This is a genomic window from Promicromonospora sp. NPDC019610, from assembly GCF_044389365.1.
Classification (GTDB): domain Bacteria; phylum Actinomycetota; class Actinomycetes; order Actinomycetales; family Cellulomonadaceae; genus Promicromonospora.
The window spans coordinates 908,246-1,136,802 of record NZ_JBIRXX010000002.1 but is presented as its reverse complement, the minus strand read 5'-3'; the positions used below and the strand labels follow the sequence as shown (position 1 = coordinate 1,136,802).

Genomic DNA, 228,557 nt, shown 5'->3' with positions numbered 1-228,557 from the left:
GTGCGCTGGCCATGACGATGGACCGCACCGCGATCACGACCACGCTGCAACGTCCCGGTACCGAGGCGGGTCCGACCGGGCTCAACGCCACGGTCTACGCCGACTGGATCAACCCGGAGCTCGCCGACCCGTGGCCGGTCGACGCCGAGGGCGCGAAGGCCGAGCTGGCCGACGGCGGCTGGACCGTCGAGGACGGCGCCCTCGTCAAGGACGGCGAGAGCTACCGGCCGACCATCCTGTTCAACAACGACTGGGCCTGGGGCAGCTACGCCGACATCCTCATCAACGGCTGGCGCGACACGCTCGGCGTCGAGGTCAAGCCCGCCGGGCAGCCCACCGCCGGCTACTACGACGCGATGAACCTCGGCGACTTCGACATCACCGCGGCATCCACGGGCGGCGCCGGCGTCTACGGCGTCTACGGCTTCCTGGACAGTGACTTCGTGGTGCCGGTCGGGGAGAAGGCGACGCTCAACCAGGGCCGATTCTCCCACCCCGAGGCCGACGAGATCATCGCGGCGATGGAGAGCACCGACGACGAGGCCGAGCTCAAGGAGCTGGGCCTGCGGATGCAGGAGCTCGTCGTGGACGAGGTGCCGTTCAGCCCCCTGTACGACAACTTCTACTTCGTCGAGATCAACGCGACCCGCTGGTCGGGCTGGCCCACGCCGGACAACTTCGACCACATCCCGTTCGTCGGGATGGGGCCGGACCTCATCCTCACGCTGCTCGACCTCGAGCCGACGGAGGGCTGACACCATGACGACGACGGAGGTGCCGGCCCCGGCGCCGGCCCGCCAGGCGCCGGGCGGCCCGCCCACGGCCGTGCGAGCGGTGCGCCGCTGGGGGTTCCTGTTGCGCCGGCTGGGGTTCTACGTCGCGGCGGCCGCCGCCGCGATCGTGCTCAACTTCCTGCTGCCGCGCCTGATGCCGGGGGACCCGTCCTCCGCGATCGTGGAGGAGCTGCAGCGGGTCAGCGGGCAGCAGGTGCCGCCGGAGACCCTGGAGAGCATCCGGGCGATCTTCGGCGACCCCGACCAGAACCTCGGCGAGCAGTTCCTCGGCTACCTCGGGCAGCTCGCCCGGTTCGACCTCGGCGTCTCCGTCGTCAACTTCCCCGTGCCCGTCAGCGAGCTCGTGCTGGAGGCGCTGCCCTGGACGCTGCTGCTGGTCGGCACCACCACCGTGCTCGCGTTCGTGCTCGGCACCGGCCTCGGCGTGCTCGCCGGGTGGAAGGCCGGCAGCCGGCTCGACTCGATCCTCACGCCGCTGACGGCGTTCCTGTCGTCCGTGCCGTACTTCTGGGTCGCGCTGCTGGCCCTGTGGGTCTTCGGGTTCGTGCTCGGCTGGTTCCCGCTGTCCGGCGGGTACGACGCGAACCTCGCCGAGGGGTTCAACCTGCCGTTCCTCGCCTCGGTCCTGCACTACGGGGCGCTGCCCGCCGCCACCATCGTGTTCTCCGCGTTCGGCGGCTGGCTGCTCGGCATGCGGAACATGACGGTCACGACCGTCCGGGAGGACTACGTGCTGCTCGCCCAGGCCAAGGGCCTCTCCCGCGGCCGCGTCATCCTGCGGTACGCCGCGCGCAACGCCATGCTGCCGAGCTTCACCGGCTTCGCGATGGCGCTGGGCGGCGTGATCGGCGGGGCGCTGCTGACCGAGACCGTGTTCAGCTACCCCGGCATCGGCTACCTGCTGTTCGAGTCCCTCAACAAGCGCGACTACCCGATGATGCAGGGGGTCTTCCTCATCGTGACGCTCGCGACCCTGCTCGCCAACCTCCTGGCCGACTCCCTCTACGTGGTGCTCGACCCGCGCATCCGGGAACAGGGGTGAGGGCCATGAGAACCGGACTCCTCGGTGCAGGTCTCGTCAGAGGCTGGAAGGTCCGCGTCGGCCTGTCCGTCATCGGCTTCTTCGTGCTCCTGGCACTGCTCGGACCCTGGCTGACGGCGAGCGTGCCCGGCCTCGACCCGCGCGCCAACGACCTGACCGCGATCGGCCTGCCGCCCAGCGCCGAGCACTGGCTCGGTACCACCCAGTTCGGCCAGGACGTGCTGGCCCAGACCATCGAGGGCGCCCGCGGCTCCCTGTTCGTCGGGTTCCTGTCGGCCGTCATCGGGACGGCGCTCGCGATCCTCGTCGGGCTGCCCGCCGGGTACTTCGGCGGGCGTACCGACTCCTGGCTCAACTTCCTGTCCAACCTGTTCATCGTCATGCCCGTGCTGCCGCTCATCCTCATCGTCGCCGGCTACATGCAGGGCACGGGGCTGTGGGTGATCGCGCTGATCATCGGGTTCTTCGGCTGGTCGGGCGGCGCCCGCACCATCCGCGCGCAGGCCATGAGCGTGAGCAACCGCGACTTCGTGCTCGCGATGCGGACGCTGGGGGAGCCGCACCACCGGCTCCTGTTCCACGAGGTGCTGCCGCACCTGACCGGCTGGATCGCCGCCATGTTCCTGTCGGGCGTGATCGGCGGCGTCATGGCCGAGGCGGGCCTCGCCTTCCTCGGCATCTCCGACTCCGGCGCGATCAGCTGGGGCACCATGATCCAGGCCGCCCAGCAGCAGAGCGCGGTGCTGCGCGGCATGTGGTGGTGGTTCGTGCCGCCGGGCCTGTGCATCGCCCTCGTCGCGACGGCGGCGACGCTCGTCAACTTCGGCGTCGACGAGCTGGCCAACCCGAAGCTGCGCACGGTGCGGCGCTCCGTGGTGCGCCGCACCCAGGACCGTGCCGCCGAGACTGCCGCTGAGACTGCCGCCGAGACCTCCGTGGGGAGCGATGCCTGATGGTCACCCAGTTCGTGCCTGAGACCCGGCAGTCCGACGTCGGCGGCGCCGTCGCGCGGGGAGCCGCCGCCGACGTCCTGCGCGTCACCGGCCTGACCGTCGAGTACGTGACCGACGGCGACCCCGTGCGCGCCTGCGCCGACGTCACCTTCACGCTGCGCCGCGGCGAGATCCTCGGCGTCGCGGGCGAGTCCGGCTCCGGCAAGTCCACGCTGATCACGGCCCTGACCCGCCTGCAGCGGCCGCCCGCCGTCACCACCGGGGGCAGCATCGTGTTCCACCCGCGCGACGGCGGACCCGCGATCGACCTCGTCACCGCGAGTCCCAGGGCCCTGCGGGCGCTGCGCTGGACCTCCCTGTCGATCGTGCTCCAGAGCGCCATGGACGCCCTGAACCCCGTGATGCGGCTCGGCGCGCAGTTCGCCGACGCGCTCCGCACCCACGACCGGACGCTGAGCAAGGACGCCGCCTGGGCGCGGGCCGCCGAGCTGCTCGCCACGGTCGGCATCTCGGGGGACCGGGCACGCAGCTACCCGCACGAGCTGTCGGGCGGCATGCGGCAGCGGGCCAGCATCGCGCTGGCACTCGCGTGCGGCCCGGAGCTGGTGGTCATGGACGAGCCGACGACGGCGGTCGACGTCGTCATGCAGCGGCAGATCCTGGCCCAGGTGCTGCGGCTGCGCCGGACGCTGGGGTTCGCCGTCGTCTTCGTGACGCACGACCTGTCCCTGCTGCTGGAGCTCGCAGACCGCATCGCCATCATGTACGCCGGTCGCATCGTGGAGCTCGGCACCGCGGCGGAGCTGTACGACGACCCGCGCCACCCGTACACCCGCGGGCTGCGCGACTCGTTCCCGCCGCTGCACGCGCCCCTGCAACGGCTCACCGGGATCCCGGGCACGCCGCCCGACCTGCGCCGTCCGCCGTCGGGCTGCCCGTTCCACCCGCGGTGCGCGGCCCGGTTCGAGGGGTGCGACACGCACCTGCCGGAGCTCGTGACGGTCGGGCGGACGGCGGAGGGCGGGCACGCCGTCGCCTGCCGGCTGCACGACCCGACCGCGCGGCCGGACCACGCACCTGACTCGGCGTCCGGCCCCGCGTCCGGCACCACCGAAGGAGGGTCCCGATGACCGCGACCACCGTTCCCGCGCCGTCCCCCACCGGGGGCGGGGCGCCGGACGTCCCGGTCCTGGAGGCCGTGGACGTGACCAAGCACTTCGAGGTGCGCTCGGCCGTGGGCGCCCGCTCGGTGGTGCGCGCCGTGGAGGGCGCCTCGCTGGCCCTGCACCGCGGTCGCGTGGTCGCGCTCGTGGGGGAGTCCGGCAGCGGCAAGACGACGCTGGCCCGGCTGCTGGCCGGCTTCTACGCCCCGACGAGCGGCGAGATCGCGCTGGAGGGTGTGCCCGTGCGGCAGCGGCGCGGCCGCGTGGAGCGGGCGTACCACAAGGACGTGCAGATCGTCTTCCAGGACCCGTTCGGCTCCCTGAACCCGCTGCACCGGGTCCGGCACAACCTGGAGCGGCCGCTGCGGCTGCACCACGGGGTGCGCGGCAAGGCAGAGCTGGACCGGCGGGTGCGGGAGCTGCTGGAGCGCGTGGCCCTGACGCCCGCCGAGCAGTACGTGGACAAGTTCCCGCACGAGCTCTCGGGCGGGCAGCGGCAGCGCGTCGTCATCGCCCGGGCCCTGGCCGTGGAGCCCAAGGTGCTGCTCGGTGACGAACCCATCTCGATGCTCGACGTGTCCATCCGCCTGGAGATGCTCAACCTGCTCGACCGGCTGCGCACCGAGGACGGGCTCGCGCTGCTCTACATCACGCACGACATCGCCAGCGCCCGCTACCTGTGCGACGACATCGTCGTGATGTACGCCGGCGAGATGGTAGAGGGCGGGCCCAAGGAGCAGGTCATCGCCGACCCGCAGCACCCCTACACCCGGCTGCTGGTGGAGTCCTCGCCCGACCCGGGCCGCGGCGCGCGCGACCGGGAGGCCCTGTTCGACGCCGACGCCGACGGCCTGGGCGAGCCGCCCAGCCTCATCGATCCGCCGGCCGGCTGCCGGTTCCACCCGCGCTGCCCGTTCGCGATGGACGTGTGCCGCACGCAGGCCCCGCCCCGCACCGACCTCGGCGCGGGCCGCTGGGCCCGCTGCTGGCTGCACGCCGCCGACCGCACCACCACCCAGGAGAACGAGTGACCACCACCCCGCGCCGCGCCCGGGCGCCCCGCCAGTCCGACGTCGCGCGGCTGGCCGGCGTCTCGCAGTCGGCCGTGTCGCGCGTGATCGGCGGCGACACGGACGCCGCGCGCATCCCGGAGGCGACCGTCCGGCGCATCCAGGACGCGATCAAGGAGCTGGGCTACGTGCCCAACCCGACGGCGCGCAAGCTGCGCACCGGCCGCAACCGCCTGCTCGGCGTGCACACCTTCGAGGCGGTGTTCCCGCGGGCGCGCGAGGACTTCTACTTCGAGTTCCTGCTCGGCATCGAGGAGCGGGCCGAGGAGATCGACCACGACCTGGTGCTGTTCACCTCAACGGGAGGCAGCGACGGACGGCGCCGCGTGTACCGCGACGGCGTCAATCGCCTGAACGTGGCCGACGGCGCGGTGCTGCTCGGCGTCGCCGCCGACCGGGCCGAGCTGGCCCGGCTGGAGGCCGACGGCTACCCGTTCGTGCACATCGGCCGCCGCGAGGTGCCCGGCACCCGCATCACGTGCGTCGTGCCCGACTACGAGTCGGCCGCCGCCGCGATCGTCGACCGCCTGGCCGACCTCGGGCACGAGCGGGTCGCCTACCTGCGCGCCGGCATCGACGAGGAGTCCTACGCGGACCGCCGGCGGGGCTACGAGTCCGCCGTTGCGCGGCGCGGCCTGCGCGACGTCTCCCCGGCGAGGCCCGGCCTGCAGGACGGCGCGCTCGACGCCGCCTGGCTCGACGCGGTCGCCGCCGGCGAGGTCACCGCCGTGGTCGCCGACGCCGAGTGGCTGGCGCACCCGCTCGCCGACGCGCTGGCCGCGCGCGGGCTGACCGTGCCGCGCGACGTGTCCGTCGCCGTCCTGGAGGGTGTGGCCCCCGACGCCCCCGTGCGCTGGGACTGCCTGCAGATCCCGCGCCGCGAGGTGGGCCGCCTCGCCATCGACACGCTCGTCGGCATGCTCGACGAGCCCGGCGAGCCGGTCGCGGACGTGCTCGTGGAGTGCGTCGTCGTCGACGGGGAGACCGTGGCCGCGCCGCCGGCCGGACCAGCAGCACCGACGAAGGGGAACCCTGGATGAGCGCGGGCAGGAGCACGGGAACGAGCGCGGGCATGAGCGAGCGCAAGACCGACGTGCTGATCGTCGGCGGCGGCATGGGCGGCGTGGCCGCCGCGCTGACCGCGGCCCGGCTGGGCCGGCGCGTGGTGCTGACCGAGGCGACCGACTGGCTCGGCGGCCAGCTCACCGCCCAGGCCGTGCCGCCCGACGAGCACACCTGGATCGAGGACCGCTACGCCCCGCCCGGGTACGCCGAGCTGCGCCGTCGGGTGCGCGACTACTACCGGCGCAACTACCCCCTGACGCCGCGTGCCGCCGCCGACCCGCTGCTCGACCCCGGCCTCGGCATCGTCAGCCACCTCTGCCACGAGCCGCGCGTCGCCGCCGCCGTCCTGGAGGAGATGATCGCCCCCTGGCGCGCCGGCGGGCAGATCGAGCTGCTGCTGTGCCACGAGCCCGTCGCCGCCCACACCTCCGGCGACGAGGTGGACGCCGTCACCCTGCGCGACACCCGCGACGGCCACGAGACCACCGTGCACGCCGACTACGTCGTGGACGCCACCGAGCTCGGCGACCTCCTGGAGCTCGCCGGCGTCGAGCACGTCATCGGCGCCGAGGGCCGCGACGAGACCGGCGAGCCGCACGCCCCCGCCGTCGCCGACCCCCTGGACCAGCAGGCGATCTCCTGGTGCTTCGCCCTGGAGCACCGCCCCGGCGAGGACCACACCGTCGACCGGCCCGCCGGCTACGCCCACTGGCGCACCGCCGTCGCCCCGTTCTGGCCCGGCCCGCAGCTCTCCTTCGACGACGTCGTGCCCATCACCCTGCAGCCGCGCACCTCGCGCCTGTTCGAGGCCGACCACGCCCGCAACGCCCACTTCCCGCTGTGGACGTTCCGCCGCGTCCTGGCCCGCGAGAACTTCGCCGACGGCGCCGTCCGCGACGTCACGATCGTCAACTGGCCCCAGATCGACTACTGGGCGGCGCCCCTGCTCGGCCCCGGCGTCGACGACGCCGCCCGCGCGGCGGCGCTCGCGGGTGCGCGCGAGCTGTCGTTCTCGTTCCTGCACTGGCTCCAGACCGAGGCCCCGCGGCCCGACGGCGGCACCGGCTACCCCGGCCTGCGTCTGCGTCCCGACGTGACCGGCACGCCCGACGGCCTGGCCAAGACCCCGTACATCCGCGAGGCCCGCCGCATCCGGGCGGAGCTGACCGTGACCGAGCAGCACGTGGGCGTGCAGGCGCGGCCCGACGGCGCGGGCAGCGAGGTCTTTCCTGACGCCGTGGGCCTGGGCCGCTACCGGATCGACCTCCACCCCAGCACCGCCGGCCGCACCTACGTGGACATCGAGGCGTACCCGTTCCAGGTGCCGCTCGGCGCGCTGGTGCCGGTCCGGGTGGAGAACCTGCTGCCCGCGGGCAAGAACATCGGCACCACGCACATCACCAACGGCTGCTACCGGCTGCACCCCGTGGAGTGGGGCATCGGCGAGGCGGTCGGGGCGCTCGTCGCGTTCTGCCTCGACCGGGGCCTGCCGCCCCGCAAGGTGCGCAGCGACCCGGCGCGGCTCGCCGACTACCAGCGCCTGCTCACCGACACGCTCGGCATCGAGCTCGCGTGGCCGGACCACATCCGCACGCACCGCGAGTGAGGGGGAGGTGATCAGGAGCAACTGACCGAACTCATCGACTTCGGTCCGATGCACTGAGATCGGTCGGTTGACCGACCGATCTCAAGGCATCCGACCGATCTCATTTATGCCAGTCCTTGTGTCACTCCTTGTGTCACTCCTTGTGTCACGTCCTGCACCAGCTCGACCGCTCGTTCAACGAAGAACGGAGAACCATCGTGCTGCGAAACATCCTGTTCGGGGGCCGCGCGCCCCGGCCCACCCCAGCTGTTCCCACCACCGCGCCCGACGACGTGCTGACCTCAGCCTCCGTCGACCTGCCGACCGCGGTGCCCGCCGTCTCCCGACCCGCCGCCCGGCCGCCGCGCCGGGCGCGGGCGCGGGCGCGGCACACGGTCGCCGCGTCGGCGCTCGCGCTGGTCGTGGCCGGCCTGAGCCTCGCGGTCCCGGCGTCTGGAGCGAGCGGAGCGGCGTCCGTCGCCGTCGAGCGAGCCAGGGTCGCCCCCGCCGCCCTCTCACCAGACGTCGCCCCGGCCGCGGAAGCAGCCCCCGCCGCCGTCTCCCGGCTGGGCACCTCCGGCAACAAGATCGTCAACGCCGCCGGCACCCCCGTCCAGCTCCGGGGCGTGTCCGTGCTCGCGCCGCGGCACAACGCCGAGTGCCCCGAGTGCCACCCGAAGCCGATCTCCGACGTGATCGACATGACCGTGTCCGACGGCTGGCAGTCCGACGTGGTGCGCCTGCCCGTCACGGTCTGGGGCTCGCTCAGCGTCGAGGACAACGTGGCCCGGTACGTGGACCCGTACGTGCAGCAGGCCGTGGACCTGGGCATCTACATCATCGTGGACCTGCACTACGTGTCCGACTACGGCAGCACGGGCGTGCCGCAGTCCACGGTCGCGGAGTTCTGGGACTACGTGGCGCCGCTGTACGCCGACGTGCCGAACGTGATCTACGAGGTGTTCAACGAGCCCGTCGCCCCGGCGAGCTGGCCCACCTGGAAGGCGTACATCCAGCCCGTCGTCGACGACATCCGGGCGGTCGCGCCCGAGACGCTGCTGCTCATGGGCGGCCCGCAGTGGAGCACGTACGTCAACCAGGCGGCGGCCGACCCGATCGCCGGCAACGACATCGCGTACGTCTACCACCTGTACCCCAACCAGGGGGACGCCACAGCCACGAACCTGGACGCGAAGTTCGGTAACGCGGCCCAGCAGATCCCGGTGATCCTCACGGAGTTCGGCTGGAACCCGCCCGGCGAGTTCTCCGACCCCACCGTCACGCAGGGTACGACGTCGGGCTGGGGCATCCCGCTGCGCCAGTACCTCGACGCCCGGCCGCACATCAGCTGGACGGCATGGATCTTCGACAACTACTGGAAGCCGCAGATGTTCGACCACGACTGGAACCTGCTCGGCGGCGAGCACCAGGGCGCGATGATCAAGGCCTGGCTCGCCGACCAGCCGTATGCGTCGCCGTGTGCGGACCACGCGGCGGTCGGGGCCACGGCGGTCGCGTCCTCGTCCAACAGCTCCAGCACCGGCGCGGCCAAGGCGGTGGACGGCGACTGCACCAACGCGGGCCGCTGGCTGTCGGCGGCCGGCGACACCACGCCCACCCTGACGATCACGCTCGACGCGCCCACGGTGATCGACCAGGTCGACGTGTACAGCGGGTTCGTCGGCGGCGGCTCGGTCAACGTGCTGCGCGACTTCACGGTCGAGGTGCACACGTCCGCCGGGTGGCAGCAGGCGGGCGCCTTCGACGACAACACCCTCGGCCTGGTCAGCGTGCCCGGCCCGGCGGCGGCCGTCGACCAGGTACGGCTCGTGATCACGGACCCGTCGAACTACACCCCGGACGTGGCCCGGGTCTTCGAGGTGGCGGTGCGCGCGGGCTGACCCGAGCGCCGGGGCGGACGGCGGTGCCGCCCGCCCCGGTGGTCCTCGGCGACGAGCCGCCGGTCCAGGGCGCTGCGGGTCCAGGACACCTGGCGGACGTCGATGAACGCGCGGATGCACCCGGGGCAGCCGTCCAGGTGGCGCTCCAGCCGGTGCCGGCGGTGGGGGAGCAGCCGACCCGAGAGGTAGTCGTGGATCGAGGCCCGGGTCGAGCGGCACTCGGGGCGCGGTGCACGGTCGCGGGGCCGTTCCGGCTCGTCCGACGACCCGGCCTCGTCCGACAGCCCGGCCAACGCGGTGCGGAGCCTGGCGACGTCGGCCCGGCGCACACCCGTGTTCGTCACGCGCACTGCCCCCTCTGCGTAGAGTGTCCGGCCGGACCGGCCGGGCAAATAGTGCCACTGCACACCAGGAGTTGCGCAAACGAACGGGTGATACGCGCTGTGCGCCGACGGCGGTCCGGGAGCCGTGTCAGCGCCGTGTCAGCGTCGTGTCCGCGGGTGGCGACAGCATCCTCGGCATGGAGAACCTGTCCGGCCCCACGGCCTTCGTCGAAGACACGCGCACCCATCGCGTCGCCGAGCTCCTGCTCGCCGAGCGCCACTCCCTGCCCCTGTCCGTCGCGCTGCACCTCGTGCCCGGCGTCCTGATCGTCGCCGTCTACCTGCTCGTCGCCCAGCCGCTGGTCCGGGCCGTCGACTACCCCTCGTTCCTGGGCTGGGCGATCGCCCTGGTCCTCGTGCTCTACCCGCTCCAGCTCGGCCTGCTCTGGCTCGGCCGCTACCGCACCGGCCGGTACTCCCTGCGGGGCGTCCTCGGCTACCTGGACAAGCCCGTCCCGCGCGGCCGGCTCGTCGCCATGGTCGCCGGCCTCATCGCCTGGTTCGTCGTGGTGTCGTCCGTGCTCACCGTCCTGGACACCGCCGTCTTCGAGGCCTTCTTCACGTGGCTCCCGTTCGACGACGTCGGCGCCAGCGCCACCACGTACCTCGAGGGCAACGACCGCACGGTCATGATCGTCACGCTCGCCGCCTCCATCCCCTTCACGGGCTTCACGCTGCCGCTCATCGAGGAGTACTACTTCCGCGGGTTCCTGATGCCGCGCCTGGCCCACCTCGGCGCCTGGGCGCCGGTGCTCAGCACCGTCCTCTTCTCGCTGTACCACCTGTGGTCGCCCTGGGTGTTCTTCTCCCGCGTGATCTTCTTCTTCCCCGGACCCTGGTTCGTCTGGAAGAAGCAGGACCTGCGGCTGTCCATCGGCATGCACGCCGGCACCACGCTGCTCCTGGCCACGGGCGGCACGGTCGCGCTGCTGCTGGGGGTCATGTGAGGGGCGGCCGGCGCGTCGCGACCGCCCTGGTGGGCCATGGCTGGGCGGGCGCCACGTTCACGAGGCGAGCGTGATCGCGGCGAGCTGCTCCCAGCCCGGCTCCAGCCCCGTCCCCAGCCCCGTCTCCCGCCCCACCCGGGCCGCCTCGGCGAACTCCGCGTCGCCGAGGCGGCTCCGCGCCGCCGCCTCGACCCGCTCGATGTCCACGGCGGCGCGGTAGTCGCGCCGCTCGTGCACCCCGGCGCTCGCCCCGAGCAGCCGGGCGGCCTGCTCGGGCTCCCCGAGCCGCAGCGCGAGGTCCGCGACGCCGACCAGCGCGACCGCGACCATCGGCGCGTGCCCGGTGTCCAGGGCGGCCCGGCACGCCGCCGCGTGGTGGGCGCGCGCCTCGTCGAGGTCGGGGGAGAGGTAGCCCTGCTGGTCGTGCAGGACGGCGCGCACGTGCGCCCCGTCCGCGTCGTCGCCCCACAGGACCCGGGCGGTCGCCAGGTGCTCGCGCGCCGCGTCGGCGTCCCCGCGCCAACGGGCGAGCTCCGCCCGGGCCAGCGCCAGCGTGCCCAGCGTGCCCGGCCACGTGACCCGGCGGGCGTGCCGCTCGGCCTCGGCCAGGGCGACGGCGCTCCCCTCCTCGTCGCCCAGCAGCCACCGGAGCTGGGCCAGGCGCGTCCGGATCTGGATCACGTCGTCCACCGCGCCCATCTCCGTGACCACCACGGTCGCCTCGTCGTAGAGCGCGCACGCCGCGGCGAGCTCACCGCGCGACGCGACCTGGTCGGCGAGCTCGGACAGCGCGAACGAGATGCCGAACCGCTCGCCGAGCGCCCGGAACTCCGCCAGCGCCCGGGCGAGGTCCGCCTCCGCCTCCTGCTCGTCCCGGCCGAGGATGAGCTTGTGCTTGCCGAGGTGCAGGCGGGCCAGCGCGTGGACCCAGGGGTCCGCGTCGTCCAGCACGGACTCCCAGGCGGCCACGCCCTCGTGCGGGGCCGCCAGCAGGCGCTCCAGGGGGACGACCAGCGGCAGGGCGGCGTGCGGGCGCTCGCTCGTCCGGCTGAACCGGTAGGCCTGGTGGATCCAGTCGGCGGCCGTGTGCTCGTCGCCCATCCCGGTGCTGAGGAACATCGAGAGCAGGGCGTACACCCAGGCCTGGACGTCGTCGGCCGGCTGGTCGGCCGGCTCGGCAGGCAGCTCGGTGGCCGCGAGGATCAGCTCCATGCCCTCGGACTTGTGCCCGCTGAGCCACCAGTACCAGCCGGAGCCCGCGGCCAGCCGCATGGCCGCCGCGGCCTCGCCGGCGGCGAGCGCGCCGCGCATCGCGGCGGTGAGGTTGTCGTGCTCGTCGGCCAGCGTGGCGAGCCAGGTGAGCTGCTCGGCGCGGCGCAGGTGCGGCTCGGCGGTCTCGGCGAGCTCGGTGCACCAGGCCAGGTGGGCCCGGCGGGCCGGCTCGCTCTCCCCGGCCTCGGCGAGGCGTCCGGCGGCGTACTCCCTGATGGTCCCGAGCATGCGGTAGCGCGGGGCGTGGGCAGCGTCGTCCGCGACGAGCAGCGACTTCTCGGTCAGGGCGGTGAGCAGGTCGAGCACGTCGTCCGGCAGGACACCGGTCGCCGGATCCGCACAGACGCGTTCGGCGGCCTCCAGGCTCGCCCCGCCGCGGAACACCGACAGCCGGCGCAGGACGGTCCGCTCGGCGTCGCTCAGCAGCTCCCAGCTCCAGTCGACCATGGCGCGCAGCGTGCGGTGGCGGGGCAGCGCGGTGCGGCTGCCGCCCGTCAGCAGGCGGAACCGGTCGTCGAGCCGGGCGGCGAGCTGGTCGATCGACATGGTGCGCAGCCGGGCGGCGGCCAGCTCGATGGCCAGGGGCATCCCGTCCAGCGCCCGGCAGACGCGCGCCAGGGTGGCCAGCGTCCCGGCGTCGAGGGCCGAGCCGGCGGGGGCGAGGTCGGCGCGGACGGCGCCCGCGCGGTCGAGCAGCAGGCGGACGGCGGGGGCCGAGCCGATCTCGTCGTCACTCGCGGCGGCGCCCGGCAGGCCCAGCGGCAGCACCTGCCACAGCGCCTCGCCCGGGATGCCGATCGCCTCCCGGCTCGTGGCCAGGACCCGTAGCCGCCGACACTCGCCGAGCACGCGCTCGGCGAACCGTGCCACGGAGTCGATGACGTGCTCGCAGTTGTCCAGGACGAGCAGGGCCTCGCGGTCGCGGACGGCGGCGACGACGCGGTCGGTCGCGTCCAGGGCGGACCCCTCGCCGAGCAGGGCGTCGCGGAGGTCGAGCGCGGTGAGGACCGCCTGCGCGACGTCGTCGTCGGGCCCGAGCGGGGCCAGCTCGACCAGCCACGCCCCGTCCGGGAGGTCGCCGGCCAGGAGGCCCGCCGTCTCGGTGGCGAGCCGCGTCTTGCCCGCGCCGCCCGGCCCGACCAGCGTCGTCAGCCGGTGGTCGGCGACGAGGCCGCGCACCACGGCGAGGTCGGCGTCGCGGCCCACGAAGCTGGTCAGGGCGGCGCGCACGTTGGTGCGGCGGGTCGCCTCGCGCGGGGCCAGCTCGCCGCGCAGCAAGGCCACGTGCACGGCGGACAGCTCGGGCGAGGGGTCCACGCCGAGCGCGTCGGCGAGGGCCTCGCGCGTGCGCTGGTAGACCTCCAGCGCCTCCGCGTCGCGGCCGGCCGCGGCCAGCGCGCGCAGCAGCGCGGCGACGAGGCGCTCGCGCAGGGGGTGCTCGGCCACGAGGTCGGTCAGCTCCGCGACGACGTCGGCGCCGTGCCCGAGGTCGAGCTCCGCCTCGAACCGGTCCTCCAGGGCCGTCAGGCGGAGCCGGTCGAGCCGGGTCACGGCGGCGGCAAGACTCCCGCCGACGCCGCCGCCGGTTCCACCGCCACCGCCACCGCCACCGCCACCGCCGCCGGCCACGCCGTCCGGCCCGCCGACGTCCTGCAGGGCCGGGCCGCGCCACAGTGCGAGGGCGTCGCGCAGCAGCCCGACGCGGCCGGCGACGTCGGCGTCGTGCGCCCGGGCGACCAGGCGCTCGAACCGCACGGCGTCGACGTCGTCGGCGGCCACCAGCAGCCGGTAGCCGCTCACCTGGCCCTCCAGCGCACCGTCCGGCAGCACCTTGCGCAGCCGGGAGACCAGGCGCTGGAGCGCGTTCGTCGTGTCGGACGGCGGGGCCTCGCCCCAGATCCAGTCCACCAGCGTCGCCCGGGGCACCACGCGGCCGGGGGCGAGCGCGAGGGCGGCGAGCAGGGCGCGCAGCCGTGTCCCGGGGACGTCGGTGGCGGCGCCGTCGTCCAGGGTGACCTCGAACGGACCGATCAGCCTGATCTGCACCGGCAGATCTTGGCACAGGGATCGGTCTCCCCGGCGTGGGCGTGCGAGCATGACGCCATGACCGCACGCCTCGGCATCATCTGGAACCCCGCCAAGACGACCAGGCAGACCCTCGAGACCGCGCTGGACAAGGCCGTGGCCGCCGAGCGCCTGGACGACCCGGGGTGGCGCGAGACGGTGCTGTGGTCCGAGACCACCGAGGACGATCCCGGGCAGGGCGCGGCCGGGCGGGCGATCGAGGCGGGCGCCGAGGTGGTCGTGGCCGCGGGCGGGGACGGGACCGTGCGGGCCGTCGCGGAGCACCTCGCGCAGTCGGGCGCCGACGTCGAGCTGGGGATCGTGCCGCTCGGCACCGGCAACCTGCTCGCCCGCAACCTCGGGGTGCCGCTCACCGGTGCGGCGGCGGCCTTCCGCCGGGTGCTGGGCGGCCGGCCGCGCACGATCGACGTGGGCTGGCTGGAGATCGACCTCGACGGCGGCACGCGGCGCCACGCCTTCGCCGTCATGGCCGGGTTCGGGCTCGACGCGCACATGATCACCGAGACCGACGACGACCTCAAGGACAAGGTGGGTTGGCTCGCCTACGTCGAGTCGCTGGGACGGGCGCTGACCGCGAGCGGCACCCTCGACGTCACGATCACCGCCGACGGCCAGGTGCTGGAGCGCGACAGCGCGCACACGCTGCTGGTGGGCAACTGCGGCATGCTCCAGGGCGGGATCACGCTCCTGCCCGACGCTGACCCCGGCGACGGCGAGCTGGACCTGCTGGTGCTGAGCGCCGACGGCGCCGCCGGGTGGGTCGACACGCTGCGGAACATGGTCTGGGACAACGGCATCAAGCGCGCCCTGGCGGGCGGGGCGTCGGCCGAGAGCAGCGAGAGCGCCACCCACCGCCGGCTGGAGAGCCTGCAGATCGAGCTCGGCGAGCCCCGCGTGTTCGAGATCGACGGCGAGGACCTGGGGGAGTCGACCCGCGCCGCGGTCAGCGTCCAGCCGGGCGCCGTCCGGGTGCGCTGACGGGGCCGGACCCCAGGAGGCCCGCGGGCGGCGGCAACAAGTTTCCTGGTCGCACGCGATGAGTCCCACGGCGTCGGACGGTCTCTCCTGCAGCACGGTCCCACGACGCGCGAGGAGACGGCAGCATGGACATCACCGAAGACCCGGCGGCGACGGGGCTCGACCTGCGACGTCCGGGCGACGCCGGGTTCGACGAGGCCCGCACGGTATGGAACGCGATGGTCGACCACCGGCCGGCTCTCGTGGTCCGGTGCCGCACGACGGACGACGTCGTCGTGGCGCTCGCGCTGGCCCGGCGCGAGGGGCTGGAGGTGGGCGTGCGGTGCGGCGGGCACAGCGTCGTCGGGCACGGGGTGCCGGACGGCGGGCTGATGATCGACCTCACGCCGATGGGCGAGGTCCGCGTCGACCCGGAGCGGCGGCGCGCCTGGGTGCAGGGCGGCGCCCTGCTCGGCGCGCTCGACGCGGCGACCCAGCCCCACGGCCTGGCGACGACGGCGGGCAACGTCTCGCACACCGGCGTCGGCGGGCTCACCCTGGGCGGCGGCATGGGCTGGCTGGCGCGCAAGTACGGCCTGGCCTGCGACAACGTCGTGTCCTACGAGGTGGTGACGGCGGCCGGCGAGGTGGTCCGCGCGTCGGCCGACGCGCGGCCGGACCTGTTCTGGGCACTGCGCGGCGGGGGCGGCAACTTCGGCGTGGTGACCGAGTTCGAGTTCCGCCTGCACCCGGCGGGCACGCGGGCGGTCAGCGTGGAGCTCGACTTCCCGATCGGCGCGGCGGCGGGCGCCGGGGCGGCGACGTCGTCCGCGGCGGGGGCGGCCTTCCGATGGCGCGACCTCAGTGCCTCCGCCCCGCGGCAGGCCACCTACACGGCGGCGGTGCACGACGGCGTCGCGACGCTCGGCTTCGTCTGGGTGGGCGACCCCGAGAAGGGCCGGGCGCACGCGCGGGAGCTCGACGCGCTGGGCACGCCGTCGGCCCGCCGGGTCGAGGAGCTGTCCTACCTGGACCTGCAGACGCGGGAGGACAGCGTCCGGGGGCACGCCGTGCGCCGCTACTGGAAGGGCCACTACTTCCGCGAGCTGCCCGACGCCGCGCTGGAGGCGCTGCTCGCCCACGACCCCGAGGTGCGGGCCGGCCTCCAGGCCTACGGCGGCGCGATCGCGGAGGTGCCGGACGGCGCGGCCGCGTTCAGCCAGCGCGACGCGCGGTTCGAGTACGTCGTGGCCACCGGCTGGACCGACCCCGCCGAGGACGAGCGGCGGATCGCCGCCGCCCGCACGAGCGCGGCGCTGCTGGAGCCGTACGCCAGCGGCGTCTACGTCAACGTCCTGGCCGACGACGGCGCGGCCGGCGTCCGCCGCGCCTACCCGCCGGCGAAGCTCGCGCGGCTCGCGGAGGTCAAGCGCGCCTACGACCCGGAGAACGTGTTCCACCTGAACCAGAACATCCCGCCGGCCACGGCCTGAGCTCTGCCGGCCTGAAGTCTGCCGGCCTGAGCTCTGCCGGCCTGACAGCGCTGGGCCAAGGTTCACCCGCGATCGCCTTGTGCGGGCGGCCGGGTGTTCTCTAGGTTGCTTCCGTCAGAGCGGACCTGAGCCTCGGTCCGTACCTACGGGCCCCCTACGGGCGGGAATCGAGGGCATCATGTGGTTCGACGTCGAAGGCGTGGCGCACACCGTTGCCCTGCCCGACCCGGGGTGGGCGTTCGAGCCCGGGCTGCTGTCGGCCCTGACCTCGGCGAGGCCCGAGGAGCGGGCGCGGCTGCGGAAGGTGCTCGACGGGCTGCTGGCCGACGCGTACGAGGACCTCGACCCGGACCGGGTCCCCACGGACCACCTGGTCGAGGACGCGATCCCGCGGGGGATGGTCGGCGCGGACCGGGCCGGTGAGCGCCTGTCGGTCGTGCGGCGGACGGCGGCCGCCCTCCGGGCGGTGCCCTATGAGTTCCGGCTCGACGGTCTGGTCGCCCTCGAGGACCTGCTCGACGAGCTCGACGAGCGCATGGAGAACGAGGGCGGACCAGGCGTGTTCGCGGAGCCGGCCTAGGCGCAGTTCACCTAAGTCAGAGCGCCCCGCCCGCGGCGCGGGGTGCGGCCGCCGACTCGCCGGCGTCGCCGATGGTCTCGCGGGCCACGTAGTTCTCCAGGTCGAACAGGTTGTCGCCGGCGCGCCTCGCGACGGTCACCAGGGTGGTCGCGGCGGCGACCTCCTCGACCTGCTCCTCCAGGAACCAGAGCAGGAACTGCTCGCCGAGCGCGTCGCCCTCCGCGCGGGCCGCGCGGAAGATCGCCTCGATCTGGCGGGTCACCTGCTGCTCCTGGTCGAGCGCGAGCTGCAGGGGCTCCAGCACGTCCGCGAAGTCGTTGCGCACCTCGGGGGTGCCCGGGATGCGCACCGGCAGGGACCGGTCGAGGTGGTACTGCACGATCATCATGCCGTGGTTGCGCTCCTCCAGCGCCTGCCGGTAGAAGTGCGCGGCGAGCTGCGGCAGGTCGTGGCTGTCGAACCACACCGCGATCGCCACGTACTGCAGGTGCGCGGCGAACTCGTGGCCCACCTGCTCGCCCAGCAGGCGCAGGTACTCGGAGTTCGGATCGGTCGTCGTCATGGGGCCAACGGTAGGTCAGCGGTCGGGCCGGCGCACAGGCCAGCACCACCCGCCCCGAGCGGGGCAACGGCCGGGATGCGACAGACGGGTGGGACTGCGTCAACCCCGGGCGAGCAGGCTGCGGGCCGTGTCGAGCAGCGTCGTGGCGGCCGGGCGGAACGACATCCCGAGGATCCGCCGGGCCTTGTCGTTGCTGATCTCCAGCGGCGGTACGTCCGCGTCCCCGGCGGCGTCCTGCTCGACGGCGGTGATGTCCACGCCCAGCTCCCGCCGCAGCAGGTCGATCACCCAGCCCCAGGTCACGACGTCGCCGCTCGTCAGGAGGATGCGCTCGCCGACGGCGGCCGACGTCATCGCGCGCACGTGCGCCTGGGCGACGTCGCGCACGTCGACCACGCCGAACCGCAGCCGCGGGAGCACCGGCACGGCGCCGGTCAGCAGACCCTGGACGGCCCCGACGGACGTGGACAACCGCCCGTCGAGCACCGGGCCGAAGATCCCCGTCGGGTTGAGCACGGTCAGGCCAGGCCCTCCGCCCTGCTCGGCCATGAAGTTCCACGCGGCGCGCTCGGCCAGCGCCTTGGACCGGATGTAGGGGTCGTTCGGCCCCTCGGGGTCGGTCCAGTCCGCCTCGTCGTACCGGCGCCCGGCCTTCGGGCTGTAGCCGACGGCGGCGAACGACGACGTCAGCACGACGCGCGCCACGCCCGCGTCCCGGGCATGCCGCAGCACCCGCAGGGTGCCGTCCACCGCGGGCGCGATGATCTCGTCGGCCCGGTCCTCGGGCACGGACAGGAAGGGCGAGGCGACGTGGTGGACCACCGAGACCCCGGCCATCGCGGCGGCCCAGCCCGCGTCGTCGTCCAGGGAGGTCACGACCGTCTCCAGGCGGCCCGCGGGGTCGGCGCCGGCGGCGCGGACCAGGTCGGTGACGGCGCCGGCCCGGGCCGCGTCGCGGACGGTCGCCCGGACGCGATGCCCGCGGTCCAGCAGTGCGGCGACCAGGCGGCCACCGACGTAGCCGTTGCCACCGGTCACCAGGACGGGCAGGGAGTTGTTCTCGGGCAGGGCGGATCCAGGCATGGTGCAGCTCCTCGGTCGGGGTGGGGTTCAGGTCAGGGGGTTCAGAACTTCGTCATCGCGGCGACCGTGCGGTCGGCCGCCCGCCGTTCGGCGTCGGTGTCGCCGTCCACACGGGCCTGCCACAGGTCGGACTTGGCCCGCAGGTACTCCAGGCGGACCGCGAGCCGGGCCAGCTCGGCCTCGACGCGGTCGGCGTGCGCGGCGAAGAGCGCGGCCTCCTCGGCGGCAGCCGCGGCGTCGCCCGGGGCGAGCAGCGCCAGGTAGCGCCGCATCTCCTCGATCGGCACCCCGGCGCCGCGCAGGCAGGACAGTGCTTCCAGCGTCTCGACCACCCGCGGCCCGAACCGGCGGTGCCCGCTGTCCGGGTCGCGGTCCACGGGCCCGACGAGCCCGATCTGCTCGTAGTACCGCAGCGTCGACGCGCTCAGCCCGGTGTGCCGGGCGGCCTCCTGGATGGTGAGCGCCCGCGTCCGTACCGGCTTCGTGCTCGTCGTCCCTGCGCCCTTGCGTTCCCTGCCGCCACGTTCCCTGCCGCCACGTTCCCTGCCGCCACGTTCCCTGCCGCCACGTTCCATGTCCCCAGGTTCTGATACTTCGAGCGCTTGAGGTCAACCGTGGCGCCGGTCACGTCTCGTTCCTGTCACGCTCGGGCCCCGGGCCGGGTTCGCCCTTGCCTATCGGGGGCGTGCAGGGCAGAGTCTGGTGTGACGCACCTCACGACGGGGTGAGGCGCGTCGCCAAGGAGGTGTCCCATGACGACCACCGAGTTCGCGACGCTGCGCCGTTCGATCGAGCAGCTGCGTCGGAGCGTCGCCGACGTGCGCGGCGCCTTCGGTGACGCACCCGAGGTGCGCCGGCTGGTGAACGACCTGGAGCGGCTGGAGATCGACGCGGGCGAGCTCGCCGCGGCGCATCCCGCGCGGGGCGTCCCGGACCTGGTGCCCGAGCACGTCGTCGTGCCCGACACCCCGCTGGACGCGTCGATGTTCAGCGATGCCGACGACGAGGGGCTCGGCGGCTACCACGGCGACCGGTCGTGACGACGACGGCGCGGGGTGTCGGCGCGCGCGGCGTCGACACCCCGGGGCGTGCCGCGGTCGGGGCCCGCACGCTGCGCACGGACCGGTGGTGGCTCGCCCCGGCGGCGACGGCGGCCGGCCTGCTCGTCTTCGTCGTCTACGCCACCGCCCGGGCGTTCGAGCAGGCGTACTTCTTCGCGGACGAGCGCTACCTGACGCCGTTCTACTCGCCCTGCGTGTCGCTCGGGTGCGCGTCGGCACCGGGCTCCTCGCACTTCGGCATGTTCCTGCCGGACCACCCGCTGATCCCGTACGCGGCCCTGAGCCTGCCGTTCCTGCTGCTGTTCCGGCTGACCTGCTACTACTACCGCAAGGCGTACTACCGGTCGTTCTGGTTCGCGCCGGCGGCCTGCGCGGTGCCCGAGCCGCACGCGCGGCAGACGGGCGAGACCCGCTTCCCGCTGGTCCTGCAGAACGTGCACCGCTACTTCTTCTACGTCGCCGTCCTGGTCTCGCTGGTCAACACCTACGACGCGCTCGTCGCGTTCCGGCATCCCGACGACGGGTTCGTCGTGGGCGTCGGCAACCTGGTGCTGCTGGCGAACGTCGCCCTGCTGTGGTGCTACACGGCGTCGTGCCACTCGTGCCGGCACGTCATGGGCGGCCGCCTCACGCACTTCTCGAAGCACCCGGTCCGGTACTGGTTCTGGACCAGGATCTCCGCGCTCAACACGCGGCACATGCTCTTCGCGTGGATCACGCTCGCCTCGCTGATCCTCACGGACCTGTACGTGACGCTCGTCGCGCGCGGGACGATCACGGACCTTCGCCTCATCGGATAACCGCATCATCGGACAACCGCCTCATCGGATAACCGCACGGCCCGTCGGAGAGGAAGCCCGGCCTTGACCGAGATCGAACGGCACGACTACGACGTCCTCGTGATCGGCGCGGGCGGCGCGGGGCTGCGCGCCGCCATCGAGGCCCGCGAGCGCGGGCTGCGCACCGCGATCGTCTGCAAGTCGCTCTTCGGCAAGGCGCACACCGTGATGGCCGAGGGCGGCTGCGCGGCGGCCATGGGCAACGTCAACGAGCACGACTCCTGGCAGGTGCACTTCCGCGACACGATGCGCGGCGGCAAGTTCCTCAACAGCTGGCGGATGGCGGAGCTGCACGCGAAGGAGGCGCCGGACCGGGTCTGGGAGCTGGAGACCTACGGCGCGTTGTTCGACCGGACGCCCGACGGCCGGATCAGCCAGCGCCACTTCGGCGGGCACACCTACCCCCGGCTCGCGCACGTCGGCGACCGGACCGGGCTGGAGCTGCTGCGCACCCTGCAGCAGCGCATCGTCGCGCTGCAGCAGGAGGACCACGCCGCCACCGGCGACTACGAGGCGCGGCTGCGGGTGTTCGCCGAGTGCACGATCACCGAGCTGCTCACCGACCCCGAGGCGGGCACCGAGCACCACGGCGCCGTCGCCGGGGCGTTCGGGTACTGGCGGGAGTCGGGCCGGCACGTCCTGTTCTCGGCGCCCGCCGTGGTGCTGGCCACGGGCGGGATCGGCAAGTCCTTCCAGGTCACGTCCAACTCGTGGGAGTACACGGGCGACGGCCACGCCCTGGCGCTGCGCGCCGGGGCCAGCCTCGTCGACATGGAGTTCGTCCAGTTCCACCCCACCGGGATGGTCTGGCCCCCCAGCGTCAAGGGCATCCTCGTGACCGAGGGCGTGCGCGGCGACGGCGGCGTGCTGCGCAACTCCGACGGCGAGCGGTTCATGTTCGGGTACGTGCCGGACGTGTTCAAGGGTCAGTACGCCCAGTCCGAGGACGAGGCCGACCGCTGGTACGACGACCAGGAGAACAACCGCCGCACGCCCGACCTGCTGCCGCGCGACGAGGTGGCCCGCGCCATCAACACCGAGGTCAAGGAGGGCCGCGGCTCGCCCCACGGCGGCGTCTACCTCGACATCGCCAGCCGCATGCCCGCCGACGAGATCCGGCGGCGCCTGCCCTCGATGTACCACCAGTTCAAGGAGCTGGCCGACGTCGACATCACGGCCGAGCAGATGGAGGTGGGCCCCACCTGCCACTACGTGATGGGCGGCATCGCCGTGGACCCCGACACCGGGCAGTCCCGTGTGCCGGGGCTGTTCGCGGCGGGGGAGTGCGCCGGCGGGATGCACGGCTCCAACCGGCTCGGCGGCAACTCGCTGTCCGACCTCCTCGTGTTCGGCCGGCGCGCGGGGCTCGGCGCGGCCGACTACGTCGTCGGCCTGGAGCGCCGTCCCGCCGTCCGGGAGGCGGACGTCGCCGCGGCGGCCGCCATGACGCTCGCCCCGTTCGACGCGCACCCGGCCGCTGCCGGCGGCGAGAACCCGTACACGCTGCACGCCGAGCTGCAGCGCGTGATGAACGACCTGGTCGGCATCATCCGCACGGAGGCCGAGGTGGTCGCGGCGCTCGACCGGCTCGCCGAGCTGCGGGCCCGGGTGCACGACGTCGTCGTCGAGGGCCACCGGCAGTACAACCCGGGCTGGCACCTGGCGCTGGACCTGCGCAACATGCTCATGGTCAGCGAGGCCGTCGCGTCCTCCGCCCTGCTGCGCACCGAGAGCCGCGGCGGCCACACCCGCGAGGACCACCCCGGGCTCGACGCCGAGTGGCGGCACCGGGTGCTGGTCACCCACTGCGTGCGGGACGGGTCGGGGCTCGGGTCCGGCGCGGCGGTGGTGCCGCGCACCGCCGTCGAACCCGCCGAGCGGGAACCCATGCGCCCGGACCTGCTCGCGCTGTTCGACCTGTCCGAGCTGGAGAAGTACTACACACCGGCCGAGCTGGCCGGGCACCCCGACGCCGGGGGCCCCGACGCCGGCCGGTCCGAGGCGCTGCACCGCGAGGGAGGAACGGCATGAGCTACAAGGGTCGCTTCCGGGTCTGGCGCGGGGACGCCTCCGGCGGGGCGCTCGCGGACTTCGAGGTGGAGGTCAACGAGGGCGAGGTGGTGCTCGACGTGCTGCACCGCATCCAGGCCACGCAGGCGCCCGACCTGGCGGTGCGGTGGAACTGCAAGGCGGGCAAGTGCGGGTCATGCTCGGCCGAGATCGACGGGCGCCCGCGGCTGCTGTGCATGACGCGGATGTCGGTGTTCGCGCCCACCGACGTGGTCACCGTGACGCCGATGCGGACCTTCCCGGTGTTGCGCGACCTCGTGACGGACGTGTCGTTCAACTATGCCAAGGCGCGCGATGTCCCGTCGTTCACGCCGCCGGACGGCCTGGCGCCGGGCGAGTACCGGATGGCGCAGGTCGACGTCGAGCGCTCGCAGGAGTTCCGCAAGTGCATCGAGTGCTTCCTGTGCCAGGACACGTGCCACGTGGTGCGCGACCACGACGAGAACAAGGAGGCGTTCGCCGGCCCGCGGTTCCTGATGCGGGTCGCCGAGCTGGAGATGCACCCGCTGGACGTCGCCGACCGCGTGCCCGCGGCGCAGGACGAGCACGGCCTGGGGCGCTGCAACATCACCAAGTGCTGCACCGAGGTGTGCCCCGAGGGGATCAAGATCACCGACAACGCCCTCATCCCGATGAAGGAGCGGGTGGCGGACCAGCGCTACGACCCCCTGGTGTGGCTGGGCCGGACGATCTCGCGCCGTCGGGACTGAGCCCGGCGCGGTCGAGCTCGGCGGTGGCCCGGGCCAGTTCCGCGCGGATCCCGGCGACGCCGCCGAGCCCGAGCTCGACGGACTGGTCCAGGCACTCCTGCCAGGCGTCGCGCGCCTCGGCCCACCGGCCGGCCTCCCCGAGCAGGACGGCGAGCCGGCGCTCGGCCGCCACCAGGTCCTGCCGCACGTCGAACTCCCGGAACCGGACCGCCGCCTCCTGGTAGCAGACGATCGCCCGCTCCGGGTCGCCCAGGCCGGTGTGCACGAGGCCGAGCGTGTCCCAGACGACGGCGCGGGTGGTCGGGTTGTCCCGGTCGTTCAGCATCCCGAGGGCCCGCTCGGCGAGCGGCAGCGCCCGGTCGAGGTCGCCGGCGTGCGCCAGGGACCACGCGAGGATGTTCAGCGCGTGGGCCTCGTGGAAGGGGTCGCCGGAGCGGCGGCCGTGCACGAGCGCCTGCTCCGCCTGGGCCACCGCCTCGTCGTAACGTCCCCAGCGCACCAGGTCGCCGGCGTACCCGTGGTGCGCGAGCTGGAGCCCCCGCACGTCGCCCAGCTCGGCGGCCAGGTCGACGGTGCGGCGCCGCAGCTCCTCGCACTCCCTCTGTCGGCCGGCGGCGGCCGCCAGCGCCGCGAGGTACCGGGTGCACCACAGCTCCGCCCGCCGGTCCCGGACCTCGACCGCGACGTCGCGCGCGGAGAGCAGCACCGTGCGCAGCGCGTCGCGCTGCTCCGCGTGCTGGGACAGCGTGCTGTAGAGGGCCCAGACCAGGGACAGCACCTCGCCGGGGAACCCGTGCTCGCGGGCCGCCGTCACCACGGAGAACAGGACGGTGCGCTCGGCCCGGAACCAGGCGGCCGGTTCCTCGTCCGGCACCCGGACCGGGCCGGGGTCCTGGACGAACTCCTGGCGGACGCGCCCCGGCCACCGGCGACGGTCCATCTCGAGCGCGACGCCCAGGTACCAAGCCGTCACGCGCCCCACGGCGGCGTCCCGCCACTCCTGCGTCTCGTCCTCGCGCGCCCGCTCGCGGGCGTACTCCGCCACGAGGTCGTGCATCGCGTACCGGCCGGGGGCGTGCTCCGTCACGAGGTTCACGGCGACCAGCTCGGCGAGCGCGTCCTCGGCGCCCGGGCCGCCGAGGAGGGGCGGCAGCGCGGCCGCCGCGACGTCCGGCCCGGGATGGACCCCGAGCAGGCGGAACAGGCGTGCCGCCGGCGGCGACAGCGCCCGGTACGACGTCGCGAAGACGCTGCGGACGTCGGCCATCGCGTCGTCGTCGCCCAGCGTGTCGAGCCGGGCGCCGCCGTCCGCAAGCTCGTCGGCGACCGCCGACAGCGGGAACGCCGGCCGGGCCAGCACCCGGGCCGCGGCGATCACGACGGCGAGCGGCAGGCCGGCGCACCGCTCCACGATCCGGCGCGCGGCCTCCGGCTCGGCGGCGCACCGCTCCGCGCCGACCCGCAGGGCGAGCAGGTCGAACCCCTCGGCGGGCGTCAGGGTGCCCAGCGCCACCCGCGCGGCGCCCAGGCCGGTCAGGGTGGCGCGGCTCGTGACCACGGCGACGCCCGGCCCGGACCCGGGCAGCAGCGGCGCCACCTGGTCGGCGTCGCGGGCGTTGTCCAGCACCACGAGCAGCCGCCGTCCGGCCACGACGCCCCGGTACAGCGCGAGCAGGGCGTCCTCCGACGCCGGGACGCGCCCCTTGGCCACGCCCAGGGCCTCCAGGAACGCCCGTACCACCGTGCCCGGCGGCACCGGCGCCGACGTCGGGTCGAACCCTCGCAGGTTGGCGTAGAGCTGCCCGTCGGGGAACCGGTCGGCGACGCGGTGCGCCCAGTGCAGCGCGGTCGCGGTCTTGCCGACTCCGCCCGCGCCGTCCAGGACCGCGACCCGGGGCGCGCCGTCGTCGGCCAGGAACGCGTCGAGCTCGGCGAGCGCGCCCGCGCGCCCGCTGAAGGTGAGGGGACCGAGCGGGAGCTGGCGCGGGACCCGGCCGGGGTCCGCGCCCGGACTGGCGGCGGCGCCCGGACCGGCGGCGGCCGCAGCGCCGGTGACCGCTGCGCCGGTGAGCCCTGCGTCGGTGAGCCCTGCGTCGGTGACCCCTGCGTCGGTGACCCCTGCGCCGGTGAGCCCTGGGCCGGTGGTCCGGCGCCCGGTTCCGGGGCCGGCGAACGCCGGGCCGGTGGCCGCCGCGGCGGCGATCTCCCGCCGCAGCCGCCGGACCGCCTCCCCGGGGCCGATGCCCAGCTCGTCGGCGAGCGTGCGCTCCAGCCGGGCGGAGGCGTCGAGGGCCTCGGCGGGCCGTCCGCTCCGGGCGAGCGCCGTCATCAGGTGCCCCCAGAAGCGCTCCTGCAGCGGGTAGCGGTCCGTCAGGTCGCGCAGCTCCGCGACCAGGGCGTCGTCCGGCGTCCCGAGGTCGATCTCGATGCGGCGGGCGAGCGCCGCGAGGCGCTGCTCCTCCAGCCGCGGCGCCTCGACCGTATGCAGGATCTCGGACCGGACCCCGTCGAACGGCGCGCCGCGCCACAGGCCCAGGGCGTCGGCCAGGCGCCGGCGCTCCGCGGCCGGCGTCTCGGCGAGCCGGGCCCGGACGAGCCCCGCGAACGACGCGACGTCCACCCGCCCGGCGGGCAGGGCCAGCCGGTACCCGCCCGGTGCGGTCTCGACGGCGGCGTCGCCCAGGACTGACCGCAGCCGGCGGACCAGCACCTGCAGCGACCCCTGCGGGGAGACGGGCAGGTCCTCACCCCAGACGACGTCGACGAGGCGCTCCACGGACACCGGCGCGCCCGCGCCGACCGCCAGCCCGGTCAGGAGGGCACGCAGCCGGCCCGGCAGGCGCACCGCCGCGCCGTCGACCACGACGGCGAACGGGCCCAGCACGGAGACCGTGACCGCGGGCTCGTGCCCGTCGTCCTGCCGTGTCCCGTCCCGCCGTGTCCCGTCTCGCCGTGTCCCGTCTCGCCGCATCCCGTCCCGCACCGTCGCGCCCCCCGTCCCGGCCATCCTGCCGGGTCGGGGTCCCGACCGAAAGGTGAAAGCAGTTTGAAACCGCCGGCGCGTGCAATGGGCGGTGACGCCGAGATCCGGCGTCCTGCAGGAGGGTGCCCATGCTACGGATCCACTTCACCGCCGAGGACCTGCTGCGGGTCCGGCTCGCCCCCGGGCCCGACCCGCTGTGGGAGGCCGTGCTCAGCGCGCACCAGGTGAACCAGCCGGGCGGACCCCTGGTCTTCGCCGAGTGGCGCTCGCGCGTGCTGTCCGGGATGTCGTGGGAGGCGCGCTCCTACCTGCGGCTCACGCCACCGCGCGGGTACACCCCCGACTTCCTCACGCCCGCCGGCGGGACCACCGAGTTCGGCGCGGGCCTGGAGACGGTGCTGAGCACGCCGTCCGCCCGGTTCCGGGACGAGCTGGAGCTCCTGGGCGGGCAGCGTGACGTGCCGCGCTGGGCGCTCGACCTGGCGCGCTCGGCGCCCGCCCGACGGCGGCTGGGGCAGGCCACCCAGGCCTACCACGACCAGGCGCTCGCCCCGCACTGGTCCGCGGTCCGCACCGCCGTGGAGGCCGACGTCGCCGCGCACGTGCGCACCCTGACGGGCGGCGGTACGGCGGCGCTCCTCAGCTCGGTGCACCCGGCCGTCACCTGGCGGGACCCGGTGCTGTGCGTCGAGACCGCGGCCGACCGGGACGTCTACCTAGAGGGTCGGGGCATCACCCTGCAGCCGGCGTTCTTCTGCTGGCGCGCGCCCATCTCGCTGGCCGACCCGGCGCTCGCGCCGGTGCTCGTGTACCCGGTGCCGCACCGGCTGTCCTGGCTCCACCCGGCCGGCGGCGGCCGGCACGACCGGGCGCTGGCCGCGCTCCTCGGCCGGACGCGCGCGGCCGCGCTGGCGGCCCTGACCTACGGCGCGAGCACGAGCGAGCTGGCCCGGCACATCGGTGTCTCCGCGCCGTCGGCCTCGGAGCACGCGTCCGTGCTGCGCGACGCCGGGCTGATCGCGTCGCGGCGGGAGCGCAACAGCGTCTGGCACACCCTCACGCCGCTCGGTCAGGCGGTGCTCGACGGCGACCGGGTGCTGCCGGTCGTTCAGCGGCCTCCGGCGGGGTCGGCAGGTGGGTCGGCGGGATCGGCGACGGCGAGGTCGGTGTCGGCGGGGTCGGCGAGGGCGAGGTCGGCGGGGGTGCCGGCGGGGTCGGCGGGGGTGCCGGCAGGGTCGGCGGCGGCACGGGCGGTGTCGGCGTCAGCGGCGGCGCCGGCGTCGGCGGTGCCGCGCGCGGCGGCGAGCTTGGCCAGGATCCCGGCGAGCTCGTCCGTGCGGCCCAGGGCGCGCAGGTCCTCGGCGCACGCCCGGTAGGTGGCGGCCGCGGCGTCCGGCTCGCCGAGGTCGAGCTGGACGTCGCCGACCAGCTCGCGGGTGTAGCAGCGGACCCAGACGTCGCCGGCCTCCGTCAGGGTGGCGTACGCGTGCCGCGCGGCCGCCAGGGCGTCGTCCAGCTTGCCCAGCCGGCGCAGGTAGAGGCCCACTGCCGACTCAGTGCAGCCGTCGCCGAGGAGATCGCCGGTGCGGCGGAAGAGGTCGAGGGACCGCTCCGCGTGGTCCAGGGCCTCGTCCGGGCGGCCCAGCTCGGACAGGACGGCGGCCGTGGTGTTCAGCAGCCAGGCGCGCGTGGTGTCGTCGACCTCGGGGTGGCGGCCGGTGTGGTGCTCGGTCTTGTGCCCGGTCTTGTGCTCGGTCTTGTACTCGGCAGGGTCCTCGGTCAGCGGGAGGGTCGGTTCGAGGGCGCGCCAGGCGTCGTCGGGCCGCCCGAGCCGCATGAGGGCGTGGGCGATCCAGCGGCGGGAGCCCACCTGTTCCGGCACGCGGCCGAGCCGTTCCAGCCCGGCGAGCGCCAGGCGCTCGGCCTCCAGCAGCGTCGGGACCTGCCGCCGTCCCCACAGGTACGGGCGCAGGCAGCGCGCGATGCGCCAGGTGTGCTCGTCGTTGCCGGTGGCGGCTGCCCGCCGGACCATCGCGACGAGAACGGGTGCCTCGCTCTCGAGGAGGGCGAGGCCGGCGTCGTACCCGGAGGGCGGGGGCGTCGCGAGGACGCCGTCCGACGGCGGGCCGAGCGTGTGCCGGTCCTCGGAGGGCGGCGCGAGCGCCTGCTCGGCCTGGTGGGCGACGCCCAGGTAGTGGTCGAGCATGCGGACGGTCGCGGCGGCGGACTGCTCGGGCGGGTCCTGCGCGGCGAGCTCGGTCGCGTAGTCCATGAGCAGCTCGTGCATGGTGAACCGGCCCGGCGCGAGCTCGATCAGGAGGCTCGCGCGCTCCAGCTCGGCGACGGCGGCGCGGGCGCGGTCCCGGGGGAGCGCGCCGAGGCTCGCGACGCTCGGGACGGTGACGTGTGGTCCGGGGTGCAGGCCCAGCAGGCGGAACACCGCGGCGGCGTCGGCACCGAGCGCGCGGTAGGACCACGAGAAGACGGAGCGGGCGGCGTGGTCGCGGCCGGCGGACAGGGCGGAGATGCGGGAGCGGTGCAGCTCGCGGACCAGCCCGGCGAGCGGCGCCCCGGCCCGCGCGGCCGCCCGCTCGGCGACGATCACGTGCGCCAGGGGCAGCCCGCCGCACAGCGTCAGCAGCTCGCGGACGGCCTCCGGCTCCGCGGCGAGGCGGGCGGCGCCCAGCCGGGCGGCCAGCACGTCCTCGGCCTCGGCCGACGGGAGCGTCTCGAGGGCGAGCCGCGCGGCGCCCTCGACGGCGACCAGGCCGCCCAGCCGGTTCCGGCTCGTGACGACCACGACGCAGCGCCGTCCGCCCGGCAGGAGGGGCCGCACCTGCTCGACGTCGCGGGCGTTGTCCAGCACCACGAGGACCCGGCGGTCCGCGAGCACCGAGCGGTACAGGGCGGCCTGGGCGTCGGCGTCGTCCGGGATCCGGGCCGGCGGGACGCCGAGCGCGTCGAGGAACTGGCGGACGGCGACCGCGGGGGCCAGCGGCGTGTTCGTGGGGAAGTAGCCGCGCAGGTTGACGTAGAGGGTCCCGTCGGGGAAGTGGTCGGACGCGCGGTGGGCCCAGTGCAGCACCGTCGCCGTCTTGCCGACCCCGCCCGGTCCGTCGACGACGGCGATCCGGGGCGCGGTGTCGAGGAGGGCGTCCAGGGCGGTGAGGGCGGCGGCGCGGCCGCGGAAGGTGCGCTCCGGGGGCGGAAGCATGGCTGGGGGTGCTGGGGGTGCTGGTTGTGCGCGGGGTGTCGGCGGCCCGGGTGGCTCGGCGGGCTCGGGCGCGAGGAGCCGGCGGTGCGCGGCCTGGGCCTCCTCGCCGGGCGAGGTGCCGAGCTCGGCGCGCAGGATCCGGTACAGGTCCTGGTAGGCGGCCAGGGCGTCGGCGCGCCGGCCGGTGCGGTCGAGCACGGCCATGAGCCGGACCCACAGGCTCTCGCGCAGCGGGTAGGTGGCCACGAGCTCGCGCAGGGTGGCGGCCAGGTCGCCGAGGGCTCGATCGCCGAGGGCTCGATCGCCGAGGGCTCGGTCGCCGAGGGCTCGGTCGCCGAGGGCTCGGTCGCCGAGGTCTGGAACGCCAAGGTCTGGGTCGCCGGGGGCTGTCTTGCCGGGGGCTGGGACATCGGGGGCTGGGTCCTCGGGGGCTGGGTCCTCGGGGGCTGGGTCGTGGCCGGCGAGCGCGAGGTCGGCGCACCGTTCCACGGCGGCCAACGCGGGCTGCACCAGTCGCGGGCGGTCGACCGTGCGGAGCAGGTCGGAGTCGACGGTCTCGAAGGGGGAGCCGCGCCAGTCCGCGAGGGCCTCGCGCAGGAGCCGGTACTCCTCCGCGGGATCGGCCGCCGCGCGGCTCGCGGTCAGTGCCGACTCGAACCGGGACAGGTCCACGGCGTCCGCCGGGACGTCGAGCTGGTAGCCGCCGGGGGTGGTGCGGACTGCGTCGGCCCCGAGCGCCGTCCGCAGCCGGGTGACCAGCACCTGGATGGCCTTGCGGGGGTCGGCGGGGCGGTCCTGGCCCCACACCGCGGCGGCGATGCGCTCGGTCGGCACGGGCCGCCCGACGTCGAGCGCGAGCACCGCGAGCAGCGTGCGCAGGCGGGAGCTGAGGGCGACGGGCGCGCCGTCGACCGTCACGCCGAACGGGCCGAGCAGGCGCACCGACAGCAGGCCCGTGACATGTGGCATGCCAGCTCCCTGGGTCGGCCGTCGTCGTGCCTGCTCAGTATCGTGCCTCGCCGCCCCGTGGCGCAGGAGGTCAGGCCGGCGGCCCGAGAATCAGTCAGTGCGGCAGTCCGCACAGTGGTTGGTGGAGCGGTCGCGGTGCAGCGGTCGAGCAGCGGTCGCCCCGGCGCGCCGAGGAGAGGGGTCGGCGCGCCAGGTCGAGCAGCGGTCGCCGCAGCGGTGCCGATCGCGCGCAGGCCGGTGCCGCCGTCGGTCCCCGGGCAAAGTGCGGTTCTACCCCGCCATTGGGCCCGGAATCACCCTGAATACGGGCCCAATGACGGGGTAGAAGCGCACTTCCAGTCGGCGGCCGTCCGGTCCCGTGGCAGCCGGTGGCGCCCGCCACCGCGCGACGCCGCCGAACGGTCGGCGACCACGCCGCCGAATGTTCGGCGAGCATCCGGCCGAACGGTCGGCGAGCACCCCGCCGAACGTCCGGCGAGCGCCCCTACAACCAGTCGTGCTCCCGCGCGTAGCGCGCCGCCTCGTGCCGGGTCCGGGTCTGGGTCTTCTGCATCGCGTTCGAGAGGTAGTTGCGCACCGTGCCCTCCGCGAGGTGGAGCTGGGCCGCGATCTCGGCGACCGAGTAGCCCTTGCTCGTCACCCGCAGCACGTCGACCTCCCGCTCCGTCAGCGGGCAGTCGTCGATCACGGCCAGCGCGGAGACGTCGGGGTCGATCCAGCGCTTGCCCTCGTGCAGCGCCGCGATGACCTGCGTGATGTGCGCCGGCTCCGCGGACTTGCTGACGAAGCCCTGGACGCCGAGCCGCAGCGCCTTGCGCAGCACCCCCGGCCGCGCGTGGCGGGTGAGCATGAGGATCACCTGGTCCGGTCGCGCGGCACGGATCTGCGCGACGGCGCCGAGCCCGTCCACCCCCGGCATCTCCAGGTCGATCACGAGCACGTCGGGCCGGTGCAGCAGCGTGGCCTCGACGGCGGTGGCGCCGTCCTCGGCCTCGGCCAGCACCTCGATGTCGCCCTCCAGGGGGAGCAGCGCGGCCAGGGCCTTGCGCAGCAGGGCCTCGTCGTCGGCCAGTACCACCGTGGTCATCGGCTGCTCTCCAGTGCTCTCGTCGTCGCGGAGCCTGCCGGCCCCGATGAACCGGCGGGGCCCGCGGGCGCAGCGGCGGCCTCGGGGTTCGCAGGGTCCACGGAGACTGCGCCGTCCCCCGGGAACGCCGCCGCCGTCCGGAACCGTCCGGCGCCCTGCTCCACCGTCAGCTCGCCGCCCTCGTCGGCCACGCGCTGCCGCAGGGCGGACAGCCCGCTGAGCGCGGGCAGCGCACCGTCCCGGGCGCCGTCGTTGACGATGTCGATGCCGGAGCCGGACAGCGTGATCCGCACCAGCGAGGCCTGCGCGTGCCGCAGGATGTTGGTGGTCGTCTCGCGCAGCACCTGGCCGAGGAGCTCGGCGGTCCGCGGGTCGGCCTCGGCCAGCCGGTCGACGCGTACGTCGATGCCCGCGGCCTCGAACAGGTTCTTGGCGTTCTCCAGCTCGGCCGACAGGTTGAGCCGCCGCTGCCCGTGCGCGAGGTTCTTGGTCTGCGCGATCGTGTCGGCGACCAGCGCGTGGATCTCGCGCAGCTCCTCCTGCGCCCGGTCGGCGTCGCCGTGCACCAGCTTCTGGGCCAGCACGGTCTTCAGCTTCACCACGTGCAGGGTGTGGCCCTGGATGTCGTGCAGGTCGCTCGCGAACCGGATCCGCTCCTGGGCCACGGCCAGCTCGGCCTCGCGGTCGCGCGTCTCCTTCATGAGGTCGAGGTACCGCTGGCTGCCGTACAACAGCGGCGTGGCCACGACGAACACGCCCGTCGGCACCAGCACGTAGGTGATCAGGTCGCCGACGACGTCGCCCGGCGACACCAGCACCCGGCTCGCGCCCACGGCCGCGATGAAGCCGAGCAGCCCGAGCCCCGCGGCGATCCGGTGCCGCGGGAGCTGGGGCACCACGAGGGAGCCCACGACGCCGAGGCCGTAGAACGCCGTGCTGCTGTCGGCCACGAGTGCCCCGAACACCCACACCGCCGCCGTGACGGCCAGGCAGGGCAGGGCGACCCGTGCGAGGTCGTCCGCCGTCCAGCGCTCCATGGCGACGACGGCGGCCAGCACGCCCACGACGAGCACGGCCGTGCCCCACCACGACGTGTGGTCGATCAGCACGAGCACCACGCCCGTGAGGATGACCGGCGGGACCTGGAGCAGGAGGTTGAGGCGGCGCAGCCTTCCCTGGGACACCTCGTGGTGCTCGGACAACGCGGTCCGCCGGGGCCTCACCACTCGACCCGCCCGGCACCGGCCGCGCGCGTACCGGCCGGGCGCGTACCGGCCGGGCGCGCACCGGTCAGGCGCGCACCGGTCAGGCGCGCGCGGACATGCGGCACACACACGGGCTCGAGGTCCATCGGGCACTCCGGTTCGGGTGGGGCACGGAGAATTGTCCCCTCAGTATTCGTCCTCGCCCCCGGCCCCACCAGTGACGCTGCGTCACGGCCAGGCCCGATGAATGTCACGCGGGGTCGGTGACATCCTCCCACTGTCGAGAGGGTGAAAGTTCGGTTGTGATCGAGTCATGCACAGACCACGAGCCGCACTCACGACCGTGTCCGCACTAGCCGCCGTCGCCCTGGCGGGCGCCATCGGGGTCCCCGTCGCCCTGGCGACGTCGGAGGACCCGACGGGCGCACCGTCCGCGACGACGTCGAGCGAGCCGTCCGACAGCACGTCCGGCAGCCGGTCCGGCAGCACGTCCGGGAAGGCCGCCGTCGCCACCGCCGACCGCCCCGTGACGCACGCGGAGAACGACCGCGTCCCCGAGGGGGCCGCCTGGACGCAGCACTACTTCCCGTCCTCGGACGGTTCCGACGTCGAGCTGCACGCCGACGTCCTGCTCCCGGAGGGGCTGGGGCAGGGCGAGCGGGTGCCGGTGATCCTGTCGGCCGGCTCGTACTTCGGGCACTCGGGCGAGATCTCCGAGGAGGGCCACGAGCACACCGGCCCGTCCGACCGGTTCGGCGACCTCGTCGAGGGCCTCGACCTGTTCGACCGCGGCTACGCCCTGGTCCTGGTGGACACGCGCGGCTACGGCGGCTCGACCGGCTGCCTCGACTTCGCGGGCCCCGGCGAGCAGGCCGACGTCGCCGCCGCGATCGACTGGGCGGCCGACCAGTCGTGGTCCACCGGCGCGGTGGGCATGTACGGCAAGTCGTACGACGCCGTCACCGGCCTGATCGGCAACAACCTGGACCAGGACGCGCTCAAGGCGGTCGTCGCCCAGGAGCCCATCTGGGACATGTACGACCGCATCCGCTCCCACGGTGTGCCGCGGCAGGAGGGGATCATCGCCCCGAGCACGTACAACACGATCGCCCAGCTCCCGCAGCTGCCGGACGACGACGAGCGCTACGTGGAGAACGCGCGGTACGAGCTGGCGCACCCGGAGTGCGCCGCGGCCAACACGGTGAACAACCTGAAGGCCGACCCGGGCACGAGCTACTGGCAGGACCGCGACCTGGCGAAGCATGCCAAGGGGAGCGACACCCCGCTGTTCGTCACCCAGGGCTTCCTGGAGTGGAACACCCGGCCCGAGGGCATGGCCGAGTACCTCGCGAACCACGACGGCCCCCAGCGCGGCTGGCTCGGCCCGTGGGACCACGTGCGGGGCAACGACCGCACCGAGGACGGCACCCTCAAGATGGGGCGCGACGGCTGGTTCGACGAGATCGGCGCGTTCTACGACGAGCACCTCAAGGGCACGCAGCCGACGACGGAGTACCCGGCGTTCTCGATCCAGGACAACACCGGCGCCTGGCGCGCCGAGGACACGTGGCCGACCGCCGACCGGACCGCGCGGATCGCGCTCGGCGGCGGCTCCTACGTGGACGACGGTGGCCCCGACGAGGAGCAGGACGGCGCCCGGTCGAGCTTCCTGACGTCGTCCGCGCCCGTCGCGACGGACACCCGCGTCGTCGGCACGCCGAGGGTGGCGCTGGACGTGCGGGGCACCGGCAACGTGCTGGTCGAGCTGCACGACGTCGCCCCGGACGGGACGGCCGTGCCGTTCGTCGAGCAGGCCGCCGTCATCGACTCGGGCCGGGTGACCCTCGACCTGGAGTCGACGGACTGGACCCTGGCCGCCGGCCACCGGCTGGCCGTGGAGATCGGCTCGATCCAGTCCGGCTCGTGGGTGGACACGCCGTCGGGCCAGACCATCCGCGTGCGGGACGCCCGCCTGGAGCTCGCCGTGGACGACCCGGCCGGCGACGCGCCCACGGAGGGCGGGCGCGCCGTCTGGCTGGACTCCTACCTCGCGGCCTTCACCGCGGAGCTGGCACCGGGCGAGCCGTCCTTCACCCTGCCCACCTTCTGACGCCGGTCAGTTGTCCCGGCGGCGCGTGTCCGTGCGGCGCGGCCGCCGGGTCAGCAGGGCGTCGTGGCCGCGCGGCCGACCCACCGGGTGGACGACGTCGAGCGCGCGCCGGAGCGCGGCCTGCGTGACGCCGGTCTTCTCGTTGTCGGCGCGCAGCGCCTCCATCACCTGGTCGGCGGCGAGGCGCAGTGTGACGTCGGCCTTCCGTGCGGCCTGGGCGAGCATCTCGTTCGCCTCGGCCTCGTCGACGCCGCGCACCGCGACGATGATGCCCTTGACCTGCTCGATCGCCGCCTGGCTGACGAAGGCGCGGTTCACCGCGCCCTCCGCCTCGCGGTCCAGCGCCTCCTTCTGCACGGGCGTGACGTCCACGACGTAACCGACCAGCTCCGGGGCGTGGCTGTGCTCGCCCTGGCTGCCCTGGCCCGTCACGACGACCGACCGGGTGCGACCGTTGCGGTCCACGATGCGGTGCGCGCACGCGAACGGGCGTCCGACGCGCAGTGCCTGGCTCGCGGCCCGGACCACGCGGTCGCGGTCATCGGGGTGCTTGCGGGAGCGGAGCGCGTCGAGACCCGGCTCGATCTCGTCACGCTTCCAGCCGTGCATCGTGTAGACCTCGTCGGACCACCACCAGGTCCCGGTGGCGAGCTCGACGCGGTAGGTGCCGACCAGAAGATTGGTGCCGAGACCCATGGTGCGCATGAGGTCCGCCGGCGAAAAACCTGCGGAGAGCGCGGAGGGGCCGTTCTCGGCCTGGTTCGCTGACGTCGTCAGCGGCTCTTCGATCAAGGACACAAGGACCTCCCAGATCCGTCCGGATCGGGAGCCGCTTCATGACTCCAAGCAATTCATCCTATCGCGGTTCGGGCGATTCGGACAGTCCGGGCCACAAAGGCGCTGGTGAAGACGGGTTTTTGGCGATCATTTGAAGAGTTTTTACTGACTGATTTCCTGTGCATTCCAGACATCGTCGGCCGACGGGGCGGAGCTGCGCCGGGTTACCGCGTCGGGTTACTTGCGCCGGGCCCGGGTTGCGAGTGGCTTTCACCCTCCTAGGTTGGAGAGAGGTCATGAAGTGGCCGCACGGTGGAGCACGGCACACCGTTGCCCTGCTCCCCGACCCCGCCCGCACTGTCGGGCGAGGACGACGACAGGAGTCCGATCATGAGCCAGACGGCACATCCGTACAGCACGGGGACAGGCCCGCAGCAGGACAGCTGGTCGTCCGGAGCCGGAACCGGAGACGACTCCGGTGCGACCTCAGGCGTCAAGGAACGTGTCGCCGACGCGGCGGCCCAGGTCGGTGACGCCGGCCGGGAGACCGCGCACGAGGCCAAGGAGCGGGCGCACGACGTCGCCCACGAGGCCGCCGAACGCACCCGTGGGCTGATCGGCCGCACGCGGATCGAGCTCGGCGAGCAGGTGGCGACCCAGCAGCAGCACCTGGCGAGCGGCCTGCGGTCGCTCGGCGACGAGCTCGGCCAGATGGCGGGCGGCACCCAGGACCCGGGTTACGCGAGCGACCTCGTCCAGCGCGCGGGCGACGCCACGGGGCGCGTCGCGGACTGGTTCGAGGAGCGAGAGCCGGGCGCCGTCCTGCGCGAGGTCGAGGACTTCGCGCGCCGCCGGCCGGGACTGTTCATCGCGATGGCGGCAGGAGCCGGGCTGCTCGTGGGCCGACTCATCCGGGGCATGCGGGACGCGTCGGACGCCCCGGACGCACAGGACGCACGGGACGACGGGACGGGACGTCCGGCCACGACTGCGTCACCGGTCGCACCGCCGCCGGTCGCACCGCCGGCCGCCGTGCCGTCCGCCGCGCCGCCGGCCCCGGAGGGCTGGGCCCCGCCGACCGCCGGGGGTGAGACCTATGTCGACCGCACCTGACCCGTTCGCCGCGTCCAGCGTGGCGCCGGACCCGACGGACGGCCGTGGCGGGCCGGCCGAGCACCAGAGCGTGGGCCAGCTCGTCGGAGAGGTCAGCCGTGACCTGTCGACGCTGATCCGGCAGGAGGTCGCGCTCGCCAAGGCCGAGGTGGCGCAGTCGGCCAGGCGCGCCGGGAAGGGCGCCGGCATGTTCGGCGGCGCCGGGGTGGCGGGCCACATGGTCCTCCTGTTCCTCTCGCTCGCGCTGTGGTGGGCGCTCGGCTCGCTGATCGGCGGTGGCTGGTCGGCACTGGTCGTCGCGGCCGTCTGGGCCGTGGTCGCCGCCGTGCTCGCCGCCCGCGGGCGCGCCGAGCTGCGGGCCGTGGAGGGCCTGCCGAGGACGACCGAGTCGGTCAAGAAGATCCCTGACGCACTTCGTGGACACGAGGAGACGAGCTCATGAGCACCAACGATCCCGAGGAGATCCGCGCGGACATCGAACGGACGCGCGGCGAGCTGAGCCACGACGTCGACGCGCTCGGCGACAAGGTCAACCCGGCCCACGTGGCCCGCCGTCAGGCCGACCGCGTGCGGTCGGGCGTGTCCCACGTCAAGGACCGCGTGATGGGCTCGGCGCACGACGCTGCGGGCTCCGCCCAGGGCGGTGCGCACGACCTGGCCGACCGCGGCCGGGACGCCGCGGCGTCGGTGGCGGAGTCGGTGGGCTCCGTGCCGCGCACGGTCCGCGCGCGGGCAGAGGGCAACCCGCTGGGCGTGGGCCTGGTGGCCTTCGGGCTGGGCCTCGTGGCGGCGTCGCTCATCCCGTCCAGCCGCGCCGAGCGACGCGCGGCGACCGCCGTGGAGGTGAAGGCCGCGCCGCTCGTCGAGGACGTGCGGTCCTCGGCCCGGGAGGTCGCGGACGACCTGCGCCAGCCGGTGCAGGAGAGCGCGGAGGCGGTGCGGGACGCCGCGAAGGACGCCGCGCGGTCCGTCGGCGAGCACAGCCGGGAAGCCGCCGCCGAGGTCCGCTCGCGGGTGGCCGGGGACGACTGACCCCGCTGCGGGCCCCGCTGCGGGCCCTGCTGCGGGCCCTGCTGCTGCGGCTCGGCCCGCGGGGTGGGCCGCAGCAGCAGGGCCCGCGGAACAGCAGGCAGGACAAGAGCTGGTCGGAAAGAGGGGACTGGCATGACCCACATCGACGACACGTCCGCACGCACGGACGCCCCGGCACCCGACGACCGGCGCAAGCCGGACGCCCCGCCGGACCTCCACCGCCGCACGTGGACCTACGTCGCGCGCAACACGGTGCGTCAGTTCACACGGGACGAGTGCCTGGACCTCGCCGCGGCGCTGACGTACTACGCGGTGCTCGCCGCGGCCCCGGCCCTGCTCGCGCTCGTCTCCGTCCTGGGACTGGTGGGCGACGGGGAGCAGGCCGTGGAGCGGGTGATCGACACGGTCGGCGGCGTGGTGCCGCCGGACGTGCTCGCGGTCGTCGAGCCGCTCGTCCAGAACGCCGCCGGGGGCGGGGGCCGGGCCGGGCTGGCGCTCGTCCTCGGTGTCGTGCTCGCCCTGTGGTCCGCCTCCGGGTACATCGGCGCCTTCGGGCGGGCGATGAACCGGATCTACGAGGTGGACGAGGGGCGGCCCGTGTGGAAGCTGCGCCCGGTGATGCTGCTGGTCACCCTCGTCGCGGTGGCGATCGCAGCGCTGATCGTGGCGGCGCTCGTGCTGAGCGGTCCCGTCGCGCGGGCGGTCGGCGACGCCGTGGGACTGGGCTCGACGTCCGTCACGGTGTGGAACATCGCCAAGTGGCCGGTCGTGCTGGCGCTGGTGATCGTCCTGGTCGCGATCCTGTACCGGGTCACGCCGAACGTCCGCCAGCCCCGCATGCGGTGGATCAGCGTCGGGGCGTTCGTCGCGATCCTCTCGTGGGTGCTCGCGTCGGCCGCGTTCGGCTTCTACGTCGCGACCTTCTCGAGCTACGACGCGACCTACGGCTCGCTGGCCGGGATCATCGTGTTCCTGCTGTGGCTGTGGATCACCAACCTCGCGCTGCTGTTCGGCGCCGAGCTCGACGCCGAGCTGGAGCGCGGGCGCGAGCTCCAGGGCGGCATCGCCGCCGAGGAGAGCCTGCAGCTGCCGCCCAAGGACGCCCGCGCGAGCGAGAAGCGCGAGGCCAGGCGCCGGCAGGAGATCGAGCGCGGCCGTGAGCTGCGTCGGGCGGCGGCGGCCCGCGAGGCGGCGGGCGAGGCGGCGGGCGGTGACGGCGTCGAGCGGAGCAGGAGCGGCGGCGACCGGAGCAGGAGCGGCGACCAGGAGGAGCAAGCATGACGACGACGTCCGACGAAGCACCCGTGACCGTGACCGCCTGCCCGGACGGGCCGCTGCTGGTGCGCGGGCCGGCCACCATTCTGGACGACGACGGCGAGCCCGTCGCCCGCCGGCGCCCCACCGTGGCCCTGTGCCGCTGCGGCGGCACCGCCATCGCACCCTGGTGCGACGGGACGCACAAGGTCAACGGCTACAGGTCGGGCGAGTAGGCCCGGAACGCCCGCGCGCGGGCCCAGGCGTGGAACCGGTCGAACAGCTCGACCTGCCGCCCGGCCTGGTCGAGCAGGGCATCGAGCTGTTCGCCGTCCAGCCCGACGTCCGCGGCGTGCTCCCGCAGCGTCTGCCAGCCACCGATCTTGCCCACCACCGCCGCGCGCATGAGCTCCGACTCCAGCACGGGCGTCATGGGCGACCGGTGCGTCACGCGACCGTTGAGCTTGAACCGGCCCGCCTTCTCACCCACCCACGCCGCCACCTGCCGGTGCCGGCGACGCGGTACGCCGAGGGCGTCCAGCAGGTCGCGGTACAGCTCGCGCTCGCCGCGGAGCTGCTCGGTCGCCTCGGCGAGCTCCGCGTAGAACGGGGTGTCCGCGTAGTCGCGGGTCATCCGCTCCATGCGCTCCAGGCCGACCGTGGCGCCGCTGAAGTGGTCCGAGAGGTAGAGGCCGAACAGATACTGGTCCATCGAGTCGGGCACCCGCAGCGGCGCGCTGCGGCGCAGGGGCACCACGGACCTGCCCGCGGGCCTGGGGCTGGCGGGGCGCAGCGGGGCAGAGCCCGTCCCCTGGCCCACGGACATGCCCGCCAGGAGGTCCTCGGTCGCCTCGACCGCCGTCCGGCGCGGCGCCCACCCCAGCTCGGTCTTCGCCTTCGCGGTGTCGAGCACGGGCGCGGACATCGCCATGTCGAGCCACCCCGGGTCGGCTCGGACCAGGTGGCCGCCGTACGCACCGGCCAGCGCCCCGCGGACGGCGGCCGGCGGCACCTCGACCAGCCGGCCGTGGTCCACGACCCGCGCGAGGTCCGGGCCGCGCAGCACGTCGTCGGCCGCGACGTTGAAGGCGCCGCGGGCCCGCTCCACGACCACGCGCCGGTAGGCGTCGGCGACGTCGTCCGCGTGCACCGCCTGCAGACGCAGCCCGGCGGGCAGGGGCAGCGCCGGCAGCCGGCCGTGCCCGAGCAGCCGCGCCGGCACGAGCGGGCCGAGGAAGTACCGCACGACCGACTGGGCGGCGTCCGCCTGGAAGATCAGCGCGGGCCGCAGCCGGGCCACCGCGACGTCGGGCTGCGCGGCCTCGAAGTCGTCGAGCACCCGTTCCTGGGCGGCCTTGTCGACGCTGTAGTGCGACGTCGGGATGCCGCGCACCGGCCAGTCCTCCGGCCGCGGCGCGTCGTCGTCCACGGGGGAGTACGCGCCCACGGACGAGGCGACCACGAGCTGCGGTACCCCGGCCCGGGCCACGGCCTCGGCCACCCGGCGGGTGCCCTCCACGTTGGTGCGCCGCAGCAGCTCGCGCTCGCGGTTGGGCTGGATGAGCCAGGCCAGGTGGACGACGGCGTCCGCCCCGGCGAACCGGTCGGCGAGCCGCGCGACCACGGCCTCGTCCATGTCCTCCGCCGCGATGTCGACCGCCGCCCACTCGGCGTGCGCGTACGGCGCGGCACCGCGGTCCGGCAGCCGCCGGGCGATGCCCAGCACCGACGTGACCCGCGACTCCCCGTGCAGGGCGCGCAGCAGCGCCGTCCCGACATTTCCCGTGGCTCCGACGACGACGACCCGCATGTGCCAACGGTGACACCCGGGCGGGGTGCTCGCATCCGGCACGAGCCGCCCACGCGCACCACCTCGCCTGGCACTACGCCGGGCAGTACGGTGCACCGGATGAACCGCTTCCAGGGCACGCCATGACGCGCGGACCCCGGCGCGTCGCACGGGCGCTGGCCGGGCTCGGCACCCGGGCCGTCGACTACGCCTGGGCCGCCGACCGGCAGCTGCGCCACCTGGTGGGCGACCTGGTGCGGCGCGCGGCCCTGCCCACCGGACCCGGCGGCGCCGCGCCCGTCGTGCTCCTGCCCGGCATCTACGAGACCTGGGAGTTCCTCGGTCCCGTGGCCACCGCGCTCGCCCGCGCCGGCCACCCCGTGCACGCCGTGCCCGGCCTGCGGCACAACGCCCGGCCCGTCCCCGAGTCCGCCGACGTCGTCGTCGGGCACCTCGAGCGCGCCGACCTGTCCGGCGTCGTGCTCGTCGCGCACAGCAAGGGCGGCCTCATCGGCAAGCACGTCATGCTCTCGCCCGCGAGCGACCGCGTGCTCGGCATGGTCGCGATCGCCACGCCCTTCTCCGGGTCCCGGTGGGCGCGCTACATGCTCTCCCGCGCCCTGCGGTCCTTCGACCCTCGCGACCCGGTGCTGCTGGCGCTCGCGGGCGAGCTGCTGGTCAACGAGCGCATCACCGCCGTGTACCCGCGGTTCGACCCGCACATCCCCGAGACCGGCCGGCTGCCCGGCGCGCGGAACGTCGAGCTGCCGCTGGCGGGGCACTTCAAGCCGCTCGGGCAGCGCCTGCTGGTGGAGACCGTCGTGCGCGAGGTCGACCGGGTGGAGGCGGAGCGCGCCGTCCCGTGAGGGGCGCCGCGTCCCGCGTACGGCCGGGGTGGTCCGCCGGCGGGGCGGTTTTCCACGACGGGCCCCGGGCGTGGTCCACTGGGATGTGCTCACCGTCCGCCACACGTCGCCGCGGCGGCTCGACGTCGGCCTGACGCTCGGACCGCTCGCGCACGGACCGGGCGACCCCACGTTCCACCGGGCCGCCGACGGGTCCGTCTGGCGCACCTCGCTGCTCCGGAGCGGGCCGGTGACGCAGCGGTTCGTCCCGGCCGGCCCGCGGGAGGTGGTGGTGCACCTGTGGGGCGACGGCGCCCGCGAGGCCGCCGAGGCGCTGCCGGTGCTGCTCGGCGAGGACGACGACACGACGGGCTTCGCGCCGCCGCCGCAGGTGCGGGACGCCCACCGCCGGGCCGCCGGCCTGCGGATGCTGCGCACCGGGCGAGTGCTGGAGTCCTTGGTGCCCGCCGTCCTCGAGCAGCGCGTGCAGACCGTGACGGCGCACCGGGCCTGGCGCTGGCTGCTGATGCGGTACGGAAGCCCGGCGCCGGGGCCGGGGCCCGACGGGCTGGGCGGCGGGCAGGGCGGTGGCCTGGGCGGCGGGCAGGGGGGTGGGCGGCACGGCGGGCCGTACGGCGGGCCGCGCGGTGGGTTGCGGGTGGTGCCGGACGCGCAGGCCTGGGCGCGGGTCCCGGTGTGGGACTGGCACCGGGCCGGCGTCGACCCCGGACGCGCGCGGACCGTGGCGCGGTGCGCCCTGGTCGCCCCGCGGCTGGAGGAGGCGGCCACGATGGCGCCGGCGGAGGCCCGGGCGCGGCTGGAGAAGGTGCAGGGCGTGGGGGTGTGGACGTCGGCGGAGGTGGCGCAGCGCGCGTTCGGCGACGCCGACGCCGTCTCGGTCGGCGACTTCCACCTCCCGGCCGCCGTCGGCTGGGCGCTGGCCGGTGAGCGCACCGACGAGGCCGGGATGCTGCGGCTGCTGGCGCCCTACGCGCCGCACCGGCACCGGGTGGTCCGCCTGCTGTCGCTCACCGGGCACCCGCGCGCGCCGCGGCGCGGGCCCAAGACGCCGATCGTCGACTACCGGGCGTTCTAGGGTCGGGCGGCCGAGGGCACTCGGGTCTGGCGGCCCGGGGGCTGATGGGTCTATCGGCCGAGGGGACTCGGGTCTTGCGGCCCGGGGGCCTCAGGCCGCGCAACGGCCCGAGGACACCGGGGTGTCCAGGGCGGTGGCCTGGGCCGCGACGGGCCGCAGCTCGGCGTCCGTCATGGCGAACCCGACCTCGACGTCGGCCTCGGCGCGCGCGAAGATGACGCCCGCGACGCGCCCGTCGGTGGTCAGCAGCGGCCCGCCCGAGTTGCCGGGGCGCACCTCGGCGGCCACCGAGTAGACCTCGCGGGGGCTCGCGCCCTCGTTGTAGACGTCCGGGACGGGGGCGGTGCTGATGCTCAGCACGCCCGCGCCGCGGGACGTGAACGGGCCGCCCCAGGGGTAGCCCTGGACGGCGGCGCGGTCGCCGACCGAGAGGGTCCGCGCGATCTTCAGCGGCTCGGCGTCCAGGTCCTCGACGGCGACGACGGCGAGGTCGTCCACCGGGTCGTAGTACACGACGCGCCCCTCGCGGGCCGGACGGTCGGGCAGCTCGACCACCGGCCGGTCCACGCCCGCCACGACGTGCGCGTTGGTGACCAGGCGGTCGGGGGCCACGACGAACCCCGACCCGGTCGAGCTCTTGCCGCACGCGTACGCGATGCCGGAGATCCGGGCCACCGACCGGGCGGCGGCCTCGAGCTGCGGGTCGTCGAGGTCGACGACGGGCGTGACCGGGTCCTGCCGGGGGACCATCAGGATGTTCAGCCGCGGCAGCCCGTCGTCGAGCACCATCGCACGCATCTGGGCCAGGGGACGGCCCACCGCGGCGGGCGTCAGGTCGTCGATGGTGCGCAGGACCGCCGACGAGGACACGGCGGACGAGACGCCCGGCGTGCCGGTGGCCGAGACCGCATTGCCCACGAACGACAGCGCGAGGGCGACCACGATCACGTTCGCCGCCCCGCCCAGCAGCCGCTCCAGCGGGCGCAGCGCCGTGCGGTCCACGCCGCGGCGCAGGTCGCGGCCCAGGCCGGCGCCGAGGGAGGCCCCGAACACCGGCAGCAGCACCGCGAGGGCGATGGACACCGGCCCGCGCCACTGCGACGACGGCAGGACGTCGTTGACGGCGGGGACCGCCCAGAAGGCCGCCAACCCGCCCAGGATCAGGCCGACGAGGCCACCGAGCGTGGCCAGCAGGCCGCGGCTCAGCCCGGCGCCGAGGGCGATGAGCAGCACCACGAGGAGCACGAGGTCGACGAGCGTCACGGGTAGACGGTAAGCGCTGCGCCCCCGCGCAGGGCGCCGCCACGCACCTCCGTCACCCGATCCTCAGATGTGCGGGCCGAACATTCACAGCGTGCGCCCGCCGTCTGCCGCGTCTGCCGCCCGCTGCCGCCCGCTGCCGCCCGCTGCCGCCCGCTGCCGGGGCGAACGGCAGCAGGATGGGGAAAACCCGTAACTGTGCGACCACTCGTTGTGCGCGCCGGACGGCCGAAGGTACGGTCCCTCAGCACTACCTCCGGCCCGGATCCCGGGCCACGAGCGTGAACGTCACTGCGATGACCGCCGGGCAGTCCCGCCCGGCGGGATGGCTCACGTCGAGGGAGCACCCCGATGCGTCGTGCACTCAGATCCAGCACCCCCAGCAGATCCAGCACCCCCAGCAGATCCAGCACCCCCAGCAGGTCCGGCGGGTCCGGCAGGTCCAGCACTCCCGGCGGGTCCGGCAGGTCCGGCATTCCCGGAGGCTCCGCGCCCCGCACCCTCGTCACGGCGGTCGCCGCCGTGACGCTCGTCCTGTCCGCCTCGCTCGTCGCCTCGGCAGCGCCGCCGCAGGTGCCCGACGCCGGGGCGGCACACGCAGCAACAGCTCAGGCCGCCGCCGCCCTGACCTGGTCCGACGAGTTCAACGGCGCCGCCGGCAGCGCCCCCAACGCCGCGAACTGGAACCACGAGACCGGTGCGGGCGGCTGGGGCAACAACGAGCTGCAGAACTACGTCAACTCCCGCCAGAACTCCGCCCTGGACGGCAACGGAAACCTCGTCATCACGGCCCGGCAGGAGGGCAGCGGCTACACCTCCGCCCGGCTGACGACCAAGGGCAAGGTGCAGCCGCAGTACGGCCGCCTGGAGGCGCGCATCAAGATCCCGCGCGGCCAGGGCATCTGGCCGGCGTTCTGGATGCTCGGCGGCCAGTTCCCCGGTACGCCGTGGCCCAGCTCGGGCGAGATCGACATCATGGAGAACATCGGCCGCGAGCCCCACCTGGTGCACGGCACGCTGCACGGCCCGGGCTACTCGGGCGGCAACCCCATCACGGGGCAGTACCAGCACCCGCAGGGCTGGTCGTTCGCCGACGACTTCCACACCTTCGCGATCGACTGGAGCCCGAACTCGATCACCTGGCTCGTGGACGGCAACGCGTACCAGACGTTCACGCCCGCCAACACCGGCGGCAACCCGTGGGTGTTCAACCAGCCGTTCTTCTTCATCCTGAACGTCGCCGTCGGCGGCAACTGGCCCGGCTATCCCGACGGGACCACGCAGTTCCCGCAGCAGATGGTCGTCGACTACGTGCGGGTCTACGACTCCCAGGGCGGCGGGGGCGGCCGCACCGGCACGATTCGGGCGAGCAACGGCATCTGCCTCGACGTCGCCGGGGCCGCCACGGCCAACGGCACACCGATCCAGCTCGCCAACTGCAACGGCAACGCCGCCCAGCAGTGGACCGTCGGCACGGACGGCACGGTCCGCGCGCTCGGCAAGTGCCTCGACGTCGCCGGGGGCGCGACGGCGGCCGGCACCGCCGTCCAGCTCTGGGACTGCAACGGCACCGGTGCCCAGCAGTGGGCCTCGACCAGCGGCACCCTCGCGCTGCGCAACCCGCAGTCCGGCCGCTGCCTGCAGCCGGTCGGCCGCGTGCAGACCGACGGCACCCGCACCCAGATCGCCGACTGCGACGGAAGCACGGTCCAACGCTGGACGTTGCCCTGACCCGGCCCCGGCTGCCTGACAGCCGCACCGACCCGGCCAACCCGTCGACTGACCGACCCGGTCGACCCGGCCGACTGACCGGCCCGGCCGACCCACAGGCCTGGCCGACCCGGTCGACTCGTCGACTGACCGGCCGGCCGACTGACCGACCCACGAGGTGCGCTTCTACCCCGTCATCTGGCCGGGATTACGTGTGATTCCGGGCCTAACGACGGGGTAGAAGCGCACCTTGGTCGGGTGCGGTGCGGGCTCGGCGTCCGCCACGGCACGGCGTCCGCCACGGCGTCTGCCACGGCGTCCGCCACGGCGTCTGCCACGGCGTCCGCCGAGCTGCCCGACCGGCCCACGCCCAAGGTGCGCTTCTACCCCGTCATTGGGCCCGGAATATGTGTGATTCCGGGCCCAACGACGGGGTAGAAGCGCACGCTGGGCGCGCCCGGCGGCTCGACAGCTCGGCGGGCCCGACCGTAGGCGGGCACGAGGGCCGGACGGGCCGACGGGCCGACGGGCTGGTGGCTTGGCGGAACGGCGCGTCCGGCGGACCGACTTCCCGACAGTGGATCGGCGCCTGACGACCGACCGGGGCGCGACGACGGACTGGCCGTCGGGTAGTCGGACTGCCGGTCAGATAGTCGGACGGCGGTCGGGCAGTCCGGCAGTCGAACTGTCAGGCCCAGAGATGGGTCGCTGCGACGACCACCAGGCCGCCCAGGCCGATCGCCACGACGACGGCGCCCGCCACCGCGAGCAGGCCCGCGCCTGGTGAGTCGTGCCCGGGGCCCCGCGCCGGGATCGGCACCCGTCGGCTGTGCCGACGTCGGGAAGCGATGAGCAGGTACCCGGCCAGCATCAGCCCGACCAGGCCCGGCAGCAGCCAGACCACGCTGTCGAACAACGCGGGCAGCAGCCGGGCCCCGACCAGCGAGACCGCGGCGACCGACAGTGCCGTCCGGCGCCATGCCAGCTCCGTGCGCTCCGGCTGCAGCCCGGGGACGGGCGCCTGCCCCGCGCCCGGGGGAGACCCCGCACCCGGGGGAGACCCCGCACCCGCGGGCGATTCCGCACCCGGGGGAGACCCCGCACCCGGGGGAGACCCCGCACCCGCGGGCGATTCCGCACCTGGCGGCGACCCCGCACCCGCGGACGACCCAGGACCCGGGGGAGACCCAGCGTCCGACGGCGACCCAGCGCCCGTCATCGCAGCAGCACGCCCAGGAGCACCAGCACGCCGACCACCGCGACGACGACCGCGAGCACCACGCCCACGATCGACGACGGCAGCGGCGACCCGCTGCGCAGCGCCCGCTCGACGTGCATCCAGCCGGCCCAGGCGATCAGCGGCAGCGCCGTCCCCGCGACGATGAGCACGAGCGATGCCGCGAGCCGCAGGCCGGGGTGCAGGTCGAGCCCGAGCGTCTCCAGGGCCACGCCGCCGGCCACCAACGCGAGGGCGGTCCGGATCCAGGCGAGGAAGGTCCGCTCGTTGGCGAGGGTGAATCGGGCGTCGGGCTCCGAGCCGACGCCGAACACCGACGCCGGGAACCGCTGCTCGTCCGGCCGGCTCATCGGGCACTCCTTGTGTCGCGAGGTCTGCCCCAGAGCCTGCCACGTCTCGCCCGCACCAGCGGGATCACCACGGCGGGGGCCACGGCCGACGACGCCGGCGGGCCTCGACACCAGTAGGCCTCGACGCCGGCGGGCCTCGACGCCGGTAGGCCTCGGCGCCGGTAGGCCTCGACACCAGTAGGCCTCGACGCCGGCAGACATAAAGGCTGTCGACCACAGCAGTTGCTGCCAGCCGGGGGGCGAATCTGGCAGCAACTGCTGTGGTCAACGCCGTGGGGGTGCGTCGGGCGGCCGCGGTGCGGGGTGGGCGCGCCGCTGGCGAAACCACCCGAAACGGAGGTGGTGGCTGCTACCTCCCCGCCGTCACACTGTCCGGATGACCGACTCGACCGCAGCCGGACCGGTCCCCGCCGGTGGGGCCGGGCTCGGGCCCCGGATCGGCGTGGGGCGCGAGGCGGAGGTGTACGCGTGGGGCGGCGACGCCGTCGTGAAGCTCTACCGTTCCGGGTTCGACGGGCACCACGCCGAGGCGGCGGCCCTGGCCAGCCTGGCCGGGCACGACGTCGCGCCGGGCCTCGTCGACGTCCTGACCTGGGACGGCCGACCGGGCCTCGTGCTGGAACGGGTCGCCGGCGCGGACATGCTGGAGGTGCTCCGGCGCAGGCCGTGGCGGGTGCGGGCGCTCGCCCGGGCTCTCGCTGAGACCCATCTCGCCGTGCACGCGGTGCCCGCGCCCGCGGACCTGCCCGACGTCCGACAGGTACTGGCCGCCCGCATCGAGGGCGCGACCCTGTCCCGGGAGCTGCGCGGGTTCGCGCTGCGCCTGCTCGACGGGCTGCCGTCGGGGGACCGCCTGTGCCACGGCGACTACCACCCCGGCAACGTCATGGTGTCGGGCGACCGGGTCAGCGTCATCGACTGGCCCAACGCGGCCCGCGGCGTGCCCGAGGCGGACCACACCAGGGCGATCCTGCTGCTGCAGTGGGCCGACGCGGCGCCCTCCGCCCCGCGCGGCGTCGCCGGGCTGGCGAACCGCGGGCTCGTCGCCGTCGGCCGGTCGGTGCTCACCCGCGGGTACGCGCTGGCCTACGCCGACGGCTCGCCGGAGCCCCTGCGCGACCTGGAGGCGTGGCTCGTCGTGCACGTCGCGGCGCGGCTGTCCGAGGGGGTCGTCGCCGAGCGCGCCCGGCTCGTCGACTGGCTCGTGCGTGCGTTGCACACCTTCGAGGCCTGAGTCTTCTTCGCTTTGGGCCGGCTCAAAGCGAAGAAACTCGGGCCTCGAAGGGGATTGGCCGACGTCGGGCCCGGCCCTTCCCCACGCCGGGTTCACCAGGCCGGACGCCCCCGGCCCGGCGTAGCGTTGGCCTCGGAGGTGCGGTCATGAGCGACTCACGGACGGGCGCCGCGGGCGGCGGCGCGATCTACGGGCTCGGCGTCATCGGCGCGTGGTTCTACTTCTGGCAGCAGGCCGACGGGTTCTGGGAGTTCGTCTGGGCCATCGTCCAGGGCCTCTTCTGGCCGGCCTTCATGGTGTACGAGGCGTTCTCGGCCCTGGGCGGATAGCGCCGCGGGTCGGGCGGTTCGCGACGGCGACGCCGGCACCGGCCCGTTCACCGGCCGCCCGCTCCGCCGCGGGCACCACGTGCCCCGTGCCGAACCCGCGCGCCAGCGCCCCGCGCAGCCGCTCCGTCCCGCGCAGCCGCCCCCGGCCGTCGGTGCGGCCCGGCGCCGCCGGGACGGGGACGACGGTCAGCCGCGCCCGCTCGGCGTCGTTCACCGGCTGGTGGATCTCGGCGTACCCACCGTTCGGCATCCGCACCACCCGGCCCGTCTCGTGCCCGTGCAGCGCGATCTCGAGGTCCTTGCGCTGGAGCCCGATGCAGACCCGGCGCGTGATCTCGAACGCCAGCGCCGGACCGACGAACAGCAGCACCTGCAGCGTGGTGATCACCGACTCGAAGGTCACGTCGAACTCGGTCGAGACGATGTCGGCGCTCGCGGCGCCCCACAGGATGCCGTAGAACAGCGCGCCCGCCACGCCGATGCCGGTGCGGACCGGGAAGTGGCGGGGCCGGTCCAGCACGTGGTGCTGCTCGCGGTCCTGGGTGACCCACGCCTCGACGTACGGGTAGACGACCAGCAGCCCGAACCAGACCGCGACCACGGCGAGCGGGACCAGCGTGGCGAACGTCCACGTCCAGCCGAACCACTCGGTCTCCCAGCCCATCGGGACCAGGCGCAGCGCCCCGTCGAGGAACCCCATGTACCAGTCGGGCTGGCTCCCGGCGCCGACCTCGCCCACCGACGCCGGACCGTAGCTCCAGACGGGGCTGATCGTGGCGGTCGCGCCGAGCAGCACCAGGACCGACCCGGTGATGCCCATCATGCCGAGGGCACGGAAGGCGGCGTCGGGCCACAGGCGCAGCCCGAGCGACGCGACCGGCTCCGGCCGGAACTGCCTGGCCTGCCCGTCCCGCAGGGTGAGCGCCGCCCGCGCGACGAGGACGACGACGAGCAGCCCTGGCGCGATCGCCACGTGCAGCGGGTACAGGTTCTCGATGATCTGGCCCGGGAACGGCCCGCCGAACATCAGCCCGGCGATCCAGGTGCCGAGGAACGGGATGCTCAGCACCACGCCCTCCACGATCCGCAGGCCGGTGCCCGAGAGCATGTCGTCGGGCAGGGCGTACCCGCTCCAGCCGGCGAGCAGCACCAGCACGAAGGCCGCCACCAGCAGCACCCAGCTCAGCCGCCGCGGCCGGCGGAACCCGCCGGTGAAGAACGTGACGAGCAGCTGCATGATGACCGAGGCGGGCATGACGAGCGCTGCCCAGTGGTGCGTCTGGCGCAGCAGGAGGCCGCCCGTCTGCTCGAACGAGATGCGCATGGTCGACGCGAACGCCTCGGTCACCGTCGCCCCCTGCAACGGACCGTAGGGCCCGGTGTAGGTGACCAGCTCGTTCGACGGCGTGTAGGTGAACGCCAGCAGGATGCCGGTGATCGTCAGGACGACGAGGCACGTGAAGGTCACGACGCCGAACAGGTTCGACCAGTGCAGCTGCACGCGCCGCTCGCCGAGCGCGGCGGCCCGGGCGCGCAGGCCCGCGGCCCGACGGCGGAGGTCAGCCCGCATCGCGCACCACGCTCAGCTCGGGGCGGCCGGCGTGGGCGGCCGGCGTCTCGGGTGCGGCGGCGGCCGGTGCCGTGACCGCCGGCGTGGCCGGCGTCGTCCGCTCGCCCGAACCCGCGAACGGGTCGCCGCCCGCGAGGAACGCCGCGCGGGGCGCCTGCACGGTCGAGAGCGGGATGATGTCGCGGCCGAACAGCACCGCCGAGACCCACACGAGCAGCACGCGCACCTTGCGCTCCCAGGTCGGGACCGCCAGGACGTGGTAGCCGCGGTGCATGATCCAGGCCGGGAAGCCCTTGATGACCAGGCCCTTGTACTGGAAGATCCCGCGCCCGATGCCGAGGGTCGCGACCACGCCGAGGCTGTGGTGCAGGTACGGCCTGGGCTTTCGGTCGCGCAGGACGGCGACCAGGTTCTTCGCCAGCAGCTTGCCCTGCCGGACGGCGTGCTGGGCGTTCGGCACGGTCCGCGCGCCGGGGACGGGCGAGGCCAGGTCGGGCACGGCGGCGTTGTCGCCGGCGGCCCAGGCGTCGGCGACGGGCTCGTCGTCGGTGCCGACGCGGAGGTCGGCGCGGACGCGGACCAGGCCGCGCTCGTCGACCGGCAGGTCGGTGTTCCGCGCGACGACGGGGTTGCTGCCGTTGCCGGCAGCCCAGATCAGCAGGCCGTTGCCGTACGACTCGCCCGTCGAGAGCATGATCCGGCCGTCGGCCGCCGAGACGACCTGCGTGCCGAGGTGGATGCGACCGCCGCGCTCCTGCAGGTGCCGCACGACCCAGCGACCCGGCTCGTCCGTGACCTCGGGCAGGATGCGCTTGTTCGCGTCGACGAGGTGGAAGGCCAGGTCGTCGCGGCCGAGCTCCGGGTAGGAGCGCAGCAGCGCGGTGGCCAGCGAGAGCAGCTCGCCGAAGACCTCGACGCCGGTGAACCCGCCGCCCACGACCGTGACCGTCAGCAGACGGCGCCGCTCGATCCCCGGCGGGAGCAGGGCGGCGCGGTCGAACGCGGTCAGCAGCGCGTCGCGGATCGCGACGGCCTCCTCCACGTGCTTGAGGCCGATCGCCTCCTGCTCGATGCCGGGGACGGGGAACGTCCGGGTCACGGCCCCGGCGGTGACGACGATCGTGTCGTACGCGATCTCCCGCAGGGTGCCGTCGTTGGTGCGGACGGTCGCGGTGCGGTGCGCGTGGTCGATCGAGGTGGTGTGTCCGGCGATGATCGTGGTGCGGTGCAGGTGGCGCCGCAGCGACACCATGACGTGCCGCGCCTCGATGGAGCCGGCCGTGACCTCGGGCAGGAACGGCTGGTAGGTCATGTAGCCGTGCGGGTCGACGAGCGTCACCTCGGCCTCGCCCCGGCGGAGCTTCTTCTCCAGGCCCCACGCTGTGTAGAAGCCCGCGTAGCCGCCGCCGACGATCAGAATCTTCTCCATGACACCCTCCTGGTGGTCTTACCAGTTCGACAACACAGCGGGCCCGGACGTGACGTGGTGCTGGTCACAGGCCCGTAGCCACGGACAGCTCGAACCTGGATCCCGTCCGGCGCCGCGCGCACGCTGATCGGGACCGGTCGGCCGACCGGTGGAGAACCCGTCGTGAGGAAGACCCGTCGTGAGCAAGAACCCAGTGACCAGCAGTCCTGTGAGGCACCGGCCCCGGAGGTACACCGACGTCGTCGTGCCCGACCTCACCGGCCGGCGCGCTCTCGTGACCGGCGCGAGCGACGGCATCGGGCTCGGGATCGCCGAGCGGCTCGCGCGGGCCGGGGCCGAGCTCGTGCTGCCCGTGCGCAACCCGGCCAAGGGCGAGGCCGCCGTCGGGCGCCTCCGTGCGGCGGTGCCGGACGCCGTCGTCGGCACGCGCCGGCTCGACCTCGCGTCGCTGGAGTCCGTGGCCGCGCTGGCCGACGACCTCCTGGCCGAGGGCCGGCCGATCGACCTGCTGGTCGCGAACGCCGGGGTGATGACGCCGCCCAGCCGGCACACGACCGCCGACGGGTTCGAGCTCCAGCTCGGGACCAACCACCTGGGGCACATGGCGCTCGTCGGGCGGTTGCTGCCGCTGCTGCGCGCCGGCGACGGTCGTCCGGCCGGCGCGCGCGTGACCACGATGTCGAGCGCCGCGGCGCGGTTCGGCAAGATCGACTGGGCCGACCTCAACAGCGAGCGCGACTACTCGCCGGTGCGCGCCTACAACTTCTCCAAGCTCGCCCAGCTCATGTTCGCCCTGGAGCTGGACCGGCGCAGCCGGGCGCGCGGCTGGGGCATCGTGAGCAACGCGGCCCATCCCGGCACCACCTACACCGGCCTCTACGCGGCCGGCCCGGGCCTGGGCTCGGGCTCGGGCTCGGGCTCGGGATCCGGCTCCGGCTCGGTCTCGGGCTCCGGCTCGGGCTCCGGCTCAGGCTCCGGCAGTGGCTCGGGCACTGCTTCGGGAACCGGCGAGCCCCCGCGGATGGACACGATCATGCGGCGGCTGCTCGCCCTCGGGGTGTTCGTGCAGCCGGTCGAGATGGGTGTGCTGCCCGCCCTGCAGGCCGTCACGGACGTCACGGCCGGCGGCGGGACGTTCTACGGGCCCGACGGCGTTGGCCACTTCACGGGCAGCTCGGCACCGCAGCGCGTCTACGCCGCCGCGACCGACGAGGCGGCCGCGAGCCGGCTCTGGGACGTCTCGGAGGGCCTGACGGGCGTCCGGTTCCCGGTGGCGGCTTCTTGACCGGCGCGGGTTCCTGAGCAACAGGGTCCGCATGAGCGGATCAGCACGACGAGAGTGAGGCGACGATGGACCGCCAGCAGCTGGCCGACTTCCTGAGGACGCGCCGCGAGGCGCTCCAGCCGGAGGACGTGGGGCTGCCGCGCGGCCCCCGTCGGCGCACCAGCGGGCTGCGGCGCGAGGAGGTCGCGGCGCTGAGCGGCGTCTCCGCGGACTACTACAGCCGCATCGAGCAGCAGCGCGGGCCGGTGCCGTCCGAGCAGGTGCTCGCGGCGATCGCGCACGGGATGCGCCTGGACCTCCAGGAGCGCGACCGGCTCGTCGAGCTCGCGGGGCACGCCGTGCCACGCCGGGTCCGGCGCGGGGACCACGTCAACGTCGGCATGATGCGGATCCTCGACGGTCTGACGGACGCGCCTGCCCAGGTCGAGAACGTGCTGGGCGAGACCCTGCGGCAGACCCGGCTCGCGGTGGCGCTCCTGGGCGACGAGACGTCGTACACCGGGCCGGACCGGGTGCGGGCCTACCGGTGGTTCACCGACCCGCACGCGCGGGACCGGGTCCCCGAGGAGGACCACGAGCGTCACGGGCGCACGCTCACGGCGCGGCTCGCAGCCCTCCAGGCGCAGACGGGTCCGCGGTCCCCGGCGGGCGAGCTCGCCGTCCGGCTGCGCGCCCTCAGCCCGGAGTTCGCGCGGCTGTGGGACGAGCACCCCGTCGTCGGCCCGTACTGCGAGCCCAAGCGGCTGAACCACCCCGCGGTGGGCCTCGTGGAGCTGCACGGCCAGACCCTGCTCGACCCGGACCAGAACCAGGCCCTCACGGTCTTCACCGCGGTGCCCGGCACCGAGAGCTACGACCGGCTCCGGCTGCTCTCGGCCGTGGGCTCCGTCTGAGGCGCTCCCGGGCACCCGCCCGGACATCGCGCGGGCTGCGCACGGACGACGCCGGCCGGGAGGCTGGCGGGCTCCCGGCCGGCGTCGTGCGCACCCGGTGCGTTCGAGCGCGGTGTTCGAGCGTGGTGTTCGAGCGCGGTGCGCCCGCTCAGTCCGAGGTGGCGCGGACCGCGGTGATGATCGTCTCGGCCACCGTGACCGGGTGCGACACGCTGATCGCGTGCGACGCCCCGGGCACCCCGGTCACCGCGCGGGCGCCGGCGCGCTCGGCCATGAACCGGATCAGCTCGGCCGGGATGTTGCGATCGGCCTCGCCGTACACGACCCACGACGGGAGGGTGCGCCAGGCCGGCTCGGCCGCCACCAGGTCGTCGGTCAGCGCGGCCTCGGTCACGGGTCGCTGGGTGGCGGCCATGAGGGCGGTGAGATCTTCGTCGACGTCGGCGGCGAACTGCTCGCCGAACACCTCCGGGCGGATCGCGAGCTCGTTGCCGCCCGTGGAGACCGGGTAGGCCTGCAGGGCCGCGCCGAGGGTGCTGCCGGGGAACTTGGCGGACAGGTTGAACGCGTTCTCCCCGGTGTCCGGTGTGAACGCCGCGACGTACACCAGGCCCACGACCTTCGGGTTGCCGGCGGCGGCCTCCGTGATGACCATGCCGCCGTAGGAGTGCCCGGCCAGGACGACCGGCCCGGGGACGGAGGCGACGACGTCGCGAACGTACTGGGCGTCACCCGCGACGGACCGCAGCGGGTTGGCGACGGCGACCACTGGGATCAGCTGCTGCTGCAGGTGCCCGACGACGGCGTTCCAGCTCGACGACTCGGCGAACGCCCCGTGGACCAGGACGACGGTGGGTGTGGTCATGACTGCTCTCCCTTGCTCTCAGTTCGTGTGGTCTCGATGCCGAGCGCCTTGCGCAGCACGTGGACGGCCTGCTCCAGGGCGGCGGTCGTCGCGGCGGTGCCGCGCAGGGGGTTCAGCATCAGGAAGTCGTGGATCGTGCCGTTGTAGCGGATCGTCGTCGTCGGGACGCCGGCGGCCAGCAAGTTCCGCGCGTACGCCTCGCCCTCGTCCCGCAGCACGTCGTTCTCGTCCACGACCAGGAACGCCTCGGGCAGCCCCGCGAGGTCCTCGGCCGTGGCTCGTAGCGGGGACGCGGTGATCTCGCCGCGTCGCTCCAGGTCGGGCAGGTAGGCGTCCCAGAACCACGCCATCGCCTTGGCCGTCAGGTGCGGGCCGTCGGCGAACTCACGGTAGCTGCCGGTGTCCTGCCCGGCGTCGGTCACCGGGTAGTACATCGACTGGTGCACGAAGGTCACGTCTCCGCGCTGCTTGGCGAGGATCGCCAGGGCGGCGGTCATGTTCCCGCCCACCGAGTCGCCGACGACGGCCAGCCGCGTGGCGTCCAGCCCCTCGGCGGCGCCGTCGCGGGTGATCCACCGGGCGGTGGCGTACGCCTGCTCGATCGCCACGGGGTACTGCGCCTCCGGCGACCGCGTGTACTCCACGAAGACCACGGCGGCGCCGACGCCCACGGCGAGCTCGCGCACGAGCCGGTCGTGGGTGCCCGCGTTGCCGAGGATCCAGCCGCCGCCGTGCACGTAGAGGATGGTCGGCAGCGGCGTGGGCAGCAGGTCGGGCAGCAGCTCCTGCCCCGGTCGGCCCGCGCCGGCCGGGCCGCCGAGCGGCTTGACGATCCGGACCTGCACGTCGCCGACGTCGGCCGGGACGGTGATCCACTTCTCGTCGACGGCCGGCTTCTCGATCGGCGCCGCCTGGACGTCGTCGAGCAGCTTGCGGGCTCCCTCGACACCCAGCTCGTAGAGCAGCGGGGGTTTCGCGGTCGCGTCGGCGAACGCCTGGGCCGCCGGTTCGAGCACGTGCTCGCTCATGTCTGTCTCCTTGCTCGCTCTGTTCTTGCCAGCTTTCTTGCCAGCGCTGTTTCTTGCCAGCGCTGGTCGCCTGCCACGTCCTGCCTGCTACCGAGCCTGTGGATGCATCTCGATGGGTCAGCTCGGCCGGGTGGCGGCGCGAGCAGCGCAGGACAGGGCATCCGGGCCGTGGTTTGTCGGCCCTACACGTACGACCGGTCGGGGGCGCCGGCTGTGACGGACGTTCGTCCCCGAGGTGAGTTCATGACCGCGTCAGGCGCCCCCGAGCAGTGCGGCCCCGAGCAGTGCGGCCCAGAGCCGGGCCTCGACGTCGCGGCCGCCGCCTTTACGGAGGTCCGCCCGTAGCTCTTCGGGATCGTGTACCGGATGCTCGGCTCGGTCGTCGAGGCGGGGGGCGTGCTGCAGGAGACCTGGATCCGCTGGCACACCACGGACCGGTCCGTCGTCCGCGACCCGCACGCGTTCCGGACGGCCACCACCACGCGGCTCGCCATCAACGTGCTGCGGGGCGCGCACACGCGGCGCGAGACGTACGTCGGCCCGTGGTTGCCCGAGCCGGTGGACACGAGCCACGACCCGGCGCTCGGCGCGGATCGGGCGGAGGCCCTGGACGTCGCGGTCCTGGTCCTGCTGGAACGCCTGACGCCGACCGAGCGCGCCGCGTACGTGCTGCGCGAGGCGTTCGACCACGCGTACGCCGACATCGCCGATATCGCCGACATCGCCGACATCGCCGACATCGTCCAGCTCTCGCACGTCGACGGACACTCGGCCCTGGGCCTGGAGCGAGGCGGCGAGCTGTTCTGCGTGCTGACGCTCACCGCCTCGGACCAGGGTGTGCACGAGGTGCTGTGGCAGATGAACCCCGGCAAGCTGGGCCGGTCAGGCGGGGCTGGTCAGACGGGCCGGCCGGGCGGGGCCGGCCGAGCCGGGCCTAGGCCGCCGGGTTGAACGGGATGCCGGCCGGCTTCATGCGCTCCAGCCAGTAGGCGAAGTCGCCGTCGTCGATCTTGATGCTCGCGCCGCCGAAGTCGGCGCTCATCAGGCGGTCGCGCAGCGTGGTGCTGGGCCAGCCGTTCCAGCCGACCACCGGCGGGTAGCGCCAGGTGCCGTAGTGGTTCTCCGGCGGGTCGTCGTTGCCGTTGGCCAGGCGGAACAGGTGCGTGCTCGGCCCGTCCTTGTGGTAGACGATCTTGGGGTGCGACCCCTCGAACCGGACCTGTGAACGGGGGTACGTCGCCGAGCCGCTGTGCTCGGTGATCGAGACGTGCTCCACCTGGTTGGTCGACTGGTCGACCCACACCACGACGTGCTCCCAGTCGTGCCGGTGGCTGCCGACGGCCACCGGGCCGTCCATGGTCTGGTCCTTCTCGAAGTAGCTCGCGTACATGACGGCGCACCAGCCGTTGTTGCACCTGTCGCGCGCGTAGGTCTGCGACGCGTCCAGGTCCCACTGGTCGCGGCAGCTCCCGTTGACGGCGCCGCCGATCGCGAGGCCGGTCGCCGGCGTCCCGTCCGGGCCGATCGCGGACGTCGCGTAGCAGCCGTCGGTGTCGTAGTCGTAGGCGGGGGAGAAGGACTGCTCGTACCCGCCGGCGTTCTGCGGGAGGTTCGGCGGCGGGTCGGCCTGCGCGGCCGTGGCGGGGGCGACGAGCGCGAGCAGGGTGACGACGGCGGCCGCGGCGATGCGACGGGTCTTCGGGAGCGTGAGGCGGGGCCTCGGCCGGGGTGCGGGGGAGGTCGGACGGTCCGTGCGTTCCATGACGGGCCTCTCGTGAGTCCTGCGCTGTAAGTCCTGCGCTTCAGGTGCGTGGGCGGGTGAAAAGCCGAGCAGGCGGATGCTATTGCCGCTGGTGACGCCGGGGCAATGAGGGTGATCGCTTACACGGGCGGACGCCGTTGACCGCGCACCGCCGGGGTCGCTATGTTCTTTATGGGCACAATCGTTCGGATAGCGAACATCGAGCACCTCGTACAGCACCACGTACAGCACCCACGTTCAAGGGAGAACCTCAGTGCGACGTACTTTTTCTGCTGCCTCTACTGCCGCCGCTTCTGCTGCCGCCGCCGCCCCTGTTCTTGCCGCCGCGACGGCGGTCCTGCTCCTGGCCGCGTGCGGGGGCACGACCGAGGCCGGGTCCGGTGGCTCCGGGGACGGCGGGTCCGGCTCCGGGTCGGGCGGCGGACTGACGCCGGTCACGGTCGGCGTCATCCCGATCGTCGACGTCGCACCGATCTACCTCGGCGTGCAGGAGGGCTTCTTCGAGGACGAGGGCCTCGACGTCACGCTCGAGCTCGCGCAGGGCGGCGCCGCCATCGTGCCCGCCGTGGTGGCCGGCGAGTACCAGTTCGGGTTCAGCAACGTGACGTCGCTGCTCGTCGCGTCGTCGCAGGGGCTGCCGCTCAAGGCCGTGGCGCCCGGCAACTCCACGACGGGCGTGACCGGCGAGGACTTCAGCGCCGTCGTCGTCCCGGAGGACTCCGACGTCCAGGACGCCGCCGACCTGTCCGGCCGGACCGTCGCGGTCAACACGTTGAACAACATTGGCGACACCACGATCCGCAAGGTGGTCGCGGATGCGGGCGGCGACCCGGCCGCGGTGGAGTTCGTCGAGATGGCGTTCCCCGACATGCCGGCCGCCGTCGCCGGAGGTCAGGTCGACGCCGCGTGGATCGTCGAGCCGCACCTGACCCGGGCGCTGCAGGACGGTGCGCGGGTCGTCGCGTCCAATTTCGCCGAGACCGACCCCGACCTGCTGGTCGCCGCCTACTTCACGTCCGACCAGCAGATCGCCGCCGATCCCGAGACCGTCGAGGCCTTCACCGCCGCCATGGAGGAGTCCCTGACCTACGCGGAGGAACACCCCGACGAGACACGCGCGGTCCTGGACGCCTACACCGAGATCGACCCGGCCGTGAAGGAGGCGATGGTCATGCCGCGGTTCGCGCCCGGGCTGGAGGCGTCGTCGTTCCAGGTCCTGGCCGACCTCGGCCTGGAGCAGGGCCTCTTCGACGAGGCCGTCGACGTGAGCACGCTGCTGCCGTGAGGCGTGTCGTGAGCCCGGCCGCTCTGTCCGGCGTCCGGCCCGGCGGGCGAACCGGAGCCGTGCCCGCCTGGGCGCTCGGCGCGTGCGGGGTGGCGACTCTGCTCCTGGTCGTCGAGCTCGTGCCGCGCCTCGGGCTCGTGAGCGCCCGGTACCTGCCCCCGACGTCGCAGATCCTGGCGGCGCTGGCGGAACGCCTGGGCCGGGCCGAGTTCTGGACGGCCCTCGGACAGACGCTGACCACGTGGTTCACGGGGCTCGCGATCTCGCTCGTCGCCGGCGTCGTCCTGGGCGTGGTCATCGGGTCGGTGCCGCTGCTGCGGGCCGTGACGGTGTCGACGATCGAGTTCCTGCGGCCGGTGCCCTCGGTCGCGCTCATCCCCGTGGCCATCCTGCTGTACGGCACGGGGACGGCCTCCACCCTGCTGCTCGTGGTCTACGCGAGCTTCTGGCAGGTCCTGGTGCAGGTGCTCGCCGGCGTGCAGGACGTCGACCCGGTCGCCTCGGACACGGCGCGCTCGTACCGGTTCTCGCCACTGACCCGCGTCCGCACCCTGGTGTGGCCGACGGCGCTGCCGTACGCGATGACGGGCCTGCGGCTGGCCGCGAGCGTGGCGCTGATCCTGACCGTGACCGGGGAGCTGCTGATCGGCACCCCCGGGATCGGCAAGCTGCTCGGGGTGGCGCAGTCCTCGGGGGCGGTCGCGCCGATGTACGCCTACGTGGTCGTCGCCGGCCTGCTCGGCGTCGCGGTGAACGTCGTGGCCCGCGCACTGGAACGCAGGACCCTGTTCTGGCACCCCTCGGTCCGCGGGGAGCGTTCGGCATGACGGGCGGGGTACGGTCAGCAGCTGGGGCTGGGGCTGGGGCTGGGGCTGGGGCCGGGGCCGGGGCGCTGCGGGTCCTGCGGTCCGTGCTGCTCGTCGTCGGCCTGCCCGCCGTGCTGCTCGTCGCGTGGTGGCTCCTGACCGCCGGCAGCACGGCGTACTTCAACCCGCCCCTGCGCACGATCGTCGGCACGTTCGGCGAGACGTGGTTCGAGGCCCCGCGCGGCGAGGGCTTCGGCGGGAGCCGCGTCGCGACCGACGTGGTGCCGAGCATGCTGCGGCTGCTCGCCGGGTACGCGGTCGCGCTCGTCGTCGGCGTCGGGCTGGGGGTCGCGATCGGGTCCTCGCGCGCGCTGCGCGCCTACGCCGAGCCGGTGCTGGAGTTCTTCCGCGCGATCCCGCCGCCGGTGCTGGTGCCGGTCCTGATGCTGTTCCTCGGCATCGGTACGCCGATGAAGATCGTCGTGATCGCCACGGGCTGCCTGTGGCCGATCCTGCTCAACACGGTCGAGGGCGTGCGCGGCCTGGACCCGGTGCTGCGCGACACCGCGCGGGCCTACCGGCTCGGCCGCGTGGCGATGGTGCGGCGCCTCGTGCTGCCCGGCGCCGGCCCGCAGATCGTGACCGGCGCCCGGCAGGCGCTGTCGATCGGGATCATCCTGATGGTGATCAGCGAGATGTTCGCGGCCAAGGACGGACTGGGGTTCTCGATCGTGCAGTTCCAGCGCAGCTTCGCCATCCCGGAGATGTGGAGCGGGGTCATCCTGCTCGGCGTCGTCGGCGTGCTGCTGTCCGTCGTCTTCCGGGCCGTGACGAACGCGGTCCTCGGCTGGTACCTCGGGTACCGGCAGTCGCAGAACGGAGGTGCCTGAGATGAGCAGCTCGGCTGACGGAGCCGGCCCGGCCGAGAAGTCGGGGCCCGCCGGCGGGGCGCGCCTCGCCGTGCGCCGCCTGCGCAAGGTCTACGACGGCGGTGCGGCGCCCGTCGAGGCGATCGCCGACCTCACGTTCGAGGTGCGCCCGGGTGAGCTGGTGTGCGTCGTCGGACCCTCGGGCGCCGGCAAGACGACACTGCTGCGCTGCGTCGCGGGCCTCCTGCCGCCGACGTCGGGCGAGGTGGTGCTGGGCCAGAAGGCGATCACCGAGCCGCCGCAGGGGATGGCGGTGGTGCTCCAGGAGTACGGTCGCTCCCTGTTCCCCTGGATGACGGTCGCCCAGAACGTCGAGCTGCCGCTGCGCGAGAAGGGCGTCGCGAAGGGCCGGCGGGCGGAGCTCGTCCGCGAGACCCTCGCGGCCGTCGGCCTGGACGACGTCACCGGCGCCTACCCCTGGCAGCTCTCCGGCGGCATGCAGCAGCGGGTCGCGATCGCGCGCGCCGTCGCCTACGAGCCGCAGGTGCTGCTCATGGACGAACCGTTCGCCGCCGTCGACGCGCAGACCCGGTTCGACCTGGAGGATCTGGTCTGGGAGCTGTGGCGGCGGCTGGGCATCACCGTCGTCTTCGTGACGCACGACATCGACGAGGCGATCTACCTGGGCGAGCGGGTGCTCGTCCTCTCGGCCCGGCCCACGGTGGTCCTCGAGGACGTCGCGATCGGCCTCGGCCCCGACCGGGACCAGCTCGAGACGCGCTCCGCGCCCGAGTTCGCCCGCCTGCGCACGCACGTGTACGAGCTCGTGCAGCAGGCCAAGCAGGGTGTGCGCAGCCTCGCCGAGGCGCGGTTCACGCACGCGGTGGGGGGAGCGGATGCCTGACCTACCGGAGTCTGGGCTGCCTGAGCTGCCTGAGCTGCCTGAGTCTGGTCTGCCCGATCCTGGTCCGGGCGGCGGTGCGGATGAGGGCGAGACCGACCCGGGCCGTTCGCCCGAGTTCGTGCAGTCCCTCGAACGCGGCCTCGCGGTGATCCGGGCGTTCGACGGCGACCGGCGGTCCCTCACGCTGAGCGACGTCGCGCGCGAGACGGGGCTCAGCCGCGCGTCGGCGCGCCGGTTCCTGCACACGCTCGTCGAGCTCGGGTACGTCGCGACCGACGGCCGCGCGTTCACGCTGCGCCCCGCCCTGCTCGAGCTGGGCTACGCATATCTCTCGAGCCTCACCCTGCCGGACATCGCGACCCCGCACCTCGAGAAGCTGTCCGAACGGGTGAGCGAGTCGTCGTCCGTGGCGGTGCTCGACGGCGCGGACATCGTCTACGTCGCCCGCGTCGCCACGCGCCGCATCATGAGCGCGACGATCCGGGTGGGCACGCGGTTCCCGGCCTACGCGACGTCGATGGGCCGGGCCATCCTGGCCCACGCCGAGCCCGCCGCGCTCGACGCCTACCTCGCCCGCGCCGCGCCGTCGGGCAGGCTCGAGGCGCTGACCCCGCGCACGATCACCGACCCCCAGGACCTGCGGGCCGCGCTCGCCGAGGCGCGCGAGCAGGGCTGGGCGCTCGTGGACCAGGAGCTGGAGGACGGCCTGCGGTCCGTCGCGGCGCCGCTGCACGACGGGACGGGCCGGGTGGTGGCGGCCGTGAACGTGTCGGCGCCGGTGCGAAGGGGCGAGGTCGCGGAGATCTTGCGGCATGTGCTGCCCCCGCTGCTCAAGGCGGCCGCCGCGATCGAGGCCGACCTGGCCCGGATGCGGTAGGGCCGCGTTCGTGTGGCGGGGCCGCCGGGCGTGCGAACTGCCGACCCTGCTGAACGTCCGACCTGAACCTCTGAACCCGAACCTCTGAACCCGAACCTCTGAACCTGAACCTCTGAACCTGAACCTCTGAACCTGAACCTCTGAACCTGAACCTCTGAACCTGAACCTCTGAACCCGAACCGTCGAATCCCGGGAGGACACTTTGCCCGCACCAGCACCTGAGCGCACCGTCGTCGGCATCGTGGGCGGCGGACCGGCCGGGCTGCTGCTCTCGCACCTGCTGCACCGGTCCGGCGTCGACCACGTGGTGCTGGAGGCGCGCTCCCGGGACGAGATCGAGCACACGCACCGCGCCGGGATCCTGGAGGCGGGCGCGGTGCAGGTCCTGGTGGACGCCGGCCTGGACCGCGTGCTGCGTGACGGGTCCCGGCACGACGGTATCGTGCTGCGCTTCGACGGCGCCGACCACCGCATCGACCTGACCGGTCTCACCGGGCGCAGCGTGTGGCTGTACCCCCAGACCGACGTCTTCGTCGACCTCGCGACCCGGCGCGCGGCCGACGGCGCGGACGGCGTCGGCCGCGAGGGCGCCCAGGTCCGGTGGGGCGCGACCGTCACGCACGTGCTCGACGGCGACACCGACCGGCCCGGCGTGCTCTGGACCGACCCCGAGGGCGCGACCCACGAGCTGCGCTGCGACGTGCTGGTCGGCGCCGACGGCTCGCACTCGACCCTGCGGCACACCCTGCCCGAGGCGCAGCGCCGTACGTTCGTCCACGAGTACCCCTACGCGTGGTTCGGCGTCATCGTCGAGGCGCCGCGCAGCGCGCCCGAGCTCGTGTACACCGCGTCCGACCACGGGTTCGCCCTGATCAGCCAGCGCACCGACACCCACCAGCGCCTCTACTTCCAGTGCGACCCCGACGAGGACCCCGCCGGCTGGAGCGACGACCAGATCTGGGCCGAGCTGCAGCGCCGCGTCGCAGGGCCTGACGGCTTCCGCCTCGTCGAGGGACCCGTCGAGGAACGGTCGGTGCTGCGCTTCCGCTCGTCCGTCGTCGAACCCGTGCGGCACGGCCGCATGCTCCTGGCCGGCGACGCCGCCCACACCGTCCCGCCCACGGGAGCGAAGGGCCTGAACCTGGCGCTCGCGGACGTCGTCGTCCTGCACGACGTGCTGGAGACCTGGCTCGCGGGTACGGGCGGGGCAGGTCGGGCAGGCGAGGGCGGTCGGGCAGGCGGGGCAGGCGGGCGAGGTGGGGCACGCGGCGGAGGCGGGGCACGCGGGGCGGGACGTCGGGACGACGCCGTGCTCGACGAGTACGGCCGCCGCGTCGCCGAGCGGGTCTGGCGCGCGCAGCACTTCTCCGCGTGGATGAGCGGCATGCTGCACTCCCACCCGGGCGAGACGGGCTTCGCCGCCCGACGGCGTCTGGCCGAGCTGCGCACGCTTACCGCCTCGGAGTCCGGCCGGCGGTTCCTCGCGGAGGGCTACACCGGGTGGGGCCCGGTGCTCGGAGAGGGAGTGCCGTGAGCGCGGCAGAGCGGCGGGTGCGCGACGACGCAGGGCGAGGTGCGCAGCGCGACCCGCAGCACGACGACCGGCGACGACGTCGAGAGGGAGACGAGATGACGGAACGAGTTCCTGCTTCAGGAGCCGGGGCGGCGCCCGCCGCTGCGCCTGGTACGGCGTGTGCTGCGGTGCCTGTTGCGGTGCCTGTTGCGGTGCCTGTTGCGGTGCCTGTTGCGGTGCCTGTTGCAGTGCCTGCCGCGGTGCCTGCCGCGGTGCCCGCTGCAGTGCCTGAGCCCCGCCCGGCGTCTGCTGCGGCATCCGACGCGGCGCCCGACGCGGCGTCCGACACTCAGGCGCAGCTCAGCGCCGAGATCGAGGCCGCGCACCGGGCCTACGAGGAGGGCCTGGCGCAGGGCGCGCCGCGGGAGCACGGCCCGCGGCGGGACTGGCCGCCGTACCGCAGCTCGCTCCTGCGGCACCCGACCAAGGACCTGCACCACGCCGACCCGGAGACGATCGAGCTGTTCGCGCCCGTCTTCGGCGAGCGGGACATCGGCGCGCTGGAGTCCGACCTCACGGTGCAGCACGGCGGCGAGCCGATCGGGGAGCGGATCGTGGTGCGCGGCCGGGTGGTCGACGGCCAGGGCCGGCCCGTCCGGCGTCAGCTCGTGGAGGTGTGGCAGGCCAACGCCGCCGGGCGGTACGTGCACAAGCGCGACCAGCACCCGGCGCCGATCGACCCCAACTTCACCGGCATCGGACGCGCGCTGACCGACGACGACGGCTGGTACCGGTTCCAGACCATCAAGCCCGGCCCGTACCCGTGGAAGAACCACTTCAACGCGTGGCGTCCGGCGCACATCCACTTCTCGTTGTTCGGGTCCGAGCTCACCCAGCGCGTCGTCACGCAGATGTACTTCCCGGGGGATCCGCTGTTCGCCCTCGACCCGATCTACCAGTCGATCCAGGACCCCCGGGCCCGCGAGCTGCTCATCGCGACGTACGACCACGACCTGTCGCAGCACGAGTGGGCGACCGGGTACCGGTGGGACATCGTGCTGTCGGGCTCGCACCGCACCTGGACCGAGCCGGAGGACGGCGATGAGTGAGCGGACAGCGGGGCCGACGCCCGCGAGGGCGCCCGAGCCGGCGTCGGACCTGACGCCCGAACCACGGCTCGCACCGATGTCCGCGGAGGCACCCGGGCCCACGAACGCCCAAGTGCCCGAGCCCGCGCGCGAGCCGATGGCCGACCTGGTGCCTGAACCGATGCCTGAACCGATGCATGAACCGACGGCCGGGCGTGGGTCTGAACTGACGCGCGGGCTCGCGCCTCCCGCCCTGCTCCCGCCGACGCCGGGGCAGACCGTCGGGCCGTTCTTCGGCTACGCCCTGCCCTACGCGCGCGGCAACGAGCTGGTCGAGCCCGGCACGCCCGGCGCCGTGCGCCTGCACGGGACCGTGTACGACGGCGCGGGTGCCCCCGTCCCGGACGCCCTGATCGAGATCTGGCAGGCGGACCCGGCGGGCGCCGTCGTCGGCAGGTCGGGCTCCCTCCTGCGCGACGGCACCTTCACCGGCTGGGGCCGCGCCGAGACGGACCGCGAGGGCGGCTACTGGTTCCGCACCCTGACGCCGGGCGCCACGGAGCCGGGTCGCGCCGCGTTCTTCGCGGTGACGGTCTTCGCGCGCGGCCTGCAGGACCGCCTGCACACCCGCGCGTACCTGCCGGACGCCGTCCCGGACGATGCGGGCTCGGACGATGCGGGCCCGTCCGGGGTCGGTCCGCTGGCTGCTGAGCCGCTCCTCGCCTCGCTCGAACCACGCAGGCGCGCCACGCTGGTCACATCGCGCGAACCCGACGGGTCGCTGCGGTTCGACATCCGTCTCCAGGGCGGCCCGGAGGGCGAGGAGGAGACCGTGTTCCTCACGTACGACACGACTGCGCACAGAAGCGCGACGCGCGGTGGCCCGCGGGGCGGCGCCGATGCCTGACGTCGGCCTGCTGACCCCCGGCGCCGACCTCGCCCCGGGGTCCCCGGCCGCGCTCACCGACGACGTGGCGGTGCTGCGGGCGATGCTCCGCGCCGAGGCCGCCTGGGTGCGGGTCGTCGTCGGGCACCAGGCGCCTCACGACGGCGACACCGCTGGCGGTGCCGGGTCCGCTGGTGGTGCCGGGTCCGCCGGCCGCGCCGAGTCCGAAGGCGGTGCTGACCCTGCCGACGCGGCTGGCTCGGCAGGTCCTTCCGGTGCTGCCTCTTCCCCCCGCGCTGACCGCGGCAGCGACCCCGCCGCTAACCGCGGCAGCGACCCCGCCGCTGACCGCGGCAGCGACCCCGCCGCAGACCGCGGTAGCGACCCCGCCGCCGACCGTGTCGTCGACGACATCGCCGATCCTGAGGCCGACCGTGACATCGACGCCGACACCGACATCGACGCCGTCGTCGAGCGCCTCGCCGGGGCAGACGACGACGCGCTGGCCCTCGCCACGCGGCTGGCCCGCGCCGGCGGGGCCGGGGGGAACCCGGTGATCCCGCTGGTCGCCGCGTTGCGGGAAGCGGCGGGGACGCGTCTCGCGCCCGCCGTGCACGCGGGCCTCACGTCGCAGGACGTGCTCGACACCGCGCTCGTCCTCGTGCTGCGCGACGCCGCGCACACCGCGGTGACCGACCTCGACCGGGCGGCCGAGGCGGCGGCCCGCCTCGCGACCGAGCACCGCGCTCGGCCCGCCCTCGCCCGCACGCTCGCCCAGGCGGCGGTGCCCACGACGCTCGGAGCGCGGTTCGCCGGCTGGTTGCAGGGCATCCTCGCCGCGCGGGCGTTCCTGGACGCCGTCTCGGACGCGCTCCCGCTGGCCTACGGCGGCGCGGCCGGCGAGCTGTCCGGGCTGGCTGCGCTGACCGAGGCGACCGATCCGCCTGAAGCAACGAACCCGACCCGGGCGACCGAGCTCCTTGCGACAACCGACCTGGCGGGACCGAGCTCGCCGGCGGGACCGGGCTCGCTGACAGGGACGACCGGGCGCTCCGGAGTCGCTGGGCCGACGGCGCCGGCCGGCAACCCCGGGACCTCGCGCCCCGAGTTCGCCCTCGTCGAGGCCTGGGGCGCGGAGCTCGGGCTGCCGGTCGGCCCGGCGCCGTGGCACGGCACGCGGACGCCGCTGGTCCGTGTCGCCTCGGCGCTCGCCGAGACCTGCGCGGCGCTCGGCAAGGTCGCGAACGACGTGCTGCAGGCGGTCCGCCCGGGGGTCGGTGAGCTGCGCGAGCCGGCCGCGCCGGGGCGCGGGACGTCGTCGGCCATGGCGCACAAGCGCAACCCCGTGCTGTCGGTGCTCGTGCGGAGCTCCGCGATCGCCGCGCCGCACCTGGCCGCGCAGGTGCTCGGTGCGGCGGGGCTCGCCGTCGACGAGCGGTCCGACGGCGCCTGGCACGCCGAGTGGCCCGCCCTTCAGCTTCTTGCCCGGCACACGATCGCGTCGGCGCACGCGGCGGCGGAGCTCCTGGAGGGCCTGGAGGTCGACACCGACGCTGTGGCGCGGAACCTGCGCGACGGCTTGTCCGACGGCAGGTCCGACGCCGGAACCGCACCCGACGCAGGTCCCGCACCCGACGTCGGACCTGCACCCGACGTCGGGGCGGCGGCCGCCGTCGTCGGCCGGGTACTGGACCAGTACGCCGAGCAGAGGGGGCAGGGCGCATGACCGCACGACCCAGGCTGGGCGCCGTCGAGTTCGTGCTGCGCGACACCACACGCCCGTTGCTGGTGCTGGGTCCTTCCCTGGGCACGTCGGTGACGGCGCTGTGGGGCGACGCGGTCGGTCTGCTGGCCGGAGTCCGCGATTCCGCTGATGATGCTCAAGCCGCCGAGGGCGCTCAGGTCGCCGGGGTCGCCGGCGAGCTCGACGTGATCGGCTGGGACCTACCGGGGCACGGCGCTGCGCCGACGCCGTCCGCCGACGAGCTCGACGGGCTGAGCATCGCGGACCTCGCCGACGCCGTCCTCGGCGTCGTCGAGCGCGCGCAGGCGCAGCGCGGGGACGTCGGGGCGCCGTTCTGGTACGCCGGTGTCTCGGTGGGCGGAGCGGTCGGTCAGCGGTTGCTGCTGGACGCGCCCGACCGGGTGCTCGGCGCGGCCCTGATCTGCACGGCGACCTGCTTCGGCGAGCCGTCGGGGTGGGCTGAACGGGCCGAGCTGGTGCGACGCGCGGGCACCCCCACCCAGGTGGAGGCCGCGGCACGACGCTGGTTCGCGCCCGGATTCCTCGACCGCGAACCGCAGGTGGCTCTCCGCCTGCTCGCCGGCCTGCAGACCGCCGACCGGTTCGGCTACGCCGCGGTGTGCGACGCCGTCGGTGCCCACGACCTGCGGGGACGGCTCGGCGCGGTCGGCGTCCCCGTCGTGGCGATCGCGGGCAGCGCGGACCCGGCGACGCCGCCCGCGAAGCTCGAGGAGATCGCCGACGCCGTCCCCGGCGCACGGCTCCAGGTGCTGGACGGAGCGGCACATCTCGCGCCGGCGGAGCGGCCGCAGGCCGTGGCCGACCTGGTGCGCGACCTCGTCCGGGGAAGGGTGACAGCGTGACCGAGAGCAGCGACGTCCCGAACAGTGGCGAGCAGCCCGGCAGCGGCGAGGAGCCCGGCAGCGGCGAAGAGCCCAACAGCGGCGAGCAGCGCGACAGCGGCGAAGAGCCCAACAGCGGCGAGCAGCACGGCAGCGGCGAAGAGCCCGGCAGCAGCGCACGGCCCAACAGGGGCGAGGCGTCGAGAGGGAGTGATCTGCCGGACGGTGACCTCCCCGGCAGCACTGCCCCGGGCGGCGACGTTCCTGACGCCGCCGAGGTGGTGCGGGGTGACGACGCGTCGAGCAGTGCCGATGCGGCCGAACCTGCCGGAGCGCCGGACAGCACTGGTGTGTCGAGAGGCGGGGTGGTGGCGAGGCGCAGCGATGTGCCGGCTCGTCGGGCTGCGCCCGCGAGCAGTGTCCCGCTGAGCCGAAGACCCGAGCGCGGGGACGACGTGCGGCGGCACGACGGCGCCGCCGTCCGGCGTCAGGTGCTGGGCGACACGCACGTGGACGGCGCGATCGTGGGCACGACGGCGTTCACCGCCGACTTCCAGGACCTCATCACGCGGTACGCGTGGGGCGAGATCTGGAATCGTCCAGGGCTGGACCGGCGCAGCCGCTCGATGATCACGCTGACCGCGCTCGTCGCCGGCGGGCACTGGGACGAGCTGGCGATGCACGTGCGGGCCGCCGTCCGCAACGGGCTGAGCGTCGACGAGATCAAGGAGGTGCTGCTGCAGACGGCGATCTACTGCTCGGTACCGAGCGCGAACCACGCCTTCAAGATTGCCCAGGAGGCGCTGGCCGACGAGGGTCTCGTCTGAGTCTGAGTCTGAGTCTGAGTCTGAGTCTGAGTCTGGGGCTGGGGCTGGGGCTGGGGCTGAGGTGTCGGGGGAGCAGGACCTCAACTTGAACCTAGGCCTGCGCAGGTCCAGAGCTTCAACTACTGCTTGAACCCTGATCGGAGCCCGCAACTCCCGCGACAGAGTCAACAACGGGTCCGCTACGGCGTCCGCATCAGAGACTGCAACGGTGTCGGAGCGGGGCCCGCGCCGAGATCCGCGCGGTTCGCCCGTCTGACGGGTGACTATGCATTCGCGGCCGCATTATCTTGAGGCATGACCAGCGCGCCTCCGCCTCTGCCTGCACCTGGCGGTCCCGATTCCGCGGACACCGACCGCATCAGCTCCGACCGCACCAGCACCGATCCCACCAGCACTGACGTCACCAGCACTGACGTCACCAGCACTGACGTCACCAGCACTGACGTCACCAGCACTGACGTCACCAGCACTGACGTCACCAGCACTGACGTCACCGGCGCTCTCGCCGGATCCGGCGCCGGCGCGGGTGCCACGCTCACCCCGGGCTTTCGCGGGCGGCCGCGACCCGCGGGCGTGACCCTCCCGCCCGGGCAGTACAAGGAGGAGGGTTTCCCGGTGCTCTCCGCCGGTCCGACGCCCAACGTTGACAGCCGGACCTGGAACTTCACCGTCACCGACGAGTCAGGTGCCGCGAAGACCTGGACGTGGGCGCAACTGATGGCGCTGCCCCAGGACACGCCGACGGTCGACATCCACTGCGTGACCCGCTGGTCCAAGTTCGGCACCCGCTGGCGAGGTGTGTCCCTGGACGTCCTGCTCGCGGACGTCGAGTCCACCGCCGACTTCGCGATGGTCGGCTCCTACGGGGGCTACACGACCAACCTTCCCGTCGCCGACCTGCTGGGCGGCAAGGCCTGGATCGCGCACACCTTCGACGGTGCGCCCCTGCACCCCGAGCACGGCGGCCCTGCGCGGCTGCTCGTGCCGCACCTGTACTTCTGGAAGTCGGCCAAGTGGGTGCGCTCGCTCACGCTCATGCCGACGGACCGGCCCGGCTTCTGGGAGAAGCTCGGCTACCACGACCTCGGTGACCCGTGGCGTGAGCAGAGGTACCAGGGTGACTGAGGCGGCGGGCGCCCGGCTCGGCCAGCGTTACGCGGTCCCGTCGGGCTGGCAGGTCGCCACCCTGTTGGAACGGCGCGCCGAGAGCGCCTCCGCGGAGACCCTCGTGCTCGACATCCCGCGCTGGCCCGGTCACCAGGCAGGCCAGCACCTCGACCTGCGCCTCACCGCACCCGACGGCTACACCGCCGAGCGGTCCTACTCGCTGGCGAGCGGCCCCTCGCCGTCTGGCAGCGGGGGCGTGGAGGTCACCGTCCAGCGCGTGCGGGACGGCGAGGTGTCGCCCTACCTGGTCGACGACTTCCCGCCCGGGGCGGCCATCGAGGTGCGCGGGCCCATCGGCGGATGGTTCGTCTGGGATCCGGAGCGGGACGCGGGCACGCCCGTGCTGCTCCTGGCCGGCGGCTCCGGGCTCGTCCCCGTGATGTCGATGGCCCGTGCCCGCCGGCAGTCCGGCGACCGGACGCCGTTTCGTCTGATCTACTCGGTGCGCACGCCGGAGGACCGGCTGTACACCGACGAGCTCGACGCCCTCGTCGCTCGCGGCGACGGGTTCGAGGCGAGCACGATCTACACCCGGGCGGTCTCGCTGACGGCGCTGCGCGGTCCGCGCCGGCTCACCTCCTCCGAGCTGGCCTCGTGGGGCTGGCCGCCCGAGCTGGAGCCGCGGGTGTACGTGTGCGGCCCGACAGGTTTCGTCGAGGGGGTGGCCCGCATGCTCGTGGCGCAGGGGCATGATCCCGCCCGGATCCGGACCGAACGGTTCGGGCCTGCGGGGAGCTGACCGGTCCCGGCGCGGGAGGTTGACTGGTCCCGGTGCGCGGAAGCTGACCGGTCCCGTTGCAGGGAAGCTGACCGGTCCTGGTGCGGGGAAGCTGACCGGTCCCGGTCCCGGTCCCGTCCCTGGTTCTGGTTCTGGTTCTGGTTCCGATCTCGGTCCTGGTCCTGGTCCTGGTCCTGGTCCTGGTCCTGGTCTCGGTGGCGGTGGCGGTGGCGGTGCCCGGATGGCGCGGCGCTGCCCCGCACCGCCCCGGTGCTCGGGACCAGGTGCTCGCGAGTGCTCGGGGCCGGGTGCTCGCGAGTGCTCGGGGCCGGGTGGTGGGGGATCCGCCGGGCTGCGATGACGATGGCCGGGAGGGGTCCCGCCAAGCACAAGGCGCTGTGACCGGAGGGTGAATCCCCGCCCGGCGCGGCCCGGCCGGCCCGGCGACCGCGGCCCGGCGACGGCGGCCCGGCCGGCGCGGCGCGGCGCCGGCGGCCCGGAGGGACTCCCTGGCCGGGCGGGACTGCTTCGGTGGCGGTGTGCCGCGGTGCTGCGCGGTGATCGGCGACTTCCTGGTCATGTGGTGCTCGTGCCGGCGGGGTGTGTGACGTGGCCGTTCGGGTGCGTGAAGTGCCAGCCGTTGTCGTAGTGCATGGCGATGTTCTGCGTGTCGACGAGGTCGTGGTGGTGGTAGCAGAGCAGGGCGGCGTTGGTGGTGGAGGTCTCGCCGCCGTGCGCCCAGTGGCGGAGGGCGTGGTGGACCTCGCAGCGCGTGGGCGGTTGGTCGCACTGACCGTAGACGCAGTGCTGGTCGCGGGCGATGACCGCCCGGCGGAGTTGCCCCGTGATCGTCCGTTTGCTCCGGCCGACGTCCAGGATCTGCGAGTCGGCCCCGAACACGATGCGCGTGACCTCGCTGTCGCAGGCGATGCGGCGCAGGAGCGAGGCCGGCACCGGGGTGCTCGTCTCGGTGAAGACGGCGGGACGCTTGATGTGAGGAACACCGTCCGGGCCGATCGGTCCAGTCCGTCCAGTCGCTCCAGCCGATCCAGTCGGTCCGGTCGGGCCGGTTGGCCCGGTTGGGCCGGATGGGACGCCTGTGCCCGGGCGCTCGCCGTCGACTCGAGCCGCGCTCCTGGCGGCGAGCGCCTGGAGCTCGGTCCACGACACGGTGACGCTCAGGTGCGGGCGGACGGAAGCGCCGCTGCCGGTGCGGCCGGTATCGAGAATGATGCGGCTCAGGTCGGCGAGGGCCTGGGCGCGGCGCTGACCCGGCGTGCGGTCGTCGTCCCCGGCCGGCGCGCCCATGATTGAGCCGATCGCCGTGGTCAGCGTCTGGCCGTGCTCCTCGGTGAGGAACCCGCTCAGGTGGTAGCCGCCGAGCGTCGGGGCGACGTCCAGGTACTCGCGCAGGCGGGCCTTCGTGTAGCCGCGCTCGTCGGCGTCGGGGTCCGCGTGGCGGGCGAAGTAGCGCACGAGGCCGCGGAAGCGGTCGGGCCCGTTCTGGGTCGACCAGTCGAGCAGCTGCTCCTCCCACGTGGGCGCTGCTGAAGTCGTCGGCGTTCCCGCCGTCGGCCCGTCCGTCAGGCCGTCCGTCGGTCCGTCACGTACGGGCTCAGGTCCAGCAGGTGCGTCGCCAGCGGGACCCGGGTCAGGGGCGGAGCCGGCCTGATCGAGGGTGGGCACGTCGACCGCTGGGGCGGCCAGGGCTTCGGTCCGGGTGTCGCTGGTGGTGGCGACGTCGACCAAGACCCGGATCTTGTCGACACCCACCTGGCCCGCCAGGCCTGCCGACAAGGTGGCGGGCAGGTGGTCGCGCAGGGCCCTGGCCGTGCGGACGTCGCGTCGGGCGGTCGCCGTCTGGACGTCCTCTGCGCGGGCCAGCCAGACGGCGAAGGTGCGTGCGCCGGTCTGGGCCCAGAGCCCGGCGGCCTCGATCCGGGGCAGGATCGACCAGCGCACGGCATCCATGCGCGCGCCGGCCACCCGGAGACGGGCGGACGCCGACACCAGATCCGAGGTCGTCACGGGCTCGTGCGGTGTTGTGGTGAGCTCGTCCAGCAGCGCGTCGAGGTCGGTCAGGACGTCCTCCAGGGCGCGCGGGGCGCCCCCACGCTCTTCTCCTGCCATGGTGCCCACCACCTCTCGTGCGCGATCCGAACGCCAGGACCGGGTCGGCCCCGCGGCGTCGTACCGAGCCTATCGAACGAATGTGCTGAGTGTTGGCCAGTCAGAAGATCTGTGGATAACTCTTTGGGCCTGGCGGCCTGGCGGCCTGGCGGCCTGGCGGCCTGGCGGCCTGGCGGCCTGGCGGGCGGGGGCCCGGCGCCCCGACCGCACCGGGTCCCGCGCCACCATCCGTGGCTCGACGTCGTAAGAGCCGGCAGACTGCCCGACTCGTTCGACGACGACGACGCCGCCGACACGAGGTTCCGCGACGACCTGGCGTGGGTCCCCGTCGGCCTGACCGCGAGCTGACCGGCACCCGTCAGGACAGCGGAAGGGGCGGCCGGCCCCTCAGGACCGGCCGCCCCTCACCACTTACGGGATCCGCCATGGACGACCGCGACCTGCCGTCTCCTGTTTCCCGGCGCCTACTTCCCGGCGCCTACTTCCCGGCGCCTGCTTCCCGCCGCCTACTTCCCAGCACGCCCCAGCTTCGACGGCCACCAGACCTTCCGGCCGATGTCGTACGTGAGCGCAGGGACCAGCAGCGAGCGCACGGCGAACGTGTCGAGCAGCACGCCGAACGCCACGATGAACGCGAGCTGCGCGAGGAACAGCACCGGGATCACCGCCAGTGCCGTGAAGGTCGCCGCGAGCACCAGGCCTGCCGACGTGATGATGCCGCCCGTCAGCCGCAGCCCGCGCAGCACGCCCTCGCGGGTGCCGTGCACCAGCGACTCCTCCCGGACCCGGGTCATCAGGAAGATGTTGTAGTCGATCCCGAGCGCCACCAGGAACACGAACCCGAACAGCGGGACCGCCGGGTCGGCGCCCGGGAAGCCCAGCACGTCGTTGAAGACCAGCGCGGAGACGCCCATCGCGGTCCCGAACGACAGCACGGTGGTCAGGATGAGCAGCACGGGGGCGAGCACCGCGCGCAGCAGCAGCATGAGGATGACCAGGATCACCACGAGCACGATCGGCACGATGACCGTGCGGTCGCGGATGGACGCCTCGTTCGTGTCCAGGTCGGTCGCGGACTCGCCGCCGACCAGGGCTGCGGGCAGCTCGTCGGCGTAGGCGGTGCGCAGGTCGCGCACGGTCTGCTCCGCGGCCAGCGAGTCCGCGGCGTCGCCGAGCGTGCCCTGGAGCAGCACCGTGCCGTCGGACACCACGGGTTCCGGGGCCGGCGAACCGGGCGGACCGAACGGCTGGACGCCGTCCTCGGTCACCGGCGCGGTCGAGCTCGCGGTGTCGGCGGTGATCGCGACGTCCTCGATGCCGTCGTCCGCCAGCAGGACGTCGGCCGCACGCCGCAGGTCCTCCTGCGGCGCGATCACGTAGACCGGGCTGCCCGAGCCGGCCGGGAAGTGCTCGGCGAGCACCTCCTGTCCGTCGCGGGCCTCGGAGGAGCCCAGGACGAGCTCCGACTGCGGCACGCCCGAGGCCTGGAGCTGGGTGATCCCCACGCAGCCGAGGGCGAGCACGGCCGCCGTCGTGATCCAGATCGTGCGCGGCCTGGCGCGGATCGCGCGGGAGACCCGTCCCCACAGCCCGACCTCCTCGGCGCCGGACTCCGCCGCGGCGGGGTCGTAGACGGGGCGCCGCGGCCAGAACGCCGCCCGGCCGAACGCCAGCAGCAGGGCCGGCAGCAGCGTGAGCGCGGCGAGCATCGAGAAGGCGATGCCGACGGCAGCGACCGGCCCCAGCGTGCTGTTGGACCGCAGCTCGCTGAACAGCAGGCAGAGCAGCCCGGCGATGACGGTGCCGCCCGAGGCCAGGATCGGTTCGAACGAGCCGCGCAGCGCGCGCAGCGTCGCGGTCCACCTGTCCGGCGTGTGCAGCAGCTCCTCGCGGAACCGCGCCACGTACAGCAGCGCGTAGTCCGTCGCGGCCCCGATCACGAGGATGAACAGGATGCCCTGGGTCTGGCCGCTGAGCAGCAGCACCCCGGAGTTCGCGAGGTGCCACACCGTGAGCAGCGCGATGCACAGCGCGAACATGCTGGTGGCGAGCACCGCCAGGGGCAGCAGCAGCGACCGGTAGACGATGATCAGGATGACGAGCACGGCGGCCAGCGCCACGCCCAGCAGGATGCCGTCGATACCCGCGAACGCCGAGACCAGGTCGCTGGAGAAGCCGGCCGGCCCCGTGATGTACAGGTCGACGCCGGCGGGCAGGTCCTCGCCCAGCGTCTCCCTCAGCTCGGCGGTCGCCTCGCCCACGTCGGCGTCGCCGGACAGCGGCACGAAGGCCTGGGCGGCGACGCCGTCGTCGGACGGGATGGCGGGGGAGACGTCGCCGTCCACCACCTCCAGGTCGGCGACGGCGGTCAGCCGGTCGCCGATGGCGGTGAGGTCGTCGTCGGACAGCTCGTCCGGCGCGACGAAGACGACCAGCGCCGGGATCGCGTCGCCCTCGGTGAAGCCCGAGAGCCGCTCCTGCACCTCGGTCGCCTCCGCGGTCTCGGGCAGGTAGGCGGTGCGATCGTTGGAGGAGACCTCGTCGATCCGGCCGAAGTACGGGCCGCCCACGGAGGCGCCCACGAGCCAGACGAGGATGAGGACGGCGGGCAGGGTCACCCGCAGCCAGCGCGGTACGCGGGACGTCACGGTGCGCGGGGCGCGGGAGCCGGAGCCGGTGCTGCTGTGCTCGGCGCTCATGCGACGACCCGCTCCCAGCTCGCGACGTCGCCGGGCACGGTGACGAAGAGCGGGTGGGCGGCGGGCGTGCCCGTGGAGGCGAGTCGCGGCCGGAGCTCGGGCGAGCGGACGGCGAGCTTGCGCAGCAGGTGCTGCCGCTCGAGGTCGAGCTGCCCCGTGGTCACGGCGATCCGGCGGACGTCGCGCGTTCCCGGGTCCAGCGGCCGGGAGATCCGTTCGGCGTCGAACTGGTAGCCGCGTCGCGTCGCCTCGTCCCGCACCCCGTGGAGGTAGCTGGAGATGGCGGCTGCCGGGTCCGGGTGCGCGGTGAAACGCTCGAGCTGGGGGTGTGTGGTGTATCCCGCGGTCCGGCCGAGGAGTACGGCCTGTGCCAGGAGCGCCTCGCGCCAGCAGGCGACGAGCCCCTGGCGGTCGAGCAGTGCGGGATCGAGCGACCAGAGCCTCATGGGCGTCGTCGGCTCCTTCTGTGAGTGGGGTGCCCGCTCCCCGCACCAGGCGCGCGAGGGGGGTCGCGAGCGGGGGTCCGGGGCACAGGCATGCCAGGGATGCCCGGAAATTTAGCTAGCCAGGCTATATTCAAGTGTATGACGCAGTATGTTCAGGGGTAAAATCCGAGCGTGGAGCCTGAACCCGTGCCGGACGCCGACACCCAGCCGTCGATGCTGGACCCTCGCGTCATGGACCCCGACGAGGAGATCGTGCACCGCGCGGGCATGGACGAGCGGGACGTCGACCAGGTCGTGCGGGTCCTGGAGGCCCTGCGGGGCTGGCACGAGACCGAGCGCCGCATGAGCGAGGCGTCGCGCCGGTACATGAAGCTCGGCGAGACCGACATGCGGGCCCTGCGCTACATCATCGCCATGCAGAACCACGGGCGCATCGTGACGCCGGGCGCGATCGCCGAGCACCTGGGCATCACCACGGCCTCGACGACCAAACTGATCGACCGGCTCGCCGCGGGCGGCCACGTGCACCGGTTCCCCCACCCGTCCGACCGGCGCAGCCTCGCGATCGAGGTGTCCGTCGAGACGCGGCGCGCTGCACGGGAGACCGTGGGGCGCAGCCACGCCCGGCGGTTCGACGCCGCGGCGCGGCTGACGCCCAAGGAGCGGGAGATCGTCGCGCGGTTCCTCGACGACCTGGCGAGCACGGAGCACGAGCCGGACTAGCGCCCGGCCCGGCCCCGCGGTCCCGTCCTCACACCTCCGGCCGCTCAGACCTCCGGCCGCCCAGATCTCCAGCCGCTCAGATCTCCAGCCGCTCAGACCTCCGGCCGCTCAGACCTCCAGCAGCACCCGGACGTCCCACGGGCCGAGCTCGAGCCGCGCGCCCGCGGCCAGCTCCTCGCCGCCGAGCAGGTCGCGGACCGCGCCCGGCAGCACGAAGACGCTTCCGTCCCAGGACCACGAGTGCACGAACCGCACCCGCTGACCGGCCGGGTTCCGCGCGCCGGTCACCGTCTGCGACGGCGCCTGGGGGCGCCACCGCGGCGCTTCCGCCGCAGTCTCCTCCGCCGCAGTCCCCGCCGGCCCCGCCGACCCCGCCGGCCCCGCCGGCCCCGCCCGCCCCGCCGACCCCGGCCCCGCCAGGACCGCCGCACCGCTGTGCCGCGCCACCCAGTCCAGCACCGCCGTGGCCAGCGCCGGGTCGGGCACGGTGCCCACCGTCGTGATCCGGCCGGCGCCGTGCGCGCGGGTGGTGACGGCGGGCCAGCGGCCGAAGTGCGGGTGGTCGTAGCCGACCAGCACGTCGGCGTCCACGACCTGCAGCCCGTCGACCCAGCTCGTCGCGTGCGCGCCGGCGAGGACGTTCCCGGGAGCGCCGGCGGAGGCTCCGTCGGCCCTGTCGAAGCCCTCCGTGGCGTGCACGGGAAGCGGCGCGTCGATCGTGGCGAACTCGTCGTAGAAGACGCCGGCCGCCGCGCTGAGGTGCGCGGGCTTGCGCTCCGGCCGGGCGCGGGCCTCCTCGTCCTCGTAGCCGGTCCGGATGCCCAGCACGAGGTGGCCGCCGGCCGCCGCGTAGCGCTCCAGCCACCGCAGCCAGGCGTCGTCGGCGATCGTGACGCCCGCCGCTACCAGCACGGGATGCTCGCGTGCGGCGTCCTCGGGGGTGGCGTCGGTGAGCTGGGCGTCGTGCACGAGCCGGGCCTGCAGCCCGGCGTCGAACGCCCCGCGGTAGAAGGCGTCGAAGATCCGGTGCCAGCCGCGCGGGTCCGGGCCGGCGCCACCGCCGAGCTGCGGGAACTCGGCCAGCGACCACTTGCTCGGGTTGGACCAGACCAGGGCGACGTCGGCGTCCGGCGTCAGGTTCGCCACGGCGGAACCGGCCGCGCGGAGCTCGGCGCCGAGCTCCGCGACCTGCCGGTAGACCCGGCCCGGTTCCAGGGAGTGTGGCAGCACGCCGCCCCAGTACGTCTCGGTGCCGTAGGGGAGCGTGTGCCAGTGCCAGTACTCGATCATGGTGGCGCCGCGCGAGACCAGCGCCCAGGCCGCCTGCCGCCACTGGCCGTCGTAGGCGGGCTCGTTCTGCCAGGGCCCGCCGATCGCCTGCGCGTTGGTCTCCGTGACGAGGAACGGCGCCTGCTTCGAGGCGTACATGCGGTCGGCGGTGGCGTACAGCGACCACGTCCCCGTGGTCATCCAGGCCTGGTCGTCGTCCACGGTCGGGGGCAGGGCCAGGTGGTCGCGCATCCGGTAGTACGGGTTGCCGGCGGTCACGTCCAGCTCGCGCGTCAGCGCGTCGTCCTGCACACCCGGGCGCTCGTACGAGATGCAGGTGGTGACGAACTGGTCCTCGCGCGCGTACTCGCGCACGACGTCGGCCTGCCAGCCGATGAAGTCCGTGGTGAGCTGCGCCTGGAACCGACGCCAGGCGAGCGCGTACTGCGGCTGCGCGTTGCCCGACGGCGTCCACAGGTCCGCCCACGACGACAGCCGGTGCGACCAGTACGTCAGCCCCCACTCGTCGTTCAGCCGCTCGACCGTGCGGTACCTGGCGCGCAGGTGGTCGACGAACCGCTCGAAGACCTGCCGGTTGTGGAAGATCTCGTTCCCGGGTTCGTTGTCCACCTGGAAGCCGACGACGGCGGGGTGCGTGGCGTACCGCGCGACGACGGCGCGGATGACCCGCTCGGCGTGGAACAGGAACGCCGGGTGCGTGTAGTCGATCTCCTGCCGCGCGCCCCAGCCCATCGCCCGGCCGTCCGCCCGCACGACGTTGATCTCCGGGTAGAGCCGCGCCAGCCACATCGGCACCGCGTACGTGGGGGTGCCGAGCACCACCCTGATGCCGCGCTCGTGCGCGCCGTCGAGCACGGGCTGGAGCCAGTCGAGGTCGAAGCGGCCGTTCTCGGGCTCCCACGTGGACCAGACCGACTCGCCGACCCGGATCACGGAGAACCCGGCCTCGACCATGAGGTCCAGGTCCTTCTCCAGGCGGTTCGAGAGCCGGTCCTCGGGCCGGTGGTACTCGGGGTAGTACGCGGCGCCGAACAGGACGCCGTCGGACAGGTGGTGCAGGGGGCTCATGACGGCCTCTCGGATGTGTCGTCGGGTGCGTTGCCGGGTGCGTCGTCGGGTGCGCGGGCGGGTGTGCTGCCGGGCGGCGGCGCCGTGCTCTCCCGGACGACGAGCCGGGTGGGGACCAGCCGGTTGCGCTCCGCGGCCGGCCGGCCCTCGACGGCGCGCAGCAGGCGGTGCACGGCCAGGCGGGTGACCTCGGCGAAGTCCTGGCGCACGGTCGTCAGGGATGTGGACAGGTACTCGGCCTCCGGTGCGTCGTCGAAGCCCACGATGCTGACGTCGTGCGGCACCCGCAGCCCGGCCCGCTCGACGGCGCGGATCGCGCCGATCGCCATGTGGTCGTTGGCGGCGAAGACCGCGGTGACGGGGGTGCCGGTGACAGGCGTGCCGGCCCGGCGCAGCAGCTCGGTGGTCGCCTCGTACCCGGAGCGCGGGCTCCAATCGCCGTGCAGCACCGGCGGTGCGCCGATCCCGGCGTCGGCCAGGGCACGGCGCCAGCCGGCGATCCGGCGGGCGGTGGCCGACCAGCCCGCGGTGCCGGCGACGTGGTGCACGGTGCGGTGCCCGAGCGCCAGCAGGTGCTCGGTGGCGGCTCGGGCCCCGGCCAGCTCGTCGGCGCCCAGGACCAGCTCGTCGGGGCGGGCGGGATCTGTGGTGCCGGAACCGGTGGCCCCGGCAGGGTCGTCCGCCGTCGTCGGCGAGTCGAACGTGAGGACCGGCAGCCCGCCCGGTAGGCGCAGCTCCGGGTGCCCCAGGTCGATCGGCTCGGAGAGCACGAGGCCCGCGACGTCCTGGGCGACGAGCTCGTCGATCGCGGCCTGCAGGTCGGCGACCCCGTCACCCTGCGTGCGCGCGACGCTCAGGTGGTAGCCGGTACCCCGCAGAGCGGCGTCGACGCCCTGGAGGATCGACGTGGGACCGTACAGCGCGGTGCCCATCGTGACCACGCCGATGCGCTGGTTCCGGCGGGTGACCAGGGCGCGGGCGGCGGCGTTCGGGCGGAAGCCCAGCTCGTCGATCACGGCCTGGACCCGAGCGCGGACGCCGTCCGCGACGTGCGGCTCGTGATTGACCACGCGCGAGACGGTCTTCTGCGAGACGCCGGCGCGACGGGCGACGTCCGTCATCGACACGCGCTGTGTCGCACGCTGCGCGGCATCCATGGACCAGCTCCCTCGCTGTGCTCGGACCGGGTGTGTACCGGGCCTTGGTGTCGTCGGATCGCGCCCTGCCCCGCGCACCGGCTGGTGGCGGGACGCCGGGCCGACTCCGGGCCTGCTCCGGGCCGACCGCCGGCTGACTACGTAGTCAACCGGGGCGAGCGAACCACGTCGTGACCGCGTGGTCAAGGTCTGGCGTCGTTACGTCCGACGTCCGCCCAGCCACGAGCAGCCGACGGCGGTGACCGCGACGGTGCAGAAGATCCCGGCCGGCACGACCGTCCCGGCCAGCACCGTCGCGGTGACGAGCGCGGCGCACGCGGCGGCGAGCTCGGGTCGTCGCCGGCGGAGGCTGGAACGCAGGCCCGGGTCGGCGTTCTCCTTCGGCGTGACCACGAACCTGGCGCCCTGTCCCGCGGCGACGCGGACGACGGCACGGAGCACGACGACGGCCACGGACGCATAGAGCGCGGCGCCCCGCACGAGGAACACGACCGCGGCCAGAACGGGGCCGGCGACGGAGGCCATGGCCGGCCCCCCGTGCGACGGGCCGCCCGGCCCTCCCTCCCCGCCCGGCCCGCCCGCCCCGCCCGGCCTTCCCTCCCCGCCCGGCCCGCGACCCCGCGCCTGGCCCTTCCTCCGACCCCGCGACCGGATCCGGCGGAACGCCTCGGGCAGCAGCGGCACCGCGCCGAGGATCCCGAGCGAGACGCCCAGCGGGACGGGCAGGCCCGACGGCCGGCCGGCGTCACCGGCGGCCGCCGCCAGGGCGAGCGCGAACAGTGAGACCGTCATGGCGGCACCCACGAGCGGCGAGGCGAGGTCGACGAACACGTCCAGGCGCCGCGCGGGGCGCAGCCGGGGGTCGAAGAGCAGCCTGCCGTTGCGCCCGAGGAGCTGCATGGCGCCCTCGGTGAACTTGCCGAGCTGGGTGGTGAACGCCGTGTAGTCGGTGGGGGCGTCCTCGACGGACACCAGGTCGGGCACGTACCGGACGGTCTGCCCGCGAGCGGCGAGCTCCAGGGTCAGTGCGGCGTCCTCCGCGACGACCTCGGGGAAGCCGCCGGCCGCGCGCAGGGCGCCGACGTCGAGCAGAGCACCGCGACCGGCGAACGTGGCGATGCCGAGCGCGGAACGGCCCGCCGAGATCGCGCGCAGGTGGGTGTCGAACATCCCCCGGAAGTCGTGGGCGAACCGGGTGCTGCCGGCCCTTGAGCAGATCTGGCCCTGCACCACAGCCACGCCGTGGTAGGCGCGGAGGTGGCGCAGCGCAGTGCGGACGAAGTCCGGGCCGATCTCCTGGTCGGCGTCCAGGACGACCACGGCGTCCACCCCGTCGGCGTGGTGGCGCAGGTAGTTGTTGAGATTGCCCGCCTTGAAACCGTCCCGGTCCGCCCGCCGCACGATCTCCACGGCGCCCGGCGCGCAGCGTGCGGCGAAGGCGTCGATCGCGGCCCGGGCCTCGCCGGTGCGCGAGTCGTCGAGGATCACCGTCCGCAGCCGCCCGTGGGACTGCAGCATGCTCCGTCGCACCACGTCGGGCCGGAAGTCGTCCGCCGTCGGGTACAGGAGGGCGACCACGGAGTCCAGGTCGGGGTGCGCCGCCCGCACCCGCGAGCCGAGGGAGGGGTGCCGCGGCCGACGCGCCGCGCCCAGCAGCAGGACGGCCCGTCCGCCGACCAGCCAGGCCGCGGCGATCGCACCCGCGGCCGGCGGCGTCGTCACCCACAGTGCCGGCGTCGACGGCAGGGCGCCCGCAGTGAGCGCGAGCCACGCGAGCGCGGCGAGCCCGGCCCAGGCCACCGCGAGCGACAGCGCGGGCAGGAGGGCGGAGAACGCGCCGGCCGGGGCGGCCGGACGACGGGGACGCGGCGGGGGTCCATCGGGGCCTGTGATCACCATGCCTCCATCCCAGCGACGGCGATCTGCCTGGTCACGGGCGTGCGCACGACGTCGGTGGTAGACCTGGCACCACCCCAGGGGTCCACCGTGCTCCCTCCGCGGCCCTACCCGCCGGCGGTACCGTGAGGGCGTGCGCCGACACGACAGCCTCGCCCTCGCCCTGCGCAGGCCCGGTTACCTGGTGTCCGTGTGGCTGCCCCGGGCCTGGCTGTTCACCCTCACGAGCGCGCTGACCACGGGGCCGTTCGGGATCCTGATCTTCAGCGGCGTCCTGCGGTCGCAGTCGCTGTCCGCCCTGGTCGCCCTCTTGATGCTCGCCACGCTGGCGTGCAGCCCGCTGATCGCCCGGCTCGACCGGTTCCGCGTCTCCCTGCTGGGGCAGGACCGGATCGCCGACCCGCACACGCAGGAGCTGCTGCGCCGCCGTCTCGGGGAGGCCGCGACCTGGCGCGAGCTGCTCTACGTGGCGGCCTGCCTCGTCGTCGGCTGGGCCTGTGCCTGCGCGCACGTGCTGCTCGTCGCGGCGGTGTCGGCCGCGGTGACGATCCCGGGACGGGTGCTCGCGGGCGATCCCGTCTGGGACGTGAACCCGGCGGGCGTCGCGCTCGGCCTCGCCGTCGCCGCGCTCACCCTCCCGGCGCTGGGCTACATCGTCGGGCTGCTGGCGCTGGCCCAGGGCGCGCTTGCGCGCACGCTGCTCGCGCCTCGCGGCGAGGAGCTGCGCCGTCAGGTCGCCCGCCTGACGGCGTCGCGCGTGAACCTCGTCCGGTCGTTCGAGGGCGACCTGCGCCGCATCGAGCGCGACCTGCACGACGGCGCCCAGCAGAAGCTGGTGACCCTCGCCGTCATGCTCGGCTCCGCGGAGCTGGACCTCGCCGAGCTCGATGTTGACGGGTTGGCCCGGGCAGGGGTCGACGTCGCGCGGCTGCGCGGACACCTCGACCGTGCGCACGATCTCGCCGAGGCGGCGCTCGACGACCTGCGCTCGACGGTGCGCGCGATCCATCCCCGGGTGCTCGCCGACCACGGGCTGACCCCCGCTGTGCGCGAGCTGACGTCACGCATGCCCGTCCCGGTGAAGCTGGCGAGCACGGTGGAGGGCCGGTTCGACACCGAGGTCGAGCTCTGCGCCTACTTCGTCGTCAGCGAGGCCCTGACGAACGTGGCGCGCCACAGCCGGGCGCGCGCCGCCGCCGTCGAGGTGGCGCAGGACGGCGACGTCTTGACCGTCCGGGTCCACGACGACGGCGTGGGCGGTGCGGACCCGCGTGCCGGGACCGGTCTCGCCGGCCTGCGCGAGCGCGCCGCGGCGACCGACGGGAACCTCACCGTGACCAGCCCGGCCGGTGGGCCGACGACGGTCACCCTCCTCCTGCCCGCCCGTGCGGCCGCCGTCGTGCCGGCCGTGCCGACCGGGAGGGCCTGACGTGCGCGTCGTGCTGGCGGAGGACTCGGTGCTGCTGCGGGACGGGCTGGTCTCGCTGCTCGAACGCGTGGGCCACGAGGTGGTGCACGTGACGGGCGACGCCGGTGAGCTCGTGCGGCTGGTGCTGGCCGACGGCGCGCACGGCGAGCTGCCCGACCTGGTGATCACGGACGTGCGGATGCCGCCCCGGCGGGAGAACGACGGCATCGACGCCACGGTGGAGCTCCGGCGGCACCACCCGGCCCTGCCCGTCGTGCTGCTCTCGCAGTACGTCGCCGACGCCTATGCGCGGGACCTGCTCGCGGGCTCCTCCGGCGGGATCGGCTACCTGCTCAAGGACCGGATCGGCCGCGTGAGCGACGTCATGAGGTCGCTGGAGGTCGTCGCGGCCGGCGGGACGGTGATCGACCCACAGGTCGTCCGGTCGCTGCTCGACCGGCGCGCGTCCCCGCTGGACGTCCTGACGCCCCGCGAGCGGGAGGTGCTCGCGCTCATGGCCGAGGGCCGGTCGAACCCGGAGATCGCCGCGGGGCTCGTGGTGAGCGATGCCGCGGTGGCCAAGCACATCGGCAACGTGTTCGCCAAGCTCGGGCTCACCGCCGACGAGACCGGCCACCGTCGTGTGCGTGCCGTGCTCGCCTACCTGCGCGGCTGAGCTCCGTGTGCCGTCCTCGCCCACTCCGCCGCTCCGTGCCGGGTGCCGGGTGGCCGTCGCGCCGGGACGTGCAGCGCGACGACCACCCGGCACGCGGCGGTGTGGGGTGTGGACGGGCGGCTAGACGAAGACGCCCAGGAGGAGGACGACGAGCAGTGCGACCACCGAGAGCACCGACTCCATGAGCGACCAGGTCTTGAAGGTCTGGCCGACCGTCATGCCGAAGTACTCCTTGACCAGCCAGAAGCCGGCGTCGTTCACGTGGGAGAGGAACACCGAGCCCGCGCCAATGGCGAGCACGAGCAGCGCGGCCTGCGTGGGTTCGAGGCCGGCGGCCAGGGGCGCCATGATGCCCGCGGCGGTGATCGTCGCGACGGTCGCCGAGCCGGTGGCGATGCGGATGAGCGCCGCCACGAGCCAGCCGGCCAGCAGCGGGGTGATCCCGGCGTCGGCGATGCCGGACGCGATGACGTCGCCGACACCCGAGTCCACGAGCGTCTGCTTGAAGCCGCCGCCCGCACCCACGATCAGCAGGATGCCGGCGATCGGCGCGAACGAGGAGCCGACGAGGTCGCCGAGCTGCTGACGCGTGCGGCCGACGGCGGTGCCGAAGGCGAGCAGTGCGAACAGCGACGTGATGAGCAGGGCCACGAGGGGCTCGCCGAGGAACTCCAGCACGGTGCCGTAGCCCGTCTCCGTGGCGCCCGAGATCTCGACCACGGACCGCGCGAGCATCAGGATCACGGGCAGCAGCACGACCAGGACCGAGATGCCGAACGAGGGCTTGCGCAGCGTGGTGGTGCCGGCCTCCGTCGTGGTCGCGGTCGCCGTCGCGTTCCCAGAGGTGCCGGACGACGGCGCGCCGCCGGTGCCGCCCGCGCCGTTGCCGCCCGCGGCGTCGTCGGACATGCCGAGCACCGTGGTGGGCGGGTCCAGCTTGACCCAGCGGGTGAGCGGGATGGCGAGCAGCGGCCCGGCGATGATCACCGTCGGGATCGCGACCAGCAGGCCGAGGCCGAGCGTGAGGCCCAGGTTGGCGCCGAGCGCGTCGATGGCGAGCAGCGGACCGGGGTGCGGCGGCACCAGGCCGTGCAGCGCGGAGAGCCCGGCGAGCGCCGGGATGCCGACCAGCACGGGGTTGGCGCGCATGCGACGCGCCACGATCATCACGACCGGGATCAGCAGCACCACGCCGACCTCGAAGAACAGCGGGATGCCGACGACGAACGCGATGAGCGCCATGGCCCACGGCAGCCGCTTGACCGGCGTCTTGTCGAGGATCGTGTCGACGATCTGGTCGGCGCCGCCCGAGTCGATGAGCAGCTTGCCGATGATCGCGCCGAGCGCGATGAGCACGCCGACGCCCGCGACGGTGGATCCGAGGCCCGCCGTGAAGCTGGTGAACGTGTCCGTCAGGCCCACCCCGGCCACGATCGCGAGCACGCCCGAACCCAGCACGAGCGCGAGGAACGGGTGCATCTTGAGCCAGACGATCAGCGCGACGATGACGACGATGCCGATGAGTGCGGCGAGGACGAGCTGCGGGGTCGAGGCGGTCGGGGCGGTGTCCGCCGCGGCGGCGGAGACCGTGAGGGCCGAGCCGGTGAGAGTAGAGCCGGTGAGAGTAGAGCTGGTGAGCGCAGAGCCGGTGAGCGCAATGGCGTCGAGCATCAGGCGTCCTCTCCCAGCAGGTGCAGGATCTCGTCGACGATCTGGTCCGGGCGCGGCGTGACGTCCACGGAGAACCCGGGCTCGTCGTCGGCCAGCGGCTCCAGCGCGGCGAGCTGGCTGTCGAGCATCTCGGGCTTCATGAAGTGCCCGGCGCGCCCCTGGATGCGGGTGCGCAGCAGGTCGTACGAGCCGGTGAGGTGCACGAACTGCACGCTGCCGTTCGTGCCACTGCCCGCCGTCTCCAGCAGGTCGCGGTAGCTGCGGCGCAGGGCGCTGCACGGCACCACCGCGCTGCGCCCCTCGTTCAGCTCCTTGGCGAACCAGTCGCGGATGCCGCGCAGCCAGGGCCAGCGGTCGTCGTCGTCCAGGGGGTGGCCCGCGGCCATCTTGGCGACGTTCTCGGGCGAGTGGAAGTCGTCGCCCTCGGCGAACGACGCGCCGAGGCGCCCCGCGAGCAGGGCCGCGACGGTGGTCTTGCCCGAGCCGGCCACGCCCATCACGACGATGGCACGGGGCGCGGGATCGGTACCGGCGGGCCCGGCCGGGCCGCCGCTTGTCTGGGTCGAGAACATCGCTGTCTCGGTGACGTCTGTGTCCATGGCACCTATCTTCACCCATTGATGACACCATTCGCGCGTGATTCATGTCACCAATGGTGTGACCAATCGGCCGGGCGAAGCGGTGCCAACTAGGCTGGGCGGATGGCCCCCGTGCTGCACAGCCCCGTCCTCGACGCCCTGGGCCGCCGCATCACCGCTGGTGAGCTGCCGGCCGGCGCCGTGCTGACGCTCGACGGGATCGGCAGCGAGTTCGGGGTGTCCCGCACGGTCGCGCGCGAGGCGATGCGGCTGCTCGAAGGCCTCGGCCTGGTCCGGTCCGGCCCTCGCGTGGGCATCGTCGTGCTGCCGCACGCGGCGTGGAACGTGCTCGACCCCCGGGTCATCGCGTGGCGCCTGGACGGCCCGGGCCGCACGTCGCAGCTCCGTTCGCTCACCGAGCTGCGTCAGGCGGTCGAGCCGCGGGCGGCCGCCGGGGCGGCCCGTGGCGCGACGGCGGCGGTGCGCGACGAGCTCGTCGCCACCGCCAGCCAGATGCGCAAGCTCGGTGAGGCGGGCGAGGGCGACGGCGCGGAGTTCCTCGCGCTCGACATCCGCATGCACGAGCTGCTCATGCGCTCCAGCGGCAACGAGCTGTTCACGGCGCTCGCCGACGTCGTCGCCGTCGTGATCTCCGGGCGCATCCACCTCGGCCTCATGCCCGCCTATCCCGTGCCGGAGGCGCTCGACGCGCACGAGGCGGTGGCCCGGGCGGTCGCCGCGGGCGACGCCGAGGCCGCCGAGGAGGCGATGGCGCGCATCGTGCGCGAGGTGCGCGGCGCGCTCGACGACGGCCCGGCGTCCGCGCACCCCGCTCAGGCCTGACCGCCGAACCAGCTTTCCTGCGCGGCGTCCAGGCCTGCGGGCGCGTCCCAGTCCTTGACGGGCTCGGAGAACTCCCACTGGTACCCGAAGGGGTCGACGCACTCGAACACGCGGTCCCCCCAGGCCTCGTCGGCCGGCTCCGACGTGATGGTGCAGCCGGATGCCCGGCAGTAGTCGTAGCTCGCGGCCAGGTCGTCCACGCCCAGGCCGACGGCGACGCCGAGCCCGCGCGGGCCGCGCTGGGTGAGCCGTTCGCGCTCGCTGTCCGGGAACGGCATGCCGACCAGGGCGTCGACGATGAGCTGCACCTCGCCGCGCGCCAGGATCGTCATCACCGGGCCGCCGTCGGGGCCCGGGATCGAGCCCACCTCCTCGAAGCCGAAGCCCCGGTAGAGCTTCGCCGCCGCGACGACGCCGTCCACCCGCAGGCCCACTCGGAACGCTGCTGCCACCACTGGTGCCTCCCTGGTCGTGTCGCCGTCGGCGCGCCTGTCGCTCCATTTGGGTACGGCGTACGCAAACTATAGTCGATGTCGGCGCGCCGTGCGGGTGACGTGCAGTGCGGGTGACGTGCAGTGCGGGTCACGTGCCGCGCGGGTGATCAGCAGCGCGGGCGTGTAGCGCGGGCAACGAGCGGTGCGGGTGACGAGCGCTGCAGGTGACGAGTCGGAGGAGGCAACGCATGGCAGAGCCGGGCGACGAGCGGGACCGGGCGCGGACCCTGGACCTGCTGTGGGGCACGCGGGTGTCCTCCGGGCTCGGTCGCAAGCCCGGGCTGGGCCTCGACCAGATCGTGGCGGCTGGCGTGGCGGCCGCTGACGAGGGAGGCCTCGACAACCTGTCGATGCGGCGCGTCGCCGACCGGCTGGGGGTGGGGGCGATGTCGCTCTACCGGCACGTGCGAGGAAAGGCGGAGCTGCTCGATCTCATGGTCGACCGGGTGCTCGCCGAGGTGCGGTACGACGTGCGCCACGACGAGGAGGGCGGGTCGGTGGGATCGGGCGGCGCGGGCGGGTCGGACGGCGTGGGCGAGCAGGGCCGCGCGGGCGGGTCGGTCGGCGTGGGCGGGTCGGTCGCCGCGGGCGGCGCCGGCGACGGGAACGTCTGGCGCTCGCGGCTGGAGCGGGTCGCGCACGAGAACCGGGCGCTCTTCGAGCGGCATCCCTGGCTGCTGGGCCGGTTCGAGAGCAGGCCTCCGCTCGGGCCCGGGACGATCGCCAAGTACGACGCCGAGCTGCGCGCCGTCGACGGGATCGGGCTGAGCGACGTCGAGATGGACCTCCTGCTGACCCTGGTGCTGGGCTATGCCCGGGACGCGACGGTCGGCCTGCTCGCGTGGCGGTCGCTCCCCGAGCGGTCCGGCCAGGACGACGCGCAGTGGTGGGCGGTGCACGCGCCCCACATGGAGCGGGTCCTGGGGGACCGCTACGCGCTGGCCGTGCGGGTCGGCACCGCCGCGACCAGCCAATACGGCGGCCTGCACGACGCCGAGCGCGCCTGGGAGTTCGGCCTGTCGCGAGTCCTGGACGGGATCGAGGCCTTCGTCGGGCGCGCCCGGTCCTAGGCAACTCGTCGTCGGCTCGGCGCAGGCAACTCAGGCGCAGGCCATTCTGTCGCAGGCAATTCTGTCGTGGGCGGCTCCGTGGTCGGCAGCTCCGTGGTCGGCAGCTCCGTCACAGGTGGTCGGTCGCAGGCCCGGCCCGGGGAAGCGTTAGATCGCGGCCAGCAGCGGCAGCCGGACGGCGGGCGGCAGCGGCGCGACGTCGGGCCGGGCGCTGATCGACTGGAGCTGCAGCGCCGCGAACCGGCGGGAGGCGGCGACCGCGGCCTTGCGGGACGAGGCCCGGATGCCGGAGTTCGCCATGATCAGCATGATCAGGTCGTCGAGGACGAAGTCGCGGCGCAGGCCGCCGGAGTCCTTTGCACGCTGGATCAGCTCGGCGAGCGACCGCAGGGTGTGCGTGCGCTCGCGGGCGAAGTCGAGGGCCTTCGGGAACGCCGTGACGAACGCCGCGGTGAAGCCGCGGTCCAGGGCGTGCATCACGCACACCTCCTCGATCACCGCACCGAGCCCGTGCCACGGGTCGGGGTCGGCCAGACCCTGCTCGACGATCCGCGAACAGGTCGCCATCTGCTCCCCGAACGCCTCGGTGACCAGCGCCTCCTTGGTCGGGAAGCGCCGGTACAGCGTCGCGGGCCCGACGCCGGCGCGCCGGGCCAGCTCCCGCATCGGCACATCGATGCCGTGCTCCGCGAACGTCGCGCGCGCGACCTGGAGGATGCGCTCGCGGTTGTCCCGCGCGTCGGACCGCAGCTCGCGGGCCGGGTACGGCTCCAGGGCCTCGGGCGGCGCGGTCTCGGGAAGCGCGGATGCGGATCGCGCGGTCTCGGACAGCGCGGATGCGGACGGTGCGGAACTGGACGGCGCGGAACTGGCCGGTTCGGCCCCGGCCGGTGCGGAACTGGCCGGTTCGGCCCCGGCCGGTGCGGAACTGGCCGGTTCGGCCCCGGCCGGTGCGGTCTCGGACGACACGGTCTCCAGCTGCTCGGTCATGACTCTCGCTTCGCCGAAACGGACGGTGTGTTCCACTCGCGCGAATCATCATCGCACCCCGGCCTGCCGGCTCCCGCCTTGAGCTCCCGCGCTGAGCGTCAGCCGTCCGGCTCCGGCCCGTGTTCCGCACTGACTTGCCGCCCCGAGATTCGCCCCGACATTCCGCCCTGAGATTCGCCCTGACTTGCCGCCCTGAGACTCGCACTGACTTGCCGCCCCGAGATTCGCCCCGACTTACCGCCCTGAGCTCCGCCTCGCGGTCCCGCCTCCGGCCCGCGGCCGGTGGGCGGCCGGTGCGCGGTTCCGGCCCCGGAAAACACGTCGCAGGGGAGCCCGCGTTCTTGCCACACTCCTCCGGTGCGGATCAGCAGGGTGCAGCCGGACGGGCTGCACGCGACGCCGGGGTATCACCATGTGACGATCGTCGAGGAGGGCCGGACCGCTCATCTCGCGGGCCAGTGTCCGCTCGACGCGGCCGGCGCGTTGGTCGGGGCTGACGACCCGCTGGCGCAGGCGGACCAGGTCGCCGCCAACGCCCTGGTGGCGCTCGCCGCGGTCGGGGCTGCGCCGCAGGACGTCGTCCGCTCCGTCGTCTACGTCGCGACCGACGATCGTGCCGTGCTCGCCGGGGTCTGGCACCGACTGAACGCCGGCCCGCTCGCCGAGGCGTTCACCACCGCGAGCACCCTCCTGGGCGTCACGGTGCTCGGCTTCGCCGGTCAGCTCGTCGAGGTCGACCTGACGGCGGCCCTCGCCGACTGACTCGGCTGACCCACCCCGGCTGACCCACCCCGACTGACCCACCCCGACTGACCCACCCCGACTGACTCACCCCGACTGACCCACCCCGACTGACCCACCTCGGACGGGCACCCGCGAATGACCATGCATCTGCTGCCAGGACCGGCATCGGCCTGGCAGCAGGTGCATGGTCAAAGGGGGCGGGCGCATCCGGCTGGGTGGGGCAGCGGCCGCCCGGCTCGGCCGGCCCATCGGCCCGGCTGGCCTGGCCCATCGGCCCGGCCCCCCGCTCGCCGCCGCCCGCTCGACGCCGCCGGGCCTGCAGCCGCCCGCCCCACGCCGCCCGCCCGCTCGCCGCCCGCCAGGCCCCGGCACCACTCAGTTCTGCAGCAGCACCTTGATCGCGCGCCGCTCGTCCATGGCGCGGTAGGCCTCCGCGACCTCGGACAGCGGCAGGGTCAGGTCGAAGACCTTGCCCGGGTCGATCTCGCGCTTCCACACCAGGTCCAGCAGGTGCGGCAGGTACGCACGGACCGGCGCGATGCCGCCGTGGATGCCCTTGTTGCCCCAGAACAGGGTGTCCGTGGGCAGGTCGCCGTGCGGCACGCCGACCAGCCCGATCATGCCGCCCGGCCGGACCAGCTCCACCGACTGCGCACGGGCCTCGGCGGTACCGACGCACTCCAGCACCGCGTCCGCGCCGATGCCCTCGGTCAGCTCCAGGACCTTGGCGAGGCCCTCCTCGCCGCGCTCGGCGATGATGTGCGTCGCGCCGAACTCCTCGGCCACCTTCTGCCGCGACGCGTGCCGGCTCATCGCGATGATCGTGGTGGCGCCGAGCTGGGCCGCGGCCAGCACACCGCTCAGCCCGACGGCGCCGTCGCCCACCACGACGACGCTGGAGCCCGGCCCGACCCCGGCCGAGACGGCCGCGTGCCAGCCGGTGCACATCACGTCCGAGAGGCTCAGCAGGCTCGGGATCAGGTCGGCGTCCGGCTCGCCCGGGGTGGCGAGCAGGGTGCCGTCCGCGTTCGGGATCCGGATCTTCTCGGCCTGGCAGCCGTCGTAGCCGCCCCCGTGCAGGCAGTTGGCCTGCATGCCCTTGCGGCACACCGCGCAGGTGTTGTCGCTGTGCAGGAACCCGCCGACCACGAAGTCGCCCGGCTTGACGGTGGTGACGTCGGCGCCGACCTGCTCGACGACGCCGACGTACTCGTGGCCGATCGGCGTGGGCCGCTTGACCTCGGAGATCCCGCGGTAGCGCCAGAGGTCCGAGCCGCACACGCAGGCGGCGACGGTCCGGATCACGGCGTCGGTGGGTTCGACGACGGCGGGGTCCGTCCGCTCCTCGAAGCGGACGTCCCCGGGCCCATGAATGATTGCTCCTCGCATGCCCCCATTCAACACGCGTCGTGCGGATGAGGGAGTGTCTGTCGTGACCCCTCGGCCCGGCCGAGGGACGCGCTCAGCCCTGCGCGGCGCGGACGACGTCGACCAGCGGGGTGGCGGGGCGGCCCAGGAGACGCTCCAGGTCGTCGCTGTCGGTCTCCAGGTCGCCGGCGGCGATCGACGCGTCGAGCGCGGCCACGAAGCCGGCGGTCCCCGCGTCGAGGCCGACCTGCTGGAGCTCGGCCGCGTAGTCCGCCACCGAGAGGTCGCGGTAGGTCACCGCGGTGCCGGTGACCTCGCTGATCGTGGCGGCCAACTCCGCGAACGTGAACGCGGGTCCGCCCAGCTCGTGGACGACGACGGGCACGGTGCCGTCGTCCGCGGCCGAGCCGGCGGCGTCGTCGGCCAGCAGGGCGGACGCCGCCGCGCCGGCGTAGTCCGCGCGCGGCGCGGCCGAGACCTTGCCGTCCGCCGCCGCCCCGACGATCTCACCGCGCTCGAGGTACTCGGCGAGCCGGTCGGTGTAGTTCTCGGTGTACCAGCCGTTGCGCAGCAGGGTGGCCGGGATGCCGGACGCGCGCAGCACCTGCTCGGTGGCCTGGTGCTCCCCGGCCAGCGGGTTGGAGGTGTCGTCGGCCTTGAGGATGCTCGTGTAGGCGATGCGCTCGACGCCGGCGGCCTGCGCGGCGTTGATCACGGCCGTGTGCTGCGGTACGCGGGCACCCGGCTCGCTGCCGGAGACGAGCAGCAGCCGCTGCACCCCGGCGAGGGCGCCGGGCAGGGTCTCGGGGCGGTCGTAGTCGCCCTCGCGGACCTGCACGCCGCGCTCGGCGAGGTCGGCGGCCTTCTCCGGCGTGCGGGCGATCGCGACGATGTCGGCGGCGGGCACGCCGCGGGACAGCAGCTCCTCGACGACGAGGTGGCCCAGGTGTCCGGTCGACCCGGTGACGGCGTAGGTGGTCATGGTTCTCTCCAGTTCGCGGTGCGGTGTGTGCCGAGCGGCGTGTTGGCCAGTTGCCAACGGACAGCACTAACGAATCGAAAGTACACCACATTCCGAGTGTGCGCGGTACCCTGAGGCCGTGAGCATCACCGATCTGGACCCCGCCGACCTTCCGGGCGACGCCCCGAGCGGGCCGCCTCAGGAGCTGGTGACCGATGTCTTCGCCCGTGGGTGCACGTCCCGGGCGGCCTTCGAGGTGGTCACGTCCAAGTGGGCCTCGCTCGCGCTGCTCGCGCTGGGGGAGGGCAGCTACCGGTTCAACGCGCTGCGCCGCCGCGTCGAGGGCGTCAGCGAGAAGATGCTGTCCCAGACACTGCAGGCCCTGGAGCGGGACGGCATGGTCACGCGCGACGTCGTCACCACCATCCCGCCGCGCGTGGAGTACGGGCTGACGCCGCTGGGCGAGCAGGTGGCGCAGCGCCTGCGCGCGCTGGCCGATCTGCTGGAGGCCACGGCGGCGGCGTCGGCCCGGGAGGCGGCCGGCGCGCCGGAGGCGGACGGAGCGACGGGGCCCGACCCGAGCCGCTGACGCGTCACTGCACGCGCGAGACGTGGTAGTGGCTGATCAGCCAGCGGCCCTCCTCGCGGACCGCGACGATCGTGAGGTAGACGTTGACCGGTCCGCCGGGACGGTCGAACCGCACGGCGGCGTAGCCGAGTGCCGCGTCGTCGCCCAGGGCGCTGGTGCGGATCAGCGTGTGCTCGGCGGTCAGCCCCACGGGCTGCTTGCCGTAGTACGCCGAGACGGCGTCGCGCCCGAAGGACGGCTCGGGGTCGAAGCCCTGGAACAGGGCGTCCGGTGTGAACTGCGCGGCGATGTGCTCCAGGTCGCGGCGGCGGATGCCGTCGGCCCAGCGGTCGAGCAGCGCGGAGATCGCCGTGGTGGCGTCGTCCCGGGCGGTGCGCTCGGTTACTGCCTGGTTCGTTCCTGCCCGGTTCGTTCCTGCCCGGTTCGTTCCTGCCCGGTTCGTTCCTGCCCGGTTCGCGTCAGGCCCGCTGGTGTCGTGCTGGATCATGATCCTTCTCCTTCTTCGTGTCCCGGTCCGGGACCGGCGAGCTGGGTGGCCGGACGGCCCGGCCGAGCGTGGGGCGGCCCGTGCGGGCCGCCCCGGCAGGGTCAGTGGCCTGCGATCTGCCCGCCGTCGACGTGCAGGAACTCGCCCGTCACGAAGGGCGACTGCTCCAGGTAGAGGACGCCGCGGGTGACGTCGTCGATCTCGCCCATGCGTCCCAGTGGGTGCAGGCCCGCGAGGGTCTCGTGGGTCTCCTCCGGGTGCATCGGGGTCTTGATGACGCCGGGGGAGACGGCGTTGAAGCGGATGTTCTCGGCCGCGTACTCGACGGCCAGGGCGCGGGTGGCCGAGGCGATGCCGCCCTTGGTCACGGAGGCGAGCGCGGACGGGAACACCGAGAGCGGGCTCTCCACGAGGGTCGTGGTGATGCTCACCACGTGGCCGCCGCCGGCCGCCTGCATCAGTGGGATCGCCCGCTGCGTGAGGTGGAAGAAGCCGGCGACGTTGATGCCGACCATCGTCTCGAGGTCCGCGGTGGTGTACTCGGTGAAGCGCTTGGCGATGAACACGCCCGCGTTGTTCACGACCGTGTCGACGCGGCCGAAGCGCTCGACGGCGGTCTTGATGATCCGGTCCGCGGTCGCGGGGTCGGAGACGTCTCCGCTGACGACGGCGAGGTCGTCGGCCTCGTCGCGGTCGATGGAGCGCGAGTTGGCGACGACGGCGTACCCGAGGTGGCGGTACGCGTCGACCAGGCCGGCGCCGATGCCCTGGGAGGCTCCGGTGATGACGGCAACCTTGCGAGTGCTCATGGTCTTCTTTCCTTGGTAGACGGTCGGTCAACTATTGGGGTTTCCAGTTATAGTTGACCGGTCGTATGCTGTCAACATGCCGAGAAGCTCAGATGGTCGTGAGCGCCTGATCGAAGCGGGCGTGGAACTGTTCTCCCAGCGTCCCTACGGCTCGATCGGTGTCGCGGAGCTGTGTGCGCGCGCCGGCGTGAACAAGGGGTCGTTCTACTACTTCTTCCCGTCCAAGGAAGCGCTGGCGCTGGCCGTGATCGACCGGCACTGGTCGTGGCAGAAGGGCGTGTGGACCGGGATCCTCGACGGCCCGGGCACCCTGCTCGAGCGGCTCCGCGGCCTGTTCGACGCCACGGCGCAGATGCAGGTCGACGCCCTGACCGGCACCGGCTGGGTGGCGGGCTGCCTGTTCGGCAACCTCGCTCTGGAGGTCAGCTCCCAGAACGAGCCGGTGCGCCTGCGCCTGCAGGACATCTTCGACGAGCAGATCGAGATGATCTCCGCCAGCCTCGCCGCGGCCGTCGGGTCCGGGGACATCCAGCCCCCGGCCGACGGCGTCGACGGGGCCGCCAAGGCGATCGTCGCCCAGCTCGAGGGGCTCGTGCTCTTCGCCAAGGTGTTCAACGACCCGTCGCAGCTCGACGCGCTCTGGCGCAACAGCCTGGCGCTCCTGGGCCTGACGGCCCCGGCCGCGGCCTGAGCGGCCGGGCCCGGTGGACCCGGTGCACCCGGCGGTGGGCCGGGTCGTGGGCCGGTCGTGGTCTACGCTGCGCGCGTGACGGATCGCGGAACAAATCAGGACATGACGGGTGTGGCGGCTGACGGCGGCGCGCCGGTCCTGTCGCCCGACGCGCATCGGCTGGACCTCGGGCGGCTCGGCGCGATCACCCTCGTGGTCGGCATCCTGCTGACCGGCCCGCTCGGCTGGGCGTGCGGCTACGCCGTCGTGACCGACCCGGACCCCGCCGTGAAGTGGATCGCCGGGTTCTTCGGCCTGCTGTTCGGCGGCCTGTGCGTGCTGTTCGTCGCGTCGTTCTGGCGGGTCACCCGGCCGCGCGGCATCGTGGTCGACGTCGCGGGCATCTGGTTCTGGCACGGCACGTCCTGGGACCTGGTCCGCTGGACCCAGGCGGAGCGCGTCGGGCTGGCGTACGAGCTGCCGCCGGAGCTGCCCACGATCGGCGGCCCCGTCGACCATCTGAAGGCCAGGGTGAGCGGCTGGATCAAGGGCAAGATCTTCGGCGTCCTGCGCGTGACCGACAAGCGGGGCATCGCGCTGGAGATCGTGCCGATGCGCGAGGAGGACCTGGCCGGGATACCGCGGCTGGCGCGCTACCGCGCCAAGGGCCCCGCGAGCGCAGCGGACGGTCCGACGCCGACACCGTGGCGCGTCCCGCTGCCCGGCGGGTACCACTCGTTCGAGAAGCTGGTCGCTGCGGGCGAGCGGTTCGGCGGACACACCTGGGAGGGCTGGTTCCGTCGGCAGTGGACCGGCGGCGCAGGCCGCGGGCCGCGCGCGACGGACTGACGGCGTCGGGCCGGAGCGTCTACCCGACTGGCACGCGACCCGGCCCGGCCAGGTCGACGGCCCACGTCTCCCGGATCAGCGCGCGGCCCGACTCGGTCACGTCCAGGCCCAGGCCGGACCGGTGCCGGGCCACCCAGCCGGCGTCGAGGAACCGCGCGCCGACGGCGGAGCCGAGCGCCCCCGCGAGGTGCGGCCGGCGCTCCGTCCAGTCGAGGCAGGCCCGGGTGGTCGGACGCCGCGCGGCGACGGCGCCGTCGACGTCCACCCCGAGCTGGCCCAGCCCGACCGCGCCCGCGTCCGTAAGGGTCAGCTCGTCGCGGCCGGCGAGCCAGCCGGACCGGACCCAGGCGTCCGTCAGCCCGGTGCCGAGGCGCCCCGCGAGATGGTCGTAGCAGAACCGAGCGGCGGCCAGGTACTCGGCGCGGCGGCTGCGGCGGTACCCGGAGACGGGCGCGGCGTCGGACAGCATGCCGAGGGACTCCAGCGCGGCCGCGACGTCCGGCCCCGCGAGGGCGTAGTAGCGGTGCCGACCTCGGGTGTGGGCGGTGACGAGGCCGGCGTCGACCAGGACGGCCAGGTGTCCCGACGCGGTCGACGCGCTCACGCCCGCCGCCGTCGCCAGCTCGCCCGCCGGGCGGCGGGTGCCGTCCAGGAGCAGGTTGAGGAACACGGAGCGCGCCGGCGTGGACAGCGCCCGTCCCACCACGGTGAAGTCTCGGTCCCGGGTCATCGACCGACGGTACGGCGCGGACATTTCGGCGTCCACCGAAGGGTTTCCGACCTACGGTCCCGGCATGAGCCAGCCACGCATCGCCCCGCAGGGGACAGCCCAGCCCGCGTCGCCCCCGTCATCCGTGAACCAGCCACACCCCTACGCGACCCGCCTGCACTGGGCCGGGTCCACCGGCGGCGGGATCCGCTCCTACTCCCGCGACCACGTCGCGACCGCCGCCCCCGCCACACCGGTCGTCGAGCTGAGCGCCGACTCCGCCTTCCGCGGCGACCCCGACCGGCTCAACCCGGAGCAGCTCGTGGTGCTGGCGGCGTCGTCGTGCCAGCTGCTCTCCTTCCTGGGCGCCGCCGCCCGCGCCGGCGTGGACGTGCTCGCCTACGACGACGCGGCCACCAGCCACCTGGACCTGACCGCCACGCCCGCGCGCCTCGGCACGATCCGCCTGGCCGTGACCGTCCGGGTGGCGGCCGGGACGGACGAGGCCCTGGTGCGAGACCTGGCGGAGCAGGCGCACCACGCCTGCTACGTGGCCGCCTCCCTCGCCGTCCCCGTCGAGGTCACCGTGACGGTGCTGGTCGGAGCGGTGACGGTCGGATGAGCACCCACCTGCGAGACCTGGAGGTCCGCCTGCCCGACCGTCCCGGGACGCTCGCGGACCTCGGCGAGGCCCTCGGCGCGGCGGGCGTCAGCCTGGAGGGCGGCGGCGTGTTCACGGTGGGCGACGTCGCCGTGGCCCACTACCTGGTGCACGACGGCGACCGGGCACTGCGCGCCGTCACCGCCGCGGGGCTCGGGCCGGCGGTGGTGCGCGACGTGGTGCTGGCGCGGTTGGACCAGGAGACGCCCGGTCAGCTCGGCACCGTCGCGCGGCGGCTGGGGGACGCGCGGGTCAACGTGCGGGTCCAGTACAGCGACCACGGGGGCAACCTGGTGCTGCTGGTCGCGGACGACGACGTCGCGTCCTGCCGGGAGGTCGTCGCGCCATGGGGCCGGGAGACAACTCACCTTTGAGGCCCGGGTTTCTTCGCTTTGGGGCCGCCCAAAGCGAAGAAACCCGGGCCTCAAAGGGGATGTCGGGCGGCCCCGCAGGGGAGTCGGTAGACGAGGCGGGGCGTGAAGTCCCGGTCGGGGTCCAGGTCGTCCAGGTCGAGGTGGCCGAACAGCCGCGCGCCCACGCTCGACGTCTGGACGACGGCGGCGCTGCTCGCCCGGAGCGTGTCGAGCAGCAGGTTGGTCTGCAGGAAGGGCGCCAGGTGGTTTGACCTGGAGCGTCGGCTCGAACCCGCCCAGTGGGCGGGCGGCCTGCTCGGTCTTCTCCGGCGAGCGTCCGACGACGGCGACGCGGTGGCCGGCGTCGGACAACAGGCGCGCGGCCGCCGCGCCGATCCCGTCGCTGGCACCGGTGAGCGCCGGGGCGCCGCACCGGGTGCCGATTCCGAACAAGTTTTCCGGCCGTGAATAGCCTTCTGACCTGCGCTTTTCACCCTGACTAAATGTATATGAATGCGAAAAGCCGGATAAACCAGTTGTAGGAAATGTTCAGCGTGTTCACACTCGATGTCGGGTTGCTGCCCAGCGGCCCGGCTCCTCAGGAAACACACCAACACGGGGGTTGGCGATGTCCGAGGCACGTGCGCACCACCTTGTCAGCACCTGGTTGCTCCGGCGTTGGTTGGCGCTGGCCGTAGCGGTCGGTTTCTCGGCGTCATTGCTGATCGCCGTCGCACCGCAGCAGCAGGCCGAGGCGGCCTCCGTGCCCCAGGCCGCCACGGCGGGGCAGGGCCCGGCCGACCGGGCGATGCCGGCCGGGGTGCGGCGGTCCACCGCCTACGCCGAGGACGAACGTCCGCCGGTGGTGCCGGAGGCCGTGCGGGCCGGCGGCGAGCCCGCGGAGGTGACGCCGACGGCGTGGCGAGCGCTGACGACCCCCACCGCAACGAGCACCCGCCCGAACGCCGCCGCCGCGAGCTTCACCGGGATCGACCTGCGCCCGGGCTTCCTGCTCGGCGACACCTCGCTGGTCCTGTACTTCGACAGCGGCGACGTCGACCCGGACTGGACCGCCGCCGTCGTGCGCCTGTACGAGGGGGACGACCAGACCGAGCAGGAGTCGGTGCGGCTGAGCCGTGCGGAGCTGGAGGGCCCGCGGTTCTGCGGTGAAGCGGACTTCTGCCGGAGCTTCGGCGCGGAGGACGGCTGGGAGCTCGACGAGGACAGGACCTACTTCGTCACGGTCGCGGCGGTGCTGCCGGGCGGCGACGAGGTGGTCTCCGACCCGTCGGGCGACTCCCGGCCGCGCGCGACGATCCTGCCGCCGGCGATCCCCGACGACCAGGCGGCGGGCTGCGGCTGCGGGAACGCGCTGGCCCCCACCGCCGTCGGGCAGGCGAAGCGCGGCGTGGGCGTCAACACGGGCACCGGCGCGTTCGTGCGCGTCGAGCGCGACCTGCAGATGGCGTCGTTCGGCATCTCGTTCGGCAGCGCCCGCACCTACTCCTCGGCGAACAACCGTCAGGGGCCGTTCGGCGTGGGCTGGGCGTGGTCGTACGACATGCGCGTCACGCCCACGGACGACGGCGTCATCGTGCGCGCCGAGGACGGAGCCGAGGCGCTCTACACCCCGGACGGCGACGGGTACACGCGCCCGCCGGGCGTGCGCTCCAACCTGCGGAAGGACGGCGACGGCTGGTCCCTGGTCACCCCCGGGCAGGTGCGCTACCAGTTCGACGCCGCCGGCCGGCTCTCGGCCGTGCTCAGCCCGCGCGACGACGGCGTCCGCCTGGCCTACGTCGAGGTCGACGACCACGGCGCCGGCGGCGCGGGCCGGGACGTGGACCGCGACGAGGTCCGGATCACCGACGCGTCCGGACGCACCGTCGTCGCCCACCTGGCCGACGGGCTGATCGAGAAGGTGGCGCTGCCCGACCGCCGTCAGGTGCGGTTCGAGTACGCCGACGGCCTGCTCAGCAAGGTGAAGGACGCCCGCGGGAACGTCTGGGCGTACCGGTACGACGCCGAGGGCCGCCTGGCCGAGGTGGTGGACCCGCACGACGTGGTCGCGGTGCACAACGAGTACGGCACCGGCGGGCGCGTCGTCGCCCAGCGCGACGGCGTGGGTGCCGAGATGACGTTCGCGTGGGACGCGGACAAGCAGGAGGCGCGCAGCACCGACGCCGACGACGTCTCCGTGTACGACGGCTACCGCGGCAACGTGCTGCTCTACAGCCAGCGCAGCACCGGCGACGCCGACAACCACCGGTACAACGCCCGGCTGGACCGCAACCTCGTGGTCAACGGCAACCAGTACCAGCACGTGGTCCGGTTCGACGCGCAGGGGAACCCCACGCAGGCCGTGGCGCCGCAGGGCTTCGACGAGAGGACGAAGTACGACGACCGGAACAACCCGATCGAGTTCACCGACGCGAACGGGAACGTCTGGAAGAACACGTACAACGCGTTCGACGAGCTGGTGCGCAGCGTCGACGCCGAGGGCAACGACGTCACGCACGAGTACGACGACCGGGGCCTGCGCACGTCCACGACGGACCAGCGGGACAAGGTCACGCGCTACGAGTACCTGCCGGACGGCGAGGAGAACGCGGGGCTGCTGTCCGCCGTCGTCTCGCCGGAGGGGCGCCGCAGCGAGTACTTCTACGACAAGACCGGGCGCCAGGTGGCGCAGACCGACCCGCGCGGCACCGCGGACCCGCGCGACCGGCGGCGCTACACGACGCAGACCCGCTACGACGAGCAGGACCGCGTGGTCGAGGTCGAGGAGCCGGGCAAGACCCACGGCTGGCGGTCCGTGTACGACGACGTCGGCCGGCTCGCGCGCGAGATCTCGCCCGAGGGCGTGGTCAGCAGCTACAGCTACCTCGACAACGGCCTCCAGTCGAAGGTCGAGGCGGGCGGCCGGGTGCTCGTGTTCGATTACACGGCGGCCGGACGGCGCAAGGCCGAGGGCGTGCGGATGCGGGGCGACGACCTGACGACGTCGTACACGTACGACGCGAAGGGCCTGGTCAAGACCGTGACCTCGCCGCGTGGCAACGTGCCGGGCGCGAACCGGGCGGACTTCACCACGGAGTACTTCTACGACGCGAACGACAACCCCGTCCGGATGCGCATGCCGTACCCGGGCGGCAAGCACGTGGACCGCGACATCAAGGTCGACGCCCTGGACCGCACGACGGCGTCGATCAACGAGCTGAACAAGACCTCCAGCTTCGAGCGGAGCAACACCGGCCAGGTGAGCTCCGTGACGGACACCAAGGGCCGTACCACCACGATGGGCTACGACAAGAACGGCCGGCAGACCCGGCGCACCGACGCCGGGGACAAGACGACCCGCACCGAGTACGACGCCGCGGGCAACAAGATCAAGGAGATCTCGCCGGTCGGCGGCGTCACCACGTACGCGTACACGGACGACGGGCTGCTCGCGTCGGTCACGGAGCCGCGCGGCAACGTCGAGGGCGCCGACAAGGCGCGCTTCACCACGCGCTACGAGTACGACCTGGCGGGCAACCGGGTGCGCGAGATCGACCCGCTCGGCAACACGACGTCGACCACGTACGACGAGAACAGCCGCCCGACCGAGGTGACGGACGCGCGCGGCGGGACCACGTACGTGGCCTACCGCGACGACGACCAGGTGAGCCACGTGCGCCAGCCGGACGCGCCGCGGCTGCCGCTGTTCTCGCAGGCGTTCGCGACCGTGCTCGCCTACGACGACGACGGCCGCGTGGTCGGCGTCCGCGACCCGCAGGGCGGGCGCACGCACGTCACCTACGACGAGGCCGGCCGCCCGCAGGCGACCACCGACCCGCTGGGCCGGACCACCCACGTCGGCTACGACGCGGAGTCGAACGCAGTCTCGTCGATCACGACCGACCGGGGCGAGGACCTGGACGACCTGAGCGAGGCCGAGCGGGCCGAGCGCACCATCACCTCGGTGTACGACCTGCGCAGCCGCTTGACCAGCCAGCAGGTCGGCTCGAACGGGCCCGGGTACACGTACGGGTACGACGCGAAGGACCGGACGACGTCGTACGGCGACCCGCTGGGCGTGCGCACGGTGACGTACGACGACGAGGACCAGATCACCAAGGTGGTCCGTGAGGAGGCGAACCAGGCCGCCGAGACCTTCACCTACGGGTACGACCAGCGCGGCAACATCACCGACCGCACCTACCCCGACGGCACGAGGATCACCTCGACGTACGACGACGACTCGCGGCTCGCCTCCACGACGGCGGCCGGCGGCTCGGCGGGCGCGAGCAGCGCACGCTGGGAGTACGCGTACGACGTCGCCGGGCGGCGGACGGCGACGACGCTCCCGGCGGCCACGGGCCTGACCGAGGAACGCGCGTACGACGACGCGGGCCGCCTCATCTCGATCGGCACGGAGCGCACCGGGGACCCGGTCGACGGCGTGCAGGACCCGGTGTCGGCGTTCGACCTGACGCTCGACGAGGTGGGCAACCCGACGAAGGTCATGACGACGCGCGGCGGCGTGACCGAGGGGGTCGCCTACGCGTACGACGACGCGAACCGCGTGACGGACGCCTGCTACGCGGCCCACGAGTGCGGCCCGAGGAGCAAGGCCGCCGGCCGGATCTCGTACGAGTACGACCTGCTGGGCAACCGGACCGAGCAGAAGCGGACCGGTACGGCGGGCGACGACCTGACCCGGTACACCTACGACCACGCGAGCCAGCTGCTGCGCGAGGTCACGTTCGGCAAGGACGACCGCGGGCCGAAGGTCGAGCGCAAGGAGTACGGCTACGACCTGCTGGGCAACCAGACACGCGCAGGCGACGACCGGCTCGAGTACAACCTGGACAGCACGCTGGCCCGCGCGACCGTGGGCGGGGTGCGGACGAACTACACCTACGACGCGACACGCATGCGGCTGGACGCGATCACTGGGGTGGGCGCGGGCGCGAAGACGCGGCACTGGTCGTGGGACGTCAACGGGTCGCTGGAGAACATCGCCGTCGACACCCTGACGGACGTGAACGGCGTGGTGCAGGGCCGGCAGGCGTTCGCCTACGGGCCCACGGACGAGCCGCTCGCGCTGCTGGAGTCGCAGGGCGGGCCGCACGTCTACACGCACGACTGGCTGGGCGGCGTGGCGAATATGCTCTCGGCCGACGGGCAGGTCGAGGAGGGGTACGACTACGACCCGTTCGGCAACCCGCGGCAGGGGGCGACGCTCGCCGGGGCGGTCGCCGAGGCTGCTGGGGGTGCCGCGGGCGAGGACGGCGCTGCTTCGGGTGACGGCGCTTCGGGTGACGGTGCTTCGGGTGACGGTGCTTCTGCTGACGGCGCGACGCTGACCGGCGTCGGGCCGCTGGCGGACGCGCAGCCCGGGGACACGGTCAAGAACCCGATGCGGTTCGCGGGCGCGTACCTCGATCCGACGACGGGCGAGGGCAACTACGCGATGCGGGCGCGGAACTACGACCCGGGCACGGGGCGGTTCTCGACCATGGACCCGGCGGGCGCGCAGCCGATCGGTTCGTCGCCGTACGCGTACGCGGGCAACAACCCCATGGTGTTCACGGACCCGACGGGCGAGCGGGAGATCGAGGGCCCGACGGGCGGCGGCACCACCGAGAGCCCGACCGGCGCGGACACGACGTCCAACCCGAACGACCCCGGCGCCGAGGTCGAGGGCCCGAGCGCCGAGGACGTGGCGAAGGCGCAGCAGCTCCAGGGCAAGTCGATGCTCGACGTCATCCTGGAGGCCGGCGGGCAGATCCTCATGGAGTTCCTCGGGATCAACGACCTGATGAACTGCCTGAACGGCGACCTGGGCGCGTGCGTGATGCTCGTCGTCGGCGCGCTGCCCTGGGGCAAGATCTTCAAGGCGGCGAAGATCGGCGAGGCCATCTACAAGGCCGGCAAGGCCGTGCTGACCTTCTCCAGCGAGCTCAAGTGGGCCCAGAAGATTCTCTCGGGGGCCAAGAAGGCGAAACAGGCCGCGGAGGCCGCGAAGGCGGCGGCTGCGAAGGCGGCTCGGGAGGCGGCGGCCAAGGCGGCGAAGGCGAAGGCTGCGGCGGACGCGAAGGTCAGACAGCTCGCCGCAGAAGCGAAGGCGAAGGCGCGGGCGCAGGCGGCCAAGAAGAAGGCTGACACCACAGGCAAGGGCGACAGTGCCAAGCCCGTTGAACCGAAGCCGCGGTGCGAGACCGCCAACAGCTTCGTGTCAGGCACCTTGGTGCTGCTGGCGGACGGCGCTCGAAAGCCGATCGAGAACATTGAGCCTGGGGACGAGGTGCTTGCCGGAAATGAGGTGTCCGGCGAGCGAGCCGGCACACGGTTGGTGACTGCGCACATCAGAGGCGAGGGCACGAAGACGCTTGTCACGGTCACCCTTCGGGACGACGACGGCGACAAGCAGCAGATAGTCGCGACTGACGGGCACCCGTTCTGGAACGCGGCGCAGGAAGCGTGGGTCGACGCGATCGACCTACGTTCCGGTGACTGGCTCAGGACGAGTGCGGGCACGTGGGTCCAGGTCGTTGGTGTCGAGGTTGAGCGCAAACAAGCAGTGGTGCACAACGTCTCGGTGGACCGTGACCACACGTACTACGCAGTCGCGGGTGATGTGGCCGTTCTCGTCCATAACTGCGGGAATCTCTATGACGGCGACGGATGGCAGCATGTTCTGAACGAACATGTCGACGGCAGCCCGGGCGTCACTCCTACCAACACGACGTTCTCGCAGTACCTGGAGCTGGACGACATCGGCGGCCTGATCGAGGATGCGGCACAGACTCAGGGAAAGAAGAACTATCCGGATCCGGCAACTGGGCAGCCGCGAGACGGCACGATCCACACAGTCGATATGCAGTATCCGATCGGGTCGCGTGGTGAGACCATCATCGAGGTGATTCTCAACCCGAACGGGTCGCTGCGAACGGCGTATCCCAGATGACGAATGAAACGGTGTTCGAGCTCGTGTGGCGAACCGGCGCGGTGGGTTCGAGTGCGGACCTGACATGGAGGTACATGGGCGCCGCCATTTCGATGCACACCACCTACGTGGGGAACGGTCTGGGATCGCTGGTGCGCTCAGCGTTGGACCTCAGGTGCGGGTCGAGCTCCGCCATCGCAGTTCTGCCGGGTGAGCCAGGGGGAACGTACTTGTTCTTTCAAGACGCGGCACGTGAGGTTTACGTGCAGGTCGTCCAGTTCCCGGACGTATGGTCGGAGGAACGCTGGGGCGGTGGAGACCTCCTCTGGTCAGGTCGTCTCCCGGTTGCGGAGTACATCTCCCAGGTCGTGGTCGTTGCGGACAGCGTGATCGCACAGCACGGTGGTGCCGACGAGTACTCGAAGGACTGGGGCGGCATTGAGTTCCCGATGAGCGATGTGTCGAAGCTTCGGTCTCTAGGACCAGTACGTGAAGATGACTGCGGATAGGGAGGCAACGACGCGTGACGGCTCTTCAGGCGTGGTCGACGTGCTCGCGGCAGCCACCCTGAAGCGAAGTCCGTTCTGTCTCAGGCCGAATGTGCTCGTCGGGTGCGGGGGTGATGGCATTGTGCGCGACCCGTTTCTTCCTGGGCAGTTGGTGCCTGATTCAGGTGCGCAGGCTTCGTGATCCCTCGCTCGTCCTTGCTTTCTCGTTCGCGACACTCGTTGCTGTCATGTGGCTGCGGCTGCGAGCCGCGAAACGGCGTGCGGCCGATGCAGAGTGGAAGGCTGCCGATGCTGACCGCTGGTCCGCGAAGGTCGCAGGTGAGATAGGCGTTGCGCGTCGACAGCTCGGGGAACACGAACGGCGCCTGCGGGAGACGGAGCGTCGGTTGTTGCTGGCCGAGCATGACGGGCTTACCCGGGTATGGGCCCGCGGGGCATGGGCGCGGCGTGTCGAGCACGCCCTGGACCATGGCGTTCCGTTCGTTCCGGCTGTTGTCCTGATCGCGGATCTTGACTCCTTCAAGTCGATCAATGACACCTACGGGCATGATGCGGGTGACCGGGTGCTGCGAGCCGTGGCGGAGCGCTTGCGAAGTCACTTTGCGCAGGACGACCTGATCGGTCGGTGGGGCGGCGATGAGTTCGTGCTCGCGCTCCACGCGTTTCCGGCGCCGGACGAGCTGGACAGCCTTCGAGCGGAGATCGCGGAACCGATTTGGGTGCGTGGAACCGCCTTGAGCACTGCAGTTTCGTTGGGCATCGCAGAGGTGCTTCCGGGGTCGAACCTCGGCGCCCTGATAAGGGCTGCTGACACCGCACTCTACGAGGCCAAGCGCTGGGCGCGACGCCGCTCGGAGGCAAAGATCAAGCGCGACGCGCGCAGATGGACGTCGTCATCCACTTGTCGTCGTGGCGACGCGAGCAGGCCTGTTCGACAAGACTGAGCCAGATCACCTGCTACGCCACCTCGACATGCTCGCGGGCCGCCTCGACGAAACTGAAGATGCTCGCCTTGGCCGCGTCGCGGGCATCGCTGAGCTCGTCGGCCGGGAGGTCGGACGTGAGCAGGTCGATGTCGTCCATCGCCTGCTGGCCCAGCTCGATCAGCTCCTTGGACTCGGTCACCAGCTGGACCCGGAAGAGCGCTTCGAGCGCGTTCGTGCGCATCCGGTAGCTCTCGTACCTGAGCGCTTCGGGATCTCCGGCGCGCTCCCGGTGCTCGGCGAACCAGCGGTCGATCTGCGCCCGGCGCAGGTTGACCAGCGCGCCGCCGAACGTCGTGTACGCGCTCACCCGCTCCTGGCGCAGGCGCTCGCCGCGTTCGAAGCGCTCCGCGTCGGCGCGGTTGCGGCGCTGGAAGTAGTGGGTCGCGAGCGAGCCGAGCAGGGTTCCGAGGACGGCGACGACGCTGGTCACGATGATTTCCACGGCCGAAGCCAACCACGGCCCCGCGTGGTTGAGAAGGGCGCGGGCAACGCACGCAGGAGCAGGCTGCGCAGCGTCGGAGTGACGAGCGAGGCGCGAAGTCATCGGTACGTCGCCAACGGTGTTCACGGAGAGTAGACAGTGTTCACTGTTCACTCTCCGTCACGCACCTGGGGGAGTAGGTCTTGCCGCGGCCGGCTCGACACGGGCTCGAGGTGCCCCACGCCGCCGGGACAAGCGCCGCCGAGGAGTCCGCGTCAAGCCTCGGCCGGCGCCTCCAACCGGTCCAGGGCCGCCACGACGAGCGCCGTCACGCCCGTCTCCAGGGTGGGGTGCGGTACCGGCGCGAACCGGGGGGAGTGGTTGGACGGGATGTCGCGGTCCGTCGTGCCGGCCTGCTCCGCCGCGAAGAAGGCGGCCGGGTCCCAGCCGCCGAGCAGCCAGTAGACCAGCGGCACGCCGACGGCGGTGGCGAGCACGCTGACGTCCTCGCTGCCCGATACCGCGCCCGGGTCGATGACCCGCTCGGCGCCGAACCGGGCGGCCAGCGCGGCGCGCGTGCGCTCGGTCTCCGCCGGGTCGTTGTACAGGGGCGGGAACGACTCGCCGGGCGTGATCTGCGGCGGCTGCGGCGCGCCCGCGGCGTCGGCCTCCGCGCGGACGATCCGGTCGATCGCGCCCAGCACGCGGGCCCGCACGGCCTCGTCGAACGACCGGACGTTCACGCCGAGGTGGGCCTCGTCCGGGATGATGTTGTCCTTGGTGCCCGCCTGGAGGCGGCCCACCGTGACGACGGCGGCGTCGCCGGCCGCGACCTCGCGCGAGACGATCGTCTGCAGCTTGAGCACCGTGGACGCCGCCATCACGACTGGGTCCACCGTGGCCTCCGGGCGCGAGCCGTGACCGCCCCGGCCGACCAGCCGGATGTCCAGGATGTCGGTGCCCGCGAACGCCGGCCCGGCGTGCAGCCCGAGCAGGCCCGCCGCGACGGGCGCCACGTGCTGCCCCAGCACGATGTCGGGGCGGGGCACGAGGTCGTACAGCCCGTCGTCGACCATGGCGTGGGCGCCCGTGCCCAGCTCCTCTGCCGGCTGGAAGACGACGACCAGCGTGCCCGACCAGGCGGACCGGCCCTGCGCCAGCACGTCGGCCGCGCCGAGCAGGGCGGTGACATGCACGTCGTGCCCGCAGGCGTGCATGACGCCCGACTCGACGCCGTCCGCCGTCGTGGTGCGGACGGTGCTGGCGTACGGCAGCCCGGTGTCCTCCGTGACGGGCAGGGCGTCCATGTCCGCGCGCAGCAGCACGCACGGGCCGTCGCCGTTGGTCAGCACGCCCGCGACACCCGTCCCGCCGACGCCGGGGTGCACCACGTACCCGGCCGCCGCCAGCCGCTCGGCGACCAGCGCCGCGGTCCGGGTCTCCTCGTACGACAGCTCCGGGTGCTCGTGCAGGTCCACGTAGATCTCGCGCAGACCCGGCAGCAGCGCCGGGAGCGGTGCGAGGACGGCGTCGACGTCAGGCCTGGCGGCGGGACGGGCGTCAGGCCCGGCGGCCGGACGGGCGGCGGGGACGGAGCTCGACGGAGCGCCCGGAGCGCCCGGCAGTGCTTCGGGCAGGGCGTCCGGCTGTGCAGGGGGAACGGTCATGCGCCCCACCCTCGCACCGCCGTGCCGGTTCCGCGCTGCGACGGCCCGCCGCGGCATCCGAGCGGCATCCGGGCGGCATCCGCGCGCGACCGGGACCGCGCGACAAGTCCCACGGCGGCTGAGAGGCTGGACCGGCCCCGGGCGTGCGGCCAGGGCGGAGAGGGTTCCATGAGAGGCAGAGTCACGCTGCGCACCGGTTGGTCCACCGTCCTCGCCGCGCTGCTCGCGCTCGGCGGCACGGGCGCCGTCGCCCCGGCCGCCGGGTCCCCGATACTGGCGGCTCCCGATGCCGCCGTCCGTGCCCCTGCCGTCGTCGTGCCCGCCGTCGTGCCTGCCCCCGCCCCCGACGAGTCCGTGGTCACCGTCGCGGTGGGCGCCGACCGGACCGGCACGCGGACCGTCTCGCCGCTCGCCGGCGTCACGCTCGGCCTGTTCGCCACCGCGGACGCGGCCGACCCCGTGGACCCGGACTGGGGCCTGTGCACCTCCGACGCCGACGGCGACTGCAGCTTCGTGGTCCCCGACACCGCGGCAGGCGGCGCGAACGCCGGCGCGCAGTGGTGGGTGCGGCAGGTCGAGGCGCCGTCCGGCTGGTTCACCAGCCCCACCCTGCGGACAGGACCCGGCTCGGGCTCCAGCTCGACCGAGAGCCCGTACGTCTTCCAGACGCCGGCGCTCGCGGGCGGCGCGACCTACTCGTCGACGTCCGACTTCATGTTCGGCTCCGCCGGCAGCGGACGTCCCGTGACGGACTCCGAGGGTGTCTGGCAGCAGTCGCGGACCAACCCGCCGCTGCCCGAGCAGTGCGGGCTGGACGTCGCGCTCGTGCTCGACCTGTCGTCGTCGGTGAGCTCGAGCGAGCTCGTGGCGCTCAAGGGCGCGGCGAACACCTTCACCGACGCGCTGGTCGGCACGCCGTCGCGGATGGCCGTCTTCTCGTTCGACGGCAGCTCGCCGAGCACCAGCGTCGGCGCGAACTTCCCGGACCTGGTGAACGTGGCGACGCAGGCCGGCGCCGACGACTTCAAGGACGTCTACGCCGGCTGGACCACGGGCAGCGGCACCAACTGGGACCGCGGCCTGTGGGCGGTCGCCGACGCTGCTCCGGACTACGAGCTGACCGTGGTGATCACCGACGGCAACCCCACCCGGTTCAGCGCCGACCCGCTGCTCGGCACCGGCGGCACCACGCACCTTCGCGACGTCGAGAACGGCATCTACTCCGCCAACGCGGTCAAGGGGGAGGGTTCGCGGCTGGTGGCCCTCGGCGTGGGTGACGGCGTGGACGACGTCACGCAGCTCAACCTGCGCGCCCTGTCCGGGCCCACCCTGTTCGACGGCACGAACGTGCTGGAGGCGGACTACTTCGACGCCGACGACTACGCCGAGGCGGGCGCGGCGCTCCAGGACCTCGCCCTGTCGCAGTGCCAGGGGTCGGTCAGCGTCTTCAAGGAGATCGTGCCGGCGCAGAACACGGGGGACGACGTCAGCGGGTCCGTCCCGGCCGGCGCGGGCTGGGTCTTCGACGCGAGCGCGGCGGAACCCGGCGTCACCGTGGACCCCACCACCGCGACCACCACCGACGACGGCACCGGCGGCGTGAACTTCGACCTGGAGTACCCGACCGGCACGCTGACGTCGGACGTCACCGTGGCCGAGACCCAGCAGCCCGGGTACGAGCTGGTCGCGCCGGGCGGGCAGAACGCGGTGTGCGTCAACCGGTCGACGGGTGACCCGGTGGACGTCACGAACGTCGACGACGCGGCGCGGCCCGGCTTCGTCGTCGACCTCCCGGCGACGGCGCTCGTCTCCTGCACCGTCTACAACCGGCCGTCGGCGGGCATCGTCGTCGACAAGGAGTGGGTCGTCGACGGCGAGGCGTACGCCGACGGCGAGCAGCCCGCCGGCTTCACGGCCGACGCGACCCTGACCGGCCCGGCCGGTGCCGCGGCCACCGCGCAGCCGTGGGGCGACCCGCGCGTCGGCTACGACGTGGACGAGGCCGTCACCGTCGACGAGACCGCCGACCTGCCGCCGGGATGCACCGCCGTCTCGGCCGAGGTCACCTCCGTCGACGGCGCTGCGCTCGACGATCCGGCCGCCCTGCCGTACGACACGACCGCCGGCCTGCCGTTCCGGGAGGTCGTCGTGACCAACACGGTCACGTGCCCCACGTTCCTCACGCTCGTCAAGACGGTCGTGAACGACGACGGCGGGACGGCGGGGCCGGCCGACTTCGAGCTCGACGCCGACGGCCCCACGCCCGTCACGGGCCCGGGCGGCTCGCCGGACGTGACCGACGTCGAGGTGGTCGCGGGCGAGTACGCGCTGTCCGAGTCGGGTCCCGACGGGTACACGAGCACGGGGTGGACCTGCGTCGACGACGCGGACGAGCCCGTGGCGGTCGACGGCGAGACGGTGGCGCTGGCGGCGGGCACGAGCACGACCTGCACGATCGTGAACGACGACGAGGCGACGGGGCCGACGCCCACGCCGACGCCCGAGCCGACCGGTTCCCCGACGCCGCCGCCGGGTGACGGCTCCGGCGGGGCGGGCGGCTCCGGCGGGACGGGCGACGCGGGCGGGGACGGCGGCTCCGGCACCGGCGCGAGCAGCCCCGGCGGAGGCCTCGCCGCGACCGGCGCCGACGTGACCGCGGTGCTCGGCCTCACGGTCGTGCTGCTCGCCTGTGGTTGGGCGCTGATCCGCACGGCCCGCCGCCGGGCGTCAACGCTCCGCCAGAGGTACGAGTAGTCGGTAGAACGTCAGATGACCGGCAAGGCGTCAGATGGTCGGTAGAAAGTCAGGTGGTCGGCACCCCGGGGTACCGACCACCTGACGTTCTACCGACCATCTGACGTTCTACCGACCACCCGGCCGGCCGGCGCTCCACCTCGGCGCTCCACCTCAGCGCTCCACCTCAGCACCGCACCTCAGCAGAGCCACAGCAGACCCTCAGAAGGCCCACAGCAGACCCTCAGCGCCGCTTCACCTCCAGGTCCGCGGTCGCCTCCGACGCCGCGAGGTCGTCGGTCCCGGCGTACTCCGCCGTGATCGTGTAGGCGCCGGCCCGCAGGAGCGGGGGCACCAGCACGTCGGCCGTCCCGTGGCGCAGCTTGACGGTCCGCGAGTACGGGTGCCGGTCGTCCTCGCGGCCCACGGTCACGGTCACCCGGCCCGACGGCGTGACGTCGTCGGCGGACACGGTGACCTTGACCAGGAACGGCTCCAGCGGGCGGACCGAGGCCGGGGCCTTGATCTGCGTCGTGGTCGCCGCGGGCAGCAGGTCGGCGGGCACCAGCGCGCTGACGGCGGTGCGGTGCACGCCGCCCTCGTCGCTGCCCGCGTAGACCCAGGCGCCGTCGGGGCTCACGGTCAGGGACCGCACCGACATCGCCGTCAGGTCGTGCGACGCCGACGCCCACGTGGCGCCGCCGTCGGCCGAGACGAGCACCCCGGCCCCGTTGGCCGCCAGGCCGTACGGGCGCCAGCGGGCCGCACCCGCGACCAGCAGCTCGGTGTCGGCGGCCGGACCGTCCGGCACCTCGACGGCCACGAACGTGCCCACCGCGGCGGACGAGTTCGGCACCTCGGCGTCGGCGAAGGTCCTGCCGCCGTCCGTGCTGACCCGGATGCCCGGGGTCTCGCCGACCACCACGTGGTCGGTGTCGGCCGGGTCGACCCACACGGACCGCGCCTCGTCCTGCGTCAGCCGGGTGATCGTCCTGCCGAGGTCGTCCGACCGGTACAGGCCGGACGACGTCGCCAGCCACAGCCGGTTCTCGTCGACCGGGTCGACGACGATCTGCTGCACCAGCACCCCGTGGGCGTAGCTGGTCCAGGTCTCGAACCCGTCGGTCGAGACCATGAGGCCGGTGTCCACGAGCGAGGTGTAGCCGACGGCCACCGTGTCCTCGGCGTGCGGGGAGACGGCCAGCGCCGTCGGGCTGAACCCGCCGGTCGGGCCCACCTGGGTGAGGTCGGCGTCCGACTCGCCGGCGCCCGCCGTCAGGATGCGGCCGCCGCCGAACGCGTTGGTGCCCACGGCCCAGACGTCGTGGTCGCCGAGCGGGGACTGGGCCACCTCGGAGATCTGTCGGCCGATGACGCCCTCGTGGCCGATCGAGCCCCAGTCCTGCGCGTCGGGGCCGAGCTCGGCCAGCGGCTGCTGGTGCAGGCCCTCGAAGTCGACGGCCCGCAGCACGGGCTCGCCGTCGTCGTCCACGCCGGCGTGCACGCCGGAGACGTCGGTGCCGGACACGCCGGCCTTGGTCCACTCCTCGCCGTCGTCGGTCGTGAAGATCCCGGCGTTCTCCATCGACATCACGAGCTGCTCGTCCGGCGTGCCGGGCCAGTGGTCGACGTCGGTGGCGAGCGGCCCGCGCACGGGCAGCGGGTGGGTCTGCCACGTCTTGCCGAGGTCGTCGCTCGTGCTGTACGACGACAGGCCCGACGCGTACACGGTGCCGTTCGTCAGGGTGGTGACGGTGACGTAGGACTGCTCGGTGTCGGCGCCCTCCGTCCACGTGGCCCCGGCGTCCGCCGAGGTGAGCGCGACGCCGTCGCCGCGGACCAGCACCGCGGTGGACCCCTCCGCGACGACGCCCTGCGGCCGGTCGGAGTAGTCGGTCGTGACGTACGGCCGGGTCACCTCCTGGCCACCGGACAGCACGTCGGCGATCCGGTAGACGCCGTCGTAGGTGGCGATGAGCAGGTCGTCGTCCGCGAACGCGGCGCCGTACACGAGCCCGCCCCACTCCGGGGCGACGCGGCTCCAGCGCTGCCCGCCGTCCTTGCTCAGGTAGAGGCCGTCCTCGGTGACCGCGGCCAGCGCGTCACCGTGGGCGACGAGCTCGCTGATCGCGACATCGGGGAAGGGCAGCACGGTCCAGGTCCGGCCGGCGTCGGGCGTGTGCACGATGCGACCGGAGTAGCTGGGGTCGAGCGTGACCCGGCCGGCGGCGCCGTTGAGGGCCACGTAGAACCCGCCCGGCGTCGTCGTGTCGGCCACGGGGATGCCCCAGCCGTCGGCGACGGGCATGCTGCGCACCCGCTCCCAGGTGACGCCGTAGTCGGTGGTGACGAACGGGTGCACGCCGGATCCGCCCATCGCCAGTCCGGTCCCCGGGGTGGTGGGGGAGGTGGCGAGCTCGCGGGCCGCGCCCGAGAGGCCGACCTGCTCCCACGCGCCCGGCTGGTCGGCGCCCTCGGACTGCACGCCGCCGGTGCCCGTCAGGGTGCGGCCGGTCACGGTCGCGCGGGCGTCGAGCCGGTAGGTGCCGGGCTCGTCGAGCGGCACGGTGCCGCGGTACCAGCCGGGGCTGGTGCCGACTGCGGTAAGCGCGGCGGTGTACTTCTCGCCGGACGGCGCGGTCGCCGTCGCGGTCGGCGTCGCCTCGGGTGTCATCGGCGCGTAGACGAAGACCTCGGTGCTGCCGGTCGCTAGGGTCGGCGAGGACTGCACCTGCAGCGGCCGCACGTAGGCCGCGTACGGGATGCGCACGGTGGTGCCGTCCGAGACGGTGCCGACCACGACGCCGGAGGTCTCGGTGCCGCCCGCGTCCGGGGCAGTGGTGTCCGGGGTGACCGTGAGGTCGACCGAGGCGCTGCGGCCGGCCGGGACCTTGACCTGGCGCGCGGAGAGCTCGGCCTTCCCGGTGCTGGTCGTGGCCGGCTTCGCCGACAGCTTGACCGTCACGGCCTTGGTGCCGGAGTTGCGCAGCACGACGGTGCTGGTCCGGGTGGGCTTGCCGCCCATGTCGGCCAGCCCCAGGGAGACGGCGTCGGGGGCTGCCGTGACCTTCTGGTCGACGGCGGCGGCGATGTCGAGCTTGCCGGCGCCCTGGGCGGACGGCGACACGTCGGCGTCGTCGGACCCCAGCGGCTGTGCACTGCCGATGAGGGTCGCGCGGAGCTGCTCCGCGGTCTGCTCGGGCCGCGCCTGGGCCAGCAGGGCGGCCGCCCCGGCGACGTGCGGCGCGGCCATCGAGGTGCCGGACATCCGGTACTGGTCGCCGTCCACCCCGAACATCGCCGGGATGTCGGACATGATCTCGAAGCCGGGCGCCACGATCTCGGGCTTGAGCGTCATGGCGTCGCTCGGGCCGCGGGAGCTGAAGTCGGTGATCGTGTCGGTCTGGTCGACCGAGCCGATGGTGCCCGAGACGGTGCCGGCCGCGACCTCGGACTTGAAGGTCTGGTACTGGGCCGAGCTGATGTTCATCATGACCAGCGACTCGCGGCGCAGGTCGAAGCCGCCGCCGGCCAGGATGTTCGCGGAGCCCTGCGGCCCCGCGCCGCCGTCGCCGGCGGGGTCGGTCGGGCTCGGCGTGTAGAGCAGGGCACCGATCGCGCCGTGCTCCTCGGCGAGCTGGGCCTGCAGCAGGTGGGGTCCCTGCACCTGACCCAGGGAGGTCGCGGTCATGCTCTGCAGGACGACGATGGCGCCGCGCACGTCGCCCGCCTGCTCGTAGTCCTCCTCGTCGAAGCCGTCGCCGACGTCGACCAGGCGGCCCGTGAGGCCTTCGGCCGGCGGGTTGGCCGACATCGGGAAGCGGGTCACGTCCAGCGGCCGCGGGTCGTCGCCCGGCGCGGCGCCGTCGAGGGTCAGCGTGGGGTCGGCCACGCCGGTCACCTGCGCGCCGACGGCGATGACGCCCTCGGCGGCGGCCGGCGAGCTGACCGTCTGGTCGCCGGGTCCGGCGTTCCCGGCCGCGGCCACGACCACGACGCCCTGCCGCACGGCGGCGGTGGAGGCGCGGCCCAGCGGGTCGGTGCCGTCGCCGGGCGTGCCGAGGCTCATGTTCACGACGTCGGCCGGGTGGTCGCCCAGCGGGTCGGTCGCGGCCTCCAGCGCGAGCAGCAGGTCCTCGGTGGTACCGCCGCCGTTGGCGTCCATGGCCTTCCACGCCGTGAACGTCACGTCGGGCGCCATGCCGGTCAGGTTGTCCCCGCCGGCGCCGACGATGCCGGCCACGTGGGTGCCGTGCATGTGGTCGTCCATCGGGTCGGCGTCGTCGTTGACGAAGTCGTAGCCGTCGACGACGCGGTGGCCGGGGCCGAACCCGCCGCCCAGGTCGGCCAGCGTGTAGTCGATGCCCGTGTCGATGATCGCCACGGTGCGGCCCTCGCCCGTGACGGCGGCGCCGTCGGCGTCGGTGCGGTCCCAGACCTGCGGGGCGCCGGTGGCGGGGATGTTGGCCTCGTCGCCGAGGATGCGCACCGCGGCGCTCTCGGTGACGCGCGCGACGCCGGGGGCGGAGCGCAGCTCGGCCAGGTCCGCGGGGTCGACGGTGGCGACGACGGCGGACAGCAGGCCGGTGACGGACTCGGGCTTGTCGAGCTCGACGCCCCGCTGCTCGGCCCAGGACGTGACGCCCCCCTGCGCGTCCTCGACCTCGTCGACGGCGGCGCGGTACTCGGCGGCGAAGGCGCTGCGCGCCCGGGCGGCACCGGCGCCCGTGGCGGTACGTGCGGCGGCGACCGCCTCCTGGCCGACGACGTCGGCGGCCGTGGGGGAGTCGAGCTCGATGATGACGCGCACCGGATCGGCGTCGGGTGCGACGTCCGGGGCCGCGACGGCGGCTCCGGGTGACAGGACCAGGGAGGCCGAGACGAGGGTGCTCCCGAGGAGGAGACCCCGGCGGCGGCCGGAGGGCAGAGGTTGCATGAGGGCTGTCTAGCCCGCGCTACCCTGTGCGAGCAATGGGCGTAATGGCCGTTTCTGGCCACTGGCCGGTACCGGCCGCAAGGTTTTACACGGGCGTCACGCACGGGGGCATTTTTCACCCCGCCGCACCCAGGTGTCAGAGCCAGCCCTTGCGGACCGCCTGCACCCCCGCCTGGAAGCGGTTGGCCGCGCCCAGCCGGCGCAGCAGGTCCGCGCTCCGCCGCCGCAGCGTCCGCTCGGACAGCCCGAGCTCGCGCGCGATCGCCTCGTCCTTGGCCCCCGAGCCGAGCAGCGCGAGCAGCGCCCGGTCGTCCTTGTTCGGTCCGCGGTCCGGGGCAGCGGTGCCCTCCAGGCTGTCGGACGCCGGGATCTCCACGGCGTCGGCCCACACGGCCTCGAACGCGGCGACGAGGAGGTCCACGAGCGGGCCGCCCTCGACCACCACCGCGGCCGGGTGCTGCGGGTCGAGGTCCGTGCTGACCAGCGCGGTGCGCCGGTCGGCGATGGCCAGCTTGGTGGGCAGGGTCCGCGCGATCCGGGCCTGCTCGCCCACCGACGCCGCGTGCCGCAGCTCCGCCCACGCGCCGGGGATGTCCAGCACCTCCGCCGCGTACACGGCCCGCCACTGGACGCCGCGGGCCAGCGCGAGCGGCTCCACGGGGTTCTCGTCCGCCAGCACGTACGGCGGCCGGTCGAACGCCATGAACTCGGCCGTCACCTCGTGCTCCATGCGCGTGTACCAGGCGCCGATCAGCGCGGGGTCGTCGATCACGTGCACGCCGGCGCCGGCACCCGCGGCGTCGGAGGCCTGCTCGAACAGGCCGGCCAGGTCCGGGATCGTCGCCCGGACGCGGTCGAGCTGCGCGGCGGTGCGGTCCGTGAGCGCCCGCAGCGCCACACGCGGGTCGACCGCCGTGTACTCGCCGTCGCTCCCGCTCGTGCGGTTGATCAGCCCGGCCGTGCGCAGCCGCGCCAGCATCGCGGCGTGGTCGGTGCCCTCCAGCGGCACGTCCTGGGCGACGTCCTCCACCCGGACCGTGCCCTGGGCCAGCACGTACCGGTAGACCAGCCGGGTGTCGTCGTCGATGCCGACGGCCTCGAAGTCGCTGTCGAGGTCGGGCTCGGGCTCGGGGGGCATGGGGTCAGCGTAGGTCAGGCGACGTCGTCCGGGAGCGGGTGAAATAACCCGGCGCGCGGCGAGCCGCCCACTAATCTGAGCCACAAGATTCACTGATCTTCATGCCGGCCGGCCGTGGTGACCCGCGAAACAGGAGAAAAGATGGCGAACCTGACCATTATCGAGCGGTCACCCGACCCCGAGACGCACGACCCGGGACCAGGGTGGCCGTCCATCGCCGTGTGGATCCGCTCGCTCGGCCAGAGCCGCCTCGGTGCGCTCCTGCTCCTGGTCGGGACCCTCGCGGCCATCCTCTGGGCGAACGTCTCCTTCGAGTCGTACAGCGAGTTCTGGGAGACGCACCTCAACGTCGGGGTGGGTGACTTCCAGCTCGAGTTCACGCTGCACGCCCTGGTCAACGACGCGCTCATGGCGATCTTCTTCTTCACCGTCGGCCTGGAGGTGCGGCGCGAGTTCGCGATCGGCGAGCTCACGAGCTGGTCGCGCGCCATGGTCCCGGTGGCCGCCGCCGTCGCCGGGCTCGTGGTGCCCGCCGTGCTCTACGCGCTCATCGCCCGCGGCTCCGGCTGGGAGCACGCCTGGGGGGTCGTGATCTCGACGGACACCGCGTTCGTCGTCGGCGCGCTCGCGCTCATCGGGCCGCGCGCGCCCGGCCGGCTGAGGGTCTTCCTGCTGGCGCTCGCGGTGGTCGACGACATCGGCGCGCTGAGCATCATCGCGCTCGTCTACACCGAGAACTTCGACCCGCTCCCGCTGGTGATCGCCGCCGTGGGCCTGGTCGGCGTCTACCTCACGCGATACGTGCCCACCGGCCGCGGGCCGATCTACGCCACGCTCTCGATCGTCGTGTGGGCGGCCTTCCTGGCGTCCGGCGTGCACCCGACGCTCGCGGGAGTGGCCATCGCGCTGCTGGTGCCCGTCTACCGGCCCAGCCGGCGCGACGTCGAGCACGCGTTGACCCTGGCGCGTACGTTCCGGCAGTCGCCGAACAGCGACTACGCGCGGGCCGCGGCCAACAGCCTGCGCGAGTCGATCTCGATCAACGAGCGGCTCCAGTCGGCCTACGCCCCGTACGTGGCGTACGTGATCCTCCCGCTGTTCGCACTGGCGAACGCGGGCGTGCAGATCAGTCCCGAGATCCTGGCCGCAGCGGCCGGCTCGGCCATCACCTGGGGCATCGTCGTGGGCCTCGTGGTCGGCAAGTTCATCGGCGTCCTGGGCACCGGGACGGTGATGCGCGTGTTCCGCCTCGGGGACCTCGGGCCCGGGCTGACGCTCGACCGGCTCGCCGGCGGCGGAGCGCTGTGCGGCATCGGCTTCACGATCTCGCTGTTCATCGTGGACCTCGCGATCGAGGACGCCGCGGTGCAGAACGAGGCGCGCGTGGGCGTGCTCACGGCGTCGGTGGTCGCGTTCCTGCTCGCCGCCGTGATCTTCAAGATCTCGGACCGCGTGCACCCGTCCAAGGAGGCGGGGGCAACGCTGCTGCGCCCGGTCGACCCGGCTCGGGACCACGTGTTCGGCCCGGCCGACGCCCCGTACACGCTGGTGGAGTACGGCGACTTCCAGTGCGGGTTCTGCTCCAAGGCCTCGGGCGCCATCCAGGAGGTGCACCGCGAGCTGGGCGACCGGCTGCGGTACGTCTGGCGGCACGCGCCGCTGGACCGGTACCACCCGAACGCCGTCGCGGCAGCCGAGGCGGCGGAGGCCGCGGCGCTGCAGGGCAAGTTCTTCGACATGGAGCGCAGCCTGCTGCTCGACCAGGAGAACCAGCTCCCGTCGGACATCGTCCGGCGGGCGGCGGAGCTCGGGCTCGACGTCGAGCGGTTCGAGCGGGACCTGGTCTCCCCGGAGGTGGCGGGCCGGGTGCGCGACGACGTGCTCGACGCCGAGGCGATGGAGGTCACCGCGGTGCCGACGTTCTTCGTCAACGGCCGCCGGCACACGGGCCCGTACGACGCGCGGTCGCTCATCCACGCCCTGGAGACGACGGCGCCGGCCCCGGCCCCGGTCACCCCGTCGTCGGCCGTCCCGAACGACTGAATGTGTCAGACGTACAGGTCACCCGGGTGACCTGTACGTCTGACACGTCCGGGGGTGGTGGGGGGTCAGCCCTTGACCGAGCCCGACATCAGGCCGCCGACGAAGTACTTGCCGAGGATGATGTAGACCAGCAGGGTCGGCAGCGACGCGAAGAGGGCACCGGCCATCGAGACGCCGTAGTTCTGCAGCAGCGCGCCGTTGGCAAGGTTGTTCAGCGCCACGGTCACGGGGCCGTTCTGGGACGACGAGAAGAACACCGCGAACAGGAAGTCGTTCCACGCCGACGTGAACTGCCAGATGAGCACCACCACGAAGCTGGGGATCGAGATCGGCAGCACGATCGACCAGTAGGTGCGCAGCATGCCCGCGCCGTCGACGCGCCCGGCCTCGATGAGCTCGTGCGGCACGGTCTGGTAGTAGTTGCGGAAGATCAGCGTGGTGATCGGGATGCCGTAGACCACGTGCAGCATGATCAGCGTGGGCACACCGGTGGGTATGCCGATGTTCAGCACGAGCTGGGTCAGGGGGATCATCACGGCCTGGTACGGGATGAACATCCCGAACAGGATCAGCGTGAACACGATGTCCGCGCCCTTGAAGCTCCAGCGCGAGAGCACGAACCCGTTCAGCGAGCCGAGGAACGCCGAGATGATCGAGCTCGGCACGACGATCGCCAGCGTGCGCCCGATGGCGGGCGCCAGCGTGGTCCACGCCGCGGCCCAGTTCTCCGTGGTCCAGATCTGGGGCAGGGCCCAGGCGCGGCTCGGGTCGGCGTCGCCGGTGCCCTTGAAGCTGGTCACCAGCAGCACGTACACCGGGATCAGGACGACGATCAGGAAGAAGATCAGGCCCACGTACTTCAGCGTGCGCGCGAGCGAGTACCGGCCCTTGTGCACGCGCGGCGCGACGGGCGCCGGGCGGTGCGCGGTGAGCTGTTCGGCTTCGGCGGTCATCGCTTCTCCTCACGGTTCGTGCGGATCAGGTAGGGCACGATGACGATCGCGACGATGATCAGCAGGATCGAGCCGACGGCGGCGGCGTTCGCGTAGTCGAAGCTCGACTTGAACACGAACATGTCGACGGCCGGGACCTTGGTCTGGTAGTTCGCCGGCTTGGAGATCGACATGATGAGGTCGAACGCCTTGAGCGACATGTGGCCGATGATGATCAGCGCGGACAGCGCGACCGGCGAGAGCTGCGGGAACAGGACGTGCCGGTAGAGCTTCCACTCGGAGGCGCCGTCCATCCGGGCCGCCTCGCGCAGCTCCTCGGGGATGCCGCGGAACCCGGCGAGGAAGAGCGCCATCACGTAGCCCGAGAGCTGCCAGATCGCCGGGATGGCGATCGCGATGATGCCGAAGGTGACGTTGTTCCACCAGTTGTTCTGCAGCGCGTCGAGCCCGACGATCTGGAACAGGCGGTTCAGGCCGGAGGCCTGCTCGTCCTGGTTGGAGTTGAGCAGCCAGCGCCACACCACGCCCGAGGCGACGAACGAGACCGCCATGGGGAAGAGGTAGACCGAGCGGAACAGTCCCTCGCCCTTGACCGGCTTCTCCAGCATCCAGGCCCACAGGAAGCCCATGATCATGGTGCCGACCAGGAACACGACCGTGTACAGCACGAGGTTCATCAGCGAGTGCTGGAAGTCCTCGCTGGCCAGCAGGTCGAGATAGTTGGTGAACCACACGAAGACGGCCGGCTTCTGCCCGGTGGCCTGCGCCGCCGTGTGGTTGTCCGTCAGGGACGTGGTGAAGTTGGCGGCGATCAGCCCGTAGACGAAGACGCCGACGAGGATCAGGGACGGGGCGAGCATGAGCAGCGGTGGCCCGACGCGCCGCAGTTTGTTCAGCATGTAGGTACCTCGGAGGAGTGGGCGCAGCCGCGCGCCGTCGGGATCGACCCGACGGCGCGCGACGTACGGCGGTGTGCGTTACGCGGGAGCTGTTCGCGCCCGGGTGTCAGCTCTGCGTGGCCGAGGCCAGCTCGGACTGGAAGCCGGCGAGGTCGGACGCACCGGTCGTGAACTTGCTCGTGGCGTCCGAGATCGCGTTCAGCGTCGCGACCGGGGCGGCCGCACCGTGCGCCAGCGAGGACACGATCGTGTCGTTCGCGAACGACTCGATGGCGGTCTGCTGGTACTCCGAGAACTCGGCGGGGTCCGCGTCGGTCCGAGCCGGGATGGAGCCCTTGGCCTTGTTGAACGCGACCTGGCCCTCGAGCGAGCCCACGGTCTCCAGCCACGCCTTCGCGCCGTCCGGGTGGGGCGCGCCGACCGGCAGGGTGAAGGAGTCGGCCAGGAAGTCGAACGTCCCGTCGGTCCCCGGGACCGGGGCCGCCGTGAAGTCCGTGCCGAGCACCTTGTCCTGCTCCTCGAACGCCGCCACGGCCCAGTCGCCCATGACGTTGAACGCCGCGCTGCCGTCGATGACCATCTGGGTCGCCTCGGGCCAGTCGAGACCGTCACGGTCGTCGTTGGTGTAGCTCATCAGCGTCTCGAAGTCCTCGAGCGCCGCCGTGACCTCGGGGCCCTCCCAGTCGGTCGAGCCGTCCCACAGGCCGCTGTAGCCGTCCGCGCCCAGGTCGGCGAGGAGCACGGTCTCGAGCAGGTGGACCTGGGTCCACGTGGTGCCCACCGACAGCGGCGTGACACCGGCCTTGTCGAGCTTCTCCAGGTCGGCCATCCACGCGTCGAGGTCCGCGTACTCGGCCTCGGGGTCGATGCCGTTGTCCTCGAGCACCGTCGGGTTGGCCCAGACGACGTTCGCGCGGTGGATGTTCGACGGGATCGAGTAGATCGCGCCGTCCTCCGTGGAGAGCCGGTCGACCAGGTCGGCCGGGAAGACGTCCGTCAGGCCGAACTCGTCGTAGAGGTCGGAGACGTCCTCGATCTGCGCGGCGTCGATGTAGTCCTGCAGCTCGGCGCCCGCGTGGGCCTGGAACGTGTCCGGCGGGTCCTGCGCCTGCAGACGGGTCTGCAGCAGGTCCTTCGCCGCGGAGCCCGCGCCACCGGCGACGGCGCCGTTGACGAACTCGATGTCGGGGTGCTGCTCGTTGAACACGCCCACCAGGGCGTCGAGGCCGGCCTTCTCGGACCCGGCAGCCCACCAGGTGAACACCTCGACCTGGTCGGCGCTGCCGCTCTCGCCGCTGCCTTCGCCACCGTCACCGCTGCCGCCGCACGCGGCCAGCGTGAGACCGAGCACAGCGGCTGTCGCCACCGTCGCGGTCATCCTCCGGTTCACTCGCATCTGGGGTCCCTCAACCTTCCTCGGTCGCTGGAGCACCGACCCGGACGGCGTCGTCGTACCTGGCGAGGGTGAATTCTCCTCGCGGCCAGGACGGCGTCGTACCTGTGGACCGGCCGGGCGCGCCTGTACGCCCGTGAACCCGGGTCCTATCGAACGGCCGTGAAGCCTTGGTGTCAAGAAATGAACGCAAGCGTCGCTGGATCGTGACCTGAACGTTCAGTTCGTGTATCCAAAGCAGTCATACCAGTCCGATTCCACGCCGGAGCATGCCGGAAGGCGGTTACCCTGGGCGCTGTGCGCGCGGATCGGGTAACACCGGGTTCGCAGACCTCACTGCGTGAGGCCAACCGAGCCCGGATCGTGAGCGCCGTCCAGCAGCGTGGCTCTCTCACGCAGATCGAGCTGGCCGGCGTCACAGGGCTGTCCCCAGCCACGATCTCGAACATCGTCAAGGAGCTCACCGTCGCGGGCGTGCTGCACACGTCGCAGTCGGTGCGCAACGGCCGCCGCGCCCTCCAGGTCACCCTCGCACGCAACCTCGGTGTCGTCGCCGGCATCCGGTTCGGCATGCGCTCCCTCAGCGTCGCGCTCGCGGACGCCTCCATGCGGGTCCTGGCCGAGCAGCGCATGCCGCTCGCCCCCGACCACCGCGCCGACGCCGGGCTGCAGCGCACCGCGATGCTGATCCGGGAGATGCTGGAGTCCGTCGACGCCGACCCGTCCGAGCTGCTCGCCGTCGGCGTCGGGGTGCCCGCGCCCGTCGACATCCGCACGGGCCAGGTCGTCACCGTGGGCATGATGCGCGGCTGGGACGGCGTGCACGTCGACGACATCCTCGCCGCCGAGCTCGACGTGCCCGTCACGGCCGACAACGACTCGACGCTCGCCGCGATCGCGGAGGCCCGGTTCGGCGCGGGTGCCGGGCACGACTCGGTCGCCTACATCCGCGTCTCCCACGGCGTGGGCGGCGGCCTCGTCCTGGGCGGCCGCGCCGTGCACGGCCGGTCCGGCGTCGCGGGCGAGATCGGCCACGTGTCCGTCGACGAGCACGGCCCCGTCTGCCGCTGCGGCAACCGCGGCTGCCTCGAGATGCTGGTCGGCGCCTCCAGCCTGCTCGCCATGCTCCCGCCCGAGGCGGGGCACCTCACCCTCGCCGACCTGGTCGCCCGAGCCCGCGAGGGCGACGCCGGCTCCCGCCGGGTCGTGTTCGACGCCGGGCGTCACCTCGGTGTGGCCCTCGCCAACCTCTGCAACCTCGTGGACCCCGACGTCGTGGTGATCGGCGGCAAGCTCGCCGAGGCCGGGGAGCTGCTGCTCGAGCCGCTGCGCACCTCGCTCGGCCAGCGCGTCGTCGCCACGTCGCGAGGCCCGGTCGAGGTGGTCCCGTCCGCGCTGGGGGCCGACGCCGGCGTCCGCGGCGCTCTCGCCGCGGCCCTCGACCAGGCCCGGATGTTCGGCTCCCTGGGGGTGAGCTCATGACCCGCCGGACCAGGGTCGTGGCGGCCGTCGCCGGGCTCGCGCTCGTCGCCGGGCTGGGCGGGTGCGCGCCGTCCGAGCCCGCCGGAGCCGCCGGCGTGCCGCACGAGGGGACGATCGGGCTGCTCCTGCCCGAGGCCCAGACGGCGCGGTACGAGGCGTCCGACCACCCGACCTTCGTGTCCGTCACGGGCCGGCGGTGCCCCGGCTGCACCGTGCTCTACGCCAACGCGGGGCAGGACGCCGCCGCGCAGCTCCAGCAGGCGGAGTCCATGCTCGCCCAGGGGGCCGACGTGCTGGTGCTCGACGCCGTGGACACCGTGGCCGCGGCCGGGATCGTCGCGCAGGCCAAGCGGCTGGGAGCCCAGGTGATCGCCTACGATCGGTTCGTGGACGGCGCGGACTACTACGTGTCGTACGACTACGAGTTCATCGGCTTCCTCCTGGGCTCGGCACTTGCCGGTGCCGTCACGGAACGAGACGCTGAGACAGAAGCTGAACCAGACGCAGACGCCGGACCGGACGCCGAGGACCGGCCGGGGGTGCTCCTGGTGCACGGATCGGCCACCGAGCCCAACGCGCTCGCCATCGCCGCCGGCACCCGCCGCGCCCTCGAAGGAGAGGACATCGACGTGCTCGCCGAGTACTACACGCCCGACTGGAGCCCGGACAAGGCCACCGAGTGGACCGAGGCCATGCTCACCCGGTTCCCCGGGCAGGTCGACGGCGTGCTCGCCGCCAACGACGGCATAGCGGGCGGCGCGATCGCCGCGGCCAAGGCCGCGGGCCTCGACCCCGTGCCGGTCACCACCGGGCAGGACGGCGAGCTGTCCGCGGTGCAGCGCATCATCGCGGGCGACCAGTACATGACGGTCTACAAGGCGACCGACCAGCAGGCCCAGACAGCCGCGGAGCTCGCGGTGCGCGTGCTGCGCGGCGAGGAGCCGCGCACCACGGCGGTCATCCAGGGTGTGCCCACCGTGCTCCTGGCCCCCCGCGCCGTGGGCGCCGCCGACGTGGAGCACGTCATCGTCGACGGGCACGTGTACACCACGGACGAGATCTGCGTGCCCGCCTACCGGGACGCGTGCGAGCGCGCGGGCCTGATCGGGGAGGCCACCCCATGAGCGACCCGGTGCTCTCGCTGCGCGGCGTCTCCAAGCGGTTCGGCGGCGTCCGCGCCCTGGTGGACGTCGACGCCGACGTCCACGAGCACGAGGTGCTCGCCGTCGTCGGCGACAACGGGGCCGGCAAGTCCACCCTGGCGGGCGTGCTCGCGGGCGCCCACCGGCCCGACGCCGGCCAGGTGCTGCTCGACGCGCGCCCCGTGGTGCTCGACTCGCCCGCCGCCGCGCGCGCGCTCGGCATCGCCGCCGTGTTCCAGGAGCTCGCGCTCGTGGACGACCTGGACGTCGTCGAGAACCTCTTCCTCGGGCACGAGACCCGGCGCGGGCCCCTGCTCGACGAGGTGGCCATGGAGCGCGAGGCGTGGCGGCTGCTCGACCAGCTCGCCGCCAGCGTGCCCAGCGTGCGCGACCCCGTCCGCACCCTGTCCGGCGGGCAGCGCCAGACCGTCGCCGTGGCCCGCGCGCTGCTCGGCTCGCCGCGCGTCGTCGTGCTGGACGAGCCGACGGCGTCGCTCGGCGTGCGCCAGACCGCCGAGGTGCTCAACCTCATCGTCCGGCTGCGGGAGCGCGGCCACGCCGTCGTGCTGGTCAGCCACCAGGCGGGCGACCTGCAGGCCGTCGCCGACCGCATCCTCGTGCTGCGGCTCGGCCGCGTGCACGACGTGTTCGACGGCGACGCGTCCTACGAGGACCTGCTCGCCGCCATGACCGGCGCGGTCCGCCCGGGAGCCAGGCACACCGGGGCCCGCTCCGGCGCGCGCACCGGCGGCCCGTCCGGCACCGGGTCGGGTGCCGCGTCCGGTGCTGCGTCCGGCGCCGAGTCCGGCCGGGCGGTGCGCCGATGAGCGCGCAGCAGGGCGGCACCGGCGCCGGGCTCTCCGGTACGGGCCCGGCTGGTGCAGGTCTGACCGGTGCCGGCCTGGCCGGCACGGGCGGCCTGACCGGCGCCGTCTGGCAGCGCGTGCGCGGCGGCAACAGCCTGCTCCCCATCCTCGGGGCGCTGGTGGTGATCTGGCTGGTGATGGGCGCCGTCAACCCCGCGTTCCTCGCCCCCGAGAACCTGGTCAACCTCACGCTGCAGAGCGCCCCCGTCGGCGTCATCGCCCTCGGCGTCGTGCTCGTGCTGCTGGTCGGCCAGATCGACCTGTCCGTCGGCTCGGTGAGCGGGCTCGCCGCGGCCGTCGTCGCCGTCGGCTCCGTGACGCTCGGGTGGCCCGTGGCGCTCGCGATCCTCGCCGCGCTGGCGTGCGGGGTGGTGGTCGGGCTGGCGTACGGCGCGCTCTCGACGCGGCTCGGGCTGCCGAGCTTCGTCTTCACCCTGGCCGGCCTGCTGTTCCTGGCCGGGGTGCAGCTGCGGGTGCTCGGGCCGTACGGGTCGATCAACCTGCCGTTCGAGTCGTGGTTCGTCCGGTCGGTGCAGCAGGGCTTCCTCTCGCCCGCCATGGCCTGGGCGCTCGTGGTGGTCGTGGTCGCGACCACGGCGACGGTGCAGGTCGTGGCCCGGGTCCGACGCCGCAGGGCGGACCTCGCCTGCGCGAGCGTGCCCCAGATCGTGGTGCGCACCCTGGTGCTGGCCGCCGTGCTGTCGGCGATCGTCGCCTACCTGGGCACGGCCCGCGGCATCGGCTACACCGTGGTCCTGTTCGCCGGCCTCGTCGTGGTCACGGACGTGCTGCTGCGCCGTACCCGGTGGGGGCGGTCGGTGCGCGCGGTGGGCGGCGACCGGCGGGCGGCGATGCTCGCCGGCGTGCCCGTGCAGCGCACGGTGGTGCTGTGCTTCGTCGCCTGCTCGACGCTGGCCGCGCTGGGCGGCGTCCTCGCCGCGGGACGGCTGGGCGCCGCGAACCAGGGGACCGGGGGTGCGGACACCTACCTCGTGGCGATCGCCGCGGCCGTGATCGGCGGCACCAGCCTGTTCGGCGGGCGGGGCAGCGCCTGGTCGGCGGTGCTCGGCGTGCTGGTGATCCAGTCGATCGCCAACGGGCTCACGCTGATGAACGTGGACCAGGCCGCGCGGTACATGGTCACCGGTGCGGTCCTGCTGCTGGCGATCATCATCGACATGCTGCTGCGCAAGCGACGGGAGGCCTGAGGTGATGCGTCGACCGACGCTGGCAGTGGTGGCGCAGGCCGCCGGGGTGAGCCTGAAGACCGCCTCCCGGGTGCTGAACGGGGAGCCCAACGTGGCGTCCGCGACGCGCGAGCGCGTGCAGGACGCCGCGGCGTCGCTGGGCTTCCGCCGCAATGCCGTGGCCGCCGACCTGGCCCGGGGCGGCCTCTCGCGGCTGGTCGGGTTCATCACCGGCGACCTGGCCAACGAGTTCTACTCCGCCCTGGCCAGCGGCATCGAGCGCGAGCTGCGCGAGCACGGGCTGCAGCTCCTGACGGCGTCGTCGGACGAGGACCCCGAGCGCGAGGCGTCCCTGACGGGCGAGCTGCTCGAACGGCGGGTCGGCGCCCTGATCGTCACGCCCGCCGGTGCCGACCACTCGGCGCTGCGCGGCGAGATCGCGGCCGGCCTGCCCGTGGTGGTCGTGGACCGGCCGGCGGCCGGGATGGACGTCGACACCGTGGTCATCGACAACCGGGGCGGCACGCGCGCCGCCGTCGGGCACCTGCTCGCGCACGGCCACCGCCGCATCGCGTTCGTGGGCGACGAACCCCACCTGTGGACCTACCAGGAGCGCAGCGACGAGTTCCTCGCCGCCATGCGCGACGCCGGGGTGACCGACGCCGACCGCTGGGTCCGCTCCGGCGCCCACGACGCCGCGGCCGCCCGCGACCTGGCGCTGGAGCTGCTCGCGGCGCCCGAGCCGCCCACCGCGATCCTCGCCGCGAACAACCGGGCCACCGTCGGCACGCTCCAGGCGCTGCGCGACACGCCGGGCGGCTCGGACGTCGCCGTGGTCGGCTTCGACGACTTCGAGCTCGCCGACCTGCTGGGCATCACCGTGGTGGCCTACGACGCCGTGGAGATGGGGCGGCGGGCCGCGGAGCTCGCCGTCGCGCGGTCCGCCGACGCCGACCGGACGGTCGAGCAGGTGGTGCTGCCCACGCGGGTCGTCACCCGCGGCAGCGGCGAGCGGCCGCCCCGCTGAGCGACCGGCTCGTGGTCCCCGCGGCGCCCCGTTGACACCGGGCCTGGCCTGCACCTACGTTCGGCACGCGACAGCGCTGTCAGCCGACGAGGGAGACCACCCATGTCCATAGTCACCGGCCGAGCCAGATCCCGGCAGGCGGCCGCCGCTCTCTCGGGAGTACTTGCCCTGCTGCTCGCGGTGCCCTCGGGCGCCGCGTTCGCCGTCCCCGCCGACGCCGCCCTGACGTCGCCGGGCGGGGGAGCCGGCGGCGACTTCGCCACCTCCTTCGAGGACGACGACGCCGCTCCGCTGGAGTCCACGCCGGCGCAGCGCGACGGCGCGCCGTGGCAGGACAACGTCGGCGAGTTCGTCGTGGGGCTGCCCGGCAGCGTGCTGGACCGCGTCTCCGCCGTCGCGGCGAGCGCGGAGAACCTGCCGAACGAGGGCGCGGCCAACCTGGCGGACGCGTCGTCGGCCACCAAGTGGCTGACGTTCGCACGCACGGGGTGGGCCACCTACGAGATGACCGAGCCGACCGTGGTCACGGCCTACGCGCTGACCTCCGCGAACGACTTCGCCGACCGCGACCCGCGCAACTGGACGCTGCAGGGTTCGACCGACGGCGAGACCTGGGAGACGATCGACCAGCGCAGCGGCGAGGCCTTCGAGGACCGGTTCCAGCAGCGGGTCTTCGAGCTGGACGCGCCGACCGCCGCGTACACCTGGTTCCGCCTGGACGTGACGCAGAACGCGGGCGCGGGCATCGTGCAGCTCGCCGACTGGGACCTGTCCGCCGACCTCTCCGAGCAGCCCGCGGACCGGCCGATGACCACCGCCGTCGGCTCCGGGCCCACCACGGTGGACTTCACGAACAAGAAGGGCGTCGGCTTCACCGGCACCCGCTCGCTGCGGTACGACGGCGGCCACCAGGCCGACGGCCCGGCGCACGCGACCAACGTGCTGTACGACGACGTCGACGTCCGCGTGGGCCGTGACACCCGGCTGAGCTGGAAGATCTTCCCGGAGCTGCTGGGCGACCTGCAGTACCCGTCCACCTCCGCGAGCGTGGACCTGAGGTTCACCGACGGCACCTACCTGTCCGACCTGGGCGCGCGCGACGCGCACGGGACGGCCGCGACGGCCGCCGGGCAGGGCGCGGGCAAGATCCTGTACGCCGACCAGTGGAACTCCGTGCGGGTCGACCTCGGGTCGGTCGCGCGCGGGAAGACGGTCGACCAGGTGCTGCTGGGCTACGACAACGACGGCGGCACGGCCGCGACGAAGTTCGCCGGCTGGCTGGACGACGTCGCGATCGAGGCGAGGCCCGAGCGCATCGATGGGGACAGCCTGACCCACTACGTCGACACGCGCCGCGGCACCCTGTCCAGCGGGTCGTTCTCGCGCGGCAACAACGTGCCGGCCACGGCCGTGCCGAACGGCTTCAACTTCTGGACGCCGCTGACCAACGCCTCCTCGCAGAGCTGGTTGTACGAGTACCAGGCCGCCAACGACGAGCAGAACCGCCCCGTGCTGCAGGGCATCGGCATCTCGCACGAGCCCAGCCCCTGGATGGGCGACCGCAACCAGCTCGCCTTCCAGCCCGCCACCGGCGCGGGCGTGCCCGACGGCAGCCTGGACGCGCGCGGCCTGGCGTTCGACCACGCCGACGAGACCGCCCGCCCTGACTACTACGGCGTGACGTTCGCCGACGGGATCAAGGCCGAGGTGACGCCCACCGACCACGCGGCGGTGCTGCGGTACACGTTCCCCGCCGACGCCGACGCCGATGCCGGGGCCGACGCCGACGCCGATGCCGGGGCCGACGCCGGCCACGTGCTCGTCGACCGCGTCGCCGGCTCCTCGAAGCTGTCGTTCGACGCCGCCACGGGCGAGCTGACCGGCTGGGTCGAGAACGGCAGCGGCCTGTCGGTCGGCCGCACCCGCATGTACGTGGCGGGCACGTTCGACCGCGCGCCGTCGGCGGTGGGCGAGGCCGCGGGCGACCGCGCCGGCGCCCGGTACGCGACGTTCGACACGAGCGTCGACCGCACGGTCGAGCTGCGCGTGGCGACGTCGTTCATCGGGCTGGAGCAGGCGCGTGCCAACCTCGCCCTGGAGGTCACGGGCCGGTCCTTCGAGAAGGTCCGGCGGGCGGCCGAGCGGGAGTGGAACGACCGGCTCGGCGTGATCGAGACGGAGGGCGGCAGCGAGGACGAGCTCGTCACGTTGTACTCCAACCTGTACCGCCTCAACCTGTACCCGAACTCGCAGTTCGAGAACACCGGCACCGCCAAGCGGCCCGTGTACCAGTACGCGAGCCCCGTCACCGCGCCGTCCGGTGAGGCGACCGACACCACGACGAACGCGAAGCTCGTCGACGGCAAGATCTACGTGAACAACGGGTTCTGGGACACCTACCGCACGGCCTGGCCCGCGTACTCGTTCCTGTACCCGGACGTCGCCGCGGAGCTGGTCGACGGGTTCACGCAGCAGTACCGCGACGGCGGCTGGATCGCCCGCTGGTCCTCGCCGGGCTACGCCGACCTGATGACGGGCACGTCGTCCGACGTCGCGTTCGCCGACGCCTACCTCAAGGGCTCCCTGCCCACCGACAAGGCGCTCGACGCCTACGACGCCGCGCTGAGGAACGGCACCGTGGCGCCGCCGAACAACGCGGTGGGTCGCAAGGGCCTGGAGACCTCGCCGTTCCTCGGCTTCACGCCGGAGAGCACCCACGAGTCCGTCTCCTGGGGCCTGGAGGGGCTGATCAACGACTTCGGCATCGGCAACATGGCCGCGGCGCTCGCGGAGGACCGGCGCACGCCGCGGGAGCGGCGCGCGACGCTGCGGGAGGAGTCGGCCTACTTCCTGGAGCGCGCCACGCACTACGGCGAGCTCTTCGACCCGGCGATCGACTTCTTCCAGCCCCGGCACGCCGACGGGTCGTTCCTCAACGCGCCCGAGGACTACGACCCGCGCACGTGGGGCGGCGGCTACACCGAGACCAGCGGCTGGAACTTCTCGTTCCACGCGCCGCAGGACCCGCGCGGTCTCGGCAACCTCTACGGCGGGCAGGACGGCCTGGAGGACAAGCTCGACACCTTCTTCGCCACCCCCGAGGACGCCACGCACACCGGCGGCTACGGCGGCGTCATCCACGAGATGCGCGAGGCGCGGGACATCCGGCTCGGCCAGTGGGGCATGAGCAACCAGGTCTCGCACCACATCCCGTGGCTGTACGACGCCGCGGGCGCGCCGCACAAGACCCAGGAGATCGTCCGGGAGGTCACGCGTCGCCTGTTCGTGGGCAGCGAGATCGGCCAGGGCTACCCGGGCGACGAGGACAACGGCGAGATGTCGTCGTGGTGGATCTTCGCCGCGCTCGGCTTCTACCCGCTGCAGGTCGGCTCCGACCAGTACGCGATCGGCTCGCCGCTGTTCGACAAGGCGACCGTGCACCTGCCGGACGGCGACCTCGTGATCAACGCGCGGCACAACTCCGTGGAGAACGTCTACGTGCAGTCGCTGCGCGTGGACGGACGGTCGCGCACGTCGACGTCGCTGTCCCAGGCGGACCTGTCGGGCGGCGCCCGGCTGGACTTCGTGATGGGGCCGGAGCCGTCGTCGTGGGGCACCGGGGCGGACGACGCGCCGCCGTCGCTCACCGAGGGCGACGAGCCGCCGACGCCGGACCGGGACGCGACCGGGACGGGCACGGTGACGGTCTCCGAGGGCGGGGACGGCGGCGGGGACGCCGGCGGCTCCGCCGCCGACGCCGACGCGCTCGTGGACGACACGTCGGCCACGCACACCACCTTCGCCACGGCGACCCCGACGATCACCTGGGACGGGTCTGGCACGACGGCCACGGTCGGCACGTACACGCTGACCTCGGGCGTCGCGGGCACGGCGGCGCCGTCGGCCTGGCGGCTGGAGGGGTCGGACGACGGCGAGAGCTGGACCGTGCTCGACGAGCGGGACGGCGAGGCGTTCCGCTGGGCGCTGCAGACCCGGACGTTCCAGGTCGACGACCCGGCGGAGTACGGGCACCTGCGGATCGTGGTCGAGGAGTCGTCCGGCGGTGCGGGCGGCGGCGACGCGGCGGGCGACCTGTCGCTGGCCGAGGTGCAGCTCCTGGCCGACCAGGGCGCCGGCGCCGACGAGCTGCCGCTCCAGGCCGCCGCGACACCGGACGCCGAGGCGCGGGCCGAGACCCGCGCCGCCGACCAGGCGGGGGACACGGCGGGCGGCGTCACGGTGTGGGCCGCTCCGGCCTGCGTCGACGGTGACTCGACGCTGCGGGTCGTGGTGGACGACGCCGAGGGCGCGACCGTCCGGGTCACGTCCGACTTCGGGAGCGAGACCCTGAAGGGTGGCGGCGAGCTGACGTTCGAGCGGGGCTCGGCGCAGGTCGGCACCGGCGCGGTGACCGCCGTCGTGACGGCGACCGTCGACGGCGAGAAGGCGACCGAGACGGTGACCGTGCCGTACCAGGCGGCCGCCTGCGGCTGACCTGGACACTGCGGGGTTCTGTTGTGAGATCGGTCGGATGCGATGAGAGCGGTCAGTTGAGTGACCGGTCTCATCGCATCCGACCGATCTCAGAACGGACCTGACGGGGCGACCCGGCTCAGTGTGGGTCGTGGCGTCCGCACAAGGGATGGTTCCGCATAAGGGATGGATAGGTACTTTCCACACAGGGCCGTCCCACCCGTTCTGGTGGTGGGGCGGCATCAATACGCTCCCAGGCACACGAGGTTCCCCAGGCCTGATGAGGAGCACACCACCATGTCACGATCCCTGAGAACGTCACGTTCCCTGATAGCGCTGTCAGCAACGGTGCTGATGGTCGGCACGGCGCTGACCGGCGCGAGCACGGCGGGCGCGACCCCGGCACCGCAGGACGCCCGAACCACGGTGAACGGGCAGAGCACGGCGGACGCCCGGGGCGCCGACGCCCCCGACAACCTGCCCGAGGGCCAGGTCGGCGCGATGGAGCGCGACCTCGGCCTGACGCGGGCCGAGATCCCCGGCCGCCTGGCCCGCGACGCCGACGCCGCGATCGTCGAGGCGCACCTGACCGCGACGCTCGGCGACCGGTACGCGGGTACCTGGCTGCCTGACGGCGCCGACGCGCCGCGCGTCGCCGTGACCAGCGCGGCGGCGGCAGAGGTGGCCGAGCGCGCGGGCGCCGACGCCGTCGTCGTCGAACACAGCCTGGAGGAGCTGACGGGCTGGAAGGAGGCCCTCGACGACGTGGGCGCCCCCGCCTCGGTGCACGCCTGGTACGCGGACCCGACCACCAACGAGGTGGTGGTCGAGGCGGCCGATGTCGCGGCCGCCCAGGCGATGATCGCCGCCTCCGACGTGCCGGCCGGCGTCGTCCGGGTGGAGAAGTCGAAGGTCGCGCCGCAGACGGCGCGGGACATCCGTGGCGGCGACGAGTTCCACAAGCCGCTCGGCAACGGGTACGTGACGCTGTGCTCGATCGGCTTCGCGGTCTCCGGCGGCTTCGTCACGGCCGGGCACTGCGGCTCGACCGGCGACCCGGTCAACGCCCCCGACGGCGCCGCACTCGGCACCTACCGCGGCTCCACGTTCCCCGGCCACGACTGGGCCTGGGTCGGCACCAACAGCAGCTGGACGCCCACCCCGGCGGTGAACAACTACGCGGGCGGCACGACGGCGGTCGCGGGCTCCGCGGAGCAGGGCATCGGCGCGGCCGTGTGCCGGTCGGGCCGCACCACGGGCTGGCGCTGCGGCGTCATCCAGGAGAAGAACGTGACCATCAACTACGGTTCCGGCGACATCCCCGGCATGGCGACCGGCTCGGCGTGCGCCGAGGGCGGCGACTCGGGCGGCTCGGTGCTCTCGGGCAACCAGGCGCAGGGTGTCACCTCGGGCCGCATCGGCGACTGCTCGACGAACGGCCGGTTCATCTACCAGCCGGTCAACCCGATCCTGAGCGCGTACGGGCTGCAGCTCACCACCACGGGCGGCGGCAGCGGGGGCCGGCCGCTCGTCGGGCTGGCCGGCAAGTGCATCGACGTGCCGAACTCGGAGTTCACCGACGGCAAGCGGCTGCAGCTGTGGACCTGCAACGGCACGGGTGCGCAGAACTGGACGTTCCAGGCCGACGGGACGCTGCGGGCCGGCGGCCTTTGCATGGACGTGGCCGGGGCCAACACCGGCGACGGCACGCCCGTGCAGCTCGCCAACTGCAGCGGCAACCCGGCCCAGCAGTTCACGCTGAGCGGGGCGGGGGACCTGGTCTCGATCCTCGCGAACAAGTGCGTGGACGTGCCGAACAGCAACAGCGCGAACGGCACGCAGCTCCAGATCTGGACCTGCAACGGCACCGCGGCCCAGAAGTGGCGCGTGGGCTGACCCCCAAGAACCCGTTGAGTGCTGGGTATTTGCGCTTCAGATGCAGCTGACGCAACACATACCCAGCACTCAACGATCGGGGGTCAGAGGGTGGCGCGGACCGTCCTTGCCGCCGTCACCAGGTTGGCGAGGGACTCCTTGGTCTCCGCGTAGGCGCGGGTCTTCAGGCCGCAGTCCGGGTTGACCCAGACCAGCCGCGGGTCGATCGACTTCGCGGCGAGCTCGACCAGGTCGGTCACCTCCTGCACCGACGGCACGCGCGGGCTGTGGATGTCGTAGACGCCCGGCCCGATCCCGCGGCCGTACCCGGCGTCGGCCAGCTCGGGCACGATCTCCATGCGGGAGCGCGCCGCCTCCACCGACGTCACGTCGGCGTCCAGGCCGTCGATCGCGCCGATGACCTGCCCGAACTCCGAGTAGCACAGGTGCGTGTGCACCTGCGTGGCGGTGTCGGCCCCGGCGGTCGAGAGCCGGAACGAGCGCACCGACCAGTCGAGGTAGCCCGGGTGCGCCGAGCGGCGCAGGGGCAGCAGCTCGCGCAGCGCCGGCTCGTCCACCTGCACGACGCCGATGCCCGCCGCCTCCAGGTCCGTCACCTCGTCGCGCAGCGCCAGGGCGACCTGGTCGGCGGTGTCGCCCAACGGCTGGTCGTCGCGCACGAACGACCAGGCCAGGATGGTGACCGGGCCCGTGAGCATGCCCTTGACCGGCCGTGACGTCAGGGACGCCGCGTACGCCGTCCACTCGACCGTCAGCGGCGCGGGCCGGGACACGTCGCCCCACAGGATCGGCGGCCGCACGCACCGGGAGCCGTACGACTGCACCCAGCCGTTGACCGTCGTCGCGAAGCCGTCGAGCTGCTCCGCGAAGTACTGCACCATGTCGTTGCGCTCGGGCTCGCCGTGCACCAGCACGTCCAGGCCCAGCTCCTCCTGGAGCGCGACCGTGCTCGCGATCTCGGCGCGCATCGCCGCCGTGTAGTCGGCGTCGGACAGCTCGCCCCGTACCCACGCGGCGCGCGTGCTGCGGATCTCGGCCGTCTGCGGGAACGACCCGATGGTCGTGGTCGGCAGCGGCGGCAGGTTCAGCCGCGCCTGCTGCGCGGCCGCCCGCTCCGCGTACGGCGCGCGCTCGACGTCTGCCGCGGTCAGTGCGGCGGTGCGCTCGCGCACCGTGGGGACGACGACGCCGGGCGCGGCGGCGCGGGAGCGCACCGCCGCCGTCGACTCCGCGAGCCGGTCCGCGACCGCGGTGCGGCCGTCGGTCAGCGCGGTGGCCAGCGTGACGACCTCGGCGACCTTCTGGTCGGCGAACGCGAGCCACGACGTCAGGTCCGCGTCGAGGCGGGGCTCGTCGGCGACGTCGTGCGGCACGTGCAGCAGCGACGTCGAGGTGCCGACGGCCAGGGCACCGGCGCCGACGCCCGTGCCCGGGGCCGCGAGGCCCTCCACGACGGTCAGACGGGCGTCGAGGTCGGCACGCCAGATGTTGTGGCCGTCGATCGCGCCGGCGACCAGGGTCTTGTTCTCCAGGCCGGGGACCGGGCCGGTCGGCACGGCGCCGCGCACCAGGTCGATCGCGATCGCCTCGACATCGGTGCCGGCCAGCAGGGCGAGCCCGTCGCCGGCCTCGCTGCGCAGGTCGCCGTACGGGGCCGTGACGAGGATCGCGGGGCGCTCGGCGGTGACCCCGTCGACCCCGTCGGCCCCGGAGCCGGCGGGGGAGAGCTCGGTCGCGAGGCGGGTGTAGGCCCGGCGGACGGCGTCGGCCACCTCGTCGAACGGGACGTCCAGCAGGTCGGTGACCAGGGCGGGCTCGTCGAGCTGCACCCACGGCGCGCCCGCGGCGGCCAGCGCGCGCAGCAGGTCGGCGTACGCGGCGACGACGTCGTCGAGCCGGTCGAGCGGGCGGAAGCCGTCCGGGGTGTCGCCTGCGGCTGAGGAGTGAGCTTGCGAGCCCCGCAGAGCCGCGGCAGAGGGCCCAGCAGCCTTGCTCAGCAGCAGGAAGGTCACCGGCCCCACGAACGCGGGGCGGGTCACGACGGCCTGGCCGCCGTCGGCCGGGTGCGCCAGCTCGGTGAACTCGCGCACCGCGCGGTCGTCGACGAACCCGATCGGGGTGTCCGGCCCGATCTCCGGGACCAGGTAGTGGTAGTTCGTGTCGAACCACTTGGTCATCTCGAGCGGCGCGTTGTCGCCCTCGCCGCGCGCCACCGTGAAGTAGGCGGACAGCGGCAGGCGGCCCTCGTCCGTGGTGAGCCCCGCGAAGCGGTCGGGTACGGCGCCCAGCAGCGCGACGGCGTCGAGCACCTGGTCGTAGTACGAGAACGAGCCGGGGACGGCAGCGTTGCCGGCGTCCAGGCCCAGGTCGACGAGGCGGCGCGCGGTGGTCTGCCGCAGGTCGCGGGCGGTCGCCTCCAGCTCGTCGGCGGTGGTGCGGCCGGCCCAGAAGGACTCGACGGCGCGCTTGAGCTCGCGCCTCCGGCCGATGCGCGGGTAGCCCAGGATCGTGGCGGTGGGAAGGTGCGGGTTCGTGACTGCCATGCGTATCAGCTCCATCGGACCTGGCGTTAGCACCTTGCCCCGAGATTGGCGCCTCGGAGGTAGGTTGCTGCGGTGTCGTGGAGCCAGGACTCTCGACCGCTCTGGATGATGAGACTTGATCGTAGGCATGCCCGGGATGTGGTCGGCAAACCGTCCACGCCTCGGACAAATCGGAGCCATAAGTTTGGTGATGGCTCTGACCGCCAGGTTCGGCATCCGGTGATGGATTCTGACGTCATGACAAAGATTCTGATGGTCGTCTCCGCCGCGAGCAGCCTGCGCCTGGCCGACGGCACCGAGCACCCCACCGGCTACTGGGCCGAGGAGGTCGCCGCCTCCCACCGCGTGCTCACCGCGGCCGGCGCGCAGGTCGACGTCGCGACCCCGGGGGGCGTGGCGCCCACGGTCGACGCGGTCAGCCTGGACGAGCGCGGCGGGGTGCCCGCCGCCGACGCGGCGGAGTTCCGCGCCTACCTCGACGGCATCGCCGACCAGCTCGCCCACCCGCTCACGCTGGCCGACGTCGACGCCGCCGGTTACGACGCGATCTACCTCCCGGGCGGCCACGCCCCGATGGCGGACCTCGCGCACGACGCCGACCTCGGCCGCCTGCTGCTCACCGCGAACGACCGCGACACGACCGTGGGCGCGCTGTGCCACGGCGTCGCCGCGCTGCTCAGCGCCCAGGGGCCGGACGGCGTCTTCGCCTACGCGGGCCGGGCGCTCACCTCGTTCACGGACGAGGAGGAGCGCCAGGGCGGCCTCGGCGACGCCGCGCCCTACCTCGTCGAGTCGCGGCTGCGCGAGCGCGGCGCCGTCGTCCAGGTCGGCGCGCCCTGGAGCAGCACCGTGGTCCAGGACGGCAACCTGATCACCGGGCAGAACCCGCAGTCCAGCGCGGCCGCCGCCGAGGCGGTGCTGAAGGCGCTCGCGGCACGCTGAGCCGGGCTAGCCTGTGGCTCGGACAGGGGACGACGACGGAGGGTGGTGCCGGTGCCGGGTCTCGACCTCCTCGCCACCTTCCTGGAGGTCTACCGCACCGGGTCGCTGTCGGCGGCGGCCGAGCGGCTGGGCGTGAGCCAGCCCGCCGTCACCGGGCAGCTCGCCCGCCTGGAGGAACAGCTCAGCACCCGCCTGTTCGTGCGGTCCCGCCGCGGCGCGGAGCCCACGGAGCGCGCCGTGGCGCTGGCCGCCGAGGTGGGGCTCCACGTGGACGGGCTCCGGTCGGCCCTCGGCCCCCGCGACGTCGAGCCGGCGGTGCGCGGGCTCGTCCGGATCGGCGGGGCCGCCGAGCTGATGACGGTCCGTGTGCTGCCGGCGCTCGCGCGGCTCGTCGCGCAGGGGCTCCAGCTCCGCACCACGCTCGGGCTCGGCGACGAGCTGTTGGCGGCGCTGGCGGCCGGACACCTCGACCTGGTCGTGTCCTCGGTGCGCCCGCGGCAGGACGTCGTGGTGGCGACGCCGCTGGTCGACGAGGAGTTCCTGCTCGTCGGGCCGCCGGCGCTGGCCCACACGGTCGACCCGGTGCGCCTGGCGGCCGACCCCGTGGCCGCCCTGGCGCACCTGCCGCTGGTCGCGTACGCGGAGGACCTGCCGATCGTGCGCCGGTACTGGCGCAGCGAGTTCGGCCGGCGCCCGCCGAACACGACGGCCCTGGTGGTGCCCGACCTGCGCGCCGTGCTCGCCGCCGTCGCGGCCGGCGCGGGCGTGTCCGTGCTGCCGCGGTACCTGGTCGCGTCGGCGCTGGACGCCGGGCAGGTGGTCGAGCTCCACCACCCCGAGGCGCCGCCGCTGAACACGCTGTACCTCGCGGGGCGCCGCGGCGTGCCGCACGGGCCGGCGGTCGCCGCCGTCCGGGCGCGGGTGACCGAGGCCGCCGCGGAGTGGGGGAGCCTCTAGCCGGTCATGTCGTCGGGCCGGTTACGCCCCGACGCACTCGTCGCTCTCCACGGGACCCGAGAGGCCCACGAGCGGCGGGTACGCCGAGACCCGGAGCTCCCAGCCGGCCGGGTCGGTGGCCGTCACGTACGCGTCGCCGCCGTTGTCCGCGTGGGTCACGTCCGACAGCGGGTCGAAGCCGTGCTCCCGCAGCACCGGGTCGAGCCCGGCGGCGAGGTCGGCGAGACCGTCGCTGGGCTCGTACAGGTCGCCCTCGCCCAGGCTCTCGGCGAGGAAGAGCACGCACTCGCCGTCGGGCTGCCCGGTGACGAACGGGAAGCGGTCCTTGGCGGTCCACGCCACCCCCGGGACGGACTCCTGGAGCGCGCCGAGGACGTCGTCCAGCGCCGCCGTGTACTGCTCCGTCGCGGCCTCCCGGGCGGGGGCCGGCTCCACGGGCCCGGCGGGGGCGTCGTCCGGGCCCGCGGAGCAGGACGTCAGCACGGCGGGGAGCAGCACGGCAGCGAGCAGCGCGGTAGGGACCAGCACCGCGAAACGTGCCAGTAGGGGGAACAGGGGCCGCATCCGTCTCCTCGCTCGTGCTCGACGCCGTCGTGCCGGGGACGCTACCAGGCACGACGGCGTCGCGGTCAGAATGTCGCCGCGGTCTTTCCGGCCACGCGACGGCTCCCGGCGGTCTCCGGGGAAAACGTCACACGCCCGAGGAGGTAACGCTCAGGTAGCACTGCTACCTGAGCGTTACCTCCTCGGGCGCGTGACATCTTCCTGGAGACGTGCGGGGTGTGGCCGGGCTGTCGCCCCGAGCACGAGGGCCACGGCTGTCAGCGCCGCGCTCGCCGCCAGGGGCCCGGCGGGCCCGAGCACCGTGACGGCGAACCCGCCGAGCACCGGACCGGCGAGCGCCCCGAGGTTGAGGGCGACCGTCGAGAACGCGCCGCCCAGGGTCGGCGCGCCGTGGGCCGCCGCCATGCTCCGGGCGATCAGCGTGCCGCCGACGGCGAACGACAGCGCCCCCTGCACCGGGGCGAGCACCCACACCGCCGCGGGGCTCGGGGCGAGCGCGGCCCACAGGGCCCATCCCGTGAGCAGGGCGGGACCGGCGACCGCGAGCAGGCGCCCGCCGTGCGCGTCGGCCAGCCGGCCCGCGGCCGAGACCCCGACGAAGGCGCCGAGGCCGAACAGGGCCAGCACCGCCGGCACGAGCGCGGACCCGAGGCCCGCACCGTCGGTGATCACGACCGCCAGGTAGGTGAACGCGCAGAACGTCGCGCCGTTGACCAGCACCCCGAGCACGAGATGGCGCAGCAGGCGCGGGGAGCGCAGCGCGGCGAGCTCGGTGCGCAGGTCCAGCCGGGCGCGCGGCGCCCCGGCGTCGAGCCGCACCGGCGTCAGGCGGGCCACGGCGACGAGGCCGGCGGCCGCGACCCCGGCGATCGCCCACAGGGCGGAGCGCCAGCCCCAGATCTCGCCCAGGAGCGCGCCGGCGGGGACGCCGGCGACCAGGGCGAGCGTCGTGCCGCCGAGGATCGTGGCCAGCGCCCGGGCCCGCCGCCCGGCGGGGACGACGTGCTGGACGGTCGACAGCGCGACCGCGAGGAACCCGGCGTTCGCGACCGCGGCGAGGAACCGGGTGCCGAGCAGCACGGCGAAGCTGTCGGTCAGCGCCCCGGCGACGTGCGCGGCGACAATGACGAGCAGGCAGGCGGACAGGGTCCAGCGGGGCGGCAGACGGCGTCCGACGGCGGCCGTGAGCGGCGCGCCCACGACCATCCCGACGGCGAAGGCCGAGGTCAGGTAGCCGGCCTGGGCGACCGAGACGCCGAGGCCGGCGGAGATGCCGGGCACGAGCCCGGCGAGGACGAATTCCGACGTGCCTTGCGCGAAGACCGCGACCGCGAGCACGTAGAGCAGGACAGGCATGAAGAACTCCGAAGGGTGGAGGGAGACGGGTAGGCCGGGACGGCACTACGGGCCCTTCGGATGCGGTTCTTCTCTACAGGGGCATCTCGGGCTACCGGAGTACCGGCAGCCCTGACCTGGATGCTTCGGGAGACCTCATGCGGTGAAGCTAGCACGCGGCAGCACCGGCACGGCCACCGGCAGCGCACGGCGCCACGCGGCCCCGGCGGAGGCGGCGGGGTGGAGCGCGCCCGGGAAACTGTCGCGGCGGGCCGGTCCGGGCCTGGTCACGGCCGGACGCTCTCGTACGTCGGCGCCTCGCTCGGCTCGGCGCACCCCGACCAGCTCAGCTCGCTGCGCACCTGGATCTGCTTGCCGCCCTCGGACTCGGCCCAGATCTCGGCGGAGGCCGGCAGCCAGGTCACGGTGTCGAGGAGCAGCTCGACGCGGGTCACGTCGCCGCCGTGCACCTGGCTGTCCGACGGGGTGATCCGGATCCGCGCGACCGTCCGCCCGGCGCGCTCTTCCACGGCGAGGTTCTCCACGGCGAGGTCCTGGTCGAGCCGCTGGTTCGTACCGTCGTAGCCGGGCACGTCGAGCACCACGCGGGCCGTCGCCGCCTGCAGCACCGGCAGTGGTTGCTGGTCCAGCAGGGGCTTGGGCACGGCCACGTCCGGCTCGTCGACGCGGTAGAAGCGCATGATCGAGTCGTCCCCGAGCGTCGAGCGGAGCTTCACGCCGCAGCCCGCGCCGGTCATCGCCTTGCCCGCCAGGGTGACGACCTTGCCCGGCGTCAGCCAGGTCGTGGGCGACGGCGACGGCGACACACCAGGGTGCGGGGCGCCGGCCGCCGGCGTGCTCGGGCCCGGGGCCGAGCCCGGGAGGGCGTCCGGCCCGGGCGCGCCCGCCAGGCTCAGCGCGAGGACGGCGGCCGCCGCGGCCGCCGCCGCCGTCCACGCGAGGACCGGCCCGCGGCGGCGCGACGACGCGCGCCGGACCGCGGCCGGGACCCGCCCGGGTCGGGTGTCGGGGTCGCGGAGCAGCACCTCCACGGTGCCGGCGCCGGCCCAGTCGCCGGCCCAGTCGTCGGCCCGGTGATCGGCCCAGTCGTCGCGGGTCGGCGCTTCGGCCCGCGCGCGCGACTCGGCGTACGCGCGTGCCAGGTCGAGCTCGGGATCGGCCGCGCGCAGCGCACGGCGGGCGCGGGTCAGCTCGTCGTCGTCCACGTCAGGCTCCTTCCTCGGTCGGCCGTTCGTCGGTCAGTCGTTCGTACGCCGCGCGCAGCCGGCGTCGGGCACGGTGCACCCGGGTGGCCGCGACCGCCGTCGTGCAGCCCAGGACCTGGGCGACCTCCGCCGTGCTCAGCTCCGCGGCCGCGAGCAGCGCGATGACCTCCCGGTCGGCGGGGCGCAGCAGGTCCATCGCGCGGCGGAGCTCGTCGAGCTCACCGACCAGCCGGACGTCGTCGGCGCCCGCCGGGGCCGGATGCGTGCGCACCCGCTCGACCAGGGCCGTGCGCCGCTGCCGGGCGCGCGCCTGGTTGGCCATCACCCGGCGGGCGACGGCCAGGAGCCACGCCCGCGGGTTGTCGGGCAGCTCGCCCTTGCGCCACACGATCGCGAAGACCTCGGCCACGACGTCCTCCGCCTCGGCCGCCGGGAGCCGCGCGCGGGCATACCGGTGGACGGCGCGCGCGTGCGTCGCGAAGAGCTCCTCCGTGCGCGCGGGCGTGAGCGGTCCCGCCGCGACGCGGTCCGGCTCGGTGTTGGTGGTCAGGGTGGGCTCCGGGTCTCTCCGTGCGTTCGGGGTGCAGGACCTTGGGGTGCGGGTCCTCGGGGGTGGATGCTTCCGAGACAGTGTGTCCGGCAGGAGACCGCCCATGACACGACCCTGGTGTTGCCCACGTCACAGCGCGCCGCTGACATCGGGGGCCGCGGCCCGCACACGACTCCGGTGTGCCTACCTTTTCGAACCGTTTGTCCGTGGCCCGCGCCGGGGGCGTCCCCGCGGTGCTGCTCGCCGCCGCACTGTTCCTCGCCGCGCTGCTCGCCGCACCGATGCTCCTCGCCGGCTGCGCGGACGGATCCGGTGCCCGGCCGGCCAGGCCGTCGGACGGTGCGGGGCTGACCGGCTCCGGACAGCAGGGCGGCGGGCACGGCGCGGGGGAGCCGGGGACCGGCGGGGCGGGCGCCGACGGGGGAGCCGCAGCCGACGGCGGGGCGGGCGCCGCGAGCGCCGTCGGGCAACAGAGCGCGCCCGCTGATGCCGGGCCGGGCGACGACCCGGGCCTCGACCTGACCGCCCGGTCGACCACGGACCCGGCGAGCCCCTGGGTGGTGGTCAACAAGCACACGCCGCTCGACCCGGTCGGTTACGAGCCCGATCTCACCACGGTGCGCGGTTATCTCGTGCGGCCCGACGTCGCGCCGGACCTCTCGGCGCTCCTCGCGGCGGCCGACGCCGACGGTGTCCGGCTGACGTTGCGCAGCGCCTACCGCGGGTACCCGAAGCAGGCCGCGGTGTACGCGGGCTGGGTGGCGCAGCTCGGGGCGGAGCAGGCGGACGCCGTCTCGGCGCGCCCGGGGCACAGCGAGCACCAGACGGGCCTGGCGGTGGACGTGGGCGGCACGAGCGAGCCGGGGTGCGACTTCGAGCCGTGCTTCGGGCGGACCGCCGAGGGGAGGTGGGTCGCGGAGCACGCCGCGACGTACGGGTTCCTGGTGCGGTACACGCCCGAGAACAGCGCGGTGACGGGGTACGCCCCCGAGGCCTGGCACCTGCGCTGGGTGGGCCGCGACCTGGCGGCGTACCTGGCGGACACCGGTGTCACGACGCTGGAGGAGGTCTTCGACGTGCCCGGCGGGGGCTACACCGACTGACGGGCCGCCCGGCCCACGGACGCACCGGGCCGACGGGCTTGACCTTGCCGCAGCGGCAACCCTGCACGCTGCGGTCATGACCACACCACACAGTGCGGCCGTGGCCGCACCCCGCACCGCGATCGAGGTCGCCGGCCTGCACACGTCCTACGGTGACCACCACGTGCTCGACGGCGTGGACCTCACCGTCCCCGCCGGCTCCGTGTACGCCCTGCTGGGGCCGAACGGCGCGGGCAAGACCACGATGGTGAACATCCTGTCCACGTTGCTCGCGGCGGACGCCGGGGAGGTGCGCGTCGCGGGCCACGACGTGCGCCGCGAGCCGGGCCGGGTGCGGGCGGCGATCGGCGTGACCGGGCAGTTCTCGGCGATCGACATGTTCCTGACCGGCCGCGAGAACCTGCGCCTCATGGCCGACCTGGCCCATCTCGACCGGGCGACCGCCGTCCGGGACGTCGCGGCGCTGCTCGACCGGTTCGACCTGGCCGACGCTGCCGACCGTCGCGCCCTGACGTGGTCCGGCGGCATGCGGCGTCGTCTCGACCTGGCGATGACGCTCATCACCCGGCCGCGCCTGATCTTCCTGGACGAGCCGACGACGGGGTTGGACCCGCGCAGCCGCCGCGCCGTCTGGCAGGTGGTCCGCGAGCAGGTCGCCGACGGCGTCACCGTGCTGCTGACCACCCAGTACCTCGAGGAGGCCGACGCGCTGGCCGACCGGGTCGGCGTGCTCGACGCCGGCACACTGGTGGCCGAGGGGACGCCGGGCGAGCTCAAGGCGCAGGTGCCCGGCGGCGCCACCAGCCTCGACGACGTGTTCCTGGCGCTCACGGGGCACGCCGCGGAGGTGACCGCACGATGAGCACCACCTACGCCGTCCGCGACTCGATGACCATGCTGCGCCGCAACCTGCGGCACCTCAGCCGCTACCCCTCGCTGGCGGTCATGCTGATCGCCATCCCCGTCGTGTTCCTGCTGCTGTTCGTGTACGTGTTCGGTGGCACGCTGGGCGCCGGCCTCCCGGTCGACGGCGGCGGCAGCCGCGCCGACTACCTGAACTACCTGGTCCCCGGCATCTGGGTGATGACCGTGTCCAGCGTCGCGAACGGGACCGCCGTCTCCGTCGCGATCGACCGCACCGGCGGGATGTTCGACCGGTTCCGGACCATGGACATCGCGCGCGTCTCGGTGCTGACCGGGCACGTGCTCGGCGCGGTGGTCCGGACGGTGCTCGCCCTGACGGTGATGGTCGGGTTCGCGGTGCTGCTCGGGTTCCGGTCGGACGCCGGGGTCGCGGGCTGGCTCGGCGCCGCCGGGCTGGTGCTGCTCCTGGCGTTCTCGTTCACGTGGCTGACCGTCGCCATGGGGCTGGCCGCGGGGAGCGTCGAGACGGCGAGCAACACGCCGCTGGTGCTGATGGTGCTGCCGGTCGTGAGCAGCGGGTTCGTGCCCACCGAGCAGATGCCCGCCGGGCTGCGGCAGTTCGCCGAGCACCAGCCGTTCACGCCGGTCATCGAGACGCTGCGGGCCCTGACGTCGGGCGCGCCCGTCGGGTCGGTCGGCTGGTTCGCGGTCGGCTGGTGCGTGCTGATCGCCGGGGTGGGCTTCGCCTGGTCCCGCCACGCCTTCGGCAGGGTCGCGACCGCAGCCCGCTGACGGATGACAGAGGGGAGGATGGCGTCATGCTGACGATCGGGCAGGTGGCGTCCTACGCAGGGGTGACGGCGCGCACCGTGCGGCACTACCACGCCGTCGGGCTGCTGCCGGAGCCGGAACGCGACCACTCCGGGTACCGCCGGTACGGCGCGCAGGACGTGGTGGACCTCCTCCGGATCCGGACCCTGGCCGACGCCGGCGTGCCGCTGGCCCGGGTCCAGGAGCTCCTGCGTGCCGGGGAGGAGGAGTTCGCGGCCGCCGTCGCCGAGATCGACGCGCGGCTGCGGTCGGAGATCGAGGAGCGCGAACGGCACCGCGAGCGCATCGCGCGGCTCGCCGCGGGGGACAGCCTGGCCCTGCCGACGGAGGGTGCGGCCTACCTCGACCGGTGGCGCGAGCTGGGCGTGCCCGAGCGGGTCGTCGAGATCGAGCGGGACAGCTGGATCCTGTCGCTGGCCGTGTACTCGCGCGAGCAGATCGCCGTGGCGATGGCGAACAAGGGCCGGCTCCTGGAGGACGCCGAGTTCGTCGGCGTGCTGCGATCGATCGGCGAGGGGATCGACTGGGACCCGGACGACCCGCGGCTGCCCGGCCTGGCCGACCAGGTGGCCGCCGTCCTGGACCGGCACGCCGAGTGGACCGGGGACGGCGTGCACGGGGTGGAGCGGGGGCTCGTCGAGCAGTTCGACTCGCTCGCTCTCGACTCCATCCCCGCGGGCCGTCGGCTGGAGGAGCTGCTGGAGGAGCGCGGCTGGTCGGGCTGGACCCGCCAGCAGCGCGTGCCGCGCAAGGCCCGGTGACCGGTCGCCGGCCGCGGTCGGGTGTCGGCGTCGGCTCAGCGGGTGCTGCCCGGCTGCGTCGTCGCGGTGTTGCCACCAGGGCTGCTGACCAGGGCGGTTGCTGCCGGGCCGCTGCCGTCCCTCGGTCGCCACGACGGAGTTGACCACAGCAGTTGCTGCCGGGCCGCTGCCGTCCCTCGGTCGCCACGACGGAGTTGACCACAGCAGTTGCTGCCAGGCTGCTGTCCTCGTGGTGTTGAGCACAGCAGGTGCTGCCACGAGGGGGCCGTTCCTGGCAGTAACTGCTGTGGTCAACATCGGGCGGTCGGGCGGTCGGGCGGTCGAGCAGGGCGGGCGGGACCAGCCGGCGGGCAGGGCCGGCGAGTGGGGCCGGCGAGTGGGGCGAAGTCGGCGAGTGTGCCGGGCCGGCGGCGTCAGACGGGGAGCCAGACGATCGCCGCCAGCGCTGCGAGGTAGAAGGCCTGCTCGGCGAGGCGGCGTCCGACCGGGGTGGCCGGCCTGCCGCCGAACAGGACACCGCGGCGCGCCGCGGAGATGTTCGCCGGCGTCATGGCCAGGGTGAGCAGGCCCAGGCAGAGCGCGGCCGCGGACGCCGTCGCGGGCACCAGGAGGCCGATCGCCCCCGCCAGCTCCAGCAAGCCCGTGCCTGCGACAAGCAGGTGGGGGCGCGGAAGGCCGGGCGGCACCATGCGCACGAGGTCCTGGCGGACGTGCGGGATGAGCCGGCCGGACGACGCCAGCAGGTAGACGGCGGCGACGCCGACCCGGGCGGCGTCGTGCCAGGAGTCGAGGGCCGGTACCGCGAGCAGGCCGAGCAGGCGCGCGAGCGCCGTGACCGTGATCAGCAGCACGGGAAGAGGGATCGGCATGACCGTTCCAATCTTGACGATGACAAGTTCGATCACCTCACCACCGGCGGTGCTATCTTGTCAATGGCAAGATCGCTGGCGTGGGCCGAGAACGCCGAGAACACTGCACGCACCGAGAGCACCGTGAGCGCGGCGGGCACGGGGGTCCGCGGGCACGAACCATTGCGAGAGACGGAGCTCCATGAGCTATCACCACGGGGACCTGCGCAGGACGATGACCGCCGCCGCCGCGACCGCCGTCGCCGAGCACGGGCCCGCCGGCCTGAGCCTGCGCGAGCTGGCCCGGCTCGCGGGGGTGTCGCACGCGGCGCCGGCGCACCACTTCGGCGACAAGGCCGGCGTGCTCACGGCCGTCGCGACCGAGGGTTTCACGCTGCTGTCCGCGGCCCTGGCGAACGCCGGGGACGACCTGCTCGCCGCCGGCGTCGCCTATGTGCGGTTCGCGGTGGACCACCCGGGGCACTTCGCCGTCATGTTCGACCGCAGCCTGCTGCACGGCGACGACGCCGACCTGCTCGCCGCCGAGGAGTCGGCCGCCGAGGCGCTCGCGGGCCTCGCGCCCGACGCCGACGGGGCGCGCGCGGCCTGGTCCGTCGCCCACGGCTTCGCGAGCCTCTGGCTGTCGGGAGCCATCGAGGGGCCGGACGTCGTGGCGGCCGCCGAACCGGTGCTGCGCCGCCTGGTCCCGGACACGTGCGAGGCGCCGGACGCCTGAGAGGTCCCGGACACCTGAAGATGCCGGTCGCGCCGGGTGTCGCCGCAGACCATGCACCTGCTGTCAGCGGGCTCACCTGCCTGGCAGCAGGTGCATGGGTCTCCAGACGGCGGGACGCCGGACGGCAGTGGTTTCGACGCGGGAGCCGGGCACGCCGGGCAATGTCGCAGACCATGCACCTGCTGCCAGCAGAGCCGCTTGTGTGGCAGCAACTGCATGGGTGTCACCTGACGTCGGGGCGTAGGACGGCAGCGGTCCCCACGCCGGTACCGCGGGCGCGGGGTCACTGGGGACCATGCACCTGCTGCCAGCGGGGTCGCTTGTCTGGCAGCAGGTGCATGGTCTTGGGCGACGGGGGCAGGCCGCGGCATCTCCGGCTGCGTCTCCGACGGCGGCTGCTCAGTCGGCGGCCCCTCAGTCGGCGGAGGTTTCCGCCGCCGGCGGCGGTCAGCCGATGATGGCGGCGCCCGCCGGCCTGCTGCGGTCACGGCCCGGCGGGGTGCCGAACAGGCGGCGGTACTCCCGGTTGAACTGCGCCGCGCTCTCGTAGCCGACGTCGAACGCGACCCGCGTGACGCTCGTGTCCCGCGACGCGAGCAGCTGGCGCGCTGTGGCGAGCCGGAGCTGCTTCTGGAACTGGAGCGGGCTCGACCCGGTCACCGCGCGGAACGTGCGGTGGAACGCGGAGACGCTCAGGCCCGCGCGTCGGGCGAGGTCCTCGACGCGGAGCGGCGTGGCGGCGTTGTCCCGGATCCACTGGACCACGGCACTGACTCGCGTGAGCTTGCTGCCGGCCAGCCCGAGCTGCCGCACGGTGTCGCCCTGCGGTCCCGTGACCAGCAGCCAGAGGATCTCCCGCCGCACCATCGGCCCCAGCACGGCCAGGTCGCGGGGCCGGTCGAGCAGGCGGATCAGCCGTCCGACGGCGTCCAGCAGCTCGGCCGGCGCCCGGCTCGTCGCCAGGGCGGGGACGGCGGGGCCGCGCCCCGGGCCCGGTGCGCCGGCGGAGCCCGTCCCGAGGGTCGTTCCCGCCGACGGTGATTCGGCCGACGGAGTCCCCGTCGACGTGGCTCCACCCGGCACGTGCCCCGCCGCCGAAGCCTCCGCCGACAGCAGCAGCTCCGCGATCGCCGGGGCGGTCAGCGTCATCCCGAAGCCGAGCGCCGGCGCCTGCTCGCTCGCCTGCGTGAACCGGCCGATGACCGGCAGGTCGATGGACGTGATCAGGTACTCGCCCGGCCCGTACACGACGGTCTCGGCGCCCAGCCGCAGCTCCTTCGTGCCCTGCGTGATGAGCGCGAACGTGGTGCCCGTCGTGGCGGCCTCCGGGTCGCCAGGGCGGGTCTCGCGCGACAGGAACACCCCGGGCAGGGGCTCGGTCGTGCCCGCGGGTACGCGCCGGTCCATGAGCGCGCGCAGCTCGTCGAGGTCCATGTCGCCCACCTTCCTCCTCCGGCTCCGGTCAAACCCCGCGAGACACCCTCGCGAGCAGGATCAGGCAAGAACGTGCGAGGAACACTCTCACCGTACGCACCCCTCATCGCCTTGACTTGTCGAGGAGCGAGGGCACCACGATCCCGGCCCCAGTCTTCCCGCAGTGAAGCACTATCCGGCAAGAATCCGAACACCGAGAGAACGAGGCAGACATGTCGATCACCATCGTCGTCGGGGGCAGCTCCGGCATCGGGCAGGCCGCCGCGATCCGCGCCGCGGAGGGCGGCTCCGGCGTCGTCGTCACCTACAACGCGAACCGGGACGGCGCGCTGCGGACCGTCGAGCACATCGAGGCCGCCGGCGGCACCGCCGTCGCGCTCCCGCTCGACGTGGGCGACAGCGCCACGTTCCCGGCGTTCCGCGCCGCGGTGGAACGGGCGCTGGCCGAGACCTGGGGCGCGCGGACCGTCACCGGCCTGGTCAACAACGCGGGCTACGGCGGCGGCACGCTGTTCGCGGACACCACCGAGAAGCAGCTCGACGACTTCTACCGGGTCATCTTCAAGGGTCCCTACCTCGTGACCCAGACCCTGCTGCCGCTCATCGAGGACGGCGGAGCGATCGTGAACACGGCCAGCAGCTCCGCGGGCACCGCCGGGCTGTCCGAGGGGTACTCGGCCTACGGGTCGATGAAGGGCGCCGTCGTCGTCCTGACCCGCTACCTCGCCAAGGAGCTCGGCGCGCGCGGCATCCGCGTCAACTCCGTCTCCCCGGGTCCCACGCGCACCCCGTTCGCCGGCGGCGCGTTCGAGGAGTACCCGGAGATCACGGCGGAGCTCGTCGGCCGCACCGTGCTGGGTCGCCTCGGCGAGCCCGACGACGCCGGCTCCGCCATCGCGTTCCTCCTGTCCGACGGCGCGCGCTGGATCACGGCGCAGGACATCGAGGTGACCGGCGGCTTCAACCTCTAGGGTCGGACCATGCGGTTTCGTCCGATGCCCCCGGCGTCGGCCTGGACCCACACCGGGGTCCGGGCCGGCTTCGAGGTGCTGTTCGTCCGGCCGACGGCGGACGGGCTGGTGCTGCGCGGGCACACCACCGCCGTCGAGGGCGCCGAGGCGTGGTCGGTCGGGTACCGGATCGACGTCGACCACCGGTGGCGCACCCGCGAGGCCCGGGTCGAGGCGCTGACGGCCGCCGAGACCCTCCGCGTGACCCTCGAACGGGTCGACGAACCCGGTGGCGCGCGCTGGCTGGTCGACGGGGAGCCCGACGACCGGTTGGACGGCCACGTCGACGTGGACCTCGAGTCGTCCGCCGTGACGAACACGCTGCCGTCCACCGGCTGGACCTGCGACCGGGGCGGTCCTGTGCCGCGCCGGCCGTGTTCGTCCGGGCCGGCGACCTCTCCGTCGAGCCGATCGAGCAGGAGTACCGGCTCCGGGAGCACACCGCCGAGGTGCTCAGCCTCGACTACACCGCGAAGACCTTCGACGTCGCCTGCGTGCTCACCTGCGACCCCTCCCGGCTGGTGCTGGAGTACCCGGGCATCGCCGTGCGCGAGCGCTGACCGGACGGGTGCGCGCTTCACCCGGCCCGGCGTGTATCGTTTCGGCCGCCGTAGGCTTCTGACCTGGGACGACACCGATCTCGCCGCAGAAACGCGAGTTCCAAAATGTCCTAGTATGAGCGATGATAGGCCGACCACCTATCACCAGGGGAATACCGTGACCGCGACCGCCTCCGGGGCCACCGCAGCACCACCCGACGTACCCACGTCCACGCCCGCCCTCGTCGCCTGCGACGTCGACGGGACCCTTGTCCGTGCCGGCCGCCGGGCCACCCCCGCCGTGGTCGAGGCGCTCGCCGCCGTGCGCGCCGCGGGGCACCACCTGGTGATCGCGACCGGCCGGTCGCTGTCGGGCGCGGTGCAGGTGGTGCGGCAGCTCGGCGTCCGTGACGGCTGGGTGGTCGCGGCGAACGGGGCCGTGACGGCGCGCCTGGACCCCGACGGCTACTCGGTGGTCGAGGTGCGGACCGTGGCGGCCGAGCCCGTGGTCCGGCTCGTCACGCGCATCCGGCCCGACCTCCGGCTCGCCGCCGAGGTGGTCGGCACCGGCTACCGCGTCACCAAGCGGTTCCCCGAGCGGCAGCTCCACGGGCACCAGGAGGTGGTGCGCCGGGTCGAGGACCTCTGGGCACGGCCGACGCCGCGCCTGGTCGTGTACGGGCAGTGGGCCCAGCGCCTCGCCCCCGCGCTGCGGGCGTCGGGGGTCACCGCGATCCCCGCCCGCGTCGACTGGGTGGACGTCACGGCCGCCGGCGTCAGCACGGCGATCGCGCTCGAGAACATCCGCGTGGAGCTCGGCGTCGCGCCGTCGCGGACCCTGGCGGTCGGCGACGGGGAGAACGACCTGGGCATGTTCGCCTGGGCGGCCGTCTCGATCGCCATGGGGCACGCGCCCGCCACCGTCCGCGCCGCCGCCCACCGCGTCACGGGCACCGTGGAGCAGGACGGCGCGGCGTCCGCCCTGCGCGACGCGCTCCTGCTGTCGACGGCCTGACCTGCCCGAACGGCGGCCCCGCCCGGACGGCGACCGATTGAACCACAACGTTAGGCCCTCTACCATCAGGCCAGCAGCCCGGCACGGAAGCCGGTCCGGGGCGGTCAGGGGAGTCGGGGGCACAGTGCCAGTCGCAGCGCTCAGCAGCGGGGATCCGCGCGAGGTGGGTCCGTACGTGATCGAGGGGCGCCTCGGCGCGGGCGGCATGGGGAGCGTGTACCTGGGCCGCCCGCGGACCGGGCGGCCCGTGGCGGTCAAGGTCGTCCACCCCGACCTGGCGGGCGACGCCGAGTTCCGCACGCGGTTCCGGCGCGAGGTCGCCGCGGCGCGGCGGGTCGGCGGGTTCTGGGCGGCCCAGGTGGTCGACGCCGACCCCGACGGCGAGCGCCCGTGGATGGCCACCGCCTACGTGGCAGGCCCCTCGCTGCAGGACGCCGTGGACCAGGAGGGCGCGCTGCCCCTGTCGGTGGTCCGCATCCTGGGCGCCACGCTGGCCGAGGGGCTGAGCGCGATCCACGACCAGGGCCTGGTGCACCGGGACCTCAAGCCCTCCAACATCCTGCTGGCCGACGACGGCCCCCGGGTCGTGGACTTCGGCATCGCGCTGGAGCGGGACGCGACCAGCCTGACCCGCCAGGGCTCGATCGGCACGGCGCCCTACATGTCGCCGGAGCAGGTGCGGGGCCTCGACGTGACCCCTGCGTCCGACGTCTTCGCCCTGGGCTCGGTGCTGGGCTTCGCCTGCACGGGCCGCAGCCCGTTCGGCGGCGGCGCGGCCGAGGACGTCGCCCGGCGCGTGGCGCACGACGAGCCCGACCTGACCGGTGTGCCGTCGGGCATCCGCGACCTGGTGCGGTCCTGCCTCGCGAAGGAGCCGGAGGAGCGCCCCGCGCTGTCCGACGTCGTGGACCGGCTCGCCACGGGCACGAACGGCTGGGAGCTGCCCGCCGGCGTGGTCGCGATGATCGCCGAACGCAGCGCCGAGGTGGGCGGGGCCGAGGCCGGCGTGGTGTCGGTCTCCCGGCACGACCCGGCGGCCACCGAGCGCGTCGGCGACCCGGGCACGCGGCGCGGGGACGTACTGGTCGACGGCAGGTCGGCCGCTGCCGGCGACGCGCCGGCGGTCGCACCCGGCGCCGCGCCCGAACGGCCCTGGTGGCGGACGTCGGCGGCCCGATGGGCCGGGATCGGCGTGGCGGCCGTGGCCGTCGGCACGGTCGCCGCCGTCGCCGTCGCGGGCGTGCTGACCCCCGACCGCGGGACGCCGGAGGCCGCGGCGTCGCCGTCGGTCGGCAACATGCAGCTCACCGTGCCGGACGAGACGCACGAGGTCACGCTCGAGGTGACGGCCACGGGGAAGGACGCGACCACCACGGAGGTGGGCGCGCGCTACGACGGGCGCCTCGGTCCGGCCGGCCTCGGGGACTCGTTCCGCAGCGCCGAGGACATCATGGAGATGGACCCCGCCAAGATGTACACCGAGATCGAGCTTCCGTGGAGCAGGACGATCACCGCCAGGGGGGCGGTCGACGGCGCGAACATCACGCTGTCCGCCGAGGCCGGCTGGCGGGACCGGACCGCGATGCTGACCGGTGGCACGGACATCGCGGTCTCCTGCCGCATCCTGATCGACGGCGAGGTGGTCGTCGAGGAGGCGGGCCAGGTCAACGTGGGCTGCATGCTGCTGCCCCCGGAGCTCCAGGCGCAGATGGACAAGATGCGCGAGGACGGCGAGAAGCTGGCCCGGGAGCAGACCGAGGAGCAGCAGGAGCGGCTGGGCGACCTGCCCGAGCCCGGCACCCCGGAGTTCCAGGAGTACCTGGACAACCTGCTGGAGAAGGCCGGCCAGACCCAGGACGGCAACGGTTGATGCCCCGCGCCGCACGGCCGACCGAGGTGCGCCCGTGATCGAGGCACTCCGGGCGGACGACCCCGCCCAGGCGGGCCCGTACCGCCTCCTGGGCCGGCTCGCCGCGGGCGGCATGGGCCAGGTGTACGTGGGCCGCTCGCGCGGCGGGCGCGTCGTCGCGGTCAAGGTGATCCACCCGGGCCTGGCCGCGGGTGACGAGTTCCGCGTCCGGTTCGCCCGGGAGGTCGAGGCCGCCCGGGCGGTCGGCGGCTACCACACGGCCGAGGTGGTCGACGCAGACGCGTACGCCGACCGGCCGTGGATGGCCACCGCCTACGTGCCCGGCCCGTCGCTGCACGAGGTGGTGCAGCGCGGCGGCGTGCTCGACGTCGAGGCGGTCCGGGCGCTCGGCGCGGGCCTGGTGGGCGGCCTGGAGGCGATCCACGCCGCGGGCCTGGTGCACCGGGACCTCAAGCCCGCCAACGTGCTCCTGACGGCCGACGGCCCGCGCGTCATCGACTTCGGCATCGCGCGCGCCGTCGACGCGACGTCGGTGACGACGTCCGGCGACGTGCTCGGCACCGCCGCCTACATGTCACCCGAGCAGGTGCGCGGACGGGAGGCCGAGCCGCCGTCCGACGTGTTCGCCCTGGGGTGCGTGCTCCACTTCGCGGCCACGGGGCGCTCGCCGTTCGGCGGCGGCCCCACCGAGGCGGTCGTCTACCGCGTGGTGCACGAGGACGTCGACCTCGGCGCGGTGCCCGAGGAGCTGCGCGAGCTGATCGCGGCCTGCCTCGTCAAGGACGCGGCCGCCCGCCCGACGACGGCGCAGGTGCTCGACAGGCTCCGGCCCGCGTCCGGGGTGGTGGTGCCGTGGCGGTTGCCGGCCGGCGTCGGCCCGCTGGTCGCCGAGCGCGCCCAGGAGCTCAAGGACCTCCAGGCGCGGGACCTGCCCGCGGTCACCGAGGTGGTGCGGGCACCGGCCCCGGAGGGTGTCGAGGGCGCCGTCGACGAGCGCGACCGCACGGACCCGGGCACGCGGGCGGGGGCCCGCGGCGTCCTCGCCCCCGGGCGCGGCGCGGGCCGGCCGTGGCGGTGGTGGGCGCTCGCGGCCGCCGGGACCGTCGCGGTGGCCGGCGGCGCGTGGTGGTTCGCGGCACAGGGCGGCGCGCCCGACGGCGCCGTGGCGAGCGGCGTCTACAGCCTGACCGGCGAGCACCTGGGCACCGGACCCGTGGACGCGCCCCACACCGTGGAGCTGGAGATCGTGACGCCCCGGGCGGGCGAGGTGCTCACCGTGACCTACGACGCGACCGTCGTCACCTCGGACGGCGAGGGCACCCAGCAGGGGCAGCAGGGCAACCGCGACGGCTTCACGGTCGTGACGCCGTGGACCGGGACCATCCCCGTCGAGTCGCAGCTCCAGTCCCTGACCGTCGCCGCGGAGGGCGACGGCGTGGACGACATCACCTGCCGGATCGCACTGGACGGTGAGCCCGCCGCCGAGGCGACCGACTCCCGCCGCGTGGCGTGCGGGGTGCCCGTCGACATGTCGACCATCCTGGACGGGCTCTTCTGACCGAGCCGTTCCACCGAGAGGACACCGATCATGGAGCTGGAACCGCTGGCCGACCGCGACCCCCGCGAGCTGGGGCCCTACCACCTGCGGGGCCGCCTCCGGGTCGGCCGGCTGGGCACCGTCTACCTCGGCCGGTCGGCCGACGGGCTGTTCGCCGAGGTGACCGTGGTCGGCGAGCAGATCGCGTGGGACCCGCAGGTGCTCGCCCTCCTGACCGAGGGGGCCGACGACGCGCGACGGCTCCGCGCCGCCCACGTGCAGCGCGTCCGTGACGCCGACCTGGCCGCGCGCAGACCGTGGATCGCCGCCGACTTCCTCCCCGGGCCCTCGCTGCGCGAGGCCGTCGAGGCGCACGGCCCGCTCCCGCCCGCCGCCGTGCGGAGCCTCGCGGCGGCGCTCGCGGACGCCCTGGCCGCCGTCCACGGCTCGGGTCAGGTGCACCGCGGGGTCGACCCGTCCACGGTGGTCCTCACCGCGGGCGGCCCGGTGGTGACCGGGCTGGGTCTCGCGCGGGCGCTGGAGGCCGTCACGGTCACGCTCCCGCGCCTCGTGCCGGACGCCGTCGCCTACCTGGCCCCGGAGGTGGCGCGCGGCCTCGAGCCCGGGACGCCCGCCGACGTCTTCGGCCTGGGTGCGGTGCTCACGTACGCCGCGACGGGGCGCGGGCCGTTCGGCTCCGGCGCCTCCGGGGAGCTGGCGCGCCGCGTGCGGGACGACGAGCCCGACCTCGCGGGCCTGCCCGACGACCTGGTCGAGCCGGTGACCGCCGCCGTCCGCGCCCACCCCGGGGAGCGGCCCACCCTCGCGGCGCTGCGCCGGCGGCTGGCCGCCGGACCTGCGGGTTCGTGGGTGCTGCCCGCCGGGCTGACCGGCGAGCTCGCGCAGTGGGCGGTGCTCGGCCGGGGCCGGTCTGCGCCGCTGGCGCCCGCGATTCCCGCGGAGCCGACGGCGCGGGTCGCGCCGCTGGCGGGGCCCGGGCCGAGCGGGTCCGCGACGGGCGTGGCCGGGGCGCCGGACGCGACGGAGCAGCTCGACACGGCGCGGCTGGACCCGACCGGGACGGCGGCGCTGACGAAGCAGCTCGACACGGCGCGGCTGGATGTCCCGGCCGGCGACTCCGGCGCCACGGCCGCCGGCTCTGGCGCGGCCGGCCCCGCCGGGGTTGATCCTGCCGGCGTCGGTCCCGCCGCTGCTGGTCCCGCCGCTTCCGGTCCCGCCGGCGTCGGCGCCCCGGGGCAGCCCGTGTCGATCGTGCCTCGGGGTGCCCAGGAAGTCCGCTCGGGATCGGACGCGGGCCAGGACGCCGGCGCCGGTGCGGGACCTCGCTCCCGGGCGTCCCTGGCGGTCATGATCACCGTCGGCGTGGCCGTGGCCGCCCTGGTGTTCGCGGCGGTGACGCTCCTGCTGTAGCGCTGGGCGCCGAGACCCCCAGGGCTATGCGGTGCCGTAGCGGGCGACGGTCGTCGCCACGGCCTCGTCCACGGCGTTCTCGATCTGGGCCCGCGTCGGGTCCCAGCCCACCACCATGAGCCTCGGCCAGAACACGTAGCTGCCGATCATGCCCAGGAAGTTCGCCGCGGCCATGAGCGTGTCGTCGACGCGCGCCGCCCCGGCGTCGTGCTCGGCCTGGAGGTACTGCTGGACCACCCGGAAGAACGGCATCTTCCCGGTCTCGAACTGGGTGTCGGCGATCTGCGGGAACCGCGGCATCTCGGCGATCACCATGCGGTACAGCCCCACCATCTCGGGCCGGGACATGAGGGCGGCGTAGCGGCGGCCGTACACCCGCAGGCCGCGCGCGAGGTCGCCGGGCTCCGGCGTCGTGCGGTCGGCGTCGGCCGCCTCCCACTGCTGCGTCACCACCGCCTCGAACAGGCTCGCCTTGGTGGGGAACTGCTTGAAGAGCGTGGCCTTGGAGACCTCGGCGTCCTGCGCCACCCGGGCCAGGGACGCGCCCGCGTAGCCGTGCGCCATGAACAGGCGGGTGGCGGCGTCGATGATCGCCGTCCGCTTCTGCTCCGCGAGCTGCTGGTGGTAGACGCCCGTGCCTGTGGCCATGCGCCCATCATGCCGGAACCTGCGAGGTGAGTCGCTTGACTCACAACCCCGCCGCGTCGTAGCGTCTCCCATGTTCCGAGTCGAGCGACTCGGAACCTGACGAGAGGACGACGTCGTGCGGCGATTCGAGAACAAGACGGTCCTGGTCACGGGTGCGGGCCGGGGCATGGGCGTGAGCCACGTGCGCGCCTTCCACGCCGAGGGCGCCGACGTCGTGATCGGGGACCGGGACCTCGAGCGCGGGACCCGCCTGGCCGCGGAGCTGGGGGAGCGGGCCCTGGCGGTCACCCTGGACGTGCGTGAGGAGCGGCAGTGGGCCGACGCCGTGGCGGCGGCCGAGGACCGCTTCGGGCCGGTGTCGGTGCTGGTGAACAACGCCGGCGTGCCGCAGGCGGCGGCGACGGTGGAGCACACGGAGCCCGCCGACTGGCAGAGGCTGCTGGACATCAACGTGACCGGGCAGTTCCTCGGGATCCGCGCCGTCGCGCCGTCGATGCGTCGTGGCGGAGGCGGCTCGATCGTGAACATCGCCTCGTCCATGGCGAATACCGCCACGCCCTACTTCGCGGCCTACACCGCGAGCAAGTGGGCGCTGCGCGGCCTGACCCGGACGGCGGCGATGGAGCTGGGCCGTGACGGGATCCGCGTGAACTCGGTGCACCCCGGTGCGGTCGCGACCGGGTTCATCACGGAGCCGGCGGCGCCCGGTGCCGCGCCCATCGCGGACGCCTACACGCCTGAGCCGTTCGCGATCCCGCGCGTCGGCCAGCCCGAGGACGTGACCCGGCTGACGCTGTTCGTGGCGTCCGGGGACGCCGCCTACGCCACCGGGTCGGAGTTCGTGGTGGACGGCGGCCTGCTGCTCGGCCCGGCGCTGCGGTACGACGCGCCGGACGCCGCGGGGCGCGAGAGCGAGGCGGCCTGATGGACGCCGCCGTGCGCCGGGCGGTCGAGATCACGCCGGCCGCGACGACCCGGCAGCGGATCGTCGACGTCACGACGACGGGCCGGCGGACCGGCCTGCCCCGGCGGATCGAGATCTTCTTCTACCACGTGGCCGGCCGCACGTACCTGTGCAGCGGCACGGTCGACCGGCCGAGCTGGTACGTGAACCTGGTGGCGGAGCCCGCCTTCACGTTCCACCTCAAGCACGGCGTGCGGGCGGACCTGCGGGCGACCGCCCGGCCCGTCACCGAGGACGCGGAGCGGCGCGCGGTGCTCACCGAGATCGTCGCCGACCTCAACCAGCCGGCCAACCCCGGCCACCTGCCGCAGCCGGTGGACCTGGAGGACTGGGTGCGCCGGTGCCGCCTGGTCGAGGTGAGCTTTCCCGACTGAACCGCGGCTCGGTGCACAAACCGCTGATCTCGGACGCCGCTCCGGCTCGCCGTGCCCGCGTCGCACTCGTGGGTCAGGATGTCGGCATGGCGCACGCTCCCTTGCACGGCTCGGCGGGCCCTGCCGCGCCGAAGACCACGTTCTTCCTGGTCATGATCCTGGTCTCGGCGCTCCTGGCGACGCTGGCCGGGCTGTGGCTGCTGTGGCCGAACGCCGGGGACGTGCCCGATCGGGTGCCGAACCGGGCCGAGGGCACGTCCTTCGTGGACGTCACGATCGCAGGCCCCGCCGACCCGTCCACGGGGAGCATTCCCGTGGAGCTCGCCGACGGCGGCGCGTCCCGGATGCAGTCGCCGGGCCCGTCGGTCCCGCTCGCCGAGGGCGACCGGATCACCGCGGTGGACATCTCCGGGGTCGCGCAGCCCGGCGTCGACCCGCTCGTGTTCATGGACTTCCAGCGCGAGCTGCCGATCGCGCTGCTCGCCGTCGTCTACGCGCTGGTGGTGCTGCTCGTGGCGCGGTGGCGCGGGCTGGCGGCGATGGCCGGTCTGGGGATCGCGTTCCTGGTGCTCCTCGGGTTCACGATGCCGGCCCTGCTCGCGGGCCAGAACGCGTTCGGCGTGGCGCTGGTGACGTCGTCGCTGATCATGTTCGTCACCCTGTACCTGGCGCACGGCTTGTCGGCGCGGACGTCGACGGCGTTGCTGGGCACGCTGGTGGGCCTCGCGCTGACGGCGGGGATCGCCGCCTGGGCGTCGGGCGCCGCGCAGATCACCGGTACCTCCGACGAGGCCTCGGCCTTCCTGCCGTCCAGCGCGCCCCTCGCCGACCTGCGCGGGATCGCACTGTGCGGCATCGTCCTGGCCGGCCTCGGCGTGCTGAACGACGTGACCATCACGCAGGCCTCCGCGGTCTGGGAGCTGCGCGCCGTCGCGCCGGCGGCGTCCCGGGCCGAGCTGTTCACGAGCGCGATGCGGATCGGGCGGGACCACATCGCCTCGACCGTCTACACGATCGCCTTCGCCTACGTGGGCGCCGCCCTGCCGTTGCTCATGATCGTCTGGCTCGTGGACCAGTCACCGCTCACGGCCCTGACCTCGGGCGAGATCGCCGAGGAGGTGGTGCGCACCCTCGTGGGCTCGATCGGCCTCGTGCTCGCCATCCCCGTGACCACCGCGATCGCCACCCTCACCGTCCCGGGGCCGACGACGGACCTCGCGGGCGGCGCCGGGTTCGAACCGTCGTCGGACCCGGAGCTGATGGCGCCCGTGTCGGAGGCGTGGGCCACGCAGGCCCGGGCGTCGGAGTCCTGACCTGCGGAGTCCTGACCTGCGGAGTCCTGACCTGCGGAGTCCTGACCTGCGGAGTCCTGGACCGTGGGGTCCTGGGCTGCCGAGTCCCGAACCGCGATGTCGGACACGGCGGGCAGACTGTACCTGAGGGAGAGGACGCACGATGCGCGCAGTGGTGTACGACGAGTTCGGCGGGCCCGAGGTGCTGCACCTCGGCGAGGTCCCGGAGCCGGAGGCCGGGCCGGGGCAGGTCCGGGTCCGGGTCGAGGCGGTGGGCCTCAACGCGTTCGACGGCAAGGTCCGTTCGGGGGCCATGGAGTCCGCGTTCCGCACGCGCCTCCCGGCGGTGCCGGGGCTGGAGGTCGCGGGCGTCGTCGACCAGGTGGGGGCGGACGTCGCCGGGGTCGCCCCGGGCGACCGGGTCACCGGGTGGACGAGCCGGGGCGCCGCGGAGCTCGCCCTCCTGAGACGCTGGGCTCGGGTGCCCGACGGGCTCGCCGTCACGCAGGCCGCAGCGCTCCCCGTGGTGGGCGAGGCCGCCCGGCGGTCGCTGCGGATCCTCGGCCCACAGCCGGGGGAGACCCTGCTGGTGCACGGCGCGAGCGGCGGCATCGGCGGGCTGGTGACCCAGCTCGCCGTCGCAGCCGGCGTGCGCGTGATCGGCACGGCGTCGCCTGCCAACCAGGGCCGGGTCGCGGCGTACGGGGCGACGCCCACGACGTACGGCGCCGGGCTCGTCGAGCGGGTCCGCGCGCTGACGCCCGTCGTCGACGCCGTGCTCGACACCTCCGGTGCGGGCGTGCTTCCCGACAGCATCGAGCTGCGGGGCGGCACCGACCGTGTGCTGACCCTCACCGACCCGGCGGCCCACGGGCTGGGCGTGGAGTTCAGCGAGCGCGCCGAACCGTCGGCCGCCGAGCTCGCCGACCTGATCGACCGCGTGCTGCGCGGCGAGGTGTCCGTGCCGGTCGCGCACGTGCTGCCGCTGGCAGAGGCGGCGCGGGGGCAGGGTCTGGTCGACGGCGGGCACTCCGGCGGCAAGGTCGTGCTCGTGCCCTGATCAGGTGGCTCCCCGTAGTGACCGATACGGTAGTTTGGGTCACTACGGAGGTGCGCATGCCCAGACCGACCATCCCGGACCGCCGGGAAACACTGCTCGACGTCGCCGAACGGCTCGTGCTCGATCGCGGCTTCGACGCGATGTCGATGCAGTCGGTTGCGGAGGCCGCCGGCGTGAGCAAGGGCGGCGTCTACCGCGAGTTCGCGGGCAAGCACGAGCTGCTCGACGCCGTCCTGCTGCGCTCGACCGCCCGGCTCGGCGAGCGGGTGGACGCGCTGACGGCGCACCTGCCGCATCCGGTCCCGCTGAGCGCGCTCTACCGCGCCGGGGTCGAGGCGCTGCTGGCGGACCCGCTGATGTCCGCGGCGTTCCTCGACGACCGGGCGGTGCTCGGCGAGCACGTCCGCGCCGTCGATCCCGAGCGGTACCGCGCCCGGTTCCGGTGGATCACGGCGCACCTCGAGGAACTGCGCGCCGCCGGGCGCGTGCGCCCTGACGTCGACCCCGAGGCGGTCTCGCTCGCGCTGTCGAGCGTCACGATCGGGCTGCTCTCCGCCTCGGCGCTGATCGGGCCGTTGACGGCGGACCAGCTCCGGGCGGCGCTCGGCGTGGTCGAGGGACTGGTGCGCGAGGGGATCGACATCGGTCCGGGCGAGGTGGACGCCGCCGGCGTCGGCCCGGACGAGGCGGGCGCTGGCGAGGCGGACGCTGGCGAGCCGGACGCTGGCGGGGCGGGCGCTGGAGAGGCGCGTGCCTGCGTCGTCGGCCCGGCGGAGGGGACCGGGCCATGACGACCGCGACCACCGCCTTCGACGACGTCCGCGACCTCACCGTGGCGGGCGGACCCGTGCGCCTCTACACGAGCGGCCGCCCCGACGCGCCGCCGGTCCTGCTGCTGCACGGCGCGATGCTGGACACGGCGGAGCTGGACTGGATGCACGTGGCGCCGGCGCTCGCGGAACACTTCCGGGTCCTGGCGATCGACCTGCCGCGGCACGGCGGCAGCCGACCCTGGGCAGGGCCCGTGGACCAGCCGCTGCTCCAGAGGGTCGTGATCGGGCTGCTCGACCAGCTCGGCATCGGGCGGACGGCGCTCGTCGGGCTGTCGATGGGCGGCGGCGTGTCGATCGGCACGGCGCTCGACCACCCGGACCGGGTCAGCGCCGCGGTCCTCCTGGCACCGGGCGGGCTGGGCGCGCGGCGTCCGGCACAGCTCGTCACGTGGCTGTCCACGCGCACGCCCGGTCTGCTCCGCGCGACCACGGCGTGGCTGGCGCGGAGCCCGCGCGCGGTGCGCCGTTCGCTCGTCGACAACCTGCAGCACGGCGCGAATACGCCGGGCTTCGAACGGGCGGTCGAGCTCGCACAGCGCGAGGCCGAACAGAAGGACCGGCACCGCGAGCCGGCCCTCGACGACTGGCAGGTGCTCTCGTTCGGGCCGTTCGCGATGCGCACCGACTTTCTCCCGGCGCTGCACCGGCTGTCGGTGCCGACGCTCTGGGTGCGCGGCTCGGAGGACCCGCTGGTGCTCCGGCCCGAGCTCGACTCCGCGGTCGCCGCCACGCCCGGCGCGCGGTCGGCGGTGCTGCCCGGAGCCGGCCACCTCTCCACGCTGGACCAGCCGGACCGAGTGGTGGCGCTGGTCCGGGAGTTCCTCCAGGAGCACGCCGGGAGTCCCGACCCGGACCGGCGTTGACCGGGGCGACGTTGAGCGGGGCGGCGTTGAGCGGGGTGGCGCCGAGCGGGGTGGCGTTGAGCGGGGTGGCGCCGAGCGGGGTGGCGCCGACCGGACGGCCGCTGAGCGCGGCTGGGCCGAGCGCGGCCGCGTCGAGCGGGGTGGGGTCCGAGCGGGGTGGGGTCGAGCAGGGCGGCGTCGAGCGCGGGTGGGCTGAGCGGGGCTGCACCGAGTTGGGGCTGGGCCGAGTGGCGCGGCGCCGACCGTTGCCGCGCTGAGCGAGGCTCCGCCGAGTGGGCGTGCGAGGTGCGCTTCTACCCCGCGATTGGGCCCGAAAACGGGCCTGTTTCGGGCCCAATCGCGGGGTAGAAGCGCACTTTGCCGGGGCGGTGGCGGGGGTGCGGCGGGGTGGATCGGGTCGGGGCACCGTCGAGCCGATCGGGCGGGGTGCAGGCCACGGGGGTGCGGATGGGGCATGCCGCGGCGGCGCGGTCCGGTTGGGCCGGTCCGGGTGGGCCGGTCCGGTCGGGGTGGGGGCGGCCGGCGTGGGGCGGGGTCGGTCAGCGGGTCGCCTCGTGGATCAGCGATTCGATCTCCGCCGTCAGCAGGTCGCCGCCGTCGAGCCCCATCGTGTCGAAACCGCCGACCAGCTCCAGCGACACCAGCCCGTGCACGCGGTACCAGGTGGACAGCGCCAGCCGCAGCGCGCCGGGTGCGGTCTCCGGCGGGGCGCCGAGCGTCCGGCCCCACCGGGACAGCTCCGCGTCGAGACCTTGCCGCGCACCGGAACCTTGCCCCGCACCGGGATCTCGCCCCGCGCCAGGTTCGTCGCCGTCGCTGCCCCCGGCGTCCCGCACGAGCTCCTGGAGGGCCGTGACCAGGGCGAGCATGCTCGCGGTGATCGGGCCGACGTGCTCCAGCGGGTCCACGGCCTCGCGCCGGCTGCCCGTGAAGAGCATCGCGTAGCGCCGCGGGTGCTCCAGCGCCCAGCGCCGCCACGCGTGCGCGATCGCTGCGACCCGCTCCGGGGCCGGGCGGTCCGACGCCGCGCGTGCGGTGTCCTCCACCGCGGTGCCGAGGTCGGTGTACCCGGCCAGGACCAGGGCGTCGAGCAGCGCGTCGCGGGAGGCGAAGTAGTGGTACAGCGCGGGCGGCGTCATGCCCATCGCCTTGCTGACCGACGCGATCGACAGGCCGTGCGCCCCGCCCGAGTCGACGAGGTCCAGCGCCCGCTCCACGATCTCGTCGACCGTCTGCCGCCGCAGGCGCTCGCGGCGGGTCAGGGTCCGCGGCGGTGCGGGCCGGGCGTCGACGTCGTCCACGGGCATGCCGCGAGCCTAGTGCCAACTCCTGGAGCCGATGCCCGGGGCGCGGGGGTACGGTCCGGTGGCTCGGGAGACCGCCGTGGCCGGCGGCCGGACCCGATCTGCGACGCAACCCGTGCTCGCCTGGCACGATGACGCCCATGGCGACTGCCCCCGTGCGCACCCACGCACCCACCCCGCCGCACACCCCGGCCGGCACCCGATGACCCGGACCTGGTTCGTCACCGGCGCGGGCCGCGGGCTCGGCCGGGCGATCACGGTCGCCGCCCTGGAGCGCGGCGACCACGTTGCGGCGACGGCGCGCGACGTGGCCGCGCTCGACGACCTCGTCTCCCGGCACGGCGACGCCGTCCTGCCGCTGCGCCTCGACGTGACCGACCCCGACCAGGCCCGGGCCGCGGTGCGGGCGGCGGTCGAGGCCTTCGGCCGCATCGACGTGGTGGTGAACAACGCGGGCTACGGATTGTTCGGCACCGTCGAGGAGATCACGCCCCAGCAGCTCCGGGACCAGCTCGACGTCAACCTCTTCGGCGCGCTGCACGTGACCCAGGCGGCCCTGCCGGTGCTCCGTGCGCAGGGCGGCGGGTACGTGGTGCAGGTCTCCAGCTCCAGCGGGGTCGCCGCCTGGCCGGGCCTCGGCGGCTACAGCGCGTCGAAGTGGGCGCTCGAAGGGCTGTCGGAGGCGCTCGCCCAGGAGGTCGCGGGGTTCGGCGTCCACGTCACGCTCGTCGAGCCGGGGCCCGTCGACACGGGCTGGCGTGACGAGTCCGGGGTGCAGGCCGCGCACCTGCCCGCCTACGACGCGCTGCGTGCGGCCGCCTGGCACCCGCCGGGGTCGTCGTCCCCGGCCGACGTCGCCCGCGTGGTCCTCGCCGTGGTCGACGCCGACGAGCCGCCGCTGCGGATCCTGGTCGGCGACCTCGCCGTCGACGCCGTGCTGCCGATCACCGAGGAGCGGGTCGCCGCGTGGCGGCGCTGGGAGGACCTGGGTCGTTCGACGGGCTGACGGCGGCGCGGGGCCGACGGTCGGCGAGGGCTGGCGGCGGCTGACGGTGGCGCAGGTCAACGAGTGCGGGCCGACGTCGGCGCGGGCCGATTCCGGCGCGGGACGGCGTTGCCGTGGCTGACGACGGCGTGGGTGGACAGCGGCGCGGCGGTCAGCCCCCCGGTGGACAGCGGCGCGGCGGTCGGCCCCCCGGGTCAGCGCGTGCGCCAGCCCGGGAGCAGGCGGTCCAGGACGTCGGCCAGGGGCATGGACTCGCCGTCCTTCCCGCCGGCGCCGAGCACCAGGGGCGGACGGCGGGTCTCGGGGCGGATCCCGCGCAGGCGATCGAGCAGGCCGATGGGCGCGGTGAGCACGTAGAAGTCGCCGTCGGTGCTGACCCCGGCGCTGCGGTCGACGCGCAGGTACCAGCCCTTGAGCCCGGTGCGCGCCGTCCCGCGCCCGCCGTAGCCCTGCACCTGGAGGTCCTCGGGCTCGAGCCCGGCGGTGCGCGCGGCGGCCACGAACTCGCGCAGCATCGCCTCCGCGCGGGTGTGCTCGGCGTCCTGCCGTGCCTCCAGGCGCTCCGCCTGCACCCGCACCGCCTCGGCGCGCTGCCGGGACCACTCGTCGTCACGCATGGGCGCAGTCTCGCACTTCCGGCGAGGACGGTGCGCCGACGGCGGCGGTCGGCCCAGTGGTCGGTCCGGCGGTCGGTCCGGTGGTCGGTCCGGTGGTCGGCCCGGCGGTCAACCCGGCGGTCAACCCCGTGCTCGGCACCTCGCAGCAAAGTCGGCAGTTTGCCTCGCAGAGTCGGCAGTCTGCATCGAGGTCGGCACAGGCCTGTGCCGACCTCGATGCAGACTGCCGACCGTGTGGGTGGGCTGCCGGCCGTGTGGGCTGCCGACCTCGATGCAGACTGCCGACCGTGTGGGTGGACTGCCGGCCTCGGGGCGGACTGGCGCCCCCGGCCTGCGACCTGCCCACCGCACGAGCAGGCTGCCCACCGCACCGGTGTACGGTGAGAGCGTGCCCGAGGCAACCGAATTTCAGAGCGGGCGTCGGCAGTGCGACGTCGGGCGGGGCGCACGACGACCCAGCAGGCGAGCCGCAGGGTGACGGGTCCCGATCAACCCGTGCGCGCCGGTCAGCCGGGCGGTCCCGATCAACCCGTACGCGCCGGTCGACCGGCCGGCCTCGGTCGACCCGCTGATCCCTCCCGGCCCGCCGGCCTCGGTCGACCCGCTGATCCCTCCCAGCCCGCCGGCCTCGATCAACCCGCTGCTGCCGACCACCCCGACCAACCCGACGGCCCCGGCAGCGGCCCCGACCCCGCGCCCGCCCGGTTCGACCGCCGGCTCATCGCGCCGATGGTGCTCGGCTCGGTGCTCAACCCGCTCAACACCTCGCTGCTGGCGGTCGCGCTCGTGCCGATCGGCCTGGCGTTCGGGGCGCCGCCGTCCGACACCGCGTGGCTGGTCAGCGCGCTGTACCTCGCGTGCGCGGTGGGGCAGCCCGTGGTGGGCCGCATGGTCGACACCTACGGGCCGCGGCGGCTGTACCTCATCGGCACGGCGCTCGTCGGCGCCGCCGGGCTGCTCGGCACGTTCGCGCCGACGCTCGGCTGGCTGGTCGTCGCCCGGGTGCTCATCGGCCTCGGCACGTGTGCCGGCTACCCGGCGTCGATGGCGCTCATCAAGCGCGAGGGACGCCGCACCGGCGGACCCTCGCCCGCCGGGGTGCTGGCCACGCTGTCCTTCGCCAACCAGGTGATCGCGGTCGTCGGGCCGTCGCTCGGCGGGCTGCTCGTGGACCTCGGCGGCTGGCGCACGGTGTTCTCCGTCAACGTGCCGTTCGCCGTCGCCTGCCTGGTGCTGGGCGCGCTGTTCCTGCCCCGGGACGACGCCGCGAACGACGCCGCGAACGACGCCGCGGACGACGCCGCGGACCACACCGCGGCCCACACCCCGGACGCCGCCCGGGGCCCGCGCCGCACCTGGGACGCCGCCGGGGTCGCGCTGTTCGCCGTGTCGCTCACCGCGCTGATGCTGTTCCTCATGGACCCGGCGGCCCGGGCGCTGTGGCTCGTCGCGATCACGCTCGTGGCCGGCGCCGGGTTCGTGTGGCGAGAGCTGCGCACGACCGACCCCTTCCTCGACGTCCGCGTGCTGGGGCAGAACCGGCCCCTGCTGCTCACCTACGTCCGGCAGATGCTGACCGGGATCGTCATGTACTGCGTGGTCTACGGCATGCCGCAGTGGCTGGAGCACGCCCGCGGACTGTCACCGTCGCACACCGGGCTGGTGGTGCTGCCGATGTTCGGCACCGCGATGCTGTTCACCGTGCTGACCGGGCGCAGCCCCGCGATCCTGGGCAAGCTGCTCGCCGGATCGGCGGTGCAGGTGGTCGCCTGCGCCGCGCTCCTCCTGCTCGACGGCGGCACGTCCGTGCTCTGGCTCTGTGTCGTCATCGCGCTGCACGGCATCCCGCAGGCGCTGAACGGGCTGGCCAACCAGAACGCCCTGTACGAGCAGGCCACCCCGGAGCAGATCGGCGCCGCGTCCGGGCTGTTCCGCACCTTCATGTACGTGGGCGCCCTGTGCGCGACGGCGGCCACCGCCGCGGCCTACCGGCAGGAGCCCGACACCGCCGGCATGCACGCCCTCGCCCTGTTCGCGGGCGCCTGCGCCGCCGTGCTGCTGATGACGGTGCTCGGCGAGCTGCTGCTCCGCCACCGCCGCCACCGCCGCCACCGCCCAAGCCGTCGTCCCGACGGAACCAGGTGACCAGAAAGCGGGGAACGACCCACCGGGTCAGTCCGGGAGCACCGACCGTTCCAGGCCGCGCTCGCGGTAGTACGCCAGCAGGCGGTCCCACTCGATCACGCCGGCCGACCGCGCCCACGCCGCCCAGCAGCGCTCCAGCCGCGCGACGACGTCGGGGTGCGCGCCCGCGAGGTCGTGCGTCTCGCCGCGGTCCGCGCCGACGTCGTACAGCTCCCACGGCCGCCCCGCCTCGCGCACCAGCTTCCACCGCCCGTGCCGCACGGCGGCATTGCCGAGGTGCTCCCAGAACAGCGGCCGCTCCACGGCCGGCGCGCCCCGCCACTGGTCGAGCATGCTCACGCCCGCCATGCCGCCGGCGTCGCCGCCCGCCGCGCGCAGCACCGTCGGCGCGACGTCGACCACGTGGCCCGGCCCCGCCGTCCGGCCCCCGCCCCGCACACCGCCCGCCGGCCACGACGCGATGAGCGGGGACGCGATGCCGCCCTCGTGCACCCACCGCTTGTACAGCCGGAACGGCGTGTTCGACAGGTGCGCCCACGCCCGCCCGTAGCTCGCGTAGGTGTCCTCCGGCCCCGGGACGACGGCGGGGGAGTTGCCCACCCGCACGGCCCGCCCGTCGCGCGTCGTCGGCGGGGACACGTCCGGGCCCAGGCGGCCGGACGGCGGCGGCAGCTCCTCCGCGCACGCCCCGTTGTCCGAGCAGAACACGACCAGCGTGTCGTCCAGCGTGCCCTGCGCCGCGAGCTGGTCCAGCAGCGTGCCCACGCCCCGGTCCATCGCCTCGACCTGCGCCGCGTAGACCGCCATGCGCTCCGCCTCCCACTCCCGGTCGGCCGTCTCCGCCCACGCCGGCACCCGCGGGTCGCGCGGCGGCAGGTCCGCGGTCGTGGCCAGGCCGAGGCGGTGCTGCGCGGCCAGCCGGCGCTCGCGGAGGCGGTCCCAGCCCGCGAGGTAGCGCTCGCGGTACCGCGCGACGTCGGCCTCGCGCGCGTGCAGCGGCCAGTGCGGCGCCGTGTACGCGAGGTACAGGAACCACGGCCGCCCGGCGTGGTGCGCCCGCTCCACGAACCCCCGCGCGTACCGGGTCAGGTCGTCCGTGAGGTAGTAGTCGCCCGCGGTGGCGGACGGCGGCAGCCGCTCCTCGCCCTGGACCAGCGGCGGGCGGTAGTAGCTGGTCGCGCCGGGCAGCACGCCGTAGAACTCGTCGAACCCGCGGCGCGTCGGCCACGTCTCGTCGGGCCGGTCCGGGTGCGACGACAGGTGCCACTTGCCCGCGAGCGCCGTCGTGTAGCCGACGGCGCGCAGGCGCTCGGCGAGGGTCGACGCCGCGGGGTCGGGCGAGCCGCGGTAGCCGTGCGGGCGGTCGTCGCTGGTGAGGACGCCGACGCCGACGTCGTGCGCGTGGCGGCCGGTGAGCAGCGCGGCGCGTGACGGGCTGCAGCGGGGCGTGGCGTAGAAGGAGCTCATCCGGACACCGCGCCGGGCCAGCCGGTCGAGGGCTGGGGTGTCGATCTCGCCGCCGAATGCGCCGAGGTCGGAGAAGCCGAGGTCGTCGGCGAGGACGACGAGCACGTCGGGCCGGCGGGTCACGTCGCCCCCGCGATCCGGGTGTGGACACTGCCCAGACCCTCGATCCCGGCCGTGACGTCGAGTCCTGCCGCGTACTGCTCGCGCGGGACGCGCACCCGGGCCGACGCCGACCCCAGCGTCACCACGTCCCCCGGGAACAGCGTGATCATGCGCGAGATCGCGGCGAGCAGCTCGCCCGGCCCGGCGGCGTACTCCGTCGTCGAGCCGCGGACGGTGCCCGCCGCCGTCGTCAGCCACATCTCGCGCCCCCACCAGCCGGCGGGGTCGGGCAGGGCGGCGACGGGCAGGAACGGGCCGGGTGCGGGCAGCACCACGTTGAAGCCGTCGGCCCAGCGCCCGTAGACGGCGCCGATGCCGCGCTCGCCGGCGCGGGCGGGCTCGGCGACGGCGTCGGCGAACGACTGGTCGCAGACCGAGACCAGGGGCGTGTACCCGAGCACCAGGCCGTCCAGCGCCGCCGTGTCGGACGTCCAGGTCCCTCCGGGGACCTGTGTGTCTGACCCGGCGGGAGCCTCTGCGACCAGGCGGCGCAGCACCAGCGCCAGCTCGACCGCGACGACCAGGTCCGTGGCGCGCGCCGGGACGCGCACCACGCCGCCGCCCGCGGCGCTGCCCGCCGAGAGCGCCGATGCCGGGCCGTTGAGGAAGCGGGGCACGACGAGCCGCGGCAGGCCGTCCGGGTCGACGCCGGTCGGCGGGGCGGCGTTGCCGAAGGCGGTCCAGAAGTGCCGCACCCCCGCGACCGACCAGTCCGCGGGCGCCCCGATCACCGTCGAGCCGGGCTCGGCGCGCTCGCGCAGCGCGAGCTCCCGCACCGCCCACGAGGGATGCCGCGTCAGGTCCGGCGGCGCCGGCCCCGGGCCGTCGTCCGGCGCCACCACCGGGTTGGCCAGCGCGCCCACGCGCTCGATCTCGACCTCGAGCCGCGTGCCGGCGGCGACCTCGCCGGGGGTGACGGGCAGGCCGTCGATACCCATGGTGCCGAGGTGGATCACGTCGCCCACGTGCAGCGACGCGAACGAGGAGTACCAGGCGAGCACCCGCTCGATGCCCAGCAGGGTGGCGCCGCTGTGCGCGCGGTCGCGCGTGCGGCCCGACTGCCGCGTCCACATCAGCAGGTCGTACGGGTCGCCCACCTCGTCCTTCGTGACGAGGTACGGGCCCATGGGGCACATCGTGTCGGCCTTCTTGCCGGCCCACGACGCCGTGGCCTGGAACAGCCAGTCCTGGTAGCCGGGCGGCAGCGAGTACCCGGCGCCCGCATTGCCCGGCACGGTGGAGAAGTAGTGGGTGCCGGACACGTCGTCCACCACGGTGTACCCCGCCACGTGCTCCATCGCCCGCCCGACCGGGACGTCCCGCCCGGCCCGGCCGATCACCACGGCCAGCTCCACGTTGTAGGCCATGGCGGGCAGGTGGTGGCCGTGCCGGACGACGACGGGCGCGCCGTGCCCGACCACCGCCCCCTGCGGCCGCTGGTGCCCCAGCGGGAACAGGTTGAGCAGCGGCACGCCCGGCCGGTTCCGCACGAACGACGGCGAGTTCGTCACCAGCCCCCAGCACAGGCGCGGCCGGGGGACCGGCGCGAGCAGCTCGACGCCGTCGTCCGCCGCGCCGACCCGGTGCCCCGAGCGCGGCAGGATCGTCACGTCGGTCCGCGCCCGCTGCTCGACGGCGGCGGCGAGCCGGGACAGGGCCGCCAGGCCGGCGTCGTCGAGGGCGAGGAGGCCGACGAGCGTGTCCGGCCACGCCCCCGCGAGGAAGTGCGGGGCCGGGCCCGGGGCCGGGACGGGCCCGTGCGCCGCCAGCGCGGCCTCGGCGCGGACGGGCTCGACGAGCCACTCGCGGTCCGCCACGCCGGGGTCGCGCAGCACGACGCCCCAGCGCTCCGTGCCCTGGGCCAGGAAGCTGGCGAGCCTCACGGCTGTCCTCTCACGGCTGTCCCCTCACGGCTGTTCCTTCACGACTGCCCCCCTCACGACATGTCCCCGGCGCCCGGCACCTCGATCGTCGCGCCGTCGGCGGTGAGGTACCCGGCCACGATCACCCGGTACCAGCGCCGCCCGTCAGACACGGCGAGCGTGGGGAAGGGCCCCAGCGCGTCGGACACCATCACGAGCCCGCCCGCGACGGGGTCGGGCAGCTCGGCCACGGGGTGGGGCACGAGCTGGAGGCTGTGCGCGTGGACCCGGCGCATCCGCAGCTCCGCGGAGCCGAGGTCGCGCTCGTTGTCCGCGGTGGGCACCACGCCGTCGGCCCCGACGCGGACGGCGGCCAGCGCGTTCGTCTCGGGCGTCGCGGCCACGAGCTCGACGACGGCGGCCCCCGCGTCGCCGTCCGGCACCACCCGCACGCCGCCCTTGACGCCCGGCCCCGCGCCCGCGGCCTGGGCCGACGCCGCGAGGAAGCTGCCGTAGGCGTCGCCGTCCGCGTACCCGTCCGCCGCGGTGGCCCGCACCACGGACGCGCCGTTCTTCGCGGAGGTGAGCTCGTGCTCGTTGTTCCCGGCGCTGCGCCGCTGCACGTAGCACCCCTCGCCCACGGTGCCCGCGAGCAGCACGGGCGCGGCGGCGTCCAGGGTGTTGCCGCTGATGGTGGAGCCCGTCAGGGTGCCCGTGACCCGCACGGGCGCGTTCGCGGGCACGGTGTTCGCGCCGAACGCGTTGCCCATCACGGAGATCCCGTCGGCGTCGCCGGCGACCCGCACCGCGCCCCGGATCACGCTGCGCTCCAGGTTCCAGTTGTCGAACGAGTTGGCGGAGATCGTGATCTCGGATGCCGACTGCTCGAACGCGACCGGGTCGAGGTTGATCCAGTTGAACGTGTTCCCGCTGATGGTGACGTTGTGCGCGTCCACGCCGCGGAACAGGATCGCGTTCGGGGGCCGGTTGCCGCCCGGCTCCACCCCGCCGCCGCCGATCACGTTGCCCGCGATGGTCAGGTTGCTGCCGCCCGCCGTGATGTCGATCGCCGGCCCGGAGGCGTGCTCGACGACGTTGCCGACGATCGTGGAGTTGATGATGCCGCCGGCGAAGAACCGGCGACCGATGTCGACCAGGTTGTTCGAGATGACGGCGCCCCGGAAGTTCTCGTTCTCGGCGCCGGTGGTCGCGATGCACTGGTTCATGCTGTGGAAGTGGTTGCCCTCGATGAGCCACTTGCGCATGCCGTACGGCAGCAGGTGCAGGTCGCCGCCGCCCGTGCCGTCCATGGGCCACTGCACGGTCAGGGCGGTCCCGGAGATCGCCACCAGGTTGTTGGTGAACACCAGCCCGCGCCCGATGTGCACCACCGCCTGGTTGAACGAGACGAAGGTGCACTCCGTGATGGTGGCGTCCATGTCGTCGGTGTTGTTGGTCCGCGCCGTGCGCACCGCGACCGAGTTGGCCGTGCGGGTCCGCGTGATGAACGACAGCCCCCGGATGCCGCACAGCGGGGCGTGCATCTCCAGGCCGGTGCCGTCGAAGTCCACGAGGATCAGCGACGTGCGCACGCCCATGGTGCCCTGGCCCGCCAGCACGATGCGGTTGAGGTTCATCGGCTCGGTGAACTCGGTGTCCCGCACCACGAGCGGCGCGGTGATGCGGTACGTGCCCGGCGGGAACCAGACGATCTTGCTGAGCCGCTCGAACTGCGCGTCGATGGCGGCCTGGATCGCGGCGGTGTCGTCGTTGACGCCGTCGGCCAGGGCGCCGAACTCCTGCGGCGTGGTGGCTCCGGAGATGTCCAGGGTGGCCAGCGCGGGGTCGGACAGCTCGGGCGGGCCGGGCTCGCCCGGGAGCGCGCCGGGTGACCGGGGGGTGGGGGACAGAGCGGCGGACAGCGGGGTGGACACGGCGCCTGCGGCGGTGGCGAGGCCGGCCAGGCTGGCGGTGCGGAGCATGTTCCGTCGGGTCACGGGCTGGTGCATCGTTGCTTTCCTTCCGTTGAGCCTTACGGGCTGGGCCTGCGTGGGGCGGCCCAGAGGGGGGTGACTCCGGTAGGGGGCACTCAGATGAGATGCTCCGCGAAGGGCGCGAGGAAGGCGTGCAGCGCCTCCCGTTCGGCCGGGTCGCACGCGATCAGGGGTGGTGCGACGTGCGGTGGGCACAGCCCGCGCCGGGCGAGCACGGCCTTGATCGCGGGGGTGCCCGGACGGACCTTGTGCAGGCCCACCAGGGCGGTCAGCAGCTCCTGCAGGCGGGCCACCTCGGCGGTGTCGCCCGCGCGGTGCGCGGCCACGAGCGCGAGCGTCGCGCGCGGCGCGATGTTGCCGATGCCGGGCACGACGCCGTGCGCGCCGAGGTCCAGGGCGGCGGCGAGCTGCGTCTCGTCGCCCTGCCCGACGGCGAACCCCGGCCGGCGCGCCGCGATCCCCACCAGGTGCCGCAGCAGCACGAGGTCGCCGGAGCTGTCCTTGATGCCGACCACGTGGTCGAGGTCGGCCAGCGCGTCGGCGAGGCCCGGCGTGATCGGGTTGCTGTACCGGGGCGCGTTGTACGCCACGACGGGCAGGCCGACGTCGGCCAGGGCCGCGAAGTGCGCCACGACCTCGTCGGCGCGGTGGTGGAAGTAGATGGGCGGGCTCAGCACCAGGGCGTCCGCGCCGGCGGCCGCGGCGGCGTCGGCCCGTGCCAGGACGTCGTGCGTGCCGGCCGCCGTCACGTTCACCAGCACGAACCCGCCGTCGTGACCGGTGCCGTGGTGCGGTGTGCTGCGCGCCGGTGTGCCGGGACGCTGCCCGTCGAGCCGCGGTCCGCCGTTGTGGTGACCGTTGTGCTGCTCGGAGCTCCGGCCCAGCGCGTGCCAGCGGGCGACCACCTCGTGCGTGAACGGGCCGACGTCCGCCGCGGGGACCAGCGGGCCCTCGCCGTTGCTGCCGAACAGCATCAGCGTGCGCACGCCGTGGGCGTGCAGGCTGGTCAGCAGCCGGCTCGCGCTCGCCGCCGCCGGCCGGCCGCGCACGTCCATGGGCGTCACGAGCGGCACGGTCACTCCGGTCAGGAGCGGTGTTCCGGTCAGCATCAGTACCCCTTGATCTCGGGCCAGTCGAGCTCGAACCCGTCGGCGACGAGCTCGGCCTGGAACGCGGCGAGCAGTGCGGCGTCACCGTGCACCTGGGCGGGCTCCACGCCGTGGGCCAGGCAGTGCGCGGCGAGCGCACCGGCGGCCTCCCCGGCGTTCCACTCGACGGGGTGCAGGCGGTAACAGCCGTTGGTGATGTGCGTGGTGCCGATGTTCTTCCCGGCCGCGAGCAGGTTGCGCACCCGCACGGGCAGCAGCGCGCCGAGCGGGATCCGGAACGGGCTCGACGGCACGTCCAGGTAGTTGTCCCCGCCGGTGCTCGGGTGCAGGTCGATCCGGTACATGCCCACGCCCACGGAGTCGGGGTAGGTCACGGCCCCGGCGGCGCCGCGCACCGCGAGCGACAGGTCCTGCTCCACCACCGTGGTGCGGGCCCGGATGCGGCGCGACTCGCGCACGTACGGCGCCTTGGCGAACCCGTCCTGCGTGCCCAGCACGTCCGGCCGCAGCCGCAGGCCCGGCCAGCCCGTGCCGCCGTCGGGCCGGGGCGCCTCGGTCTGCAGCCAGTAGAGCATGCTCAGTGACTGCTGCCGGGCGCCCAGCAGGTGCTTGTCGCGCTCGGCGTCGGGCACGGGGTCGTCCGCCGGGCCGACCAGCGGGCCGGCCAGGTAGTCGATCATGGGCCAGTTGACGAGCGTGACGTCGCTCGCCGCGAAGCCCTCCTCGAACTGCTCGCGCGCCACCACGCGGCGGAACTGCCACAGGTCGCGGTCGCCGGGGTCGGCACTCTGGTCGGCCACGACCGGCCCGCTGGGTGCGTGCGGCACGAACGTGCGCACCAGCGGCTCCAGCGTGCGCGGGTCCGGGGCGGTGAGGCTGAGCATCCGGTCGGGCCAGTAGGGCGGCCGGTAGTCGTGCCAGGTCTCGTACTGCTCCGGCCGGTCGATCGTGTGGTCCTCGCCGTCCCGGTGCTCCACGGCGAACACCCACGAGAAGGCCTGCTGGTTGCCCGGCTGCGCGGCGGTGGGGGCGCTCGGCTCCCCGGTCTCCGCCCGCGACTCGAACCCCGTCACGTGCTCGACGCCGCCCAGCGGCAGCAGGTCGCCCAGCTCCGTGGCGTCCAGCACGTACGGCGCCGCGACCGTCACCGGGGCGCCGTCGGGACCCGTCAGGGTCACGGCCGCCACCCGGTCGCCGTCCGCGTGCACCGCCACCGGGCGGTGCCCGAACAGGACCCGCAGCCGGCCCGCGGTCAGGTACGGCGCCACCATCGCCGCCAGCACCGCGGCCGCGACCCGCGGCTCGTAGCACAGCCGGCTCACCCGCCCCAGACCCGGGTTGAGGTCCACCACCCGGCGGGCGGACGGCGTCAGCGGGTACCACGCGCGGTAGTACTGCCGCACCCCCTCGCGGAACGCCCGGTAGGAGCGCGTGCAGCCGAACCGCTCGATCCACGGGTGCTCGTCCGGCGGCACGCCCTGCGCGCTGAGCTGCCCGCCCAGCCAGTCCGTCTCCTCGGTCAGCACCACGGACCGGCCCCGCCGCAGGGCGGCGAGCGCCGCGGCCACCCCACCGGCCCCGCCCCCCACGACCAGCACGTCCGCCCCCACCTCCCGCCCGCCCCTCCGTCGAGTGCGGGATATTTGCGGCGTCGAATCGTTCTGAGAGGACACATACCCAGCACTCAACGGGGTTGGGCGGGCGGGCGTCATGCTGCACCCTCCAGGGTTCGGGCCGCTCGCAGGAGGGCCTGCGTGTAGGGGTGCTCCGGCGCGGCGAAGAGCTGGTCCGCGGGGGCATCCTCGACCAGCACCCCGCGGCGCATCACCGCCACCCGGTCGGCGATCTGCCGCACCACCGCGAGGTCGTGCGTGATGAACAGCAGCGACAGGTCGTGCTCGTCGCGCAGGTCCACCAGCAGCCGCAGGATCTGCGACTGCACCGACACGTCCAGCGCCGAGACCGCCTCGTCGCAGACCAGCAGCCGCGGGCGCAGCGCCAGCGCCCGCGCGATGCTCACGCGCTGCTTCTGCCCGCCCGACAGCGCGGACGGCCGCCGGTCCGCCACCCCCGGGTCCAGCCCGACGTCGGCCAGCACGCGCGCCAGCGCCGCACGCCGGTCCCCGGCCGGCGCCACCGACGGGTGCACCCGCCACGCCTCGCGCACGATCGCGCCCACCGTCATCCGCGGGTTGAGCGACGACCCCGGGTCCTGGAATACCATCTGCACCGCACGGAGCAGCTCCGGCGAGCGCCGCCGCACCGGACCCAGCGGCCGCCCCTCGAACGTGATATCGCCCTCCTGCGGCGTGACCAGCCCCAGCACGCACCGCGCCACCGTCGACTTGCCCGAACCCGACTCGCCGACCAGCGCCACGACCTGCCGCGCGCCGACGTCGAGGTCCACGCCGTCCACCGCCGTCACCGTGGTGCGGCGCTCGCGGACCGACCGGCGCGGGCCGGGGAACGTGACACGCAGGCCGCGGATCTCGAGCACGCTCATGGGCTGACCTCCTCGGCGAAGTGGCAGGCGCTGAGCCGCCCGGGCGTGATCTCGCGCAGCGCCGGGACCTCCGTGGCGCAGCGCGCCCGCGCCATCGGGCAGCGGGGGTGGAACGGGCACCCGGACGGCGGGTCGAACGGGCTGGCGGGCGCGCCCGCGAGCGGCTCGGCGATCGCCGTCCGGCTGGTCACGGCCGGGACGTTGCCCGCGAGCGCCCGGGTGTAGGGGTGGTACGGGCGGTCCAGCACGGCGCGCGCGGGACCCTGCTCGCAGACGCGGCCCGCGTACATCACCACCACCTCGTCGGCGACGTGCGCCATGACCCGCAGGTCGTGGCTGACCAGGATCATGGCCAGGCCCTCGCGCTCGCGCAGGTCGGCGAGCAACGCGAGGATCCGCGCCTGCGTGGTGACGTCGAGCGCGGTGGTCGGCTCGTCGGCGATGACCAGCTCGGGCCGCCCGGCGAGCGCGATGGCGATCATGACGCGCTGCCGCATGCCGCCCGACAGCTCGTGGGGGTACGAACCGGCCTGCCGTTCCGGCTCGGGCAGCCCGACGCGTGCCAGCAGCTCCAGCACGCGCGCCCGGACCTCGGCGCGTGGGCGGCCGGCGCGGCGCAGGATCTCGCCGACCTGGCGCCCCACGGTCTGGATCGGGTCGAGCGCGGCGGACGGGTCCTGGAAGACGACGCCGATCTCGCGCCCGCGCACCTGCCTGCGGCGCCGCTGGGGCGCGGTCAGGAGGTCCTGGGACTTCCACCGCACCTCGCCGGAGGCGACGGCCGAGTCCGGCAGCAGCCCGACGACGGCCATCGCCGTCATCGTCTTGCCGCTGCCGGACTCGCCGATCAGGCCCGTGGTGCGCCCGGCCAGGACGGTGAACGAGACCCGGTCGACCACCGTCCCCGCGGGCAGGGCGACGCCGAGCCCGGTCACCTCGAGCATCGGGGTGGTGCTCCGTTCGGGGGTGGCCACCGCGACGGACTGGTCTGCCATCTGTGCTCCCTCTCGCGGTCCGGCGCCCGTCAGCTCTCGGAGTTCGTCACGCGCGTGAAGTACGGGAGGCTGTCGGACGCCGGCACGAAGCCCTCGACCCCGGAGCGCCACGCGTACGGCATGCCGACGAACATCGGGTACATGCCCACGGCGTCGTCCCAGATGATCTGCGTGGCCTGCGCGTACAGGTCCTCCCGCTCGGCGGTGTCGCTGGTGGCCTCCGCTGCGGCGAGCAGCTCGTCGAGGTCCTCGTTGCAGTAGCCGGTGCGGCCCGCGGCGCACGGGTACAGGCGCCCCAGGTTGGTGGCGGCGTCGTACCCCTGCGAACCGATCTGCTGGATGTTCAGGTCCCACTTCAGGGCCAGCAGGTCCTCCAGGAACACCGCCTGCTCCTTCTCCAGCGGCTCGACCTGCACGCCGATCTCGGCCAGGTCGGAGGCCACGGCCTGCGCGAGCTGGCGGAACTGCGGCTGGGAGAACTGCATGCGCAGCTTCGTGTCGTAGTCGAAGCCGGCGGCGTCCAGGGCCGCCTTGGCGGCCTGCGGGTCGTAGGCGACCGGCTCCTGCGGCGCGTAGCCCAGCACGACGGGGCTGACGACGGAGTCGGCCGGGGAGCCCGTCTCCGGGAACAGCGACGCGGTGATCTCGTCGAAGTCGACCGCCTGCCACAGCGCCCGCCGCACGGCGGCCTCCTGCAGGGTCTCCTCGGAGCTGTTCATCCACATGGTCAGCACACCGGGGCTGTCCACGCTCTCGACCGTGATCGAGGTGTCGCCCTGCAGCGCGGGGATCTGGTCGTCGGGCATGGCCCAGGTGACGTCGACCTCGCCGGTCTGCAGCGCCGTCATGCGGGCGGAGACCTCCGGGATCGACTGGAAGACCAGCTCCTCCAATGCCGGGGGACCGTCCCAGTAGGTCGGGTTCGGCGTCATCCGCAGCGTCTGACCCGGCTCGAACGACTCCACGACGAACGGCCCGGAGCCCACCGGGTCCTGGAAGAACGCCTCGTCGACGTCGGGCGGGGTGACGAAGAACGACGAGATCTTCGCGACGAACGACGCGTCCGGCTTGCCGGCGTCGAACACCACGGTCGACTCGTCCGGCGCCTCCACCTGGTAGTCCACGAAGTTGCCGGCCAGCGGTCCCTGGAGTTCCAGCACGCGCTCGAAGGAGGCGACGACGGCGTCGGCGTCGACCGGCTCGCCGTCGGAGAACTCCACGCCGTCACGCAGCGTGAACGTCCACCGGCTGGTGTCGTCGTTCGGCTCCCACCCGGTCGCCAGGTCGCCCGTGAACTCGCCGGGGCCGGTGCTGACCACGAGCTGGCTGAACAGCGCGCGGGCCGCGAGCTGCGTGCCCGCGTCCATGCTGGACGGGCCGTGCGGGTCCAGGTTCTCGATGGGGATGGGGCCGGCCGCGGTCAGGGTGCCGCCCGCGGCGTCGCCGCCGGGGTCGTCCCCGCCGTCGGGGCCGCCGCAGGCCGCCGTGGCCAGGAGCGCGAGTGTGATCGTGAGGGCGGGTACGGCGCGCCGGGTGCTGAGCTTCATCGCTCGTTCCTTCCGGAGGGGTGTGCCGGTTGGTGTGCCGGATCTGTGTGCGGGTGCAGCGCCGGGGTGCGGCGTTGTCAGGTCTGCGCGAAACGTCGGGTGAGGCGGTCGCCGACGAGGCCGATGCAGACGACCAGGACGGTGAGCGCGACGCCGGGGAAGGCCGAGATCCACCACGCGGTGGCGAGGTACTCCTTGCCGCTCGCGATGCTCTGGCCCCAGGACGCGACGTGCGGGGGGAGGCCGAGGCCCAGGAAGCTGAGGGCCGCCTCGGACAGGACCACGGAGGCGAGCTCCATCGTGGCGAGCGCGACCACGGGCCCGGCCAGGAACGGCACGACGTGCCGGCCGAGGATCACCGGGGTGCGCACGCCCATGATGCGGGCGGCGTCGACCCAGTCGCGCTCGCGGACGGACAGGGCCACGCTGCGCGACAGCCGGGCGAACCCGATCCAGCCCGCCACCGACAGCGCGATGATCACCACGCCCGTGCCGCGGTCCAGGAGCCCGGCGATCACGATGGCGAGCAGGATGCCGGGGAACGCCATGAGCACGTCGACGGTGCGGGCCACGGCGACGTCGGCGAACCCGCCCGCGTAGCCGGCCACCGCGCCGAGCGCCACGCCCACCACGGAGCACAGCGCGACGACGACCACGCCGATGGTCAGGGACGTGCGCGCCCCGTGCACCACCTGCGCCAGCACGTCACGGCCCACGCCGTCCGTGCCGAGCCACGCGGTGCCGGACGCCGTGGCCGAGCCGGGCGGCAGCAGGCGCTCGGTGACGACCGTGGCCACCGGGTCGTACGGCACGAGGGAGGGCCCGACGACGGCGGCGAGCACGTAGACGCCGATGATCCCGTAGACGAGGAAGGCGCCGACCGGCGCCGTGCCCCTCATCGGCGGGCCTCCAGCCGGATGCGCGGGTCGAGGCGGGCGTAGGCGAGGTCGGCGGCCAGGTTGAGCGCGACGACGCAGACGGCGATCAGCACCGTGGCGGCCTGCACCACCGCGTAGTCGCGGTTGCCGACCGCACCGACCAGCAGGTTGCCGAGCCCGGGCCAGGCGAACACGGTCTCGATGACGACGGCACCGCCCAGCAGCGTGCCCACCTGGAGGCCGACGACCGTGACGACCGGCACCAGCGAGTTCTTCAGGACGTGCCCGGTCAGCACCTCCCGCTCGGTCAGGCCCTTGGACCGCGCGGTGCGCACGAACGGCTCGGCCATGGTCTCGGCGACGCCGCTGCGCGTGATGCGCCCGACCAGCGCCGTGAACGGGATGGCGAGCGTGACCGCGGGCAGCACCAGGTGCTCCAGGTCCCCGCCGCCGGCGCTCGGCAGGAGCCGCAGCCACAGCGCGAGCACGAGGATGAGCATGATGCCGACCCAGAACGGCGGCAGTGCCTGGAGCCCCAGCGTGACCGTCGAGGTGGCGCGGTCCACGAGGCTGCCGGGCCGGTGCCCCGCCAGCACGCCGAGCACGATCCCGACGGTGACCGCGACGAGCGTGGCCGCCAGCGTCAGCGTGACGGTGGCGGGGAACCGTTCGAGCACCGCGTCCATGGCGGGGCGGCCGTAGCGGTACGACTCGCCGAAGTCGCCGCGCACGGCGTCGCCCAGGAACGACAGGTACTGGGCGAGCAGCGGCCGGTCCAGGCCGAGGGAGTGCCGCAGCTCCGCGACCTGCTCGGGGGCGGCGTCGGGGCCGAGGGCGACCGTGGCCTGGTCGCCCGGAGCGAGGCGGACGATGAGGAACACCGCGGTGAGGACGCCCCAGATGGTGAACAGCCCGACGGCCAGGCGCCGCAGCAGGAACGTGAGCATCATGGCGGACTCCCCACGGAGTCGCCGTCGACCGGCGTGCACGCGACGGAGAGCCGGCGCGGGCCGTCGTCGGCGTCCAGGATCTCCAGCAGGAGGCCGACGGCCGCGCGGCCCATGTCCTCGCGGGGGAGCGTGAAGCGGGTCCAGTCGCGGCCGGACGGGGTTACGGCGGCGCTGGCCGCGCTGGCCGCGCTGCTCGGCGAGCTGCTGGGTGCCGGGTCGCCCAGCAGGGCGACGGAGAGGTCCTCCGGGATGCGCAGCCCCGCTGCGGCGGCGACCCGCTCCAGGGCGGCGACGGTCTGGTCGTCCTCGCTGGGCTCGACCAGCAGCGCCGTCACGCCGTCGGCCCGCCACCGCTGCAGCAGGTCGGTCAGCAGGTCGGTGGTGGTGACGGCGTCGTCCGGCATCTCGTGGACCGGCTGGTCCGGCAGGCCGGCGTCGGCCAGGCCCGCGCGGAACCCGGCCTCGCGGTCGCGCGTGGGCTCCTGGTGGTCGGCGGGCCGCAGGTAGGCGAGGCGGCGGTGCCCGGCGTCGGTCAGGCGGCGCACCATGTCGCGGGTGGCGCCCACGTAGTCGGGGGCCACGTAGGAGAGCTCCGCGCCGGGCAGCTCGCGGCGTCCGACGAAGACGAACGGGAAGTCCTCGCGGACCAGGTCGGCGAGGTCCGCGCGGTCGATGTGCCGGCCCAGCAGCACGCAGCCGTCGGCGACCTTGAGCCGGTTGATGCCGCCGGAGTAGATGCGGCGCTCGCCCGTGCCGACGGAGCTGAACAGCAGCAGGTCGTACCCGAACTCGGCGGTGGCCTCCTCGACGCCCAGCAGGAACGGGAAGTAGAAGTCGCGCTGGTCCACGGGGAAGACCGGCTCGAACGTGTACAGGCCGAGCATGCGGTTGCGGCCGCCCTTGAGGCTGCGCGCGGCGGTGTTGACGGTGTAGCCGAGCGCCGCCGCGGCGTCGAGCACCGCACGGCGGGTCTGCTCGGCGACCTGGCTGCTGGCCTGGCCGCCGCTGACCACCAGGGATACCGTCGCCTGCGAGACGCCGGCGGCCCGCGCGATATCCACCTGGGTGGGACGCCGACGTTGCGTCATCGCAGACTCCTCGGGTAGCCGGCGCCATTGCCGGGTAGCCTCGTTAATACGTATTAAAGTCGTGCGACGCCACACTATGGATCCGGGCAACGGGCCGTCAAGGAAATCCCGGCCGAAACGCCTGTATTCACCCGGTCGACGGAACGAGGCTGCGATGCGCGAGATCCGGGCGGACGACGATGTCCTGACCTGGGCGGGCGCCGTCTCCGTGGAGCACGGCCCGGGCTGGTCGCGCGCCTGGCGGCTGCCGCACGACCAGATCGGCCTGTTCCCCGGCGGTGCCCTGCGCTCGCGCGCCGCGATGCCGGCGGGCGTGCGGCTGATGCTCGGCACCGACGCGCGGACGCTCGCGGGCATCGCGGCCGTGCAGGGGGTCGAGGTGCCGCTGGACGTGGTGATCGACGGCGTGGGCTTGGACGGCGCCGGCTCGGACGGCGTGGGCTCGGACGGCGCCGGCCCGGACGGCGCAGCCGTCGCCGTGCCCGTCGGGCCGGACGGGGTCTTCCGGGCGGAGCTGCCGCCGGGCGACAAGCGGGTCGAGGTGTGGCTGCCGCAGTTCGGGACGTTCCGGCTGCTGGGCCTCGCGGTCGACGACGGGGCGCGGGTGTGGCCGGCCCCCGGTCCGGCGCGGCCCCGGCTCGTGACGTACGGCAGCTCCCTGACGCAGTGCCGCCAGGCGGCGTCCCCCACGGGGACGTGGCCCGCGCGCGTGGCGCGGGGGCTCGGCCTGGACCTGACGTGCCTCGGCTTCGCGGGGGAGGCGCACCTCGACCTGATGGTCGCGCGCGTGCTGCGCGACCTGCCCGCCGACGTCGTGGTGACCTGCCTCGGCATCAACGTGTACGGCGCGGGCACGTTCACCGGGCGGTCGCTGCTCCCGGCGCTGCTCGGGTTCCTGGGCACGGTCCGCGACGGGCACCCGGGCGTGCCCCTGCTGGTGATCTCGCCCGTCGCCTCGCCGCCGCGCGAGGACGTGGCGGGCCCCGCGGGCCTGACGCTCGCGCAGGTGCGCGCCCAGGTGGCCGACGCCGTCAACCTGCTGGCCGCGCACGGCGACCCGGACCTGCACCTGCTCGACGGACGCGCCGTGCTCGGGCCCGAGCACGCGCACCTGCTGGAGGACGGCCTGCACCCGGGACCCGAGGGCTACGCCCAGATGGCGGCGGTGATCGCGCCGGTGGTGCGGGAACTGCTCACCGGGCGGGAGGCGGGCGGCGCGGTGGCGCGAACCCGGCCGTGAGGCCGCAGCCAGGAATCACAGCAGGTCCAGCGGCGTCCCGTACTCCGGGACCACCACGCGCGTGCCGGGCGAGACCTGCCCGATCCGCTCGGTGAGGTCGCGCATCCGGCCCCGGGTTCGCTCGTCGGCCCGCGGCGGGTTGGTCAGGGGCGACTCGAAGTTGTCCCAGTGCACCAGGACGATCTGTTCGACGCCGTCCAGCGCCGCGAGCAGGCGGCCCGCGTAGTCGGCGGTGAGGTCCGTGCTCGGCACGGGCAGCGCGACGGTGTCGACGCGCAGGCCGCGCAGCGCCCGGTCGTCGTAGTCGCTGCCGCCGAGCAGCAGCACGGACCGGCCCTGCGGCGAGCGCAGCAGGTACGACAGGGTGTCGCCCTCCGGCAGGTCGGCGATCGTGCGGGGCCGGGCCGGGACCCGCGTGTGCACGCCGGGGAACAGCAGCCCGCCGGACGCCGTGCGGCTGTGCAGGGAGGGCACCACCCGCAGCACCAGGTCGCCCAGGTGCATCTCCTCGCCGCCGCGCACCACCGCGAGCTGCTCCCGGGGCACGCCCAGGGCCAGCGCCAGGTGGTACCCGGTCAGGGTGGTGAACACGGTGGCGCCGCGCGTGCGGGCCAGGTGGGGCACGTCGGCGAAGTGGTCCCAGTGGGTGTGCGTCACCAGGATCGAGTCGACGGCGCCCTGCGCCGTCCGGGCCGCGTCGAGTGCGGCGGCGTCGACCCGCAGCCGGGAGGTGGCGCGGAACGTCCCGGCCGCCAGTCCGGTGTCGAACCGTGTGACGTACGGGTCGAGCAGCACCGTGGTCGTGGGCGTGCGGATGCGCCAGCCGGAGGTGCCGAGCCAGGCGAACGTGGCGAAGCCGGCCGGGGTCGTCGTCGCGGGGGCGGCGGTCTCGGCCGGGTTCGCGGTGGCTCCCGGGCCGATGGCGGTGGCTGCGGAGGCCGGTGCCGCGCCCGGCACGGCGGCTCCGGCGAGACCGCCGAGCACGCCCAGGGCCGCCGTCCCGGCGCCGGTCATTAGGGTGCGGCGACTGACGCCGCGGTGCGAGGTGGTGTCGTCATGCGGCACACCCTTCGGGAGGCCGCGGGCGAGAGTCAAAGAGTCTTGCCGACGTGACCCGAGTCGATCCTGGTATGACCCCCACCTAGGATCGGGCCGTGGACCTCCTGAAGCACCTGGGCTTCTTCGCGGCCGTCGCCGACGCCCGGCACTTCGGCAACGCCGCCGCCGACCTCGGCATGACCCAGCCGCCGCTGTCCCAGGGCATCCTCCGCCTGGAGCGGCACCTCGGCGTGCGGCTCTTCGCCCGCGACGCGCGCGGCGTACGCATCACCGCCGCCGGGCGCCGGCTCCTGCCCGCCGCCCGCGAGCTGCTCGACGCCGCCGACGACCTCGTCGCCGCCGCCCGCGACCTCGCCCTGCCCGAGCGGGTCCGCCTCGGCGTCGCCGCCGACCTGGAGGACGGCGTCCCCGACCTGCTCCGGGCGCTCGCGGGTCGCGCCGTCGTTCCCACGGTCGCCGGCAGCGTCGAGCTGGTCGACCTGCTGCGGGACAGCCTGCTCGACGTCGCCGTGGTGCGGCACCCCGGCGTGCTCGACGGGCTGACGGCGGGCCCGGTGCTCGCGCTGCCGACCCGGTTGGTGGACGCAGGTGCGAAGCCGGGTGCCCACGCCGGGACCGGCACCGGGCGACCGGGCTCCGTCGTCGGCCTCGCCGAGGTCCGGCTGCCCGTGGCCGTGCCACCCCGGCACCACCAGCCGCCCGCGCACGACCAGCTCGTCGACGCCCTGCGCCGCGCCGGGCACAGCGGCGCGGTGACCGAGGCGCGGGACGCCGCGCAGCGCCACGCGCTGGTCGCGGCGGGCGCGGCGGTCGGCGTGGTGCCCGCCGCGGTGGGGCAGCCAGGCGACCCGTCGTGCCCGCCGCTGCGGCTGCGGGTCGCCCTGCCGAACGCCCCGCAGCGCAGGCCCGAGGTGGACCACGCCGCGGTCGCCGCGGCGATCGAGCGGGTGCTCGCACCGGGACAGGTCCGGTGAGGCGCGCCGCGTCGCCCCAGGACCGGTACGTCGCCGACACGTCCCAGGTCGCTGACACGTCCCAGGTCGCCGAGACGTCGCCGGCCGCCGGCGCGTCCGACGTCGTCGCGACCCTGCGCGCCGTGGCGCGCGACGCGGGCGTCACGGCCCGGGTCCACGGGACCCGCCTGTCCGGGCCGCCCGGGTCGGTCACCCTGGACGACGCCGAGCCCGTCGCGATCGCCTCGCTCTACAAGCTGCCGCTCGCGCTGGTCTGGGCGGATCTCGTGGCCGCGGGCGACCTCGCCGCGGACCAGCCCGTGCGCCTCGCGGCGTCCTCCCGCATGCCCGGCCCCACGGGAGTGGCAATGCTGCTCGACGACGTGTCGCTCACCGCGCGCGACGCGGTGCGGCTGATGCTCGCGGTGTCGGACAACGCGTGCGGCGACGCGCTCCTGGCCGTGGTCGGCCGCGCCCGCGTGCACGAGCACCTGGCGGAGCTGGGCCTGCCGGCGGCCCTGGTGCGGCAGGGCTCCGGGGAGGAGACGCGCGCCGTGCTGCGCGACACCGGCACCGCCGACTGGAGCGCCGCGCAGCGCGCGCTCGCCGACCCGGACCGGGCCGCGGAGACGTCGCAGTACGACCCGGCGTACGCGAGCGCGGCGTCGGCGGCGCAGGTCGGCGAGGTGCTGCGCATCCTGTGGTCGCGCACCGGCCCGGCCCACGACCTGGTCCGGGACGCCCTGGCCCGCCAGGCGTGGCGGCACCGGGTGGGCAGCGGGTTCCCGCACGACGACGTGGCGCTGCTCGGCAAGACCGGCACCCTCGGGCGGCTGCGGCACGAGGCCGCCGTTGTCCGGTTCCCGCATGAGCACCCCGTGGGTGTGGTGGTGCTGACCGAGGCTGCGCGGCCGGAGCGACACCTGCCGCGGGTGGACGCCGCGATCGGCGAGCTGGCGCGCCTCGCCGTCGGGCCGCTGCGGCTGCCTGACGACGTCTGACGGTCGCCGTCGGAGGCCCGGCTCAGCCCGCGGCGTCCTGGCGGCGCTCGTGGGTCAGGAGCGTGATCACGACGGCCACGACGACGCCGACCAGCGTGTCGATCGCGCGGTCGCTGACGAGGCCGGCCACGGGCACGGGGTGCGCCAGGTGGGTCATGGACAGGGCGAGCGGCGTGATGAACAGCATCGCGACGGCATAGTTGCGGCCCACGTACAGCTCCGCGCCGGCCTGCAGCAGCGCGGCGACCGCGATGACCACCAGCGGCGGCGGCCCCGCCGTCAGCAGCACCCACGCCAGCAGCACGCCCACCAGGGTGCCCGCGAGCCGCTGGGCGGCGCGCATGATCGCCCCCGAGGCGTCCGGGGCCGACATCGGCACCACGGCGGCGACCATCGCCCAGTACGGGTGCCCGACGGCGGTGGCGATCGCGCCCGCGACGGCCACACCGGCGGCGTACCGCACGAGGTAGTGCGAGAGCGTCCACTCCGGGCCGGTGGCGGTGGCGGCGGTGGTGGCGGCGGTGGTGCTGGCCGGGCCGGCCGCGCCGGTGACGACGGCCGGCGCCGGGCCCGGCTCGAACCGTGCGAACGCGGCGGTCAGCGCGAGCGCGAACAGCACGGCGGCCACGGACACGGCCAGGGCTACGACCAGGCTGCCCGCGTCGGCCGGCACCGACGAGCAGGCGCCCAGCGCGAACACGGGGAACAGCGGCCCGGGCGGGTGCCAGCGCAGCCGGTGCGACACGATCGCCACGCCCGTGGCCCACAGCGCCGCGACCGGCACGACGACCCACCCGGTGCCGGGGACGGCGGAGGCCAGCACGGCGATCAGCGTGCCGACCAGCACCGACGCGACCAGCACGGCCCCCGCCTGGAGCTGCATCACCAGGCGCGGCCGGATCGGCACGGTGCGGCCGAACAGGCTGGTGAACGCGCCGAACGTCGCGTACAGCGACCACTCCAGGTGGCCCGTCGCCCAGAGCACCAGCATCGGCACGGCCACCGACGCGGCGGCCCGCAGCGCCACGGGCAGCTCCCCGCCGTACGGTCCCACGTGCAGCATCCGGCTCAGGTGGGGGAGCGGGGAGCGAGAGTTCATGGCGTCTGCATCTTCCCACGCGGCGGGGTCGGGACAACCCCCGGCCCAGCACGGAGGTCAGCCGGCTGGTACGCCGACAGCTCGCTGACCAGCATGGACGCATGACCGATACCGCACCGCACGCGTTGCTCACAGGCCGGTCGCTCCGGACGTCCGCCGCCGGCGCGTTCGCGCTCGCCGTCGCGGCGGGGGTCGCCGAGGCCGTCGTCGCCGTCACCGCGATCGTCGCGCAGCAGGGGGCCGACGCCGCCCTGCTGGCGCAGGTGGGCCTACGCGGCCTGATCTTCGCCGCGGCCCTGACCTGCGCCTGGTACCTGGCCCGCGGACGCCGCTGGGCCTGGTGGGCCCTCCTGCTCGGCCTCGGCGTGGTGGGCCTCGCCTCGATGCTCCTGCCCATGGCCGCGATGCTGGCCGACGGCGCCTCCTGGTCCACCGCCTTCGAGGGTGACGTCTCGCCGCTCTTCTCCGTGATCCGCGCGCTGCACGTCCTGTTCGTGCTGGCGGGCGTCACGCTGGCGCTGCACCCGGCGGTCCGCGCGAGCCTGGGCGCGGGCGGCGGGAAGCGCTGACCGGCAACCGCTGACCGGCGGCCGCTGCCCGGCGGCCGCTGCCCGGCAACCGCTGACCGGCAACCGCTGACCGGCAACCGCTGCCCGGCGGCCGCTGCCCGGCGGCCGCGGACGACCATGCACCTGCTGCCAGGACCGGCCCGGCCCTGGCAGCAGCTGCATGCTCGACGTCGTTGGCCTACCGCGGCGTCAGCCGGCCGAGACCGGCGCAGCCGGGTCATGCCGAAGCCGCGGATCCGGTCGGCCGTGTACTCGTAGCGGCCCTTCTCGCCGTTGCTGCCCTCGCGGTACGTCGTGGGGCTGGGCTGCACCAGGCCGAACAGCACCGTGGCGCCCGGGAACGTGTTCCCGTAGGCGTCGTTGCTCGTGTTCTGCGTGGTGTCCAGCTCGGTGCCGATGAAGGGGTCGACGGCGTCGAACGGGGAGAGCTCGCGGGAGTGTGCCGTCGCGGGCAGCGTCACGACGGGGGCGAGCGCGAGGAGCGTCACCACCCCCGCCGTGAGCGCCGCCCGGATACCGGCGGGACGGGTGGGGCGCGGTGCTGGGCGCCACCTGGACGAGGACATGACGTGTTCCCGACGTGTCCGGGGAAGGGTCGGCTCAGTGTGTCGGCCGAGGTCTTCGTCCAGGTGAGCGCCGCACGGCCGACGGGTGAACGGGCCGTGGCGGCGGGGCTACCGCCGGTGGCGGACAGGTTGCCGCGGCCGGGCCGGCTACCGGTGGCGGCCCGGCTACCGCCGCAGGAAGTCGGTCACGGCCGCGAGGAACTCGTCCGGAGCCTCGTCGTGCACCATGTGGCCCACGCGGATCTCCACGAGCCGGCCGCGGGACACGCGCGACGTGAACTCCGCGAGGTCCGCCTGGTCCACGTTGCTCGTGGGGCCGCCCGCGACGACGAGCACCGGCGCCTCGATCCGCACCGCGTCGTCCCACCAGGCCGGGTCGGGGTCGCTGCGCTGGGCGCGCAGCGCGTTGACGAGCGGCCAGTCGAACGGGACGGGGTGGTCCGGCTCGTCGAACGGCTCGAACCGCGGCCCGCCGGGGCGCGGCGGGGTGGCGTCCTCGAGGACGAGTCGCGTGACCGGGGTGGTCGTATCGGGCCTGGCGGCCGTCGGTGCGGTGGTACCGGCGGGAGTGGTGCCGTTCAGGGCAGCCGTGACCAGGGCCGCGGTGACGGCGCCCATCGAGTGCCCGACGATCGCGAGGCCCGCCGGGGCGGTCACGCCGAGCGCGGCGCAGAACGCGAGGGTGTCGGCCGTCATCAGCTCGTACGAGTACTCCCCGGGCCGGTCGCTGTCGCCGTGGCCGCGCGCGTCGGGGGCCAGGACCCGGTACCCGAGCGCCGCGAGGTCGTCGAGCAGGGGCTCCCAGGACAGCGAGCTCTCGCCGAGCGCGTGCAGCAGGAGCAGCACGGGCGCGGTGGGGTCGCCGGCCTCGCGGTAGGCGAGGCGCAGGGGAGCGGTGGCGGTGGCGGTGGCGGCGCTCGTGGGCGGGGTGCTGGTGTGCGCTGTGTCGGTGGGCGGGACGTCGTCGTCGGGCCGGAGGGGTGCGTGCTGGATGTCGATGTGGCGGACCGGGTGCTGGGCTGCGGTGGTCATCCGCGCAAGTATGCCGAGCCCGGGACCCGCCGTTGACCGGCGGGAACAACCCGCCGCGAAAATCCGCTGACCGCGTACGGGTCCGGCCGCTACGGTCGGGCGTCGCTGACGCACCGGACGGAGGTGAGACGTGTGAGCAGCAACAACAAGAACCGCGCCCGGCACAAGCATGCGCTCCCGGCCGAGGCGGTGCGCGAGCGCGCCGAGCACGCCCGGTCGGGTGCGGCCGGCGTGCACGCCGACCAGCAGGCCCGGGCCTACCGCACCGGCGCGACCAACCGCGTGGGCTCCCGCTCGTCCCGCGTCCGCGCCGCGATCCAAGCCGACGAGCGCTGACTCACGCTCCTGACTCACGCTCCTGACTCACGCCGCTGACTCACGCTCCTGACTCACGCTCCTGACTCACGCCGCTGACTCACGCCGCTGACTCGGCACCCGGCACCCGGACTCGACGCCCCGGACTCGACGCCCCGGACTCGGCACCCGGACTCGGCACCAGGATCCGACATCTCGGGCCGACACCCTGGCCCCGAACCGTCCGACCTGACGCCCAACCGCCTCGTCGTTCGTCTGTCCAACGAAAGTGCGCTTCTACCCCGTCATTGGGCCCGAAATCGCGGTGTTTCCGGGCCCAATGGCGGGGTAGACACGCACTTTGCCGTGCGGCCGACGGGGTCGCCGGCGGGCTCGTCCGGACGAGGACTGATCACCCGCCCAGTGAAAGTGCGCTTCTACCCCGCCATTCGGCCCGAAATCGCGGTGTTTCCGGGCCGAATGGCGGGGTAGAAGCGCACCATGGGCGCCGCCGGTTCGTGCAGCCGGGCGCGGACGCGTATTCCGGGCGGGTCGACGGGTCGACGGGTCGACGGGTCGACGGGTCGACGGGTCGACGGGTCGACGGCGCGACCGAGCGACGGGGCGGTGGGGCAGCGAGGCGACGGCGCTCCGGGTCGTCCCGACCGTGGTCCCCGGGGGCACCGCATCAGTGGTGGTGGTGCTCCGCCGTCGTCACCGGTGTCGCGCCCGGGCGGGTCCACTGGACGGCGGGCCGACCGCCGGTCCAGCTGTTCCCGGCGCCGTCCTCGTTCGTGCGCCAGAACCAGCCCGGCGCCTTGCCCTCCGGCCAGCCGTCGGGGGAGTCCTGCCACGACTCCAGCCGGCCGCGCGCCGTCATGTCGAGCAGCGCGAGCGCCGGCATCGTCGCCTCCGCCCCGCGGCCCGTGACGGTGTTGGTGAGGTAGACGCGGTCGCCCTGCCGCAGGAAGCACACCCAGGTGCCGAACTCGCCGCCGCCCACGATCTCGTCCGCGCCGTCCTGCTCGGCGTAGTCCAGCACGGAGTACCAGTGCCGCGGGTACCCCATGAACTCCACGAACGGCGCGAGCTCCGCGTACGGAGCCTTCGCGAACACTGCGAACGAGACGCCGCGCGCGGTCAGGTAGGCCGGGTCCTGCACCGCCCAGTAGGTCAGCGTGCAGCCCTCGCACTGGTTCTCGAACGGCTCGCCCGGGTGCCACATGTGCTTGTAGACGATCAGCTCCTCACGCCCCTGGAACAGGTCCAGCAGCGTGGTGGGCCCGTCCCGTCCGACGACGACGGCGCCCGCGTCGACCTCCGCCATCGGCAGCCGGCGCCGCGCCGCCGCGATCGCGTCGCCCTCGTGCGTGTGCGCCTTCTCCCGCACCAGCAGCTCGTCGCGCGCGGCCTGCCAGGCGGCCCGGTCGACGACGGGCGGCACTGCAGGCCCGGCGACGTCGCCGTCCGCGCCGGGGTGGTGCTCGTGTGTCGTGGTCATGGTGTGCTCCTTGTCCGAGAGGGACGTGTCCGTGGGTAGACGACGGGACGCGCCGAGGATCATCGGCGGTCCCCCACCAGGACGACGAACGACCCGGCCCCGCAACGACACCCGACCCCCGACGACCCCCTGACCCCCGACGACCCCCTGACCCCTGACGACCCCCTGACCCCCCCCGGCGGACACCCCCGTCTAGGGTGGTCCGCATGCGAATCGCCGTCCTCGACGACTACCAGCAGGCCGCACGCCGTCTTGCCGACTGGGACAGCCTGGGCGCCGACGTCACCTTCCACGCCGAGCACGTCGCCGACCCGACGGCGCTCGCGGCGGTGTTGGCGGGGTGCGAGGTCGTGGTCGCCATGCGGGAGCGGACGCCGTTCGACGCCGCGACCCTGGACCTGCTGCCCGACCTGCGGCTCCTCGTGACGACGGGCCGCGCCAACGCCTCGATCGACCTGGCCGCGGCCGCCGCACGGGGCGTGGTGGTCTGCGGTACGGACTCGCCGGCGTCGGCCACCCCCGAGCTGACCTGGGCGCTGATCCTGGCCGTGGCGCGGCACGTACCGCAGGAGGACGCGAACCTGCGCGCGGGCGGCTGGCAGCACACGATCGGCACCGACCTCGCGGGCAAGGTGCTCGGTGTCGTGGGCCTCGGCCGGCTGGGCACGCAGGTCGCGCGGGTCGGCGCGGCGTTCGGCATGGACGTCGTCGCCTGGAGCACCCACCTGGATCCCGGCGTCGCGGCGGAGCGCGGGGCGCGGGCCGTGCCGAAGGACGAGCTGTTCGCGACGTCGGACGTCGTGACCGTGCATTACAAGCTCAGCCCGCGCAGCGCCGGCATCGTCGGGCGGGCGGAGCTGGCGCGGATGAAGCCGACCGCGATCCTGGTCAACACCTCCCGCGGCCCCCTCGTGGACACCGGCGCGCTGCTGGAGGCCCTGCACGCCGGCCGGATCGGCGGCGCCGGCCTGGACGTGTACGACGTGGAGCCCCTGCCCGCCGACGACCCGCTGCGCTCCGCCCCGCGCACGGTGCTGACACCCCACCTCGGCTACGTCACCGAGGACACGTACGCGACGTTCTTCGGGCAGGCCGTCGAGGACATCGCGGCCTGGGCCGCGGGCAGCCCGGTGCGGCTGCTCGGCTGAGCGGGCCGGTCGCCGGCCCGGCGCTCCGTCCGAGCCGGACGGCGACGCCGCCTACCGGAGCGCCGCCGAGACGATCTCGAGAGCCTCGGCCCGGCTGATCCCGAGGGCGCGGGTCGTCTCCGCATACTGCGCCGCGGCGTCCTGGGCCAGGGCGAGGCGCTGGTTGCCGGCCGCGCTGACGAACGTCCCGGCGCGGCCGCGGGTCTCGACGAGCCCGGCCGCCTCCAGCTCGCGGTACGCGCGCGCCACGGTGTTCACGGCGATCCCGAGGTCGGCGGCCAGGGCCCGCACGGTCGGGAGCCGGGCGCCGACGGGCAGCGTCCGGTCCGCCATCTGCTGGGCGAGCGAGGTGCGCACCTGCTCGTACGGCGGGACGGAGGACTCGGCGTCGATGCTGATCACGCTCGCCACAGTACAAGCGCGACCCCCGCTCGACCGGCCGGGACGCGCCCCGCCGGCCGGCGCGCGCCCTGCCGGCCGGCGCGCGCCCTGCCGGCCGGCACGGGCTCGCGCCCGTCACACGACGCAGAGCTCGTTCCCCTCCGGGTCGCGCACCGTGACGTGGTCCAGGCCCGCCGGCCCGGGGACCTCCCACGCGATCGTGCCGCCCGCCGCGACCAGCTCGGCGACCTTGGCGCGGATGCGCTCCTCGCGCGCCCGGGGCGGGACGTCGCGTCCGCCCGAGACCTGCAGGTCCACGTGCACGCGGTTCTTGACCGTCTTGGGCTCGGGCACTCGGAGGAACGACACGGACGGCAGCCGGCCCTCGGGGTCGGCGAGGTAGGCGACGTCGTGCCACTCCTCCTCGGGCACGCCCTGGGCGGCCAGCCAGTCCTCCCACGAGTCCCACCCCGCGGGCGGCGGCCGCTCGCCGTAACCGAGCGCGAGCATCCAGAACCGAGCGACCGCGCGGACGTCGGCGCAGTCGATCGTGAGGGACCAGGCGGTGGTCATACCTGCACGCTAAGGGCTCGCCTCGCCTGCCGCACGGTGGTAGACATGACCGACATATACGGAACATGGCACGAGGGGGAACCGTGGCTGAGACGTACGAGATCAAGGGTGAGGGCGGCGTCGTGCTGGAGGTGCTCGCGTCCGACGACGAGCCGCAGGGCGAGGTGACCGAGCCCTGGACGGCCCCGGAACCCACCGAGACGCCGGAGACGCCGCAGACCCCGGAGCCCACCACCACCCCCGAGCCGGCCGAGCCCACCGTCGAGCCCACCGTCGAGCCCACCGCCACGGTGAGCATCGCGACCCGCGCGTCCTGGGGCGCCCGCTACCCCGACGGGGACCTGACGCTGACCGGCCCCGCCGTCGAGGTGTGGGTGCACCACTCGGTCACGGCGCAGCTCTCGCCCGGCGCGAGCGTGGCCGCCGAGGCCGAGCAGATGCGCGCGCTGGAGAGCGTGGGCCAGACCCGGTTCGGCACCGGCATCTCGTACAACGTGGTGATCTTCCCGTCCGGCCGGGCCTACCAGGGCGTGAGCTGGAACCGCCGCGGTACCCACACCGGTGGGCGCAACAGCACCTCCCGGTCCATCTGCTTCGCCGGCAACTACGAGACCAACACCCCCACCGCCGCCCAGATCTCCACGGCCGCGGCCATCTACGGCGCCGGCAAGGGCCGTTGGTGGACCCAGGGCGCGCCGCTCGGCGGCCACCGCGACGTCTCGCAGACCGCCTGCCCCGGACGCAACCTGTACGCCCGGCTCGACGACATCCGCGTCGGCGAGGGCTCCACCCCGCCCAGCCCGGGCAACCCCGGCGGTCTGACCGTCGACGGCTTCTGGGGCTCGTCGACCACCCGCCGCCTCCAGCAGGAGCTCGGGACCACGGTCGACGGCGTCGTCTCGTCCCAGAGCGTCGCCTGGCGCGACGTCAACCCGGGCCTGACCACCGGCTGGCGCTGGGTCACCGACGCCCGGGGCTCGCGTGTGATCGCCGCCCTGCAGCGCAAGATCGGCATGCCCGCCGACCAGCGCGACGGCAAGATCGGCCCACAGACCATCCGCGCCCTCCAGCGCTACCTCGGCACCCCGGTCGACGGCGTCATCTCGCGCGAGTCCCGCGCCGTCATGGCCCTGCAGCGCCGCCTCAACCAGGGCCGCGTCTGACGGCGCCGGGCCGACCCCGCCCGCCCCACGGCGCCCGACCCCGCCTGCTCCACGGCGCCGGGCCCCGGCTCGCACCGCAGGTCACCGACCCCGCCCGGGCGATCACGGCTAGTCTCGCGTCCATGACCGACGCCGCCCAGCGCCCCGCACCCGACCAGCCCGCCGCCCGCCCCGCGCCCGACCCGGTCCCGCTCGGCACCGCGCCCCGGCCCGCCGCCGGCGCCGACCTGGAGGCGCGGATCCGCGCGACGCTCGCGGACGAGGTCGGCGGCCAGGCCGTGGGGCTGGACCGCGCGCCGATCACCGCGGAGCTCGACGGCGCGGACATCGCGTCCGCCGTCATCGACCTGTCGGGCGTCGTCGTCCGCCTGCCGGAGGCCCCGGCACACCCCGCGCAGCCCGGCCACCCGACGCACCCTGCCCAGCCCGCGTCCGCCGCGAAGCGCTGGCGCCCCGAGGTGGTCCGCCGCGAGCCCGGCACGCTGCGCCACCTGCGCGTGGACGCTCACCAGCTCGTCGCGGTGGACCTGCCCGTCGACATCACGGTGGAGCTCACCAACCTGCGCTTCGACTGGGTCGAGGGCTCCGACGGCCGGGTCGGCATCCAGCCGGTCGAACCCAGCGCCGACCACCCGGTCTCGGGCCACGCCCGGGTCGCCGTCGACAAGGCGGGGCTGGTCGCGACGGCCCGCGGGGTGCTCGGCGTCGTGCTGCTGCAGCAGGGCATCACGCTGACCGGGCTGGATCTCGACGTGGTCTCGCGGGGTCCGCGGGCCGCGACGCTCCGGGTCGACGCCGCGATCAGGAAGGGCATGTTCCTCTCCGCGCGGGTGCAGGCCACGGCGTCGGTCAGCATCGACGAGAACATGGTGCTCGCCGTGCGCGACGTGCAGCTCGGCAGCGGCAACCCGCTGGTCGCCGCGCTGCTCGGGACGATCCGCGGCAAGGTCGAGGCCGCCACCAGCCGGGACATCGACCTCGCCGAGAAGCTGCCGGACGGCGTCCGCCTGGCCGACGTCCGCCTCGACGTGGGCCGCGAGATCGTGGCCAGCGCGCGCCTCGCCTGAGCCGGGGGTGCGCTGACGGAGCCCGACGCCGTGGCGCGGCCCCGGCCGAGGTAGTTTGGGCGCATGTCCGTCAGCGCGCAGACCGGTTCGTCCACCCGGCCGGGGAGCACCACCGGCCCGCGCGGTGGCTACGCCAAGGGCCGCGCGACGCAGCAGGAGATCATCCGCACGGCGATCCTCGTGTTCGCCGACGTCGGCTTCCACGGCGCGTCCCTGCGCGACATCGCGGCCCGGGTGGGCATCTCCCACCCGGGTCTGCTGCACCACTTCCCCAACAAGGCCGCCCTGCTGGAGGCCGTGCTGGAGTACCGCGACGCGGTGGACGAGCAGTCGTTCCAGGAGGACGTCGAGCGCGGCTCCGACTACTTCGAGGCCCTGCTGAACCTCGTGGAGCGCAACCGGCTGCGCCGTCCGCTCGTCGAGCTGTTCGCCGGGCTGTCCACGGAGGCGACGTCACCGGACCACCCGGCGCACGACTACTTCCGGCGCCGGTACGCGCGCGTGCTGGGCGAGCAGTCCCAGCTCCTCCGGGAGCGGGCCGCGCGCGGCGGCCTCGCTCCCGGGGTGGACCCGGACCAGGCGGCGCGCACGGTGGTGGCGCTCATGGACGGCCTCCAGATCCAGTGGCTGTTCTCCCTGGAACGGCCGGGCGACGAGCGGGTCGACATGGCTGCCGACCTGCGCGGCTACCTCGACCTGATCCTGCGCTGACGGCGCCCGGCCCGGGCGCTCAGCCGTTGGCCTCCGCCAGCAGCGCCGCCAGGCCGTCCCGGTCGAAGCCGCCCATACCGAAGTCGGCCACGACGGTCAGGGGCATGTCGCCGATCATCCCGAGCATGTCCTCGGCCACGGCCCCGCCGTGCACGAGCGCCTGGACGCGCGGCCCGACGACCGGGTGCGCCATCGCCTCGGCCACCGTCGACAGCGGCTCCAGCGGCATGCGCACGTCCTCGCCGTCGACGACGACGCCGGCCGCGCCGCGCAGGTCGCGCGACGAGGCGCCGACCGAGATCACGAACTCGCCGCCCTCGACGACCCAGCGGCGCAGCACGGGGTGCCAGTAGGCCAGGTCGCGGCCCGTCAGGTCGAACGTGAGCTCGCGCGACTCGCCCGGCGCGAGGTCGACCTTGCCGAACGCCTTGAGCTCGCGCTCCGGGCGCTGCACCTGGGCCTCGGGGTCGCCGACGTACACCTGCACGACCTCGGCGCCCCGCCGGTCGCCCGTGTTGGTGACGGTCACGCGCACGCGGACGGCGGCGGTGTCCTCGTCCGCCCCGGACGCCGGGCGCAGCACCTCGGCGGCGACGCCGTCGTAGGCGAACGTGGTGTACGACAGGCCGTGGCCGAACGGGTAGGCGACGTCCGCCTGCCGCGCGTCGTACCAGCGGTAGCCCACCAGCAGGCCCTCGCCGTAGCGCACGTGCCCCAGCTCGCCGGGGAAGTTGCCGTAGGACGGGTTGTCCTGAAGCCGCAGCGGGATGGTCTCGGCCAGGCGCCCGGCCGGGTTCACCGCCCCGAGCAGCACGTCGATGATTGCGGAGCCGCCGGCCTGACCGCCCAGCCAGCCCTCGACCACGGCCGGGGCGAGGTGCTGCCACGACGCGACGGAGACGGCCGAGCCGTTCGCCAGCACCACGACGATCCGCGGGCTGACCGAGGCGACGGCCTCCAGCAGCGCGACCTGCTCGGCGGGCAGGTCCATGTGCGCGCGGTCGAAGCCCTCCGACTCGTAGGAGGCGGGCAGCCCCAGGAACACCAGGACGGTCTCGGCGGCGCGGGCCACCTCGACCGCGTCGGCCAGCAGGGCCGCCGCGTCGGTGCCCGAGCCGGCGTCGGCGCCGTCGACCGTGTAGCCCGCGGCGAACGGCACGTCGGTGCCCGCCGCGGCGCGGAGCGCGGACAGCGCGTCGTCGAGCCGCGTGGGGTTGACCTGCGAGGATCCGGCGCCCTGGTAGCGCGGCGTGCGGGCCAGCTCGCCGACGACGGCGACGCCCTCGGCCGAGGCGAGCGGCAGGAGCGGCGCGCCCTCACGCCGGTCGAGGTTGTCGAGACCCGGCGAGGTCTCGACAGGCTCGGCCACCGGTTCGTTCTTCAGCAGCACCGTCCCGGCCGCGGCGGCCTCGCGCGCCAGGGCGTGGTGGGCGTCGACGTCGAAGCCCTCGGCCCCTGAGCCGGCGCGGGCGGCGGCCGCGGCGTCCAGCGCCGGCAGCGAGCCCGCCACCATCCGCAGCACGCGGCGGGCGGCGACGTCGACCACGGCCTCGTCGAGGGTACCGGCGCGCACTGCGGCGACCACCTCGGCGTCCGTCCGTCCGCCGGAGGCGGGCATCTCCAGGTCGAGCCCGGCGGCGACGGCGGCGACGCGGTCGCGCACCGCGCCCCAGTCGGACACGACGAGCCCCTCGAAGCCCCACTCGTCGCGCAGCACCTCGGTGAGCAGCCAGTGGTTCTGCGACGCGTAGACGTCGTTGATCCTGTTGTACGAGCACATCACGGTCCACGGCTGCGCCCGCTTGACGACGCGCTCGAACCCGGGCAGGTAGATCTCGCGCAGGGTGCGCTCGTCGACGTCGGCCGAGACGCGCATGCGGTCGGCCTCCTGGTTGTTGGCCGCGAAGTGCTTGAGCGAGGTACCGACGCCCTGGGACTGGACGCCGGCTACGAGGGCGGCGCCGAGCTCGCCCGAGATCACCGGGTCCTCGGAGAGGTACTCGAAGTTGCGCCCGTTCAGCGGCGAGCGCTTGATGTTGATGCCGGGGCCGAGCAGCACGGCGACGTCGTTGGCGCGGGTCTCGCGGCCCAGCGCCTCGCCGACGCGGCGCAGCAGTGCGGGGTCCCACGTGGAGCCGAGCGTGGCCGCGGGCGGGAAGCACGTGGCGGGCACGGAGGTGCCCAGGCCCAGGTGATCGGGGGACTCGGCCTGCTTGCGCAGCCCGTGCGGGCCGTCGGTGACCATGACGCCCGGCACGGCCACGCCGTCCCGGGCGACCGGCTGCGTGGTCCAGAAGTCCAGGCCCGACAGGAGCGACGCCTTCTCCTCGAGCGTGAGCGCGGCGAGCACGTGCTCGACGTCGAACGCGCGGCTGCCCGCGCCCGATCCTGCGGCTGCCGGCGCCTCGGCGGTCTCCTCGATGGTCATGTGTGCACTCCTTAGCCTGGTCTGTTGCGCTGCAAACCTACCGAGTGGTAGAAATTCAAGTTACCACCCGGTCGGCTCATGAAGACAGCGGCGTGACAGGGCGCGCGGGCGGCTCGCGGCGTGACCGGACGGCGCCGGCCCTCAACGCTCAGCCTCGACTTGAGGCTGAGCCGCGGTGAACTCTCAACCTCAGCTTGAACCTGAGCTGGCTCGATGGGATGCCCGGACGGCGGCCGTGATCGGCAGAACGCCGCGCGGTCGGCAGAACGCCGTGCGGTCGGCAGAACGCCGCGGTCGGTAGAACGCCGCGCGGTCGGTAGAACGTCAGGTGATCGGCAGTTCGAGCTACCGACCACCTGACGCTCTACCGACCGCCTGACGATCTACCGACCACGCCCCGCGCGGCCGATCGCACCGGTTCTCCTCTGCCCCCGGCCCCGGCCGCCGCCCGGCTCTGGTGTTGACCACAGCAGTTGCTGCCACGACATCGACCCTCCTGGCAGAAACTGCTGTGGTCAACGCCCCCGGTGGCCGGTGGCCGGTGGCTGGGGGCTGGGGGCCGGGAGGCCGGGTCAGTACGGGTTGTTGATGTACGTGCGGTTCAGCGGTTCCGGGATGCGGAAGTAGCTGGCCGACAGGCCCGCCGGGTCCGTCGCGAGGGCGCCGCGGCCGGGGACGTCGTCGCCGTCGTCCCAGCCCCACGGTGCGTTCGCGGAGTTCTGCGTGCAGGAGATGCCGCCATCGCCACAGCTGCCGGAGGCGTCGCCCGCGAACGTGCCCGCGCTCGCGAAGAGCTGGGTGTTGTTCCGCTGCGCCCACAGGCCGCCGGAGGCGTGGATGTCGACCAGGCGGTAGGAGACGTCGCGGTCGTCCGGGTGCTCCGGCACCTCGGCGCGGCCGGCCGGGTAGTAGATCACGCCGTCGCCCTTGATGTCGTAGCCGGGGCGCGCCTTGAGCCCGTGTCCCTTGGCCTCCTGGGCGGTGACCGGGTGGGGCAGGCCGTCGTGCGGGCTGGTCGTCAGCTGCAGCGTGCCGTCGATCGTCTCGGCGCCCGCACCCCAGGTGCTGCCCTGCGGGGTGTACGAGTAGAAGTCGCTGTGCGCCACGGTGACGGCGCCGCGCAGGACGCCGTAGGCCGAGCCGTCCTTCTGCACGGCGACCATGACGCCCTCGGCGTCGTTCTCGTGCTCCGTGTCGAAGATCGAGTCCGACCAGTCCCGCGGGTGGAAGAACATGTAGGTCACGAACCAGTGGGTCGACGTCTCCATGACCGAGTAGTACGCCGTGGCGGCCAGCGCGTGGCTGCCGGTGTTCTCCCAGTTGTTGCGGGCGTTCAGGTCGCCGTCGAAGTCGTACGCGGCCAGGTAGTCCGAGCGGCCGCCCAGGGCGTTCGTGCCGGTCTGGTCCACGTCCTGGTAGTGGATGGGCGCCCAGCGCTGGGCCAGGTCGGCGTTGTTCGCGGCCGCCACGTCGGCAGCGCTCGCGGACGCCGTCGGCGGCCCCGCGGTGGCGGATCCCGCCGCCGCGATCCCCAGGGCGACCGCGGCCGCCGTCGTGCCGACGGCCAGCGTCAGTGTTCGTGCAGGTCCAGGCATCTGTTTCCCTCGTCCCGGTCGGTCTGACAGGTGGGTGTTCGAGGGAAGACTTCACCCCACGCGTTGCCGCAGGGCAACCGTGACATGGCAGTTCGATGACCAGTTCTAGCCCGGCAGGCCGTCCGCGGGCAGATCCTCGGCCAGAAGGTCCTCGGCCAGCCGCGCGGCCTGCCGCCGCAGGTCCGGCACCGACGTGCACTCCCACTCCAGCCCGCGCCGGGCCAGCCCCATGGCGCGCAGCCGCGGGTGGCCGACGCCGGCGGCGTCGACCAGCGCGGCGTCCGGCGTCAGGTCGAGGCCCGTGCCGAGCCGGTGGGGCCGCAGCACGCCCCGCGCGACCAGCGCGTCCACCAGGGGGTTCCAGCCGGGTGAGGTCAGGGCCGGCAACCCCGTGGCGCCCACCACGAGGTCGAACGCGGAGGTGTCCCGGCCCGTGTCCCGGCCCGGAGCATCCACCCCGCCGAACACCGCCTCGACCGTGGAGACCGTGAGCACGCCGTCCGCGAGCAGCCGGTCCACGTGGGTGCGCATCGCGTGGGACATGCGGTGCCGCACGTTCTCCCACGAGCGCGCGTGCACGCGCTGGAACGCCGCCTGCTCGTCGGCCGTCAGCCGGGACCAGGTGGGGTTGACCTGCGGGCGGACGGCGTCGATCACCGCGCGCCAGTCCCGGCCCGCCGCGCGCTCCGCGGCGACGCGCCGCCGCACCACGTCGACGGCGGTGTCGAGCGTCCCGGCGGGGGAGAACGCGCGGTCGAGCTCGACCTCCACGGCCGGCGGCAGCGGGTCCGCGGCGTGCGCAGCGGGCAGGGCGCCGCCCCGGGAGACGGCGGTGAACGTCGCGTCCGGCAGCAGCGGGTGCAGGTGCGCGACGACGTCGAGCGTGGTCAGGCCCGTGCCCACGACCAGCACCCGGCGGGCGCCCGCGGCCCGCTCGTCGAGGTCGGGCGACCAGGGGTCCGCGACATACCGCTCGCCCCACGGCTCGTACTCGGGCAGCCGCACGGGCGGCGGGGTGCCGAGCGCGAGCACGGCGGCGTCGGCGCGCAGGGTGCCGCCGTCCGCCAGGGTGAGCGTGACGCTCGCCCCGCCGCCGCCAGTCCCGGACACGCCCGCCCCGGCCCAGCCGGACGGCCCGTCCACGACGTCCACCACCGTGCCGCGCACGTGCTCCACGGCGGAGCCGTCCGGCACGGGCACCGAGCCGAGCAGCTCGGTGAGGTAGCGGCCGAAGTCGGCGCGCTGCAGGAACGTGCCCGGCTCGGCGGGCACGCCGGCCGACGCGCACCAGCGCAGCAGGTGCTCAGGGTCGTCGTCGAAGGCGCTGAGCCGCGCGACCACGGCGTTGAGCGTGTGCCGGGGGTCGGTGGTCCGGTAGGGGAGGCCGCGGCCGGGTGTCTCCGCGGGGTCGATCAGCAGGACCCGCACCTGCCGGTGCGGCCCGTGTGACGCGGCCGCACGCACGAGGTGGGCCGAGAGGATGACGCCGGCGGCCCCGCCGCCGACGACGGCGATGGTCCGCTGCATGGCCCGAGGATAACGGTTGCGACCAGGGCCGATGTATTACCGCGCATCGGACATGGGGTACATTCCGGCTAAACGACGTCGAGCGCCTCCGTCGCGCCCAGAACCTGGGGAGCCATGACAGTCACGACGACCACTCAGTCGGAGCGCCTGGCCGACCTGGCCGGCCGGACCGACCTCACGCCGCTGAGCGAGACCACGAGCGGCTCCGACCCCGCCGCGGTGTACGAGCGGCTGCGCGCCCGGTGGGGCAACGTGGCGCCCGTGCTCCTGGAGCCGGGCGTGCCGGCCTGGCTCGTGCTGGGCCACCGGGAACTGGTCACGGTGCTGCGCAACGAGGGCCTGTACTCGCGCGACGCGCGCAACTGGGGCCTGTTCGCGGACGGCACCGTCGGCCCGGGCAGCGGCGTCGGCGGCGTCCTGGCCCCGCGCGACGGCATCTACTACGTGGACGGCGCGCGGCACCGGCACCTGCGTCGGCTGGTCGACGACGCGTTCGAGAGCGTGGACGAGCACCGCCTCGCGGCGACGGTCGAGTACTGGTGCGGCCTCGCGCTGGACCGCGTGCTGGCCTCCGGCGAGGCCGACCTCGTCGCCGACTACGCGCGGGCCGTCCCGCTGCTGGTGATGTCCACGATGTTCGGCCTGGACCCGGAGCAGGCCCGGGCGATGCTCGGGCACTCACGCAAGGTCTTCCAGGCCAAGGGGGCGGCGGGCGGCGAGGCGCTGAACGCGCAGCGGGCGCTGATCTCCGACCTGATCGCGGACCGCCGCACGGCGCCGTCCGACGACCTGACCTCCGCGATCCTGCGGCACCCGAGCGCGCCCACCGATCTGGACGCGCAGAGCGCGGTGTCGGCCACGCTCATCCTTGGCAGCGAGTTCGAGGTCGGGTGGATCACCCAGGCGCTGCGCCTGCGGCTCACCGACCCGCGGTTCGACGGGCGCTCGGGCGGGCGGCTCTCCGCGCCGGACACGCTGGAGGCCGTGCTCGGCTCCACCCCGCCGGCCCCCAACGCGGCGCCGCGGTTCGCCCTGGCCGACACCACGCTCGGCGACCACGCGATCGCGGCGGGCGACGCCGTCGTGCCGGGCATCCTGGGCGCGAGCGCCGAGTCCCGGGGGACCGGCGACGACATCTGGCTGGAGTCCGGCAACCTCTCCTATCTCACGTGGGGCGCGGGCCCGCACGCGTGCCCCGCGCGCCGCCCCGCGACCCTGATCGCGCAGATCACGGTCCAGGCCGCGCTGCGCCGCCTCGGCGGGGTGGCGCTGACCGTGCCGCCGGAGGCGCTGCGCTCGGCCGGGACGCTGTTCTCGTCCGCGCCGCGAGAGCTGCCCGTGCGGTTCGAGGTGCCCCGGCCTCCGCGGCCGGTCAGGACGGCGCGCTGATCGCGAGCATCTCCGGAACGACCACGTCCCAGGCGGACCGCGGCGGGTACTGGTGCCCCACGCCGGGCAGCAGCACGAGCCGCGCGCCCGTGATGGCGGCGGCCAGCGCGGCGCCGTGCTCGGGCGGGAACAGCGGGTCGGCGTCGCCGTGCAGCACGAGGGTGGGCACGGTGACGTCGGCGAGCGTGCCGCGCACCGGGCGGCTCTCGACCAGGAAGTGGTTGGCCGCGGAGGCCGGGTCGATCGATCGCCGCACGATCCGGCGGGCGGTCGCGAACGCGGCGTCCTCGTCGTAGCCGGGGCCCGCGAACGCGCGCTCCGCCGCGACGATCGAGCGCACGACGTCGTCCGGGTCGCTCCAGTCGGGGTCCGGCGGCGGCGAGTGGAACTGGGCCGCCGCCTCGGGGGTGGGGCCGGGCAGGGTCGGCCCGTCGGGGTCCTGCGTCACCGGGCTGGTCGACATCAGCGTGAGCGACGCGACCCGGCGCCCGTGCTCGATCGCCGTCTGCTGCGCGATCCCGCCGCCCATCGACACCCCGGCCAGGTGCGCGCGGCCGATCCCGAGCGCGTCCAGCAGGCGCACCGGGTCCAGCGCGAGGTCGTCGCCGGTGTACGACGGCGCCCCGGGCGGGTCGGTCCGGGAGCGTCCGGTGTCGCGGTGGTCGTAGCGGATGACGTACCGGCCCGGCGGGCCGCCGTCGGCCAGGGCCTGGCAGAAGTCGTCCTGCCACCAGTCCATGGGGCCGGCGATCCCGCCGATCAGGAGGAGGGCCGGGTCGGCCGGGTCGCCGAAGGTCTCGGCGCACAGCAGGGCGCCCGGTACGTCGACAAGGGTCTCCGTCATGTGGGTCTGACGGCCAGGCCGTTGAAAACTCATCGGCCGGTTCGTCGGGTCGTGGTGGGGCGTGCGAGCCCGGCGTCGTCAGAACCGGCGTCGTCAGGAACCGGCGTCGTCAGAAACCCAGGACCAGGGCGACCACGGCGACCACGACCGCGGCGCCCGCGCCGGCCCAGGCGATCAGCACCTGCCGTCGGGTGCGCGCCCGGTCGTCGTCGAGCTGGGTCCGCAGGGTCTCGAACTCCCGGTGGGCCGCCTCGATCTCCGCGCGAAGGGCCGCGAGCTGCGCGTCGGCCCGGCCCGCCGTGGCCTGCGCGGTCGCGGCCTCCGCCCGCGCCGCCGCGGCGGCGGCCTGCGCGTCGGCGGCCTCGTCGCGGGCCGCGGCCGCCTCGGCGCCCGCGTGGTCGGCCGTCGCCAGCGCGGCCGAGGCGAGCGCCGTCGCGTTGTCGGGCTGCTGCGGGAAGGGCTCGTGGACGGCGCCGGGCGCCGCCTCGGGCGCCTGCCACGGTGCGGCCGTGACCTGCGCCGCCGTGACCTGCGCCGCCGTGACCTGGGCGGCCGTGGCCGACCCCGCTGTGGCCGACGCCGCTCCGGCCTGCGGCACCCGGCCCGGGATCTCGGCGCGGGAGAGCTGGTTCTGCACCTCGGCCTTGAGGTCCGACAGGAAGGGCTTCAGGCCTCGGCGCTCCTTCGCGGAGGCGTGGCGCGGCACACCGCCCGCCGGGATCGGGGCGTCGAGGGCGCTGGGGTCGTGGTCGCTCGCCATGGGTGAGGAACATACACGGCGGCCGATCTGTGACATATGACCGGTTGGCGGGTGGCCGGGTGAGATCCGGGCCCGCCCGCGGGTACGGTGCCGGGGTGCAGCTGAACCGGCCCGACCTCGCCCGTGTCCTCGACCGTTCCGTGCGCGCCGACCCGGTGGCCGACGTCGGCTGGCTGGCCGCCCCGCCGCCGCGTGCCCGCGTGCTGCGCGAGCGGATGGAGCTGGACCCGGACGCGTCCCTGGCGGACACCGCCGACGCGCTGTTCGGCTGGGCCGTGCACCGCGGCGCCGGGCTGACGATCGCCCCGACCGGCCCGGCCGGCCTCGGCGTGACCGTGGTGCAGGCCGTGCACGTCGGGCCGCTGTGGTTCACGGCCCCGTGCCGGGTGGTGGACGTCGTCCGCGAGCCCGACGAGGCCGGGTTCACCTACTCGACGCTGCCGCACCACCCGGAGACGGGCGTGGAGTCGTTCCGCGTGCGCCGCGACGGCGGGGGTCTCGTCTTCGAGATCCACGCCGTGGCCCGGCACGACTTCTGGGGCAGCCGGATCGTGCCGCCCGCGGCCCGGCGGGTGCAGGACCGCGTGACGCGCGGCTACCTGCGTGCGGCCCGGGAGCTCAGTCGCGGGGGTCGTCCAGGAACTCGGTGATCAACGCCGTCGTCTCGGCGGGGCGCTCCAGGTTCGGCAGGTGGCCCGCCCAGCCGAGCTGGGTGTGCCGGGCGCCGGGGATGTGCCCGGCCAGGTGGTTCGCGACGGCGCGGAAGTGGTCGAGGTCCTGGCCGCCGGAGACGACGAGCGTGCGGGCGGTGATCGCCTCCAGGTCGATCGCGGGGCCGGCCTCCTCGTTGATGTCGTCGCCCGCGGCGAGCTGCACGTCGAAGGCGTGGCGCTGCATGGTCCGCACCAGCTCGCGGGCGTCGTCGTCCGCGTCGGGCCCGAGCCACGTGGCGACGTTGAGCTCGGTGGCGCCGTCCAGGTCGCCCGCCTCCAGCAGCGCGTCCTCGCGGCGGGCGAAGCGCTGCACCGAACGCGTGGGCGGCAGCGCGTAGGCGGAGTTGATGAGCATCAGGTGCGACACGAGGCCGGGCCACTCGGACGCCACCTGAAGGGCGACCTGGCCGCCCGCGGACGCCGCGACGATCGCGACGGGCCGCTCGCCCAGCGAGTCGAGCAGCGCCTTGACGTCGCCCGCGTTGTCGAACCGTGCGCTGGTCAGCGGGGTGTCGCCGTAGCCGCGCAGGTCGCAGCGGATCACGCGGTGGTGCCGGGCCAGGGGAGCGCGCTGCGGGTCCCACATCCGGGAGTCGGCGACGCCGGCATGCAGGAGCAGGACGGCGGGGCCGGAACCCGTGGTGTCGTGACTGAGGATCATCCGCCGACCGTAACGGCGGCGGCGCGGCACGGGCCAACGCATTCGGTGGACTCCCGTCCAGGCGGCGGATATACTCGAACACATGTACGAACCTACGGAAGGTCAGGCACTCGACGGGCCCGTCGACGTGGCGTTCGCCGCCCTGCTGGACGGGCTGTTCACCGGCCCCCGGGTCACCTATGCGCCGGTACGCGAGACCCCGACGTACTACGGCGGCCACCGCGGCGGGCGACCCGAGGGTGGGGGACAGCAGGGCGGGCGGCGGCACCGGCGCTTCGTGCTGCGCGCCGGCACCGACCTCGACGACCTACGACTCGACCCGCGTTAGCCCGCGGCGGCTACACCACCACCCCGACCACGGCGGCGACGACCGCCAGCGCGATGCCGACCCACGCGAACGTGGTCGCGGTGGCCGCCTTCCTCGTGGCGGCCTCCGCGGTCTCGCGCGCGGCGTCGGCGGCGGTGCGTGCCGCGTCGAGGTCGCCGCGCAGCGTGCCGGCGGTCGTGGTGAGCGTGTCGAGCTCGCCCTGCAGCCGCTCGGCCTCCGCGCGGGCCTCGGTGGCGGCGCGCTCGGCCGCCGCCGCCTGCTCGTCGAGCCGGCCGTCGAACCGGGTGGCCAGCTCGGCCACGGTCTTCTCCCGCGCCGCCGCGAGGCCCTGTTCGAGGCCCGTCTCCAGGGCGTCCCTGAGCGTCTTCTCCTGCGTGTCGCCCCGCTTCGCGACGAGCTCCCGCAGGTCGGCACCCTGCTCCTTGAGCGCGACGGTCAGCTCGGCGCGGACCTCCTCCGGGGTCAATGGCTTGTCCGGCTTGGCCAGATAGGCATCGGCCCAGGTGCGCCGCGACCGGCTCTTGCCAGGCCCGGCGCCCTCGACGACGGCCTCCTTCTCCTCCTCGGTCAGGCGGTCGAGCGCCTCGGCGGCGGCCTTGACCGCGGGCGGCGTCTCGACGGGAGCCTTGGCGCCCTGGGGGGTCTTTCCCTCGGCTGACATCGGAGTCCTGGCCCCCTGGGGTGTCGCGGCGGCTGCCACGGCTGCGGCGTAGTCGGCGTCCTCGGTGTCGGCCGACGCCGACTCCGGGATCTTGATGGGCTTGTTCAGCAGAGCCCGTAGGCGGTCCATCCGCTCAGTCTTCTCGCCGCCCTCGGTCCGAGGCGCGTCGCTGTCACTGCTCATGGGGCAAAACGTACTGCTCTGCCCGATCTAGGTCGACTACATCGGCGGGAGTGGCGTCCTTGCCGCATGGATGCGTCAGGACGTCTGGACTGTGGTGGACAGGAATGGCCCCCTGAGGCCACCTGAAACCCAAATCTTGCCCAAAGTTGCTTGGGACAGATGTGGGGGCGGTCGGGACGTACTGCTCGAACGAATCGTGGGCGCGATCGACACCTGGTGGGTGGAGGAGGACCCATGGCGAAGAAGACAGTGCACCGTCGATCGTTCGGCACGCTGGAGGCACACCGACGGCGCGGCCATGGCCTTCACGGTGCGGCTGCCCCTGGACGGTGGGCACACCACCATCAGCTCGATCGACGTCATGCAGTTCGACGACGACGGCCTGATCACCCAGATGCGCGCCTACTACGGGCCGTCCAACGTGAGTGCCGCCTGACGCCGCCGTCCCGCGGGGGAGTGCGGGTGGTGTCGCCGCGCGCCTTGTGCGCGGCCTACGGTGCCGGTGGGTCGATCCGCGCCGCAGGCGGTGCGTCGGGCAGGTCGGCGGCCAGGTTCTGGTGCGCCAGGCGGCGCAGCGCCGTCAGGACCGGCTCGTACAGCGCCGTGCCGAGCACGGCATACTGCACGGCGGCCTGCCGGTCCCCGGCCGGCATCTGCGCGACCTCCGCGCGGGCGATCGCCGCGACGTGCTCCCCGTACACCCGCAGTCTCGCCGGGTCTGCGGGCAGGCCCGCCTCCTCGGCGGCGAGCAGGGCGCGGTCGAGCTGCGCGAACGCCGCGAGGTGCTCGCTGGAGCGGGCGTACGCGTCGCCCAGCTGGGCGACGGCCGCCCGCGCCCGCGGATGGATGGCCGCCCCGGTGGCGACCGGTGCCTCGGGGGCGCGGGTCTCGGTCGTCTCCGTCGCGCCAGCCAGCACCTCCACGGCCCGGCCCAGGGTCTCGTAGACGCCCCTGTCGGGGTGGTCGATGATCCGCAGGATCTGCCTGACCTGGTGCAAGGGCAGCCCCGCCGCGACCGTCATCGAGCGGATCAGTCGAAGCCGGTCCAGGTGCTCCTGGTCGTACTCCGCCCGGCGCGCACCGGTCGACCGGCCCGCCGGGAGCATCCCCTCGCGGATGTAGAACTTGACCGTTGCCAGCGGCACGTCGGCCCGGCGTACGAGCTCGGAGATCTGCATCTTGCCCCCTCGTGGATATTGCAACTATCCTACCGCTGGATAGTTCAAGTATCTTCGAGGGAAGAGGAAAAGCGTGTCCGCGATCCGAACGCTCGGCCACTACCGCGCCTGGCTGACACCCGTCGTCCTGATCGTGGGGCTGGCTGCGCTCCTGCCCGCGATCTACCTGTCGGCCACCGTCGACCCGCAGGGCCACCTGGACGGTCTGCCCGTCGCCCTGGTCGTCGAGGAGCAGAGCAACGCCGACGCGCCCTCGGCCGCGGACCTCCCGGTGCCGGACCTCGCGGCGTCGGTCGCCGACGCCGTCGAGGCCGGGGTCGGCGACAAGGTCGCCCTGACGCGGATGACCGCCGAGCAGATGTCCACGCGGATCGAGGACGACCGGCTGGCCGGTGCGGTCGTGATTCCCGGCGACTTCGACCGGGCGGTCGCCAGCCTCCTGCCCGGAGCGCGCGAGGTCACCGTCCCGACCGTGCAGATCGTCACCAACGCCGGGGACGGCGGTCTGGCCAACGGCCTCCTGGTGGCCAACCTGACGCCGGTCCTGCACGGCGTGGCCCAGGGGCTGGGGGAGCGGCTGTCGGCCCAGCTGGACCCGGGGGACCTGTCGCCGGCCGGTGCGGCGCTCCTGGCCGAGCCGTTCCGCGTGGTCTCCGCACCGCACGAACAGCTCCCGGCCAGCTCGGGGATGGGGACCAGCGCGTTCTACTACTCGCTCGTGCTGGTGCTGATCGGGTTCATCGGCGCCTCGCTGGTCGGGCCGCTGGTCGACTCCGCCGTCGGGTTCCTGCCCAGCGAGGTCGGCCCCCTGGTGCAGCGCCGCCCCTACCTGCACGTCTCACGGCCCGGCACCCTGCTGACCAAGCTCGCCATCCTGACCGCTGCCGCGCCGCTGGCCGCCCTGGTGGCGCAGCTCGTGGCAACCGGCCCGGTGGGGGTACCGGTGGCCGACCCGGTGATGCTGTGGCTGTTCTCCACCGCGGTCGTCGCCGCGATCGGAACCAGCGCCCTGACGGTCTTCGCGATCTTCGGCAGCGGGATCGGCTCCCTGGTCAACACCGTCTTCTTCATCGCACTGTCGATGACGTCCTCGGGCGGCACCGTCCCCCTGGAGGCGGTCCCCCCGTTCTTCCGCTGGATCTCCGTCGTGGAGCCGTTCCGTCCCGTCGTCGACGGGATCCGGTCGCTGTTCTACTTCCAGGGCAGTGCCGATGCGGGACTCGCGGACGCCTGGGTGAGCGTCGGCGTCGGCGGGTCGGCCGGCATCGTGCTCGGGCTCGCCGTCACCTACCTGTACGGGAAGGTGCCCGCTTTCGACCGCCGGCCGCCGCACCGGGAGCCGGCCCCCACGGCCACCGGCGCACCTGCCTGACTGCTGCCCCGACCACCCGGATGTGACCCTGGACCGCATCAGGGTTCGACGTCCGGGGGTGGCACGACGCGGAGGGTCGAGCTGCGCGCTGGTTCGGTGGTCATCGAACGGGTGGGCCACTGGTCGCCGTACTTGGCGAAGTAGGCCCGGTCGATCGCCTCGTCGAGGTCCGGGTCGGATACCGGTTCGAACCCGACCTCCAGGCGTCGGCCGCGCGGGTGGAAGGCACCTCGGCGGGTACGCAGGGCGCGCGCATACCAACGGCCTGCCGGCCCGTAGCCGCTGCGGACGTAGGGCACGCCCTCGACCGTGACGGCCCAGATCAAGGTGCGCACGTCCTTGCCGGACGCGGAAGGCGTCGTCAGGGCGACGGTGTCCGTCCGGTCGAGGTGCTCGACGGTGGCGGCAAACGTGGATGACGGGTGCATCAGGCCTCCTGCTCCTTCTCAAGGGTTTCGCGACGGATGGGTGCGGGTGGGCTCACATCGGCGCGACCCGCCTGCTCGTGCTGGTGCGCGACGTCCGCCAGACGGTCCTGCAGTGCCTGGTGCACGAACCGGAACGAGTCGCTGCCCAGCACGACGCGCAGCGGCGCCGGCACCTGCTCGGCCGCGGCGATGGTCATCGCAGCCACCTTGACCGGGTGCCCCGGAGCGGGTCGCGTGCCGGTGGTCAGGCCACGGACGGCAGCGGCGGGCGTCCCGTCGTAGGCCGCCAGGGGCTGACCGAGCCGTGCGTTGCTCCGAAAACCCGTTGCCGTGCCGCCCGGCTCGATGATCGTCACGCCGATGCCGAACACGGCCAGCTCCTTGGCCAGCGCCTCCATGAACCCCTCGATGCCGAACTTCGAGGCGTTGTACAGGGATCCGCCGGCGCTCGCGGCCTGTCCGCCGTAGGTCGAGACCTGCACGATGCGGCCGCCGCCCTGGGCGCGCAGGTGCGGTGTCGCAGCCCGCGCCACGGAGATCGAGCCGGTCAGGTTGGTGGCCAGCTGGTGCTCGACCTGCGCGTCGGAGAGCTCCTCGGCGGCGCCGAACAGACCGTAGCCTGCGTTGTTGACGACCACGTCGAGCCGGCCGAGTGCTGCCGCTGCGCGGTCCACGGTCTGTCGGACGGCGGGGGTGTCGGTCACGTCGAGCACAGCAGGCCAGAACGCGTCGCCGTGCGCGCGTGTCAGGTCGGCCAGCGCCTCCTCGTCCCGACCGGTGCCGGCCACACGGTCGCCGCGCCGCAGGAGCTGTTCGGTCATCTCCCGTCCCAGACCATGCGTCGCACCGGTCACCAGCCAGGTCTTCGTTGTAGCCACCGTCTCGTCTCCTCACTAAAACAGCCGGATGGTTTATCTCGGGTCTGCGCGGGCCGCTCCCGGTGCGGACCGGGAGCGGCCCAGCCGGTCGACCGGGCTGTCGCTATCCAGGCTGTCGCAGGAGCGCCTCGGCCACCGCGGCCGTGCTGCGCACCACCGAGTCCCGGTAGGCGGCCAGCCGGCGCGCCCCGTCCTCGCCCAGCGGATTCCTGATCTGCTCGGCGGTGGTGTTCCAGCCCACGGCGGCGGCGAACACGATCATGAGCACGTCGGTCGCGGCGGCCACGCTCGCGCCGGTGGCCTCGGCGAGCTGCGTGGCCTTGGACACGTGCGACTCGACCTCGCCCTCGGACGGTTCGGGGACCTCCAGCGTCCGCCACTGGCTCAGTCGCTGGACGCCGGGGTCGGCCACCAGGGCGTCGAAGAGCGCTCCGACGTAGCCGGGCAGATCGTCGGGGGTGAAGGGGGCGACGTCGGCCAGGACACGCAGCCGGTCGGCCAGGACCGCCTCGAAGAGCGCCTCCTTGGACCCGAAGTAGAGGTAGATCGCCTGCTTGTTCGCTGAGGCGGCCGTGGCGATCCGGTCCACGCGCGCGCCCGCCAGGCCGTGCTGGACGAACTCGTCGTAGCCCGCCGCCAGCAGTCGTGCCCGGGTTGCCGCAGAGTCGTAAGCCATGCCGTCGATACTAAACCAACCATCCGGTTGACTTCCACTCGCGAGGTCGCTAGCGTTCCAACTAAACCACCCAGTTGGATTAGGAGAGGGGCACCATGACATCGCAGACTTGGTTCGTCACAGGGGCATCGGCCGGGATCGGCCGCAGCGTGACCGAGCGGCTCCTGGCGGACGGTCACCGGGTCGCGGCGACGGCTCGTCGGCCCGGGGCGCTCGCAGACCTGGCCGAGAAGTACCCGGAGCACCTGTGGACCGCGGCCCTGGACGTGACCGACACCGAGCAGCTGCGTGCGGTGGTCGAGCGTGCCTTCGCCGAGCTGGGGCGGATCGACGTGATCTTCTCGAACGCCGGACGGGGATCGGTCGGGGCGGCCGAGGAGCTGTCGGACGAGGTGATCGACTCGCAGATCGCGCTCAACCTCGTCGCACCGATCCACCTGCTGCGGGCGACGGTGCCGCACCTGCGTGAGCAGGGCGGCGGGCGGTTCATCCAGCTGTCCACCATGGGCTCGCAGATCACGACCCCCGGCGCCAGCATGTACCACGCCTCCAAGTGGGGTGTGGAGGGCTTCTTCGAGTCGGTGATCGGGGAGGTCGCCCCGTTCGGCATCGGCATCACGATGGTCGAGCCGGGGACCATCCGCACCGGCTTCGGCGCCAACCTCGACATCGCGGAGCCTCTGGCGGTCTATGCCTCGGGCCCCGTCGGCCAGCTGCACCAGTACCTGAGCTCGGCCACCAACATCACCGCCGCCGGCCCCGGTGACCCGGACAAGGTGGCAGCCGCGATCATCGACGCCTCGGTCACCAGCCCCGCGCCCCGACGTCTGGCCCTGGGCTCGGACGCCTACGCGGCGATCAAGGACGCACTGACCGGGCGGCTCGCCGAGCTCGAGGCCGGCAAGCAGACCGCGGCCTCGATCGACTTCTGAGCTGCCGGCCTCCGAGCCGCCCCCGCTCCCTCAGAACTGACCACCTTCAGAACGTAAGGAACACCCCATGTCACAGGTCATCGCAATCTTCGGTGCCGGTTCCGGCCTCGGGACGTCGCTGGCGCGCCGCTTCGGCAAGGAGGGCTTCCGGGTCGCGCTCGTCGCCCGCCGTGCGGAGAAGCTGCACGCCATCGTCGAGGACCTCGCTACGCAGGGCGTCGAGGCCGCGGCATTCCCGGCCGACCTGTTCGACCCCGCGAACGCGACGGCGACGGTCGCGGCCATCAAGGAGCGCTTCGGCCGCATCGACGTCGTCTCCTACCAGCCGATCCCTGGCGGCACGTCCTTCGTTCCCGCTGCCGAGCTGGACAGCGAGCAGCTGGGCCGGTACGTCAACCTGCTCCTGCTCAGCCCGGTCGCGATCGCCCACGCGGTGCTGCCCGAGATGCTGGACCGCAAGGCGGGCGGCTTCCTCGTGACTGGCGGCTTCACCGCCGCGGAGCCGCAGCCCTACATCAGCGGCATCGGCCCGGCGATGGCCGGCATCCGCAACTTCGTCTACTCGCTGCACGGCGAGGTCGCCGACTCCGGTGTCTACGCGGGAGTGGCGACCCTGGCGGCCCTGATCAAGGACAGCGAGTCCTACCAGGCCATGACCCCCGAGATGCTCGCCGAGGCCACCGGGGGCACCACCGGCCTGAACGTCATCGACCCCGACGAACTCGCCCAGACCTACTGGCAGCTCTACACCGACCGCAAGCAGGTCGAGTACCGATTCCCCGCGCCGGCGGCGAGCTGACTCCCCAGCACATGCCTGGAACGACCCACCCACCCTCAGCATCAGGAAGAAGAAGGACATGACAGATCTCAGCGGCAAGACCGCGCTGATCACCGGCTCCGCCCGGGGAATCGGCAAGGCCATCGCGCTGCGCTACGCACAGCTCGGCGCGAACATCGTGATCAACTACTCGTCCAACGCGGCCAACGCCGAGAAGGCCGTGGCCGAGGTCACCGAACGCGGGGCGCAGGCGATCGCCGTACAGGCGGACGTCTCCCGGCCGGCGGACGTGGATCACCTCTTCACCGAGGCGAAGCAGCGGTTCGGCGCCGTCGACGTCGTGGTGGCCAACGCCGGGCTGGAGCTGCTGGGGACGCCGATCGCCGACCTGACCGACGAGCAGATCGAGCGGATGGTCGACGTCAACGCCAAGGGCGCCCTGCTGACGATGCAGCGCGCCGCCCAGCACGTCACCGACGGCGGCCGGATCATCTACATCGCCTCGACGGCCATTGTCGCCCCCGTCGCGGGGGCCGGCCTCTACACGGCAGTCAAGGCCCCGGGCAGGTACTTCGCCGAGGTCCTCGCCCGGGAGACTGCCGAGCGTGGCATCACCGTCAACACCATCATGCCCGGACCGATCGACGAGGCCGGGGTCTTCATCGACACCGTCCCCGCCGACTCCCCGTTCCGGGGCATGCAGGCGGCCGGCCGCATCGCCGACCGCATCGGTACACCCGACGACGTCGCCGACGCCGCCGAGTACCTCACCGGCGACCTCGCCCGCTGGGTCAGTGGCACCACCATCACCGTCACCGGCGGGCTGCCGCAGTAAGCCGCAGCGAGGACGAGGATCGCCGACCTCGACCGCTACCTGACGGCGGTCGTCCATCAAAACGAGGCACAGATCCGCGACTACCTGGAAGGGAGCCGTGCGAGCTCCCAGTTCAGCCTCGAGATCGACGGCCACGTTTACGTGATCGGTTTGCAGCGCGACGGGACGATCGTGCAGTTCTACCGGCAGTGATGAAAGGGATCCGACGGGCTTCGCGCAAATCAGGGCCAGGTTGCCCGTCGGATCCCCGGCAGACCCACGGCATGCCATGTGCCGGATCGACGAGCTGAACAGCGAAGGTGCATAGCCGTAGCGATCGTATGGGCAGCCCGGCGCCGTTCAGTGCCGAAACTGCCCAGAGTTGAGAAGCCCGAGCCCGAACGCGCCCTCGACGTCGGGCCGCACAGCGCGCACCTCGGCCAGGTCCACTGCGCCGTAGAAGCGGCCGGGCCAACCTTTGGCTGACACTCTCCGTAGGGGAGGGTATGAGGTGGGAGAGCGTAGCGATGACGAGCGAGTTCAGGTGAGCATGCCAACGAGCGACGGCGCGGCAGGCGCCGGTGCGCCGCTCGAAGTGCGGGTCGGGGTGCCTCGGACCCGGGATGCAGAGTTCACCGCGTTCGTCCGGGACTCCAGCACCTACTTGCACCGCACCGCGTACCTGCTGTGCGGTGACCGGCCCCGGGCGGAGGAACTGGTCCAGTCGACGTTCGAGCGCGTCTATCGCACCTGGGCCAAGGTCCGGCCCGGCACGGAGCGTGCCTACGCCCGGCGGATCCTGGTCAACCTGCGCATCGACGCCTGGCGCCATGCACACCGTGAGTCGTTCCCGGGCGACGACAACATCCCCATCCCGCACACGTCGGACCATGCGGGGGACGTGGTGCTGCGCGACGAGCTGGTCCGTGGGCTGGCCCGGTTGCCGCTCAACCAGCGGCGGGTCGTGGTGCTGCGGCACCTGCTGGACCTTCCCGAGGCGGAGGTCGCTCGCGAGCTCGGGATCGCGGTCGGCACGGTGAAGGCGGCCAACTCGCGCGGGCTGGCCCGGCTGCGGGACCTGCTCGTCGCCCAGGACGAGATGGTTGAGCCGGTCGTCGTCGACGAGAAGGCCGTTCTCGACCGGAGCCGGGACGCGCTGCGGCGACGCCGGAGGCGGCAGGGGGTCGGGGCGGTGTGCGTGGCGGTCCTGCTGGTGCTTGGGGTGCTGACCCGGGGCTCGGTCCCGCTGCCCTGGTTCGGCCCGGTGGTGCTTCCGGGCGGGGAGCTCATCGCCCGACTGCTGGACGGCCGCATCCCCGGGCCCGACCTCGACCCGACGGGGAACACGCCAGTCGTCTGTCCGGAAGAACTGCCCAGGCCTACGCCGACCCGTGCTTCGGAGGCCGGCGAGGACGTCGGCCCGCTCGACCAGCCCGTCGTGGTCAATGCCGCCGACGCGCGCTCTCTGAGCTGCTACGACGTCGACGTCCAGCCGGCGACGCCCGGCTACCGCGACCGGTCGGGGGTTCCGGTCTCCGCTGACGGGGAACCGCTGCCCGAGCCGCGAGGGCTGACCGATGCGGGACTGCTCTGGCAGTTCGGCGAGAACCACCGGACCGGTAGCCCAAGCATCGTCCAAAACTCCTGGGCGCTGGGTACAAGCAGTTCAGGAACCAGCTTGACGTCGTACCAGGGCGCCACAGTGACCCCGACCGACCTCACCGTCACCGGGGACCGAGTTGTCTGGAGCGAGTACGCGGCCGAGAACACCTCGCCCCGCGCGAGCTTCGTCCGCACCTTGATCGACTCCGACGGAACCCTAACCACCGTGGTCGACCCCGTGGTCACCACCGAGGAACGCCTATGGCTGATCGCCGCTACCCAGGAACACGCTCTGTGGACAGCCGGACCCGCGGCCAGCGACACCCGACTATTCGCCACAACGCTCGACGGCGACGGCACACCTGCTGAGCTCGCAGCTGGAGTCACGGCGCTCGCGGCAGACGACGACGAGGTGATCGCCGCCGTCCTGACTCCAGGGGACGGCACGACCAGCACAACAACGATCCGGCTGTTCGACGACCTGGCAGGCGGGGACACCTCCGGAACCGTGCTGGTCGAGGTAGAGCACGACTCTGCGTCCGAGGTCGGAGCGGTCGTTCTGTCGGACGAGGTCGCCGCCTGGACGGTCGCGCCCGTCGGCGCCGAGTCCGGTGGGATCCTCTATGTCCTGGACCGGGTCGGTGACGGCGACAGTGTCGTTCAGCTCTCCGGTGGCGTCGTCGACGATCTCCGCGCCTCGGGCAGCGTGCTCTCGTGGACCAGCACGGACCCCGAGTCTGAGAACCCGGCTAGCACGTCCTACCTGTACCGTGCGACGGAGTCGGCGTCAGGGTACGACGGCCCGGACCTGGCACGCTTCCCGGGCGGGTCGGTAACCGCTAGCCTCGCCGGCGACCGCACCGCCTGGCTCGAGGACGCGGGCGCACGACAGTGGCTGGTGGAGGGCACCGTTGTCCCCACCCTGGAGCGTGGCTGATGCGGACGCTCTATGAACTCCAGATTGCATGGAGGCACTGCCCGACCATGCAGCACCCGTCGACGCCCACAGCGACGACCAGCACGTCGGTGCGGTCATGAGTCAGGCCTCGGGCGCAACGGCATCCCGCCGCACGGCAGGCCCGCCGACCGGCGTGCGGCAATGGGTACGTCGGCGGGAAGTGTCTGCCCGCGACGCCACGCTCCGTCGCGAGAGAGTCGTGAACCTTGAGCAAGGTCGCGGATCGGAATCCCGCGATCGGCAGGACCGCCAGTCCCCGAGAACGTCCGGCCACGTAGCCCTGTCGAACGAGGCGAGGGATGGCGGGCAGAAGGTGAGCATGACGGCGCGCGCTATCCACGGCGAGGGGTTCTCGAAAAGGACCCGCGAAATGCTGGCCGGCATCCGTAGATCCATCCACAGATCTGGACCGGTTCGAGATCTGGGTACTCCTGCGCCCGCTGCTTTCGGTAGCGTCGCCACGTGGGAGCGGTGTGGACGTCCAGCATTGTCGGCATCACCGTGATCATGAGCACCGTGGCAAAGGCGGGTGGGTGCGATGGAACGGATCTGGCTCGACGTGCCGTTCGAGGAGAAGGACGAAGCCAAGGAGCTCGGTGCGCGGTGGGCACCGGACGCGAAGCGCTGGTTCGCTCCTCGGCCCGGGATGAAGCGGCTGGAACGCTGGGCGGCGCTACCGGAGATTCCCGATCTGCTGCCCGGCGAGGACCGGTCGTTCGGGTCCGGGCTGTTCGTCGACCTGGTGCCCTCGACGTGCTGGTTCACCAACGTGCGTTCCTGTGTCAGCCCGAAGGACTGGGAGCGGCTGCGGCGGATGATCACGCGCCGGGCCGGGCTGCGGTGCGAGATCTGCGGCGCTACCCAGGACAAGGAGACCCACCGCTGGCTGGAAGCCCACGAACGATGGGCGCTCGACGAGACGACCGGTGTACAGCGCCTGGTCCGGCTGATCTGCCTGTGCACGGACTGCCACGCCGTCACCCACTTCGGGTTCGCGCAGGTACGCGGCCTGGAAGACGCCGCCTATGTCCACCGCATGGCGGTCACCGGAATGGACCAGGCCCAGGCCCGTCACGTCGAGGGCGCGTTTGCCCTGCGGCGGGAGCGTTCGGCGCGGACCTGGGGCTGGACCTGTCGATGCTCACCGACGCCGGGGTGACCCTCCAGCGCCCGCCCTCAGCCAAGAAGCGGCCTGCCGCAGCGCAGGAAGCGTTTGTGGCGCAGGACGACGCGATCCGTCGACGGGCCACCGTGCGGGCAAGGGCCGAGGGCATCCGGGTGCGGGCACTCGCCCCGCCGAGCCCGCCCTACACCGCAACCAACCCATCCCTGCCGCCGATCCCCGGTGAAGCCGGATCAGCGCCTGGGCCTGTGTCGGCCACAGAGACAACGTCCTGGCTCAGCCGGTTGATGGGACGACGACGTCAACGCTGAGGGGCCGTCTTCGACAGCCACCGGTCATCCGGCAGCAGGGTCCGCGGTGATCGGGCGGCGTCCATTTCACGCCGCGCGCCGAGTTGCGGGGCCCGGGCGTGCGGCGCGCGAGCGAAGCGGCGCACGGTCACACTGGTGGTCATGTGCGGCAGATTCGCCAACGCGCGTCGTGACGAGGAGATCGCCGACCGGTTCCACATCGCCGAGCTGAGAGGCCAGCAATCGCGCCACGGATCGTGACAGCACCCTCATGGTGTCCCACATTGGTCTAGCTGCGGCCGCCGACCAGGTCGTTCGACATGATCCACAAGCGCTCGGCTGCTTCCGGGTCGAGCGCCCAGGCCTTGACACCGTGCGGGTGCTCCGCCAGCGTCGCACCGTCCGGCACGGTGTAGGCCTCCTGGCAGTCGTCGAGGTAGTGCCCGCCGGTGTGCGCCAACTCGGGGGCGACACCGGCGACCATGCTGGTCGCGGCGCCCTGCTCCACCGACTTGTAGGCGAAGACGCCCGCCGCCTGAGCCGCGTCGAGGGACGCCTTCTGCGCGGGTGTGAAGTTGCGCTGCAGGCCGGTCGCCACGCCGCCGGGGTTGACAGTGTTGGCGACGATGCCGTCGTCCGCCCAACGCCGGGTGGCCTCCACCGCGAAGAGCGAGTTCGCAGTCTTCGACCGGGCGTAGGCGATCTGCGGATCGTAGGCGCAGCGGGTGAAGTCGAGGTCGTCGAGATCGACGCCGGCACGCATGTGAGCGGTCGAGCTCACCACGACGACGCGCGCGCCGTCCCGCTCGGCCGCCCCCTTGGCGAGCGCCGCCCGAAGGCCGCGCGCAAGGGCGTGATGACCGAGATGGTTGGTCGCGAACTGCAGCTCCCGACCCTCCGCGGTGCGTTCGAGGCCTGCGGTGACGAGCCCTGCGTTGTTGACCAGTAGGTGCAGCGGACCGTGCCACGCGTCGATGAACCGGCCAACCGAGACGCCCTCGGCGAGATCGAGGTGCCGGACCACGGGCCGGGATCCGGTGGACCGTTCGATCGTGGCGGCGGCCGCCTCGCCCGCCCGAGCGTCCCGGACCGCCAGCGTGACCTCCGCGCCTGCGGCGGTGAGAGCGCGGGCAGTCTCCAACCCGAGGCCGGAGGAGGCTCCCGTCACGATCGCGCGCAGTCCCCCGAGGTATACGCCCTCAAGGACGTCCATGGCGGTGCTGTCGGCGCTGAAGCGGGTGCGGATGAGTTCTTCGACCATACGATCCACTATACAAACTGAACATCTTCTGTCTAGTAGGTATAACGAACGGTACGATGCCCGCATGAGTCAGACCGTGCCATCTTCCGACGCCGGACGGCGACGAGCGGTGCTCGAGTCCGCCCTCGACACCTTCGCCCGCAGCGGATACAGGGGCACGTCGATGGACGCGATCGCGCGGGCCGCCCGGATCTCACGACCCGGGCTCTACTTCCTCTTCGACTCCAAGGAAGCCCTCTTCCGGGAGGCCGCCGCGCACGTGCTCACCCAGGACCTCGACGCGATAGAACTGCTTCTCGCGGACGGCGCCCGGCCGCTTGCCGACCGCGTTCTTGATGCGTTCGACCGGTGGGCCGGCCGGTACGTCGGCCCCGCTGCCCAGGACATCCCCGCGGTCCTTGCCGAGAACCCGGGCCTCCTCGACGCAACGAGCCGAACGGCCCCCGCGCGGTTCGAAGCCGCGCTGAAACGAGCGATCAGCGAGCACTCCGAGCACGGACCCGACATCGCGCGAACCCTGGGCAGCGTCTCGGTCGGCCTCAAGCATCAGACCGACAGCCACGACGCCTACCTCAGCCGCCTTCGCATCGCGATCGATCTCCTGCTGACCACGCCACGCGCCTGATGCGGTGATGTGATGGGACTGCTGCACGGATGGGTGACAGCGGACGTGTGGGGCCGCGCGCCGTCGATGCGACGGAGGCGTGCTCCTGAACGCGGCATGCCCTGGCCTGCGGTTCCGCGTGCGCGCCGCTGGGGTGGGTGACGATCCAGCAGGGTGTGTTTTCCATTGGGTGCTGCTGGGGCGCGAGAGATCGGAACCCCACTCGCTCGAGCCTGACAGGAGGCCCTCTAGTGATACCCAATCAGGTCGCATTGATGGGTTGCGCGCCCAGGCGTCACAGAGAAGGTCAAGCCGCAGCTCGATCTGGCCGGATCGGGCTCCGATGTTGCGCAATCACACCCCGGGGTTCGTCGTAGGCGGAGGTCGTCGCTCGCGGCTGCTACCTGATCGCGATGCCCGGTAGTCGATTCCGAATCCGTACCGCCGTCGACTGGCTGCTCGGTGTCGTGCTCGGCCGCGAGTCCGTCCTGCTCGACACAGCCGCCGCACCGACGACGCCCGACCGTCCGGCGAAAGGGAGTATGGGGAGGCCGCGGCGGGCGCCCTGCTCGTCGCGCTCCACGAGCGGGGACCGGCCGTGTCGCAACCGCGACGCGTGCCCGCCTCTACCTACTTTCCGGTGTGGTTTCCGACCTGGGCTCAAGGGCGGTCGCGAACCGGCGCTGGTATGCGAGCGGGCTGGACGACACCTTCCTGGCGAAGACGCGTCGCATGCTCTCGTAGCTGGGGAACCCGGCGAGCTCTGCGGCCCGGGTGGCGGTGTGTCCTTGGTCGAGCAGTGCTCTGGCCAGGTCGAACCGGACGGTCTCCACATAGCGGGCCGGGGTGGTGGACAGCTCGTCGTGGAAGAGCCGGGTCAGGTGCCGGGTGCTCACGTTGAGATGCTTCGCGAGGGCGCCCAGGGAGTAGTGCCCGCCGGGGTTGGCCGTGACGAGGTCGGTGACCGTGCGCAGTGCCGGCGAGCGTGGTGGAGGGCCGTGTAGCGGTGCCGAGAACTGGGACTGGCCGCCGGCGCGTTGCATGTACACGACCAGGGCGCGGGCAACGTTGCGGGCCGTGTCGGGCCCGTGGTCCTCCTCGATGAGAGCGAGCGCGAGGTCAATGCCGGCGGTTATGCCGGCTGATGTGTAGGTGGTTCCGTCGCGGACGTAGATCGCATCAGGCTCGACGGTGCACGTCGGGCACCGGGCAGCGAGCTCGTGTGTGACCTTCCAGTGGGTGGTCACACGCTTGCCGTCCAGCAGGCCGGCTGCGGCGAGGATGAATGCCCCGGTACAGACGGACACGACCCGCCCAGCCGCCGCGGCCGACCGCCGGACGGCGTCCGCCAGGTCACGGGGGACCGGCGCACCGGGATAGATGTCGGCGCCCGGGACCAGCAACGTGTCGAAATTCTGCGAGGTCGACGCACCGTCGACGGCAATCCGTACGCCGATGTTCGAGGTCACGTCCCTGCCGGTGGGTGAGACCAGGGTCGTCCGGTAGCTGGCACCCAGCCGGTTCGCCTCGGTGAACGCCTGCGCGGGACCGGCGAAGTCCAGCAGTGTCACCCCGTCATGGACGAGGATCGCGACGTCGTGGGACAGGGCTGTGGGCACCGTTCATTGGTAGCACACGGCCGATGCCGAGCTCTGTCCAGATATCAGGGATTCCTGGCCGGACGAAGGCGGCGCCGGAGTCTCTCCGGTGGGCAGCATGGAGTCAGGACACACGGTCACCCACTACATCCTGAAAGCACGAGGCCATGTCGGAACTCACTGCCTGGCTGGACGTCCCGGAGACGGCAGCGGTCGCCGAAGCGACGGCGCTCGTCGGCGAGATGACCAGCCCGTTGATCTATCACCACTCGCGGCGCGTCTTCTTCTTCGGCCTGCTGCACGCGCGCAGGCTTGGAGTGGATCTGGACCCGGAGCTGCTGTACGTGGCGGCGATGTTCCACGACGTCGGCCTGCTGACGCCTTTCTCCGAGGTCGAGCAGCGCTTCGAGGTCGACAGTGCCGACCATGCCCGCCAGTTCCTCCTCGGCAGGGGATTCTCGGCGAGTGCCGCGGAGACCGTCTGGACGGCGATCGCGCTGCACACCACACCGGGCATCCCCGGCCGGATGGCGCCCGTGATCGCGATGACGCACCTCGGCGTCCTGACCGACGTGCTCGGGCTCGGCCTGGACGGACTGGGACACGACCAGGTCGAGGAGATCGTCGCCGCCCATCCACGAGGGGACTTCAAGAACGAGTTCCTGCGGGCGAACGTCGAGGGTCTCAGGCACCGCCCCGAGACGGCGAACGGGACGGTCAATGCCGACATTCTCGAGCACTTCATCCCTGGGTTCCGGCGCACGACGACCGTCGAACGGATCATCGGCGCGCCGTGGCCGAGCTGACAACGATCTTGAGACGTCGAGGAGAACGACCATGAAGGCGATCATCGTGCGAGACCGTGACGAGGGTCTGAGCGGTCTGACTGCTGCGGACATGCCTCATCCCCATGCCGCGGAGAACGACGTCATCGTGCGTGTGCATGCGGCAGGCTTCACGCCCGGCGAACTCGACTGGCCGACGACGTGGGCCGACCGCGCCGGCCGCGACCGCACGCCCTCCATCCCCGGGCACGAGGTGTCCGGCGTCGTCACCGAACTTGGCTACGGAACCACGGGGTTGACCGTGGGGCAACGCGTGTTCGGGCTGACCGACTGGGGCCGCAACGGGACCCTGGCCGAGTACGTGGCAGTGGAGGCGCGCAACCTCGCCCCGCTGCCGGCCGGAGTCGATCACAGCGTGGCCGCCGCGCTACCCATCTCCGGCCTGACCGCCTGGCAGGGGCTGTTCGACCACGCCCGCCTTACGACTGGCCAGACGGTCCTCATCCACGGCGCCGCCGGCGGCGTCGGCTCGATCGCCGTCCAGCTCGCGCATGAGGCGGGAGCGCACGTGATCGGCACCGGTCGAGCGGACGACCGAGACATCGTCCTGGGGCTGGGAGCCCACGTGTTCCTCGACCTGGCGACAGACGACCTGGCTCGGGTGGGCTTGGTCGACGTGGTGTTCGACGTGATCGGTGGTGACGTCCTGGATGCCTCGATCGCCCTGGTGCGCCCTGGCGGCGTTCTCGTCACGATCGCGCATCCGCCCACCGCGCAACCCACGGACGGCCGAGCGGTCTTCTTCGTCGTCGAACCCGACCGCGTCCGCCTGGCCGACCTCGTCGAGCGCGTCCGGACCGGACGGCTCAAGCCCCTCATCGGCGCCGTGCGGCCGCTGACCGAGACGGCCGACGCGTTCGCGCGCCGCCCCCGCACCTCCGGCAAGACGATCATCCAGGTCGCGAACGAGCAAGAAGCACTCCACCCGTAAGACGTGAACTCCGCCCGACCCAGTGGGCCGGCATCAACGGCAGCGTCCGCTGGCGGGTCGCGCGGAGGCGCAACGGAACGGGACCGGTTGGTCCACCAACGACTCCGATCGAGGAACACACATGCCTGAGATCATTGCTGGGATCACGGTCCCGGACACACAGCTCGCCCGCGACGCGACCGCCGTCGTGCGGAAGTCCGCCGACGACACACTGTTCCACCACTCCCGCAGGGTGTTCCTGTGGGGCATGCTCAAGGGGGCCGTCCAGGGACTGGAGGCTGATCCGGAGCTCGCCTATGTCGGCGCGATATTCCACGATCTTGGCCTCACGGCGGCCTGCCGCACCGCGGACCGCCGGTTCGAGATCGACGGTGCCGAGGCCGCGTACGGCTTTCTGCGAGAGCACGGCCGTTCACACGAACAGGCGCGCGACGTCTGGCTCGGCATCGCGCTCCACACCACGCCCGAGGTTCCGCACCACTTGGTGCCGGAGGTAGCAGTGGTCACGCTGGGAGTGGAGACCGACGTGCTCGGCGTCGACCTCGACCACATTACCGAGACACAGCGTGCGGAAGTCGTCGCGGCTCACCCGCGACCGGACTTCAAGAGCCGGATCCTGCGTGCGTTCTACGACGGCATGGCGCACCGGCCAGAGACGACCTTCGGCACCATGAATGACGACGTGCTCGCCCACTTCGACCCGGCCTTCCGCCGGCAAGACTTCGTGCGCACCATCCTCGACAACAGTTGGCCCGAGTGACCGCCGGGAGTGCTGCCCGGATAGATGAGACCGAAGGTGTATGAGCGAGGGCCATCGATCGGCAAGCCCTTGACCGGCGTTGGCTCTGAGCCCACCTTCCGACACCCAGACCAGGTCCATCCCCGCATCTCACTGGCTGGATCAGACTGCGGGTGATGTTGCTGGTCAGGTCACCGAAGCAGGAGTCATACGGCCACGCGCCACCGACTCCTGAGTCACGGACACGAGACCTTCGTGAACTCGCCGGGGTTCTCGAACGCGAATCGGTAGCAGACCGTGTCGAACTCTCCGGTCGGGGTACCGATCCAATCGATCTCGCGTGAGTACTTCACCACCACGTAGTCCATGGACTCCTCGACGACGGTTCCATCCTCGATGTCTGAAGAGTCTCCGGACAGATAGATCTCGTTGGCATCCAGATCGGCAAGGCGCCAGGCCCACCGGTCTTGCATCGTGGTGTAAATGTAGTGTCCGCCGATGACGGCCAGCGTGCCGGCGATCACGACCGCCACCGCTGTGATCCATCGCGAGATATCGTGCGGTATGTGCGTCATGCGCCATATCATTCCAGGGGGCGACTGGCTTTGAGCGAGCGACGTCGCGGTCCCAGGCAACCGGTGGGAACGGAAGTCTTTCGGCTCTGGAAGAAGACCGCTCGGTCTGTGCCCTCGGTGATGTTCGCGGCGTTCTGCAGAGCGACACTCAGGATGTGGTTCACGAGCGTGGCGGTCGCGTCGAAACGTGCCTCCTGGGGACAGTGAGGACGTGCGGTGCAACCGCCCCGCGAACCGATGACACAGCTCACCTCGCTGTCGCCCTCGTCCTGGCTGCTGCTCATCGCAGTGACGCCTACCGACCGTCGAAACCCAACCAGTGCCCAATCGGCTTGCTCAGCGGTATTGAGCCAGGTCAGCGCCGTGAAGCGCAGTCATGGGGCAAAACGTACTGCTCTGCCCGATCTAGGTCGACTACATCGGCGGGAGTGGCGTTGGTGCGGCATCGATGCTCCAGGGCTTCTGGACCGTCGTGGACACGCGCGCTGTCTCAGCCGCGGGACCAGGGCACCGCGTTCATCGCCATGTCAGCGACCTGGCGCAGTTCCGCCTCGCTCCTGCCCGTCGCCGCCTGAACGGCGATGCCGTACGCGACCGTCGTGATGTAGGCCGCCAGCGCGCGCGGATCCTCGGTCTCCGGCAGATCACCCTCGGCCCGCGCGCGCAGAAATCGGGACTCGAGGCGCGCAGCGCCATCTTGACGCCAGTCGACGAGAACCTTCTGGGCAGTGAGCCCGTTGTCGCCGGCGGACAGCGCGGCCTGGACGCCAAGGCATCCGTGGGGTGCCTCGCGACTCGTGCTGGCAGCGGCTGCGCCGCGAAGAATGGACTCGGCGACCTCGCGTGCGGTCGGCTCGGACAGCGCACGGATTCCGTAGGAGGCCGGGCCTTCCGTGTACCGCTCGACCGCTCGGCGGAACAGCTCGTCCTTGTTCCCGAACGCCGCATACATGCTGCTGCGAGTGATACCCATCGCCTCGGTCAGGTCCGTCAGGCTTGCCCCTTCATATCCCTTGGCCCAGAACACTCTCATGGCTTGTTCGAGGGCGTGGTCGGGGTCGAATCCGCGGGGTCGCCCCACCTTGGTCTGCGATACGGGCATGGCAGCCATTGTGCCCCTTACGGACCAGGCAGTCCAGATAGCGCGAAGGATCAGGCGTTCGAGCCGCCGTCGATGGTGAGCACGGCTCCGCTGAACGCCGCCGAGGTGCCGCGACGAAGGTGACTGGGGCGCCCGTCCCCACCCGCGCAGCGCGATGTCATGACGCGAGCGATCGAGCTCGCGCGGCCCGAGGGCGGCGCGGACACCCAGGCATGACGCCCCCTCGGGCCGCGACGCCTGCCCGCACCGTCGAGTGCTTGCGAATAAATCTCTGCCCGTGTACGTTCCTTGTGGACTGATCAGTCCCGAATTAACGTACGGACCTCCGGACGTGACCTCGCTACCGGGCCTCCGTGAGCGAGCACGCCGAAGCACGCCGCAGCGGAAGTGCCGCCGGCTCGATATGAGCTCGATATGAGAAGGAGCAGGATCACCATGAAAGCCGTCGTCATCACCTCGTTCGGCGAACCCTCCGTGTTGCGGGTTGCGGAGGCTCCGCGACCGGTGCCGGGTCCGGGTCAGGTACTGGTGCGGGTTCACGCCGCCGGGGTGAACCCGGCGGAGATCCAGGCACGCGCCGGAGCGTTCCGCCTGCGCGCTCCCGCCATCATCGGATTCGAGTTCGCCGGCGTCGTCGAGGCGGTCGGCCCGGACGTCGACCAGGGCGTGATCGGCGACCGCGTCGCCGGGTGGCCGGACTCCGCCAGCCAGGGCTCCTACGCCGAGTACACGGTCAGCAGCAACTTCGCGACGATCCCCGACGGCGTCTCCTTCGAGGAGGCCGCGGCCACCGTCATCGGTGCCGACAACGCGGCGAGGGGGCTCGGGCTGCTGAACCTTCGCCCGGGTGAGACGCTCGTGGTCACCGGCGCGAGCGGTGCTCTGGGAGGCGCCGCCGTGCAGTTCGCGCGACAGCGCGGTGTGACGGTGATCGGCGTCGCCGGGACTGCCAACGCCGACTTCGTCAAGAGTCTCGGTGCGATCCCTGTCGCCCACGGCCCGGGCCTGGTCGACCGGATCCGCGAAGCCGCTCCCGACGGTATCGATGCCGCGCTCGACACCGCCGGCAAGGGACTCCT

Annotated in this window: 195 protein-coding genes, 3 pseudogenes and 1 riboswitch (2 of these 199 running past the window's edge); of the genes and pseudogenes, 113 read left to right on the top strand and 85 right to left on the bottom strand. The window is 73.8% G+C overall.

Translation table 11 applies throughout. From position 1 onward, the window contains the following. From ACH45N_RS16725 to ACH45N_RS16690, 8 genes are all read left to right on the top strand, one after another. Positions 1-755, top strand: the final stretch of a protein-coding gene (locus ACH45N_RS16725; protein WP_397395807.1) for an ABC transporter substrate-binding protein. Its footprint begins 907 nt before the window's first position; 755 of the gene's 1,662 nt are visible here — the last part of the coding sequence; its start codon lies beyond the left edge, outside the window; it ends in the stop codon at positions 753-755. A 4-nt stretch (positions 756-759) separates the two neighbouring features. Further along, positions 760-1,836, top strand: a complete 1,077-nt coding sequence (locus tag ACH45N_RS16720) for an ABC transporter permease (RefSeq protein WP_397395805.1) — start codon at positions 760-762, stop codon at positions 1,834-1,836. A gap of 5 nt (positions 1,837-1,841) precedes the next feature. Then, a complete protein-coding gene (locus ACH45N_RS16715) occupies positions 1,842-2,789 on the top strand; it encodes an ABC transporter permease (protein ID WP_397395803.1) in 948 nt (315 codons plus the stop codon). After that, a complete protein-coding gene (locus ACH45N_RS16710) occupies positions 2,789-3,919 on the top strand; it encodes an ABC transporter ATP-binding protein (protein ID WP_397395801.1) in 1,131 nt (376 codons plus the stop codon). The genes ACH45N_RS16715 and ACH45N_RS16710 overlap by 1 nt, the downstream gene beginning before the upstream one ends. Beyond that, positions 3,916-4,983 (top strand): ABC transporter ATP-binding protein, encoded by a 1,068-nt coding sequence (locus tag ACH45N_RS16705; protein WP_397395799.1) that lies wholly within the window; start codon positions 3,916-3,918, stop codon positions 4,981-4,983. The genes ACH45N_RS16710 and ACH45N_RS16705 overlap by 4 nt, the downstream gene beginning before the upstream one ends. Continuing rightward, positions 4,980-6,062 (top strand): LacI family DNA-binding transcriptional regulator, encoded by a 1,083-nt coding sequence (locus tag ACH45N_RS16700; RefSeq protein ID WP_397395797.1) that lies wholly within the window; start codon positions 4,980-4,982, stop codon positions 6,060-6,062. Before ACH45N_RS16705 ends, ACH45N_RS16700 begins: the two co-directional genes overlap by 4 nt. Before the next feature lie 32 nt (positions 6,063-6,094). Next, positions 6,095-7,693 (top strand): FAD-dependent oxidoreductase, encoded by a 1,599-nt coding sequence (locus ACH45N_RS16695; RefSeq protein WP_397395795.1) that lies wholly within the window; start codon positions 6,095-6,097, stop codon positions 7,691-7,693. Between the two features lie 197 nt (positions 7,694-7,890). After that, positions 7,891-9,573, top strand: a complete 1,683-nt coding sequence (locus ACH45N_RS16690; protein WP_397395793.1) for a cellulase family glycosylhydrolase — start codon at positions 7,891-7,893, stop codon at positions 9,571-9,573. Here ACH45N_RS16690 and ACH45N_RS16685 read toward each other — a convergent pair. Continuing rightward, the gene (locus ACH45N_RS16685) at positions 9,522-9,917 is read right to left on the bottom strand and encodes a zf-HC2 domain-containing protein (protein WP_397395791.1); all 396 of its coding nucleotides are present in this window, start codon (positions 9,915-9,917) and stop codon (positions 9,522-9,524) included. The two genes, ACH45N_RS16690 and ACH45N_RS16685, sit on opposite strands and share 52 nt — an antisense overlap. A gap of 176 nt (positions 9,918-10,093) precedes the next feature. On the opposite strand from ACH45N_RS16685, the gene ACH45N_RS16680 reads away from it, so the two are divergent. Beyond that, positions 10,094-10,903, top strand: coding sequence for a lysostaphin resistance A-like protein (locus tag ACH45N_RS16680; protein WP_397395789.1), 810 nt, complete (start codon positions 10,094-10,096; stop codon positions 10,901-10,903). Between the two features lie 57 nt (positions 10,904-10,960). On the opposite strand, the gene ACH45N_RS16675 is transcribed toward ACH45N_RS16680, so the two are convergent. Further along, positions 10,961-14,221 carry a BTAD domain-containing putative transcriptional regulator gene (locus tag ACH45N_RS16675; RefSeq protein ID WP_397395787.1) on the bottom strand — a complete coding sequence of 1,087 codons (3,261 nt, stop codon included), beginning with the start codon at positions 14,219-14,221 and terminating at the stop codon, positions 10,961-10,963. A gap of 57 nt (positions 14,222-14,278) precedes the next feature. Here ACH45N_RS16675 and ACH45N_RS16670 point away from each other — a divergent pair, with 57 nt between their 5' ends. From ACH45N_RS16670 to ACH45N_RS16660, 3 genes are all read left to right on the top strand, one after another. After that, entirely contained in the window at positions 14,279-15,238 is a 960-nt protein-coding gene (locus ACH45N_RS16670) for a diacylglycerol/lipid kinase family protein (RefSeq protein ID WP_397395785.1), read from the top strand. Positions 15,239-15,363: 125 nt separating this feature from the next. Beyond that, positions 15,364-16,710, top strand: coding sequence for an FAD-binding oxidoreductase (locus tag ACH45N_RS16665; protein WP_397395783.1), 1,347 nt, complete (start codon positions 15,364-15,366; stop codon positions 16,708-16,710). Between the two features lie 178 nt (positions 16,711-16,888). After that, on the top strand, positions 16,889-17,290 hold the full coding sequence (locus tag ACH45N_RS16660) for a hypothetical protein (RefSeq protein WP_397395781.1): 402 nt from the start codon (positions 16,889-16,891) through the stop codon (positions 17,288-17,290). A gap of 16 nt (positions 17,291-17,306) precedes the next feature. Here ACH45N_RS16660 and ACH45N_RS16655 read toward each other — a convergent pair whose 3' ends face one another. The 3 genes from ACH45N_RS16655 to ACH45N_RS16645 form a co-directional block, all read right to left on the bottom strand. Further along, positions 17,307-17,852 (bottom strand): ferritin, encoded by a 546-nt coding sequence (locus ACH45N_RS16655; RefSeq protein ID WP_397395779.1) that lies wholly within the window; start codon positions 17,850-17,852, stop codon positions 17,307-17,309. A 99-nt stretch (positions 17,853-17,951) separates the two neighbouring features. Next, positions 17,952-18,935 (bottom strand): NAD-dependent epimerase/dehydratase family protein, encoded by a 984-nt coding sequence (locus ACH45N_RS16650; RefSeq protein ID WP_397395777.1) that lies wholly within the window; start codon positions 18,933-18,935, stop codon positions 17,952-17,954. A gap of 41 nt (positions 18,936-18,976) precedes the next feature. Next, positions 18,977-19,510, bottom strand: a complete 534-nt coding sequence (locus ACH45N_RS16645; protein ID WP_397395775.1) for a MerR family transcriptional regulator — start codon at positions 19,508-19,510, stop codon at positions 18,977-18,979. Between the two features lie 177 nt (positions 19,511-19,687). On the opposite strand from ACH45N_RS16645, the gene ACH45N_RS16640 reads away from it, so the two are divergent. The 4 genes from ACH45N_RS16640 (at position 19,688) to ACH45N_RS16625 (ending at position 23,615) form a co-directional block, all read left to right on the top strand. Continuing rightward, positions 19,688-19,975: a hypothetical protein gene (locus ACH45N_RS16640; protein WP_377228247.1), complete on the top strand. Its 288-nt coding sequence runs from the start codon at positions 19,688-19,690 to the stop codon at positions 19,973-19,975. Continuing rightward, positions 19,972-20,796 (top strand): hypothetical protein, encoded by an 825-nt coding sequence (locus ACH45N_RS16635; protein ID WP_397395773.1) that lies wholly within the window; start codon positions 19,972-19,974, stop codon positions 20,794-20,796. Before ACH45N_RS16640 ends, ACH45N_RS16635 begins: the two co-directional genes overlap by 4 nt. Before the next feature lie 63 nt (positions 20,797-20,859). Next, entirely contained in the window at positions 20,860-22,866 is a 2,007-nt protein-coding gene (locus ACH45N_RS16630; protein ID WP_397395771.1) for a fumarate reductase/succinate dehydrogenase flavoprotein subunit, read from the top strand. After that, positions 22,863-23,615, top strand: coding sequence for a succinate dehydrogenase/fumarate reductase iron-sulfur subunit (locus ACH45N_RS16625; RefSeq protein ID WP_397395769.1), 753 nt, complete (start codon positions 22,863-22,865; stop codon positions 23,613-23,615). The genes ACH45N_RS16630 and ACH45N_RS16625 overlap by 4 nt, the downstream gene beginning before the upstream one ends. Here the strand turns inward: ACH45N_RS16625 and ACH45N_RS16620 are convergent. After that, complete coding sequence (locus ACH45N_RS16620; RefSeq protein WP_397395767.1) at positions 23,530-26,586, bottom strand: AfsR/SARP family transcriptional regulator; 3,057 nt, start codon at positions 26,584-26,586, stop codon at positions 23,530-23,532. The genes ACH45N_RS16625 and ACH45N_RS16620 overlap by 86 nt on opposite strands. Positions 26,587-26,726: 140 nt before the next feature. On the opposite strand from ACH45N_RS16620, the pseudogene ACH45N_RS16615 reads away from it, so the two are divergent. After that, positions 26,727-27,608, top strand: a pseudogene (locus ACH45N_RS16615) (hypothetical protein); the annotation flags it as partial. A 98-nt stretch (positions 27,609-27,706) separates the two neighbouring features. Here the strand turns inward: ACH45N_RS16615 and ACH45N_RS16610 are convergent. From ACH45N_RS16610 to ACH45N_RS16600, 3 genes are all read right to left on the bottom strand, one after another. Then, entirely contained in the window at positions 27,707-30,781 is a 3,075-nt protein-coding gene (locus ACH45N_RS16610; protein WP_397395765.1) for a BTAD domain-containing putative transcriptional regulator, read from the bottom strand. 484 nt (positions 30,782-31,265) lie between these two features. Then, positions 31,266-31,868 carry a response regulator gene (locus tag ACH45N_RS16605; RefSeq protein ID WP_397395763.1) on the bottom strand — a complete coding sequence of 201 codons (603 nt, stop codon included), beginning with the start codon at positions 31,866-31,868 and terminating at the stop codon, positions 31,266-31,268. Continuing rightward, positions 31,865-33,052 carry a sensor histidine kinase gene (locus ACH45N_RS16600; RefSeq protein WP_397395761.1) on the bottom strand — a complete coding sequence of 396 codons (1,188 nt, stop codon included), beginning with the start codon at positions 33,050-33,052 and terminating at the stop codon, positions 31,865-31,867. Before ACH45N_RS16600 ends, ACH45N_RS16605 begins: the two co-directional genes overlap by 4 nt. Positions 33,053-33,416: 364 nt before the next feature. Here ACH45N_RS16600 and ACH45N_RS16595 point away from each other — a divergent pair, with 364 nt between their 5' ends. Further along, positions 33,417-35,183 (top strand): CocE/NonD family hydrolase, encoded by a 1,767-nt coding sequence (locus tag ACH45N_RS16595; protein ID WP_397395759.1) that lies wholly within the window; start codon positions 33,417-33,419, stop codon positions 35,181-35,183. A gap of 6 nt (positions 35,184-35,189) precedes the next feature. Here ACH45N_RS16595 and ACH45N_RS16590 read toward each other — a convergent pair whose 3' ends face one another. Then, positions 35,190-35,981, bottom strand: coding sequence for a PAS and ANTAR domain-containing protein (locus ACH45N_RS16590; RefSeq protein WP_397395757.1), 792 nt, complete (start codon positions 35,979-35,981; stop codon positions 35,190-35,192). Between the two features lie 369 nt (positions 35,982-36,350). On the opposite strand from ACH45N_RS16590, the gene ACH45N_RS16585 reads away from it, so the two are divergent. The 5 genes from ACH45N_RS16585 to ACH45N_RS16565 all read left to right on the top strand — a co-directional run bounded on the left by ACH45N_RS16585 (position 36,351) and on the right by ACH45N_RS16565 (position 39,595). Then, positions 36,351-37,073, top strand: a complete 723-nt coding sequence (locus tag ACH45N_RS16585; protein WP_397395755.1) for a hypothetical protein — start codon at positions 36,351-36,353, stop codon at positions 37,071-37,073. Then, on the top strand, positions 37,057-37,515 hold the full coding sequence (locus ACH45N_RS16580) for a phage holin family protein (RefSeq protein WP_397395753.1): 459 nt from the start codon (positions 37,057-37,059) through the stop codon (positions 37,513-37,515). Before ACH45N_RS16585 ends, ACH45N_RS16580 begins: the two co-directional genes overlap by 17 nt. After that, on the top strand, positions 37,512-38,105 hold the full coding sequence (locus tag ACH45N_RS16575) for a DUF3618 domain-containing protein (RefSeq protein WP_397395751.1): 594 nt from the start codon (positions 37,512-37,514) through the stop codon (positions 38,103-38,105). Before ACH45N_RS16580 ends, ACH45N_RS16575 begins: the two co-directional genes overlap by 4 nt. A gap of 132 nt (positions 38,106-38,237) precedes the next feature. Continuing rightward, positions 38,238-39,386, top strand: coding sequence for a YihY/virulence factor BrkB family protein (locus tag ACH45N_RS16570; RefSeq protein ID WP_397395749.1), 1,149 nt, complete (start codon positions 38,238-38,240; stop codon positions 39,384-39,386). After that, on the top strand, positions 39,383-39,595 hold the full coding sequence (locus ACH45N_RS16565) for a CDGSH iron-sulfur domain-containing protein (protein WP_397395747.1): 213 nt from the start codon (positions 39,383-39,385) through the stop codon (positions 39,593-39,595). The genes ACH45N_RS16570 and ACH45N_RS16565 overlap by 4 nt, the downstream gene beginning before the upstream one ends. Here ACH45N_RS16565 and ACH45N_RS16560 read toward each other — a convergent pair. Continuing rightward, a complete protein-coding gene (locus ACH45N_RS16560; RefSeq protein ID WP_397395745.1) occupies positions 39,577-41,169 on the bottom strand; it encodes an NAD-dependent epimerase/dehydratase family protein in 1,593 nt (530 codons plus the stop codon). The genes ACH45N_RS16565 and ACH45N_RS16560 overlap by 19 nt on opposite strands. Positions 41,170-41,291: 122 nt before the next feature. Between ACH45N_RS16560 and ACH45N_RS16555 the strand changes: the two genes are divergently transcribed. Both ACH45N_RS16555 and ACH45N_RS16550 read left to right on the top strand, forming a co-directional pair. Next, entirely contained in the window at positions 41,292-42,014 is a 723-nt protein-coding gene (locus ACH45N_RS16555; RefSeq protein ID WP_397395743.1) for an esterase/lipase family protein, read from the top strand. A 70-nt stretch (positions 42,015-42,084) separates the two neighbouring features. Then, a complete protein-coding gene (locus tag ACH45N_RS16550; RefSeq protein WP_397395741.1) occupies positions 42,085-43,089 on the top strand; it encodes a DNA-3-methyladenine glycosylase family protein in 1,005 nt (334 codons plus the stop codon). A 90-nt stretch (positions 43,090-43,179) separates the two neighbouring features. Here the strand turns inward: ACH45N_RS16550 and ACH45N_RS16545 are convergent, their stop codons facing one another. After that, positions 43,180-44,352: a MarP family serine protease gene (locus tag ACH45N_RS16545; protein WP_397395739.1), complete on the bottom strand. Its 1,173-nt coding sequence runs from the start codon at positions 44,350-44,352 to the stop codon at positions 43,180-43,182. A gap of 348 nt (positions 44,353-44,700) precedes the next feature. On the opposite strand from ACH45N_RS16545, the gene ACH45N_RS16540 reads away from it, so the two are divergent. Next, positions 44,701-46,080, top strand: a complete 1,380-nt coding sequence (locus tag ACH45N_RS16540) for a family 16 glycosylhydrolase (RefSeq protein WP_397395737.1) — start codon at positions 44,701-44,703, stop codon at positions 46,078-46,080. A gap of 667 nt (positions 46,081-46,747) precedes the next feature. Here ACH45N_RS16540 and ACH45N_RS16535 read toward each other — a convergent pair. Further along, positions 46,748-47,278 (bottom strand): DUF202 domain-containing protein, encoded by a 531-nt coding sequence (locus ACH45N_RS16535; RefSeq protein ID WP_397395735.1) that lies wholly within the window; start codon positions 47,276-47,278, stop codon positions 46,748-46,750. Beyond that, the gene (locus ACH45N_RS16530; RefSeq protein WP_397395733.1) at positions 47,275-47,646 is read right to left on the bottom strand and encodes a YidH family protein; all 372 of its coding nucleotides are present in this window, start codon (positions 47,644-47,646) and stop codon (positions 47,275-47,277) included. Before ACH45N_RS16530 ends, ACH45N_RS16535 begins: the two co-directional genes overlap by 4 nt. 376 nt (positions 47,647-48,022) lie before the next feature. Between ACH45N_RS16530 and ACH45N_RS16525 the strand changes: the two genes are divergently transcribed. Together ACH45N_RS16525 and ACH45N_RS16520 are read left to right on the top strand one after the other, a co-directional pair. Further along, on the top strand, positions 48,023-48,880 hold the full coding sequence (locus tag ACH45N_RS16525) for a phosphotransferase (protein WP_397395731.1): 858 nt from the start codon (positions 48,023-48,025) through the stop codon (positions 48,878-48,880). Between the two features lie 146 nt (positions 48,881-49,026). Beyond that, entirely contained in the window at positions 49,027-49,209 is a 183-nt protein-coding gene (locus ACH45N_RS16520; RefSeq protein ID WP_377227971.1) for a hypothetical protein, read from the top strand. Here the strand turns inward: ACH45N_RS16520 and ACH45N_RS16515 are convergent. Together ACH45N_RS16515 and ACH45N_RS16510 are read right to left on the bottom strand one after the other, a co-directional pair. Next, the gene (locus ACH45N_RS16515; protein ID WP_397395728.1) at positions 49,172-50,779 is read right to left on the bottom strand and encodes a cytochrome bc complex cytochrome b subunit; all 1,608 of its coding nucleotides are present in this window, start codon (positions 50,777-50,779) and stop codon (positions 49,172-49,174) included. The genes ACH45N_RS16520 and ACH45N_RS16515 overlap by 38 nt on opposite strands. Further along, the gene (locus ACH45N_RS16510) at positions 50,769-52,208 is read right to left on the bottom strand and encodes an NAD(P)/FAD-dependent oxidoreductase (protein ID WP_397395726.1); all 1,440 of its coding nucleotides are present in this window, start codon (positions 52,206-52,208) and stop codon (positions 50,769-50,771) included. The genes ACH45N_RS16515 and ACH45N_RS16510 overlap by 11 nt, the downstream gene beginning before the upstream one ends. A gap of 244 nt (positions 52,209-52,452) precedes the next feature. Here ACH45N_RS16510 and ACH45N_RS16505 point away from each other — a divergent pair, with 244 nt between their 5' ends. After that, positions 52,453-53,493 (top strand): SDR family oxidoreductase, encoded by a 1,041-nt coding sequence (locus ACH45N_RS16505; protein ID WP_397397489.1) that lies wholly within the window; start codon positions 52,453-52,455, stop codon positions 53,491-53,493. A 65-nt stretch (positions 53,494-53,558) separates the two neighbouring features. Then, entirely contained in the window at positions 53,559-54,386 is an 828-nt protein-coding gene (locus ACH45N_RS16500; RefSeq protein WP_397395724.1) for a helix-turn-helix transcriptional regulator, read from the top strand. 148 nt (positions 54,387-54,534) lie between these two features. On the opposite strand, the gene ACH45N_RS16495 is transcribed toward ACH45N_RS16500, so the two are convergent. Further along, a complete protein-coding gene (locus ACH45N_RS16495; protein WP_397395722.1) occupies positions 54,535-55,251 on the bottom strand; it encodes an alpha/beta fold hydrolase in 717 nt (238 codons plus the stop codon). Next, on the bottom strand, positions 55,248-56,279 hold the full coding sequence (locus tag ACH45N_RS16490; protein ID WP_397395720.1) for an alpha/beta hydrolase: 1,032 nt from the start codon (positions 56,277-56,279) through the stop codon (positions 55,248-55,250). Before ACH45N_RS16490 ends, ACH45N_RS16495 begins: the two co-directional genes overlap by 4 nt. 366 nt (positions 56,280-56,645) lie before the next feature. Here ACH45N_RS16490 and ACH45N_RS16485 point away from each other — a divergent pair, with 366 nt between their 5' ends. Then, positions 56,646-57,230: a hypothetical protein gene (locus tag ACH45N_RS16485; protein WP_397395718.1), complete on the top strand. Its 585-nt coding sequence runs from the start codon at positions 56,646-56,648 to the stop codon at positions 57,228-57,230. Here the strand turns inward: ACH45N_RS16485 and ACH45N_RS16480 are convergent. Further along, positions 57,214-58,041, bottom strand: a complete 828-nt coding sequence (locus tag ACH45N_RS16480) for an NPP1 family protein (RefSeq protein ID WP_397395716.1) — start codon at positions 58,039-58,041, stop codon at positions 57,214-57,216. The genes ACH45N_RS16485 and ACH45N_RS16480 overlap by 17 nt on opposite strands. Before the next feature lie 253 nt (positions 58,042-58,294). On the opposite strand from ACH45N_RS16480, the gene ACH45N_RS16475 reads away from it, so the two are divergent. The 13 genes from ACH45N_RS16475 (at position 58,295) to ACH45N_RS16415 (ending at position 71,588) form a co-directional block, all read left to right on the top strand. Continuing rightward, a complete protein-coding gene (locus ACH45N_RS16475; RefSeq protein ID WP_397395714.1) occupies positions 58,295-59,326 on the top strand; it encodes an ABC transporter substrate-binding protein in 1,032 nt (343 codons plus the stop codon). Beyond that, complete coding sequence (locus ACH45N_RS16470; protein ID WP_397395712.1) at positions 59,323-60,153, top strand: ABC transporter permease; 831 nt, start codon at positions 59,323-59,325, stop codon at positions 60,151-60,153. The genes ACH45N_RS16475 and ACH45N_RS16470 overlap by 4 nt, the downstream gene beginning before the upstream one ends. Before the next feature lie 83 nt (positions 60,154-60,236). Continuing rightward, the gene (locus tag ACH45N_RS16465) at positions 60,237-61,022 is read left to right on the top strand and encodes an ABC transporter permease (RefSeq protein ID WP_397395710.1); all 786 of its coding nucleotides are present in this window, start codon (positions 60,237-60,239) and stop codon (positions 61,020-61,022) included. Between the two features lies 1 nt (position 61,023). Further along, positions 61,024-61,905: an ABC transporter ATP-binding protein gene (locus ACH45N_RS16460; protein ID WP_397395708.1), complete on the top strand. Its 882-nt coding sequence runs from the start codon at positions 61,024-61,026 to the stop codon at positions 61,903-61,905. 118 nt (positions 61,906-62,023) lie between these two features. Beyond that, a complete protein-coding gene (locus ACH45N_RS16455) occupies positions 62,024-62,782 on the top strand; it encodes an IclR family transcriptional regulator C-terminal domain-containing protein (protein WP_397395706.1) in 759 nt (252 codons plus the stop codon). Positions 62,783-62,984: 202 nt separating this feature from the next. Then, a complete protein-coding gene (locus tag ACH45N_RS16450) occupies positions 62,985-64,316 on the top strand; it encodes a 4-hydroxybenzoate 3-monooxygenase (protein ID WP_397395704.1) in 1,332 nt (443 codons plus the stop codon). A 263-nt stretch (positions 64,317-64,579) separates the two neighbouring features. Further along, the gene (gene pcaH / locus ACH45N_RS16445; RefSeq protein WP_397395702.1) at positions 64,580-65,404 is read left to right on the top strand and encodes a protocatechuate 3,4-dioxygenase subunit beta; all 825 of its coding nucleotides are present in this window, start codon (positions 64,580-64,582) and stop codon (positions 65,402-65,404) included. A gap of 172 nt (positions 65,405-65,576) precedes the next feature. Then, positions 65,577-66,290: a protocatechuate 3,4-dioxygenase subunit alpha gene (gene pcaG, locus ACH45N_RS16440; protein WP_397395700.1), complete on the top strand. Its 714-nt coding sequence runs from the start codon at positions 65,577-65,579 to the stop codon at positions 66,288-66,290. Further along, positions 66,283-67,995: a lyase family protein gene (locus tag ACH45N_RS16435; RefSeq protein ID WP_397395699.1), complete on the top strand. Its 1,713-nt coding sequence runs from the start codon at positions 66,283-66,285 to the stop codon at positions 67,993-67,995. Before pcaG ends, ACH45N_RS16435 begins: the two co-directional genes overlap by 8 nt. After that, positions 67,992-68,876, top strand: coding sequence for an alpha/beta fold hydrolase (locus tag ACH45N_RS16430; protein ID WP_397395697.1), 885 nt, complete (start codon positions 67,992-67,994; stop codon positions 68,874-68,876). The genes ACH45N_RS16435 and ACH45N_RS16430 overlap by 4 nt, the downstream gene beginning before the upstream one ends. Before the next feature lie 404 nt (positions 68,877-69,280). Further along, a complete protein-coding gene (pcaC, locus tag ACH45N_RS16425) occupies positions 69,281-69,682 on the top strand; it encodes a 4-carboxymuconolactone decarboxylase (RefSeq protein ID WP_397397487.1) in 402 nt (133 codons plus the stop codon). 573 nt (positions 69,683-70,255) lie between these two features. Further along, positions 70,256-70,807: a sulfite oxidase-like oxidoreductase gene (locus ACH45N_RS16420; protein WP_397397485.1), complete on the top strand. Its 552-nt coding sequence runs from the start codon at positions 70,256-70,258 to the stop codon at positions 70,805-70,807. Further along, positions 70,800-71,588, top strand: a complete 789-nt coding sequence (locus tag ACH45N_RS16415; RefSeq protein ID WP_397395695.1) for a ferredoxin reductase — start codon at positions 70,800-70,802, stop codon at positions 71,586-71,588. Before ACH45N_RS16420 ends, ACH45N_RS16415 begins: the two co-directional genes overlap by 8 nt. A 555-nt stretch (positions 71,589-72,143) precedes the next feature. On the opposite strand, the gene ACH45N_RS16410 is transcribed toward ACH45N_RS16415, so the two are convergent. Further along, positions 72,144-73,697 carry a DUF222 domain-containing protein gene (locus ACH45N_RS16410; RefSeq protein WP_397395693.1) on the bottom strand — a complete coding sequence of 518 codons (1,554 nt, stop codon included), beginning with the start codon at positions 73,695-73,697 and terminating at the stop codon, positions 72,144-72,146. Between the two features lie 111 nt (positions 73,698-73,808). Here ACH45N_RS16410 and ACH45N_RS16405 point away from each other — a divergent pair, with 111 nt between their 5' ends. After that, on the top strand, positions 73,809-74,045 hold the full coding sequence (locus ACH45N_RS16405; protein ID WP_397395691.1) for a hypothetical protein: 237 nt from the start codon (positions 73,809-73,811) through the stop codon (positions 74,043-74,045). Positions 74,046-74,203: 158 nt separating this feature from the next. On the opposite strand, the gene ACH45N_RS16400 is transcribed toward ACH45N_RS16405, so the two are convergent. Both ACH45N_RS16400 and ACH45N_RS16395 read right to left on the bottom strand, forming a co-directional pair. Then, a complete protein-coding gene (locus ACH45N_RS16400; RefSeq protein ID WP_397395689.1) occupies positions 74,204-76,396 on the bottom strand; it encodes an MMPL family transporter in 2,193 nt (730 codons plus the stop codon). Then, on the bottom strand, positions 76,393-76,842 hold the full coding sequence (locus tag ACH45N_RS16395) for a pyrimidine dimer DNA glycosylase/endonuclease V (protein WP_397395687.1): 450 nt from the start codon (positions 76,840-76,842) through the stop codon (positions 76,393-76,395). The genes ACH45N_RS16400 and ACH45N_RS16395 overlap by 4 nt, the downstream gene beginning before the upstream one ends. Positions 76,843-77,013: 171 nt before the next feature. Here ACH45N_RS16395 and ACH45N_RS16390 point away from each other — a divergent pair, with 171 nt between their 5' ends. Next, positions 77,014-77,565, top strand: coding sequence for a MarR family winged helix-turn-helix transcriptional regulator (locus ACH45N_RS16390; protein WP_397395685.1), 552 nt, complete (start codon positions 77,014-77,016; stop codon positions 77,563-77,565). Positions 77,566-77,673: 108 nt separating this feature from the next. On the opposite strand, the gene ACH45N_RS16385 is transcribed toward ACH45N_RS16390, so the two are convergent. From ACH45N_RS16385 to ACH45N_RS16375, 3 genes are all read right to left on the bottom strand, one after another. Continuing rightward, on the bottom strand, positions 77,674-79,923 hold the full coding sequence (locus ACH45N_RS16385; RefSeq protein WP_397395683.1) for a beta-galactosidase: 2,250 nt from the start codon (positions 79,921-79,923) through the stop codon (positions 77,674-77,676). After that, positions 79,920-81,080 (bottom strand): LacI family DNA-binding transcriptional regulator, encoded by a 1,161-nt coding sequence (locus ACH45N_RS16380; RefSeq protein WP_397395681.1) that lies wholly within the window; start codon positions 81,078-81,080, stop codon positions 79,920-79,922. The genes ACH45N_RS16385 and ACH45N_RS16380 overlap by 4 nt, the downstream gene beginning before the upstream one ends. Positions 81,081-81,278: 198 nt before the next feature. Then, positions 81,279-82,979, bottom strand: coding sequence for a glycosyltransferase family 2 protein (locus ACH45N_RS16375; RefSeq protein WP_397395679.1), 1,701 nt, complete (start codon positions 82,977-82,979; stop codon positions 81,279-81,281). 130 nt (positions 82,980-83,109) lie between these two features. On the opposite strand from ACH45N_RS16375, the gene ACH45N_RS16370 reads away from it, so the two are divergent. Beyond that, positions 83,110-84,405 (top strand): sensor domain-containing protein, encoded by a 1,296-nt coding sequence (locus ACH45N_RS16370; protein WP_397395677.1) that lies wholly within the window; start codon positions 83,110-83,112, stop codon positions 84,403-84,405. Between the two features lies 1 nt (position 84,406). Continuing rightward, a complete protein-coding gene (locus tag ACH45N_RS16365; protein WP_397395675.1) occupies positions 84,407-85,060 on the top strand; it encodes a response regulator in 654 nt (217 codons plus the stop codon). A 120-nt stretch (positions 85,061-85,180) separates the two neighbouring features. Here the strand turns inward: ACH45N_RS16365 and ACH45N_RS16360 are convergent, their stop codons facing one another. Both ACH45N_RS16360 and ACH45N_RS16355 read right to left on the bottom strand, forming a co-directional pair. Further along, positions 85,181-86,731, bottom strand: a complete 1,551-nt coding sequence (locus ACH45N_RS16360) for an SLC13 family permease (protein ID WP_397395673.1) — start codon at positions 86,729-86,731, stop codon at positions 85,181-85,183. Next, a complete protein-coding gene (locus ACH45N_RS16355; protein WP_397397483.1) occupies positions 86,731-87,303 on the bottom strand; it encodes a gluconokinase in 573 nt (190 codons plus the stop codon). The genes ACH45N_RS16360 and ACH45N_RS16355 overlap by 1 nt, the downstream gene beginning before the upstream one ends. Before the next feature lie 129 nt (positions 87,304-87,432). Between ACH45N_RS16355 and ACH45N_RS16350 the strand changes: the two genes are divergently transcribed. Next, positions 87,433-88,152, top strand: a complete 720-nt coding sequence (locus ACH45N_RS16350; protein ID WP_397395671.1) for a FadR/GntR family transcriptional regulator — start codon at positions 87,433-87,435, stop codon at positions 88,150-88,152. Here ACH45N_RS16350 and ACH45N_RS16345 read toward each other — a convergent pair. Continuing rightward, entirely contained in the window at positions 88,143-88,604 is a 462-nt protein-coding gene (locus tag ACH45N_RS16345; RefSeq protein ID WP_397395669.1) for a VOC family protein, read from the bottom strand. The genes ACH45N_RS16350 and ACH45N_RS16345 overlap by 10 nt on opposite strands. Before the next feature lie 230 nt (positions 88,605-88,834). Here ACH45N_RS16345 and ACH45N_RS16340 point away from each other — a divergent pair, with 230 nt between their 5' ends. Beyond that, positions 88,835-89,716 (top strand): TetR/AcrR family transcriptional regulator, encoded by an 882-nt coding sequence (locus ACH45N_RS16340; RefSeq protein WP_397395667.1) that lies wholly within the window; start codon positions 88,835-88,837, stop codon positions 89,714-89,716. A gap of 147 nt (positions 89,717-89,863) precedes the next feature. Here the strand turns inward: ACH45N_RS16340 and ACH45N_RS16335 are convergent, their stop codons facing one another. Next, complete coding sequence (locus tag ACH45N_RS16335; protein WP_397395665.1) at positions 89,864-90,706, bottom strand: TetR/AcrR family transcriptional regulator; 843 nt, start codon at positions 90,704-90,706, stop codon at positions 89,864-89,866. A gap of 357 nt (positions 90,707-91,063) precedes the next feature. Between ACH45N_RS16335 and ACH45N_RS16330 the strand changes: the two genes are divergently transcribed. Next, positions 91,064-91,468 carry a RidA family protein gene (locus ACH45N_RS16330; protein WP_397395663.1) on the top strand — a complete coding sequence of 135 codons (405 nt, stop codon included), beginning with the start codon at positions 91,064-91,066 and terminating at the stop codon, positions 91,466-91,468. A gap of 357 nt (positions 91,469-91,825) precedes the next feature. Here the strand turns inward: ACH45N_RS16330 and ACH45N_RS16325 are convergent, their stop codons facing one another. After that, positions 91,826-92,839, bottom strand: coding sequence for a zinc-dependent alcohol dehydrogenase family protein (locus ACH45N_RS16325; RefSeq protein ID WP_397395661.1), 1,014 nt, complete (start codon positions 92,837-92,839; stop codon positions 91,826-91,828). A gap of 73 nt (positions 92,840-92,912) precedes the next feature. Then, positions 92,913-93,800 (bottom strand): SDR family oxidoreductase, encoded by an 888-nt coding sequence (locus tag ACH45N_RS16320; protein ID WP_397395659.1) that lies wholly within the window; start codon positions 93,798-93,800, stop codon positions 92,913-92,915. 118 nt (positions 93,801-93,918) lie between these two features. Between ACH45N_RS16320 and ACH45N_RS16315 the strand changes: the two genes are divergently transcribed. After that, the gene (locus tag ACH45N_RS16315; RefSeq protein ID WP_397395657.1) at positions 93,919-94,368 is read left to right on the top strand and encodes a winged helix-turn-helix transcriptional regulator; all 450 of its coding nucleotides are present in this window, start codon (positions 93,919-93,921) and stop codon (positions 94,366-94,368) included. Positions 94,369-94,372: 4 nt separating this feature from the next. On the opposite strand, the gene ACH45N_RS16310 is transcribed toward ACH45N_RS16315, so the two are convergent. Both ACH45N_RS16310 and ACH45N_RS16305 read right to left on the bottom strand, forming a co-directional pair. Then, the gene (locus ACH45N_RS16310) at positions 94,373-94,855 is read right to left on the bottom strand and encodes an SgcJ/EcaC family oxidoreductase (RefSeq protein WP_397395656.1); all 483 of its coding nucleotides are present in this window, start codon (positions 94,853-94,855) and stop codon (positions 94,373-94,375) included. Between the two features lie 101 nt (positions 94,856-94,956). After that, positions 94,957-95,664: an SDR family NAD(P)-dependent oxidoreductase gene (locus ACH45N_RS16305; RefSeq protein WP_397395654.1), complete on the bottom strand. Its 708-nt coding sequence runs from the start codon at positions 95,662-95,664 to the stop codon at positions 94,957-94,959. 76 nt (positions 95,665-95,740) lie between these two features. Here ACH45N_RS16305 and ACH45N_RS16300 point away from each other — a divergent pair, with 76 nt between their 5' ends. Continuing rightward, positions 95,741-96,355, top strand: coding sequence for a TetR/AcrR family transcriptional regulator (locus tag ACH45N_RS16300; RefSeq protein WP_397395652.1), 615 nt, complete (start codon positions 95,741-95,743; stop codon positions 96,353-96,355). Between the two features lie 102 nt (positions 96,356-96,457). Then, entirely contained in the window at positions 96,458-97,183 is a 726-nt protein-coding gene (locus tag ACH45N_RS16295; RefSeq protein ID WP_397395650.1) for a hypothetical protein, read from the top strand. Between the two features lie 19 nt (positions 97,184-97,202). Here ACH45N_RS16295 and ACH45N_RS16290 read toward each other — a convergent pair whose 3' ends face one another. After that, positions 97,203-97,913 carry an ArsR/SmtB family transcription factor gene (locus tag ACH45N_RS16290; protein ID WP_397395648.1) on the bottom strand — a complete coding sequence of 237 codons (711 nt, stop codon included), beginning with the start codon at positions 97,911-97,913 and terminating at the stop codon, positions 97,203-97,205. A gap of 64 nt (positions 97,914-97,977) precedes the next feature. Between ACH45N_RS16290 and ACH45N_RS16285 the strand changes: the two genes are divergently transcribed. The 5 genes from ACH45N_RS16285 to ACH45N_RS16265 all read left to right on the top strand — a co-directional run bounded on the left by ACH45N_RS16285 (position 97,978) and on the right by ACH45N_RS16265 (position 107,293). Next, the gene (locus ACH45N_RS16285; protein ID WP_397395646.1) at positions 97,978-98,514 is read left to right on the top strand and encodes an OsmC family protein; all 537 of its coding nucleotides are present in this window, start codon (positions 97,978-97,980) and stop codon (positions 98,512-98,514) included. Beyond that, entirely contained in the window at positions 98,511-98,927 is a 417-nt protein-coding gene (locus ACH45N_RS16280) for an ACT domain-containing protein (protein ID WP_397395644.1), read from the top strand. Before ACH45N_RS16285 ends, ACH45N_RS16280 begins: the two co-directional genes overlap by 4 nt. A gap of 607 nt (positions 98,928-99,534) precedes the next feature. Continuing rightward, the gene (locus tag ACH45N_RS16275) at positions 99,535-105,861 is read left to right on the top strand and encodes a polymorphic toxin-type HINT domain-containing protein (RefSeq protein WP_397395642.1); all 6,327 of its coding nucleotides are present in this window, start codon (positions 99,535-99,537) and stop codon (positions 105,859-105,861) included. A gap of 11 nt (positions 105,862-105,872) precedes the next feature. Continuing rightward, positions 105,873-106,349, top strand: coding sequence for a hypothetical protein (locus ACH45N_RS16270; protein WP_397395640.1), 477 nt, complete (start codon positions 105,873-105,875; stop codon positions 106,347-106,349). Positions 106,350-106,462: 113 nt separating this feature from the next. Next, the gene (locus tag ACH45N_RS16265) at positions 106,463-107,293 is read left to right on the top strand and encodes a GGDEF domain-containing protein (RefSeq protein WP_397395638.1); all 831 of its coding nucleotides are present in this window, start codon (positions 106,463-106,465) and stop codon (positions 107,291-107,293) included. A gap of 13 nt (positions 107,294-107,306) precedes the next feature. On the opposite strand, the gene ACH45N_RS16260 is transcribed toward ACH45N_RS16265, so the two are convergent. After that, the gene (locus ACH45N_RS16260) at positions 107,307-107,777 is read right to left on the bottom strand and encodes a hypothetical protein (protein WP_397395636.1); all 471 of its coding nucleotides are present in this window, start codon (positions 107,775-107,777) and stop codon (positions 107,307-107,309) included. Positions 107,778-108,031: 254 nt separating this feature from the next. Beyond that, positions 108,032-109,261: an amidohydrolase gene (locus tag ACH45N_RS16255; RefSeq protein WP_397397481.1), complete on the bottom strand. Its 1,230-nt coding sequence runs from the start codon at positions 109,259-109,261 to the stop codon at positions 108,032-108,034. Between the two features lie 330 nt (positions 109,262-109,591). On the opposite strand from ACH45N_RS16255, the gene ACH45N_RS16250 reads away from it, so the two are divergent. After that, complete coding sequence (locus ACH45N_RS16250) at positions 109,592-112,177, top strand: hypothetical protein (RefSeq protein WP_397395634.1); 2,586 nt, start codon at positions 109,592-109,594, stop codon at positions 112,175-112,177. A 223-nt stretch (positions 112,178-112,400) separates the two neighbouring features. On the opposite strand, the gene ACH45N_RS16245 is transcribed toward ACH45N_RS16250, so the two are convergent. After that, positions 112,401-117,092: a S8 family serine peptidase gene (locus ACH45N_RS16245; protein WP_397395632.1), complete on the bottom strand. Its 4,692-nt coding sequence runs from the start codon at positions 117,090-117,092 to the stop codon at positions 112,401-112,403. A gap of 136 nt (positions 117,093-117,228) precedes the next feature. Then, on the bottom strand, positions 117,229-118,230 hold the full coding sequence (locus ACH45N_RS16240) for a hypothetical protein (RefSeq protein WP_397395630.1): 1,002 nt from the start codon (positions 118,228-118,230) through the stop codon (positions 117,229-117,231). 141 nt (positions 118,231-118,371) lie between these two features. On the opposite strand from ACH45N_RS16240, the gene nhaA reads away from it, so the two are divergent. Next, positions 118,372-120,273 carry a Na+/H+ antiporter NhaA gene (gene nhaA, locus ACH45N_RS16235; protein ID WP_397395628.1) on the top strand — a complete coding sequence of 634 codons (1,902 nt, stop codon included), beginning with the start codon at positions 118,372-118,374 and terminating at the stop codon, positions 120,271-120,273. Between the two features lie 65 nt (positions 120,274-120,338). Here nhaA and ACH45N_RS16230 read toward each other — a convergent pair whose 3' ends face one another. From ACH45N_RS16230 to ACH45N_RS16220, 3 genes are all read right to left on the bottom strand, one after another. Next, positions 120,339-121,226, bottom strand: coding sequence for a carbohydrate ABC transporter permease (locus ACH45N_RS16230; protein WP_397395626.1), 888 nt, complete (start codon positions 121,224-121,226; stop codon positions 120,339-120,341). Further along, the gene (locus ACH45N_RS16225) at positions 121,223-122,125 is read right to left on the bottom strand and encodes a carbohydrate ABC transporter permease (protein WP_397395624.1); all 903 of its coding nucleotides are present in this window, start codon (positions 122,123-122,125) and stop codon (positions 121,223-121,225) included. The genes ACH45N_RS16230 and ACH45N_RS16225 overlap by 4 nt, the downstream gene beginning before the upstream one ends. A 106-nt stretch (positions 122,126-122,231) precedes the next feature. Further along, positions 122,232-123,521: an ABC transporter substrate-binding protein gene (locus tag ACH45N_RS16220; RefSeq protein ID WP_397395622.1), complete on the bottom strand. Its 1,290-nt coding sequence runs from the start codon at positions 123,519-123,521 to the stop codon at positions 122,232-122,234. Positions 123,522-123,881: 360 nt separating this feature from the next. Here ACH45N_RS16220 and ACH45N_RS16215 point away from each other — a divergent pair, with 360 nt between their 5' ends. The 7 genes from ACH45N_RS16215 to ACH45N_RS16185 all read left to right on the top strand — a co-directional run bounded on the left by ACH45N_RS16215 (position 123,882) and on the right by ACH45N_RS16185 (position 135,591). Continuing rightward, a complete protein-coding gene (locus ACH45N_RS16215) occupies positions 123,882-125,000 on the top strand; it encodes an ROK family transcriptional regulator (protein WP_377231174.1) in 1,119 nt (372 codons plus the stop codon). Then, on the top strand, positions 124,997-126,124 hold the full coding sequence (locus ACH45N_RS16210; RefSeq protein WP_397395620.1) for a substrate-binding domain-containing protein: 1,128 nt from the start codon (positions 124,997-124,999) through the stop codon (positions 126,122-126,124). Before ACH45N_RS16215 ends, ACH45N_RS16210 begins: the two co-directional genes overlap by 4 nt. Then, positions 126,121-126,969: an ATP-binding cassette domain-containing protein gene (locus tag ACH45N_RS16205; RefSeq protein WP_397395618.1), complete on the top strand. Its 849-nt coding sequence runs from the start codon at positions 126,121-126,123 to the stop codon at positions 126,967-126,969. The genes ACH45N_RS16210 and ACH45N_RS16205 overlap by 4 nt, the downstream gene beginning before the upstream one ends. Then, entirely contained in the window at positions 126,966-128,216 is a 1,251-nt protein-coding gene (locus ACH45N_RS16200; RefSeq protein ID WP_397395616.1) for a sugar ABC transporter permease, read from the top strand. The genes ACH45N_RS16205 and ACH45N_RS16200 overlap by 4 nt, the downstream gene beginning before the upstream one ends. A gap of 4 nt (positions 128,217-128,220) precedes the next feature. Beyond that, the gene (locus ACH45N_RS16195; protein ID WP_397395614.1) at positions 128,221-129,222 is read left to right on the top strand and encodes a LacI family DNA-binding transcriptional regulator; all 1,002 of its coding nucleotides are present in this window, start codon (positions 128,221-128,223) and stop codon (positions 129,220-129,222) included. Positions 129,223-129,324: 102 nt separating this feature from the next. Continuing rightward, positions 129,325-133,716: a GH92 family glycosyl hydrolase gene (locus ACH45N_RS16190; protein WP_397395612.1), complete on the top strand. Its 4,392-nt coding sequence runs from the start codon at positions 129,325-129,327 to the stop codon at positions 133,714-133,716. A gap of 276 nt (positions 133,717-133,992) precedes the next feature. Then, positions 133,993-135,591 carry a ricin-type beta-trefoil lectin domain protein gene (locus ACH45N_RS16185; protein WP_397395610.1) on the top strand — a complete coding sequence of 533 codons (1,599 nt, stop codon included), beginning with the start codon at positions 133,993-133,995 and terminating at the stop codon, positions 135,589-135,591. Between the two features lie 83 nt (positions 135,592-135,674). On the opposite strand, the gene metE is transcribed toward ACH45N_RS16185, so the two are convergent. Beyond that, the gene (metE, locus tag ACH45N_RS16180; RefSeq protein WP_397395608.1) at positions 135,675-138,134 is read right to left on the bottom strand and encodes a 5-methyltetrahydropteroyltriglutamate--homocysteine S-methyltransferase; all 2,460 of its coding nucleotides are present in this window, start codon (positions 138,132-138,134) and stop codon (positions 135,675-135,677) included. 8 nt (positions 138,135-138,142) lie between these two features. Then, positions 138,143-138,246: riboswitch (SAM riboswitch) on the bottom strand. A gap of 125 nt (positions 138,247-138,371) precedes the next feature. Between metE and ACH45N_RS16175 the strand changes: the two genes are divergently transcribed. Both ACH45N_RS16175 and ACH45N_RS16170 read left to right on the top strand, forming a co-directional pair. Then, positions 138,372-139,076 carry a type 1 glutamine amidotransferase domain-containing protein gene (locus ACH45N_RS16175; protein ID WP_397395606.1) on the top strand — a complete coding sequence of 235 codons (705 nt, stop codon included), beginning with the start codon at positions 138,372-138,374 and terminating at the stop codon, positions 139,074-139,076. Positions 139,077-139,127: 51 nt separating this feature from the next. Further along, positions 139,128-140,033, top strand: a complete 906-nt coding sequence (locus ACH45N_RS16170; RefSeq protein WP_397395604.1) for a LysR family transcriptional regulator — start codon at positions 139,128-139,130, stop codon at positions 140,031-140,033. Positions 140,034-140,054: 21 nt separating this feature from the next. Here the strand turns inward: ACH45N_RS16170 and ACH45N_RS16165 are convergent, their stop codons facing one another. The 4 genes from ACH45N_RS16165 to ACH45N_RS16150 all read right to left on the bottom strand — a co-directional run bounded on the left by ACH45N_RS16165 (position 140,055) and on the right by ACH45N_RS16150 (position 143,813). After that, positions 140,055-140,561, bottom strand: coding sequence for a hypothetical protein (locus tag ACH45N_RS16165; RefSeq protein ID WP_397395602.1), 507 nt, complete (start codon positions 140,559-140,561; stop codon positions 140,055-140,057). 210 nt (positions 140,562-140,771) lie between these two features. Beyond that, positions 140,772-141,953, bottom strand: coding sequence for a Cmx/CmrA family chloramphenicol efflux MFS transporter (locus ACH45N_RS16160; RefSeq protein ID WP_397395600.1), 1,182 nt, complete (start codon positions 141,951-141,953; stop codon positions 140,772-140,774). A gap of 266 nt (positions 141,954-142,219) precedes the next feature. Further along, entirely contained in the window at positions 142,220-143,158 is a 939-nt protein-coding gene (locus tag ACH45N_RS16155) for a hypothetical protein (protein WP_397395598.1), read from the bottom strand. Between the two features lies 1 nt (position 143,159). After that, positions 143,160-143,813 carry an RNA polymerase sigma factor gene (locus ACH45N_RS16150; protein WP_397395596.1) on the bottom strand — a complete coding sequence of 218 codons (654 nt, stop codon included), beginning with the start codon at positions 143,811-143,813 and terminating at the stop codon, positions 143,160-143,162. 101 nt (positions 143,814-143,914) lie between these two features. Between ACH45N_RS16150 and ACH45N_RS16145 the strand changes: the two genes are divergently transcribed. The 4 genes from ACH45N_RS16145 (at position 143,915) to ACH45N_RS16130 (ending at position 147,267) form a co-directional block, all read left to right on the top strand. After that, complete coding sequence (locus tag ACH45N_RS16145; protein ID WP_397395594.1) at positions 143,915-144,811, top strand: M15 family metallopeptidase; 897 nt, start codon at positions 143,915-143,917, stop codon at positions 144,809-144,811. A 76-nt stretch (positions 144,812-144,887) separates the two neighbouring features. After that, positions 144,888-145,673, top strand: a complete 786-nt coding sequence (locus tag ACH45N_RS16140) for an ABC transporter ATP-binding protein (RefSeq protein ID WP_397395592.1) — start codon at positions 144,888-144,890, stop codon at positions 145,671-145,673. Further along, positions 145,670-146,467, top strand: a complete 798-nt coding sequence (locus ACH45N_RS16135) for an ABC transporter permease (protein ID WP_397395590.1) — start codon at positions 145,670-145,672, stop codon at positions 146,465-146,467. Before ACH45N_RS16140 ends, ACH45N_RS16135 begins: the two co-directional genes overlap by 4 nt. Before the next feature lie 26 nt (positions 146,468-146,493). After that, positions 146,494-147,267 (top strand): MerR family transcriptional regulator, encoded by a 774-nt coding sequence (locus ACH45N_RS16130; protein ID WP_397395588.1) that lies wholly within the window; start codon positions 146,494-146,496, stop codon positions 147,265-147,267. A gap of 413 nt (positions 147,268-147,680) precedes the next feature. Here the strand turns inward: ACH45N_RS16130 and ACH45N_RS16125 are convergent, their stop codons facing one another. Further along, entirely contained in the window at positions 147,681-148,136 is a 456-nt protein-coding gene (locus ACH45N_RS16125; protein WP_397395586.1) for a DoxX family protein, read from the bottom strand. Positions 148,137-148,317: 181 nt separating this feature from the next. On the opposite strand from ACH45N_RS16125, the gene ACH45N_RS16120 reads away from it, so the two are divergent. Beyond that, positions 148,318-148,851 (top strand): TetR/AcrR family transcriptional regulator, encoded by a 534-nt coding sequence (locus ACH45N_RS16120; RefSeq protein ID WP_397395584.1) that lies wholly within the window; start codon positions 148,318-148,320, stop codon positions 148,849-148,851. A gap of 447 nt (positions 148,852-149,298) precedes the next feature. On the opposite strand, the gene ACH45N_RS16115 is transcribed toward ACH45N_RS16120, so the two are convergent. Beyond that, on the bottom strand, positions 149,299-150,285 hold the full coding sequence (locus ACH45N_RS16115) for an AraC family transcriptional regulator N-terminal domain-containing protein (protein WP_397395582.1): 987 nt from the start codon (positions 150,283-150,285) through the stop codon (positions 149,299-149,301). Positions 150,286-150,497: 212 nt separating this feature from the next. On the opposite strand from ACH45N_RS16115, the gene ACH45N_RS16110 reads away from it, so the two are divergent. The 6 genes and pseudogenes from ACH45N_RS16110 (at position 150,498) to ACH45N_RS16085 (ending at position 157,687) form a co-directional block, all read left to right on the top strand. Continuing rightward, a complete protein-coding gene (locus tag ACH45N_RS16110) occupies positions 150,498-151,256 on the top strand; it encodes an SDR family NAD(P)-dependent oxidoreductase (RefSeq protein WP_397395580.1) in 759 nt (252 codons plus the stop codon). Positions 151,257-151,265: 9 nt separating this feature from the next. Continuing rightward, positions 151,266-151,855: pseudogene (locus tag ACH45N_RS16105) on the top strand (putative glycolipid-binding domain-containing protein). Between the two features lie 157 nt (positions 151,856-152,012). Continuing rightward, positions 152,013-152,849: an HAD family hydrolase gene (locus ACH45N_RS16100; RefSeq protein ID WP_397395578.1), complete on the top strand. Its 837-nt coding sequence runs from the start codon at positions 152,013-152,015 to the stop codon at positions 152,847-152,849. 124 nt (positions 152,850-152,973) lie between these two features. Then, positions 152,974-154,719, top strand: a complete 1,746-nt coding sequence (locus ACH45N_RS16095) for a serine/threonine-protein kinase (protein ID WP_397395576.1) — start codon at positions 152,974-152,976, stop codon at positions 154,717-154,719. Between the two features lie 34 nt (positions 154,720-154,753). After that, on the top strand, positions 154,754-156,277 hold the full coding sequence (locus ACH45N_RS16090) for a serine/threonine-protein kinase (RefSeq protein WP_397395574.1): 1,524 nt from the start codon (positions 154,754-154,756) through the stop codon (positions 156,275-156,277). A gap of 30 nt (positions 156,278-156,307) precedes the next feature. Then, a complete protein-coding gene (locus tag ACH45N_RS16085; RefSeq protein WP_397395572.1) occupies positions 156,308-157,687 on the top strand; it encodes a serine/threonine protein kinase in 1,380 nt (459 codons plus the stop codon). A 24-nt stretch (positions 157,688-157,711) separates the two neighbouring features. On the opposite strand, the gene ACH45N_RS16080 is transcribed toward ACH45N_RS16085, so the two are convergent. Further along, positions 157,712-158,335, bottom strand: a complete 624-nt coding sequence (locus ACH45N_RS16080) for a TetR/AcrR family transcriptional regulator (RefSeq protein WP_397395570.1) — start codon at positions 158,333-158,335, stop codon at positions 157,712-157,714. 115 nt (positions 158,336-158,450) lie between these two features. Here ACH45N_RS16080 and ACH45N_RS16075 point away from each other — a divergent pair, with 115 nt between their 5' ends. The 6 genes from ACH45N_RS16075 (at position 158,451) to ACH45N_RS16050 (ending at position 163,721) form a co-directional block, all read left to right on the top strand. Next, a complete protein-coding gene (locus tag ACH45N_RS16075; RefSeq protein ID WP_397395568.1) occupies positions 158,451-159,260 on the top strand; it encodes an SDR family NAD(P)-dependent oxidoreductase in 810 nt (269 codons plus the stop codon). Continuing rightward, positions 159,260-159,673 (top strand): nitroreductase/quinone reductase family protein, encoded by a 414-nt coding sequence (locus ACH45N_RS16070; RefSeq protein WP_397395566.1) that lies wholly within the window; start codon positions 159,260-159,262, stop codon positions 159,671-159,673. Before ACH45N_RS16075 ends, ACH45N_RS16070 begins: the two co-directional genes overlap by 1 nt. An 86-nt stretch (positions 159,674-159,759) precedes the next feature. After that, on the top strand, positions 159,760-160,986 hold the full coding sequence (locus ACH45N_RS16065) for a YibE/F family protein (RefSeq protein ID WP_397395564.1): 1,227 nt from the start codon (positions 159,760-159,762) through the stop codon (positions 160,984-160,986). A 142-nt stretch (positions 160,987-161,128) separates the two neighbouring features. After that, a complete protein-coding gene (locus ACH45N_RS16060) occupies positions 161,129-162,025 on the top strand; it encodes an NADP-dependent oxidoreductase (RefSeq protein WP_397395562.1) in 897 nt (298 codons plus the stop codon). A gap of 56 nt (positions 162,026-162,081) precedes the next feature. Then, positions 162,082-162,816 (top strand): TetR/AcrR family transcriptional regulator, encoded by a 735-nt coding sequence (locus tag ACH45N_RS16055; RefSeq protein WP_397395560.1) that lies wholly within the window; start codon positions 162,082-162,084, stop codon positions 162,814-162,816. Continuing rightward, on the top strand, positions 162,813-163,721 hold the full coding sequence (locus tag ACH45N_RS16050; RefSeq protein ID WP_397395558.1) for an alpha/beta fold hydrolase: 909 nt from the start codon (positions 162,813-162,815) through the stop codon (positions 163,719-163,721). The genes ACH45N_RS16055 and ACH45N_RS16050 overlap by 4 nt, the downstream gene beginning before the upstream one ends. A 539-nt stretch (positions 163,722-164,260) precedes the next feature. On the opposite strand, the gene ACH45N_RS16045 is transcribed toward ACH45N_RS16050, so the two are convergent. Then, entirely contained in the window at positions 164,261-165,028 is a 768-nt protein-coding gene (locus ACH45N_RS16045; protein WP_397395556.1) for a TetR/AcrR family transcriptional regulator, read from the bottom strand. Positions 165,029-165,227: 199 nt separating this feature from the next. Here ACH45N_RS16045 and ACH45N_RS16040 point away from each other — a divergent pair, with 199 nt between their 5' ends. Then, positions 165,228-166,031 (top strand): SDR family NAD(P)-dependent oxidoreductase, encoded by an 804-nt coding sequence (locus ACH45N_RS16040; RefSeq protein WP_397395554.1) that lies wholly within the window; start codon positions 165,228-165,230, stop codon positions 166,029-166,031. Positions 166,032-166,225: 194 nt separating this feature from the next. On the opposite strand, the gene ACH45N_RS16035 is transcribed toward ACH45N_RS16040, so the two are convergent. Next, a complete protein-coding gene (locus ACH45N_RS16035; RefSeq protein ID WP_397395552.1) occupies positions 166,226-166,648 on the bottom strand; it encodes a hypothetical protein in 423 nt (140 codons plus the stop codon). A gap of 729 nt (positions 166,649-167,377) precedes the next feature. Here ACH45N_RS16035 and ACH45N_RS16030 point away from each other — a divergent pair. Next, positions 167,378-168,793: an MFS transporter gene (locus tag ACH45N_RS16030; protein ID WP_397395550.1), complete on the top strand. Its 1,416-nt coding sequence runs from the start codon at positions 167,378-167,380 to the stop codon at positions 168,791-168,793. A gap of 27 nt (positions 168,794-168,820) precedes the next feature. Here the strand turns inward: ACH45N_RS16030 and ACH45N_RS16025 are convergent, their stop codons facing one another. The 11 genes from ACH45N_RS16025 to ACH45N_RS15975 form a co-directional block, all read right to left on the bottom strand. Further along, positions 168,821-170,383 carry an arylsulfatase gene (locus tag ACH45N_RS16025; RefSeq protein ID WP_397395548.1) on the bottom strand — a complete coding sequence of 521 codons (1,563 nt, stop codon included), beginning with the start codon at positions 170,381-170,383 and terminating at the stop codon, positions 168,821-168,823. Next, a complete protein-coding gene (locus ACH45N_RS16020; RefSeq protein WP_397395546.1) occupies positions 170,380-172,305 on the bottom strand; it encodes a fumarylacetoacetate hydrolase family protein in 1,926 nt (641 codons plus the stop codon). Before ACH45N_RS16020 ends, ACH45N_RS16025 begins: the two co-directional genes overlap by 4 nt. Before the next feature lie 53 nt (positions 172,306-172,358). Continuing rightward, complete coding sequence (locus ACH45N_RS16015; protein ID WP_397395544.1) at positions 172,359-174,293, bottom strand: glycosyl hydrolase family 28-related protein; 1,935 nt, start codon at positions 174,291-174,293, stop codon at positions 172,359-172,361. 80 nt (positions 174,294-174,373) lie between these two features. Further along, entirely contained in the window at positions 174,374-175,387 is a 1,014-nt protein-coding gene (locus tag ACH45N_RS16010; RefSeq protein ID WP_397395543.1) for a dihydrodipicolinate synthase family protein, read from the bottom strand. Further along, positions 175,387-176,985: an FAD-dependent oxidoreductase gene (locus ACH45N_RS16005; protein ID WP_397395541.1), complete on the bottom strand. Its 1,599-nt coding sequence runs from the start codon at positions 176,983-176,985 to the stop codon at positions 175,387-175,389. The genes ACH45N_RS16010 and ACH45N_RS16005 overlap by 1 nt, the downstream gene beginning before the upstream one ends. 110 nt (positions 176,986-177,095) lie before the next feature. Then, on the bottom strand, positions 177,096-177,890 hold the full coding sequence (locus ACH45N_RS16000) for an ATP-binding cassette domain-containing protein (RefSeq protein WP_397395539.1): 795 nt from the start codon (positions 177,888-177,890) through the stop codon (positions 177,096-177,098). Further along, positions 177,887-178,885 (bottom strand): ABC transporter ATP-binding protein, encoded by a 999-nt coding sequence (locus ACH45N_RS15995; RefSeq protein ID WP_397395537.1) that lies wholly within the window; start codon positions 178,883-178,885, stop codon positions 177,887-177,889. Before ACH45N_RS15995 ends, ACH45N_RS16000 begins: the two co-directional genes overlap by 4 nt. Before the next feature lie 29 nt (positions 178,886-178,914). Continuing rightward, positions 178,915-180,432 (bottom strand): ABC transporter substrate-binding protein, encoded by a 1,518-nt coding sequence (locus tag ACH45N_RS15990; RefSeq protein WP_397395535.1) that lies wholly within the window; start codon positions 180,430-180,432, stop codon positions 178,915-178,917. Between the two features lie 77 nt (positions 180,433-180,509). Then, positions 180,510-181,331, bottom strand: coding sequence for an ABC transporter permease (locus ACH45N_RS15985; RefSeq protein ID WP_397395533.1), 822 nt, complete (start codon positions 181,329-181,331; stop codon positions 180,510-180,512). Next, positions 181,328-182,260, bottom strand: a complete 933-nt coding sequence (locus ACH45N_RS15980) for an ABC transporter permease (protein ID WP_397395531.1) — start codon at positions 182,258-182,260, stop codon at positions 181,328-181,330. The genes ACH45N_RS15985 and ACH45N_RS15980 overlap by 4 nt, the downstream gene beginning before the upstream one ends. Further along, positions 182,257-183,348, bottom strand: coding sequence for a LacI family DNA-binding transcriptional regulator (locus tag ACH45N_RS15975; protein WP_397395529.1), 1,092 nt, complete (start codon positions 183,346-183,348; stop codon positions 182,257-182,259). The genes ACH45N_RS15980 and ACH45N_RS15975 overlap by 4 nt, the downstream gene beginning before the upstream one ends. Positions 183,349-183,502: 154 nt before the next feature. Between ACH45N_RS15975 and ACH45N_RS15970 the strand changes: the two genes are divergently transcribed. After that, the gene (locus ACH45N_RS15970; RefSeq protein WP_397395527.1) at positions 183,503-184,588 is read left to right on the top strand and encodes a GDSL-type esterase/lipase family protein; all 1,086 of its coding nucleotides are present in this window, start codon (positions 183,503-183,505) and stop codon (positions 184,586-184,588) included. A 15-nt stretch (positions 184,589-184,603) separates the two neighbouring features. Here the strand turns inward: ACH45N_RS15970 and ACH45N_RS15965 are convergent, their stop codons facing one another. After that, positions 184,604-185,653 carry an MBL fold metallo-hydrolase gene (locus tag ACH45N_RS15965; protein WP_397395525.1) on the bottom strand — a complete coding sequence of 350 codons (1,050 nt, stop codon included), beginning with the start codon at positions 185,651-185,653 and terminating at the stop codon, positions 184,604-184,606. 89 nt (positions 185,654-185,742) lie between these two features. Here ACH45N_RS15965 and ACH45N_RS15960 point away from each other — a divergent pair, with 89 nt between their 5' ends. Both ACH45N_RS15960 and ACH45N_RS15955 read left to right on the top strand, forming a co-directional pair. Continuing rightward, on the top strand, positions 185,743-186,621 hold the full coding sequence (locus ACH45N_RS15960; RefSeq protein WP_397395523.1) for a LysR family transcriptional regulator: 879 nt from the start codon (positions 185,743-185,745) through the stop codon (positions 186,619-186,621). Next, positions 186,618-187,601 carry a serine hydrolase gene (locus ACH45N_RS15955; RefSeq protein ID WP_397395521.1) on the top strand — a complete coding sequence of 328 codons (984 nt, stop codon included), beginning with the start codon at positions 186,618-186,620 and terminating at the stop codon, positions 187,599-187,601. Before ACH45N_RS15960 ends, ACH45N_RS15955 begins: the two co-directional genes overlap by 4 nt. A gap of 22 nt (positions 187,602-187,623) precedes the next feature. Here the strand turns inward: ACH45N_RS15955 and ACH45N_RS15950 are convergent, their stop codons facing one another. Beyond that, positions 187,624-188,700, bottom strand: coding sequence for an FUSC family protein (locus tag ACH45N_RS15950; RefSeq protein WP_397395519.1), 1,077 nt, complete (start codon positions 188,698-188,700; stop codon positions 187,624-187,626). 101 nt (positions 188,701-188,801) lie between these two features. Here ACH45N_RS15950 and ACH45N_RS15945 point away from each other — a divergent pair, with 101 nt between their 5' ends. Then, positions 188,802-189,269 (top strand): hypothetical protein, encoded by a 468-nt coding sequence (locus ACH45N_RS15945; protein WP_397395517.1) that lies wholly within the window; start codon positions 188,802-188,804, stop codon positions 189,267-189,269. Between the two features lie 221 nt (positions 189,270-189,490). On the opposite strand, the pseudogene ACH45N_RS15940 reads toward ACH45N_RS15945, so the two are convergent. Next, a pseudogene (locus tag ACH45N_RS15940) lies at positions 189,491-189,835 on the bottom strand (hypothetical protein); the annotation flags it as partial. A gap of 165 nt (positions 189,836-190,000) precedes the next feature. After that, complete coding sequence (locus tag ACH45N_RS15935; RefSeq protein ID WP_397395515.1) at positions 190,001-190,867, bottom strand: alpha/beta fold hydrolase; 867 nt, start codon at positions 190,865-190,867, stop codon at positions 190,001-190,003. 132 nt (positions 190,868-190,999) lie between these two features. Here ACH45N_RS15935 and ACH45N_RS15930 point away from each other — a divergent pair, with 132 nt between their 5' ends. Then, positions 191,000-191,203 (top strand): hypothetical protein, encoded by a 204-nt coding sequence (locus ACH45N_RS15930; RefSeq protein ID WP_397395513.1) that lies wholly within the window; start codon positions 191,000-191,002, stop codon positions 191,201-191,203. A gap of 646 nt (positions 191,204-191,849) precedes the next feature. Here ACH45N_RS15930 and ACH45N_RS15925 read toward each other — a convergent pair. Then, complete coding sequence (locus ACH45N_RS15925) at positions 191,850-192,662, bottom strand: DUF899 family protein (RefSeq protein WP_397395511.1); 813 nt, start codon at positions 192,660-192,662, stop codon at positions 191,850-191,852. Positions 192,663-192,868: 206 nt separating this feature from the next. Between ACH45N_RS15925 and ACH45N_RS15920 the strand changes: the two genes are divergently transcribed. After that, positions 192,869-193,810, top strand: coding sequence for a D-2-hydroxyacid dehydrogenase family protein (locus ACH45N_RS15920; protein ID WP_397395509.1), 942 nt, complete (start codon positions 192,869-192,871; stop codon positions 193,808-193,810). Between the two features lie 51 nt (positions 193,811-193,861). Here the strand turns inward: ACH45N_RS15920 and ACH45N_RS15915 are convergent, their stop codons facing one another. After that, positions 193,862-194,221 (bottom strand): GntR family transcriptional regulator, encoded by a 360-nt coding sequence (locus ACH45N_RS15915; protein WP_397395507.1) that lies wholly within the window; start codon positions 194,219-194,221, stop codon positions 193,862-193,864. A 105-nt stretch (positions 194,222-194,326) separates the two neighbouring features. After that, positions 194,327-194,764, bottom strand: coding sequence for a VOC family protein (locus ACH45N_RS15910; protein ID WP_397395505.1), 438 nt, complete (start codon positions 194,762-194,764; stop codon positions 194,327-194,329). Positions 194,765-194,847: 83 nt separating this feature from the next. Here ACH45N_RS15910 and ACH45N_RS15905 point away from each other — a divergent pair, with 83 nt between their 5' ends. The 3 genes from ACH45N_RS15905 (at position 194,848) to ACH45N_RS15895 (ending at position 197,705) form a co-directional block, all read left to right on the top strand. Beyond that, entirely contained in the window at positions 194,848-195,927 is a 1,080-nt protein-coding gene (locus ACH45N_RS15905) for an N-acetylmuramoyl-L-alanine amidase (protein ID WP_397395503.1), read from the top strand. A 122-nt stretch (positions 195,928-196,049) separates the two neighbouring features. Then, positions 196,050-196,994: a hypothetical protein gene (locus tag ACH45N_RS15900; protein ID WP_397395501.1), complete on the top strand. Its 945-nt coding sequence runs from the start codon at positions 196,050-196,052 to the stop codon at positions 196,992-196,994. 63 nt (positions 196,995-197,057) lie between these two features. Further along, positions 197,058-197,705, top strand: coding sequence for a TetR/AcrR family transcriptional regulator (locus ACH45N_RS15895; RefSeq protein ID WP_397395499.1), 648 nt, complete (start codon positions 197,058-197,060; stop codon positions 197,703-197,705). Between the two features lie 19 nt (positions 197,706-197,724). Here the strand turns inward: ACH45N_RS15895 and ACH45N_RS15890 are convergent, their stop codons facing one another. The 3 genes from ACH45N_RS15890 to ACH45N_RS15880 all read right to left on the bottom strand — a co-directional run bounded on the left by ACH45N_RS15890 (position 197,725) and on the right by ACH45N_RS15880 (position 203,255). Next, the gene (locus ACH45N_RS15890; RefSeq protein WP_397395497.1) at positions 197,725-200,133 is read right to left on the bottom strand and encodes a glycoside hydrolase family 3 C-terminal domain-containing protein; all 2,409 of its coding nucleotides are present in this window, start codon (positions 200,131-200,133) and stop codon (positions 197,725-197,727) included. Between the two features lie 572 nt (positions 200,134-200,705). After that, entirely contained in the window at positions 200,706-201,728 is a 1,023-nt protein-coding gene (locus ACH45N_RS15885) for a hypothetical protein (protein WP_397395495.1), read from the bottom strand. A gap of 105 nt (positions 201,729-201,833) precedes the next feature. Next, positions 201,834-203,255, bottom strand: coding sequence for an FAD/NAD(P)-binding protein (locus ACH45N_RS15880; RefSeq protein WP_397395493.1), 1,422 nt, complete (start codon positions 203,253-203,255; stop codon positions 201,834-201,836). A gap of 114 nt (positions 203,256-203,369) precedes the next feature. Here ACH45N_RS15880 and ACH45N_RS15875 point away from each other — a divergent pair, with 114 nt between their 5' ends. Further along, positions 203,370-204,644, top strand: coding sequence for a hypothetical protein (locus ACH45N_RS15875; RefSeq protein ID WP_397395491.1), 1,275 nt, complete (start codon positions 203,370-203,372; stop codon positions 204,642-204,644). Here the strand turns inward: ACH45N_RS15875 and ACH45N_RS15870 are convergent. After that, positions 204,628-205,488, bottom strand: a complete 861-nt coding sequence (locus ACH45N_RS15870; RefSeq protein ID WP_397395489.1) for an alpha/beta fold hydrolase — start codon at positions 205,486-205,488, stop codon at positions 204,628-204,630. The genes ACH45N_RS15875 and ACH45N_RS15870 overlap by 17 nt on opposite strands. A gap of 109 nt (positions 205,489-205,597) precedes the next feature. Beyond that, entirely contained in the window at positions 205,598-206,248 is a 651-nt protein-coding gene (locus ACH45N_RS15865) for a hypothetical protein (RefSeq protein WP_397395487.1), read from the bottom strand. 95 nt (positions 206,249-206,343) lie between these two features. On the opposite strand from ACH45N_RS15865, the gene ACH45N_RS15860 reads away from it, so the two are divergent. Beyond that, on the top strand, positions 206,344-206,898 hold the full coding sequence (locus ACH45N_RS15860) for a DUF1990 family protein (RefSeq protein WP_397395485.1): 555 nt from the start codon (positions 206,344-206,346) through the stop codon (positions 206,896-206,898). On the opposite strand, the gene ACH45N_RS15855 is transcribed toward ACH45N_RS15860, so the two are convergent. Continuing rightward, the gene (locus ACH45N_RS15855) at positions 206,867-207,622 is read right to left on the bottom strand and encodes an alpha/beta fold hydrolase (protein ID WP_397395483.1); all 756 of its coding nucleotides are present in this window, start codon (positions 207,620-207,622) and stop codon (positions 206,867-206,869) included. The two genes, ACH45N_RS15860 and ACH45N_RS15855, sit on opposite strands and share 32 nt — an antisense overlap. Positions 207,623-207,704: 82 nt before the next feature. Here ACH45N_RS15855 and ACH45N_RS15850 point away from each other — a divergent pair, with 82 nt between their 5' ends. After that, the gene (locus ACH45N_RS15850; protein WP_397395481.1) at positions 207,705-207,950 is read left to right on the top strand and encodes a hypothetical protein; all 246 of its coding nucleotides are present in this window, start codon (positions 207,705-207,707) and stop codon (positions 207,948-207,950) included. Positions 207,951-207,960: 10 nt separating this feature from the next. Here ACH45N_RS15850 and ACH45N_RS15845 read toward each other — a convergent pair whose 3' ends face one another. After that, positions 207,961-208,794 carry a hypothetical protein gene (locus ACH45N_RS15845; protein ID WP_397395479.1) on the bottom strand — a complete coding sequence of 278 codons (834 nt, stop codon included), beginning with the start codon at positions 208,792-208,794 and terminating at the stop codon, positions 207,961-207,963. 298 nt (positions 208,795-209,092) lie between these two features. On the opposite strand from ACH45N_RS15845, the gene ACH45N_RS15840 reads away from it, so the two are divergent. Then, the gene (locus ACH45N_RS15840; protein WP_397395477.1) at positions 209,093-209,230 is read left to right on the top strand and encodes a hypothetical protein; all 138 of its coding nucleotides are present in this window, start codon (positions 209,093-209,095) and stop codon (positions 209,228-209,230) included. Positions 209,231-209,285: 55 nt separating this feature from the next. Here the strand turns inward: ACH45N_RS15840 and ACH45N_RS15835 are convergent, their stop codons facing one another. Then, positions 209,286-209,972: a MerR family transcriptional regulator gene (locus tag ACH45N_RS15835; RefSeq protein ID WP_397395475.1), complete on the bottom strand. Its 687-nt coding sequence runs from the start codon at positions 209,970-209,972 to the stop codon at positions 209,286-209,288. 73 nt (positions 209,973-210,045) lie between these two features. Here ACH45N_RS15835 and ACH45N_RS15830 point away from each other — a divergent pair, with 73 nt between their 5' ends. Then, a complete protein-coding gene (locus ACH45N_RS15830) occupies positions 210,046-211,344 on the top strand; it encodes an ABC transporter permease (protein WP_397395473.1) in 1,299 nt (432 codons plus the stop codon). 38 nt (positions 211,345-211,382) lie between these two features. Here the strand turns inward: ACH45N_RS15830 and ACH45N_RS15825 are convergent, their stop codons facing one another. The 3 genes from ACH45N_RS15825 to ACH45N_RS15815 form a co-directional block, all read right to left on the bottom strand. Continuing rightward, positions 211,383-211,772 carry a DUF2255 family protein gene (locus tag ACH45N_RS15825; protein WP_397395471.1) on the bottom strand — a complete coding sequence of 130 codons (390 nt, stop codon included), beginning with the start codon at positions 211,770-211,772 and terminating at the stop codon, positions 211,383-211,385. Continuing rightward, positions 211,772-212,650 carry an SDR family oxidoreductase gene (locus ACH45N_RS15820; RefSeq protein ID WP_397395469.1) on the bottom strand — a complete coding sequence of 293 codons (879 nt, stop codon included), beginning with the start codon at positions 212,648-212,650 and terminating at the stop codon, positions 211,772-211,774. Before ACH45N_RS15820 ends, ACH45N_RS15825 begins: the two co-directional genes overlap by 1 nt. 103 nt (positions 212,651-212,753) lie before the next feature. Next, positions 212,754-213,326 carry a TetR family transcriptional regulator gene (locus ACH45N_RS15815; RefSeq protein ID WP_397395467.1) on the bottom strand — a complete coding sequence of 191 codons (573 nt, stop codon included), beginning with the start codon at positions 213,324-213,326 and terminating at the stop codon, positions 212,754-212,756. A gap of 95 nt (positions 213,327-213,421) precedes the next feature. Here ACH45N_RS15815 and ACH45N_RS15810 point away from each other — a divergent pair, with 95 nt between their 5' ends. The 5 genes from ACH45N_RS15810 (at position 213,422) to ACH45N_RS15790 (ending at position 219,569) form a co-directional block, all read left to right on the top strand. Further along, complete coding sequence (locus ACH45N_RS15810) at positions 213,422-214,258, top strand: SDR family oxidoreductase (protein ID WP_397395465.1); 837 nt, start codon at positions 213,422-213,424, stop codon at positions 214,256-214,258. Between the two features lie 67 nt (positions 214,259-214,325). After that, complete coding sequence (locus ACH45N_RS15805; protein ID WP_397395463.1) at positions 214,326-215,057, top strand: SDR family NAD(P)-dependent oxidoreductase; 732 nt, start codon at positions 214,326-214,328, stop codon at positions 215,055-215,057. Positions 215,058-215,115: 58 nt separating this feature from the next. After that, positions 215,116-215,871 carry an SDR family oxidoreductase gene (locus tag ACH45N_RS15800; protein ID WP_397395461.1) on the top strand — a complete coding sequence of 252 codons (756 nt, stop codon included), beginning with the start codon at positions 215,116-215,118 and terminating at the stop codon, positions 215,869-215,871. Positions 215,872-216,400: 529 nt separating this feature from the next. Beyond that, positions 216,401-218,389 carry a SigE family RNA polymerase sigma factor gene (locus tag ACH45N_RS15795; protein WP_397397479.1) on the top strand — a complete coding sequence of 663 codons (1,989 nt, stop codon included), beginning with the start codon at positions 216,401-216,403 and terminating at the stop codon, positions 218,387-218,389. Between the two features lie 559 nt (positions 218,390-218,948). Next, entirely contained in the window at positions 218,949-219,569 is a 621-nt protein-coding gene (locus tag ACH45N_RS15790) for a DUF5710 domain-containing protein (protein ID WP_397395459.1), read from the top strand. A 543-nt stretch (positions 219,570-220,112) separates the two neighbouring features. On the opposite strand, the gene ACH45N_RS15785 is transcribed toward ACH45N_RS15790, so the two are convergent. After that, positions 220,113-221,150 (bottom strand): SDR family NAD(P)-dependent oxidoreductase, encoded by a 1,038-nt coding sequence (locus ACH45N_RS15785; RefSeq protein WP_397395457.1) that lies wholly within the window; start codon positions 221,148-221,150, stop codon positions 220,113-220,115. On the opposite strand from ACH45N_RS15785, the gene ACH45N_RS15780 reads away from it, so the two are divergent. Further along, complete coding sequence (locus ACH45N_RS15780) at positions 221,035-221,709, top strand: TetR/AcrR family transcriptional regulator (protein WP_397395455.1); 675 nt, start codon at positions 221,035-221,037, stop codon at positions 221,707-221,709. The two genes, ACH45N_RS15785 and ACH45N_RS15780, sit on opposite strands and share 116 nt — an antisense overlap. 605 nt (positions 221,710-222,314) lie before the next feature. On the opposite strand, the gene ACH45N_RS15775 is transcribed toward ACH45N_RS15780, so the two are convergent. Beyond that, on the bottom strand, positions 222,315-223,307 hold the full coding sequence (locus ACH45N_RS15775) for a GlxA family transcriptional regulator (protein WP_397395453.1): 993 nt from the start codon (positions 223,305-223,307) through the stop codon (positions 222,315-222,317). A gap of 146 nt (positions 223,308-223,453) precedes the next feature. Here ACH45N_RS15775 and ACH45N_RS15770 point away from each other — a divergent pair, with 146 nt between their 5' ends. The 3 genes from ACH45N_RS15770 (at position 223,454) to ACH45N_RS15760 (ending at position 225,822) form a co-directional block, all read left to right on the top strand. Further along, on the top strand, positions 223,454-224,092 hold the full coding sequence (locus tag ACH45N_RS15770) for an HD domain-containing protein (RefSeq protein WP_397395451.1): 639 nt from the start codon (positions 223,454-223,456) through the stop codon (positions 224,090-224,092). Positions 224,093-224,123: 31 nt separating this feature from the next. Continuing rightward, the gene (locus tag ACH45N_RS15765) at positions 224,124-225,062 is read left to right on the top strand and encodes an NADP-dependent oxidoreductase (protein WP_397395449.1); all 939 of its coding nucleotides are present in this window, start codon (positions 224,124-224,126) and stop codon (positions 225,060-225,062) included. Between the two features lie 121 nt (positions 225,063-225,183). Further along, positions 225,184-225,822: an HD domain-containing protein gene (locus tag ACH45N_RS15760; RefSeq protein ID WP_397395447.1), complete on the top strand. Its 639-nt coding sequence runs from the start codon at positions 225,184-225,186 to the stop codon at positions 225,820-225,822. A 215-nt stretch (positions 225,823-226,037) separates the two neighbouring features. Here ACH45N_RS15760 and ACH45N_RS15755 read toward each other — a convergent pair whose 3' ends face one another. The 3 genes from ACH45N_RS15755 to ACH45N_RS15745 form a co-directional block, all read right to left on the bottom strand. Beyond that, positions 226,038-226,334, bottom strand: a complete 297-nt coding sequence (locus tag ACH45N_RS15755) for a hypothetical protein (protein WP_397395445.1) — start codon at positions 226,332-226,334, stop codon at positions 226,038-226,040. A 50-nt stretch (positions 226,335-226,384) separates the two neighbouring features. Then, entirely contained in the window at positions 226,385-226,660 is a 276-nt protein-coding gene (locus tag ACH45N_RS15750; protein ID WP_397395443.1) for a hypothetical protein, read from the bottom strand. Positions 226,661-226,866: 206 nt separating this feature from the next. Further along, entirely contained in the window at positions 226,867-227,478 is a 612-nt protein-coding gene (locus tag ACH45N_RS15745) for a TetR/AcrR family transcriptional regulator (RefSeq protein WP_397395441.1), read from the bottom strand. 435 nt (positions 227,479-227,913) lie between these two features. Between ACH45N_RS15745 and ACH45N_RS15740 the strand changes: the two genes are divergently transcribed. Beyond that, positions 227,914-228,557, top strand: partial view of an NADP-dependent oxidoreductase gene (locus ACH45N_RS15740; protein ID WP_397395439.1) — the 5' portion only. The gene runs 262 nt beyond the window's last position; 644 of the gene's 906 nt are visible here — the first part of the coding sequence; its start codon is at positions 227,914-227,916; its stop codon lies off the right edge, out of view.

Coding starts and splice junctions, on each gene's coding strand:
- ACH45N_RS16720 (WP_397395805.1), top strand. CDS start 760: ATGACGACGACGGAGGTGCCGGCCCCGGCGCCGGCCCGCCAGGCGCCG.
- ACH45N_RS16715 (WP_397395803.1), top strand. CDS start 1,842: ATGAGAACCGGACTCCTCGGTGCAGGTCTCGTCAGAGGCTGGAAGGTC.
- ACH45N_RS16710 (WP_397395801.1), top strand. CDS start 2,789: ATGGTCACCCAGTTCGTGCCTGAGACCCGGCAGTCCGACGTCGGCGGC.
- ACH45N_RS16705 (WP_397395799.1), top strand. CDS start 3,916: ATGACCGCGACCACCGTTCCCGCGCCGTCCCCCACCGGGGGCGGGGCG.
- ACH45N_RS16695 (WP_397395795.1), top strand. CDS start 6,095: ATGAGCGAGCGCAAGACCGACGTGCTGATCGTCGGCGGCGGCATGGGC.
- ACH45N_RS16680 (WP_397395789.1), top strand. CDS start 10,094: ATGGAGAACCTGTCCGGCCCCACGGCCTTCGTCGAAGACACGCGCACC.
- ACH45N_RS16670 (WP_397395785.1), top strand. CDS start 14,279: ATGACCGCACGCCTCGGCATCATCTGGAACCCCGCCAAGACGACCAGG.
- ACH45N_RS16665 (WP_397395783.1), top strand. CDS start 15,364: ATGGACATCACCGAAGACCCGGCGGCGACGGGGCTCGACCTGCGACGT.
- ACH45N_RS16660 (WP_397395781.1), top strand. CDS start 16,889: ATGTGGTTCGACGTCGAAGGCGTGGCGCACACCGTTGCCCTGCCCGAC.
- ACH45N_RS16655 (WP_397395779.1), bottom strand. CDS start 17,852: ATGACGACGACCGATCCGAACTCCGAGTACCTGCGCCTGCTGGGCGAG.
- ACH45N_RS16650 (WP_397395777.1), bottom strand. CDS start 18,935: ATGCCTGGATCCGCCCTGCCCGAGAACAACTCCCTGCCCGTCCTGGTG.
- ACH45N_RS16645 (WP_397395775.1), bottom strand. CDS start 19,510: ATGGAACGTGGCGGCAGGGAACGTGGCGGCAGGGAACGTGGCGGCAGG.
- ACH45N_RS16640 (WP_377228247.1), top strand. CDS start 19,688: ATGACGACCACCGAGTTCGCGACGCTGCGCCGTTCGATCGAGCAGCTG.
- ACH45N_RS16625 (WP_397395769.1), top strand. CDS start 22,863: ATGAGCTACAAGGGTCGCTTCCGGGTCTGGCGCGGGGACGCCTCCGGC.
- ACH45N_RS16620 (WP_397395767.1), bottom strand. CDS start 26,586: ATGCGGCGAGACGGGACACGGCGAGACGGGACACGGCGGGACGGGACA.
- ACH45N_RS16610 (WP_397395765.1), bottom strand. CDS start 30,781: ATGCCACATGTCACGGGCCTGCTGTCGGTGCGCCTGCTCGGCCCGTTC.
- ACH45N_RS16605 (WP_397395763.1), bottom strand. CDS start 31,868: ATGACCACGGTGGTACTGGCCGACGACGAGGCCCTGCTGCGCAAGGCC.
- ACH45N_RS16585 (WP_397395755.1), top strand. CDS start 36,351: ATGAGCCAGACGGCACATCCGTACAGCACGGGGACAGGCCCGCAGCAG.
- ACH45N_RS16580 (WP_397395753.1), top strand. CDS start 37,057: ATGTCGACCGCACCTGACCCGTTCGCCGCGTCCAGCGTGGCGCCGGAC.
- ACH45N_RS16575 (WP_397395751.1), top strand. CDS start 37,512: ATGAGCACCAACGATCCCGAGGAGATCCGCGCGGACATCGAACGGACG.
- ACH45N_RS16570 (WP_397395749.1), top strand. CDS start 38,238: ATGACCCACATCGACGACACGTCCGCACGCACGGACGCCCCGGCACCC.
- ACH45N_RS16565 (WP_397395747.1), top strand. CDS start 39,383: ATGACGACGACGTCCGACGAAGCACCCGTGACCGTGACCGCCTGCCCG.
- ACH45N_RS16560 (WP_397395745.1), bottom strand. CDS start 41,169: ATGCGGGTCGTCGTCGTCGGAGCCACGGGAAATGTCGGGACGGCGCTG.
- ACH45N_RS16555 (WP_397395743.1), top strand. CDS start 41,292: ATGACGCGCGGACCCCGGCGCGTCGCACGGGCGCTGGCCGGGCTCGGC.
- ACH45N_RS16540 (WP_397395737.1), top strand. CDS start 44,701: ATGCGTCGTGCACTCAGATCCAGCACCCCCAGCAGATCCAGCACCCCC.
- ACH45N_RS16535 (WP_397395735.1), bottom strand. CDS start 47,278: ATGACGGGCGCTGGGTCGCCGTCGGACGCTGGGTCTCCCCCGGGTCCT.
- ACH45N_RS16530 (WP_397395733.1), bottom strand. CDS start 47,646: ATGAGCCGGCCGGACGAGCAGCGGTTCCCGGCGTCGGTGTTCGGCGTC.
- ACH45N_RS16525 (WP_397395731.1), top strand. CDS start 48,023: ATGACCGACTCGACCGCAGCCGGACCGGTCCCCGCCGGTGGGGCCGGG.
- ACH45N_RS16520 (WP_377227971.1), top strand. CDS start 49,027: ATGAGCGACTCACGGACGGGCGCCGCGGGCGGCGGCGCGATCTACGGG.
- ACH45N_RS16515 (WP_397395728.1), bottom strand. CDS start 50,779: ATGCGGGCTGACCTCCGCCGTCGGGCCGCGGGCCTGCGCGCCCGGGCC.
- ACH45N_RS16510 (WP_397395726.1), bottom strand. CDS start 52,208: ATGGAGAAGATTCTGATCGTCGGCGGCGGCTACGCGGGCTTCTACACA.
- ACH45N_RS16500 (WP_397395724.1), top strand. CDS start 53,559: ATGGACCGCCAGCAGCTGGCCGACTTCCTGAGGACGCGCCGCGAGGCG.
- ACH45N_RS16495 (WP_397395722.1), bottom strand. CDS start 55,251: ATGACCACACCCACCGTCGTCCTGGTCCACGGGGCGTTCGCCGAGTCG.
- ACH45N_RS16490 (WP_397395720.1), bottom strand. CDS start 56,279: ATGAGCGAGCACGTGCTCGAACCGGCGGCCCAGGCGTTCGCCGACGCG.
- ACH45N_RS16485 (WP_397395718.1), top strand. CDS start 56,646: ATGCTCGGCTCGGTCGTCGAGGCGGGGGGCGTGCTGCAGGAGACCTGG.
- ACH45N_RS16480 (WP_397395716.1), bottom strand. CDS start 58,041: ATGGAACGCACGGACCGTCCGACCTCCCCCGCACCCCGGCCGAGGCCC.
- ACH45N_RS16460 (WP_397395708.1), top strand. CDS start 61,024: ATGAGCAGCTCGGCTGACGGAGCCGGCCCGGCCGAGAAGTCGGGGCCC.
- pcaG (WP_397395700.1), top strand. CDS start 65,577: ATGCATGAACCGACGGCCGGGCGTGGGTCTGAACTGACGCGCGGGCTC.
- ACH45N_RS16435 (WP_397395699.1), top strand. CDS start 66,283: ATGCCTGACGTCGGCCTGCTGACCCCCGGCGCCGACCTCGCCCCGGGG.
- ACH45N_RS16430 (WP_397395697.1), top strand. CDS start 67,992: ATGACCGCACGACCCAGGCTGGGCGCCGTCGAGTTCGTGCTGCGCGAC.
- ACH45N_RS16410 (WP_397395693.1), bottom strand. CDS start 73,697: ATGGCAGGAGAAGAGCGTGGGGGCGCCCCGCGCGCCCTGGAGGACGTC.
- ACH45N_RS16400 (WP_397395689.1), bottom strand. CDS start 76,396: ATGAGCGCCGAGCACAGCAGCACCGGCTCCGGCTCCCGCGCCCCGCGC.
- ACH45N_RS16395 (WP_397395687.1), bottom strand. CDS start 76,842: ATGAGGCTCTGGTCGCTCGATCCCGCACTGCTCGACCGCCAGGGGCTC.
- ACH45N_RS16385 (WP_397395683.1), bottom strand. CDS start 79,923: ATGAGCCCCCTGCACCACCTGTCCGACGGCGTCCTGTTCGGCGCCGCG.
- ACH45N_RS16380 (WP_397395681.1), bottom strand. CDS start 81,080: ATGGATGCCGCGCAGCGTGCGACACAGCGCGTGTCGATGACGGACGTC.
- ACH45N_RS16375 (WP_397395679.1), bottom strand. CDS start 82,979: ATGGTGATCACAGGCCCCGATGGACCCCCGCCGCGTCCCCGTCGTCCG.
- ACH45N_RS16360 (WP_397395673.1), bottom strand. CDS start 86,731: ATGCTCGACGCCATTGCGCTCACCGGCTCTGCGCTCACCAGCTCTACT.
- ACH45N_RS16355 (WP_397397483.1), bottom strand. CDS start 87,303: ATGTTCTCGACCCAGACAAGCGGCGGCCCGGCCGGGCCCGCCGGTACC.
- ACH45N_RS16350 (WP_397395671.1), top strand. CDS start 87,433: ATGGCCCCCGTGCTGCACAGCCCCGTCCTCGACGCCCTGGGCCGCCGC.
- ACH45N_RS16340 (WP_397395667.1), top strand. CDS start 88,835: ATGGCAGAGCCGGGCGACGAGCGGGACCGGGCGCGGACCCTGGACCTG.
- ACH45N_RS16335 (WP_397395665.1), bottom strand. CDS start 90,706: ATGACCGAGCAGCTGGAGACCGTGTCGTCCGAGACCGCACCGGCCGGG.
- ACH45N_RS16325 (WP_397395661.1), bottom strand. CDS start 92,839: ATGCGAGGAGCAATCATTCATGGGCCCGGGGACGTCCGCTTCGAGGAG.
- ACH45N_RS16320 (WP_397395659.1), bottom strand. CDS start 93,800: ATGACCACCTACGCCGTCACCGGGTCGACCGGACACCTGGGCCACCTC.
- ACH45N_RS16310 (WP_397395656.1), bottom strand. CDS start 94,855: ATGATCCAGCACGACACCAGCGGGCCTGACGCGAACCGGGCAGGAACG.
- ACH45N_RS16305 (WP_397395654.1), bottom strand. CDS start 95,664: ATGAGCACTCGCAAGGTTGCCGTCATCACCGGAGCCTCCCAGGGCATC.
- ACH45N_RS16300 (WP_397395652.1), top strand. CDS start 95,741: ATGCCGAGAAGCTCAGATGGTCGTGAGCGCCTGATCGAAGCGGGCGTG.
- ACH45N_RS16295 (WP_397395650.1), top strand. CDS start 96,458: ATGACGGGTGTGGCGGCTGACGGCGGCGCGCCGGTCCTGTCGCCCGAC.
- ACH45N_RS16290 (WP_397395648.1), bottom strand. CDS start 97,913: ATGACCCGGGACCGAGACTTCACCGTGGTGGGACGGGCGCTGTCCACG.
- ACH45N_RS16285 (WP_397395646.1), top strand. CDS start 97,978: ATGAGCCAGCCACGCATCGCCCCGCAGGGGACAGCCCAGCCCGCGTCG.
- ACH45N_RS16280 (WP_397395644.1), top strand. CDS start 98,511: ATGAGCACCCACCTGCGAGACCTGGAGGTCCGCCTGCCCGACCGTCCC.
- ACH45N_RS16275 (WP_397395642.1), top strand. CDS start 99,535: ATGTCCGAGGCACGTGCGCACCACCTTGTCAGCACCTGGTTGCTCCGG.
- ACH45N_RS16265 (WP_397395638.1), top strand. CDS start 106,463: ATGGCATTGTGCGCGACCCGTTTCTTCCTGGGCAGTTGGTGCCTGATT.
- ACH45N_RS16250 (WP_397395634.1), top strand. CDS start 109,592: ATGAGAGGCAGAGTCACGCTGCGCACCGGTTGGTCCACCGTCCTCGCC.
- ACH45N_RS16245 (WP_397395632.1), bottom strand. CDS start 117,092: ATGCAACCTCTGCCCTCCGGCCGCCGCCGGGGTCTCCTCCTCGGGAGC.
- ACH45N_RS16240 (WP_397395630.1), bottom strand. CDS start 118,230: ATGCCCCCCGAGCCCGAGCCCGACCTCGACAGCGACTTCGAGGCCGTC.
- nhaA (WP_397395628.1), top strand. CDS start 118,372: ATGGCGAACCTGACCATTATCGAGCGGTCACCCGACCCCGAGACGCAC.
- ACH45N_RS16230 (WP_397395626.1), bottom strand. CDS start 121,226: ATGACCGCCGAAGCCGAACAGCTCACCGCGCACCGCCCGGCGCCCGTC.
- ACH45N_RS16225 (WP_397395624.1), bottom strand. CDS start 122,125: ATGCTGAACAAACTGCGGCGCGTCGGGCCACCGCTGCTCATGCTCGCC.
- ACH45N_RS16220 (WP_397395622.1), bottom strand. CDS start 123,521: ATGCGAGTGAACCGGAGGATGACCGCGACGGTGGCGACAGCCGCTGTG.
- ACH45N_RS16210 (WP_397395620.1), top strand. CDS start 124,997: ATGACCCGCCGGACCAGGGTCGTGGCGGCCGTCGCCGGGCTCGCGCTC.
- ACH45N_RS16205 (WP_397395618.1), top strand. CDS start 126,121: ATGAGCGACCCGGTGCTCTCGCTGCGCGGCGTCTCCAAGCGGTTCGGC.
- ACH45N_RS16200 (WP_397395616.1), top strand. CDS start 126,966: ATGAGCGCGCAGCAGGGCGGCACCGGCGCCGGGCTCTCCGGTACGGGC.
- ACH45N_RS16195 (WP_397395614.1), top strand. CDS start 128,221: ATGCGTCGACCGACGCTGGCAGTGGTGGCGCAGGCCGCCGGGGTGAGC.
- ACH45N_RS16190 (WP_397395612.1), top strand. CDS start 129,325: ATGTCCATAGTCACCGGCCGAGCCAGATCCCGGCAGGCGGCCGCCGCT.
- ACH45N_RS16185 (WP_397395610.1), top strand. CDS start 133,993: ATGTCACGATCCCTGAGAACGTCACGTTCCCTGATAGCGCTGTCAGCA.
- metE (WP_397395608.1), bottom strand. CDS start 138,134: ATGGCAGTCACGAACCCGCACCTTCCCACCGCCACGATCCTGGGCTAC.
- ACH45N_RS16175 (WP_397395606.1), top strand. CDS start 138,372: ATGACAAAGATTCTGATGGTCGTCTCCGCCGCGAGCAGCCTGCGCCTG.
- ACH45N_RS16160 (WP_397395600.1), bottom strand. CDS start 141,953: ATGCCTGTCCTGCTCTACGTGCTCGCGGTCGCGGTCTTCGCGCAAGGC.
- ACH45N_RS16150 (WP_397395596.1), bottom strand. CDS start 143,813: ATGGGCGGTCTCCTGCCGGACACACTGTCTCGGAAGCATCCACCCCCG.
- ACH45N_RS16140 (WP_397395592.1), top strand. CDS start 144,888: ATGACCACACCACACAGTGCGGCCGTGGCCGCACCCCGCACCGCGATC.
- ACH45N_RS16135 (WP_397395590.1), top strand. CDS start 145,670: ATGAGCACCACCTACGCCGTCCGCGACTCGATGACCATGCTGCGCCGC.
- ACH45N_RS16130 (WP_397395588.1), top strand. CDS start 146,494: ATGCTGACGATCGGGCAGGTGGCGTCCTACGCAGGGGTGACGGCGCGC.
- ACH45N_RS16125 (WP_397395586.1), bottom strand. CDS start 148,136: ATGCCGATCCCTCTTCCCGTGCTGCTGATCACGGTCACGGCGCTCGCG.
- ACH45N_RS16120 (WP_397395584.1), top strand. CDS start 148,318: ATGAGCTATCACCACGGGGACCTGCGCAGGACGATGACCGCCGCCGCC.
- ACH45N_RS16115 (WP_397395582.1), bottom strand. CDS start 150,285: ATGGACCTCGACGAGCTGCGCGCGCTCATGGACCGGCGCGTACCCGCG.
- ACH45N_RS16110 (WP_397395580.1), top strand. CDS start 150,498: ATGTCGATCACCATCGTCGTCGGGGGCAGCTCCGGCATCGGGCAGGCC.
- ACH45N_RS16085 (WP_397395572.1), top strand. CDS start 156,308: ATGGAGCTGGAACCGCTGGCCGACCGCGACCCCCGCGAGCTGGGGCCC.
- ACH45N_RS16080 (WP_397395570.1), bottom strand. CDS start 158,335: ATGGCCACAGGCACGGGCGTCTACCACCAGCAGCTCGCGGAGCAGAAG.
- ACH45N_RS16070 (WP_397395566.1), top strand. CDS start 159,260: ATGGACGCCGCCGTGCGCCGGGCGGTCGAGATCACGCCGGCCGCGACG.
- ACH45N_RS16065 (WP_397395564.1), top strand. CDS start 159,760: ATGGCGCACGCTCCCTTGCACGGCTCGGCGGGCCCTGCCGCGCCGAAG.
- ACH45N_RS16060 (WP_397395562.1), top strand. CDS start 161,129: ATGCGCGCAGTGGTGTACGACGAGTTCGGCGGGCCCGAGGTGCTGCAC.
- ACH45N_RS16055 (WP_397395560.1), top strand. CDS start 162,082: ATGCCCAGACCGACCATCCCGGACCGCCGGGAAACACTGCTCGACGTC.
- ACH45N_RS16050 (WP_397395558.1), top strand. CDS start 162,813: ATGACGACCGCGACCACCGCCTTCGACGACGTCCGCGACCTCACCGTG.
- ACH45N_RS16045 (WP_397395556.1), bottom strand. CDS start 165,028: ATGCCCGTGGACGACGTCGACGCCCGGCCCGCACCGCCGCGGACCCTG.
- ACH45N_RS16040 (WP_397395554.1), top strand. CDS start 165,228: ATGACCCGGACCTGGTTCGTCACCGGCGCGGGCCGCGGGCTCGGCCGG.
- ACH45N_RS16035 (WP_397395552.1), bottom strand. CDS start 166,648: ATGCGTGACGACGAGTGGTCCCGGCAGCGCGCCGAGGCGGTGCGGGTG.
- ACH45N_RS16030 (WP_397395550.1), top strand. CDS start 167,378: ATGGTGCTCGGCTCGGTGCTCAACCCGCTCAACACCTCGCTGCTGGCG.
- ACH45N_RS16015 (WP_397395544.1), bottom strand. CDS start 174,293: ATGCACCAGCCCGTGACCCGACGGAACATGCTCCGCACCGCCAGCCTG.
- ACH45N_RS16010 (WP_397395543.1), bottom strand. CDS start 175,387: ATGCTGACCGGAACACCGCTCCTGACCGGAGTGACCGTGCCGCTCGTG.
- ACH45N_RS16000 (WP_397395539.1), bottom strand. CDS start 177,890: ATGAGCGTGCTCGAGATCCGCGGCCTGCGTGTCACGTTCCCCGGCCCG.
- ACH45N_RS15995 (WP_397395537.1), bottom strand. CDS start 178,885: ATGGCAGACCAGTCCGTCGCGGTGGCCACCCCCGAACGGAGCACCACC.
- ACH45N_RS15990 (WP_397395535.1), bottom strand. CDS start 180,432: ATGAAGCTCAGCACCCGGCGCGCCGTACCCGCCCTCACGATCACACTC.
- ACH45N_RS15985 (WP_397395533.1), bottom strand. CDS start 181,331: ATGAGGGGCACGGCGCCGGTCGGCGCCTTCCTCGTCTACGGGATCATC.
- ACH45N_RS15980 (WP_397395531.1), bottom strand. CDS start 182,260: ATGATGCTCACGTTCCTGCTGCGGCGCCTGGCCGTCGGGCTGTTCACC.
- ACH45N_RS15975 (WP_397395529.1), bottom strand. CDS start 183,348: ATGACGCAACGTCGGCGTCCCACCCAGGTGGATATCGCGCGGGCCGCC.
- ACH45N_RS15970 (WP_397395527.1), top strand. CDS start 183,503: ATGCGCGAGATCCGGGCGGACGACGATGTCCTGACCTGGGCGGGCGCC.
- ACH45N_RS15950 (WP_397395519.1), bottom strand. CDS start 188,700: ATGAACTCTCGCTCCCCGCTCCCCCACCTGAGCCGGATGCTGCACGTG.
- ACH45N_RS15945 (WP_397395517.1), top strand. CDS start 188,802: ATGACCGATACCGCACCGCACGCGTTGCTCACAGGCCGGTCGCTCCGG.
- ACH45N_RS15935 (WP_397395515.1), bottom strand. CDS start 190,867: ATGACCACCGCAGCCCAGCACCCGGTCCGCCACATCGACATCCAGCAC.
- ACH45N_RS15925 (WP_397395511.1), bottom strand. CDS start 192,662: ATGACCACGACACACGAGCACCACCCCGGCGCGGACGGCGACGTCGCC.
- ACH45N_RS15920 (WP_397395509.1), top strand. CDS start 192,869: ATGCGAATCGCCGTCCTCGACGACTACCAGCAGGCCGCACGCCGTCTT.
- ACH45N_RS15910 (WP_397395505.1), bottom strand. CDS start 194,764: ATGACCACCGCCTGGTCCCTCACGATCGACTGCGCCGACGTCCGCGCG.
- ACH45N_RS15900 (WP_397395501.1), top strand. CDS start 196,050: ATGACCGACGCCGCCCAGCGCCCCGCACCCGACCAGCCCGCCGCCCGC.
- ACH45N_RS15895 (WP_397395499.1), top strand. CDS start 197,058: ATGTCCGTCAGCGCGCAGACCGGTTCGTCCACCCGGCCGGGGAGCACC.
- ACH45N_RS15890 (WP_397395497.1), bottom strand. CDS start 200,133: ATGACCATCGAGGAGACCGCCGAGGCGCCGGCAGCCGCAGGATCGGGC.
- ACH45N_RS15885 (WP_397395495.1), bottom strand. CDS start 201,728: ATGCCTGGACCTGCACGAACACTGACGCTGGCCGTCGGCACGACGGCG.
- ACH45N_RS15880 (WP_397395493.1), bottom strand. CDS start 203,255: ATGCAGCGGACCATCGCCGTCGTCGGCGGCGGGGCCGCCGGCGTCATC.
- ACH45N_RS15875 (WP_397395491.1), top strand. CDS start 203,370: ATGACAGTCACGACGACCACTCAGTCGGAGCGCCTGGCCGACCTGGCC.
- ACH45N_RS15870 (WP_397395489.1), bottom strand. CDS start 205,488: ATGACGGAGACCCTTGTCGACGTACCGGGCGCCCTGCTGTGCGCCGAG.
- ACH45N_RS15865 (WP_397395487.1), bottom strand. CDS start 206,248: ATGGCGAGCGACCACGACCCCAGCGCCCTCGACGCCCCGATCCCGGCG.
- ACH45N_RS15855 (WP_397395483.1), bottom strand. CDS start 207,622: ATGATCCTCAGTCACGACACCACGGGTTCCGGCCCCGCCGTCCTGCTC.
- ACH45N_RS15850 (WP_397395481.1), top strand. CDS start 207,705: ATGTACGAACCTACGGAAGGTCAGGCACTCGACGGGCCCGTCGACGTG.
- ACH45N_RS15845 (WP_397395479.1), bottom strand. CDS start 208,794: ATGAGCAGTGACAGCGACGCGCCTCGGACCGAGGGCGGCGAGAAGACT.
- ACH45N_RS15840 (WP_397395477.1), top strand. CDS start 209,093: ATGGCCTTCACGGTGCGGCTGCCCCTGGACGGTGGGCACACCACCATC.
- ACH45N_RS15835 (WP_397395475.1), bottom strand. CDS start 209,972: ATGCAGATCTCCGAGCTCGTACGCCGGGCCGACGTGCCGCTGGCAACG.
- ACH45N_RS15825 (WP_397395471.1), bottom strand. CDS start 211,772: ATGCACCCGTCATCCACGTTTGCCGCCACCGTCGAGCACCTCGACCGG.
- ACH45N_RS15815 (WP_397395467.1), bottom strand. CDS start 213,326: ATGGCTTACGACTCTGCGGCAACCCGGGCACGACTGCTGGCGGCGGGC.
- ACH45N_RS15810 (WP_397395465.1), top strand. CDS start 213,422: ATGACATCGCAGACTTGGTTCGTCACAGGGGCATCGGCCGGGATCGGC.
- ACH45N_RS15805 (WP_397395463.1), top strand. CDS start 214,326: ATGTCACAGGTCATCGCAATCTTCGGTGCCGGTTCCGGCCTCGGGACG.
- ACH45N_RS15800 (WP_397395461.1), top strand. CDS start 215,116: ATGACAGATCTCAGCGGCAAGACCGCGCTGATCACCGGCTCCGCCCGG.
- ACH45N_RS15795 (WP_397397479.1), top strand. CDS start 216,401: ATGCCAACGAGCGACGGCGCGGCAGGCGCCGGTGCGCCGCTCGAAGTG.
- ACH45N_RS15790 (WP_397395459.1), top strand. CDS start 218,949: ATGGAACGGATCTGGCTCGACGTGCCGTTCGAGGAGAAGGACGAAGCC.
- ACH45N_RS15780 (WP_397395455.1), top strand. CDS start 221,035: ATGGCGGTGCTGTCGGCGCTGAAGCGGGTGCGGATGAGTTCTTCGACC.
- ACH45N_RS15785 (WP_397395457.1), bottom strand. CDS start 221,150: ATGCGGGCATCGTACCGTTCGTTATACCTACTAGACAGAAGATGTTCA.
- ACH45N_RS15770 (WP_397395451.1), top strand. CDS start 223,454: ATGTCGGAACTCACTGCCTGGCTGGACGTCCCGGAGACGGCAGCGGTC.
- ACH45N_RS15765 (WP_397395449.1), top strand. CDS start 224,124: ATGAAGGCGATCATCGTGCGAGACCGTGACGAGGGTCTGAGCGGTCTG.
- ACH45N_RS15760 (WP_397395447.1), top strand. CDS start 225,184: ATGCCTGAGATCATTGCTGGGATCACGGTCCCGGACACACAGCTCGCC.
- ACH45N_RS15750 (WP_397395443.1), bottom strand. CDS start 226,660: ATGAGCAGCAGCCAGGACGAGGGCGACAGCGAGGTGAGCTGTGTCATC.
- ACH45N_RS15745 (WP_397395441.1), bottom strand. CDS start 227,478: ATGCCCGTATCGCAGACCAAGGTGGGGCGACCCCGCGGATTCGACCCC.